214 protein-coding genes, 4 tRNA genes and 6 pseudogenes (1 of these 224 running past the window's edge) are annotated in these 228,899 nt (G+C 61.4%); 129 read left to right on the forward strand and 95 right to left on the reverse strand.

The window, feature by feature from the left end; all coding sequences use genetic code 11:
• Positions 1-404, forward strand: a 404-nt coding sequence (locus WG907_RS14670) for a pirin family protein (protein WP_445326820.1), incomplete at its 5' end; no start/stop codon positions are given.
• A 502-nt stretch (positions 405-906) separates the two neighbouring features.
• On the opposite strand, the gene WG907_RS14675 is transcribed toward WG907_RS14670, so the two are convergent.
• Both WG907_RS14675 and WG907_RS14680 read right to left on the reverse strand, forming a co-directional pair.
• Positions 907-1,329, reverse strand: coding sequence for a nuclear transport factor 2 family protein (locus tag WG907_RS14675; protein ID WP_340233945.1), 423 nt, complete (start codon positions 1,327-1,329; stop codon positions 907-909).
• A gap of 40 nt (positions 1,330-1,369) precedes the next feature.
• A complete protein-coding gene (locus tag WG907_RS14680) occupies positions 1,370-3,337 on the reverse strand; it encodes an oxidoreductase (RefSeq protein WP_340233946.1) in 1,968 nt (655 codons plus the stop codon).
• Positions 3,338-3,907: 570 nt separating this feature from the next.
• Between WG907_RS14680 and WG907_RS14685 the strand changes: the two genes are divergently transcribed.
• Together WG907_RS14685 and WG907_RS14690 are read left to right on the forward strand one after the other, a co-directional pair.
• Positions 3,908-4,837, forward strand: coding sequence for an SDR family NAD(P)-dependent oxidoreductase (locus tag WG907_RS14685; protein ID WP_340233948.1), 930 nt, complete (start codon positions 3,908-3,910; stop codon positions 4,835-4,837).
• A gap of 222 nt (positions 4,838-5,059) precedes the next feature.
• Positions 5,060-5,500 (forward strand): SRPBCC family protein, encoded by a 441-nt coding sequence (locus WG907_RS14690; protein WP_340233950.1) that lies wholly within the window; start codon positions 5,060-5,062, stop codon positions 5,498-5,500.
• A 75-nt stretch (positions 5,501-5,575) separates the two neighbouring features.
• Here WG907_RS14690 and WG907_RS14695 read toward each other — a convergent pair whose 3' ends face one another.
• The 3 genes from WG907_RS14695 to WG907_RS14705 are packed head-to-tail and all read right to left on the reverse strand — an operon-like array spanning position 5,576 to position 8,638.
• Positions 5,576-6,322: an SDR family NAD(P)-dependent oxidoreductase gene (locus tag WG907_RS14695; protein WP_340233952.1), complete on the reverse strand. Its 747-nt coding sequence runs from the start codon at positions 6,320-6,322 to the stop codon at positions 5,576-5,578.
• Positions 6,323-6,330: 8 nt separating this feature from the next.
• Complete coding sequence (locus WG907_RS14700; RefSeq protein ID WP_340233953.1) at positions 6,331-7,404, reverse strand: phosphotransferase family protein; 1,074 nt, start codon at positions 7,402-7,404, stop codon at positions 6,331-6,333.
• Complete coding sequence (locus WG907_RS14705; RefSeq protein WP_340233955.1) at positions 7,397-8,638, reverse strand: acyl-CoA dehydrogenase family protein; 1,242 nt, start codon at positions 8,636-8,638, stop codon at positions 7,397-7,399. The genes WG907_RS14700 and WG907_RS14705 overlap by 8 nt, the downstream gene beginning before the upstream one ends.
• Before the next feature lie 504 nt (positions 8,639-9,142).
• Here WG907_RS14705 and WG907_RS14710 point away from each other — a divergent pair.
• Together WG907_RS14710 and WG907_RS14715 are read left to right on the forward strand one after the other, a co-directional pair.
• The gene (locus WG907_RS14710; protein ID WP_340233957.1) at positions 9,143-10,090 is read left to right on the forward strand and encodes an NAD-dependent epimerase/dehydratase family protein; all 948 of its coding nucleotides are present in this window, start codon (positions 9,143-9,145) and stop codon (positions 10,088-10,090) included.
• A 211-nt stretch (positions 10,091-10,301) separates the two neighbouring features.
• Positions 10,302-11,882 carry an AMP-binding protein gene (locus WG907_RS14715; protein WP_340233959.1) on the forward strand — a complete coding sequence of 527 codons (1,581 nt, stop codon included), beginning with the start codon at positions 10,302-10,304 and terminating at the stop codon, positions 11,880-11,882.
• Positions 11,883-11,975: 93 nt separating this feature from the next.
• Here the strand turns inward: WG907_RS14715 and WG907_RS14720 are convergent, their stop codons facing one another.
• From WG907_RS14720 to WG907_RS14740, 5 genes are all read right to left on the reverse strand, one after another.
• Positions 11,976-12,380 carry a putative quinol monooxygenase gene (locus WG907_RS14720; RefSeq protein WP_340233961.1) on the reverse strand — a complete coding sequence of 135 codons (405 nt, stop codon included), beginning with the start codon at positions 12,378-12,380 and terminating at the stop codon, positions 11,976-11,978.
• A gap of 244 nt (positions 12,381-12,624) precedes the next feature.
• Positions 12,625-13,707, reverse strand: a complete 1,083-nt coding sequence (locus WG907_RS14725) for an NADH:flavin oxidoreductase (RefSeq protein WP_340233963.1) — start codon at positions 13,705-13,707, stop codon at positions 12,625-12,627.
• Between the two features lie 170 nt (positions 13,708-13,877).
• Positions 13,878-14,741: an LLM class F420-dependent oxidoreductase gene (locus WG907_RS14730; RefSeq protein WP_340233965.1), complete on the reverse strand. Its 864-nt coding sequence runs from the start codon at positions 14,739-14,741 to the stop codon at positions 13,878-13,880.
• An 80-nt stretch (positions 14,742-14,821) separates the two neighbouring features.
• Positions 14,822-15,601, reverse strand: a complete 780-nt coding sequence (locus WG907_RS14735; RefSeq protein WP_340233967.1) for a hypothetical protein — start codon at positions 15,599-15,601, stop codon at positions 14,822-14,824.
• A 317-nt stretch (positions 15,602-15,918) separates the two neighbouring features.
• Positions 15,919-16,443, reverse strand: coding sequence for an SRPBCC family protein (locus tag WG907_RS14740; RefSeq protein WP_340233969.1), 525 nt, complete (start codon positions 16,441-16,443; stop codon positions 15,919-15,921).
• A gap of 271 nt (positions 16,444-16,714) precedes the next feature.
• Here WG907_RS14740 and WG907_RS14745 point away from each other — a divergent pair, with 271 nt between their 5' ends.
• Positions 16,715-17,137 (forward strand): nuclear transport factor 2 family protein, encoded by a 423-nt coding sequence (locus tag WG907_RS14745; protein WP_340233971.1) that lies wholly within the window; start codon positions 16,715-16,717, stop codon positions 17,135-17,137.
• Between the two features lie 108 nt (positions 17,138-17,245).
• On the opposite strand, the gene WG907_RS14750 is transcribed toward WG907_RS14745, so the two are convergent.
• From WG907_RS14750 to WG907_RS14760, 3 genes are read right to left on the reverse strand one after another with little or no spacing between them, the layout of a single operon-like run.
• Positions 17,246-18,424 (reverse strand): acyl-CoA dehydrogenase family protein, encoded by a 1,179-nt coding sequence (locus tag WG907_RS14750; RefSeq protein ID WP_340233973.1) that lies wholly within the window; start codon positions 18,422-18,424, stop codon positions 17,246-17,248.
• A 2-nt stretch (positions 18,425-18,426) separates the two neighbouring features.
• Positions 18,427-19,290, reverse strand: coding sequence for an HpcH/HpaI aldolase/citrate lyase family protein (locus tag WG907_RS14755; protein WP_340233975.1), 864 nt, complete (start codon positions 19,288-19,290; stop codon positions 18,427-18,429).
• Positions 19,287-19,739, reverse strand: a complete 453-nt coding sequence (locus WG907_RS14760) for a MaoC family dehydratase (RefSeq protein ID WP_340233977.1) — start codon at positions 19,737-19,739, stop codon at positions 19,287-19,289. The genes WG907_RS14755 and WG907_RS14760 overlap by 4 nt, the downstream gene beginning before the upstream one ends.
• A 119-nt stretch (positions 19,740-19,858) precedes the next feature.
• On the opposite strand from WG907_RS14760, the gene WG907_RS14765 reads away from it, so the two are divergent.
• Positions 19,859-21,097 carry an acetyl-CoA hydrolase/transferase family protein gene (locus WG907_RS14765; RefSeq protein WP_340233979.1) on the forward strand — a complete coding sequence of 413 codons (1,239 nt, stop codon included), beginning with the start codon at positions 19,859-19,861 and terminating at the stop codon, positions 21,095-21,097.
• A gap of 12 nt (positions 21,098-21,109) precedes the next feature.
• Here the strand turns inward: WG907_RS14765 and WG907_RS14770 are convergent, their stop codons facing one another.
• On the reverse strand, positions 21,110-21,910 hold the full coding sequence (locus WG907_RS14770) for an enoyl-CoA hydratase/isomerase family protein (RefSeq protein WP_340233981.1): 801 nt from the start codon (positions 21,908-21,910) through the stop codon (positions 21,110-21,112).
• 94 nt (positions 21,911-22,004) lie between these two features.
• Here WG907_RS14770 and WG907_RS14775 point away from each other — a divergent pair, with 94 nt between their 5' ends.
• Positions 22,005-22,772: an SDR family NAD(P)-dependent oxidoreductase gene (locus WG907_RS14775; RefSeq protein ID WP_340233983.1), complete on the forward strand. Its 768-nt coding sequence runs from the start codon at positions 22,005-22,007 to the stop codon at positions 22,770-22,772.
• Positions 22,773-22,940: 168 nt separating this feature from the next.
• Here the strand turns inward: WG907_RS14775 and WG907_RS14780 are convergent, their stop codons facing one another.
• The 3 genes from WG907_RS14780 to WG907_RS14790 are packed head-to-tail and all read right to left on the reverse strand — an operon-like array spanning position 22,941 to position 26,555.
• Positions 22,941-23,675, reverse strand: a complete 735-nt coding sequence (locus WG907_RS14780) for an NADPH-dependent F420 reductase (RefSeq protein WP_340233985.1) — start codon at positions 23,673-23,675, stop codon at positions 22,941-22,943.
• 56 nt (positions 23,676-23,731) lie between these two features.
• The gene (locus WG907_RS14785; protein WP_340233987.1) at positions 23,732-25,870 is read right to left on the reverse strand and encodes a molybdopterin-containing oxidoreductase family protein; all 2,139 of its coding nucleotides are present in this window, start codon (positions 25,868-25,870) and stop codon (positions 23,732-23,734) included.
• A 55-nt stretch (positions 25,871-25,925) separates the two neighbouring features.
• A complete protein-coding gene (locus WG907_RS14790; RefSeq protein WP_340233989.1) occupies positions 25,926-26,555 on the reverse strand; it encodes a PaaI family thioesterase in 630 nt (209 codons plus the stop codon).
• 232 nt (positions 26,556-26,787) lie between these two features.
• On the opposite strand from WG907_RS14790, the gene WG907_RS14795 reads away from it, so the two are divergent.
• The 14 genes from WG907_RS14795 (at position 26,788) to cofC (ending at position 42,600) form a co-directional block, all read left to right on the forward strand.
• Positions 26,788-27,651, forward strand: a complete 864-nt coding sequence (locus tag WG907_RS14795; protein ID WP_340233991.1) for a MaoC family dehydratase — start codon at positions 26,788-26,790, stop codon at positions 27,649-27,651.
• A gap of 62 nt (positions 27,652-27,713) precedes the next feature.
• Positions 27,714-28,634 (forward strand): SDR family NAD(P)-dependent oxidoreductase, encoded by a 921-nt coding sequence (locus tag WG907_RS14800; protein WP_340233992.1) that lies wholly within the window; start codon positions 27,714-27,716, stop codon positions 28,632-28,634.
• Between the two features lie 5 nt (positions 28,635-28,639).
• Positions 28,640-29,449: an enoyl-CoA hydratase/isomerase family protein gene (locus tag WG907_RS14805; protein ID WP_340233993.1), complete on the forward strand. Its 810-nt coding sequence runs from the start codon at positions 28,640-28,642 to the stop codon at positions 29,447-29,449.
• 127 nt (positions 29,450-29,576) lie between these two features.
• Complete coding sequence (locus WG907_RS14810) at positions 29,577-31,028, forward strand: 3-oxoacyl-[acyl-carrier-protein] synthase III C-terminal domain-containing protein (protein WP_340233995.1); 1,452 nt, start codon at positions 29,577-29,579, stop codon at positions 31,026-31,028.
• 2 nt (positions 31,029-31,030) lie between these two features.
• Entirely contained in the window at positions 31,031-32,230 is a 1,200-nt protein-coding gene (locus tag WG907_RS14815; protein ID WP_340233997.1) for an acetyl-CoA acetyltransferase, read from the forward strand.
• The gene (locus WG907_RS14820) at positions 32,227-33,375 is read left to right on the forward strand and encodes an acyl-CoA dehydrogenase family protein (protein WP_340233999.1); all 1,149 of its coding nucleotides are present in this window, start codon (positions 32,227-32,229) and stop codon (positions 33,373-33,375) included. Before WG907_RS14815 ends, WG907_RS14820 begins: the two co-directional genes overlap by 4 nt.
• A 14-nt stretch (positions 33,376-33,389) precedes the next feature.
• Positions 33,390-34,373, forward strand: coding sequence for a thiamine pyrophosphate-dependent dehydrogenase E1 component subunit alpha (locus WG907_RS14825; RefSeq protein ID WP_340234001.1), 984 nt, complete (start codon positions 33,390-33,392; stop codon positions 34,371-34,373).
• An 11-nt stretch (positions 34,374-34,384) separates the two neighbouring features.
• Positions 34,385-35,365, forward strand: coding sequence for an alpha-ketoacid dehydrogenase subunit beta (locus WG907_RS14830; protein ID WP_340234003.1), 981 nt, complete (start codon positions 34,385-34,387; stop codon positions 35,363-35,365).
• A 12-nt stretch (positions 35,366-35,377) separates the two neighbouring features.
• Complete coding sequence (locus tag WG907_RS14835; protein ID WP_340234005.1) at positions 35,378-35,608, forward strand: biotin/lipoyl-containing protein; 231 nt, start codon at positions 35,378-35,380, stop codon at positions 35,606-35,608.
• Positions 35,609-35,610: 2 nt separating this feature from the next.
• Positions 35,611-36,363 carry a 2-oxo acid dehydrogenase subunit E2 gene (locus WG907_RS14840; RefSeq protein WP_340234007.1) on the forward strand — a complete coding sequence of 251 codons (753 nt, stop codon included), beginning with the start codon at positions 35,611-35,613 and terminating at the stop codon, positions 36,361-36,363.
• 46 nt (positions 36,364-36,409) lie between these two features.
• Complete coding sequence (locus WG907_RS14845; RefSeq protein WP_340234008.1) at positions 36,410-38,650, forward strand: acyl-CoA dehydrogenase family protein; 2,241 nt, start codon at positions 36,410-36,412, stop codon at positions 38,648-38,650.
• 120 nt (positions 38,651-38,770) lie between these two features.
• Positions 38,771-40,999, forward strand: coding sequence for a 5-amino-6-(D-ribitylamino)uracil--L-tyrosine 4-hydroxyphenyl transferase CofH (gene cofH, locus WG907_RS14850; protein ID WP_445326828.1), 2,229 nt, complete (start codon positions 38,771-38,773; stop codon positions 40,997-40,999).
• A gap of 174 nt (positions 41,000-41,173) precedes the next feature.
• Positions 41,174-41,932 carry a coenzyme F420-0:L-glutamate ligase gene (gene cofE, locus WG907_RS14855; RefSeq protein WP_340234010.1) on the forward strand — a complete coding sequence of 253 codons (759 nt, stop codon included), beginning with the start codon at positions 41,174-41,176 and terminating at the stop codon, positions 41,930-41,932.
• 77 nt (positions 41,933-42,009) lie between these two features.
• Positions 42,010-42,600, forward strand: a complete 591-nt coding sequence (gene cofC, locus WG907_RS14860) for a 2-phospho-L-lactate guanylyltransferase (protein WP_340234012.1) — start codon at positions 42,010-42,012, stop codon at positions 42,598-42,600.
• A gap of 149 nt (positions 42,601-42,749) precedes the next feature.
• Here the strand turns inward: cofC and WG907_RS14865 are convergent, their stop codons facing one another.
• A complete protein-coding gene (locus tag WG907_RS14865) occupies positions 42,750-43,583 on the reverse strand; it encodes an SDR family NAD(P)-dependent oxidoreductase (protein WP_340234013.1) in 834 nt (277 codons plus the stop codon).
• Positions 43,584-43,920: 337 nt separating this feature from the next.
• Between WG907_RS14865 and WG907_RS14870 the strand changes: the two genes are divergently transcribed.
• The 7 genes from WG907_RS14870 to WG907_RS14895 all read left to right on the forward strand — a co-directional run bounded on the left by WG907_RS14870 (position 43,921) and on the right by WG907_RS14895 (position 49,457).
• Complete coding sequence (locus WG907_RS14870; RefSeq protein WP_340234015.1) at positions 43,921-44,091, forward strand: hypothetical protein; 171 nt, start codon at positions 43,921-43,923, stop codon at positions 44,089-44,091.
• Positions 44,092-44,288: 197 nt separating this feature from the next.
• Positions 44,289-45,689 carry an aromatic ring-hydroxylating oxygenase subunit alpha gene (locus WG907_RS14875; protein WP_340234017.1) on the forward strand — a complete coding sequence of 467 codons (1,401 nt, stop codon included), beginning with the start codon at positions 44,289-44,291 and terminating at the stop codon, positions 45,687-45,689.
• Positions 45,690-45,693: 4 nt separating this feature from the next.
• A complete protein-coding gene (locus tag WG907_RS14880; RefSeq protein ID WP_340234019.1) occupies positions 45,694-47,349 on the forward strand; it encodes a methylmalonyl-CoA mutase family protein in 1,656 nt (551 codons plus the stop codon).
• Positions 47,346-47,756, forward strand: a complete 411-nt coding sequence (locus tag WG907_RS14885; RefSeq protein ID WP_340234021.1) for a cobalamin B12-binding domain-containing protein — start codon at positions 47,346-47,348, stop codon at positions 47,754-47,756. Before WG907_RS14880 ends, WG907_RS14885 begins: the two co-directional genes overlap by 4 nt.
• Entirely contained in the window at positions 47,753-48,103 is a 351-nt protein-coding gene (locus WG907_RS18235) for a Rieske (2Fe-2S) protein (RefSeq protein ID WP_445326821.1), read from the forward strand. Before WG907_RS14885 ends, WG907_RS18235 begins: the two co-directional genes overlap by 4 nt.
• Before the next feature lie 171 nt (positions 48,104-48,274).
• The gene (locus WG907_RS14890) at positions 48,275-48,661 is read left to right on the forward strand and encodes a nuclear transport factor 2 family protein (protein WP_340234022.1); all 387 of its coding nucleotides are present in this window, start codon (positions 48,275-48,277) and stop codon (positions 48,659-48,661) included.
• A 46-nt stretch (positions 48,662-48,707) separates the two neighbouring features.
• Positions 48,708-49,457, forward strand: coding sequence for an SDR family NAD(P)-dependent oxidoreductase (locus WG907_RS14895; RefSeq protein ID WP_340234023.1), 750 nt, complete (start codon positions 48,708-48,710; stop codon positions 49,455-49,457).
• A gap of 212 nt (positions 49,458-49,669) precedes the next feature.
• Here WG907_RS14895 and WG907_RS14900 read toward each other — a convergent pair whose 3' ends face one another.
• On the reverse strand, positions 49,670-50,248 hold the full coding sequence (locus WG907_RS14900; RefSeq protein WP_340234025.1) for a nuclear transport factor 2 family protein: 579 nt from the start codon (positions 50,246-50,248) through the stop codon (positions 49,670-49,672).
• Between the two features lie 67 nt (positions 50,249-50,315).
• Positions 50,316-50,831 (reverse strand): SRPBCC family protein, encoded by a 516-nt coding sequence (locus WG907_RS14905; protein ID WP_340234027.1) that lies wholly within the window; start codon positions 50,829-50,831, stop codon positions 50,316-50,318.
• A gap of 243 nt (positions 50,832-51,074) precedes the next feature.
• Between WG907_RS14905 and WG907_RS14910 the strand changes: the two genes are divergently transcribed.
• Complete coding sequence (locus WG907_RS14910) at positions 51,075-51,740, forward strand: TetR/AcrR family transcriptional regulator (protein ID WP_340234029.1); 666 nt, start codon at positions 51,075-51,077, stop codon at positions 51,738-51,740.
• 186 nt (positions 51,741-51,926) lie between these two features.
• Entirely contained in the window at positions 51,927-52,352 is a 426-nt protein-coding gene (locus tag WG907_RS14915; RefSeq protein WP_340234030.1) for a nuclear transport factor 2 family protein, read from the forward strand.
• 332 nt (positions 52,353-52,684) lie between these two features.
• Here WG907_RS14915 and WG907_RS14920 read toward each other — a convergent pair whose 3' ends face one another.
• The gene (locus WG907_RS14920; protein ID WP_340234031.1) at positions 52,685-53,845 is read right to left on the reverse strand and encodes an acetyl-CoA C-acetyltransferase; all 1,161 of its coding nucleotides are present in this window, start codon (positions 53,843-53,845) and stop codon (positions 52,685-52,687) included.
• Between the two features lie 176 nt (positions 53,846-54,021).
• Positions 54,022-54,219: a hypothetical protein gene (locus WG907_RS14925; protein WP_445326822.1), complete on the reverse strand. Its 198-nt coding sequence runs from the start codon at positions 54,217-54,219 to the stop codon at positions 54,022-54,024.
• A 315-nt stretch (positions 54,220-54,534) separates the two neighbouring features.
• Here WG907_RS14925 and WG907_RS14930 point away from each other — a divergent pair.
• Positions 54,535-54,611, forward strand: a tRNA-Pro gene (locus WG907_RS14930).
• A gap of 197 nt (positions 54,612-54,808) precedes the next feature.
• The gene (locus tag WG907_RS14935) at positions 54,809-56,095 is read left to right on the forward strand and encodes a tyrosine-type recombinase/integrase (protein ID WP_340234034.1); all 1,287 of its coding nucleotides are present in this window, start codon (positions 54,809-54,811) and stop codon (positions 56,093-56,095) included.
• Here the strand turns inward: WG907_RS14935 and WG907_RS14940 are convergent.
• A complete protein-coding gene (locus WG907_RS14940; protein ID WP_340234036.1) occupies positions 56,080-56,277 on the reverse strand; it encodes a helix-turn-helix transcriptional regulator in 198 nt (65 codons plus the stop codon). The two genes, WG907_RS14935 and WG907_RS14940, sit on opposite strands and share 16 nt — an antisense overlap.
• 218 nt (positions 56,278-56,495) lie before the next feature.
• Here WG907_RS14940 and WG907_RS14945 point away from each other — a divergent pair, with 218 nt between their 5' ends.
• From WG907_RS14945 to WG907_RS18245, 4 genes are all read left to right on the forward strand, one after another.
• The gene (locus WG907_RS14945; protein WP_340234038.1) at positions 56,496-57,074 is read left to right on the forward strand and encodes a DUF1810 domain-containing protein; all 579 of its coding nucleotides are present in this window, start codon (positions 56,496-56,498) and stop codon (positions 57,072-57,074) included.
• A 271-nt stretch (positions 57,075-57,345) separates the two neighbouring features.
• A complete protein-coding gene (locus tag WG907_RS14950; protein ID WP_340234040.1) occupies positions 57,346-58,125 on the forward strand; it encodes an OmpA family protein in 780 nt (259 codons plus the stop codon).
• A gap of 718 nt (positions 58,126-58,843) precedes the next feature.
• Positions 58,844-59,161: a hypothetical protein gene (locus tag WG907_RS18240; protein ID WP_445326823.1), complete on the forward strand. Its 318-nt coding sequence runs from the start codon at positions 58,844-58,846 to the stop codon at positions 59,159-59,161.
• Between the two features lie 119 nt (positions 59,162-59,280).
• Positions 59,281-59,640 carry an EAL domain-containing protein gene (locus WG907_RS18245; protein WP_445326824.1) on the forward strand — a complete coding sequence of 120 codons (360 nt, stop codon included), beginning with the start codon at positions 59,281-59,283 and terminating at the stop codon, positions 59,638-59,640.
• Positions 59,641-59,665: 25 nt separating this feature from the next.
• On the opposite strand, the pseudogene WG907_RS18250 reads toward WG907_RS18245, so the two are convergent.
• The 7 genes and pseudogenes from WG907_RS18250 to WG907_RS14985 form a co-directional block, all read right to left on the reverse strand.
• Positions 59,666-59,767: pseudogene (locus WG907_RS18250) on the reverse strand (hypothetical protein); the annotation flags it as partial.
• 301 nt (positions 59,768-60,068) lie between these two features.
• Positions 60,069-60,311 (reverse strand): hypothetical protein, encoded by a 243-nt coding sequence (locus WG907_RS14960; protein WP_340234042.1) that lies wholly within the window; start codon positions 60,309-60,311, stop codon positions 60,069-60,071.
• Between the two features lie 326 nt (positions 60,312-60,637).
• The gene (locus tag WG907_RS14965; RefSeq protein WP_340234044.1) at positions 60,638-61,891 is read right to left on the reverse strand and encodes a ferritin-like domain-containing protein; all 1,254 of its coding nucleotides are present in this window, start codon (positions 61,889-61,891) and stop codon (positions 60,638-60,640) included.
• The gene (locus tag WG907_RS14970) at positions 61,888-62,490 is read right to left on the reverse strand and encodes a PRC-barrel domain containing protein (protein WP_340234046.1); all 603 of its coding nucleotides are present in this window, start codon (positions 62,488-62,490) and stop codon (positions 61,888-61,890) included. The genes WG907_RS14965 and WG907_RS14970 overlap by 4 nt, the downstream gene beginning before the upstream one ends.
• Before the next feature lie 707 nt (positions 62,491-63,197).
• Positions 63,198-65,411 carry a TonB-dependent receptor gene (locus tag WG907_RS14975; protein WP_340234048.1) on the reverse strand — a complete coding sequence of 738 codons (2,214 nt, stop codon included), beginning with the start codon at positions 65,409-65,411 and terminating at the stop codon, positions 63,198-63,200.
• 290 nt (positions 65,412-65,701) lie between these two features.
• Positions 65,702-66,463 (reverse strand): SDR family NAD(P)-dependent oxidoreductase, encoded by a 762-nt coding sequence (locus WG907_RS14980; RefSeq protein WP_340234050.1) that lies wholly within the window; start codon positions 66,461-66,463, stop codon positions 65,702-65,704.
• 70 nt (positions 66,464-66,533) lie between these two features.
• Positions 66,534-66,956, reverse strand: coding sequence for a MarR family winged helix-turn-helix transcriptional regulator (locus WG907_RS14985; protein ID WP_340234051.1), 423 nt, complete (start codon positions 66,954-66,956; stop codon positions 66,534-66,536).
• Between the two features lie 269 nt (positions 66,957-67,225).
• On the opposite strand from WG907_RS14985, the gene WG907_RS14990 reads away from it, so the two are divergent.
• From WG907_RS14990 to WG907_RS15000, 3 genes are all read left to right on the forward strand, one after another.
• Positions 67,226-67,594, forward strand: a complete 369-nt coding sequence (locus WG907_RS14990) for a nuclear transport factor 2 family protein (RefSeq protein ID WP_340234314.1) — start codon at positions 67,226-67,228, stop codon at positions 67,592-67,594.
• Between the two features lie 423 nt (positions 67,595-68,017).
• Positions 68,018-70,252 carry a TonB-dependent receptor gene (locus WG907_RS14995; RefSeq protein WP_340234053.1) on the forward strand — a complete coding sequence of 745 codons (2,235 nt, stop codon included), beginning with the start codon at positions 68,018-68,020 and terminating at the stop codon, positions 70,250-70,252.
• Between the two features lie 75 nt (positions 70,253-70,327).
• Positions 70,328-71,140: an alpha/beta fold hydrolase gene (locus WG907_RS15000; protein WP_340234055.1), complete on the forward strand. Its 813-nt coding sequence runs from the start codon at positions 70,328-70,330 to the stop codon at positions 71,138-71,140.
• Positions 71,141-71,307: 167 nt separating this feature from the next.
• Here WG907_RS15000 and WG907_RS15005 read toward each other — a convergent pair whose 3' ends face one another.
• Positions 71,308-72,111 (reverse strand): IclR family transcriptional regulator, encoded by an 804-nt coding sequence (locus WG907_RS15005; protein WP_340234057.1) that lies wholly within the window; start codon positions 72,109-72,111, stop codon positions 71,308-71,310.
• A gap of 394 nt (positions 72,112-72,505) precedes the next feature.
• Here WG907_RS15005 and WG907_RS15010 point away from each other — a divergent pair, with 394 nt between their 5' ends.
• Positions 72,506-74,110, forward strand: coding sequence for a tannase/feruloyl esterase family alpha/beta hydrolase (locus WG907_RS15010; protein ID WP_340234059.1), 1,605 nt, complete (start codon positions 72,506-72,508; stop codon positions 74,108-74,110).
• Positions 74,111-74,131: 21 nt separating this feature from the next.
• On the opposite strand, the gene WG907_RS15015 is transcribed toward WG907_RS15010, so the two are convergent.
• Positions 74,132-74,341 carry a hypothetical protein gene (locus WG907_RS15015; RefSeq protein ID WP_340234060.1) on the reverse strand — a complete coding sequence of 70 codons (210 nt, stop codon included), beginning with the start codon at positions 74,339-74,341 and terminating at the stop codon, positions 74,132-74,134.
• Position 74,342: 1 nt separating this feature from the next.
• Between WG907_RS15015 and WG907_RS15020 the strand changes: the two genes are divergently transcribed.
• The 4 genes and pseudogenes from WG907_RS15020 to WG907_RS15035 form a co-directional block, all read left to right on the forward strand.
• Positions 74,343-76,400, forward strand: a complete 2,058-nt coding sequence (locus WG907_RS15020; protein ID WP_340234061.1) for a TonB-dependent receptor — start codon at positions 74,343-74,345, stop codon at positions 76,398-76,400.
• Positions 76,401-76,626: 226 nt separating this feature from the next.
• On the forward strand, positions 76,627-77,784 hold the full coding sequence (locus WG907_RS15025; protein ID WP_340234062.1) for an alpha-hydroxy acid oxidase: 1,158 nt from the start codon (positions 76,627-76,629) through the stop codon (positions 77,782-77,784).
• Positions 77,781-79,172 carry a GntP family permease gene (locus WG907_RS15030; RefSeq protein ID WP_340234064.1) on the forward strand — a complete coding sequence of 464 codons (1,392 nt, stop codon included), beginning with the start codon at positions 77,781-77,783 and terminating at the stop codon, positions 79,170-79,172. Before WG907_RS15025 ends, WG907_RS15030 begins: the two co-directional genes overlap by 4 nt.
• A gap of 357 nt (positions 79,173-79,529) precedes the next feature.
• Positions 79,530-79,763, forward strand: a pseudogene (locus WG907_RS15035) (transposase); the annotation flags it as partial.
• Positions 79,764-79,873: 110 nt separating this feature from the next.
• Here the strand turns inward: WG907_RS15035 and WG907_RS15040 are convergent.
• Positions 79,874-80,346, reverse strand: a pseudogene (locus WG907_RS15040) (IS3 family transposase); the annotation flags it as partial.
• A gap of 145 nt (positions 80,347-80,491) precedes the next feature.
• Here WG907_RS15040 and WG907_RS15045 point away from each other — a divergent pair.
• The 3 genes and pseudogenes from WG907_RS15045 to WG907_RS15055 form a co-directional block, all read left to right on the forward strand.
• Positions 80,492-80,692 (forward strand): annotated as a pseudogene (locus tag WG907_RS15045) (transposase); the annotation flags it as partial.
• Between the two features lie 28 nt (positions 80,693-80,720).
• Positions 80,721-81,620 carry a non-homologous end joining protein Ku gene (gene ku / locus WG907_RS15050; RefSeq protein WP_340234065.1) on the forward strand — a complete coding sequence of 300 codons (900 nt, stop codon included), beginning with the start codon at positions 80,721-80,723 and terminating at the stop codon, positions 81,618-81,620.
• A gap of 3 nt (positions 81,621-81,623) precedes the next feature.
• Complete coding sequence (locus WG907_RS15055; RefSeq protein ID WP_340234067.1) at positions 81,624-81,878, forward strand: hypothetical protein; 255 nt, start codon at positions 81,624-81,626, stop codon at positions 81,876-81,878.
• A gap of 6 nt (positions 81,879-81,884) precedes the next feature.
• Here the strand turns inward: WG907_RS15055 and WG907_RS15060 are convergent, their stop codons facing one another.
• Positions 81,885-82,097, reverse strand: coding sequence for a KTSC domain-containing protein (locus WG907_RS15060; protein ID WP_340234069.1), 213 nt, complete (start codon positions 82,095-82,097; stop codon positions 81,885-81,887).
• Positions 82,098-82,268: 171 nt separating this feature from the next.
• Here WG907_RS15060 and WG907_RS15065 point away from each other — a divergent pair, with 171 nt between their 5' ends.
• From WG907_RS15065 to WG907_RS15080, 4 genes and pseudogenes are all read left to right on the forward strand, one after another.
• Positions 82,269-82,394: a hypothetical protein gene (locus WG907_RS15065; RefSeq protein WP_340234071.1), complete on the forward strand. Its 126-nt coding sequence runs from the start codon at positions 82,269-82,271 to the stop codon at positions 82,392-82,394.
• Positions 82,391-82,629, forward strand: a pseudogene (locus WG907_RS15070) (transposase); the annotation flags it as partial. The gene WG907_RS15065 and the pseudogene WG907_RS15070, both read left to right, overlap by 4 nt.
• 174 nt (positions 82,630-82,803) lie before the next feature.
• On the forward strand, positions 82,804-84,714 hold the full coding sequence (locus WG907_RS15075; protein ID WP_340234315.1) for an ATP-dependent DNA helicase: 1,911 nt from the start codon (positions 82,804-82,806) through the stop codon (positions 84,712-84,714).
• Between the two features lie 8 nt (positions 84,715-84,722).
• Positions 84,723-85,229: a lytic transglycosylase domain-containing protein gene (locus tag WG907_RS15080; protein WP_340234072.1), complete on the forward strand. Its 507-nt coding sequence runs from the start codon at positions 84,723-84,725 to the stop codon at positions 85,227-85,229.
• Positions 85,230-85,627: 398 nt separating this feature from the next.
• On the opposite strand, the gene WG907_RS15085 is transcribed toward WG907_RS15080, so the two are convergent.
• On the reverse strand, positions 85,628-86,062 hold the full coding sequence (locus WG907_RS15085) for an NUDIX domain-containing protein (RefSeq protein ID WP_340234073.1): 435 nt from the start codon (positions 86,060-86,062) through the stop codon (positions 85,628-85,630).
• Positions 86,063-86,273: 211 nt separating this feature from the next.
• On the opposite strand from WG907_RS15085, the gene WG907_RS15090 reads away from it, so the two are divergent.
• Complete coding sequence (locus WG907_RS15090; RefSeq protein ID WP_340234075.1) at positions 86,274-86,984, forward strand: Crp/Fnr family transcriptional regulator; 711 nt, start codon at positions 86,274-86,276, stop codon at positions 86,982-86,984.
• A gap of 127 nt (positions 86,985-87,111) precedes the next feature.
• Here the strand turns inward: WG907_RS15090 and WG907_RS15095 are convergent, their stop codons facing one another.
• Complete coding sequence (locus WG907_RS15095; RefSeq protein WP_340234076.1) at positions 87,112-87,324, reverse strand: hypothetical protein; 213 nt, start codon at positions 87,322-87,324, stop codon at positions 87,112-87,114.
• Between the two features lie 351 nt (positions 87,325-87,675).
• Between WG907_RS15095 and ettA the strand changes: the two genes are divergently transcribed.
• Positions 87,676-89,355: an energy-dependent translational throttle protein EttA gene (ettA, locus tag WG907_RS15100; protein WP_340234078.1), complete on the forward strand. Its 1,680-nt coding sequence runs from the start codon at positions 87,676-87,678 to the stop codon at positions 89,353-89,355.
• 57 nt (positions 89,356-89,412) lie between these two features.
• On the opposite strand, the gene WG907_RS15105 is transcribed toward ettA, so the two are convergent.
• Genes WG907_RS15105 through WG907_RS15115 form a run of 3 tightly spaced genes read right to left on the reverse strand, consistent with a single transcriptional unit; the run spans position 89,413 to position 91,135 of the window.
• Positions 89,413-89,694, reverse strand: a complete 282-nt coding sequence (locus WG907_RS15105; protein ID WP_340234080.1) for an acylphosphatase — start codon at positions 89,692-89,694, stop codon at positions 89,413-89,415.
• Entirely contained in the window at positions 89,694-90,488 is a 795-nt protein-coding gene (locus tag WG907_RS15110; RefSeq protein WP_340234082.1) for an NYN domain-containing protein, read from the reverse strand. Before WG907_RS15110 ends, WG907_RS15105 begins: the two co-directional genes overlap by 1 nt.
• Entirely contained in the window at positions 90,485-91,135 is a 651-nt protein-coding gene (locus WG907_RS15115) for a carbonic anhydrase (protein ID WP_340234084.1), read from the reverse strand. Before WG907_RS15115 ends, WG907_RS15110 begins: the two co-directional genes overlap by 4 nt.
• Between WG907_RS15115 and lipA the strand changes: the two genes are divergently transcribed.
• Positions 91,134-92,135, forward strand: a complete 1,002-nt coding sequence (gene lipA, locus WG907_RS15120; RefSeq protein ID WP_445326829.1) for a lipoyl synthase — start codon at positions 91,134-91,136, stop codon at positions 92,133-92,135. The genes WG907_RS15115 and lipA overlap by 2 nt on opposite strands.
• A gap of 3 nt (positions 92,136-92,138) precedes the next feature.
• Positions 92,139-92,615 carry a type II toxin-antitoxin system RatA family toxin gene (locus WG907_RS15125; RefSeq protein ID WP_340234086.1) on the forward strand — a complete coding sequence of 159 codons (477 nt, stop codon included), beginning with the start codon at positions 92,139-92,141 and terminating at the stop codon, positions 92,613-92,615.
• Here the strand turns inward: WG907_RS15125 and WG907_RS15130 are convergent.
• On the reverse strand, positions 92,561-93,079 hold the full coding sequence (locus tag WG907_RS15130) for a CinA family protein (protein ID WP_340234088.1): 519 nt from the start codon (positions 93,077-93,079) through the stop codon (positions 92,561-92,563). The genes WG907_RS15125 and WG907_RS15130 overlap by 55 nt on opposite strands.
• 3 nt (positions 93,080-93,082) lie before the next feature.
• On the reverse strand, positions 93,083-94,270 hold the full coding sequence (locus tag WG907_RS15135; RefSeq protein WP_340234316.1) for a bifunctional 2-C-methyl-D-erythritol 4-phosphate cytidylyltransferase/2-C-methyl-D-erythritol 2,4-cyclodiphosphate synthase: 1,188 nt from the start codon (positions 94,268-94,270) through the stop codon (positions 93,083-93,085).
• A 91-nt stretch (positions 94,271-94,361) separates the two neighbouring features.
• Here WG907_RS15135 and dusB point away from each other — a divergent pair, with 91 nt between their 5' ends.
• The 7 genes from dusB (at position 94,362) to hflX (ending at position 103,714) form a co-directional block, all read left to right on the forward strand.
• On the forward strand, positions 94,362-95,396 hold the full coding sequence (dusB, locus tag WG907_RS15140) for a tRNA dihydrouridine synthase DusB (protein WP_340234090.1): 1,035 nt from the start codon (positions 94,362-94,364) through the stop codon (positions 95,394-95,396).
• Positions 95,393-96,499, forward strand: coding sequence for a two-component system sensor histidine kinase NtrB (locus WG907_RS15145; RefSeq protein WP_340234092.1), 1,107 nt, complete (start codon positions 95,393-95,395; stop codon positions 96,497-96,499). Before dusB ends, WG907_RS15145 begins: the two co-directional genes overlap by 4 nt.
• A complete protein-coding gene (ntrC, locus tag WG907_RS15150) occupies positions 96,499-97,941 on the forward strand; it encodes a nitrogen regulation protein NR(I) (RefSeq protein ID WP_340234094.1) in 1,443 nt (480 codons plus the stop codon). The genes WG907_RS15145 and ntrC overlap by 1 nt, the downstream gene beginning before the upstream one ends.
• 155 nt (positions 97,942-98,096) lie before the next feature.
• On the forward strand, positions 98,097-100,334 hold the full coding sequence (locus tag WG907_RS15155) for a sensor histidine kinase (RefSeq protein ID WP_340234095.1): 2,238 nt from the start codon (positions 98,097-98,099) through the stop codon (positions 100,332-100,334).
• A complete protein-coding gene (ntrX, locus tag WG907_RS15160) occupies positions 100,324-101,694 on the forward strand; it encodes a nitrogen assimilation response regulator NtrX (protein WP_340234097.1) in 1,371 nt (456 codons plus the stop codon). Before WG907_RS15155 ends, ntrX begins: the two co-directional genes overlap by 11 nt.
• Positions 101,695-101,731: 37 nt before the next feature.
• Positions 101,732-102,310 (forward strand): RNA chaperone Hfq, encoded by a 579-nt coding sequence (gene hfq, locus WG907_RS15165; RefSeq protein WP_340234099.1) that lies wholly within the window; start codon positions 101,732-101,734, stop codon positions 102,308-102,310.
• A 63-nt stretch (positions 102,311-102,373) separates the two neighbouring features.
• Complete coding sequence (hflX, locus tag WG907_RS15170) at positions 102,374-103,714, forward strand: GTPase HflX (RefSeq protein ID WP_340234101.1); 1,341 nt, start codon at positions 102,374-102,376, stop codon at positions 103,712-103,714.
• On the opposite strand, the gene WG907_RS15175 is transcribed toward hflX, so the two are convergent.
• Together WG907_RS15175 and mazG are read right to left on the reverse strand one after the other, a co-directional pair.
• Positions 103,711-104,190, reverse strand: a complete 480-nt coding sequence (locus WG907_RS15175; protein WP_340234103.1) for a GNAT family N-acetyltransferase — start codon at positions 104,188-104,190, stop codon at positions 103,711-103,713. The genes hflX and WG907_RS15175 overlap by 4 nt on opposite strands.
• A complete protein-coding gene (mazG, locus tag WG907_RS15180) occupies positions 104,187-104,972 on the reverse strand; it encodes a nucleoside triphosphate pyrophosphohydrolase (protein WP_340234105.1) in 786 nt (261 codons plus the stop codon). Before mazG ends, WG907_RS15175 begins: the two co-directional genes overlap by 4 nt.
• Before the next feature lie 234 nt (positions 104,973-105,206).
• Between mazG and WG907_RS15185 the strand changes: the two genes are divergently transcribed.
• The 9 genes from WG907_RS15185 to WG907_RS15225 all read left to right on the forward strand — a co-directional run bounded on the left by WG907_RS15185 (position 105,207) and on the right by WG907_RS15225 (position 115,898).
• The gene (locus WG907_RS15185; RefSeq protein WP_340234108.1) at positions 105,207-106,091 is read left to right on the forward strand and encodes a TIGR03619 family F420-dependent LLM class oxidoreductase; all 885 of its coding nucleotides are present in this window, start codon (positions 105,207-105,209) and stop codon (positions 106,089-106,091) included.
• A 142-nt stretch (positions 106,092-106,233) separates the two neighbouring features.
• The gene (locus WG907_RS15190; protein ID WP_340234110.1) at positions 106,234-106,827 is read left to right on the forward strand and encodes an SRPBCC family protein; all 594 of its coding nucleotides are present in this window, start codon (positions 106,234-106,236) and stop codon (positions 106,825-106,827) included.
• Positions 106,827-108,020 carry a zinc-dependent alcohol dehydrogenase gene (locus WG907_RS15195; RefSeq protein ID WP_340234112.1) on the forward strand — a complete coding sequence of 398 codons (1,194 nt, stop codon included), beginning with the start codon at positions 106,827-106,829 and terminating at the stop codon, positions 108,018-108,020. The genes WG907_RS15190 and WG907_RS15195 overlap by 1 nt, the downstream gene beginning before the upstream one ends.
• A gap of 11 nt (positions 108,021-108,031) precedes the next feature.
• On the forward strand, positions 108,032-108,820 hold the full coding sequence (locus WG907_RS15200) for an SDR family NAD(P)-dependent oxidoreductase (RefSeq protein ID WP_340234114.1): 789 nt from the start codon (positions 108,032-108,034) through the stop codon (positions 108,818-108,820).
• A 23-nt stretch (positions 108,821-108,843) separates the two neighbouring features.
• Positions 108,844-109,887 carry an ATP-dependent DNA ligase gene (locus WG907_RS15205; RefSeq protein ID WP_340234116.1) on the forward strand — a complete coding sequence of 348 codons (1,044 nt, stop codon included), beginning with the start codon at positions 108,844-108,846 and terminating at the stop codon, positions 109,885-109,887.
• A gap of 65 nt (positions 109,888-109,952) precedes the next feature.
• Positions 109,953-110,726 carry a histidine phosphatase family protein gene (locus tag WG907_RS15210; protein ID WP_340234117.1) on the forward strand — a complete coding sequence of 258 codons (774 nt, stop codon included), beginning with the start codon at positions 109,953-109,955 and terminating at the stop codon, positions 110,724-110,726.
• A 4-nt stretch (positions 110,727-110,730) separates the two neighbouring features.
• Positions 110,731-111,600, forward strand: a complete 870-nt coding sequence (locus WG907_RS15215; protein WP_340234118.1) for an NAD(P)H-hydrate dehydratase — start codon at positions 110,731-110,733, stop codon at positions 111,598-111,600.
• Between the two features lie 250 nt (positions 111,601-111,850).
• Entirely contained in the window at positions 111,851-112,636 is a 786-nt protein-coding gene (locus tag WG907_RS15220) for a Crp/Fnr family transcriptional regulator (protein ID WP_340234119.1), read from the forward strand.
• A 136-nt stretch (positions 112,637-112,772) separates the two neighbouring features.
• Positions 112,773-115,898 (forward strand): PAS domain S-box protein, encoded by a 3,126-nt coding sequence (locus tag WG907_RS15225; RefSeq protein WP_340234121.1) that lies wholly within the window; start codon positions 112,773-112,775, stop codon positions 115,896-115,898.
• Positions 115,899-116,089: 191 nt separating this feature from the next.
• Here the strand turns inward: WG907_RS15225 and WG907_RS15230 are convergent, their stop codons facing one another.
• Genes WG907_RS15230 through WG907_RS15275 form a run of 10 tightly spaced genes read right to left on the reverse strand, consistent with a single transcriptional unit; the run spans position 116,090 to position 126,014 of the window.
• Positions 116,090-117,391, reverse strand: coding sequence for an MFS transporter (locus WG907_RS15230; RefSeq protein WP_340234123.1), 1,302 nt, complete (start codon positions 117,389-117,391; stop codon positions 116,090-116,092).
• Positions 117,388-118,011 (reverse strand): retropepsin-like aspartic protease family protein, encoded by a 624-nt coding sequence (locus WG907_RS15235; RefSeq protein ID WP_340234125.1) that lies wholly within the window; start codon positions 118,009-118,011, stop codon positions 117,388-117,390. Before WG907_RS15235 ends, WG907_RS15230 begins: the two co-directional genes overlap by 4 nt.
• Complete coding sequence (locus WG907_RS15240) at positions 118,011-118,802, reverse strand: MBL fold metallo-hydrolase (RefSeq protein ID WP_340234127.1); 792 nt, start codon at positions 118,800-118,802, stop codon at positions 118,011-118,013. The genes WG907_RS15235 and WG907_RS15240 overlap by 1 nt, the downstream gene beginning before the upstream one ends.
• Entirely contained in the window at positions 118,799-119,587 is a 789-nt protein-coding gene (locus WG907_RS15245; protein ID WP_340234318.1) for a TatD family hydrolase, read from the reverse strand. Before WG907_RS15245 ends, WG907_RS15240 begins: the two co-directional genes overlap by 4 nt.
• A gap of 4 nt (positions 119,588-119,591) precedes the next feature.
• The gene (gene metG / locus WG907_RS15250; RefSeq protein ID WP_340234129.1) at positions 119,592-121,127 is read right to left on the reverse strand and encodes a methionine--tRNA ligase; all 1,536 of its coding nucleotides are present in this window, start codon (positions 121,125-121,127) and stop codon (positions 119,592-119,594) included.
• Between the two features lie 43 nt (positions 121,128-121,170).
• Positions 121,171-122,142, reverse strand: coding sequence for a DNA polymerase III delta subunit-related protein (locus tag WG907_RS15255; RefSeq protein WP_340234131.1), 972 nt, complete (start codon positions 122,140-122,142; stop codon positions 121,171-121,173).
• Complete coding sequence (gene tmk, locus WG907_RS15260) at positions 122,139-122,765, reverse strand: dTMP kinase (RefSeq protein WP_340234133.1); 627 nt, start codon at positions 122,763-122,765, stop codon at positions 122,139-122,141. The genes WG907_RS15255 and tmk overlap by 4 nt, the downstream gene beginning before the upstream one ends.
• The gene (locus WG907_RS15265; protein ID WP_340234135.1) at positions 122,762-123,925 is read right to left on the reverse strand and encodes a D-alanyl-D-alanine carboxypeptidase family protein; all 1,164 of its coding nucleotides are present in this window, start codon (positions 123,923-123,925) and stop codon (positions 122,762-122,764) included. Before WG907_RS15265 ends, tmk begins: the two co-directional genes overlap by 4 nt.
• 45 nt (positions 123,926-123,970) lie before the next feature.
• Positions 123,971-124,993: a septal ring lytic transglycosylase RlpA family protein gene (locus tag WG907_RS15270; protein WP_340234136.1), complete on the reverse strand. Its 1,023-nt coding sequence runs from the start codon at positions 124,991-124,993 to the stop codon at positions 123,971-123,973.
• On the reverse strand, positions 124,977-126,014 hold the full coding sequence (locus WG907_RS15275) for a lytic murein transglycosylase (protein ID WP_340234137.1): 1,038 nt from the start codon (positions 126,012-126,014) through the stop codon (positions 124,977-124,979). The genes WG907_RS15270 and WG907_RS15275 overlap by 17 nt, the downstream gene beginning before the upstream one ends.
• Before the next feature lie 525 nt (positions 126,015-126,539).
• On the opposite strand from WG907_RS15275, the gene WG907_RS15280 reads away from it, so the two are divergent.
• Positions 126,540-126,629: transfer RNA gene (locus WG907_RS15280), tRNA-Ser, on the forward strand.
• A 19-nt stretch (positions 126,630-126,648) separates the two neighbouring features.
• On the opposite strand, the gene glgX is transcribed toward WG907_RS15280, so the two are convergent.
• The 6 genes from glgX to WG907_RS15310 form a co-directional block, all read right to left on the reverse strand.
• Positions 126,649-128,526, reverse strand: a complete 1,878-nt coding sequence (gene glgX / locus WG907_RS15285; protein WP_340234138.1) for a glycogen debranching protein GlgX — start codon at positions 128,524-128,526, stop codon at positions 126,649-126,651.
• A complete protein-coding gene (gene glgA / locus WG907_RS15290; protein ID WP_340234139.1) occupies positions 128,523-129,962 on the reverse strand; it encodes a glycogen synthase GlgA in 1,440 nt (479 codons plus the stop codon). Before glgA ends, glgX begins: the two co-directional genes overlap by 4 nt.
• A gap of 22 nt (positions 129,963-129,984) precedes the next feature.
• Positions 129,985-131,244 carry a glucose-1-phosphate adenylyltransferase gene (glgC, locus tag WG907_RS15295; protein WP_340234140.1) on the reverse strand — a complete coding sequence of 420 codons (1,260 nt, stop codon included), beginning with the start codon at positions 131,242-131,244 and terminating at the stop codon, positions 129,985-129,987.
• A gap of 56 nt (positions 131,245-131,300) precedes the next feature.
• Positions 131,301-133,460: a 1,4-alpha-glucan branching protein GlgB gene (gene glgB / locus WG907_RS15300; RefSeq protein ID WP_340234320.1), complete on the reverse strand. Its 2,160-nt coding sequence runs from the start codon at positions 133,458-133,460 to the stop codon at positions 131,301-131,303.
• A 19-nt stretch (positions 133,461-133,479) separates the two neighbouring features.
• The gene (locus tag WG907_RS15305; protein WP_340234141.1) at positions 133,480-135,948 is read right to left on the reverse strand and encodes a glycogen/starch/alpha-glucan phosphorylase; all 2,469 of its coding nucleotides are present in this window, start codon (positions 135,946-135,948) and stop codon (positions 133,480-133,482) included.
• Positions 135,949-136,055: 107 nt separating this feature from the next.
• Positions 136,056-137,252 (reverse strand): serine hydrolase domain-containing protein, encoded by a 1,197-nt coding sequence (locus WG907_RS15310; protein ID WP_340234142.1) that lies wholly within the window; start codon positions 137,250-137,252, stop codon positions 136,056-136,058.
• Positions 137,253-137,389: 137 nt separating this feature from the next.
• On the opposite strand from WG907_RS15310, the gene WG907_RS15315 reads away from it, so the two are divergent.
• Genes WG907_RS15315 through WG907_RS15325 form a run of 3 tightly spaced genes read left to right on the forward strand, consistent with a single transcriptional unit; the run spans position 137,390 to position 141,304 of the window.
• Complete coding sequence (locus tag WG907_RS15315; RefSeq protein WP_340234143.1) at positions 137,390-137,902, forward strand: RNA polymerase sigma factor; 513 nt, start codon at positions 137,390-137,392, stop codon at positions 137,900-137,902.
• 59 nt (positions 137,903-137,961) lie between these two features.
• Positions 137,962-138,891 (forward strand): FecR family protein, encoded by a 930-nt coding sequence (locus WG907_RS15320; RefSeq protein WP_340234322.1) that lies wholly within the window; start codon positions 137,962-137,964, stop codon positions 138,889-138,891.
• Positions 138,875-141,304 (forward strand): TonB-dependent receptor, encoded by a 2,430-nt coding sequence (locus tag WG907_RS15325; protein WP_340234144.1) that lies wholly within the window; start codon positions 138,875-138,877, stop codon positions 141,302-141,304. Before WG907_RS15320 ends, WG907_RS15325 begins: the two co-directional genes overlap by 17 nt.
• Positions 141,305-141,621: 317 nt before the next feature.
• Here the strand turns inward: WG907_RS15325 and gatB are convergent, their stop codons facing one another.
• From gatB to gatC, 3 genes are all read right to left on the reverse strand, one after another.
• Positions 141,622-143,124: an Asp-tRNA(Asn)/Glu-tRNA(Gln) amidotransferase subunit GatB gene (gene gatB / locus WG907_RS15330; protein WP_340234145.1), complete on the reverse strand. Its 1,503-nt coding sequence runs from the start codon at positions 143,122-143,124 to the stop codon at positions 141,622-141,624.
• A 97-nt stretch (positions 143,125-143,221) separates the two neighbouring features.
• Positions 143,222-144,703, reverse strand: a complete 1,482-nt coding sequence (gene gatA / locus WG907_RS15335; protein ID WP_340234146.1) for an Asp-tRNA(Asn)/Glu-tRNA(Gln) amidotransferase subunit GatA — start codon at positions 144,701-144,703, stop codon at positions 143,222-143,224.
• Positions 144,703-144,990, reverse strand: a complete 288-nt coding sequence (gene gatC / locus WG907_RS15340; RefSeq protein WP_340234147.1) for an Asp-tRNA(Asn)/Glu-tRNA(Gln) amidotransferase subunit GatC — start codon at positions 144,988-144,990, stop codon at positions 144,703-144,705. Before gatC ends, gatA begins: the two co-directional genes overlap by 1 nt.
• A 140-nt stretch (positions 144,991-145,130) precedes the next feature.
• Here gatC and WG907_RS15345 point away from each other — a divergent pair, with 140 nt between their 5' ends.
• Together WG907_RS15345 and ruvX are read left to right on the forward strand one after the other, a co-directional pair.
• Positions 145,131-146,243 carry a DUF3089 domain-containing protein gene (locus WG907_RS15345; RefSeq protein WP_340234148.1) on the forward strand — a complete coding sequence of 371 codons (1,113 nt, stop codon included), beginning with the start codon at positions 145,131-145,133 and terminating at the stop codon, positions 146,241-146,243.
• Positions 146,240-146,719 (forward strand): Holliday junction resolvase RuvX, encoded by a 480-nt coding sequence (gene ruvX / locus WG907_RS15350; RefSeq protein ID WP_340234149.1) that lies wholly within the window; start codon positions 146,240-146,242, stop codon positions 146,717-146,719. The genes WG907_RS15345 and ruvX overlap by 4 nt, the downstream gene beginning before the upstream one ends.
• 13 nt (positions 146,720-146,732) lie before the next feature.
• Here the strand turns inward: ruvX and serB are convergent, their stop codons facing one another.
• Positions 146,733-147,611, reverse strand: a complete 879-nt coding sequence (gene serB, locus WG907_RS15355) for a phosphoserine phosphatase SerB (RefSeq protein WP_340234150.1) — start codon at positions 147,609-147,611, stop codon at positions 146,733-146,735.
• Between serB and miaA the strand changes: the two genes are divergently transcribed.
• The 9 genes from miaA (at position 147,610) to trmFO (ending at position 157,445) form a co-directional block, all read left to right on the forward strand.
• On the forward strand, positions 147,610-148,551 hold the full coding sequence (gene miaA, locus WG907_RS15360) for a tRNA (adenosine(37)-N6)-dimethylallyltransferase MiaA (RefSeq protein WP_340234151.1): 942 nt from the start codon (positions 147,610-147,612) through the stop codon (positions 148,549-148,551). The two genes, serB and miaA, sit on opposite strands and share 2 nt — an antisense overlap.
• A gap of 102 nt (positions 148,552-148,653) precedes the next feature.
• Positions 148,654-150,405, forward strand: coding sequence for an acetolactate synthase 3 large subunit (locus WG907_RS15365; protein ID WP_340234153.1), 1,752 nt, complete (start codon positions 148,654-148,656; stop codon positions 150,403-150,405).
• Positions 150,402-150,743, forward strand: a complete 342-nt coding sequence (locus tag WG907_RS15370; RefSeq protein WP_340234155.1) for a hypothetical protein — start codon at positions 150,402-150,404, stop codon at positions 150,741-150,743. The genes WG907_RS15365 and WG907_RS15370 overlap by 4 nt, the downstream gene beginning before the upstream one ends.
• Entirely contained in the window at positions 150,743-151,258 is a 516-nt protein-coding gene (gene ilvN, locus WG907_RS15375; RefSeq protein WP_340234157.1) for an acetolactate synthase small subunit, read from the forward strand. The genes WG907_RS15370 and ilvN overlap by 1 nt, the downstream gene beginning before the upstream one ends.
• Before the next feature lie 82 nt (positions 151,259-151,340).
• On the forward strand, positions 151,341-152,360 hold the full coding sequence (gene ilvC, locus WG907_RS15380; protein ID WP_340234159.1) for a ketol-acid reductoisomerase: 1,020 nt from the start codon (positions 151,341-151,343) through the stop codon (positions 152,358-152,360).
• 167 nt (positions 152,361-152,527) lie between these two features.
• A complete protein-coding gene (locus WG907_RS15385) occupies positions 152,528-153,151 on the forward strand; it encodes a YceI family protein (RefSeq protein ID WP_340234161.1) in 624 nt (207 codons plus the stop codon).
• Between the two features lie 11 nt (positions 153,152-153,162).
• Positions 153,163-153,762, forward strand: coding sequence for a YceI family protein (locus tag WG907_RS15390; protein WP_340234163.1), 600 nt, complete (start codon positions 153,163-153,165; stop codon positions 153,760-153,762).
• Between the two features lie 228 nt (positions 153,763-153,990).
• Positions 153,991-155,670 (forward strand): 2-isopropylmalate synthase, encoded by a 1,680-nt coding sequence (leuA, locus tag WG907_RS15395; RefSeq protein WP_340234165.1) that lies wholly within the window; start codon positions 153,991-153,993, stop codon positions 155,668-155,670.
• Positions 155,671-156,104: 434 nt separating this feature from the next.
• Positions 156,105-157,445, forward strand: coding sequence for a methylenetetrahydrofolate--tRNA-(uracil(54)-C(5))-methyltransferase (FADH(2)-oxidizing) TrmFO (trmFO, locus tag WG907_RS15400; RefSeq protein WP_340234167.1), 1,341 nt, complete (start codon positions 156,105-156,107; stop codon positions 157,443-157,445).
• Between the two features lie 4 nt (positions 157,446-157,449).
• On the opposite strand, the gene WG907_RS15405 is transcribed toward trmFO, so the two are convergent.
• Both WG907_RS15405 and WG907_RS15410 read right to left on the reverse strand, forming a co-directional pair.
• On the reverse strand, positions 157,450-157,914 hold the full coding sequence (locus WG907_RS15405) for an EF-hand domain-containing protein (protein WP_340234169.1): 465 nt from the start codon (positions 157,912-157,914) through the stop codon (positions 157,450-157,452).
• Positions 157,914-158,573: a hypothetical protein gene (locus tag WG907_RS15410; RefSeq protein WP_340234171.1), complete on the reverse strand. Its 660-nt coding sequence runs from the start codon at positions 158,571-158,573 to the stop codon at positions 157,914-157,916. The genes WG907_RS15405 and WG907_RS15410 overlap by 1 nt, the downstream gene beginning before the upstream one ends.
• Positions 158,574-158,717: 144 nt before the next feature.
• Between WG907_RS15410 and WG907_RS15415 the strand changes: the two genes are divergently transcribed.
• Genes WG907_RS15415 through WG907_RS15425 form a run of 3 tightly spaced genes read left to right on the forward strand, consistent with a single transcriptional unit; the run spans position 158,718 to position 161,781 of the window.
• The gene (locus WG907_RS15415) at positions 158,718-160,508 is read left to right on the forward strand and encodes a pilus assembly protein TadG-related protein (RefSeq protein WP_340234173.1); all 1,791 of its coding nucleotides are present in this window, start codon (positions 158,718-158,720) and stop codon (positions 160,506-160,508) included.
• Positions 160,508-161,113, forward strand: coding sequence for a TadE/TadG family type IV pilus assembly protein (locus WG907_RS15420; protein ID WP_340234174.1), 606 nt, complete (start codon positions 160,508-160,510; stop codon positions 161,111-161,113). Before WG907_RS15415 ends, WG907_RS15420 begins: the two co-directional genes overlap by 1 nt.
• The gene (locus WG907_RS15425) at positions 161,110-161,781 is read left to right on the forward strand and encodes a TadE/TadG family type IV pilus assembly protein (RefSeq protein WP_340234175.1); all 672 of its coding nucleotides are present in this window, start codon (positions 161,110-161,112) and stop codon (positions 161,779-161,781) included. The genes WG907_RS15420 and WG907_RS15425 overlap by 4 nt, the downstream gene beginning before the upstream one ends.
• A gap of 39 nt (positions 161,782-161,820) precedes the next feature.
• Here WG907_RS15425 and WG907_RS15430 read toward each other — a convergent pair whose 3' ends face one another.
• From WG907_RS15430 to eno, 4 genes are all read right to left on the reverse strand, one after another.
• Positions 161,821-163,230: a pyruvate dehydrogenase complex E1 component subunit beta gene (locus WG907_RS15430; RefSeq protein ID WP_340234177.1), complete on the reverse strand. Its 1,410-nt coding sequence runs from the start codon at positions 163,228-163,230 to the stop codon at positions 161,821-161,823.
• The gene (gene pdhA, locus WG907_RS15435) at positions 163,230-164,303 is read right to left on the reverse strand and encodes a pyruvate dehydrogenase (acetyl-transferring) E1 component subunit alpha (protein WP_340234178.1); all 1,074 of its coding nucleotides are present in this window, start codon (positions 164,301-164,303) and stop codon (positions 163,230-163,232) included. Before pdhA ends, WG907_RS15430 begins: the two co-directional genes overlap by 1 nt.
• Positions 164,304-164,395: 92 nt before the next feature.
• Entirely contained in the window at positions 164,396-164,707 is a 312-nt protein-coding gene (locus WG907_RS15440; RefSeq protein ID WP_340234180.1) for an FtsB family cell division protein, read from the reverse strand.
• Positions 164,708-164,782: 75 nt separating this feature from the next.
• A complete protein-coding gene (gene eno / locus WG907_RS15445) occupies positions 164,783-166,057 on the reverse strand; it encodes a phosphopyruvate hydratase (protein ID WP_340234182.1) in 1,275 nt (424 codons plus the stop codon).
• A 223-nt stretch (positions 166,058-166,280) separates the two neighbouring features.
• Between eno and WG907_RS15450 the strand changes: the two genes are divergently transcribed.
• The 5 genes from WG907_RS15450 (at position 166,281) to WG907_RS15470 (ending at position 168,519) form a co-directional block, all read left to right on the forward strand.
• Positions 166,281-166,886, forward strand: a complete 606-nt coding sequence (locus tag WG907_RS15450; RefSeq protein WP_340234184.1) for a hypothetical protein — start codon at positions 166,281-166,283, stop codon at positions 166,884-166,886.
• A gap of 53 nt (positions 166,887-166,939) precedes the next feature.
• Positions 166,940-167,314 carry a hypothetical protein gene (locus tag WG907_RS15455; RefSeq protein WP_340234186.1) on the forward strand — a complete coding sequence of 125 codons (375 nt, stop codon included), beginning with the start codon at positions 166,940-166,942 and terminating at the stop codon, positions 167,312-167,314.
• The gene (locus WG907_RS15460) at positions 167,311-167,625 is read left to right on the forward strand and encodes a hypothetical protein (protein WP_340234188.1); all 315 of its coding nucleotides are present in this window, start codon (positions 167,311-167,313) and stop codon (positions 167,623-167,625) included. Before WG907_RS15455 ends, WG907_RS15460 begins: the two co-directional genes overlap by 4 nt.
• Positions 167,618-168,205, forward strand: coding sequence for a hypothetical protein (locus tag WG907_RS15465; protein WP_340234189.1), 588 nt, complete (start codon positions 167,618-167,620; stop codon positions 168,203-168,205). Before WG907_RS15460 ends, WG907_RS15465 begins: the two co-directional genes overlap by 8 nt.
• A gap of 92 nt (positions 168,206-168,297) precedes the next feature.
• On the forward strand, positions 168,298-168,519 hold the full coding sequence (locus WG907_RS15470) for a DUF4170 domain-containing protein (RefSeq protein ID WP_340234323.1): 222 nt from the start codon (positions 168,298-168,300) through the stop codon (positions 168,517-168,519).
• A 13-nt stretch (positions 168,520-168,532) separates the two neighbouring features.
• Here the strand turns inward: WG907_RS15470 and WG907_RS15475 are convergent, their stop codons facing one another.
• From WG907_RS15475 to carA, 5 genes are all read right to left on the reverse strand, one after another.
• The gene (locus WG907_RS15475; protein ID WP_340234190.1) at positions 168,533-169,192 is read right to left on the reverse strand and encodes a rhomboid family intramembrane serine protease; all 660 of its coding nucleotides are present in this window, start codon (positions 169,190-169,192) and stop codon (positions 168,533-168,535) included.
• Positions 169,193-169,196: 4 nt separating this feature from the next.
• Positions 169,197-169,673 (reverse strand): transcription elongation factor GreA, encoded by a 477-nt coding sequence (greA, locus tag WG907_RS15480; protein ID WP_340234192.1) that lies wholly within the window; start codon positions 169,671-169,673, stop codon positions 169,197-169,199.
• Positions 169,674-169,756: 83 nt separating this feature from the next.
• Positions 169,757-173,092 (reverse strand): carbamoyl-phosphate synthase large subunit, encoded by a 3,336-nt coding sequence (gene carB / locus WG907_RS15485; RefSeq protein WP_340234194.1) that lies wholly within the window; start codon positions 173,090-173,092, stop codon positions 169,757-169,759.
• A gap of 52 nt (positions 173,093-173,144) precedes the next feature.
• Entirely contained in the window at positions 173,145-173,513 is a 369-nt protein-coding gene (locus WG907_RS15490) for a ribonuclease E inhibitor RraB (RefSeq protein WP_340234196.1), read from the reverse strand.
• Positions 173,510-174,778: a glutamine-hydrolyzing carbamoyl-phosphate synthase small subunit gene (carA, locus tag WG907_RS15495; protein WP_340234197.1), complete on the reverse strand. Its 1,269-nt coding sequence runs from the start codon at positions 174,776-174,778 to the stop codon at positions 173,510-173,512. The genes WG907_RS15490 and carA overlap by 4 nt, the downstream gene beginning before the upstream one ends.
• A gap of 154 nt (positions 174,779-174,932) precedes the next feature.
• Between carA and WG907_RS15500 the strand changes: the two genes are divergently transcribed.
• From WG907_RS15500 to WG907_RS15530, 7 genes are all read left to right on the forward strand, one after another.
• Positions 174,933-175,385: a GatB/YqeY domain-containing protein gene (locus WG907_RS15500; protein WP_340234199.1), complete on the forward strand. Its 453-nt coding sequence runs from the start codon at positions 174,933-174,935 to the stop codon at positions 175,383-175,385.
• A gap of 10 nt (positions 175,386-175,395) precedes the next feature.
• Positions 175,396-177,297 (forward strand): DNA primase, encoded by a 1,902-nt coding sequence (dnaG, locus tag WG907_RS15505; RefSeq protein ID WP_340234200.1) that lies wholly within the window; start codon positions 175,396-175,398, stop codon positions 177,295-177,297.
• A 113-nt stretch (positions 177,298-177,410) separates the two neighbouring features.
• Positions 177,411-179,468 (forward strand): RNA polymerase sigma factor RpoD, encoded by a 2,058-nt coding sequence (gene rpoD / locus WG907_RS15510; protein ID WP_340234202.1) that lies wholly within the window; start codon positions 177,411-177,413, stop codon positions 179,466-179,468.
• Positions 179,469-179,603: 135 nt separating this feature from the next.
• Positions 179,604-180,284 carry a DUF6975 family protein gene (locus tag WG907_RS15515; RefSeq protein WP_340234204.1) on the forward strand — a complete coding sequence of 227 codons (681 nt, stop codon included), beginning with the start codon at positions 179,604-179,606 and terminating at the stop codon, positions 180,282-180,284.
• Positions 180,285-180,458: 174 nt separating this feature from the next.
• Positions 180,459-181,304, forward strand: a complete 846-nt coding sequence (locus WG907_RS15520; protein WP_340234324.1) for an AAA family ATPase — start codon at positions 180,459-180,461, stop codon at positions 181,302-181,304.
• Between the two features lie 188 nt (positions 181,305-181,492).
• Entirely contained in the window at positions 181,493-182,509 is a 1,017-nt protein-coding gene (locus tag WG907_RS15525) for a hypothetical protein (RefSeq protein ID WP_445326825.1), read from the forward strand.
• A 165-nt stretch (positions 182,510-182,674) separates the two neighbouring features.
• Complete coding sequence (locus WG907_RS15530; protein WP_340234205.1) at positions 182,675-182,842, forward strand: hypothetical protein; 168 nt, start codon at positions 182,675-182,677, stop codon at positions 182,840-182,842.
• A gap of 24 nt (positions 182,843-182,866) precedes the next feature.
• Here WG907_RS15530 and WG907_RS15535 read toward each other — a convergent pair whose 3' ends face one another.
• Positions 182,867-184,246 (reverse strand): methyl-accepting chemotaxis protein, encoded by a 1,380-nt coding sequence (locus WG907_RS15535; RefSeq protein WP_340234326.1) that lies wholly within the window; start codon positions 184,244-184,246, stop codon positions 182,867-182,869.
• A 129-nt stretch (positions 184,247-184,375) separates the two neighbouring features.
• Between WG907_RS15535 and WG907_RS15540 the strand changes: the two genes are divergently transcribed.
• Positions 184,376-185,551, forward strand: coding sequence for a vWA domain-containing protein (locus WG907_RS15540; protein WP_340234207.1), 1,176 nt, complete (start codon positions 184,376-184,378; stop codon positions 185,549-185,551).
• A gap of 15 nt (positions 185,552-185,566) precedes the next feature.
• Here WG907_RS15540 and WG907_RS15545 read toward each other — a convergent pair whose 3' ends face one another.
• Complete coding sequence (locus WG907_RS15545; protein WP_340234327.1) at positions 185,567-186,652, reverse strand: anhydro-N-acetylmuramic acid kinase; 1,086 nt, start codon at positions 186,650-186,652, stop codon at positions 185,567-185,569.
• 152 nt (positions 186,653-186,804) lie between these two features.
• Between WG907_RS15545 and tyrS the strand changes: the two genes are divergently transcribed.
• A complete protein-coding gene (tyrS, locus tag WG907_RS15550; protein WP_340234208.1) occupies positions 186,805-188,025 on the forward strand; it encodes a tyrosine--tRNA ligase in 1,221 nt (406 codons plus the stop codon).
• Positions 188,026-188,237: 212 nt separating this feature from the next.
• On the opposite strand, the gene WG907_RS15555 is transcribed toward tyrS, so the two are convergent.
• The 3 genes from WG907_RS15555 to moaA all read right to left on the reverse strand — a co-directional run bounded on the left by WG907_RS15555 (position 188,238) and on the right by moaA (position 190,175).
• Positions 188,238-188,312, reverse strand: a tRNA-Asn gene (locus WG907_RS15555).
• Between the two features lie 79 nt (positions 188,313-188,391).
• Positions 188,392-189,168, reverse strand: coding sequence for an NAD kinase (locus WG907_RS15560; protein WP_340234209.1), 777 nt, complete (start codon positions 189,166-189,168; stop codon positions 188,392-188,394).
• Positions 189,165-190,175 carry a GTP 3',8-cyclase MoaA gene (gene moaA / locus WG907_RS15565; protein WP_340234211.1) on the reverse strand — a complete coding sequence of 337 codons (1,011 nt, stop codon included), beginning with the start codon at positions 190,173-190,175 and terminating at the stop codon, positions 189,165-189,167. The genes WG907_RS15560 and moaA overlap by 4 nt, the downstream gene beginning before the upstream one ends.
• Positions 190,176-190,251: 76 nt before the next feature.
• On the opposite strand from moaA, the gene WG907_RS15570 reads away from it, so the two are divergent.
• Positions 190,252-192,306, forward strand: a complete 2,055-nt coding sequence (locus WG907_RS15570; RefSeq protein WP_445326826.1) for a putative bifunctional diguanylate cyclase/phosphodiesterase — start codon at positions 190,252-190,254, stop codon at positions 192,304-192,306.
• Here the strand turns inward: WG907_RS15570 and WG907_RS15575 are convergent.
• The 3 genes from WG907_RS15575 to WG907_RS15585 form a co-directional block, all read right to left on the reverse strand.
• Positions 192,303-192,698: an MAPEG family protein gene (locus WG907_RS15575; RefSeq protein WP_340234215.1), complete on the reverse strand. Its 396-nt coding sequence runs from the start codon at positions 192,696-192,698 to the stop codon at positions 192,303-192,305. The two genes, WG907_RS15570 and WG907_RS15575, sit on opposite strands and share 4 nt — an antisense overlap.
• A gap of 66 nt (positions 192,699-192,764) precedes the next feature.
• The gene (gene mfd / locus WG907_RS15580) at positions 192,765-196,229 is read right to left on the reverse strand and encodes a transcription-repair coupling factor (protein ID WP_340234328.1); all 3,465 of its coding nucleotides are present in this window, start codon (positions 196,227-196,229) and stop codon (positions 192,765-192,767) included.
• A gap of 40 nt (positions 196,230-196,269) precedes the next feature.
• On the reverse strand, positions 196,270-196,536 hold the full coding sequence (locus tag WG907_RS15585) for an FAD assembly factor SdhE (protein ID WP_340234217.1): 267 nt from the start codon (positions 196,534-196,536) through the stop codon (positions 196,270-196,272).
• Between the two features lie 86 nt (positions 196,537-196,622).
• Between WG907_RS15585 and recG the strand changes: the two genes are divergently transcribed.
• On the forward strand, positions 196,623-198,686 hold the full coding sequence (recG, locus tag WG907_RS15590; RefSeq protein ID WP_340234218.1) for an ATP-dependent DNA helicase RecG: 2,064 nt from the start codon (positions 196,623-196,625) through the stop codon (positions 198,684-198,686).
• A 31-nt stretch (positions 198,687-198,717) separates the two neighbouring features.
• On the opposite strand, the gene WG907_RS15595 is transcribed toward recG, so the two are convergent.
• Positions 198,718-199,074, reverse strand: a complete 357-nt coding sequence (locus WG907_RS15595) for an Mpo1-like protein (protein WP_340234219.1) — start codon at positions 199,072-199,074, stop codon at positions 198,718-198,720.
• Positions 199,075-199,134: 60 nt separating this feature from the next.
• Entirely contained in the window at positions 199,135-200,175 is a 1,041-nt protein-coding gene (gene bla, locus WG907_RS15600) for a class A beta-lactamase (RefSeq protein ID WP_340234220.1), read from the reverse strand.
• Positions 200,176-200,263: 88 nt separating this feature from the next.
• Between bla and ung the strand changes: the two genes are divergently transcribed.
• Entirely contained in the window at positions 200,264-200,956 is a 693-nt protein-coding gene (ung, locus tag WG907_RS15605) for a uracil-DNA glycosylase (RefSeq protein ID WP_340234329.1), read from the forward strand.
• A 207-nt stretch (positions 200,957-201,163) separates the two neighbouring features.
• Here the strand turns inward: ung and WG907_RS15610 are convergent, their stop codons facing one another.
• The gene (locus tag WG907_RS15610) at positions 201,164-202,228 is read right to left on the reverse strand and encodes an LLM class flavin-dependent oxidoreductase (protein WP_340234221.1); all 1,065 of its coding nucleotides are present in this window, start codon (positions 202,226-202,228) and stop codon (positions 201,164-201,166) included.
• Between the two features lie 310 nt (positions 202,229-202,538).
• Here WG907_RS15610 and WG907_RS15615 point away from each other — a divergent pair, with 310 nt between their 5' ends.
• A complete protein-coding gene (locus tag WG907_RS15615; protein ID WP_340234223.1) occupies positions 202,539-202,994 on the forward strand; it encodes a nuclear transport factor 2 family protein in 456 nt (151 codons plus the stop codon).
• Between the two features lie 192 nt (positions 202,995-203,186).
• On the opposite strand, the gene rpoZ is transcribed toward WG907_RS15615, so the two are convergent.
• Positions 203,187-203,531: a DNA-directed RNA polymerase subunit omega gene (gene rpoZ / locus WG907_RS15620; protein ID WP_340234224.1), complete on the reverse strand. Its 345-nt coding sequence runs from the start codon at positions 203,529-203,531 to the stop codon at positions 203,187-203,189.
• 120 nt (positions 203,532-203,651) lie between these two features.
• Here rpoZ and WG907_RS15625 point away from each other — a divergent pair, with 120 nt between their 5' ends.
• A complete protein-coding gene (locus WG907_RS15625; RefSeq protein WP_340234225.1) occupies positions 203,652-204,866 on the forward strand; it encodes a phospholipase D-like domain-containing protein in 1,215 nt (404 codons plus the stop codon).
• Between the two features lie 23 nt (positions 204,867-204,889).
• Here the strand turns inward: WG907_RS15625 and WG907_RS15630 are convergent, their stop codons facing one another.
• Positions 204,890-205,720, reverse strand: a complete 831-nt coding sequence (locus tag WG907_RS15630) for a sulfite exporter TauE/SafE family protein (RefSeq protein ID WP_340234227.1) — start codon at positions 205,718-205,720, stop codon at positions 204,890-204,892.
• A gap of 223 nt (positions 205,721-205,943) precedes the next feature.
• Positions 205,944-207,059 (reverse strand): alanine dehydrogenase, encoded by a 1,116-nt coding sequence (ald, locus tag WG907_RS15635; RefSeq protein WP_340234229.1) that lies wholly within the window; start codon positions 207,057-207,059, stop codon positions 205,944-205,946.
• A gap of 201 nt (positions 207,060-207,260) precedes the next feature.
• On the opposite strand from ald, the gene WG907_RS15640 reads away from it, so the two are divergent.
• Positions 207,261-207,351 (forward strand) — tRNA-Ser (locus WG907_RS15640).
• Positions 207,352-207,924: 573 nt separating this feature from the next.
• Here the strand turns inward: WG907_RS15640 and WG907_RS15645 are convergent.
• The 4 genes and pseudogenes from WG907_RS15645 to WG907_RS15660 all read right to left on the reverse strand — a co-directional run.
• Positions 207,925-208,950, reverse strand: a pseudogene (locus WG907_RS15645) (recombinase family protein); the annotation flags it as partial.
• Positions 208,951-208,965: 15 nt separating this feature from the next.
• On the reverse strand, positions 208,966-209,157 hold the full coding sequence (locus WG907_RS15650; protein ID WP_340234230.1) for a hypothetical protein: 192 nt from the start codon (positions 209,155-209,157) through the stop codon (positions 208,966-208,968).
• A gap of 145 nt (positions 209,158-209,302) precedes the next feature.
• Complete coding sequence (locus WG907_RS15655; protein WP_340234232.1) at positions 209,303-209,725, reverse strand: type II toxin-antitoxin system VapC family toxin; 423 nt, start codon at positions 209,723-209,725, stop codon at positions 209,303-209,305.
• A complete protein-coding gene (locus WG907_RS15660; protein WP_311340735.1) occupies positions 209,722-209,970 on the reverse strand; it encodes a FitA-like ribbon-helix-helix domain-containing protein in 249 nt (82 codons plus the stop codon). Before WG907_RS15660 ends, WG907_RS15655 begins: the two co-directional genes overlap by 4 nt.
• 559 nt (positions 209,971-210,529) lie before the next feature.
• Between WG907_RS15660 and WG907_RS15665 the strand changes: the two genes are divergently transcribed.
• A complete protein-coding gene (locus WG907_RS15665) occupies positions 210,530-212,590 on the forward strand; it encodes a ParB/RepB/Spo0J family partition protein (protein ID WP_340234236.1) in 2,061 nt (686 codons plus the stop codon).
• Positions 212,591-212,686: 96 nt separating this feature from the next.
• Here the strand turns inward: WG907_RS15665 and WG907_RS15670 are convergent, their stop codons facing one another.
• On the reverse strand, positions 212,687-213,517 hold the full coding sequence (locus WG907_RS15670) for a DUF5677 domain-containing protein (protein WP_340234237.1): 831 nt from the start codon (positions 213,515-213,517) through the stop codon (positions 212,687-212,689).
• Between the two features lie 342 nt (positions 213,518-213,859).
• On the opposite strand from WG907_RS15670, the gene WG907_RS15675 reads away from it, so the two are divergent.
• On the forward strand, positions 213,860-214,159 hold the full coding sequence (locus WG907_RS15675; RefSeq protein WP_340234238.1) for a DUF736 domain-containing protein: 300 nt from the start codon (positions 213,860-213,862) through the stop codon (positions 214,157-214,159).
• 57 nt (positions 214,160-214,216) lie between these two features.
• Here WG907_RS15675 and WG907_RS15680 read toward each other — a convergent pair whose 3' ends face one another.
• Positions 214,217-214,546, reverse strand: coding sequence for a hypothetical protein (locus WG907_RS15680; protein WP_340234239.1), 330 nt, complete (start codon positions 214,544-214,546; stop codon positions 214,217-214,219).
• A gap of 263 nt (positions 214,547-214,809) precedes the next feature.
• Between WG907_RS15680 and WG907_RS15685 the strand changes: the two genes are divergently transcribed.
• Positions 214,810-215,652 (forward strand): DUF932 domain-containing protein, encoded by an 843-nt coding sequence (locus WG907_RS15685; protein WP_340234240.1) that lies wholly within the window; start codon positions 214,810-214,812, stop codon positions 215,650-215,652.
• 156 nt (positions 215,653-215,808) lie between these two features.
• Here the strand turns inward: WG907_RS15685 and relB are convergent, their stop codons facing one another.
• Positions 215,809-216,036 (reverse strand): type II toxin-antitoxin system RelB family anti-toxin, encoded by a 228-nt coding sequence (gene relB / locus WG907_RS15690; protein WP_340234241.1) that lies wholly within the window; start codon positions 216,034-216,036, stop codon positions 215,809-215,811.
• A gap of 170 nt (positions 216,037-216,206) precedes the next feature.
• Here relB and WG907_RS15695 point away from each other — a divergent pair, with 170 nt between their 5' ends.
• The 16 genes from WG907_RS15695 to trbJ form a co-directional block, all read left to right on the forward strand.
• Entirely contained in the window at positions 216,207-216,479 is a 273-nt protein-coding gene (locus WG907_RS15695; protein ID WP_340234243.1) for a DNA -binding domain-containing protein, read from the forward strand.
• Positions 216,480-216,622: 143 nt separating this feature from the next.
• A complete protein-coding gene (locus tag WG907_RS15700; protein ID WP_340234245.1) occupies positions 216,623-216,844 on the forward strand; it encodes a transcriptional regulator domain-containing protein in 222 nt (73 codons plus the stop codon).
• A gap of 52 nt (positions 216,845-216,896) precedes the next feature.
• Positions 216,897-217,406: a DUF2285 domain-containing protein gene (locus WG907_RS15705; protein WP_445326830.1), complete on the forward strand. Its 510-nt coding sequence runs from the start codon at positions 216,897-216,899 to the stop codon at positions 217,404-217,406.
• A 117-nt stretch (positions 217,407-217,523) separates the two neighbouring features.
• Positions 217,524-217,790 (forward strand): helix-turn-helix transcriptional regulator, encoded by a 267-nt coding sequence (locus WG907_RS15710; protein WP_048578566.1) that lies wholly within the window; start codon positions 217,524-217,526, stop codon positions 217,788-217,790.
• Positions 217,787-218,293 (forward strand): DUF2840 domain-containing protein, encoded by a 507-nt coding sequence (locus WG907_RS15715; protein WP_340234251.1) that lies wholly within the window; start codon positions 217,787-217,789, stop codon positions 218,291-218,293. Before WG907_RS15710 ends, WG907_RS15715 begins: the two co-directional genes overlap by 4 nt.
• Positions 218,290-218,847: a S26 family signal peptidase gene (locus tag WG907_RS15720; RefSeq protein ID WP_340234253.1), complete on the forward strand. Its 558-nt coding sequence runs from the start codon at positions 218,290-218,292 to the stop codon at positions 218,845-218,847. Before WG907_RS15715 ends, WG907_RS15720 begins: the two co-directional genes overlap by 4 nt.
• A gap of 35 nt (positions 218,848-218,882) precedes the next feature.
• Entirely contained in the window at positions 218,883-219,218 is a 336-nt protein-coding gene (locus WG907_RS15725) for a DUF736 domain-containing protein (RefSeq protein WP_340234255.1), read from the forward strand.
• Between the two features lie 186 nt (positions 219,219-219,404).
• Positions 219,405-220,133, forward strand: coding sequence for a lytic transglycosylase domain-containing protein (locus WG907_RS15730; protein ID WP_340234257.1), 729 nt, complete (start codon positions 219,405-219,407; stop codon positions 220,131-220,133).
• Positions 220,134-220,371: 238 nt separating this feature from the next.
• Positions 220,372-222,132 carry a relaxase/mobilization nuclease domain-containing protein gene (locus WG907_RS15735; RefSeq protein ID WP_340234259.1) on the forward strand — a complete coding sequence of 587 codons (1,761 nt, stop codon included), beginning with the start codon at positions 220,372-220,374 and terminating at the stop codon, positions 222,130-222,132.
• 15 nt (positions 222,133-222,147) lie between these two features.
• The gene (locus WG907_RS15740; protein WP_340234260.1) at positions 222,148-224,121 is read left to right on the forward strand and encodes a conjugal transfer protein TraG; all 1,974 of its coding nucleotides are present in this window, start codon (positions 222,148-222,150) and stop codon (positions 224,119-224,121) included.
• A gap of 9 nt (positions 224,122-224,130) precedes the next feature.
• Positions 224,131-224,559, forward strand: coding sequence for a ribbon-helix-helix domain-containing protein (locus WG907_RS15745; RefSeq protein WP_340234262.1), 429 nt, complete (start codon positions 224,131-224,133; stop codon positions 224,557-224,559).
• Between the two features lie 173 nt (positions 224,560-224,732).
• Positions 224,733-225,719, forward strand: coding sequence for a P-type conjugative transfer ATPase TrbB (gene trbB, locus WG907_RS15750; protein WP_340234263.1), 987 nt, complete (start codon positions 224,733-224,735; stop codon positions 225,717-225,719).
• Between the two features lie 53 nt (positions 225,720-225,772).
• On the forward strand, positions 225,773-226,081 hold the full coding sequence (locus WG907_RS15755) for a TrbC/VirB2 family type IV secretion system protein (protein WP_445326831.1): 309 nt from the start codon (positions 225,773-225,775) through the stop codon (positions 226,079-226,081).
• On the forward strand, positions 226,081-226,353 hold the full coding sequence (locus WG907_RS15760) for a VirB3 family type IV secretion system protein (protein WP_340234264.1): 273 nt from the start codon (positions 226,081-226,083) through the stop codon (positions 226,351-226,353). The genes WG907_RS15755 and WG907_RS15760 overlap by 1 nt, the downstream gene beginning before the upstream one ends.
• Entirely contained in the window at positions 226,350-228,839 is a 2,490-nt protein-coding gene (gene trbE, locus WG907_RS15765) for a conjugal transfer protein TrbE (RefSeq protein WP_340234266.1), read from the forward strand. The genes WG907_RS15760 and trbE overlap by 4 nt, the downstream gene beginning before the upstream one ends.
• On the forward strand, positions 228,836-228,899 hold the beginning of the coding sequence (gene trbJ, locus WG907_RS15770; RefSeq protein WP_340234268.1) for a P-type conjugative transfer protein TrbJ. It continues 695 nt past the right edge of the window; 64 of the gene's 759 nt are visible here — the first part of the coding sequence; its start codon is at positions 228,836-228,838; its stop codon lies beyond the right edge, outside the window. Before trbE ends, trbJ begins: the two co-directional genes overlap by 4 nt.

The following is a 228,899-nucleotide window of genomic DNA, read 5'->3' on the forward strand; positions in this document are numbered from 1 at the left end:
GCTGGGGCGCCCGTCCCCTTCCCAAAGGCGATCGGACGGGTCATTTCGTCACGCTGGCGTCTGGCTATGAGAATGACAATGATGCGCTCCCGGTCCGCACCGATGCCCGGATCGTCGTGGCAACGTTAAAAGCGGGCGAAAGCGCCGAATATCCGATCGGCAAGGACCGCAAAGCCTATATTGTCCCGCCAACAGGCGTGATCAGAATCGATGACGTACAGGTCAACGCCCGTGACGGCGCAGCGATCAAGAATGTCGACGTCATTCGTGTAACCGGTGCTGACCATCGCGCCGCCAATGCCATCGACCATCTGGCGGATGAAATCCCCGTCTCGGTCCACGGTAATCGGTTGGCTGCCACGTCCGACCCCAAAAATGATAATCCTGATGTCGTAGCTGTTTGAACCGGGATCCGCCGTCCTGAGCTGGACAGCGGCCCTTTTGCCGTCGGGCGATATGGCGAAGATATGTTCGCCTGCGGCCGGTTGGACGGGGCCGATGTCGGCCAACCGGACCAGATCCTGAGCGGTTAGCGGCCTTCTCTCTTGGCTTTCTGCATTGCGAAAAGGGCATGCGCCTCGATCGCATGTGCTGACCACGGCAGGCACAGGGCGGCGATAAGCGCCGCACGTTCGACACGGGCCTTTCGCATCAGAAGCTCTTGCTGATCGTAGCGCTAAGGAACCTGCTGACGCTCGGGAAAAATTGTTGGAATCGTAATGATAGCCGAGCGGACTGATCATTCGGATATAGGGCGGCTTCTCATTGAAAATATTCAGTATAGACAATGTAAACACCATGTCCGAACGTGCGCCTGCATCACTGCCGGTTCGTATCGGGCGACAAGACGCATAGTCACCAGCAAGACCCACGCTCGCGCCACGCCCCGCACAGTAATCGATCAGGTCAGGACGCGTTATTCATCCGCTCGGGTGAAAAGGTCTTGCGCAATATTTTGCGGGCGATCTTCCACTGGCCGTTCACTTTGACGAAATCGTCTTCATAGCGGACGTGGGTGCGTTCGCGCTCGCCTGTTTTCATCTCCGCTTCAACCAAGGCGAACACGATTCCCGATGCGCTTGTTTCAGTGAGATTTTCAATGACGAGATTTGCCATCAAATGGGTGACATATTGCACCGTATCGGCGAGTGATTGGCCATAGGCGCGAATGGCATCATGCCCGACGTACAGGCCGAAACCAAATTCGCGCTCATCAAAAAACGCGTCAGGGGTGAACACATCGACCCATTTTTCGATCTGAAACAGGTCGATATGAAGCGCGTAGCGATGAGTGAGCTGCTGAATTTCGAGATAGTCGCTCGTTATCATTGTCAGTCCTTCTCAATAATCGCCGAAAGGGCCACCGCTATTAGACGGCGGCGCCCACGACATGACCTTCGCGGATCGCCGCCTGCACGTATCGCGGTGCGGCAGCATCGCCGATCACATGAAGATTGGCAATCTGCCCCTCCAGCGTATCGAAGATGTCCCGGTTCTGGCGATTATGCGAGACCAGAACGATCGTATCGGCAGGGATCGTGACGGAGTCCGCCATGGTATCGTAAAGATAGGCCGGACCGACGGTTATATCGCCTTCGCCAATGGCGATGCCGCGCGTACGGATCATATAGTGGAAGGGCTTGCCTTCCATGCGTTGCAGATAGGGTTCCACCATGAGCGTGGTCCGGGCGAGCGGGGCAATCTCCCGCCGTGGCGTGACATAGGTGACTTCGAGGCCCTGATTGATCAGAAATTCGGCCGATCCCAGACCTTCGAAATGGCCAACATCGTCCACCACCACGGCGGACTTGCCGAGGTTGGAAGGCGTCGCCATGAACAACTCCGTCGACGAAATGACGCCCTTGCGTTCGACATTCCTGATGGGTTCGCCAAGATGCGACATCTGCACCCCGTTCATCCGTTCCATCGATCCGGTGGCGACGATGACCACATCTGCCCCGATTTCAAGTACATCGTCGGCATCCAGATAGGTGCTGAGACGGACCTCGACGCCCAGCCGAAAGATTTCCTCTTCGAGCCAAGTGATGATGTCGAGCAGGTTGTGCCGCGTCGGCACCTTGCCCGCTGCGCGCAAAGCGCCGCCAAGGTAGGGGTTGGCCTCGGCCAGTATCACCGAATGCCCACGCATCGCCGCAACGCGGGCCGCCTCCATGCCAGCCGGCCCGCCGCCGATCACCAGAACCGATCGGGGTTCAGGCGCAGGCGTCAGCAGATGATCGCCCCGTTCCAGCTCGTGGCCCGTACCGGGATTGACAGCGCATTCCATCGGTGCGCCGATCAGCAGGTTTGTAACGCACGCCTGATTACAGGCAATGCAGGGCCGAACGCGATCACTCTCGCCGGCAAGGCTTTTCGCGACGAGGCGCGGGTCGGCGATCATGGCCCGCACTAGGCCGACCATATCGGCTTCACCGGCGCGAATGACCTGATCGATTTCCTCCAGCGTCCGGAAGCGGCCAGTGACGAGCGTCGGCAGCTTAACGGACTGGGTAATGGGAATGCTGGTGGGAAGCTGATAGCCGGTGGGCTCGTTCATGCCGCCGATCATCTTGTCGTTGCGCGCGTAGCTTCCGATCGAGACATTTATGTAATCCACCAAACCTTTTTCTTCCAGGGTGCGGGCGAGCAGGATCGTATCCGCTTCGGTCACGCCGCCGGGTGCGAGGTCATTACCAACGCGGATGCCGACGACGAAATTCGATGAAACATTGCTCCGAATGGCCGTCAGGACTTCAAGCACAAAGCGCATCCGATTTTCGATCGGACCACCATATTCGTCGTCACGATCGTTTGTGAGGGCGCAGAAAAATTGATGGGGCAAATAGCCGTGCGCGCCATGAAGATCGACGCCGTCAAGGCCACACGCCTCCATTCGACGCGCAGCATCCGCATAAGCCCCAACCACCTCGTCGATCATTGCCTTGGTCATGCGGACCGGAACATACCCGGACTCGACATTGGGAAGGTCGGACGAACTCCAGGGCGGCGTGCCGTCCCAACCCCCGCAATGCCCGCCATGCCAGAGCTGCTGGAACAGCCGCGTTCCATGCGGCTTTATCCGGTCGACCAGCTTACGCATGCCGACGTCGTAATCAGGCTCGAAGAGATTCTGATACATGTGCGTCGATGGATGCACCGAGCCGATCTCGTTGATGATGAGGCCGACGCCGCCACGGGCGCGCTCTTCATGATAGGCGATAAGTCTGTCGCTCATCCGGCCGCCGCCCAGATCGGTCGCATGCGCCGGCCGGAACGTCCGGTTCTTGATTTCAAGATTACCAAGCTTGATGGGCTTATCGACGTGGGTGTACGACACTGACTCTCTCCAACTTTCTTGCTTCGCTCGCTACGGCTATCAATTTTCTAGCGTGGTAGTCACGCGCCCGGCCGCCTCAATGACGATACAGTAACGCGTGATTGTCTGCTGTGCCTGTTATCAAGATCGCGCCGTCGCATTTTCCCTCACCTCAGATATTCTACCGCCCTTCATCAGTCCGGGTAAACTCGCAAAAGCGAGCGTGGGCCGGGCGTGGCAAAGAGCGTCTAGTATCGTTATACTATATCGGCTAACGGGAGTTATTCGGGCTGTCAACTGGTGTTGGCGGTAAGATAGTCGTGCAATTTGGCTGTCCCGCCGCGTATATCACGACATCCTTCAGTTGCGGCCCTTCTGCCCAATTCCGGCAATCTGAATGCCAAGGCTACCGTCTCGGCAGCACGTCGAGGAACAGGCTTGCGATGATGAAGGAACTGCCGGCAGGCCCAACGACCACTACTAACGGAAAGGCAGTTGCGCGACGACGCACCATCTTGCACGACGGTGAATGTCGGCCGGCCCGTTCTGGGATTCGTCTTGTTCGGGTTGCGGCAGTCCGTCTATAAATAGGTGGACCAGCATGAGCTGGAGCAGGCGCGGCGGTTGGACGCGCGGGGGGCGTTCGCCTGGGAGAAGATGATGGGTCGTTTGGCTGGAAAAGTAGCGGTCGTCACAGGTGGTGTGTCGGGGATCGCTTTTGGTGTCGTGGAAATGTATGTTGCCGAGGGTGCGAACGTTATCGTGGCCGATATTCAGGCACAGAAAGGGGCTACTCTGGAACAACGGTTTCCAGGCTCTGTTTTTTTCAGTCCATGCGACATTCGTGACGAAAGCGACATCGCCCGCACAATCGCAATGGCGGAAGAAAAGTTCGGCGGCCTCGATATCGTGGTGCATGCAGCGGCGTCAGTCGATCATAAACAAAAGATCGTGGATCTGACGACCGAAGCCTGGGACGACGGGCAGGCCAATTTACTGCGCAGCCACGTCATGTGTATCAAGCATGCCGTCGGTCCAATGGAAAAGCGCGGCGGCGGATCGGTGGTTCTTATTTCGTCGGCTGCCGCCGAAAATTTCTCGCCGGCCGCAAGTATGGTTTACGTGGTGTGCAAGGGCGCGGTACTATATCTGGCGCGCTGGGCAGCGTTCGAACTATCGAGCAGCAATATTAGAGTAAACGCCATCGTTCCGGGCGCATATGCAACCTCGATGTGGGGTCAGTTGGTCGGCGCTAGCAAGGATGTGGCGGACGTAATGCCGGAATATCTCGACGAGATGATGGCCGGATCGCAGCCATTGCCCAAAGCCGGCAAGCCGATGGACATCGCCTATGCGGCAACGTTCCTTGGATCGGACGAATCCAGATTCGTCACCGGGACGCAACTGGCGGTCGATGGCGGTCTGTCTGTGTTCCGGCCGGCGGTGCCGCGGGAAAAGGTCATGGCCTATCTCGAAGACGCGAAGGCTCAGGCCGAAGCCGAACTGCAACAGGCCGGGTAAGGTGAGCGACGGCGGCAGGAGCAAGCGCCGGCGACCGTCCTGGCTAAAGGCGCGGATGAGGGTGGTGACCCGCTTCTGCTCTTGTCTAAAGTTTTAGGAAGCCTCTGACATTCTCGTGGGGCTAGAAGTTAGGAGTGGTGCCTGATGACGCAAGTAGCGCGCGTAAACGGTTATTACAGCGGAGTGGTCAACGGCAATATCGACGCTGTGTGGGATGTCCTGATGGACTGGGGCGACATTTCCTGGTTCCATCATGGAGATAATGAGGGGCCGGCTCTCGCGCAGTCCTTTCTGGAAGGAGAGCCGGACGCGATTCCGAGAACCCGCGTGATGACTCGCGACAATGCAGTCGATGCCGGTTTGCCCTTTGAAAATAGAGAAGTTCTGATCCTTGCGGACAAAAAATCCTATCGACTCTACTATGATGCCAATGATGGGATGATCGGCGGAATCCGCAATTACCTGGCCAGCTGGACGCTCGATCCCCTGACCAGCGAAAGCTGTCAAATGACCATTCAGTCGATGTATGACGTCGATGAAAACGGTACGGTGGAGGTCGCCAAGGGCTGGCTCGACCCTGTCTATGTCATGATCGTCGACGGCCTCGACAAGCATATGATCAAAACGCGCGCAGCATCCGGGGCGGCCGCTGCTCCGTCCTGATCGGCAGGCTCCGGTCTAGGACGAAAAATCGCCCGGCGTTTTCGAGGATGAATCGGAACGCCGGGCGAAGGCTTTTCAAGGGCGGCCGCCGTCTACCTGAATCAGCGCGCCAGTCGTGAAGCTGGAATGCTCCGACGCCAGATACAGGACGGTCGAAACGATTTCTTCCGGCTCGCCATAGCGTTTGATCGCGGACTTGATGTTCGCGGCCTTGTCCGGCGACCAGGCCTTGGCGATGTCGGTGCGGAAGCTGCCGGGCAGGATCGCATTGACGCGCACCTTGGGGGCATATTCGAACGCATGGGCGATGGTGATCGCGTTCAGCGCCGCCTTAGCGCCGGAATAGGGCGCATATTCGGGCTGCGGCCGGATCGATCCGATCGACGAGATGTTAATGATGCTGCCGCCATCGCCTTCCGCCATGCGGCTCGCGACCAGGGCGGTCATGCGGAACGGACCTTTGAAGTTGACGCCTATCACCTTGTCGAACAGCGCTTCGGGCGTGCCGATCGAGCCATCGGACAGCGGTGACATGCCGGCATTATTGACCAATATGTCGATCTTGCCGAAATGGGCGTAGGCGACTTCGGCCAGCCGGTCGATATCGTCCCAGCGGCCCAGATGTGCACCGACGCCCAGCGCCCGCACGCCGAATTCGGCCTCGATCTCGGCCGCCAGCTGCTCGCAATTTTCGGCGTTGCGGCTGGCGATCACCACGTCAGCGCCTTGCTCGGCGAAGGAGCGGCAGATCGCCGCGCCAAGACCGCGGCTGCCGCCGGTCACCAGAACGACCTTGCCGCTGAAATCGAAATATTGCTTCATGACCCGACCTATTCCGATTCCGTGAGGGTTTTGCGCGCCAGTGCGGCGATCGTCGCGACCCGGTCCTGCGTGTGCTTGACGGCGCGATTGACGCCAGTGCCGATGCTCGCGCGCTTCAATATGCCCTGGATCATCACGGCATAGCGGAACTGGACGAAGCTGAAATAGAAGCTCAGATCCGGTATGGCGTCGATGCCAGCGCGCTTGCAATAGCTTGCCACATAGGCGTCGAGCGAAGGGATGCCGAGCGCGTCGAGATCATGGCCCATCAGCGTCGTGGCGCTGCCTTCGGCGAAGCCATGCGGCTCCCACCAGGCGCGCGTATTGTGCGCCAGATCGATATAGGGATTGCCGAGCGTCGACAGCTCCCAGTCAAGCGCCGACAGCACCTTAGGCTCGGTCGGGTGAACCATCGCGTTGTAGAGGCCGAAATCGCCGTGCAGGATCGTCGTCGGCTCGCTTTGCGGCAAGCGATCGTGCAGCGCCTGCATCAGCCAGTCGATATCGGGCACATCGACCAGTTTCGACTGTTCGTAATTGCTGCACCAGCGTTTGAGGTTGCGCGCGGTGAAGCCGGTTTCCTTGCCGAAATCCTGGAGCCCCAGCGCCTTGTAATCCAATTTGTGCAGATCGGCGAGATAGACGTTCATTGAATCGTAAATGGCGGTACGGTCGGCCTTGGCGACGCCAGGCAGGTCGGCGTTCCAGAACACGCGGCCGTCGATGAATTCGGTGATGTAAAAGGCCGAGCCGATTACGGATTCGTCGTCGCAATACAGGGCAGGGCGGGGGACCGGGAACCCGGCATCCGACAGCGCCTTGGTGACGCGATATTCACGGTCTATGGCGTGCGCCGACGCTAGCAAGTGGCCCGGCGGTTTGCGGCGCAACACATAGCTTTTGCCCGGGCCCACCAGCTTGTAGGTCGGGTTCGACTGGCCGCCCTTGAACTTTTCGACCGTGAAGTCGCTGCCAAGCCCGTCGACGCGCGGGGCGAGATAGGCGGCGAGCTTCTGCACATCGAGCGCAAGATGTTCCGGTGGCGCTTCGGTGCCGGTGAGCAGGTCCTGACGATCAGCCATGAGTCGACGCCTCGCTTATCTTGGGTGCTTTGTATTTCAGTAACTCGTTACGGGCGATCACGCGATTATGCACTTCGTCCGGCCCGTCGCCGATGCGCATGACGCGCAGGCGCGCGAAGGTGTAAGCGAGACCGAAATCATCGCACATACCGGCGGCGCCATGGGCCTGTTGCACCACATCGCACAGATGTTGAGCCAGTTCGGGCACGATGACCTTGATCTGCGAAATTTCGTTGCGGGCCTGCTGCACGCCCACCGTATCCATCAGCCATGCGGTCTTGTAGACGAGCAGGCGGCTCATTTCGATGTTGATGCGGGCGCGGGCGATCCGCTCCTTCCACACGCTTTCGTCGGACAGGCGCTTGCCGAAGGCGACGCGGCTCGTGAGGCGCAGGCACAGCTTTTCGAGCAGTCGCTCCGACACCCCGATGATGCGCATGGCGTGGTGGATGCGGCCCGGCCCGAGGCGGCCCTGCGCGATCTCGAAGCCACGCCCTTCGCCAAGGATGACGTTTTCGGCCGGCACGCGGACATTTTCGAACAGGATTTCGGCATGGCCGTGCGGGCGATCATGATAGCCGAAGATCGGCAGCGAGCGCACCAGCGTGACGCCCGGCGTGGTCGGTTCGACGAGAATCTGCGTCTGTTGCAGATGGCGCGGAGCCGACGGGTCGGTCTTGCCCATGACGATGAAGATTTTGGTGCGCGGATTATAGGCGTTGGTGATCCACCATTTCCTCCCGTTGATGACATAATCGTCGCCATCGCGCTCGATCCGGGTTTCGACATTGGTCGCGTCCGACGAGGCGACGGCAGGCTCGGTCATCGCGAAGGAGGATTTGATCTCGCCCGCCAGCATAGGCTTGAGCCATTTTTCCTGCTGCGCCGGGCTGCCATAGAGCGAGAGCACATCCATATTGCCACTGTCGGGTGCGTTGCAGTTGAACACTTCCGACGCCCAGTGGACGCGGCCCAGCGCCTCCGCGATCGGGGCATAGTCCAGATTGCTCAGGCCTGGCCCATGCCGGGTATCGTGCATGTGCATGTTCCAGAGGCCGGCGTCGCGCGCCTTCTGCTGCAATTCCAGCATAAGCGGCGGCACGCGCCAGGGATCGTTAGTCTCATCGCCCAGTTGCTCTTCGTACAGCGCCTCGTTCGGGTAGACATGCGCTTCCAGGAAAGACTGCACCTTTGCGAGCCATTCTTTTCCCCGTGAGCTGATGGCGAAATCCATAGTAAACTCCGTTGCAGGCTGCGAAGGCGCGGCGGATTGCTCCGTCCTGCTCCGAGCTGTTGGCCTGAGGCGAACCTCGATCTTTTAGCGGGCGCGCCGCTGCAATCTATTTGCGTCGCCTCTCATCGCGTGTTCCGGCTCAGCCGAATTGCTCATAGCGGCGGTGAGGCACCGAACAAGTGCCTTTACAGGTCCGTTCCGGCATAATCGGCCGGAATATGATCTCCATCTCCAGTGCTGGCGGCAGGATTCGTTGCCCAGTTGCAGACCTATTAGCCGGCCGAGTGACGCACGAAAAGATGGAGATTCCTCAATACAGCCCCGGTCCCCGTAATAGGTTATAGGACCTAGCATTAACGCGGCAATGTTGGCATAAACGCCGCGATAGAGTGTAAGCCATCATAAAGTGGCGCAAATTGTGTGGCGCCCCAGTGGCTCATCGAACTCGGTGAACCGAAAAGAGGCTTATCCGAGCGGGGGCCGGGCAGGAAATTAGAGGATAGCATGTCAAATATCTTGGTTACGGGCGGAACGGGTAATATTGGCATGTACGCGGTCGCGGAGTTCATGCGGCGGGGTCATGACGTGGTGGTGTTAGATCGGGTGTCCGCCTCGCCCATCCTCGAATCCATCGCGCCCATGGCGAGAATCATCAAGGGCGATATACTCGACGCCAACCAGCTTTTCGACATAGTCCAGTCTAACGGAATCGACCATATCCTGCATCTGGCCGCGTTTCTGGGACCGGAGTCGTCCACCGATCCGATCAAGGCGATGAACGTGAACTGCCAGGGCACGGCGAATGTGTTCGATGCGGCATTGCGCCATGGTGTGAAGCGCGTCTGCTGGTCGAGTTCGATCGCGGCTGTGGGCGTCATGCCCGATTATGATGGCCGACTGGTGGACGAAACCTATCGCGTAGGGCCGACGACACCCTATGGGGCGAGTAAATATTTTTGCGAACTGATGACCGATACCTATCTGGCCAAGGGGCTCGACATCAAATGCGTTCGACCTGCCTTCGCATTCGGCTTGGGCAAGCTGTCCGGTAGCTGGGGAGCGAACTATAACCGGATAATATATAATGCCGCCACGGGCAGCGCCTCCAGGTTTCCGGCGTGGTCGAAAAATGGTCTTCAGATCATTTACAACAAGGATCAGGCCAAATTTTGCGTCGACGTGACGCTGAGCGAAACGGGCGGTAGCTGGCTTTACAATACGCCGACCGAACCGCCCTTTTCCGAGGACGAGTTTATTGCGCTGATCAAGACGGTGGTCCCGGATGCCGTCATCACCCGGGATCCAGCCGCGCCCTTTGGATCGGCCTTCCCGCCCAATGTCGATGGCGGCCGGGCTCTGCGTGAACTTGGCTTTAAGCCTGATTATGGCGTCAAAGCCGGGATTGCGGAGATGGTCGATTATTATCGAACCCATCCTGATCAGGACCTGTAATGTTAAGGGTCGTCAGGACGGACGTCGATGGCGGTCTGCCAGCGCGGCCGGGTGAATAAAAAATTGCCGACGTCGACTGGGCGTCTGGATAAGTCGAAAATGCTGCTATACCGGGGTAGCTCAGGGGTCACGCACAGGTCAGGGCTTAATAACTGGCCGGACGTGCGTTGCAACGCCTGACACGAGAGCGAATGAGAAACGAGGAAATCAGATGGGTGAGGCACATTCTCCGGTCCATGATCGATCGGAGATCCGCGACTGGACGGTCGGACAGCTGCTCGAAAACGCCGTAGAGAAGGCGGGGGATTCGATCGCTCTGAAAGATGGCGAACTGACTTGGACCTACAAGCAACTGCACGCTGACTCGGCGCGGTTGGCGCGTTTTCTGCTCGCCCACTTTGCCCCGGGCGACCATGTAGCCCTTTGGGGCGCCAACAGCGGGCCATGGGTCCTGTATCAGATGGCGGCGGCGCAAGCGGGCATCATTCTCGTTACGCTCAATCCGGCGCTGCGATCGGCTGAGGTCGAAGCGCTTTTGCGGCAGAGCCAGTCTGTGGGTCTTATCTCGGACCTGGAATATCGTGGCATTTCCCTGACCGGGATTATCGATGAAATCCGCCCGTCGTTGCCCCAGTTGCGCGAAGTGCTGCTGATCAGTGACTGGAGCGATCATCTTGCCGACGCGCCCGATGACGTGATCGAAGTCACCGTCAGTCCGGACGATACGGCCCTCATCCTCTACACGTCGGGCACGACCGGGTTGCCCAAGGGGGTCAAACTCCATCATCGGGGGATCGTCAATAACGCGTTGCTGGGATCGGAACTCTACAAGCTGGAAGACGGACTTTCCTGGCTTGGCGTCATGCCGTTTTTTCATATCGGCGGTTCGGTCAGCACGATCCTGGGCTGCATCTCGCGGTTGAGCACGCATGTCGTGTTGCGCGCTTTTGAACCCGGGGACGTCCTGCGCCTGATCGAGCAGGAGCGGATCGTCTGGTTTCCCTGTGTCCCGACGATGGCCATCGCCATCATGGAGCATCCCGATTTCGACAAGACCGACCTGTCGTCGCTGGAAGTGATCCAGACCGGCGGCACTACGGTGTCACCCGAATTCGTCCGCCGTCTGGGAGACCGTTTTCATGCGGACGTCCAGATCATGTTCGGTCAGACCGAAGCCGGCGGCGTAATGTGCAAATCGTTGCGTGGGGACCCGGTCGAGGTGATCGCCGGAACGGTCGGAAAGCCTTACCCCTATACGGAGCTGAAGATTTCCGATGCCGTCACGGGCGCGACATTGGGCATTGGCGAGATCGGCGAAATCCGCATTCGCAGCCCCTATATGACTCGCGGCTATTTCGACAATCCTGCGGCAACTGCGGGGGCTTTCGATGAGGAAGGCTTTCTGCGGACCGGCGATCTGGGGACGCTGGACGATCTGGGCTATGTCCGTGTAACGGGACGTCTCAAGGAGATGATCATTCGCGGCGGCGAAAACATCTATCCGCGCGAAATCGAGGACCGGCTGGGTGACTATCCTGGTATCGCCGAATGTGCGGTGGTCGGCGTGCCACATGCCCGCTGGGGCGAAGAGGTAGCCGTCGCGATCAAATGCCATGCTGGCACGACGATCGAGGTCGAAGAGGCGCGGGAGTTCCTGCTTAACCGGATGGCGCGCCACAAAGTGCCCAAGATGTGGCGGCTGGTGGAAGATTTCCCCCGCACCTCATCGGGCAAGATCCAGAAATTCGAGCTGATCAAGCTGTTCGCGGAAGCGGACGATAAGGCCGGATAAAGGCGGTTCGAGCGCAGCAGTCGGGCTGCGACGCCGTATTCGAGACAAGAAAACCGGCGCAGTCCTGTCATCAGGACCGCGCCGGTTTTGTGGTCAGAGGACGATGAAGGCGTTCTTGTCGCCGAATTTGTGCACCGTCGATTTGCCGGCAGGGAAATCGTCGAAGATGTGACGGTCGATGTTCATGCCGCTAAACTGTTCCATGATGACGGGTTCGCTACAGCAGTCGAGCAACTGGCGGTTATATTCCTGGAACTCCGGAACGAGGCGCAGTTCCGCCGCGACGTCATCCTCCCACGACGCAAAGACGACGAACTCGTTCGGGTCGCGCGCCCAGCCCTGGAACGCGAAGGTGCAGCCGCGATAATAGAAAGGCTTCGCCTGCTCGCAGACATTTTCGAACAGTTGGAGGAACTCCTCGCGACGCGCGGGGTCTACTTTCCAGCGAACCGAGAACAGGTTGCGATCACGGGTAAAGGGTGATTCTCTTTCAGTCATGAAACTCTCCTTCATGGGTTTTTAGGGTGAATATGGCTCTGGAAGCGCCGCATCGACGGTTGGTCGGACTTCTCCGGCTTGAAAGTGCATCCCACCGGTTGCCGTCAGACTTATTGACAACCACAGAGGACCGGCACGTTCCTCTCAGTGATGTATAGGATGTAGTATCCTGCCTCTCAAGGGGTTGCCGGTCAACGCTCATCCACCACATTGCGTCAGCGCACTTGTCTCTCGCTGGGTGGGGCTAATCTTCGGCGACGAAGCCTGGGAATGTGCGCAGATAGGCCAGAAATGCGTCGGTCACGCCCTCGGCGCGCAGATGCGCCGTATCGACCGGCTGCCCGGGCGACTCATACGTCGCGTCCTGGCGCACCCGTTCGGGGAAATCATGACGCAATATGCCCGCACGGCCGATCGTCACGAAATCGCAGCCCTCGTCGATAAGGTTGATCGCGGTGGCGGCGTCCATGATCTTGCCAGCGACCCCCAGTCGGACATCATGCCGGGGTATATCGGTGAAATAGCTTAGCAGGCTCCTGCCGTGGAAAGCCTCTTCATGGGGTTCCTTCGCCACATCCCATAGCGACATGTCGAGATAATCGATGCGGCCCTGCTGCATGATCTCTCCAGCCAGTTCGCGCACTTCGGCCAGTTGCATGCCGAAGCGTTCGGGCGAGAGGCGGAGCCCGAGCTGGAAATCGGGACGGCAGCGGGCGCGAATGCCGTCGATTACTTCGAGCATGAGCCGAGCCCGGTTTTCGATGCTGCCGCCATAGCGGTCGTTCCGGCGATTAATCGTAGGAGATAGGAACTGAGCGAGAACATAACCATGCGCGCCGTGAATCTGGACGCCGTCGCATCCAGCCTTGTCCGCGCGCAGGGCGGCCGCGATGAAGTCTTCACGCAGTTGCTCGACCTCGTCCAGACTCAGTGCCCTCGCGCCGTTGCGCACGCTGTCGGAGGGGGCGACCGGCGTGCCCACCAATTCCGCATCCGCACGCTCTCCCCCATGATAGAGTTGAACCGCTGAGACGGAGCCATTGTCCCGAACGGCCTTTGCAAAACGCGCGAGGCCCTCGATATGCTGATCGTCAAATATACCGAGTTGCCCCGGATATCCCTGCCCGACGAGTTGCACCGGGGCCGCTGCGGTCATGACCAGCGCGAAGCCGCCGGCGGCGCGCATCATCAACCAGCGAACTTCATCCTCGGAAAGGCGACCATCGGCATGGCTTTGCTGATTGGTGAGCGGGGCCAGCATGAGACGGTTCTTCAGGGCAGGACCGCGCGAGAGTACCAGGGGCTCGAACATTTTTGTGTGAGACATTATTTCTCCGATCGACGCGCCATTAGAGCATTCTGAAGCCGGCTGGAACAGCCGACGAATTGCAGAAATGCGGAAACTAAGGAAAATGGAGCATCATCCGATTCAATCTGATCGGACGATGCTTCAGTATAGCCAGCCCCTCACACCAAGCCGTACCGAGCGACGACGGGTCAGCCGATGAATTCTTCAGCGAACTGCCGCATGGTCGCCATTCCCTCGTCGACAGAGTAACATTTTGGGCTGAAAATAATCTCGTGGACGCCCGACGCCTCATATTCGGGGATTGCTGCCTTTTGCGCCTGCACGAAGCTCATCTCCGTGGCGCCCAGTTGCCCGTAGAGCTGAGACATGCTCCGGCCACGATCCGCCATATGGCCGGCCAATTCATCCATAAGCTTCCTATATTCCGGAAGGCTCTTCCAGTTGATGTAGAATCCGTCTCCCAGCCTTGCGATGCGACGGAGGGCAGGGGAGGTCTCACCACCTATGAGGATCGGCGGGTGAGGTTTTTGTGTCGGCAGCGGATTGATGCGGCCTCCGTTGAAACTGATGAACTTGCCCTGAAATGGCTCTGTGCTCCCGGACCATAATAATTTCATGACTTCGATATATTCATCGCAGCGTGCCCCGCGTTCCGCGAACGGCACACCCAGCGCTTCGAATTCCTCGCGCATCCAGCCGACGCCAGCCCCGTAGAACAAGCGTCCACCACTCATGAAATCGAGCGTCGCGATAGCCTGAGCTTGGGGGACCGGCTGGCGGTAAGCCACGACGGCGACGCCGGTTCCCAGACGGATCGTTTTCGTGGCCCCAGCGATGACCGCCAGAAAGACGAGGGGGTCATACCAGGGCGTGCCGCCCTCGAACGTGCCGGCCGGATAAACCGAATCGTCGAAGTCGCGGGGCATCAATATATGTTCGCCGACTACGATAGAATTAAAGCCCAGCCGCTCGGCCTCCTGGGCGAAATCGATCACATCTTGCGCACTCGGCGCTATGCCCAGCAGCTGGCTGCAACAAATCCCGTATTTCATCATTGTCTCCTCGAGATGGGAAGATCAGCTGCGAACTGCTATGTGAGCCGCCCAGCGATCGGTCACCTCGCGTCGGTCTTCTACAAAGAGATCGGCGTCCGAAAATATTTCCCGGCGATATAATCACGGTGCGCGAGCAACTTCGGCGGGACCGGGGCTTCGAGATACTGCTCCAGTAAAGGCCCGTAGGTGTGAAAATAGTCAGGCATCGTGCACAAGTCCTTGCTCATCGGCGAGAACAGATTGCTGAATGCCGTCCAATATATATCTGCGGCCGTCAGGCGATCGCCCATGAAATACCGGTTGCCCTTTGCCGACTGCGCATCGAGCCTGCTCACCATGGCATTGAGGATCGACCAAATGCGAGTTCTGGCATAATCATTCGTGACCGGAGACGTATATTTCTGACGCATCGGATTGTCGCTGTCGTCGGCGTCCTTGGGTCCGCGCTCGCCGGACATCAGCATCAGGCGGACGTTCCAGCCAAGCCCGTCATCGCCGCAAATCTCGTGGCATAGACCGAACAAAGCGATCCGGCCTTCCTCATCAGCCGGAATCAGTCGGGGTTCGGGCTGCAACTGTTCGGCGAGTATGAGCATCTCGGACCAGTTGGCCCGAATCCGATCATTATTGAACATCGCGACCGGCGCCGACGTTTGGCCAGTCCATGCCTTCAACGCATCATTGGGCTGTCCGGGCTCCTGCGCTACAGGGATATAATCGATGCCCTTGAGCTCTAATATCGCCTTGATCGCGACGCTCCATGCGCCGGGCACGCCCTGTGTGAACGCGATCCGTAGCCCGGACATGCTTCGCGCCTGTTCCACCGGAATATAGCGGACCGTCGTATCGATCGTCATTTCGCACTCTCCCAATGCCATTTTTCTCGCCCGACGATGCGTCCGACTATATCATTCAACGCTTTGTGCGATGCGTACAGCCCTCGAAAAGCCGACGCCATTATGGTCGGCTTGGAAATGTGTACGCGTTCCGCTTTTTAAGCGTCAGTAAGGCGCCCAGATACTAAGATTTCGAAAGATATGCGCAAGGCTGAGGGAGTGAGACGGGACCTGGGTTATCGATCGTCGTGATCGGTCAGACAACGGCCCCTCCGCCATCATCTACCTAGCCGATGATGGCGGGAGGGGGCCGGTTATCAGCAAACCCAGTTTCTTTGTCACGCCGGAACGGTCTTGGCCTTCTGCTTGGCAAAATACCGGCGGAAACCGTTAAGAATGGCGTCCGAATAGGTCCTTTCGATGAGCGAGATCATCAGGTTCAGGTCGGCTTCGGCAACGATATCGAATTCGGATTTGAACGTCATCAAAGTCTCGCCACCCGGCAACGGATCCAGCATCGTTGTGGCGAGATAATTTCTGAACTCGCTGCGCAGGACCGCGCCGTTCGGGTTGGGGCGGAAGACCATGTCGTACACGATCCGCTTGGTATCATTATCCTGCAGCCACAGCTTTTCATCGACGGCCGAGCCGGTGACATGCCGAACCACGCGGGTGCGCGGAACCTGATTGGGCTCGCCGACAAGCTCGACACTCGCGATGTTAGGGCCGGGGCGGCCACCATCTTCGGGCTTGATCCACCAACGCTCGAATCCTGCCCAGTCGGTCAGCAACTCCCACACGTCTTCCAAGGGCGCATCAACGATGCCGCGATATTCTGCATGGCCTCTTTTATATTTCTGCATATCCTGCCTCCAAAAACTCATTGGCGGACGCAGCCAGCTGACCTGGTGCCGTCGGCCGTCCCGATCACTTATTTCGTCCGCGCCATTGCTCGCCAGCACGGTTTAGTATTAACATACTACATATTCGGCAATTCCATGCTGTCAAGCCTGTGGATGACGCGACGATGGAAATCCATGTTTCAAACGACACGGCTCCCGCCCGGGATTAGGGTAATTGACAAGTGAGGATGCCATTGTCGAATTGGTCCAACCGTGACGCAGGAGAGTAGATATGTTGAGTGCAGATGACCGGTTCGCGTTGCAGGATCTGGTGAACCGATATCCCTATCATATCGATCTGTGGCAGGTCGATGCATGGGTCGATCTGTTCGTCGAAGACGGAGTGCTTGACGAGAGCGCCCTTGGCATGGGCGTGCACAGCGGGCGCCAGGGCATTGCCGCCTATGGCGCGCAACTGAAAGCGGATGTTCTGCATGTCGTCCATCTCATGATGAACCATCTTATCCTCGAATCGAAAGCCGACCGCGCGTCGGGCAGTGTGTTCGCGCTGGTGGAGGCCGATACGCGCAGCAGCGGGCAAGCCCGCTACTATATCCGCTACGAAGACAGCTATGTCAGGACGGCATCCGGCTGGCGGTTCAAAAAACGCAGCATTTTCCCGCTGTTTCCGCCCCAGATAATATCGCCCGCATGAGGTAAGCCGCTCGGCAGAGCAAGAGCGCAAAAGGCGCGGAGCACTCCCGGCCGCCAAATCGGCGGGCAGGGGACGCTCCGCGCCTTTGCGCTGACTATCGACTTATGCTTAGTAGCTCTTGGGCAGATCCAGCACCTTCTCGGCGATGAAGCTCATGATGAGTTGCTCCGTAATAGGTGCAAGCCGCGTGAACGCGACTTCGCGATATAGCCGCTCGACATGATATTCCTTGGCATAGCCAAAGCCGCCATGGGTCGCCATCGCCTGCCAGCAAGCGTCCTGCCCGGCGCGACCCCCCAGGAACTTGGCGGTGTTCGCTTCCGCCCCGCACGGCAGGTTGCTATCATAAAGTTCAGCGGCCCTGATAACCATTTGCCAAGCGCTTTCCAGATACATCCAGCGTTCCGCGAGTGGGTGCTGAATCCCCTGATTCTGACCAATGGGACGATCGAACACGACTCGCTCGCGCGCATATTTTGCAGCCCGGCCCAGCGCGTCCTGGCCAAGACCGATCGCTTCGGCGCCAATCAATATGCGCTCGGGGTTCAGGCTGTGGAGCAGATAGGAGAAGCCCTTACCCTCTTCGCCGATCCGGTCCTCGTCGGGAACGAACAGGCCGTCAATGAAGATCGCGTTAGAATCTACCGCCTTGCGGCCCATCTTGGGGATCTTGTGGACGTCGATCTTCGTTCGGTCGAGGTCGGTGTAGAAAAGGGTGATGCCGTCGGTCGGGCGAGCGCAATCCTCGAACTTTGTGGTCCGCGTCAATAGCATGATCTTGCTCGCGACCTGCGCCGTCGACGTCCACACCTTCTGCCCTTGTACGACGTAACCGCCCGGCACCTTTTCGGCGAAGGTCTTGATGCGGGTGGTGTTGAGGCCGGCGTCAGGCTCGGTCACGCCAAACGCCACCTGGTCCTCGCCGGCGATCAGCCGGGGCACCCAGCGCGCCTTTTGTTCGGGCGTCCCCTTCACCACGATCGGGTGAGGCCCGAACAGATTGACGTGGAGCGCCGAAGCCGCCGTCATGCCGCCGCCATGGCTGGCGACTTCGTTCATCATGATAGCCGCTTCGGTGACACCCAGACCAGAGCCGCCATATTCTTCCGGCATGGTGATCCCGAGCCAGCCATTATCGGCCATCGCCTTATGAAATTCGAACGGGAACACCCCGTCCTCGTCACGGGCCAGCCAATATTCGTCATCGAACCGGGTTACGACGGCGCGGACGCCCTCACGGATGACTTCGCGTTCTTCCTGCGTAGGGAGGGGGCGGGGTGTGGACATAATTATACTCCTGCCAGCGTTCTGCGTGCGGCCTTAAGATGGGGGATGTCATACATTTTGCCGCCGATCCCGAGCGTTCCCGCGTCCGGCGATGCGGCAAAGGCGTCGACTATCATCTGCGCTTCGGCGACCTGTTCGGGTGTCGGCGAAAAGGCGCGATTGATGATCTCGACCTGATCCGGGTGGATGGCAACGCGGCCCGCAAAGCCGTCGCGGCGGGCGCGGCGACAATCTTTCTCCAGCCCTTCTGGGTCGCGGAAATTCGCATAGAGCGTGTCCAGCGCCAGTACCTCCGCAGCGGCAGCCGCAAACAGGCATTGCGCGCGTGCGACCTGATAGGGGAAGGTCCAACTGCCATCTTCTTCCTTGTTATCGGTAGCGCCGATAACAGCGGCCAAGTCCTCGGCACCCCAGGTCATGGCAATCATGCGCGGCGGCGGCGGCGCATAGCTGCCAAGGTTGAACATGGCCTGCGCCGTTTCGGTGGCGACGACGGCCAGCTTGACCGTTCCTTGAGCCATGCCGGCCTGGGCCTCCAGCCGGTCCAGTTCGATGCCGACGCGCACAAGGTCGTCAGCGGCGTTCGCCTTGGGAATCAGCAGCCCGTCCAGTCCCGGTTTCACCACCGCCGCCATGTCATCGAATGTCATGCCCGTGTCGAACGGATTGACGCGGACGAAGAAGCGCCACGCCCGCTTTGAACGGTCATCCAGCAGGCCCGACACATGAGCGCGCGCCGCATCCTTCATCGAAGGCGCAACAGCGTCCTCAAGGTCAAGGATCAGCGCGTCAGCGCCCGCTGTCGAGCCCTTGGCGAACTTGCGTTCGCTATCGCCGGGCACGAAAAGCATCGATCGCAGCTTCATGCGGGACTTCCCATCATCAGCGCATTCCGCTTCGTCGAGCAGACGATCTCGTCCCGCTGGTTCAAGCCGATATGTTCGAAGGTGACAATCCCCTGGCCGGGCCGCGATGCGCTCGGCCGCAGCCCGTCGACGCGCGTTTCGGCGCGGATCGTGTCGCCTGAAAAAACGGGTTTGGGAAATTTGGTCTCGCTCATCCCCAGATTGCCGACGGTCGTGCCAAGCGTCGTATCCTGAACAGATAGCCCGATCACGAGCCCCAGAGTGAATATCGAATTCATCAGCGGCTTACCGAATTCAGTGTCGGCGGCATAGGCATGGTCGATATGGATCGAAGCAGGATTATAGGTGAGCGACGAGAACAGCATATTGTCCATGTCGGTCACGGTACGGCGAATCTCGTGCCGAAATATCTGGCCGACCGAAAATTGATCGAAGTACAGACCCGCCATTGGTATGCTACCTTATCTAGTCCCTATATACTAGTCGCTGATTGACAGCATGTAGAGCGCTTGTAAATATTCCATTTCGCTGGCCAGCGTTCATCGGGCCGCTTGAAGGATAGCCAGACATGCCAATCGAACTGGATGCCGACGCCCTCGTGGCGATGCTGCCTGCTGGGGGGCGGACGATCGTTTCGGGTTGCTCGGCTGAATCGCTGTTGCTGGCCGACGCGGTGGAGCGGGCGGGGGCATCACTCGGTGCTGTGACATTCACGGGAATTTTCGTACCCGGACTCAATCGCCGGACATATCTCGCAAACCCTTCCTGTACGACCGAAAGCTTTTTCCTGACCCCTGAGCTGAAGGCGGCCGGGGAGGGAGGGACGTTTCTTCCGCTTTGTTATGCCGATATCAGGCAACGGCTTCTGGCCTGCCCGCCGGACGCGGCATTGATGATGGTGACGCCACCTGACGAAGAGGGCATGTGCAGTTTCGGGCCGACGGTCGATTTCCTTGCCGAACTATGGCCCCGAATTCCAATACGTCTCGCTCACATCAATCCGCTCCTGCCCCGAACGCAGGGCGATGCGGGCATTCCACTCAAGGAAATCATGGCTTTCGTCGAAGCGCCCCAAGTGCCGCTGGGCACCCCGGATGCCGGCAGCGATGCGACGGCGGACGCCATTGCCGCCTATATCGCTCCTTTGGTGAGCGACGGGGCGACGCTGCAGACGGGGCTGGGTAAAGTGCCGGGCGCAGTCTTTCGGTCGCTGACCGGAAGGCGTAATCTGCGCATTCATTCCGGCCTGGTCGGTGACGCCGTGGTCGATCTGGAGGAGGCCGGCGCGCTTGCGCCCGGGGTGGCGGTGACGGCTGGGGTCGCGATCGGTTCGGATCGGCTGTATCGGGCGATCGGCGGGCCGGCCTATCGGTTTGCGCCGGTCTCCGTTACCCATGACCCGCTCATCATCGGCGCGATCAAGGATTTCATTGCCATCAACTCGGCTACCGAAGTAGACCTGTTTGGTCAGGCTTATGCCGAAGTGGGGCCGAAAGGCTTCATGTCCGGTCCGGGTGGGGCGACCGACTTTGCACGCGGGGCCAAGGTGGCCAGTGGGCTCAGAATCGTCGCCCTCGCGGCGACGGCCGCCAAAGGCGCGATCAGCCGGATCGTGGCGCCCAATGCAGGAGCCGGACCAGTATCGCTAAGCCGGATGGATGTCGATATCGTCGTGACCGAATTCGGCCTAGCCGATCTTCGCGGCGGCACGCATGTCGAGCGCGCCGCCACGTTGATCGCCATCGCCGCGCCCGATCACCGCGAGCGGCTGACGGATGAATGGCAGACCTTTATCCAAAAGCTCTGACGCTGCCAGGCATCAGCGCTTCTTGGAAGCCAGCTTTTCCTGCATCGCGCGCATCAGATCGCGCAACTCGGCACCCTGGAACAATCCGCTGACGGCCAGGCGCTCGACATTGCGTGCCTGCGACCTGTCCAGATCGGCGGCCAGCTCAATCGCCAGCTTGCCGGCGCCAAATGCTTCCGGCGGCAGGGCCTTGAGCGACTGGCAAAAGGCGAGCGCGTTATCGATAAGCTCTTCCTGGCCGATGACGTCATGGACGATGCCGATCGCGAGAGCCCGCTCCGCATCGATCTGCCGATTGGCGAGCACCAGCCAGCGCGCCCAGTGCGGACCGGCGAGCCGAACCAGGCGACTGGTGCCGCCCGACCCTGGCAACGCGCCAAAGCTGATTTCGGGAAGGCCGAACCGGGCATCAGTGCTTGCCAGACGGAAGTCCGCGCACAGCGACAGTTCGAGCGCGCCACCGAGGCACGGCCCCTGGAACGCGACGACGATCGGTTTTTCGATCGCTTCCCATTCGTCGCCAAGTCCGTGAAGGCTGCCCGCGCCCTGACGATACCAGCGGCGGAAGGCGCTCGGACTCTCGATCGAGGTGTCAGGTGCCAGTCCACCGTTGAGATCGACACCGGCCGAAAAATATTTGCCGTTCGCGGTCAAAAGCATGACACGCAGGTCGTCGCGGTCCCGCAGGCGAGCTGTCGCGTCGCGCAGGCCATCCAGCATCTCCATGCTCAGGGCGTTATATTTTTCCGGACGATTGAACGCGACATGGATGACGCCGTCGTTTTCAGAGATGATGATTTCGAGGTTGGGCATTTTAGGATCCCTGTATAGTATGCGCAAACTAATCTGATTTGGATGGGGCCTGCACTATAAGCGTAGCGGCCGCAAGAGGGAAGAAAGGCCAGTAATGGAGAAGGCATTTACGGACGGCGTAGCGATCGTCGCGGGCGGGAGTGGTGGCATCGGTTCGGCGATCTGCGAGGCTCTCGCCGCCGCCGGTTCCAACGTCGCCCTGACATATCGATCGCGCAAGGAGGCCGCAGATGCGGTGATCGGGAAGGTGGAGGCGACCGGTCGGCAGGCCATGGCCATGTCGGTCGATCATGCCGACCCCGATGCCATGAAAGCATTTGTCGACGCGGCGGCTGAGCGTTTTGGCCGCGTCCATTCGGTCGTCTATGCCGCCGGCCCGCACATCCCGATGAAATTTCTCAACACGATCACGCCCGCCGAATGGAAGCATGTGTTCGACAACGATGTAAACGCGGCGTTTAATCTGGTCTGGGCGACGTTGCCGCATCTGAAGGCGGGCGGCGGTGGCGCACTGGTCGCGGTTATCACCGCTGCGGTGGAAAAAGTGCCTTTGCGTGACATTTGCTCGGCCGCGCCCAAGGCCGCGATCGAAATGCTGTTCCGCGGCGTCGCGCTGGAAGAAGGGCGCTTCGGCATTCGGTCCAACTGTGTCGCGCCGGGCTTTATCGATGCGGGCCTCGGGCATGAACTGATCGCCCGGCCGGGCATCGAAGACTGGATCGATGGTCTGCGCAGAATGCTGCCAATGAAGAAGTTCGGCACGGCCGAAGATGTCGCCGACGCGGTGACCTTCCTCCTTTCTGACAAGGGCAAATATATTACCGGGCAGTCACTGGCTGTCGACGGCGGCCTTCAGCTTTAAAGCCGGTCGCCAGCCCCGGCGCTGTCTCAAGCGCCGGGGCTGGATCGAATTTGGCGCAGTGATGGCGCTGCTCCGTAACTAGCGGGTTTTATGACGCAATCGCACTACTGCCCCGTCGTCGGCCCGATATTGGGCCGACGACGGGGAAGGTGCCGGGACGCGTTCGTGTCAGGCGGTGCCCGTCCGGTTCATCGCGATCGTGTCATCGTGTGTGAGTTCACCGTAGCGCGCCATGAACTGGGTAATCAGCGCCTCGCGATTTTCCGGTGCGCGCCGCTTGTCGGCCGCTGCCAGAGCGGATCCGAGATCGCCCAGCGTCAGTTCGGTGCAATAAGCCGGGGTGCCGGGCTGCTGCCGCCAGGAATCCGCCAGCGATCCAGCGTCCAGCGCATCGAAGCCGGTGGCGTCCACCAACTGCATCGCGAGAGCTTTTCCTTTGGCATCGTCGCCCGCGACGGGCAGCGCAATCCGTCCCTCTGAACCGGCGGGTTTTCCTCGCTCGGCCAATGTAGCGGCGAGAACCGCGTTCCAAGCCTTGATGACAGGGCGGCCGATCTGGTCACTGATCCACACGCTCTCGGCCGTGCCGTTATCCAGGCCGTCGATGGCGCCGTCGCGGAACGGATAATAGTTGGACGTGTCGATCACCGTCACGTCGGCGGGAACGCCGGCGAACAGGGCAGCCAGATCCTGATAGCTCAAAAACGGGATCGATAGGATGATGGCTTCGACATCCTTGACTGCATCTTCCCTTGACACCGCCGTGGCGCCGACCTCCTGGGCCAGGTCGCGCAGAGAGTCGGGGCCTTTGGAATTGGCGAGCTTGATATCATGTCCTTCGGCCGCCAGTTTGCGCGCTAGGGTCGCGCCGATATTGCCTGCGCCGATGATTCCGATCTTCATATATATTCCTTAAGTGGGTCTTTAGTGTCGCAGTAGATTTTGGGGAGAAGTCTCGCCTAGGCGTCGTGCCGCTGTGCCTGGACGGGCACGGAGCTTTGCCTTGGCATGAAATTGATGGTTTCAAGGTCCTGGTCGAGGGAAACGAGGCGGCCCGAGAAAGCGTCCGGATCGAGTTCGCCCGATATTTCGGGGTTCCCCCAGCCATGGCACATCGAAATGACGCCGGGTTGAAGTCCCGTATCTTTACGAACACGGCCGATCACGACCCCGCCGGTGCGGCCGGTCAGCTTGACGGTGCCACCATCGGCCAGCTCCAGCCGCGCCATGTCCTGCTCGTTCATGTAGATGGGGTTGGTCGGGAAGCGGCGGCGGGTCTGCCCGGCCTGGGTATAGGCGCTGTTCATCACCTCGATCAGCCGGCGCGGGATCAGTCGATAAGGATAACCGGCTACCTCGTCTTGCGAGTTGCGCACGCCGTCCATTTCGGCCGCAACGTCCGGCGGACACAGGTCGAGCCGCGCGCCATTATCGTCACCGGCTGGCTGGACGATGCCTTCGGCTTTCGCGAAGTGGATGCCGCCGGGATTGGCGCGCAGCTGTTCATAGCTGCTGCGGCCGCCATCGGCGAGCCAGCGGACAATATCCTCCGCCACTGTCTGTTCGGTAATCTCCAGTTCGGGGCCGGGAATGTCGCTATGGGCAAGGCCATAGACCGGCCGGCGCATATGGAGCGTTTTGCCCATGCGGCGCGCCATGCCCCGGAAGAATTCCCAGTCGTCGATCACGCCGGCCGGTCGTTGCAGGAACGGCTCCGCGATCTGGGCAAAGGTGGTGGGCAGCATATATTCGAGCGCAAGGTTGAAATCATGATGCTCATAATGGCCGCTGGTGGCGATCACATAATCGGCCATGCGACTGGTGACGTTGTCCCTCATGTCGAGCGAGACAAGAAGGTCGAGTTGCCGCAGCATCGGAATGGTGCGATCGGGTTCGGGGAGCGCCTTGACCAGGTTGCCGCCGATATGGATCAGCGCGCGGATGCGGCCCTTCTCATTGCCTACGATCTCGCGCGGGATAAGGGCAGTCGGATATTCGCCGCCCATGGGGCCAATATCGGCCGTGCGCAGCTTGGGGCCTGACTCCCAGGTCCGGTTGGGCGGCAACACGCCCTCGCTCGGCGCGGGGCCACCGAAATAGCCGGCGTTGCGCACGATATCACCCGCCTTGCGATAACCGCCGCAGATCGCCGTAAAGGCTTCGATCAGATGCTCGGAAAGGTTGGAATTCAATGCCATCGCCGAGCCGGTGCCGGTTACGGCGGACTTGCGCTGGGCGGTGGCGAAAATGCGCGTCGCTTCATACAGGGTTTCGACGTCGATGCCGGTACGCGCCGCCACATGGTCGGGCGTGAAGGGGGCGACGGCGGCGCGCAACCGGTCGAGCGAGGTCGTGAAGCGGGCGCAAAATGCTTTGTCCTCGAACCCTTCCTCCAGCACGATGCGGATCATGCCGGCAAACAAGGCCGGGTCCTGACCCGGCCGCACGGGCAGATGCAGATCGGCCGAACGCGCCAACTCGGTTTTGCGGGGGTCGACGACGATGAATTTCGTCCCGGCCTTGCGCGCGTCGCGGACATGCTTGATCGGATTGGCCGATGGCAGGCCATAGCAGGCATGCGACGCAGCCGGATTAGTGCCCACGATCATCATTACGTCGGCGTCGGGTATCCTGTGCTTGCCTGCCAGATAGATGCCCATGCGTCCGGCCATCACCCACTTCGCCGACTGATCGACGGTCATGCTGGAGAATAGATAGGGCGATCCGATCGCGTCCATCCAGGCCTTGGCAGCAGGCACGCTCAGCACGTTACAGTTTGCGCCCGTGCCATAATAGAGTGCGACCGACTCAATGCCGTACTCCGCGATAATCCCGCTCAGCCGCGCATGAATCTCATCCATCGCCGTGCTCGAGTCGATGTCGGTGAACGATCCGTCGGCATTGCGGCGGCGGCTGCTGAGCAGCCGGTCCTCACCATTGTGAAAATCCTTGGTCGCTGCACCCTTGATGCAAAAATAGCCTTGCGAGACGGGATGGTCGCGGTCGCCTCGAATGTCCTCGATGATGCCCGCGTCCTCGGTCACCACCAGCCCGCATGCGGCTGCGCAATTGCGGCAATATGTCGTGTGCGTCGTCATCGGCCTATCCTCTTCTGACGACAGCGTGCGCTGCCGCTCGATCTTTTGTTAGTGTTTAAAATGGCAGTTGGCGCGGCTCGACGAACAAGCCGCGCGCTTCCGCGCAGAGCCGGTCGCCGTCATGCAATGTACCGCTGACATAGGCTTTGCGGCCGTCGATTCTGTCCAGCCAGGTCGTATAGCGAAGCTCTTTATGAAGCGGGGTCGGTGACCGATAGCTGATCTGAAGATCCACGGTCATTCGCACCACGCCGGCTTGCACCACGCCCAGCAACTCATCGAAAGTCGCAGCTATGAATCCGCCCTGCAAGAGACCGGGCGCGCCTTCATGAGGATGGCTGTAAGTAGTATAGGCTTCCGCCTTGTTTTCGCTCAGTATCAATTTGAAAGGTGGAGTCGGGGGATGAAGCCTGCCCGTAAATGGACCAAGCTCGCTGAGTTCGCCCATCCCGGTAAGCGCGCCTTCGATCGTCCGGACATGAGCGGGCCGCCCAGGATGGCGGGCCAACAAGAGCAAGGCTTGTTGGATATGCTCGGCCGCTTCCCCGAATATGTGATCTTCCGCCATCGAGCAGGAGAATATGTCCAGCAGGGACCTGGTCGATTGCGCGAGCGCGAGCCGGCCGGTCAGCCCGTTTTCCGCGGCTTGCCTTTCGATCTCGGCATCGTCGATAACGCTGTTCATCGCCTCTCCCAGTTCCGCGCGATCATCAGCCGGGCTTGCCCCAAAGAGCGATGACGATCCTGACCGCATGATTTCACCGAAGATCGGCAGTGATCCATCAGGAACGCGGGCCGGCGGAGAAAAGCATCATTATCTCCTTTAAGAGCGGATCGACCCAACTCACTTTTCTTGTTCCTAAATCCTAAATGGGCTAGGGGAAGTCAACATCAAAGCAACGGGGGAGCCCAGAATCGTGAATCTGGACATTTTACAGCGTTTCAAACTCGACGATAAAAATCATGATTACGCCGCGAGCGAGACCATCCTCTACGCGCTCGGGCTGGGGTATGGCAGCGATCCTACCGACGAAGAGCAACTGGCTTTCGTTTATGAAAAAGGTTTGAAGGCCGTCCCGGCGATGTGCAACACCATCGCGCATCCCGGTTTCTGGATCGACCGTCCCGAGCTTGGGATCGACTGGGTCAAGGTGCTTCATGCGGAGCAGGCCTTCGAGATCCACTCGGCAATCCCGGTGGAAGGCCGTATGCGCGGCGCCTATTCTATCCTCAGCATCGAGGACAAGGGCGCTGAAAAGGGCGCGATCATGAAGATGCAAAAACGCTTATTTGATCGCGACAGCGACCAGCTTTGCGCGACGGTGACGCAGACTCTTTTCCTTCGTGGCGATGGCGGTCAGGGCGGTTTTGGCGATCCCGGGCCGGGGCTGACTGCGCTTCCCGACGGCGAGCCCGATCTGGTCATGGACATTCCGACCATGCCGCAGATTGCCCTCATCTATCGGCTGAGCGGCGATCTCAACCCGATCCATGCAAGTCCGTCGACAGCGCGCAAGGCCGGGTTCGATCGTCCGATCCTGCATGGCCTGTGCACGATGGGTCTTGCCGCGCGCGCGGTCATCAGCCGCCTGTGTGATGGGGATCCGGCCCGCCTGCGCTCCATGGAGGTTCGCTTCAGCAAGCCGGTGTTCCCCGGCGAGACGATCCGGGTGGAATTCTACACCAAGGGGGATACGGTCCGCTTCCGCTGTCGATCGGTCGAACGGGACCTGATCGTGCTGGATCGGGCGAGCGCTCATATCGCGGATGCGACGAATTAGTATATTGACACTAATCGCTCAAGCTGTAGTCGCTAAGACACTATAAGAAGATGGGATGGAACATGGCTCAATCGGGAATTCTTGAAGGTAAGGTCGTCATCGTGACCGGTGCAGGTAATGGCGTCGGCGCGGAAATCGCGAAGATGGCTGCTGCACAAGGCGCCAGCGTGCTGGTGAACGACCTTGGCGGAGCCGCCGAAGGCGGTGGCGCCGACACCACCCCCGCGCAGCGGACCGTCGATGAAATTACGGCGGCGGGTGGCATCGCTGCTCCCAGCTTCCATTCGATCGCGACCTGGGAGTCGGCGCAGGAAATCATCCAGGATGCGATCAAGGCGTTCGGCAAGATCGACGCCGTCGTCAACAACGCCGGCATCCTGCGCGACGTCATCTTCCACAAGATGACCGCACAAGACTGGGATCTGGTCCGTGCGGTCAATCTCGACGGCTATTTCTACGTGTCGCGCGCGGCGGCTCCCTATTTCAAGGAACAGGGCAGCGGCGCGTTCGTCCACATGACGTCGACGAGCGGACTGATCGGCAATATGGGCCAGGCCAATTATGCGGCGGCAAAGATGGGCGTTGTCGGCCTTTCGAAATCGATCGCCATCGACATGCAGCGCTTCAACGTCCGTTCCAACTGCATCGCGCCCTTCGCGTTTACCCGCATGGTCGGCACGATCCCGGCGAACGACGAAGCGAACCGCAAGCGTCTCGAAATCGCCAAGCGGATGACACCTGACAAGATCGCGCCGCTTGCCGTTGGCCTGATCAGTGATGGGGCGGCCGATGTCAGTGGCCAGATTTTCTCGTCGCGCATGAACGAGGCGATCCTGTTCAGCCAGCCGCGCCCGATCCGTACCGCGCAGACGTCGGATGGCTGGACGCCCGAGACGATCGTCAGCCATGTGCTGCCGGCGATGAAGCCCAGCTTCTATCCGCTCGACATCTCCTCGCACGTCTTCACCTGGGATCCCTTCTGATCCCGATGAGCGAAGACGCGCCATATCTGGTCGACCGGGCGAATGGAGTTCTCACACTGAGCTTCAATCGCCCGGCCCAGGGCAATGCCATCCCTCAGGAAGCCGTGCCAGGGCTGACCGAGCTTTTCTCCTCGATTTCCAGCGACCCCGCGGTTCGGGTGTTGCTGGTGCGAGGGGAGGGCGCGCATTTTTCCGCTGGCGGCGACGTGCGCAGCTTTGCACGGGCCATCGAACAACCGGTCGAGGCCCGTCGGACGGATTTCGCATCGCGGCTTAACGCGGTTCGTGGGATGGTCGAGGCGTATCTTGCGATTGATGTGCCGGTCGTCGCGGCTTGCCAGGGTGCAGTGGCGGGTGCGGGCCTGATGTTCGCGCTCGGCGCTGACTATGTGGTGACCGACGAAACAGTCGCTTTCCTGTTTTCGCACCAGCGCGTGGGGCTGCCGCCCGATGGCGGCGTCAGTCTCCTTTTGCCCCGCGTTGTCGGACAGAGGCGGGCTGCCGAACTGATCCTGACCGCTGCGAAGGTTGGAGCCGACGAGGCTTACCGCCTTGGGCTAGCCTCGCGGGTCGTTCCGGCCAGTGACCTGACGGCCGAAGCGTCAGCGCAGGCAAAGCGATTTGCTCGCGCGCCAGCTGGAGCAGTTCGTCAGGCCAAGGCACTGATTGCCTCCAGCGGAGAGTTGCCGGTTTCGGCGCAGCTCAAGGCGGAACGCGATGCGATTGTCGAAGCGGTCGGCACCCCGGATTTCGAGGAGGGGGTTCGCGCCTTCATCGAAAAGCGGCAGGCGAGTTTCCCATCCGCATCCGAATGACCGGGGCCACAGGTTCGCGGTGCGGACTTGGGGCTCGTTTTTGAATAAGATGTTTCGCGAGGACTGGCGTTTCTGCTGGCAGATCGCGAAGGATCGGTGACCACCAAGCTACACGAGTGGAGTTCCGATGGCAGACTTTGGCATTAAGCGGTTCGGCGGATATGTACCGCGTTTGCGGATCGATCGGTCGCATATCGCGGACGCGCATAAATGGATGGCGCCAAATCTTCGCGGCCAGGCGAAGGGGGCACGCGCCTTCGTCAGCTGGGACGAGGACGCCGTCACAATGGCGGTCGAAGCGGCGCGCGACTGTCTCGACGGACGCAAGGCCGACGGCATCGAAGCGGTCTATGTCGCGTCGACCAGCCTGCCCTATGCCGATCTTCAGCATGCCTCACTGGTGGCGAGCGCTTTGCGGCTCCCGACCGGTATCGCGAGCAGCGACATCGGCTTTTCGCAGCGTGCCGGGACATCGGGCCTGTTGCAGGCGCTCAAGGCGGGCGAGGATGCCTTGTTCATCGCGAGCGACGCGCCAGTCGCCAAGCCCGCCAGCACGCAGGAACTTAGTTACGGTGCGGGGGCTGCGGCATTCCTGCTCGGGTCCGATGACGTGGTCGCGCGCCTGCTCGGGGCGGCCAGCGTGACCGCCCCTTTCGTGGACCATTTCCGCGGGGCTCAATCGCGCTACGACTATTTCTGGGAAGAGCGCTGGGTCCGCGACGAGGGCTATGCCAAGCTCGCCCCCGCCGCGATCAAGGCCGCGCTTGCGAAGGCTGGCGTGGCAGTGGCCGACATTACCCATTTCGTCATGCCCTCCATGCAACGCGGTGCAGCCGATGCCGTCGCCAAGAAGGTCGGCTTTGGCGGCAAGCCGGCCGACGGTCTGGAAAATGGAGTCGGCTATGCCGGCGCGGCGCATGTTCTTCTCATGTTGGCCAATGTGTTGGATACGGCAGCTCCAGGCGACAAAATATTAGTCGCCGGCTTTGGTCAGGGCGCGGACGCACTCGTGTTCGAAGTGACCGAGGCCATTCAAAACGCAAAGCCGCGTCGGGGTGTCGCCGGTGCAATAACCGACGGAATCTCCACCGACAGCTATATGCGGATGCTGTCCTTTTATAATGGCGTCGATCTCGAATGGGGCATGCGATCCGAAAAGGATAGCAAGACCGCGTTGACGGAGCAGTATCGCTCCGACGATCAGATCAGCGGGCTTATCGCGGGCAAGTGCGGCAAATGCAGTACCATACAGTTTCCCCAGATCGAATATTGCGTGAACCCTGAATGCAATGCGCCGGCCACCCAGTTTGAAGATTATTCTCTGGTGGACGAGCCTTCGCAGGTTCTGACCTACACGGCGGACTGGCTGTCCTTTCACCCGGCGCCTCCCCTCTATATTGGCTTCGTGCAATTCGACAATGGTGCCAGAATATTGATGGAGGTCGTCGATGTGGGCGCCGACGGGCTGGACGTTGGGACGCCCCTCAAATTGACGTTTCGCATCAAGGAGCGGGATCGCGCTCGCGGCTATAACCGGTATTTCTGGAAAGCGGCGCCCGCAGGCGCGGCGGGAGCATAAGCATGGCGACGGGCATCAAGGACAAAGTTGCGATCCTGGGTATGGGCTGCGCGCAATTTGGCGAGCGCTGGAATGTCGATTCTCCCTCGCTCATGCGGGAGGCCTTTGACGAGGCGCTGGCGGACGCGGGTATCGAGCGTTCGCAGATCGAAGCGGGCTGGTATGGCAGCGCGCTGGACAATGTTAATGTCGGCAACTCGCCCATTCCGGCCTCGACCGCGCTGCGGCTCGACGGCATCCCGTTCACGCGCGTAGAAAATATGTGTGCGACCGGGACCGAAGCCTTGCGCGGCGCGGCCTATGCCGTGGCTTCTGGCGCGGTCGATATTGCCGTCGCCATCGGTGCGGAAAAGCTTAAGGATACGGGCTATGGCGGCTTGCCGATCCCATTCAAGGGCACCTTCAATGACATGTGGATGCCGATGGGGTCTTCGCCCGCTGGTTTCGCCCAACTCGCGGCGGGCTATCGGGCCAAACATGGCATGTCGAAAGACGATCTCAAGCGCGGCATGGCGCATGTGTCATGGAAGAGCCACCAAAATGGCGTACACAGCCCGAAGGCGCATCTGCGCAAAGCCATACCGATGGAAACCATCATCAACGCGCCGATGATTTCTGACCCGCTGGGCCTGTTCGATTGTTGCGGCGTGTCCGATGGCGCGGCCTGCGCGATCGTTACCACGCCCGAGATTGCGCGCGCGCTCGGTAAGAAGGACCTGGTGACGGTTAAGGCCATTCAGCTCGCAATCAGTTCCGGGATCGAATCCCAGATGAACACATGGGACGGCAGCCATGTCCGCAACACGCGTAACGCCGCGACGCGCGCCTACAAGGAAGCCGGGATCACCGATCCGCGCACCCAACTCGATCTGATCGAGGTCCACGACTGTTTTTCGATCACCGAACTGGTGACGATGGAGGATCTTTTCATCTCGGAAGAGGGGAAGGCCGTCAACGATATTCTTGACGGATTTTATGATGCGGATGGTCAGGTGCCATGCCAGATCGACGGCGGCCTTAAATGTTTCGGTCATCCGATCGGCGCGACCGGGCTGCGGATGACCTATGAGGTGTATAGCCAGCTATTGGGCCGCACCGGCGAACGGCAACTCGCGTCACCCTCGATGGGGCTGACGCATAATCTGGGCGGCGTGCCGTATCAGGGCATTGCTTGCATCTCTATTCTGGGGCTCAGCTCATGAAGCGAACATTATTCTCCTCCGATCATGAGATGTTCCGCGACACGGTACGCAGCTTTGTCGAGACGGAAATGGCACCCTTCCATGCCGAATGGGAGAAGGAACAGCGAGTCCCGCGTGAGGTCTGGCTCAAAGCTGGCGAAGCCGGGATGCTGTGCTGCGACATCCCCGAAAATTATGGCGGGCTCGGGGCGGACTGGCTCTATAATGTCGTCGTGATCGAAGAATTGGCCAAGGCAGGCATGTCTGGTCCCGGCTTCATGGTCCATTCCGAAATGGTCGCGCCTTACATCCTTGCCTGGGGTTCCGAGGAGCTGAAACAGGCCTGGCTGCCGCGGATGGTGACAGGTGAGGCGATCGGCGCGGTCGCCATGACCGAGCCGAATGCGGGTAGCGACCTCAAGGCCCTTCGCACCCGCGCCGTTCGGGAAGGCGATGATTACCTGATCAATGGTCAGAAGACATATATATCCAACGGGCAGAATTGCGATTTCGCTCTGGTGGCGTGCAAGACCGATCCCGAAGCCGGGGCGAAAGGCGTCAGCATCGTGTTGTCGCCTGCCGACAATCCCGGATTCGAACGCGGCCGGAATCTCGAGAAAATCGGCCTGAAGGCGCAGGACACATCGGAGCTTTTCTTCGCAGATATGCGCGTGCCGGTAGCCAATCGCCTTGGCAATGAAGGCGGTGGCTTTGCGATGCTGATGACGAAATTGTCGCAGGAGCGGCTGACCCAGGCCATTCGCAGCATCTGCGTGTGCGAGGCGGCGATCCAGTGGACGGTCGATTATACCGCCGAACGAAAGGCGTTCGGCCATACGATCGCGGACTTCCAGAATACGCAGTTCGTGCTTGCCCAGCTTTCTGCTGAAACGACGGCATTGCGGGTTTTCACCGACTGGTGCATTGAGAGCCATCTCAAAGGAGAACTCAGCCCTGTCGACGCTGCCAAGGCTAAGCTGCTCGTAACCGACCTTCACAACAAGGTCGTCAATGAGTGCCTGCAATTTTTCGGCGGCTATGGCTATATGACCGAATACCCCATCGCGCGGGCATTCATCGATGCACGAATTGCGCGCATCGCTGGTGGCGCGACCGAAGTGATGAAGCAGATTATCGGCCGTGACTTGTTCTCGGGCAAGCGTTGATCAAGGAGCACAGGATGTCAAATCTACCCAAGGTGGACGCGGCGACGCTAGTCGCGATCTATAAGAAAGCGTCACTCATTCGCCATAACGATCTTCGCGTGATCAAGGCCATGAAGGCCGGCCAGCTGGTCACGCCCTATTATTCGCCAGCAGGGCAGGAAATTATTCCCTCGGCGCTCTCGGTCAGCCTGAATGATGGCGATACGATCTGCACCATCTATCGTGGCACGCATGACATGCTGGCAAAGGGCTTTCCGCTTGAGCCGCTTTGGGCCGAACTGGCCGGGCGCGTGACCGGCAGCTGCAAGGGCAAGGGCGGCACGATGCACCTGACGCATCCTGAAAGCGGGTGCATGGTGACAACGGGGATCGTCGGTTCGTCCATGCCGATCGCCACCGGCCTTGGCTGGGCCGCCAAGCTTGACGGCAAGGGCCATGTCGCGGTTGCCAATTTCGGCGACGGCGCGGCCAATATCGGTGCGTTTCACGAATCGCTCAATCTGGCGGCGCTATGGAAGCTGCCGGTCATCTTCGTCTGCCAGAACAACCGCTATGCTGAACATACCAGCTTTGCCAACTCGACGTCCGTCGATGAGTTGTCGAAGCGCGCGGCGGGGTATGGCATGGCCGGTGTGACGGTTAACGGCAATGACGTCGACGAGATGTACGGCGCCGCGAAGATCGCGATCGACCGTGCACGGGCCGGCGAGGGGCCAACGCTGATCGAGGCGCTGACCTTCCGTTTCAACGGCCATCTGATCGGCGATGCGGCCGGCTACATCCCCAAGGAGGAGATGGCGTCGGCGAAGGAGAAGGACCCCTTCGTCACGTTGCGTAAACGCGTACTTGCCGATGGCGCGGCCAGCGAGGCCGAACTTGACGCTATAGACACCGATATCAAGGCGCGTATCGAGGTTGCCGTCGAAGCCGCTTTCAAGGCGGACCTGCCCGATATAGCCGAATTGAAGCGCGACGTGTTCGCCTATGAACTGGCCTGAGGAATCAAATGATGACAACGCAGACCATGAATACCATCCAGGCCGTTAATCTCGCGCTGCACGATGCTCTCGCCGCCGATCCGAAAATCCTGGTGCTGGGCGAGGATGTCGCCGATCGCGAGGAGGGCGGCGTCGTGGGCGTCACCAAGGGGCTTTCGACGGCTTTTGGTGACGATCGCGTCAAATCCACCCCGATTGCCGAGCAGGCGATCATCGGCGCGGCGATCGGTGCGTCGCTTGGCGGCTATCGCGTGGTTGCCGAGATCATGTTGATGAACTTCACCACAGTGGCGATGGACATGATCGTCAACCATGCGGCGAAGCTGCGCTTCATGTCCGGTGGCCAGACCCACGTGCCTATCGTGATCCGCACGATGACCGGTTCGGGCATGTCGAACGGTGGGCAGCACAGCGATTATCTCGAAGCCTGGTTCGCGCATACGCCGGGTATCAAGGTGGTCGCGCCATCCAACCCATCCGACGCTTATGGCTTGCTGAGAGCGGCGATTGAGGATGATGATCCAGTGATCTTCATCGAAAATCTCCCCGGCTATTGGAACGCCGGTCCGGTCACCCGCGAAGTGATCCCGCTAGGCAAGGCCAGCGTGACGCGCGAGGGCAGCGACCTGACCATCGTCACCTATGCGTCGATGGTAACGCCTTCACTTGCCGTCGCCGAAAAGCTCGCCGGCGAAGGCATCAACGTCGAAGTGGTCGATCTTCGCACGATCGCTCCCTGGGACAAGGAAACGGTTCGCGCATCCGTCGAAAAAACCGGTCGTGGTTTGATCGTTCATGAAGCCGTGAAAGAGTTCGGGGTCGGCGCCGAGATCGCGGCGGATCTGAGCGATCATTTCTTTGGCAGGCTCAAGGCGCCTGTGCGGCGTGTCGGTGGCGCTTTCTGTCCTGTGCCCTATTCCAAGCCGCTCGAAACCGCATTCGCCCCATCGGTGGCCGATATCGAATCGGCCGTACGCGGCCTTCTGGCCTGAAAGGAATCTTAAATGGCAGTTGACATCATACTTCCAAAGCTCGGTTTTTCGATGTCCGAGGGGCAGCTGGCGGAGTGGCTCGTTGCTGACGGCGGCCAAGCCGTGGAAGGCGAACCCCTGTTTTCGCTGGAAAGCGACAAGTCGGTAAACGAGGTGGAAGCCCCCGCATCGGGCACGCTGCGCATCCTCAAGCAGCCCGGCGAAACATATGAAGTCGGGACTGTCCTAGGCACGATCGAGTAATTATGAGCCTGGAAAGTCTGATTGCGTCCTTGCCGGCCTGGCCTGCCGCCGACTTTTCCGAGTTCGGGGAAGTCGAGGTCAGGAAGCTGTCCAATGTCCAGAAGCTCACGGGAAAGTTTCTCGGGCGCAACTGGGTCTCGATCCCCCATGTCACGCACCATGACGAGATCGACGTGACCGACGCGGAGATGCGGCGGACGGCGTGGAACAGCGAAAATCCGGGCGCGAAGGTCACCCCGGTGGCTTTGCTTGTCCGGGCGCTGGCAGCGGTGTTGCACGACTTTCCACAGTTTAATGCCTCGCTTTCGGATGACGGGCAGTCCGTCATTCTCAAGAAATATGTGCATATAGGCGTCGCAGTGGACACGCCGAACGGCCTGCTGGTCCCGGTTGTCAGGAACGTCGACCAAATGGGCCTGGCGGACATTGCAGCCGCGGTTTCCGCAATCGCCGACAAGGCCCGGACCAAGGGCCTGTCGATGGCGGAAATGTCGGGCAGTTCGATATCGTTGACCTCGCTCGGACATATTGGCGGCACATCTTTCACGCCGATCATCAATGCGCCTGATGTCGCGATCCTGGGCGCGACGGCTATTCAGTTGCGCCCAGCCCCCAGCGAGGATGGCGGGGTGATATGGCGCAAGACGCTGCCGCTATCGCTGAGCTATGATCATCGGTTGATCAATGGGGCCGACGCGGCTCGCTTCGTAAAGGCGATCGGCACCATATTCGCGGACGACGCGCTATTTTCGTAGCCGATCTATCGGTTACGCCGGAATTCGACAGGAGAGGCCGAAAGTAATGACGTTCGCCAGGACCGAAACGCAGCAGATGTTTGGCGACATGCTGGGCCGACTTCTCGATGTAGAGAATGATTTCGAAGCCCGCCGCCACCGGCTTTCGGCGGAATCGCCCGATCGGCTGGCGCTGTGGCCTGCGCTTGCCGAGCAGGGCATAGTTGGCGCTACTCTGCCCGAGGACGCTGGCGGCTTTGGCGGCACTATGCGCGACCTGGCCGTGATCATGCAGGAGGTCGGCCGCAAGCTGGTCGTCGAACCCGTGCTGTCGAGCGCCCTGTCCGGTGCTATCCTCCATGCCGGGGGCGAGGATGTGTCCGGCCTTATCGGCGGGGAAACCATCACGGTTTTCGCCCATGAGGAGAGTTACGATCCCTTCGCACTGCCCGAGACCAAGGCCACGAAGTCTGAGGACGGCTACCGCCTTAACGGTCGCAAGTCGGTGGTGCGGCATGCGGATTTAGCTGGCCAGTTTCTGGTGACGGCGACGCTCGACGGCGCGGCCGGCGTCTATCTGGTGGAGGCCGGGGCGGACGGTCTGGTGCAGGAAGCTTATCGGATGATCGACGGCTCGTCCGCGGCGACGATGGAATTGTCCAACGTAGCGGCGCGCCTGGTTGGAGGGGCTGACCTGATCACGGCGGCAGTCGAGCGCGGTGTCATCGCTCTCGCGGCGGAGGCGGTGGGCATCGTCACGGCGCTTAATGCGGCGACCTTTGCCTATTTGAGCACGCGCAAGCAGTTCGGATTGCCACTGGCGAGTTTCCAGGCGCTCCAGCATCGCGCAGCCGATATGTACGCAGCGGCAGAAGAGGCACGAGTCGTCACGGAGCGCGCCATAGAATCGTTCGATACGGGCGCTGCGGATCGTGCGGCGCTGGCTTCGGCGGCCAAGGCGTTGGTCGATGATGCGGCGCGCAGGATCGGACATGAGGCGGTGCAGATGCACGGCGGCATGGGGGTCAGCGACGAACTGGACGTGAGCCATTATATGCGCCGGCTGGCGGCTATTCGTGCAGAGTTGGGGAGCGCGGACGTCCATCGTGCCCGATTTGCCGGACTTGGCGTCAACGTCGTTCAAGAGTCGCCGTTTCGGGCCGAAGTCCGCGAATTCGTGCGCGCGCACTTGCCCGAAGACATTGCCCGCAAAGGCGCCTTGGGCCTCGAAATCCACAAGAACGACTATGTTCGGTGGCAGAAGATCCTGCACGACAAGGGTTGGTTCGGCGCGGGCTGGCCTGTCAAGCATGGGGGTGCCGGCTGGACGATCGATCAGCAATTGATCTTCTTGCAGGAATCCTCGCTTAACAACGCGCCGATGATCATCCCCTATGGCGTCAACATGATCGGGCCGGTGTTGCAGGAATTTGGCAATGCGGAACAATGTGCCAAATATCTGCCGGGTATCCTGTCGAGCGACACATGGTGGTGTCAGGGCTATTCCGAGCCCAATTCTGGGTCCGATCTTGCGTCTTTGAAAACCAGCGCGGTGCGCGATGGCGATCATTATATCGTCAACGGGACGAAGATGTGGACCACCGAGGCCCATTGGGCGGACATGATGCATTGCCTCGTCCGCACCGACCGCGAGGTTAAGGCGCAACGTGGCATTTCGATGTTGCTGATCGACATGAACTCGCCCGGCATCGAGGTAAGGCCGATCGTCACCATCGACGGGCAGCATCACACCAACCAGCTGTTTCTGGACAATGTTCGGGTGCCGGCAGAAAATCTTGTGGGTGAGGAAGGGCAGGGGTGGACCATCGCCAAGTTCCTGCTTTCGCATGAGAGGGTGGCGATAGCCGATACAGGACCGAAATTGCGGCTGCTTCAGAACATCAAGGCCATGCTGGCGGAAGTGCCGGCCTCGCCGTCGCGCCTGCGGCTGGCGGAAAAGCTGGCGGGGGCCGAGATGGAACTGCTGGCACTCTGCGCGCTGGAGGAGAGCTATATAACCCAATGGGCTGAGGGCGCGTCGCGCGACGGGCCAGAGGCTTCGGTGCTCAAGATACGCAGCACGGAAATTCTGCAAAAGCTGTCCGAAATCGCGCTGGAGATCGAAGGACCGCTGGGCGGGGCGCATGATCCGCACGATCTACATCTCGCGCCGCATGGCCAGTTCACACCGTCGCAGCGCGCCAGTCTGATGGGCCACCAATATCTGTACGGTCGCTGCTGGTCGATCTTTGGCGGTACTAATGAAATCCAGCGCAATTTGATCGCACGATCGCTGCTATCCAGCTAAACGAGTGCGCTAATCGGAGTGAATATGGGGATGCCAAATCATCATGAAGGCCTTCTCGAGGGGGATGTCCGAGCACTAGCTGATGCGCCGCTCGGCGAGGTGCTCGCCCGCTCGGAGCATATGACGCTGGCGGCCTTCGGTCCTGTCGTCACCTATTCGCGCAAAGTGTTCATTCCGCTGACGAAATTGTGTCGCGACGTGTGCCATTATTGCACCTTTGCCACGACGCCGTCCCGCGTCGAGACGGCCTACATGTCGCGCGACGCAGTGCTTGCGGTCGCCCGAGCTGGCGCTGCGGCCGGATGCCGCGAGGCATTGTTCACGCTCGGGGACCAGCCCGAAGCGCGCTACGCCGCTGCGCGCGAGGCGCTTGGCTTGCTCGGTCATGCAACGACGCTGTCCTATCTGGAAGAGATGGCGCGTGCCGTTCTGGACGAGACGGGACTGTTGCCGCACATCAATGCGGGCCTGATGAACGAGGCCGATTATGCCGCGCTGCGTCCGGTGTCCGCGTCGATGGGCCTGATGTTAGAATCGAGTTCGGAACGTCTGTCGGAAAAGGGTGGCCCACACCACGGATCGCCGGATAAATGGCCTGCGCTCAGGCTGGCGTCGATCGAGGCGGCGGGTCGTGCTGGCGTGCCCTTCACGACCGGCCTGCTGATCGGCATCGGTGAAACGCGCGCAGAGCGAATCGAGGCGCTGATCGCGATCAGGGACCTGCACCGTCGTTACGGGCACATCCAGGAAGTTATCATCCAGAATTTTCGCGCCAAGCCGGGCACCCTGATGGTCGACCATCCCGAACCGTCGCTGGACGAGCATCTGTGGACGATTGCGATGGCCCGGCTTGTGCTGGGGTCGCAGATGGTCATCCAGGCACCGCCCAATCTTCATGCGCCCGAAGAACTTGCCGCCTTGCTCAAAGCGGGTGTCAATGATTGGGGCGGCGTGTCACCGGTGACGCCGGATCATGTCAATCCCGAAGCGCCCTGGCCCCATCTTGCGCTGCTGGAACAGGCGACCGCGTCGGCGGGACGCGTGCTCAAAGAGCGGCTGGCGATCGGCCCGGCTTTTGCGCTGGATACCGATCGTTGGACCGATCCGGGGATCGGCCGGACGGTGCGCCGGTCGGTCGACGCGAGGGGTCTGCCGATTACCGATGGCTGGCACGCGGGTGCGGATGCGGTAGCTCCCGCTCTTGCATATATTGGCTCGACCGCGGGATCGGCCGAACTGGAAGCCATCATCGCAACGGCGCGTTCCGGCGAGCGATTGAGCGAAGACGCCATCGTCCGACTGTTCGAAGCGGACGGGCCGGATGTGGAACTGTTGACTCGGGCCGCCGATGCGTTGCGCCGCGAAGTTGCTGGCGAAGCGGTGACCTATGTCGTCAATCGCAACATCAACTATACTAATATCTGCCTCTACAAATGCGGCTTCTGCGCCTTTTCCAAAGGCAGCACGAAGGCGATGCGCGGCCCCGCCTACCGCCTCGATATGGCGGAGGTCGGCCGCCGCGCTGCCGAGGCTTGGGACCGGGGCGCAACGGAAGTCTGCCTTCAGGGTGGCATCCACCCCGATTATGACGGCAATACCTATTTGTCGGTCGTCAGGGCGGTGCGCGAAGCGGCGCCGGACATTCATATCCACGCCTTTTCGCCGCTGGAAGTCACGCATGGCGCAACGACGCTGGGGCTTGGACTTGAGGCGTATCTGACCCTGCTTCGCGATGCCGGGCTGTCCACCCTGCCGGGTACGGCGGCCGAGATACTGGACGACGAGATCCGCGCGATCATCTGCCCCGACAAGCTGAATACGGCGCAATGGCTCGACGTCATGCGCGCAGCCCACAGCGTCGGCCTGCGCACGACGGCGACGATGATGTTCGGGCATGTCGAAGGTTATAACCACTGGGCGCGGCACCTTCTGCGCATCCGCGATCTTCAGGTCGAGACGGGCGGGTTTACCGAGTTCGTCCCATTGCCGTTCGTGCATATGGAAGCCCCGATCTGGCGCAAGGGGCTGGCGCGATCGGGACCGAGCTTTCGCGAGACGATGCTGATGTATGCGGTCTCGCGCCTGGTGCTGCATCCGGTGATCCCCAATATCCAGCTGAGCTGGGTCAAATTGGGGGCGAGCGGCGTGGCCGCGGCGCTGCGTGCGGGGGTCAACGATATGGGCGGCACGCTGATGGACGAATCCATCACCCGCGCCGCAGGCGGCCTCAACGGACAGCTGTGCGACCCTGCGCAAATGGCCGGTTACGCCAGGGAAGCAGGTCGTTATGCGGTGCAACGCACGACGCTGTACGGGCGGATAGGGGGGCAGCTTCAGGCAGCCGAATAATCGCGCTCCCGATCAACTGCGTTTTCAACATTCGCAGCGGCGCCGTTCGGCTCTTGAGTGTTCATGGTCACACCCGCTCCAATATATAAATTTCACGCGACGCCCTCCGCCACCGGACGATCCGTTTGATGGGAATCGCCTTAGTTATTCAGGCAAATTGAGTCAGCTTCGCACATGATAGAGATCAAACCGCTGACCGGCATCGGCGAAGTCGGACCCCATGCAGCCATCGATTCGATTCTGGCGGACAGGATCGAGGCCCTTGCCCTATCGCCCTTCGAGCACGGCGACATCCTGGTCGTGACACAGAAGATCATATCGAAGGCCGAAAATCGCTTCGTCGACATAGCGCAGGTCACGCCGGGCGTGGAAGCCCGCCGCCTGGCGGAGATTACGCGCAAGGACCCTCGGCTGGTCGAACTGGTGCTGTCTGAATCGAAGGCCGTCCTGAGGGCGGTTCCGCATGTATTGATTACCCAGCATCGAACCGGGCACGTCATGGCGAATGCAGGCATCGACCGGTCCAATATCGGCGGCCGGGACGGCGAGTTCGCGCTGCTCTTGCCGGAAAATCCCGATGCGTCGGCTGAACGGTTGAGACAGGCACTGACGCTTCGGTTCGGCAGCGCGCCCGCCGTGGTGATCTCCGACAGCTTTGGACGTCCCTGGCGCATGGGTGTCGTCTGCGTGGCGATCGGCGCGAGCGGATTGCCCGCGCTCCAGGACAAGCGTGGCGAAATGGACCGGGACGGGCGCGTGCTGGAAGTGACCCAGATCGCCTTGGCGGACATGGCTGCGACCGCAGCCGGCCTTGCCATGGGGGAGGGAGCCGAAGGTGTGCCGGCCGCGATCATCCGTGGGCTGACTTGGTCCGAAGAACAGAAGGCGGCTTCGGCTTTGGTCCGGTCGTTGGAGGAGGATCTGTTTCGGTGAGAAAGCGGGCCATCGGTCTTTTCGACGCGGGATGCGATGCCTGATCGGGTTTTCGCCCCTGCCGCCGGGCGTCTCCAGTGAGTTGGACGGCGGTCATCCCGTTCAAGGGAACAGCCGCGCGGAAAACCCGGCTATCCAGCCTCTTCTCGCCCGATCAAAGGCGAGACTTGAGCCAACGCATGTTCGACCATGTGTGCGAAGTCATTAGCGCCTGTGCCGATATCGATGATCTGGCGGTGCTTTCGAATCTGCCAGCATCAGGGTGGAGGGGCTCGTTCATCCGTGATGAGGGCCGCGGGCTGAACGCAGAACTTGGGGCGGTCGCTTTGGATCGATCCGGACGGCGATTGCTCGTCATCCATGCGGATCTGCCACTGCTTCAGTCCAGTGACATTTCCGCTCTGCTGGAGGAGGCCGAAAAAGCGTCCTTCGCCATCGCACCGGATCGAAGCGCGACCGGAACAAATGCTCTGGCGCTCCTCCAACCAGCAGGCTTCGCTTTTCATTTTGGCGTGAACAGCCTGCAACATCATCTGGACGCGAGCAGGGGGGCGGCGCGTATCGTCCGGCGCTTGGGCCTGTCGCTGGATATCGACACGCCGGAAGATTATGTCGAGGCGTGCCGCGTCGCGCCCGAAACCATGCGGCATATGCGCGCCAAGGCCTGACACCGGGCAGCCGAAAGGCGTGGATGGTCATTCTTGACATGACCTGACATGATATGCGCTTCAGTCCGGTCACCTGCCCCGAAGACCGCATTCCCTTATGTGCATAACGGGCACTAAGGTCAGTGGTTTGCGGCTCTCGCGGCCGACCATCAGGCCAGACGGCTTCCGGGCAGCCATTGGTTGAACACGGTGTCGACCTCGTTATCGGACGATGATCTGCGCAATTCGAGCAGGTCGACGGCGTTGCCGACGGCGTAGCGGGTCTGGGGCGTCTCCGCCTCGAGCGCTTCGATAATCGTCGCGGCGACCGCGTCGGGCGAGACCGCCGGGCTATTGCCACTTTGCGACAAAGCTTTCTGCTGCGCGAAATAATCGCCATAATTGCGCTGCCCCTGCTCATCGAGTTGAGCCAGCCCATCGTCGAGCTGCGCCGCGAAGCCATGCACCATTGCCGTCGCGATGGCACCGGGCTGAATCAGCGAGACGGGCACGCCCCATTGGCCCGCTTCGAGCCGCATCGTGTCGGCCAGACCCTCCAATGCATATTTGGACGCCGTATAATAACCAAGTAACGGAAAGGCGATTTTGCCGGCCATGGAACCGACAAAGACGAACCTGCCGCCATTATCTCTCAAATGGCCCAAGGTAGCTTGATAAATGGCAAGGTTGGAGACGGTGTTAATCTCCATCGCGCGCCGGAACACCTCTATCGGGGTCGTTTCCAATGGGCCACAGGGATTGATACCGACACAACTGATCACCGCGGTGAGCGGCAGATCGCTGCGCCCCAGTGCCTCTTTGACCTGAGTCACACCGGCTTGGGTGGACGAAAAATCCGCGACGAACAGATCCGCAGCCTGGAAGCCGTCTGCGACCATGCGATCGAGATCGGCTTGGTTCAATGCGGAACCAAGCAGCGTATAGCCGGCCTCCAGTAGCTGGCGCGACAGACTGCGGCCCACGCCGCCAGACGCGCCGATCACTAAAATCTTGCCTGATTTTATTGGTTTGCCGGACATTATTCGCTGTCTCCCAGAAGATCAAACGGTTGAGATCTTGTAACCGTCGGAGCCGGATATTGGCCTGACCGCATTAGCTGATCGCGTCGAGGTGCAGCTCGATTCATCCGTTATCGGATTAGGTTGTATTTACTAATTGGAAGTCGCCTCCAAGGAAAGAGCCCAAGCTAACCGTCGCATCGCATTTTCCTGCGCCTTTCTCGGTCGCTTCCTTCGAATGCGCCGTCAGCGCTTTCTGGTGCACGTTCAGGGGAACCAATACAGGACGCCGATCGATTAGTGTCAGGAGAGGAACATGATCATGACCAGCAATCGTGGACGACCGGACGAGCCTCAGGCCGACAAATCCGATACGGTAGTTCCGACGGGGCTCGATCAGGTCGGCGATGACAATGCCAGCCAACTGCCCGGCGAAGACGCGTCTATAAAACTCCCGATCGAGGAGGGCGACTTCAACGCCCAACCTCAATAGCGATCGCGGGGCGTCCACGCGCTGGCCTGTCATGCGCCTGGCCGGCGACGCATACTATATACAAAGGACGTTGCCAGCGTTATTTTGCGCGTGATCGCCTGCGCCCCGCCAGACCTGGCCGCGCGATAAACGCATTGCGTTCGGCGGTGCGAAGCATTAGGTCCTACATACTGTTTTCGAACATAATGAGGGATGCCATGGATTACGATTACCGGACGGGATTCGTCACTTACCCTGACGCTGAACCCGGCAGTCCCGCTGCAAAAGCGCCTTATATCGATCATGGCACCGACCGTGTGGACCCCAAGCGGTTTTACAGCAGCGAGGAAGCGGCGCTCGAATGGGACCATATGTGGACCAAGAGCTGGCTATTCGTAGGACTGACTCAGGATCTCCCGGAGATCGGCGACTGGTTCAAGGCCGATTATGGTAAAGAATCGTTCGTCATCGTTCGGACCGGCGAAGGCGATGAGGGCATCGTCGCCCATTTCAACGTCTGTCCGCATCGTGGCAACCGGATCGTGCATACCGATTTCGGCAGCGCCAGCGGCGGCGATGGTGAAGGGGCCTGCGTTTTCACCTGCGATTTCCATGGCTGGAAATTCGGTCTGGACGGCAAGAATGCGGAAATCCGCGACGAGATGATCTTCCGCAAGGAAGCTATTGCGCACCGCCCTGGCCTAAAGTCGGTAAAGTGCAGCGTCTGGAACAGCCTGGTCTTCATCAACATGGACCCCGACAGCAAATCGCTGCTGGAGCATCTCGACGTTATTCCAGAGCATCTCGCGCCCTATCCGTTCGAGAAATATCGGGTGCTGCGGGACATCGAAACCTGTTGGGACGCGAACTGGAAGACCGCGCTGGACGCGTTCATCGAATTCTATCATGCCGACGATGTGCATCCGCAGGTGGCGCCGTTCACCGAGACACTTGGTTGCCAGTACGACCTGTACGGAAATGGCAACAGTCGGATGATCATCCCGATCGGCAGCGTTCCGGTGCGCTTCGAGGATCGCGAGACGGTGCCCGAGGGCATGAAGGCCTTCCTTCAGTTTTACGGCGGCAATCCGGAAGATTTCCTGCATTTGCAGGGCCATGAATATAACAAGGCCTTCGCCCAGACGCGCCGCAAATGGGCAGAACGGCATGGCTATGAGCATTTCAAGGATCTGACCGACGATCAGGTCAATGACGACTGGAACTATTTCATCTTCCCGAACGTGACGATCAATGCGTTCAGCGACTCGCTGTTGCTTCAGATTTTCACGCCGCACGCGTCGGACCCGCGTAAAAGCCATTATCGGGCGATTTCGTTGTGCCTGCCGGTCGGCGGATCGCAGGATATGGTCATGGACCCGGGTCAGTTCGGTCCCGAGGCCGTTTCGCCCCCCGGCTGGGACGGATCGATCAGGCCCGAGAAGATCATACCTCAGACGCTCGCGGATTTCGGCTCTGTGCTGGCGCAGGACGCGGTTCGCGTACCCGAAGTGCAGAGGGGCGTCGAATCCATGGCTTTTGATGGCTATGTTCTGTCCGAATCGGAAAATCGGATCCGGCATTATCTGGCGGAGCTTGATCATTTAATCGGCAGGAGCTGACATAATGGATATGCCAACCCCGCCGGCCAATCTGTTCGAAAGCGTCGAAAATGTAGAGATCAAGCTGTCCCGTACCAAGACCTGGAGCGGGCTTGAAACTGATGCCGCTTATTTCCCGAAGGAGCGCGACGACGCTTATCAGGAAAATCTGGGCGATCCGGGCAGCTATCCCTTTACGCGAGGCGCCTATCCCCAAATGTATCGCAGTCGCATGTGGACGCTGCGGAATATCGTGGGATACGGCTCTCCTGAGGATACGCGGCAGGGTCTCGAAATGGTGCTCGCATCTGGCGGGACCGGCGTCAGTATCGTGCCGGACCCGCTGACGACGCAGAGCGTCGATCCGGATCACCCGGCGTTTGGGCCGGAAGTGGGATTGGAAGGCTGTTCGCTTCCCACGACCCGCGACATGGAGCGGCTGCTCCATGGCGTGGATCTGGCGAAGGTGGATACGGCCTGGCATTGGGCAGCCATGGCCTATCCGCTGGTGGCTTCGCTTCATGTGAAGCGCGGTCAGCCGCTCTCCACCTTGCAGGGCTCCAACATGCCCGACATGCTGCAACAGACGTTGTGCGGTTGGGGCAAACATCTGGTTCCTGCCGATTTCGGGCACCGGATTGCGGTCGACGAGGTTGAGTTCAGCGTTCGCAATAGCCCAAAATGGGCGCTCGGTATGCCGCAGGCCTATGATCTGCGCGAACGCGGCCTGTCGCCGGCGGGCGAGATTGCGCTCGGCATGGCGATCATCAACAAAACGATGGATGATCTGATCGCACGTGGTCTGACCGTGGATCAGGTGGCGCCCAGCCTCGCATGGGTGTCGACTTCCGACATCGATTTCTTCGAAGAGATCGCCAAGTTCCGCGCTTTGCGGCGTTATTGGGCACGGACGATGAAAGAACGCTTTGGCTCGCAGGATTTGCGCGCGCAGCGTCTGCGGATCGCATGCCACACATCGGGCAAGTCGCTGGTCTACAAGCAGCCGCTCAATAATCTGACGCGAACGGCGATTCAGGGGCTGGCCGCTCTGTGCGGCGGCGTTCAGTCGCTGGAAGCTTGCACCTTCGACGAGCCGGTCTGCGTGCCGACCCATGAAGCGCGTGAACTCGCGACACGTCAGCAGCAGATACTCGCCAACGAAGTGGGCGCCGCCCGCGTCGCCGATCCGTTCGGCGGAAGCTATTATATCGAGGCGCTGACGGACAAGGTGGAAGCCGAAGCCATCGCCATGCTGGCGCGGATCGAGGAGGTAGGCCTCATCGAAGCGATCGCCAGCGGCAAGATCGAAGAAATGATGGACGATTTCAACTTCGATCTTCAGCGCGAAATGGACAATGGCGAGCGGATCATCGTCGGCGTGAATCAGTTCGTGCCGGAAGACGAGCCATCGCCGACGCGGTTCAAGTTCGACCGGACGAACACCTATGCGCACATCCGCCGCTTCTCGGAACTCAAGCAGCAGCGTGATCAGGGCAACTGGTCGGCGTCGCTCAAAAATGTCCATAATGTTGTCAAGAGCGGCAATAATCCTATGCAGGCGATGATCGACGCGTTCATCGCCGATGCCAGCATCGGCGAGATCTGGGGAACCGTTCGCGTCGCCAATGGACATCAGTTCGATCCCTATGGTCACCTTCAGGCACCGTTGAGCTATACATGAGCAAACCCAATACAGTCCGCTGCATGCTTGGCATGCTCGGCACCGATGTGCATTCAAAAGGCATTCGTACGCTCGCCCGGCTGCTCGATGAAGCTGGCGGAATAGACGTCGATTATATCGGCGAACATAATAGCGTCGAGGGCATGGCGGATGCGGTGGCCGATCGAAAGATCGACATTGTGGGCGTCAGTTTCTCGTCGGCCGCCTATGTCGAATATACGCGCCAGTTGATCGAAGCGATGAAGGCGAAAGGCGTGGGCCATATCCCGGTGATTCTGGGCGGTATGATCCATCCCGACGACGTTGCCGATCTCAAGGCGATGGGCGTGGCCGGGGTATTCGGCGCGGGGTCGAAGACCGAGGATATCGTCCTTTTCGTGCAGAATGCCGGTGCGCCGAAAATATGACGTCTTTCGTCGATGTTTGTGCGTTTGAGGATATTCCCAATGGCAAGCACCGCGCATTCAATGTCGACGGCCTGTCCATACTGATCTTCCGGATCAATCCAGATGTGTTCGCGTTGGAAAATCGCTGCACCCACCTGGATTTTCCCCTCGAAGGGGGGCGACAGATCGGATCGGACATAATCTGTCGCAAACATGGCGCGCGCTTCGACATCCGGTCGGGGAAAGCCGTGGTCGGGCCGGCTGTCGACCCGCTTCGGCGCTTCGAAGTGCGGGTTCGGGAGGGTAGGGTCGAGGTAAAGCCAAGCATGCCTTTGAGCCGCAATCCTTTTGTCAGAGCGGCTTCCTGATAGGGTGCATTGAGTCGATTGTGGGCATGCGGAATTGCTCGTGCGTCGACGACCCCGCTTCTACGATGGCAGTGCCTTTGGTGTCGATGGCGGCCTGACGATGACGCGATGTCCCCACCGGCAACGGGCGGGAATGCCAAATTTTGCCGTAGTCGAACGGGAGGAATATCGGTGGACAGCATAAAGAAGCAGGCAATTCGGCAATATTGCGCTGCGGTGGGTAGGGGCGATGCAGAGGAAATCAAAAGCCTCACCACTGAGGATTATGTACACGAGTTTCTCGGCAGCACGGCGTTGCGCGGGAAACGCACGCGATCGGAACTCCTCGATCAGCTCGTGGCATTTTCATCGGCTCTGGCGGCACCGGGAGAGTTTATTTTTCAGGAAATGGTCGAAGAAGGCGACATCGTTTCCGCCATGTTCTCAGGCAAATGCGAGCTTAAGAACGGCAAGAGGTTCGACGGCGACTATGCCGTATTCGTCCATTTCAGGGATGAAAAGATATTGATGATGCGTGAGCTGATCGACACAAAACTGGCCGACAGCGTCCTGACCTGATAGTCAGAATCCTCTTCGAATGGGCATAATATTAGGAAAAATGGCAATGTTCGATCTTACAGGTAAAGTTGCGATAATCACGGGCGGCGCGAGCGGTATTGGCGCGGCAGCGGTCCGCACCTTTCATCAGTTGGGGGCAAGTATCACCATCGGCGATATCCAGGCTGATGCCGGTCAGGCGCTCGCCAGCGAATTGGGCGACCGGGTCCGCTTCTCGCGTCTTGATGTGACCAGCCAGGGCGACTGGGAAAGCGCTGTTGAACAAACCGAAGCCGCCTTTGGCCCGGTGAATGTTCTAGTGAACAATGCGGGTCATCCCGGCCACTGGAAGCCCGCTTCCGAACTGGCGCTGGAGGAATTTCGCATGGTCTGCGCGATCAATCAGGAAGGCGTCTTTCTTGGCATGAAGCTTGTGTTGCCTTCGATGATCCGTGCCGGCGGCGGCTCGATCGTCAACAATTCTTCGGGCTATGGACTGGTGGGCGCGGCCAATAATCTCGATTATTGCGCTTCCAAATTTGCGGTGACCGGCATGACAAAGGCAGCCGCCATCGAATTCGCGCCATCCAACATCAGGGTTAATTCGGTTCATGCCGGGGTCGTGTTGACGCCGATGGTCGAGGAAACGATGAAGTCGCTGGGGGCAGACGCGGACCTTTTCATCGCGCGCATGCCGCTCAATCGTCCGGCCGCACCCTCGGAGATCGCGAGCGTATTCGCCTTCCTGGCGTCGGAAGCAGCGAGCTTCGTGACTGGCGCCGCCCTGCCGGTCGATGGTGGACTGACCGCGCAATAAAAAGCCAGCGGGCGCGGGATCGTAAGCCTGGGACAGCCCGGGCTTGCGACCAGCGCGGCCTGGCCATATCTTTGCCATGCGCTACCGCGCGATGCCGTCTATTTTGAGCGCCGTGCGGTGAAACGGGATCACCTCTCAGCAAGGCCCTTCAGCTCCGCTCACGACGACCGGTTCACACTAAACGCACGGCTCCAGCAGGCCCCTGCGCCAGACTATCGCGAATATGCCGGATCGCTGCGATCCCGCGAGGAGCGATGGTGGAGCAAGTCATATTGCCCGCCGTCCCTTATACCGGTGTATAATCTGACCTGATTAAAGCCGGGAACGATCTTACGCCTTAGGATACGCCATTCACCCATCCTGCGTTCGAACACATCGATGTAACGGCCGCCGAAAATAAATTCGATTACGTCGTCATCCTTGAAGCACGCAGCCAGCGCATTCTGCTCGCCCATCAGCGCGGCTCGGCTGGCATGGGTCGGGTAGGACAGGTGAAAGGCGTTCAAATGCATTTCCACAAAGGCCCGATCGCCGTCGATGTCGATCAGGATGTTGGAAACACTGTGTTGGCTCGTCTCCCACATGTCAGGAATCAGCGTTTCGAACAGATGGGATATGATTTCCACCGCCGGCCCCTCCGCCGGGCCACCGTCGAATCCGCCATCGTCCCAGAACGTGGTCCTGAACAAGTCGACGTCGAGCCGGTCGGCGGCACGGCAGTAGCGATGGATGACATCGGTGATCTGCTGGCGGTCTAGCAGGGCGCTGAGTTGGTCGGCTTGCATGCTCATCGGCGTCTGCCATGATCGCTCGAAAAAGCCGACCCTATCCGCCGGGACTGAGTATCGGGCCGGATCATCAGGGCTGTCTTTCCGCTCTTTCCTTGATGAAATGACTGTCAAGGCTGGCTACTATCGCAACATATACACTGTGGAGCATGTCGTCATATAAAGGCCCGTTCTCGGCCGGTACGACGTCGAAATTCGACGACACCGTCATCATGCATCCGCCATCGTCCAACTCATCGAGAGACCAACTGGCCATATAATTGCGAATGCCGGGCGCGAAATCGTCGGTCGCGTCATAATAAAGCCGATGCGCGACGGGATCTGCCACCAGCAGCACTTCGCGATTTTCCTCCGGCGCGCCCTTTTCGACTGCGCCCTCACCACGTGACATGACCCGCGTCCGGGGCACCGCATCCGGTTCGCCTTCGAGCCAACTGTCCATCAGCTTCATACCGTCAGTGTTTGTGCCGTCCTGGTACCAAAAAAGCGTGCCCCAGTTGGTGATCAAAGCCCATACGTCTTCGATGTTTGCGTTGATCTTTCCCTGATGATATCCCGCAACCCTATGAACCTTCGTCACTGGCATCTCTCCGACGTTAAGACAGAATCACCGACGGTCGCCTGTCATCGAGGCAGCACCGGCTAATGCGGCATCTCTAGAGCCCATCTGCCCCATCATCAATGATGTTTTCAGGCACCGGAGTGCGCTCCAGGTGCAGGCCGGATTCCTAGTTCGGTTCGATGTGACAGCATCCACCCATGGTTGACGTGACTCCTGCAACTGCTAGTGTTAGATACTAATGACTAAAACGCCACAGGGGCCAATATTTTGAGCGGCGAATCTACTCCCGAGAGAATTCTCACCACCGCTCTCAGGCTTTTCAACAGCAATGGGGTGGACAGGGTCGCGATTTACAAAATCGCATCAAACCTGGGGATAAGTCCAGGAAACCTGACCTATCATTTCGCAAAAAAACAGGACATTATCTATTCATTGATAGATCGTCTTGAGTTGGAAGCAGCCGAAGTATTGGCCAGCCCGCGCAAGCCGAGCGCCCGGCATCTCGCCGAATATATCGTGCAATTGTTCAGCCTGATGTGGCGCTATCATTTTTTCTTCGAATCGCTCACCTATTTCACGGCGACAGATCCTAACCTCGCGGAAAGCTATAGGCGTATCATGGCGACCGCGATTGCCGGATCTATCCAGCGTATCGAAAATGCTATTGCCTGCGGCGATATCGCGCCGATGACGTCGCCAAACAGCCCGAAGATTCTGGGCGAAAATATGTGGGCCGTCTGGGTAAACCGCCTTGGCGCAGCACGGTCGGGCCATGATGAGGATTGCAGCCGACTGGTCGCGATCTATGATTGTTGCGTCCATCACATCAGCCTTATCCAGCCTTACGCCAGCGAAACATATATATTGCGGCTTCATGAAGCCGTAAAAGAGCTTCTAGACGTTGAAACCGAAGCCTTCAGCGCCATCAAGTGATGCGGGCGACCGCCCCGCGTTGACGAGCGCGCCATTTGCGCGAACTCTTCGCCACAGCGTTCGTTGCCTGGGTGAAATTTTCGCGGGCAATAAGGATCGGACTATCATCCCCTTTCCTGCGCGTCTGTCAGTCCGCCAGGGGCCATGCGAGCGGAAAATCGTATATTATTGCAAGGAGATGATGAAATGAGCGCAGACGATCGCCTCGCCATTCAGGAACTAAACTATAAATATGCCTATTTCATAGACAGCCTCGATCCCGAGAATTGGGCCGACATATTCGCCCCCGACGGCGTTCTGGACGAAAGCGAGTTTTTCCCGGATGCCCGCTTTGCCGGTCGTGAGGCGATCCTGGCTTATGGAACGAAGATTTCGGGCAACGTCCATAATATCGTGCACCTGATGACTAATCAGATCATCAATGATCTTACGCCCACCAGTGCACGCGGCACGGCCTTTGCCCTCGTAGAGACGATGCGCAAGACGGGCGAACGCCTCCGCTTTCATGTAAAATATGAGGATGAGTTCGTGAAGATCGACGGGTCCTGGCGGATCGCGCAAAAAACGCTTCGCAAGTCACTTCCGCCGGAGGACGTCAAATCCAGCGACTGATCGCGGGCTATTGATACATTCCCGACCGGGTGGAACGGAGAGCCGCCCGGTCCCCTTCAATCGACCCCAGCGAAATGAGCGAGCCGAGATGATGTCGGGCCGGTGCCGCGATATGATCCCGCAGGGCCGCGTTCATAGTCGCGATCGCGCAGCCGGCGACCTTGAAGCATGGCGGTGACGCCCTCGACAAACGCGTCGACCGTTCTCAAGTCACTAACACGCACAACCCACCGACCGCGCCAGCTTTCGAACCATGGCGGCTCGTGGTCCGCGACGTCCGAGCCGGGCCGGCACTCGTCCTTATCGGAGACTAGCGCGGCCCGGCCGGGGCATTACAGCGCTTCGAGGATGGTGACGTTCGCCTGACCGCCGCCTTCGCACATCGTCTGTAGGCCATATTTGCCGCCGCGCGCGCGCAGAGCATGCACCAGCGTGGCCATCAGTTTGGTGCCCGACGCGCCGACCGGATGACCGAGCGCAATCGCGCCGCCATTGACGTTCATCTTTTGCGGGTCGACGCCCGTGTGCTTGAGCCATGCGAGCGGCACGGGTGCGAACGCTTCGTTGACCTCGAACAGATCGATGTCGCTCAGGTTCATGCCTGCCCGTTTCAAGGCCTTGTCCGTGGCATATAGCGGTTCTTCCAGCATGATGATCGGATCGCCGGCGGTTACGGTGAAGCTCGCGATCCTCGCAATCGGGGTCAGCCCATATTCCTTGAGCGCCTTTTCCGAGACGATCATGACCGCAGACGCGCCATCGGTGATCTGCGAAGACGTCGCGGCGGTGATCAGGCCGCCGTCCAGCACGGTCTTCACAGTGGCCATGCTTTCCAGCGACGCATCCCAGCGGATACCCTCATCCTTGACGTGCATATCCGCCGTGCCGTCGGCGAGCGTGATTGCGATCGGCACGATTTCCGCGTCGAACGCGCCGCTGTTGGTCGCCGCGATCGCCCGGCGATGGCTCTCGAGCCCGAAAGCGTCGAGATCTTCGCGGGTGAAGCCCCATTTCTTGGCGATCATCTCGGCGCCGCCGAACTGGCTGAAATCCTTGACGCCGTAGCGATCTCGGATCGCCTGGACCATCGGCGTCTTGCCTTCGGCGCTGTTCGTCGCCGCGCCCAGCGGAACGCGGCTCATGCTTTCGACGCCAGCGGCGATCACCACGTCCTGCGTGCCAGACATGATTGCCTGCGCTGCGAACTGGACAGCCTGCTGCGATGAACCGCATTGCCGGTCGATCGTGACCGAAGGCACGGATTCGGGCAGTTTGGAAGCCAGCACCGCAAAGCGTGCGACCTGGCGCGATTGATCGCCATATTGCGTGACGCACCCCAGGATGACGTCATCGATCACCTCGGGCGGCACCCCGGACTGGGCGACGACCGCGTTCAGCACCTCGGCGGCAAGTTCCACCGGATGCTGGCCTGAAAGCCGTCCATTGCGCCGTCCGCCAGCGGTTCGAACAGCGGCCACGATATAGGCGTTCATATTTTTCCCTTCACTTGACTGATCCGCACGGCCGGTACCGGGGTTGCAACAGGCGTCCCTATAGACCGATCGCCTTCCACTGTGCAAATCGCTAGGTCCTATATACTGTTTGGTCCTGGATCGTCGGCCTTTTTTTAATGATCCGGTTGCAGGGGCGCAGCAGCGCCGGCCCGCCATCACCCCTGCACAATGGCGATTTCGAGCCGCACCGCATCGAGCAGGGTTTCGATCGCCGCATTTTCGCTGGCGCTACCCGACGGCTGGATCGACCAGTTGCAATGAGGATGAGTCGCGCGATCGTATACGCGCACGGTGCCGATGGCGTTACGCCATTGACGCCGGGAGCCGCCCAGCTTGCGCATGAGGCGGGACAAGAGGAGGTCATGGAGTTCATTGGCTGTCATGAGCGCATATATATATTCTCGGTGGCGCTATGCGCCAAGATATATGCCGATTGGCTCGCGCGCATCTAATGCGGGGAATGAAGGCCCGGTTCAGTTCGCCTGCGGAACATTTTGCGCATGCCGCCCGTTTTCCTGACCGAGGCATAAAAGGAGTGCAGACCATGGGTAAAGGCTTGTTGCTGTGGCTCGTAGGGGTGCCAATTCCCGTTATTATCGTCTTGTGGCTGCTCTTTCACTGATGGTCGATTGACGGCGGGCGCGCTTGACCGCTAAGGCGCTGGTCGTCGGGGAGTAGCGCAGTCTGGTAGCGCGCCTGCTTTGGGAGCAGGATGTCGCAGGTTCGAATCCTGTCTCCCCGACCAATTCTTCAGTCCAAAACGACCAACAAAGTCTCAAAGCGTCCAGAAAAAATACTGTTTTTTCAGTGCTTTGATTGAGGTAAAATCGTCTCAAACAGGATCCATTCTTGTCAGGCGATTCAATGCGTTTTGTTGGTAAAATGTTGGTCGGCGATGGCAAAACTTCGAATCCGGAACACGGATCCGAGGTGTTCTGACCCATGCTGACTGATGAAATCCTTCGTAACCTCGTGGCCGTCGATAAGCCGATCAAACGGTCGGACGCGCACGGTCTCTATATCTTTGTCGTACCCTACGGTCGCAAGCGTTGGCGCTTGGCCTACCGCTTCGACCAGAAGCAAAAGACGCTCAACGGGGGCGAGTACCCCGAGACAAGCCTTCACCGGGCACGTCTGTGGTGTGAAGAGATGCGCGCGCTGCTTAAGGCTGGGGTGGACCCCGCCGAGAAGCTTCAGCAGGATGCTTTCACTGCGAAGGCTGAGCAGACGACGTTCGAGACGCTAGCACTCGAATGGCTGGAAGCGCGACGGCCATCCTGGTCTTCCAGATACGCCAAGATAACCGAGACGCGCATCCGCTCGGATCTGTTCCCCGTACTCGGCCAGATGCCGATACGGTCGATCCTGCCCAGAACAGTGCTTGAAGCTCTTCGCGCGATCGAGGGGAGGGGATCAGTCAATATGGCGCACAGGATCAAAAACTACTGTAGCGAAATTTTTCGTTTCGGCATTCCCGATGGCCGCGTTGAGTCTGATCCGTGTCGTGATCTCACCGCCGCCATGGTGAAGGCACCGCCGACCCGCCATCAAGGCAAGGTGGATATCAAGGATCTCCCGGAATTCTTCGCCAGGCTCAATGCAGATGGCGGCTCCAGAATGAGCCACCTTGCCTTACGCTGGACAATCTTGACCATGGTGCGCACGCAGGAAACCCGCTTCGCGCAGTGGTCGGAGTTTGAGGGCCTTGGAACCGAGGAACCTGTCTGGCGCATACCGGCTGAACGCATGAAGATGCGGTCGGAGCACCTCGTGCCACTGCCTCCCCAAGCAATCGACCTGCTGCGTGAGATCAAGGATTTGAACGTCTACGGCGCGGCGGGTAACGAAAGGTTCGGAAAATATCTGTTCCCTGTCGCTGGATCGCGCTCGGACACCATCAGCGAAAACAGGATGCTCGACATCATGTATCGCGTCGGCCTGCGCGGCAAAGCTACTGTGCATGGATTTCGATCAGTTGCCAGCACCGTGCTCAATGAATCAGGTTACTTCATGCCCGATTGGATCGAGATGCAACTGGCGCACATGCCACGAGGCGTACGCGGCGTTTATAATGCCGCACGGTACCTCAGCCACCGTCGCAAGATGATGGAGTGGTGGGCCCAGTATCTGGAGGCGGCCGAGAAGGCCGCGCCGATAGTGCTGCAATCTATGGCCGAGGCCCGAAAGCCAAAGGCCGCCTGCCTCGCGTGGTTTCAGACTTCCTGGTAGGAGGTGGGGGCTTCCATCCAACGGGCAATTCTGGATGCCCGCCAGCCCACGGAGCGGCGTCCGATCCTTTCCTGCTTAGGAAAGCTGCCCTCCTTGATCATCCTGTAAATTGAAGCCTTCGGGCAACCGGTCCTTTCTATGACCGCCTTGATCCGCAGAAACTTTTCATCGCCGTCGTACATAGCAAACCAATCCTACCGATGGTCTGCCCGCCGCAGAAGATGATGCTTTAATTCCAATTCGCGCGCAAGGGTGCGCCTAGGTGTTCAGTCCCGGCATCTGGTGGATCGGGTTGACGATGAACCGGTCTGGCTCTGACGTCCAGATCTTGGCGATGTTCCGGCATGGGTCGAGAATCGCCGCCACCGGAACACAATTATCCAGTATGCGTCCTATGCCCATGTCGGCAGATCCGCACAACCTCCAGCGCTTCGTGGACGCGCAACAGGACACCTATGCTACCGCCTTGGCCGAGCTTCGCCGGGGCCGGAAGTCCAGCCACTGGATATGGTTCATATTTTCGCAGATCGCCGGCCTTGGCCGAAGCTCGACAGCCCAGCGTTATGCCATCACGTCGGTGGATGAGGCCCGCGCCTATCTAGCACACCCGACGCTCGGCAGTCGCCTTCGTGATTGCGTACAAGCGCTGCAGGACCTCCCGCAGGGCAACTGTGCGGGCGATGTGCTCGGCGAGACCGACGCTATAAAGCTGCGGTCAGTCATATCTCGAGTCGGCCCGGTCCTTTGCGGGATTATCTTCAGGCTTTACCGTACTGACATTCGGCCTGTCCCAACGTCCTCCTGCGGGTTGCGTCCGCGCGTGCGGATCGGGATCGTCATTGCTTGGCTGGATGTCGCCTTCTGGTCCGCGCCGGGACATCTCGTCGTGCTGACCTGCCTTCGGATCAAGGCCGTTTTCGTTGGTAAGCATATCAACTCGACGGGCTCGGGACTGTTCTTCAGTAGGAGGGCGTCATAGAACACCTCTCCGGCATCGGCCGACGGGGCAGTAAGGACAGCCAGCTTCGCTGAACCACTCCGCATAACATTTGCGTCTTCGCCTTTTAACATTCGTGGCGAGCATCGCGTTTTGAAAGCCTTAAGGCGTAAACGCACCGACGGAGTTAGTGCCAAACGAACTAAGCGAGGTTCGATGACGGTGCTGGCTTGAACCTACGCTGTCAAAGTCGCTCATACACAGTTCAAGAGCAGTGCGCCATGTTCAGTCCCTGGGGAACATGGAGATGGTCATGACAAAGTTTTACAAAAGAACATTTCAGGTTTTGACCGTCTCGGCGGCCTTGCTAGCTTGCGGCCCGCTCTCGGCTCAGCCGCGAGACTGGGATTGGAGCGGCGGTCGCGGAAACGACCGCGAATATCGCCTTGTTGGCGCAGGCGTGCCGCTCCTTCATCGCGAGCTGCGTAATACAAATCAAGGGCGCGCCTTCGTCCTGCGCAATTTCGACTTCAATCGCGATGGGAGGATCAATCGTCGTGAAGCCGACCAGGCCAACCGTGCTTTCATAGAGGTTGGCCGGCCTGGACCCGGCGCATTTGACTGGTCTTCGCGCGATGAGGTTGTTGCTATGCCTTATCTTGACCGAGATTGGGACCGCGGCGCCATGCGCAGCTATCGCTTTCGCCAAACCCCATTGGGGGCGACGATGACTCTGCAGGAAGAGGTGTTATTTCGCACGGACAGCGCAGACCTTCGACCTGGTGCAATTGATAAACTGCGCCCGCTGGCAGGCTATCTGCGGGCCAATGGCGGCGTCCGCGTCGCAATAATCGGTCATACCGATTCACGTGGTACCGAGGCGCACAATGAGGATCTAGCGGAGCGCCGCGCCGATAGCGTGCGCTCCGCTTTCGATGAAATGGGCGTTACCCGAGCGCGCTTCCGTGTCGAGGGACACGGCGAACGCGAACCAGTTGCGAACAATAGCACGCCAGAGGGCATGCGCCTAAACCGACGCGTTGAAATTACGCTTCTCGGCGGGCGGGCTGATCGCCTTGGGCGCGAGGATTGATGGCGAGGGGCGGCGTGAGAGCCGCCCTCAAGTGAATTGTGAGCATTGAACGATAGTTCAAGCGCCTTTCGCGAGGGCTGACTTGCCAGATGCATTGATGAATATTTTCTACAGCTTCGCCTTGACGAAAGTAATGTCTGGTCGATCCCTTCAACCTTGTTTGTCGGTTTTAGGGTCCTCTGCCTAATCATAGGATGGTCGACCATAATTACTGAAGTAAGCGTATCGTGACGGCATGAGGAATATTTTCCGCACCTTGGTGGCGAACCAATTGCATCGCTGGATCGAATTCTTGGCCGGTTTATAATTATCTCCGTAGGTACATCACAATAATTTGCCGCGTTGACTCACAGTATCCTCGCAAGAAGTGGTTGCTTCAACCATTTCGAGCTGTGCCCAGATTAGCCGACCGTCCGCTGCTGACCAACGAACTCGAATGCCTGAATGGCAAGAATGGTCGACATCGGTAAGCCCAAGAATATGACCCGTGGCACGGCTCATCAGGATTGCGGGGGAGCGCTGTGCAAGGCTGTCTGCTGCGACTCGGCGAGCGACCTTGCATCCGTGAGGAAAATGGGCAGCACACGCCCGGCCTTCCTATCAGCGGCAGCACTTTGATACTGCGGACTAGCGGGAGGGGACCTCCTACGGGTCTGGCGGGGAAGTTATGCTTCACCGGCTGTTAGCATCTGCGCTGTAGCCTCAAAATCCAGGAGGCATGGACATGCGAACAAGTAGTGGAGGATGTTGCCAGGACGGGCATGCTTTCGATATCGCGATGGCTTATCAGCCCATTGTCGATATCGAGTCGGGGCGCCCATTCGCGTTTGAAGCGCTTGTCCGCGGTAGCAACGGCGAGGGCGCTGGCGAGATCCTGGCGCGGGTCACGCCTGAGAACCGCTATGCCTTCGATCAGCAGTGCCGCGTCGCCGCGATCGACGGCGCAGTCGCCGCCGGTATCCTCGACACCGATGCGCGGCTGTCGATCAATTTCTACCCAACTCCGTCTATTCGCCCGTTGCTTGCATACAGCTGACCCTGAAGACGGCCAAGAAAAACAGGCTTTCCTACCAATAGGCTGATCTTTGAATTTACCGAGAACGAGCAGATTACCGACACTGGTCATGTGCAGACCATCGTCGATTCCTACCGTAGATGGGTTTCGGCACGGCCATTGGCGATTTCGGCGCCGGGCATGCGGGGCTGGGCCTCCTCGCCAAGTTCCGGACCGATTATATCAAGCTCGACATGGACCTTGTTCGCGGTCTCGACACAAGCATGCCCCGCCGGCTAATAGTTGAAGGCGTCCTTCGGATCGCACGCTCCCTCGACATCACTGTAATAGCCGAGGGTATCGAGACAATTGGGGAATATGAAGCGCTTCGCTCCCTTGGTGTGCGCTATATCCAGGGCTATCTACTCGCGCGTCCCGGGTACAAGGTTTTGCCTGAAGCAACTTTACCTGAACAACCCGTGACTCCTGTCGTGCAGGATCGTCAGGCGCGATCTGCGTGAAATAGGTCTCGAAATCGTGACGAGCGGCCGGTACCGCATTTTCCTGGCTGAGCAGCGAGGCAGAGGTATGCGGGCAAAAGATTTCGAAAGCGAGTGGGTGGCCAGCTGATGCCGCTTGGCCCGCCACAGGAGCGAAAGAAGCACAAGAGGTGATGAGCCAAGCCTGGGTATCCCGAGGATGCCCGGCTACCGCCAACTTTTTCCTGGGATTTGCGATGAACGGTTACGTGCAGTTTGAAACTCAGAGGGCGATCCGATCGTCGTCAACGTCGATCGGGTAAATGTCGCGCGGAGCTTCCAAGGCGAGGACCTTGCCTGCGCACTGGATTTTGAAAAGGGAATCTATGTCGTCGAAAAGGGTCGCCTGAAGGACGTGATGGGTGCTGGCTGAAGGGTAAACTGCCCGCTCTGCGATCCGGGAACGACCATTAACGAACCTTGCGATCGCGGACAAAGATGCGCCAAGCTAATTTTTCGTCGAATCGCTTTTCCGCTCTTCGTTTGATCAATTCGCTGCGGGCCACCCATACCACTGGCGCAGCGACAATCCCGGCAATCGTCAGATCAACCCACGCAGGAAGGGAAAGGAACCGAACCGCAAAGCCAGCGGCGAATAATGTGAAGGCAACTCCAGATATAAACGCCCGATGTACCAGCTTCATTTTTCGCACGGCGTTTCCTTTGTCATGCGCTGTAGCGATATCGGGTTAATGACCGCTATCTACGCAAATCGCGGCCATTTGCTGGCATAAGCCAGGATCGGTTTCGGGGCCGGTATCGATCTCCTGACATAACGTAGCAGCGTAGCGCGACGCCGCCGAGACGCAGCAAATAGCCATATTGAATTCTGGTCAGTTGGCGGGCCTCATGGGCTCGACCTGTGGCGGGGAAGCGCCTGTTGGCGGCTGCGACGCCGGATCGTCGGCGCTAACGCTCGCGCACCGTTCCATGCGTCATTCGATGTGATCCCGCAGGGCATCATTCGCACAGCAACGAATTATCTCGCGCTGGCGAGGTCGAAGACCGCCGCTTGTGCTTTTAGTGGGTCCGTCAGTTCGGGAGACAGCCCGGCCTCTGCAAGCATCATCAGTTGCTCGCGTATAACCTGCGTTTCGGCACTGCCGGTAAGCAGAGGTTCCACGCCGCGCAGCATGGTGAAGCTCATGCCAGCATGGGTATCCATGTCTGTCTCCATCTCCATGGCCGGTAGTCGCGCCAATTGGCTGGCCGCTGCGCCAAGCACGTGCATGAGATCGAATGCGGTACCGACCAATTTCTTCTGGTCAGCCGCAACTTCATCTCCGGGACGTGCAAACGCCTGGCCGAGGACTCGCAGCAAGAGTCCGTAAGTCGCGCATGCGAAGTCCAGTAGCTTTGCCGCCTGCGGATGCGAAACATAGACCTTGTCTTCGGGTTCAGGGGGTTTGCGAAGCACGGGGTTGCCGGCCACCGGCCAGGCCGGAACAAAGCGAGCGTCGGCCTGACGAAGCGCGTCCAGCTCTTCGCGCAAGGCAAGAAAGCTGCGGTAATGGGATTCTGCCTCGTCGGAGGGCGATCCCTCCCCCTGCTCGACAACAAAATCTATTGCCGCGAGCGCATCTGAAAGGTCGCTGATCGTGGCAACGCCGTCCAGGTCAATGATGCCGGCCCCAACCTGCGCGTGCTTGCGACCAATAAACAGGCCGCTTTCCCCAAGCCGACCAGCCAGCGCACGGAGATTCTGGCGGATAGCCTCATAAAGATGGCCGATCGTCGTATAGTCCTGCGCTGTGGGCATCAGCCCTGGACGAGCATGGTCACGGGCATAGTCTGCCTGTTCATAGCTGTCCGCATCCTCACCCTCCACGCCACGTGGCCGTTCCAGGAAGATGAAATGATCGAGCGTCTCTTCCGAGAAGCCACTGAGGCGCACAACAACGCCGGCCGGAAAATAGCCTGGTGACACTGGAAAGTTGGGCCGGGCGAAATGCGGGCGGCCACCGACCGCCACGGTCAGGTTTGCCACCGTCAGCAAATGCCCCATTTCTTCAACAGCGACGTCCATAATCGCCTTGCGCCAGCGCTCAACCGCTGCTCCTTGCGCTTGCGACAAGCCAACGTCTCCAGCGCGCTTGAGGCTGAAGGCCGCATAAAGATAGCTGCACATCAGCGTGTGCTCTATCTCAGAGGCTTCGGCGAGCAGGTGGAGTAACTGTTCACGTGAACCGATCGCAACCTCTGGCTCGTCCTGGGCAGGTGGCTGGTTGCTCACAGCGCTGCGCCTCGCACGAGCAATGGCTGAGCGAAGGACGCCGGCCAATGATCTGGCTCGAGTACATCGCGCCGCTGCAACTCCTCCAGGCTCAATCTGCTGCTGATACCTTCCTCGGAAATCTTGAGCTCGTCCGGGTGAAGCGCGTGCAGACGTTCTCCGACACCGGCTATGCCGCCCTCGCTAACGACAATATATGCCAGCCCGGCATCCCCACACCGCATCATACCCTCGATCACGGTGCCAATCGGCTCATTGTCACGGCCCATCAACTTGCCGCCGACGAGCGCGCTGACCGCATATAATGTCGGAACCGGCGCGGTCGCACTTCGCACGGTCGCAGCCTGGCCGCCGTCCTCATACCGCGCCTGCCGTCCAAGCCAGCGCCAGATACCCACGGCATTTACCAGGGTAAGTAAGGCGTTAGTCCAGAGCAGGTTCTGCTGGCCCGAGCTGATCGCGACGATGGACCAAGCAACCGACCCAATCGTGAATATGATGAAGCCCCAACCGGTAACCCGCGCGCCAAGGTTTGCAGCAGTCATCATGGCCGCGATCATCGTGGCGACAGGCGCGACCCATCCGGCCATCTCATTCATGTCTGCGGTATCCTTTGTCGACAGATCGGTAGTTGGCTGGCTCGCCAGCCTGTGCAACCAGCCTGATTAATGCACGAGATGGCAAATGGAAGCAGAGCATGCGGACCTACATCATCGCAGCGCCGGCTGGGGTCGATCCTCACGTGCCTCTGTCCTATGAAACCTCCATGGCGATGTTGATCGATTGATCTGGTATTTTACAACCGGCTGAAGCACGATGGCTTGTGAGGCCACAGGGTGTTGCGTGGGGCTGCTCATCATCCGTAATCGTTCTGTCTGAGAAAAGTGTCGCCCAAGGCTAGCAACAGCCTCGAAATCATGACCTGGGGGCACGTCGCTTTAGTGGCGGCGCGGTCTTCTTGTTTGTAGGATTTCGGTCACAGAAATTGCACCTGCGCTTTTCCTTTCACTTTAAGCGATGAAAGGCAGTGTCGACGCACTGCGTGTGGATAGGCGCTGGAGCGGCACCATGACAAAGTCATATACTGCTTGTTATTTAGATTTTCTGCGCGCGGAGGCCCAGGTGGTGGCTATCGTCCCCTTAATTTTTACGAATCTCGTGATCACCCAGCGCGGTATGTGGGTAGAGGCTGCGGTCCCTCTTCGACGCCTATCCACAGCCTGATATCGCCTCGTGTCATCCGCGTGATTAAAAATGACTGGGGCGGTCACTCCCATGATTTTTGGAATGACCGCCCGGCCTTCATTCAAAAGCGATATTCAGCGCGGACGCCATAGGTGGCAGGTTTGCCGGCCTGATAGCTCAACCCGTAGGGCTGGCTGGTGGAGCGGTAGACCGCATATTTCTGACCAAACGCGTTGTCGATATAGGCGCCAAGGCGGATATTGTCGCCCGGCGGGCTGATGTAGCCAGAGAAGTTGGCGATGGTGTAACCGCTCTGGCGGTCATAGTGAAGCTGCCCGCCACCGTTTGCGGCAAAGTCGAACGAGGAGCGATACTGAGCCGCACCAGCAACATTAGCCTTCCATGTCCCGATCGGGAATTCATAGCTGGCGGTCAACGACGCCTGCAACTTTGGTGCATGGACCCCGCGTACACCGTTCAGATTGGTATCCGGCCCTGGAGGGCAGTTGAACAGAACCGCGCCGGGCGCTGCTGGATTAAACGGCCTTACGCAAACTTGCGACGCATTGTCATAATTAAAAAATTCGGTGTGCAGATAGCCAATAGCCGTACCGAGGGTCAGCCCCTCGGTCGGATGCAGGGTCGCTTCGAATTCGGCACCATATCCCTCCAGGCCGCCCGCATTTTCATAACGCGATCCGCCTGCGGTCGCGTCGATAATCTGGGTCTGCAGGTCCTTGTTCTTGTAGTAGAATACCGACAGCGCTGTGCGCAGCATGCCACCCATCAGCGTGTTTTTGATGCCGATTTCATGATTGAAGATCTTTTCAGGCCGCAGCGCCTCGGCAGGTGACGTGGCGGGCGTGCTGAGACCGCCCGCCTTGAAGCCCCGCGTGAAGCTGTAATAAATGTTGGTCGGACCATTATCCCAGGCCAGGACGAAGCGCGGCGTAAACGCCCGGAAGGAGCCGCCGAAGGTGAACTTGTCCGGCAAGCCGAACAATTCGAAACCGGCATTATTGTCGCCGGTGATCGTCCGCTTGTCGTAAGTATAGCGCCCGCCGAAGGTGACCTTGATTTGATCGGTCAGTTTGTAATTGCCCTCGACGAAGGCCGAGACAGACTCGGTGCGAATGTTGTTGACGGTGCCAGGCCCGTCTCCGGTGGCAGCAATCACGCCGGCATAGTCGCTACCGGTCAGGCCGAGATCGAAGAAGGCCTTGTCGTAGAGGTAATTCACGCCGAAAATATAGTTAAAGCGGCCATCAAGATGCGACGCGACCTGCAATTCCTGCGAATAGGTCTTACCGCCTACGCCGCGGACCTCGAATGCGAAGGCGTCGGCTGGCACATAATCATTGTCGGCTTTTTGTATGCTCTTATCGGACAGGAAGGTGCTGAGGCTGGTGATATCGAAATTGTCCGTCGAGAACGTGGCGCGCAGATAGGTACGCAGAACACGGTTGCGGAATGGCACATATTCGGTCTGATTGGTCTCGTAGAAGCCCTCGGCCGGAACATTGCCCGTGGTCTGGCAGACCAGGCACAAGGGCGCACCGAAGGCGAGCTGATCGATATCCCGCCGCCACCGGCTCTTTTGATATTCGACCCCGGCAACGATGTCCGTGCCGTCGTTGGGCTGCCACCGCACCGTGCCGCGCATCGTGTAGGAGCGTCCACCGCCAATGTCATTGCCGGTGGCCAGATTGCGAATATAGCCGTCTTCCTGCAGATATCGGCCGGCGAATCGGACGCTCAGCGTCTCGCTGACCGGCAAGTTCAACATGCCGTCGATTTGCTTATGGTCGAACCGGCCATATTCGGCCAGCACGCGACCTTCGAATTTCGAAGTCGGCAGGGCTGCGTTAAGCCGGATAACGCCGCCCGTGGCATTTCGGCCATAGAGCGTTCCCTGCGGCCCGCGCAGCACTTCGATCGTGCCCGGATCGACAATGTCGAGGAGCGAGTTATATCCTGCCGTCCGCTGCAGATAGGCCCCGTCAAGATAGACCGAGACCGGCGCTTCGACGCCTGGCGTTGCGAAATTCTGGCCGATGCCGCGGATATAGAGCTGCGCGAAACCCGTGCCTTCGGCGAAGTCCGTGCCTGGCACGACCAGCTTGATGTCGCGAAGGTTCCGCAGGCCCAGCTGCTGCGCCGATTCAGGCGTAACCGCCGTGATGGCGACCGGGACGTCCTGCAGTCGTTCGGAGCGGCGCTGCGCCGTTACGATGATGTCACCCAGCCCGGACGTCTCGCCTTGATCGGCGCTGGCCGAAGAAGCAGCGGCATCCTGCGCGCCAGCAGACTGGGCGTGAGCGGAAAACCCGCTCACAGCGCTGCCTGCAAGCAACAATGCCTTAACAACGGTATATCGCGTCTGCATTAAACATCCCCTCTTACCTATGGCCGATTTTGTGACAGCGTACGCTCGCGAGAGCGTCGATGACCAACTTTTTTGCAAACCCGTCCTTATAGCGATCGTTCGAAATCGTCCGATGTCGAACGCCCTTATTTTTTTTGTCACATATGCCGGAACGATCGCCGGGATCTTGATATGCAGGTACCTGTTATCTTGAACCTGCTTCACGACCTCCTATGAAATTATATTGTCCGTGTCAGTCATCAGGCGGCTGTCAGGCCGCCATCGACGATCATCATCGTGCCGGTCACGAAACTGGCCTCGTCAGACAGCAGCCAGCGAATGGCATAGGCTATCTCATCCGGCTCAGCGAGGCGCCCCATGGGATTCGCGGCCATCATCATGTCCTCAAGTCCGTTGAATGCATCCATCTGGCCTTGCATCATGGGTGTCCGGGTGGCGCCGGGAAGCACTGAATTCACGCGGATACCGAGCTTGGCATAATCAAGAGCCGCCGCCCGTGTTGCCGACAACACGCCGCCCTTGGCGGTGCAATAATCCGCGCCACCCGGGAAGGCAGCTATGCCGGCCGTCGACGCGATGTTCACGATCGATCCCTTGCCCGCCTCCAGCATCGCCGGCACCTGCGCACGCGTAGCGAAGAAAACGCTGCGCAGGTTAAGCGCATAGACGCTTTCCCAGAAATCCGGGTCTATCTCATGCATCGGCTTGCCTTGGAACGGCTTCCCGGCGGCATTGCAGGACCCATCGAGCTTGCCGAACGCCTTCACCGCTGCTGCCACGGCTGCATGATGCTGCGCTTCATCGGACACATCCAGCCGGACGAACTGCGCCTGCCCGCCGTTGCGGACGATCTCATCGGCGACCCGCGTGCCTGCCTCGACGTTCACATCCGTCACGGTGATGGCTGCGCCGGCCTCTGCGCTGCGTAATGCAACGGCGCGACCGATGCCGCTTGCGCCGCCCGTGATCAATATGGAGCGCCCTGCGAGATTTTGCGCCATTCCAGTGTTCCCTTCCTATACGAGTCCTATGCGAGCTTCGTCGCAACTAGACAAACGAGACCATGCTTGCTCAGGCCGCCGGAATTGCAAAGCTTTCCAGCGTGCGACGAAAATCCTCGAGACCCTTCTCGTTGAGCTGACAAGCCGCTTTTAATTTACCGGTGATGCTACGCATTTCCACCTCCAGTGCGCGGCCTTGCGGTGTCAAATCCACGAGGACGCGACGCTCGTCTGCCGGATCACGTGACCGTATAACCAGTCCCGCGCTCACGAGGCGCTTGAGCAAGGGCCCGATCGTGCCGCCATCCATGCCCAGACGCGCGCCGAGCGCTCCCACCGACAGAGGGGGGCCGCTCAACAATTCCAGCATCACCAGATATTGCGGGAAAGTGAGGCCCATTGGCTCGAGAAACGGCTTGTGCATGCGCGCCATCCGGTTGGCCGCGCCGTAGAGCGCGAAGGATAGCTCGGTATTGACGCTTTGCTTACCCAACGATCAAATCTCCAGCGCACTTTTATAGAGTGCGCTTGACATATAGTATTACTCGGGCTTTACAAGGGGGTATGCGAAGGGGTCGCGGTGCTTCGACTCCCGCCTCTGCACGATGGCGAGCCCGGGAATTGCCGGTAATCATTGTCGATCTCATCGCTGCGCTGATCCTCGCTGCAAGCATGGGAATATGAAATTGTAACGGGCAAAGTTGTAGACAATCGATATTCATAGTCAGGAGTGAAAAATTGGACAGCCCGAGAAAGAAAGCAGTGCGGGACTATTGTGATGCGGTAGGCAGGGGCGATGGAATTGCTTTGAGCAAGCTCGTGACGGAAGATTATACCCATGAGTTTCTGGGCACGACAGTGCTGGCAGACGCTGGGATTAGGACGCTCGATCAAATACTCAGTCAGCTGGAATTATTTTCCGCGGCATTGGTTGCACCGGGCAAGTTCACCTTCAACGAAATGGTTGAGGAAGGCGACATCGTAATCGCGATTTTCTCGGGCGAATGCGAACTTACAAATGGTAAGCGGTTCGACGGGGACTATGCCGCAGTCTGTCGGTTCAGAGGCGATAAGATCCTGTCGATGCGCGAACTGATGGACACGAAACTGGCAGACAGTGTTCTTGCCTGAATAGATGGCTAAATCTCTGCTCTACATAGAAAAAATCTGCAATTGACATCGCATCGTGGAGATTATTGATCCTAACGCAGGCTGAAACACTGTTTCTTGTGGCGCGAAGGATATTGGCAATTACCATTGCCCCGAACTTTGCTGAAGGTTCAGGGTGCTTCTGCACTAGATGTCGCAATGGGCCGGCGTTTCGAAGATAGCCAGGCTGGGCGGTCGTCACAGTGAATGTAATATTGAAAGCGGTGGCCCAAGTGGTCGGCCTAAGCATCATAAAGAGAACGACCATGAAATATATGTCCGGATAGTCTTCTTCCGGAGAGCGTTAGTGCCAACCGTAGACGTTAAGTATAATATCATATGAGAGCACAAAGCCGGCGGTAAATAGGCCGGATAATATATAATATAATTTTGAGGGAGGAAGTCATGACAAAGGTAAGGGTTTTGAAGTCGTCATCACTCGTTGCGATGAGCGTCGCCATGGCCGCTGGTGTTCATGCGGGCGCGGCTTTCGCTCAGTCGCCGGCGACTGAAGCGCCCATGGGGGTCGCGGATATCATCGTCACCGCCCAGAAGCGCGCGGAGAGCATCCAGGACGTGCCCGCGACCATCGCGGCGTTTTCGCAGGAAACACTGGAAAACCGTCAGATCCGCGGAATAGGCGATCTGATGACGCGCGTGCCTTCGTTGCAGGTCGGTTATACGTTCGGCAGTAACACGGTCACGCTGCGCGGCGTCAGCACGAACCTGACCAGCGGGTTCGAGGATCCGTCCGTGGCCGTCCATGTCAACGGCGTGTACCAGGCGCGCGCGCGCAGCCTCAACCTCGCCCTCATGGATCTGGAGCGGATCGAAGTGCTGTCGGGTCCTCAGGGCACGTTGTACGGCCGCAATGCGACCGGGGGCGTGATCAACTATATCCTTCGTGGCCCCACCGAACAGATGGAAGCCGAGGTGAGGGGTCGCGTCGGCAATTATGACAGTTACGCGCTTCAGGGCCATATTTCCGGCCCGATCAGCGACACGGTCGGCTTTCGCATTTCGGGTATGCTTGAAAATCGCGACAAGGGTTTCGTGAAGAACCTGCTGCCTAACGCGGCCAAGAGGCGATATGGCGAAAATAAATTCACGGGCGTTCGCGGTGTATTGGAATTCAAGCCCAGCGACACGGTGCGGTTCGAACTGGATGGTGCGTTTGGCAACACTCGCGGTTCCTATCAGCCCGGCGTATTGGCGCCCTCGCTCCGGCCGGCATATGTCGTACTGTTGGGGCAGCAGACTTTCCGGCCTCAGGAAGTCTACGCCGATTATCCAACGGAAAATAATACCAGGGACTATTCTGCGACTGGAACGCTGACCTGGGATATCAGCGACAATGTCCAGTTCAAGTCGATATCGGCATATCAAAAATATAAGAACTACATGGCGATCGACTATGATAGCAGCAGTTTCGTGGCGCAGAGCCTGACCAACCACAATAGCTCCGATACCTACACCCAGGAGTTCAATCTCAATGCCGACAGTTTCGACGGTAGATTGAAATCGATATTCGGGATTTATTACTTCAACGATGAGGTTCATCAGACAACGCAGGTGGTGAGCGCCCTGTTCAGTCTCACCCAGACACCGACCCTGACCTTTACCGCAACCAACCGGCTGAAATCCAAATCTATTGCGTTCTTCACGGACCAGACGTTCAGCGTGACGGATAGCCTGCGGATCATCGGTGGCGTGCGCTATAATATCGATAAGAAGGATGCCGTCCAGACGATCCGTGGTTCGTGTCCCAGTCCTACCAATCCCGCTATCACCGGTATATCGGATCAGAAGTTCACCGCGTGGACGCCCAAGGCGGGCATTCAGTTCGATGTCACCGACAAGATCATGGCCTATGCGACCTATCAAAAGGGTTTCAAGGCTGGTGGCGTCGCAGGGGGTACATGCGCCAATCAATATGAGCCTGAGAGCATAAAGGGCGGCGAAGCCGGGATTAAGGCCGAATTCGCGGACAATCGCATTCGCCTGAACGTCGCTGGCTACTGGTATGATTACAGCAATCTTCAGGTGCAAAAGACGCTCGGTACGGTCGGTGGCTTCGCCGTCGTCAACGCCGCGAGTTCACGTATCAAGGGCATCGAAGCCAATCTCGACGCTGTGATCATGCCTCAGTTGAAGCTCGATATGGCGGCGATGGTGCAGAGCGCCAAATATACCGACTTTGAAAATTGCGACCAGAGCAACATCTTGCCAGTGGGACTCGCATGCACGGGGACAGACCCTCGTGCGCCAGCGGTCCGGCTCGACCAATTGCGCGGAAACTGGCTCAATCGTGCCGCACCCTATAGTGTGAGTGTGGGCCTCGAATATACTGCGGATCTTGGCACGGGCAAGCTCATGTTCCGTGGCGAATCCTACTGGAGCGGTAAGGTCCATTATAATGAGTTTAACACACCGATCCTGGATCAGCGTGCTTATAATCTTCAGAACGCGTACGTAACCTTCACGCCGGAAAGCGATAAATATAGCCTGCGTGCCTTCATCAAGAATATCCGCAATGTGGATTACAAGGCGAGCGCTTATTATGGTGGACTGACCGCACAATATACCGTGGTGTGGAATCCCCCCCGTACATACGGACTGGAAGCGAGCTATAAATTCTAATCAGCAAATGACGTGCCATCCCTGTCGTTGTGGCGACTTGGATGGCATTTCTCTTATTGCCGGGAATAATTCATAATGCCCTATACGGACGTGAACGGACTGCGCTTTCATTATGAGGACGATGATTTCACCGATCCCTGGAATGGGCCGGAAACCGTCTTCATTCAGCATGGCTGGGGCCGTAGTACGGAATTTTTCTATCATTGGGTCCCGCGCCTTGCGAACAAGTACCGCGTCATCCGCCGCGACATGCGCGGCCATGGCCTTTCCGAGGATCCGCCCGTAGGCAAGCCGTGGACTGTCGAAGAGCTTGTGTCCGACATGGTCGGATTTTTCGACGCGCTGAATTTGGACAAGGTTCATTATATCGGTGAATCGGCCGGGGGCGTCCTCGGCGTCGCTCTGGCGGCGAGTCACCCGGAACGGCTTCGGTCATTGACGGTAATGTCGGCGCCGCTGACTGATCCAACCCGCAATTCTGAAAGTTATGGGTACACAGACCTCGCTGAGGTTGTTCTCAGCACGCCCATGGAGCGAGTCCTTGACATGCTCATCAAGGGCCGCGGCGTGGTGCCCATCAGTGCGGCTCATGAGCGGTGGATGCGGCAGGAGTGGGAGAAGAACCGGCCGGAAAGCCTGGCAGCTCTCACCAGGCTGTTCCCGGATGTCGACCTTTCGCCGCTGCTTCCAGATTTCAAGGTGCCTACGCTTATCCTCGCGCCAGCCAACAGCCAGACCGCGCCGCTGGATGAGCAGAAGCGTATGCACAAGCTCCTTTCGAACTCTCGCATGGAAATCATTGATGGTAGCGGCCATGAAATTTACTTCGAACGCTTCGAAGAATGTATGGCCGCTGTGCAGAGCTTTCTAGCATTAAATGACGATTGAACCGCGCCGCGTTTGCCGGAGGCACGTCAACAGCCAAAAATGTAGGCGCACCGCATTGCATTGGGCGCGCGGCTATCTCACACCCGAACAAGCCCAGTAGAGCATGGCAGGATATCCCGAGCGTTCCGTCGAACCGCGAGATCAGGAGGCGGGCGCGGCGCTCCACATTACATTTTCCTACGTAGCAAAAGCTCCGCCGGTGGGTTTGCCAACCGTGCCTCGATCTGCCGCTTCTCTTCGTGTAATAGTTTTGCAAGGAAGGGTATGCGGTCGGGCTGCATCCGGTCGGGTATCGCGCCGATCGACAATGCGCCGACACATCTGCCCCCGGCACCCAGGATCGTGACGGCGATACCATGACTGACCTTGTTGGTGGCGTTGAAAGCGTACCCCGCTTCTCGTGCTGCCTGTACATGCTCACGGATGAGATCCGGCACATAAGCGGAGAATCGTTCCACGATCTCCGCTGCATTATGGTCGAGCGCCTGCGTAATCTCGTCATCGCTCAGCGTGGCTAGGATAGCGATCCCCGCCGAATGAATACCGAGCGGCGGCCGATCCCCGACGTGGGTCAGAAACGAGCGGACAGGATAGGTTCCGTCAACCCGCGCGACGCACACGCTATGCCAGGCTTGTCGTTGCGTTAGCAGAGCGGTGTCCTCCGAAACCTCCACAATCCGTGCAAGCGAAGGGCCGGCCACCGACACGAGATCGTGGCGCATCGACGCCCTCGCGCCAAGCGCGGTAATCGTTGATCCTAGTGAATAGCGCGCGGAGACGGCATTGCGTTCGACATAGCCGGCACCCTCCAGCGCCTTCAGGATGCGATGGACAGTCGGCGTTGACAGGCCAGAAGCCTGAGCCAGATCGTTCGCGCGCATCCCCGTGCGATTGTCGCGACCAATAAGGGCGATTAGCGAGATCGCCCGTTCGATCGCCTGCACACCCTGTCGCGTAGGAATAGCCGTCATGCGCAACTCCAAAACAGTAGCGGGCAATCGCACCGATATCTCCGCTTCCACACTTATCTCAGCATTCATATTTTGTCCACAATGTGGACTGACTACTTGAAGGTGAAAGGATCATCGTAGATCGGAAATCTCAGTAGCGAGCGCTTCTCGTGATTTCACGGCGGCTAAGCGCGGGATGGATATTTAGGAGAGGGAAGCGATGAGAGGAGCTATATGGCTCGGCGCGTTTGGGGCGCTGGCGAGCGCTTCGGCAGCTATGTCTGCGTCCGCTGCCGCGCGCTCAGCGGTGCCTCTCCCTAGCTGCGACGGCTCGATCGTTGCGAAGTTCAAGCCGAATGCACAAACGAAGGTGTTGTTGGTCAAGGCGTTCAGGAAGGGCGACCCCTTCCCCAACATGCCAGTGGATCAACGGTTCGATCCGTCGGCACCGCCCACGATGGCGACGGCCGATCTTTGCATGGTGAAGTTGCTCGTCGGTCCGGGCAATCCGGGGCCTGCTGGCGCTCCTTCCACCTCTGCCGGCATCGGCATCGAAGTATGGCTGCCGGCCAAGAGCGGCTGGAACGGACGCGTCCATGCGATCGGCGGCGCCGGCTGGGGCGGCACCGAGGAAGCGGATCCGACGAAGATTTCCTCCTACACCCTGTCCAATGACCTCAGCTCCGCACCTTATGTGGCCGGTCAGGAAGGCGCCGTGACCGCGACCACCGACACAGGGCATAGCGGCGGAGTCGGAAGCGGCGCCTTCGCCATGAATCCGGACGGCACGATCAACAAGACGCTTCTGAACGACTATGCGTCGCGCGCCATCCACCAGCAGGTCGTCATGGCCAAGGCTTTGGCCAAGGCCTATTATGGGACCGCGCCCAGATATACCTATTGGGACGGCCTTTCGAGTGGCGGCCGCCAGGCGCTTAAGCAGGCGCAGCGTTACCCGCAGGATTTCGACGGGATCATTTCTTTGGTTCCAGCGGTCAACATGACGAAGCTGGCGATTGCGGACGTCTATCCGCAAATCGTGATTCAGCGCGATCTTGGCGGCAAATATATGTCGGCTGACCAACTCAACATGGTCTCCAATGCCGCGATCGGCGCCTGCGACCTAGTCGGCGGCAAGCATATGGGCTTCATTCTCGACAATGCCGCCTGCCATTATGATCCGACCAAGGACAAAGCGGTGCTGTGCGCGGCCGACGGGGGCGGCAACACGACCGCCGCTTGTGTGACGCGCAAGCAGGCGCTGGCGATCAACAAGATCTGGTATGGTATGACCGTCGATGGCAGCGTGCCCGATCCGGCGACCGACAATGGGGTGGGCCCGCTTACTGGCAAGCGCAAATATTATGGGCTGCCGCGCGGCACGAACCTGCTGGTCCTGGCAGGGGGAGCGCCATTCGCGATCGGCAGCGACATGGTAGCGCTAGCGATGCAGGATCCGAAGCTTGCTCAGCCATCCTTCCACAATGCGGAAGCGAATGGCGCCGATGGTTGGAAGGCGCTCAGCTATGCGGAACTGGCGCAGGCATTCGATGCCGGCGTAGCGCTGAGCCCGCAAATCGGTGACCTCAACACCGATGACCCGGACTTGACGGCGTTCAAGGCGCGGGGCGGCAAGCTGATCCACGTCCAGGCCATCAACGATGAAATGGTGCCCTATCTCGGGTCTGTAGATTATCACCAGCGCGTGCTCGCGAGGATGGGCGGCCCGCAAGGGGTCGGCAGCTTCTATCGCTTCTATCTGATCCCCGGCATGGCGCACGGATCGCGGAACGGCACGACCAATCCCGATGCCAACCCGCCGCTCATCAGGCCGCATCAGGGCGAACTGTACACGCTGCTGACGAACTGGGTGGAAAAGGGCGTCGGACCCGCGGATGTCGTGCTCAAGTCGCTTGGCGATGCGCCCGTCGGCAAAAGCCTGCCGATGTGCATCTATCCGACGAAGGTCACCCATGTCGGCGGCGATATAAACCAGGCCGCCAGCTTTGAGTGCCGGTGACGGGTAATGTCACAAAAACTGTTAAACTAAGAACAATAATCCATCAGAATTGTCATTTATCCTATTGATATATTCAGAGAAAAAGGGGAGGCTTATGTTGAAATCATCTTTTGCCGCTTCGTCGCTACTTGCGGCATGTTCGGTTTTGTCGCTTGGAATCGGCGCGCGGGCTGCCATCGCCCAGTCGGCGGCGGCAGCGGAAACGACCAGCAGCTCGGGGCTGGAGGACATCGTGGTCACTGCCCAAAAGCGGGCGCAAAGCGTCCAGGATATCCCGGCGACGGTTGCTGCCTTCTCGCAGGAAACGCTGGAAACCCGGCAGATCCGCGGATTGGCTGATCTGACCACGCAGGTGCCCTCGCTCCAGGTCGGCACAACCTTCGGGAGCAATCTGATCACGCTGCGCGGCATCAGCACCAACCTGACCAGCGGTTTCGAGGATGCGTCGATCGCCGTGCATGTGAACGGCGTCTACCAGTCCCGCGCCCGCAGCCTCAATCTCGCGCTCATGGATCTCGAGCGGATCGAGGTGCTTTCGGGTCCCCAGGGCACGCTCTACGGCCGCAACGCCACCGGGGGCGTGATCAATTATATCCTGCGCCGTCCAACGAAGGAAATGGAAGCGGAAGTCACCGGCCGCGTCGGCAATTTCGACAGTTATACGCTCCAGGGCTTCATCTCCGGCCCGATCAGCGACAAGGTCGGCTTCCGCGTCGCGGGTCTGTGGGACAATCGCGACAAGGGTTTCGTCAAAAATCTGCTGCCGGGCGCGCCCAAATCCAGCTTTGGCGAGAGCAAGGTCGCGGGGGTCAGGGGTGTCCTCTCCTTCGAACCGAGCGACGATCTGACCATTGACCTGGAAGGATCGTTCGCCCACACCCGCGGCTCTTTCATAGATACAGCCCTGGACCCGGCAACCGGCGCTTTTTTCGGACCGCTTGTCGCTGGCCGTCAATCATTCCGGCCGCGCACGGTCTTGAGTGATGTGGACGCAAGAATGGATACCAAGCAATATGCAACGAGCGCGACCGTTACCTGGGACCTGAGCGATGATATCCAGCTCAAGTCGATTTCAGCTTACCAGAAGTATAAAAACTTTATGGATGCCGAAGGCGATTTCAGTTCGGCCGCCCTGCAGGAGGCTCTGAGCAGCAATAGGTCGCGAACCTACAGTCAAGAGCTCAATCTGAACGTCTCAAGCATAGACGGCCGGTTAAAGTCGGTGTTCGGCATTTTCTATTTCAACGACAAGGTCACACAGCGCACCGACGTAGTGAGTGGCGCCTTCACGCCGGACGGGTCCATCATCAGAATCTATCGGGCCGACATGCAGCAGAAGGCCAAGTCGGTAGCCTTCTTCACCGATAATATTTTCAGTGTCACCGACAAGCTGCGGGTCATTGCAGGCCTGCGCTATAATATCGATAAAAAGAGCGTCTACTGGACCATCCTGCCGACTTGTAATAACCTTCGCAGGAACCGAAAAGACACCGCCTGGACACCGCGCGCGGGCTTGCAGTTCGACATCACCGACAAGATCATGGCCTATGCGACCTACCAGAAGGGGTACAAAGCTGGCGGCTTTGCTTCGGGCGCTTGCGACAACGCCTATGATCCCGAAAGCATCGAGGGCGGCGAAGCCGGGATCAAGACAACCTTCGCGGACAACCGGATCCGCCTGAATCTCGCGGGCTATTGGTATGATTACGGCAATCTGCAGGTGCAAAGGACCCTGCCGTCGGTCGGTGGCTTTTCCGTCCAGAACGCCGCCGAATCCCGCATCAAGGGCGTCGAAGGTAATCTCGACGCGCGGATCACCGATGCGCTGAGCCTCGACATGTCGGCCATGGCTCAGAGCGCCAAATATTCCAACTATACCAATTGCAATCAGCGTCCTGGCCCAACCAATTGTGCTTCAGGGGCGCCTCTGGAGCAGCTGAAAGGCAACTGGCTCAACCGGGCGGCGCCATGGAGCGTCAATGTCGGCCTCCAATATGAAGTGCCGGTCGGCAACGGCAAATTGCTGCTGCGCGGCGAGTCCTTCTGGAGCGGTAAAATCCGTTATGACGAGTTTAACACCGCCGCTCTGACCCAGCGCGCCTATAATCTGCAAAATGCCTTCCTGACCTTCACCCCCGATGGCGATCAGTTCACGCTGCGCGCATTCGTCAAGAATATCCGCAACGTCAACACCAGGGCCAGCGGTGCCTATTCTGCGTCTCTTGGCCAGGATCAGACGATCTGGAACCTGCCGCGCACCTATGGTGCAGAGGCGACGTATCGGTTCTAAGCCGGGTGATCGTTGATTAAGCCGGGCGCGCGGATCCACCCGGCAATATCTTGTCGATCGCAATACCATTCCGTCGCCGGTCAGCACTGGGCTCACCGGCGGCGGCGTGTTCGACAGCTTATGGAATCGCAACTCCCGGCTATCGGTAGGGCCGCTGAGTTCAAAAACATTGGTAAAGCATATTCGGCGCGTGTCTTAGCGCTGCTTGTCGCAACGGGGTGCTTCGATGACGTTTCGGCTCGATAGGGCGCATAATATAGCGGCGCTGCGCGATCGCGCGCGGCGCAGGCTGCCGCGTCCGATCTTCGACTATATCGACGGCGGGGCGGATGACGAGGTGACGCTGCGCCGGAACGAGACGCGCTTTGCGGACTATGAGATCGTGCCGGACGTGCTTACCGATGTGTCGGCAATCCGCACGGAAACTACCTTATTCGGTAAAAGCAGCCGCTGGCCATTGATGCTGTCGCCGACCGGCCTAACGCGCATGTTTCATGGTCAGGCGGAAGTTGCCGTGGCGCGGGCCGCGGCCGCGAGCGGTCTGCTCTACAGCCTGTCGACAATGGGTACGACGCGGCTGGAGGCACTGGCGGATGCGTCGGGTGCACCGAAGATATTCCAGATATATATCTTCAAGGATCGCGGCCTGACCGCGGAGTTCGTCGCCCGCTGCCGGGATGCGGGCTTCGATGGCCTGACACTGACCGTCGATACCCCGGTCGCGGGCAATCGCCAGCGCGATCGTCTAAACGGCCTTTCGATTCCCCCGAGACTGACGTGGCGTTCGATGCTCAGCTTCGCGCTCCATCCCCTATGGTCTCTTCCGGCGCTGACCGGCTCGAAATTCGACCTCGCCAATGTCAGCCACCGCGTCGATGCGCTCGCTGGAGGAGGGATGAGCCTTTTCAATTATATTGATGGCCAGTTCGATCCATCAGTCCACTGGCGCGACGTCGAATGGCTCGCGCGGGAATGGGATGGTCCGCTGGCGATCAAGGGCGTGATGACGCCCGAAGATTCCCGGCGGGCGATTGCCGCTGGTGCGACCGGGGTCATCCTTTCCAACCATGGCGGACGCCAGCTCGATGGCGCGCCCGCGCCGGTCGACCAGATCGCGGCGGCGCGCGAAGCGATCGGCGATGGCGTCGACCTCATTTGCGACGGCGGCATCCGACGCGGATCGGACGTCGTCAAGGCGCTGGCGCTGGGCGCGACCGCCTGTTCGATCGGCCGGCCCTATCTCTGGGGCCTTGCCGCCGGGGGCGAAGCAGGGGTGCGCCGCGCGCTGACGATCCTGGAGCAAGAATTTCATCGGACGATGGTGCTGGCAGGCGTCAACGACATCGCGTCGCTTGCGGCGCGTCACGTGCGGCAGCGGCGATGAGCTTGTTGCTCGCGGCGCTGCCGCTCCTGCTTCTGATGCTCGTCGCCTATCGCGGGTTCAGCGTCATTGTGGCCGCGCCCATACTCGCCATGCTGGCGGTCGCGCTCTACGATCTTGGCGCGGTTCCGGCTACCTTCTCCGGCCTGTTCATGGCGAAGGTCGCGGACTTCCTCGGCCTCTATTTCCCCGTTTTCCTGATGGGCGCGCTGTTTGGCAAGCTGATCGAGATTTCCGGCTTTTCCAGTGCCATCGTCGCTGCGGTCATCCGGGCGGCAGGGCCGCACCGCAGCATGATCGCGATCGTGACGGTCGCGGCGCTTCTCACCTATGGTGGGGTGTCCGTTTATGTCGTGGTTTTTGCGGTCTATCCATTCGGTGCCGCCCTGTTTCGCGAGTCTGGCATCCCCAAGCGGCTCCTGCCGGCGACGATCGGGCTTGGTGCATTTACCTTCACCATGGATGCGCTGCCCGGCACGCCCCAGATCCAGAACATCATTCCTACTAGCTTCTTCGGCACGACGACATGGGCCGCGCCGGGGCTGGGCCTCATCGCCTCATTGCTCATTTTCGGCGCGGGCATGGCTTATCTCGAAACGCGGCGGAAGCAGGCTGGGCGTTTGGGCGAAGGCTATGGCGACATGCTCGTGAACGAACCCGAACCGCCGGCCGGCGGCCGCCTGCCCCCTCTTGCGCTGGCGGTCCTGCCGCTGCTGGTCGTGGCGCTGGCGAACCTGGCGTTGACCATGCTGCTGCCGCGCCTGCTGGGTGACAGCCAGAGCGTGACCCTGCCCGGCCTCGCCCATCCAATTATGATCGACGTGAAGAAGCAGGGCGCCTTATGGGCAGTGCAGGGCGCTCTCCTGCTTGGCACCCTGACGACGGTGATCGGCGGCTATCGCAACGTCGCGGCCCGTTTCAACGAGGGCGTTCGCACGGCGGTCGGCGGGGCGCTGCTCGCGGCGATGAATACCGCGTCGGAATATGGCTTTGGCGCAGTCATCGCTTCCTTACCGGCCTTCATCGCCGTGCGCGAGGCATTGAGCCGCATCTCCGATCCGTTGCTAAATGAGGCCGTGACGATCACGTCACTGGCGGGAATTACCGGCTCGGCATCGGGTGGCATGAGCATCGCCCTCGCGGCGCTGGGCCAGGATTTCGCGCGGGCAGGTGATGCGACCGGCATCCCGCGCGAGGTGCTGCACCGCATCGCCTCCATGGCGAGCGGCGGCATGGACACGCTGCCCCACAACGGCGCGATCATTACGTTGCTTGCCGTCACCGGCCTGACCCACCGACAGGCCTATCGTGACATCCTTGCGCTGACCGGCATCAAAACGGCGACCGTATTCGTGATGATCGCGATCTACTATGCCACCGGTATCGTGTGAAATAGAGGTTTTAACGACACTGAACCCTGTTCATGGCGGCTATATATAGCGCTCCGGATTCCCCGATGGTCGACGCACGCTACAGTTGCGAAGCGGCTGGCGTGACGCTGTATCGCGCCCTCATGCTCGGCATGGCGCCCCATTTGAGCTGGGCAACAGGATTCTGGTGCAAGGCAGATCATATATTTATGATCCGACCATTGCTTACTCCGGGAAAGCGAGGTTTCAGTCAGCGGTGATGCGTTCAGTCGTTCCGGATCCAAGTACTAGCACTACTTTGGCAGAAGTGTGATTTTTGGGATTCCCTGCAAGGGAAATGCGTGATTCATAGGAAGCCAGCTTTGACGGAGGCTGGCGATGGAAGAGGATTGGCAGCGGGATCTCGAGCATTGGCTTGAGCCGTATCTGCAGAAGTTGGGTAACAAGACGCGGCGTCGGATGTGCCCGGCCTACCTCGCCGGCTTGATTGGCCCCGGCGATCGCAAGAGCATCCAGCCCATGGCGGCCCGCGCAGACGCGCTCAGCTATGACCGGCTGCATCATTTCATTGGTGCCGGGATCTGGGACAGCGCGCCGCTGGAGGCGACGTTGTGGCGGCAACCCTCGGCCGCTATCCCCGTTCCAAGGCCCAGTCGCTCGCAGCGAATAGTCAGTGGATTGGTACGCCGCAGCTCAACCCAACGCGTTGGGCAGCGGCAGTCGCAGAGGAGGGGACTGAGCCATAGCCGACCCCGCTTAGGTTGCTTTTGTGGCACCTTCAGGCCTTCCTTACTCCAGATACGCTCAACCCGTTTGAGGTTGACCAGCCACCCTGCATGGCGAAGCAGCGCCGTCACCCGGTGATAGCCGTAGCGACCATATTGCTTCGCAAGCGCAATGATGTCCTCGGTGAGTTGCTGCTCGTCGTCCGCCCCGCGCGGTACCTTACGATGCGTCGACCGACGTTGCCCGAGCACCCAGCATATCCTTCGCTCGGACACCGGCAGCTCGCGCCGCAATTGGTCGATACAGCGTCGCCGCCGCGCCGGGCTCATAAGTTTTCCCGAGCGGCCTCCTGAAGGATAAGCTTGTCGAGCGTCAGGTCCGAGATCGCCCGGCGAAGCCGAAGATTCTCCTTCTCCAGGTCCTTCATCCGGCGCGCCTGATCGGTCTTCAGGCCACCATAGTCCTTCCGTCAGCTAATGGGATGGACGGCTCTCCCACCCCGGAGCACTGTTGTGTAATCGAACGTGAAGGAGAGAAGCGATGACCATCGATGTCCTCGGTATCGACCTGGCGAAGAATGTCTTCCAGCTTCATGGCGTTGATCGCAAGGGCAATGCGGTTTAGTACCGCGCCAGTTTTCGAGCGGTGACAAGGCAGTGCTTATGGGCATCTCCAAACGAGGAAGCCAGCATTTGCGCAGCCTATTGGTTCACGGCGCGCGTGCCGTCGTGAGAACGGCACCCAATAAGAATGATCCCATGAGCCAATGGGCCAACCAGCTTCGGGAGCGACGCGGCTTCAACCGCGCAACGGTTGAGGCAGGCATTGGCATAGGAGACGATCATGGCAGCACGACCTTATTGGCGAGGCCAGATCCGGCTGGCGCTTGTTTCGATCCCGGTCGAAATCTACTCAGCGACGAAGAGCGGCGCGACGATCGCCTTCAACCAGATCCACGAGCCCTCGGGCAAGCGCATCAAATATGAAAAGGTCGTGCCTGGTATCGGCCCTGTCGATGTCGAAGACATCGTCAAGGGCTTCGAATATGCCAAGGGTGAATATGTCCTGCTCGACGAGAAGGAGATCGAGGGCGTGAAGCTCGAGAGCAAGAAGACGCTCGAACTGACCCAGTTCGTCGATAGTCACGAGATCGACGCCATCTATTTCGAAAAGCCCTATTATGTCGTGCCTGCCGACGACCTCGCCGAAGAAGCCTTCATCGTCCTGCGTGAGGCACTGCGCCGCAGTCACAAGATCGGTCTCGGGCAGCTTGCCATGCGCGGCCGCGAATATGTCGTCAGCATCAAGGCGTGCGGGCGCGGTCTGGTCATGGAAACGCTGCGCTATGCCGACGAGGTCAACAAGGCGGCGAGCTATTTTCGCGAGATCGGCGACGCCGATCCCGACGAGGAACTTCTCGATCTGGCCACCACGCTGATCGATAAGAAGACCGGCAAGTTCGATGCGAGCGAGTTTCACGATCGCTATGTCGACGCGCTGAAGGACCTCATCGAGCGCAAGAAGAAGGGCAAGACGCTTAATATCGATGACGACAGCGATGCGGGCTCCGATCCGCGCGGCAGCAATGTCGTTGACCTGATGGCGGCACTCAAGAAATCGATCGGGCCGGCGGGCGGCGCGAAGGCACCGGCAAAAAAGCCGGCAGCTAAAGCGACGGCAAAGTCGGAAAAGGCGCCTGCGGCGAAAGCCGCTGCCAAGACGCCGGCAAAAAAACGGGCTTGAGGCGTGGCCGATATCGTTCGCGCCTCTAGCAACAACGACGATGATGCTGCCTTTGCGGAGGGCGCCATCACCTTGTGGAGCAATCTGCTCGCGCTGATGGGCACCCATCTTATGGAGGTGGGTACCCCGCGCCAGGACGTGCTCGACATGCTGACCATGCTGCATGAAACCAACGAGGAAACGATACGCTCGCCCCGTGCGCGGGCAATAGCCGGCCGCCACCTGATGTCGGTTTATCGGGTGTTGGGCGAAGCGTGAAAATCGTCAGGCATTTGGGCCGAAGCGTCGCCGTTCCGGATCGCGGCGGCACTGGAAACGTCCCTTGATCTGTTCGTTGAAGAAGGCGCCCGCGGAATTGGCTTTGCAGAGCGCCTCGAAGATGGTCGCGGGCACCTCATAATAGAGATATTTGCCCGTCTGCTTGAACGAGACGCTCAGGACGCGCGCATCATCGTCAAAAGCGACACGGTCGATCATCGAGGAGGCCTTGATACGGCAGGCACGCATGCCGTCTCAGCGTGCGGCGGACTCCGCCGTTCCAGTGCAAGCGGCGAAGCGAATCCGTTGTGCGCCCAAGCGAGTCGTGCAGAGCCTGTAGCGCACGGCCAAGCCGTCTGAACCGCTGCCCCGATTGCGGGTTATGAGGATATGCCCGACGAGACCATCGATCAGAAACTGCGCGAGATGGCGGAGCACCGCGGCTTCAAGCTCATCAAGTCACGCCGGCGCAAGCCTGGCACGGGAGATTACCCTTCGGAAACGGAGGATGCATGACGCGCCGGCGATACGACTTACAGATAAGGAATGGCTGATCATCGAGCCATTACTACCCAACAAGCCTCGCGGCGTGCCTCCGGTTGACGATCGTCGTGTCCTGAACGTTATTCTCTGGCGCTTCCGCTCAGGTGCGCCCTGGGCGGAAATCCCGGAACGCTACGGCCCATCGACCACCTGCTACAATCGGTTTGTCCGCTGGCTTCAACGGCGAATTGGTGATGATCTGCAAGATCGATGGGCCGCGGAGGCAGGGTCGGAGCTGAAATCTCTTCACGCGCTAAAGGAGGGGAGCGACCGCACGCCGTCTGATGGCCGTATTGGGGATCCTTCCGTCGCGCGCCGCGCGGCGCTTTTTGGAATCCGCAATCTCGAAACCCGCGAGGCGGTCAACAATCAGGGGCAGATCTTGCGGGGAGGCTTAGCCGCTCATGTGGGTGAGGTCATGCTCGGGGATGTACGGCCCTATGTTCAGCAGCACGAAGATCGGGAAAAGCTACTCGTCACGCGGGCGCAGACCGGAGATGGGGTACTGACGCGCGGGAGGACAAGTCGGCGCACAGCCAGGCGCGAAATCGCTCTTTCCAAACATCTCGCCATCGCCCTTGATGACGCCAGGCCGCTCGCGTCGAGCGACCGGCTTCTCAATGTGCTGGAAACGGCCGGGCTGAAGCCATCCCAGGAGAAGGTGCTCGCAGAACTGGCAACATCACGCGATCGGGTGATTGGCGTGCATGGCGTCGCAGGCTCAGGCAAGTCCACCATTGTCAAAGCCATGGCTGCCGCTGTCGATCCTCACGTTCGCGTGCATGCTCTCGCCCCAACTTCCTCAGCCGCGGCGGAGCTCGGTTCAAAAGCGAACATCCTTTCTCGCACTGTCGCGAGCCTCATCGTTTCGGGGGGGCGCGGCCTCGATACGCGGGATGTTCTCGTGGTCGATGAAGCCGGGCAACTCGGCAATCGGCAAACGCTTCGGTTGCTCGAAATCAGTCGTGATACCGGTGCGCGCCTTGTCCTCTTGGGAGACAATCAGCAAACGGGCGCGATAGAGCAAGGTAAGGCGTTTTGGCTTCTGCAGAAGCTCGGGCTTCCAAAAGTGGAACTCACCGAGTCGATTCGCCAGCAGACACGCACTATGCGGCATGCTGTCGCGCAAACGCGGGCCGGGGACTATGCCGGCGCGATTGAGCATCTGGACAAAGTGGTAACGGGGGACGGGGCAGAGGGCCTGGCACGACAGTTGGTCGATGAATGGGTCCGACTGAAACCCGACAACCGGGCCACGACCAATATTCTGGTTCTCGATAATGCCACCCGCATTGTTGTGAACGAGCAAATTAGGGAGGCCCTGAAGCGAGAGGGCGCGGTCGCGGCTGAAGACACCCGGCTGCAGATTCTCACGCCTGCTGCTCTGTCCTCGGAGGAGCGGAGAATGGCGCGGTTCTACTCCGGCGGTCAGGTCGTGATGTTCAGTCGCGATGACGCGCGGCTTGGGCTGGCGCGACAGTCGGAATACCGGGTGCTAGGCCTCGGGCGGGAAGCCAGTGGGCGCCAGATTGTCCGGCTCGTCGATGAGCGGGGACGCATCATCAGATGGGACCCACGACTCACAGGCGCAGTTCAGATCAACGTTTTCAACGGCGACGAGCGCGGCGTCGCTGCGGGAGATCGCATTCAATGGCGCCTGGCCACAAAAACTCTGGGCCTAAAGAATGCCGAGCGCGGCACAGTCGAAAAAATCGATGGTCCGATTGCAACAATCAGATGGGACCGTACTAAGATCCAGCAGGAAATTGATCTTTCCCAGTTCAAGACCTGGGATCATGGCTACGCCGAAACGGTGTACTCGTCACAATCCAAAACGTACGCGCGCGCCTACATTCTCGCGCCGGTAGGGTCGCCTCTGGTGAATGGGCAGAACTTTTATACCGCGATCACCCGCGCACAATTTGGCGTGAAGCTCTGGACGGAGGATGCCAAACAGCTGGCCGAAAAGCTCGGTCGCAACTCAGGCGAGAAGACATCCGCGCTGGAGGGATTGGGGCGTATTGAGGCCAGCTCCCTCGACTTGCGTATGCAAAGAGATGGCACGCGCATTGACGAGGCGCGGAGACTGTTCGGCCGCACCCGGCGAGACTCCCCTATGTCCCGCAACGTCAACAAGGCTCCAGGCCGGTTATCCGGGACGGCCTCGCGGGCGATGGAGACGTTGGCGCGTCTCGCGAAGACCTTCCTCGAAGATCGAAATGTGAAGGATCGCACTCGTGATGACCGGACCGTTTCCGGGACCGGAAAAATCGATCGGGGGCAAGATCGATGAGCAGACCCATGAGAAAGTGGCTCGCCGGAATTGGCATTGGGGCGCTTTTGATGATATCCGACAGTGTGTCGGCAAAACCACCACGAAATGCGGCGCAGGAGACCCGGGTAGCCAGTTGTATTTCGCGCGCTGCCGCCGGCCGACCATGGCTCGAACTTACCCTTTTCGCGATCCGGGAGCAGGAAGGTGGCTGGGTTGGCGCACAGGTGCCTAATGATAACGGATCGGTGGACCTGGGGCCGATGCAGGTGAACAGCTCGTGGGTACCCAGAGTGGCAAAAATCGTGAGCCGACAGGAGGAAGATGTTCGTCGCTGGTTGCGGCACGATGCCTGCTTCAACGTCGACGTCTCCCGCTGGATATTCCTGTCAGCGCTTAACGACGCAAGGGACTTCTGGCGAGCCGTCGGGATATATCACAGTCCGACGCGGTGGAGGCAAATCGAATATGCCAGGCGAGTGGCGGTAATCATGCGCTCACTGGCTAACCCAAAAGCAGTTTCGGCAGCACCATGATTTGATGCGGATAGGACTTTGAGCCCGGTCGGGTGCCGAGTCTTCGACGACTGTGGCGACCTGGTCGAGATTGCCTTGATGGCGAGGGATGGGCGCTCGGCCACGGCCAAGCGGTACACCATACCGACTCTTCTTGATGCCCACCTTCTTCGACGAGAGGAGGTTTCCTAGAGCATAGTGATGAGATGGATCGTTGAATTTCGTGTTCATATAGAACGCACGGTTGACATCGCAGGTATTGGTCCCATATAGTCTCAATGGTTGCCAAACATGATCATATGTTTGTTGTATGTTTTGTTGGAAACTGTGTATGATGACTATGAACTTGTTTTTCCATTACAAATAGATGTTCCGTTAATTCGAATTCTGTCTCCCCGACCAACCCTTGCTTTTCAGTGTTAAAGACCGCTGTGCAATGCCTCTTCCAGCCTGTCGAGCAGCGGTAGCTGGCTGGGCAGCATGGCGTCCCGGGCATCGTCCATCGAGAGCCACCGAGCGGCATCGACTTCAGGAAAAGAACGGGTTTCACCGCTGCGTGGCGGCCATTCCAGCTCGAAATGATTACTGATGATGGTCGACCTATCGACGGCTTGTTCGGCGGCGAAGGCCGTCACCAATTTACCGCCTTTCTGCCGGATTTCACCAAGAGGAACTAGGAGGGCTTCAACGCGCAGCCCCAGTTCTTCTTGGACTTCGCGCAACGCCGTGGCAGCAGGGGATTCGCCCGTCTGGATGCCGCCCTTGGGAATTTGCCATGCGCCCTTGTCGCGATTGCGCCAAATAGGGACCGCCAGGATGGACCAGCAGCACCCGCAGCAACGGCGACCGTTCATAAAGGAGGAGGCCAGCGCTTCGTCCTGGCATTTCCGTCAAGCCTTTCGTGGTGAGCGTGAGCAATCGGCCTCAACGATCGCGCGATCAGGTCGGTTCAACATTAAATCTCGCGCTGGGGTACGTGCGCCGGGCCGTATCGGGAGTCGCATTGAAGGCGCGACATGGCTAGATGAAGGGATCGGTTAAGGGGCCGCAAGGGGCGATGGAAAAATGATCTTTGATGACTTTCTGCGCCAAAGACGACGAAACCAGTTGTCCCAGGACGATCTGGCCACGCTGGAGACCGCCGTCAGTGAGGTGCGTACCGTACCCGGCCGCCGCACCCTCGCCGAAAAGGGCGCGCCAATCACCTTCAGCACCTATCTGATCGAGGGGATCATCTGTCGGTATATGGATGATCGGGATGGCGCCCGGCAGTTGGTCGCAGTTCATGTGCCTGGCGATTTCGTGGATTTGCACGGCTACCCGCTCAAGCGTCTCGATCATGACGTCGCAACCATAACAACCTGCAAGATCGCCTGCGTGCCCCATGGCGCGCTGGACGAGATCGTGGCAACTCGGCCTAAGCTGGCGAAGATGCTGTGGTTCAGCACATTGCTGGACGCGGCGATGCATCGTGAATGGATATTCCGCCTCGGACGCCTGGATGCCATTGCGCGGGTTGGGCATTTCTTTTGCGAAATCGAAGCGAAACTTCGCGCCGTGGGTCGAAGCGATGGGTCGACCTTTCTACTACCGTTGACGCAGGCCGATCTGGGCGAGGCTTGCGGCATGACGCCGGTTCACATGAATCGGATGCTTCGGGAGCTCAAGGAGCAGGGCCTGATGGAAGTGAGGCGCGACATAGTCATCATGACCGACCGGTCCGCACTCATGCGCCTGTGTGAGTTTGACCCATCTTATTTGTTCATCGAAGGCTGACGCAGCACGGAGGGGAAGTAAACAGCCCCGTCCATATTATGGAGGCACCCAAGAAAAAGGCGGCGCACGTAAAAAGGGCGGGCCGTTCACCAGCCCGCCCTTTTCGAATATCTCGCGAAAGCGAAGATTAGTTCGCGTTCGCCGCGTTCGCCGCTACATTGGCAGCGTTGCCAGCAGCGTTAGCAGCATTGGCGGCGTTGTCAGCAGCATTAGCGGCGTTCTCGACAACGTTCTCGACGACTGCGTTCGAAGCGTTCGCGGTCTCGTTGGCCGGCTTCTCACCGCAAGCGGCGAGGGCCATCAGGCTGGCCGAAGCGAAAACAACAGCGATCTTCTTCATTGTATACGGCTCCCATAGCATATGCCGCGTCAGGCACGTTACAGATGTGACCCTACGCGAGCGACCCGCATTAACGTGTGCGATGCACAAATCAATGCTTTTCTACATCGGTGAAACGATGGAATCACGCGATGGACCGTTGTCTACAATAAAAGTTCACTTAATACCCGCCTTTTCAGAGTGCTTACGTCTCCTCCATTTTTGGCGCATCCATTGCGGGGGGCGAAGCTCCTCTGGAAATCCTCATGCAGGAAATGGGGTCATTCGACGATCCGCGATTTGCCAATGCGCCGTGCCTCCGCTAACCGGACGGCAAATTCGCAGCACGCCTATATAAGAGAGACCGACCTGATGGCCGTCCAGTACAGCTTCGTCATGAAGGGCCTGACAAAGACCTTCCCCGGCGCCAACAAGCCGGTGTTCAACAATATCCATCTTCAGTTCCTGCCGGGCACAAAGATCGCCGTCATCGGCGTCAATGGCGCGGGCAAATCGACGTTGATGAAGGTCATCGCCGGCATGGACCAGGATTTTCAGGGCGAGGCATGGGCCGCAGAAGGGCTGCGCGTCGGCTATCTGGCGCAGGAGCCGCAGCTCGATACGAGCAAGACGGTGATCGAAAACGTCAAGGACGGGGTTCGTCCCGTGGCCGATTTGGTCGACCGTTTCAACGAGATCAGCGAGATTATGGGCGACCCCCCGGAAGACGTCGATTTCGACGCTCTGATGGAAGAAATGGGCACACTCCAGGAAAAGATCGACGCAGTCGACGGCTGGACGCTCGACAATCAGCTCGAAATCGCGATGGAAGCGCTGCGCTGCCCGCCTGGCGACTGGGGCGTGGAAAGCCTGTCGGGTGGCGAAAAGCGCCGCATCGCGCTTTGCCGACTGCTGCTCGAAAAACCCGACATTTTGCTGCTCGACGAACCGACCAACCATCTCGATGCCGAAAGCGTTCAGTGGCTCGAACAGCATCTTATCCAATATGCCGGCAACGTCATCCTCGTCACCCATGACCGCTATTTCCTCGACAATGTCGTAGGCTGGGTGCTTGAACTCGATCGCGGCCGCGGCATTCCCTATGAGGGCAATTATTCCAACTGGCTGTCCGAAAAGGGCAAACGGATGGAACTGGAAGAGCGCGAGGATGCGGGGCGCCAGAAGGCGATCAAGGAGGAGTTGGAGTGGATCCGGCAGTCGCCCAAAGCGCGCCAGACCAAGTCCAAAGCCCGCATCCGCGCATTCGACGAACTGGTCGAAAAGCAGGAGAACCGCGCGCCCGGCAAGGCGCAGATCGTTATTCAGACGCCCAAGCGCCTTGGCGGGCAGGTGATCGAGGCACATGGTCTGACGAAGAGCTATGGCGACAAGCTGTTGTTCGAAAATCTCGATTTTCTGCTGCCGCCTGGCGGCATCGTCGGCGTGATCGGCCCGAATGGCGCGGGCAAATCCACGCTGTTCCGGCTCATCACGGGGCAGGAGCAGCCCGACGAGGGCAGCATAAAAGTCGGCGAGACGGTCCAGCTAGGCTATGTCGACCAGAGCCGCGACAGTTTGAACCCCGATCATAATGTGTGGCAGGAAATCTCCGGCGGCCATGAACTCATGACCATCGGCAAGCATGAGATCCAGACGCGCGCCTATGTCGGCGCGTTCAATTTCAAGGGCCCGGATCAGCAGAAGAAGGTCGGGCAACTGTCGGGCGGTGAACGCAACCGCGTGCATCTGGCGAAAATGCTGAAACAGGGCGGCAATGTGCTGCTGCTCGACGAACCGACCAACGATCTGGATGTAGAGACGCTGCGCGCGTTGGAAGATGCACTGGAAAATTTCGCCGGTTGCGCCGTGGTCATCAGCCATGACCGCTTCTTCCTCGATCGGCTCGCAACGCATATCCTGGCGTTCGAGGGCGACAGCCATGTCGAATGGTTCGAGGGCAATTTCGAATCCTATGAAGAGGATAAGCGCCGCCGTCTAGGGGATGCGGCGGACCGGCCGACCCGCCTGGCGTACAAGAAACTGACCCGCTGATTGACGATCGGTGCGACAGGATAGCCGGTCCCTAGGGCCGGATATTCTGTCGCGGCGCTAAACAGTCGGACGTTTGTCGAAAGATGACGGCCCCGGCGGGGCGCAATCGATGATATCGATCCGGGACACTTTAGCGGCTGCCGGGCCTTGGCGGGCAAGCGCGATGAAGCGCTCCACGCGATCGGCGGGTCCCTCGACCAGTGCCTCTACGCATCCGTTCGCCCGATTGCGCACCCAACCGGTCAATTCCAGCATGGTCGCCGTTTGCACCGCCCACTTGCGGTAGAAGACGCCCTGCACCCTGCCATGGATCGTAAGCCGTCGCGCCACGGCCGTCATCAGCGAACCCGCTTGATCCAGGTCTGGCCGCCTTCGCGGATTTCGGTGATGAATTCCGGTATCGCCTGAACAAGATCGGACAGCCGCTTGAAGCCGTAATTGCGCACGTCGAAGCTGGAGCGGTTGCCGACTCGCTGACCGACCGGCCCCAGAGCGACGAAGCCCCGCTCGTCCCGCTTGGCGGCGTCATAGGCGTCGATCAGCAGCCGAACGACCTCCGCATCGACTGCGGGCACGGTTATGGCAGGAGAGGCGGGCGACTTTGCCGCCGGGGCTGGAGGCGGGGGCGGCGCCGGTTCGGCGCTACGTGGCTTAGCCGCCGGGCGGGGTGCAACGGGGACTTCGGCAGGCGCCAGTGCCTTGACGTCGATAAACCTCGTGCACGCGCGCCGGAACCCCTCCGGCGTGCTTGCCAGACCAAAGCCATAAACCGGTATGCCCTGCTGGCGGATTCGCGTGACGAGCGGGGTAAAATCGCTGTCGCTCGACATCAGGCCAAAACCATCGACCCGCCCGCTCGCCATCAGGTCCATCGCATCGATGGTCATCTTCATGTCGGTGGCGTTTTTGCCCTTGGTCAGGTCGAACTGCTGCTGCGGCTCGATCGCCTGGGCGACGGAAAGCGCCGCCCAGGTTTTGAGCGTCGTCTTGCTCCAATTACCATAGGCCCTGCGGATATTGACGGTGCCGAGCTCCGCCAGCACGGTCATCACCGGGTCGAAATGCGCCGCCGACGCATTGTCCGCGTCGATCAGCAGAGCGATATTGCCACTTGCTCCCCCGGAGGGGGTCATGCGTCCTGCTCGGCGGTGTGGAAGTCACCGGTTTGCTCGTCCAGCAGGTGCAACTGCCCATCGGAGATAGCGAAAAACGCACCGACCAGCTTCAACTCGCCCTTGCGCTCCTTGGAACGGACGCAGGGAAAAGTGCGCAGATTGGCGAGGCTAACCTTCACCCCCTCCTGCTCCATAGCGCGATGCGCGTCGCGGCCTCGATCTTCCCCAAAGCGGGCGATCACATTGTCCCGCGCCCCATCCAGCATGTCGATCCAGTTGGCGATGAAACCGCCTTCACCGGGAGGCGCATCTTTCAATTCCTGGCTGAGCGCCGCCTTGCAGCCGCCGCATTTGCCGTGGCCCATGACCACAATCTCGCCGACGTTGAGCACCTGCACGGCAAATTCCAGCGCGGCCGAGACGCCATGATGGCCGGGATTCGTCTCGAATGGCGGCACCAGCGCGGCGACGTTACGGACGACGAATATTTCGCCGGGACTGGTATCGAAAATCTGTGCCGGATCAACGCGGCTGTCGGAACAGGCGATCACCATGACCCGGGGGCTTTGGCCCTCGCTAAGTTCATCCCAGCGGCCGCGCTGTTGCGCCCAGCCAGTTTCACGGAAGCGGCGATAGCCTTGAAGCATGTCGGTAAAGTCGGTCATGCGGGTTCTCTGCCGCACAAGTTGGGGGCTGGCAAGTAGGCGCGAGCGTCGCTATCTGGGGCATATGACCGACATGACCGCGATCCCCGCACCAGCAAAGCCTGAACGCCCTCGCAAGCCCGACTGGATCCGGGTGAGGGCCCCGACCAGTCCCGGCTTCAACGAAACGCGCAAGCTTATGCGCGAAAAGGGGCTGGTGACGGTCTGTGAAGAGGCGGCCTGCCCCAATATCGGCGAGTGCTGGACCAAAAAACATGCCACAGTGATGATATTGGGCGATGTGTGCACGCGCGCCTGCGCTTTTTGCAACGTCAAGACCGGCATGCCGCGTAAGGTCGACGTGAACGAACCACAAAATCTCGCCGACGCCTGCGCCGAAATGGGGCTGGAACATATCGTCATCACCTCGGTCGATCGCGACGACCTGCCCGATGGTGGCGCGTCGCAATTCGTCAAGGTGATCGACGCGCTCCGGCGCACCACCCCGAATACCACGATCGAGATCCTGACGCCCGATTTCCGCAACAAACATGAGCGCGCTGTCGAGATGATCGTGGCGGCGCGGCCGGACGTTTATAATCATAATCTGGAAACCGTGCCCCGGCTCTACCCGACGATCCGTCCTGGCGCGCGCTATTATGCCTCGCTGCGCCTGCTCGAGTCGGTGAAGAAGCTCGACCCGTCGATCTTCACCAAATCGGGCATCATGCTCGGCCTCGGCGAGCAGCGGCTGGAAGTGCATCAGGTGATGGACGACATGCGGTCGGCAGACATCGATTTCCTGACCATGGGACAGTATCTGCAACCGACGCCCAAACATGCCAAGGTGATCGAATTCGTCCCGCCCGCAGGGTTCACTGCCTATGGTTCCATCGCCCGGGCGAAGGGATTTCTCCAGGTGGCGTCGAGCCCGCTTACCCGGTCGAGCTATCATGCCGGTAAGGATTTCGCGGAAATGCGCGCCACTCGTGAGGCGAAGTTGGCGAAGGCCGTCCGCTAAATCATGCCCCGGCATAACGAAACGCGCCATTTGCCTTATACGCCCACGCAGATGTTCGATCTGGTGGCCGACGTCGCCGCCTATCCTCAGTTCCTGCCCTGGGTCAGCGCGATTCGCGTCCGATCCAGCACCGGCACCGACATGGTCGCCGACATGATCGTGGGCTTCAAGGGAATCAAGGAAAGCTTCACATCGCGCGTGGTAAAGCACCGGCCCGACAGCGTGCGCGTCGATTATCTCGACGGGCCGCTCAAGCATCTCCACAATTTGTGGGCGTTTCGGGATGACGGGCAGGGTGGTGTGCTGGTCGATTTCGAAGTGGAATTCGAATTTAAAAACCGGCTGTTCGAGATGCTGGCCGGGCAGGTGTTCGATCGGGCGTTGCGCAAGATGATCGGCGCATTCGAGGACCGCGCGGCTGCGCTTTATGGTGCGGGCACGTCGGGCAGCAGCAGTTCGAGCGCACATAACGCCGCCTGAAGCCGGACGCCGCCACGGCCGTTATTTTCGAAATGGCGCATATCGGCGACGACCTTGTCGGGACTTCCGCCTCGCTCGGCACGTGCGAACACCACGGTTCCAACGGGCTTCTGCTCCGAACCGCCGCCCGGGCCTGCTATTCCCGTAATCGCAACCGCGACATGCGCGTGGCTTTTCACGAGCGCGCCTTGCGCCATCGCCCAGGCGGTAGCGATCGAGACCGCGCCAAAGGTTTCGAGGACATCCTGCGACACCTTGAGCAACTCGACCTTCATCTCGTTGGAATAGGTCACAAAGCCCGCCTCGAACACGTCGGACGATCCGGCGATTTCGGTGAGGGCGGCCGATACCAGCCCCCCGGTGCAGCTTTCGGCCACCGCGACGGTGCGACCGGCACGACGATTGGCGATGATGACGCGCTCGGCCAGTTCGACCAGCTGTGGGGACAGGATGTTATCGGGCATGGCTCAGGATAGCGCGGGGAGGGAGAGGGTGGCAACCGCTTGCGCAGCGATGCCTTCGCGACGGCCGGCGAAGCCAAGGCCCTCGGTCGTCGTCGCCTTGACGCTGACCCGTCCGGGCACGATCGCGAGGATATCGGCGATGCGGGCGCGCATAGCGTCGCGATGCGGCCCGATCTTGGGCGCTTCGCAGATGATCGTCAGGTCGAGATGATCGATCCGGCCACCGCGGGCCGTCACCCGGTCACCGGCATAATGAAGGAAGCGCGCGGATGCGGCCCCGCGCCACTGCGGATCGGAAGGCGGAAAATGGCTGCCGATATCGCCCTCAGCCAGTCCTCCCAATATCGCATCGACGATGGCATGGAGCGCTACGTCGGCGTCGCTATGTCCTGCCAGCCCATGATCATGCGCGATGAGGATGCCGCCAAGCCATAGAGGCTCGCCGGGAACCAGACGATGCACGTCATAGCCCATGCCGACAGCGGTGCGCACCTGGGGGGCAAGGCGTCCTTCGGCACGATCGAAATCTTCGGGATAGGTCAATTTTTCAAGCCTTTCGTCACCGGCAACGAGGGTCAAGATATGACCTGCATCCTTAAGGATCTGCGCATCGTCGGTGGCTTCGCGTGTCTCGTCCCACTGGCGATGTGCGGCGACGATGGCCTCGAACCGAAAGGCCTGTGGCGTCTGGACCCGGCAAAGGCCGGCCCTGTCGACGGTATCGCCAGCGAGCCCCCCCTTTTCGCGCAGCAACGTGTCTGCCACGGGAAGAACCGGGATCGCGCCTGCGGATCGTTCGAGCGCTGTCAACAGCCGGTCGACGACCGTGGCGGGCAGGAATGGACGGGCCGCGTCATGGATCAGAATTCTGGCAGCTCCACCCGACGATGCGATGGCTTGCAGCCCCGCTTTAACCGACCCTCTGCGGCTATCCGCGCCCGTCACAAAGGCAGCGATTTTGCCGTCCGTCACCAGCGCGCTGGCTTCTGTTTCCTGGCCTTCACCAATGACGATATAAATCGCGTCGATCATGGGATGTGCAGACAGCGCCTCTACGGCATGAGCCACCACCGCCTTTCCGCCGACCAGACGAAATTGCTTGGGACAGTCGCCCCCGGCACGGCTGCCCCGTCCCGCCGCGACCAACAGCGCGACCGTCCTGTCATTACACTGTGTCATGCCGCGCCGCATAGCGGAGCCAAGTGCAACCCGCCAGTGCCAGCGGCTTGCCGTCACCGCCGATTCCCGCTAAGGCCTGCCTGTTTTTTAGGCAGTCAGGTTCATGCGCAGGCTCAATCCTATCTCTATCGGTCCGATAACGATCGACATGCCGGTCGTGCTGGCGCCGATGACCGGCGTTACCGACATGCCGTTCCGAACGCTGGTGCGGCGCTATGGATCGGGCCTCAACGTGACCGAGATGATCGCTACGGCGGCCATGATCCGCGAAACCCGGCAGTCGTTACAGAAGGCCGCGTGGCATCCGCTGGAAGAGCCTGTTTCGATGCAGCTTGCGGGCTGTTCGCCGCAGGAAATGGCCGAAGCGGCTAAGCTGAACGCGGATCGTGGCGCGGCGATCATCGACATCAATATGGGTTGCCCGGTTAAAAAGGTGGTCAATGGCGACGCCGGAAGCGCGCTGATGCGCGACCTGCCGCTCGCCGCCGCGCTGATCGCCGCGACCGTCAAGGCGGTGGACGTGCCCGTCACCGTCAAAATGCGCATGGGCTGGGACCATGCGAGCCTCAACGCGCCCGAACTTGCGCATATCGCGGAAGATCTGGGCGCAAAGCTGATCACCGTGCACGGCCGCACCCGGTGCCAGATGTACAAGGGGTCGGCGGACTGGGCGTTCGTGCGTAAGGTAAAGGATGCGGTCTCGCTGCCGGTGATCGTCAACGGCGATATCTGCTCGATCGAGGATGCCGACATCGCGCTGGACCAGAGCGGCGCGGACGGCGTGATGATCGGGCGCGGGGCCTATGGCCGGCCCTGGCTGATCGGGCAGGTCATGCACTGGTTCGCGACCGGCCAGCGCTTGGCCGATCCGTCGCTCGATGAACAATATCGCGTCATCGTCGATCATTATCGCGCGATGCTGGACCATTATGATGTCCATACCGGTGTCAATATGGCGCGCAAGCATATCGGCTGGTACACCAAGGGTCTCACCGGATCGGCCGAATTTCGGCACGCGGTGAATCAGGAGCCGGACGGCGCGCGCGTGCTGGATATGCTGGCAGGTTTTTATGAACCACTGATCGCGGCGGGCGAGCCGGGCGAGCCCCGACAGATCGAGGTGCTCAGGGCCGCATGACCCCCACGGTTGCCGTCCCGCCACTCCGGCTGCAGCAGGACGGACCTTCCTTGTCCGAGCAGATGACGGCTTTGCCGGTGGCGACCCTGATTGTGCGCCCCGACAATAGTATCGCCGACGCCAATGTCAGGGCCGAAACGCTGCTCAACATGGCGCGGTCGGCCATCGTCGGCAGCGACGTGTCGCGCACCATCCGCATCGCCGAAATGGGCGCGCGCTTCGACATCTGGCACAATAACAAGCCGATCGCGGCCTATGATATCAAGGTCCATGTCGGCCGCACGGCGGAGATGGAGATCGACCTGATGATCGCCCCGATCTCCGACCATGAAGGATGGCGCGTCGTCACGATCCATGCCCAGAGTCAGGCGCGCAAGATCGGGCATCGCGGCACCGCGGGCGGCGCCCGATCGGCGATCGGCGCGGCGGCGATCCTGGCGCACGAGATCAAGAATCCGCTGTCGGGTATCAGGGGCGCGGCGCAACTGCTCGAATCCGGAAATGGCGGGCGCGATGTGGCGCTGACCCAGCTCATCTGCAACGAGGTCGACCGGATTGCCGCACTGATCGACCGCATGCAGGATTTCACGACCGACCGGAACCTGGAATGCCGCCCCGGCAATATCTATCCGCTGATCGATCGCGCAGCCCATCTCGCTACGGCGGGCTTTGCCCGCAACGTAAGGATCATCAAGCGGTACGATCCCTCGCTGCCATTTGCGAACATTAATGACGACGCCCTGGTGCAGGTGATGATCAACCTGCTTAAAAATGCCGCCGAAGCACTTGAGCATGTCGACCAGCCCTGCATCCGCGTGGAGACCGCTTTTCGCCACGGCGTGTCCGTCGTGGTAGGCGGTGGCAAGGGCAGTTCCGTGCTGCCGATCGAAATATTGGTGATCGATAATGGCCCTGGTGTGCCCGAACATATTCTGGATCACCTGTTCAACCCGTTCATCACCGGCAAACGGGACGGGCAGGGGCTGGGGCTCGCCCTGGTCGATAAACTGGTGCGGGATATGAACGGCTTCGTCCAATATTCGCGCGACCAGGAGGCGGCCGAGTCCACTTTTCGCATATTATTGCCGATGGGAATGGGCTGATGGGCATTGCGGGCACGGTCCTTGTCGTGGACGATGATCCCGCGATCTGTGTGGTCGTGGGCGAAGCGCTCCGCCGGCAGGGGCATCGCGTCAAGACCGCGACGTCGATCCGCGAGCGGACCATATTGCTCGAAAGCTTCGCGCCCGATGTGCTGATCACCGACGTCATGTTGCCCGATGGCGACGGACTTGAAGGGGTGGCCGAGATATTGGAAGGCAGGCCGGGCCTCAATGTGATCGTGCTGTCGGCGCAGAACACGCTCAACACTGCGATCCGCGCGACCGAAAAGGGCGCCTTCGAATATCTTCCAAAGCCGTTTGACCTCAACGAACTGACCCGTGCGGTCGCCGATGCACTGGGCACCCGGCTGAATCAGGAAGAAGTAACCGAAATCGGCCTGCCGCATGATGGGCTCCCGCTCGTAGGCCGATCGCCGGCCATGCAGGAAGTGTATCGCACGATCGCCCGCGTGCTTTCCAATGACCTCAGCATTCTGGTTCTGGGGGAATCGGGAACAGGCAAGGAACTGGTGGCGGAAGCGATCCACAGCCTTGGCCAGCGCCGCACAAAGCCGTTCGTCGCCATCAACATGGCGGCCATCCCCCGCGAGCTGATCGAAGCCGAACTGTTCGGTTATGAGAAGGGCGCCTTCACGGGCGCTCAGGTGAGGACCGCAGGCAAGTTCGAGCAAGCGCAGGGCGGCACGCTGTTCCTCGACGAGATCGGCGACATGCCGATGGAGGCGCAAACGCGGCTGCTGCGCGTCCTCCAATCGGGTGAAGTGACGACCGTCGGTGGATCAAAGCCTGTTCGGGTCAATGTGCGCATCATCGCCGCTACGAACAAAGATCTCCATCAGCTGATCGAAGACAACCGCTTTCGACAGGATCTTTATTACCGACTCAATGTCGTGCCCATCGCGCTTCCCGCGTTGCGCGAACGGCGCGAGGATGTGGTTTTGCTGGCCAGGCATTTCCTCGATCGCGCAGCGCAGGAAGGTCTTCCCCGCAAGGCGCTGGCCGATGATGCGGCGCAACTGCTGATGGCCTATCACTGGCCCGGCAATGTCCGCGAGCTCCAAAACCTGATGCAGCGCCTTGCCGTGCTGAGCCGCGAAAATGTGATTGCCGCCGATATATTGCGCAATGCACTGCCCCTCGACGCCATGCCGCTGGAGCATGGCGCGACCTTCGACCAATTGTCCCACGCGGTGCGCGAATGGGCGAAACGCCAGTTGGGAGTCGGCCTTGCCCAACCCAACCGCACGCTGCACGAAGACCTGCTCGCCATGGTAGAACCGATCCTGATCCAGGAAACGCTGGCCAGTGTAGATGGAAACCAGATCCGCGCAGCCGGATTACTGGGGATCAACCGGAATACGCTCCGCAAAAAGCTCACAGATTATGGGCTTGATCCGATGCAATTGCGACTGAGTGACTGAGGGGGTGATCGCTCCACCGCAAAATTGCCCCAGTACAGCCGCAGCGTTCCTTACTCGCCGGGCGTTTTCGACAATGGTTCGCTATGTGCGAAATACTGTTGTTTTAATACGCAAACCGATGTTGTACGAAAGCCACTATGGTAAGTGCGGACATGATGCCCGAGCAAACATCCGGTTGGCGGGCGCGGCTGCCAACTCGTTTGCGAAGCGGACGGCTGGCATCGGTCGTCGAGGCGGTGACGCTCCTGCTCTTTCTTGGCATTGCGGGTCTGACCTACCATCTGTTATCGGGTCAGGGGCAATCCTATACGCTGTTGACGCCTCCTATCGTCGCGCTCCTATTGGTAGCCAACCTCGTTCCATCCATCGCGTTGCTCGTGCTGCTTGGCCGGAGGGTCGCGAAAAGACGGGCGGCGCAGTCGGCGATCGGCAGCGACGGTCAGCTCCACGTCCGGCTCGTCGCGATATTTTCAATCGTCGCCAGCGTGCCGATGCTGCTCGTGGTGATCTTTGCGTCGCTGCTATTTCAATATGGCGTGCAATTCTGGTTTTCAGACAGCGCTCGGGGCATGCTTGAAAATGCGAGCGATCTCGCACGCGGCTATTATGAGCAAAATCTGCGTGAAGTCGGGGACGAGACCGTCACCATGGCGAGCGATCTGCGCGACTATCTCAACCAGTCGAAAGTATCGAGCCCGCGCTTTGCCGAAGGCTATATCTATCAGGTCGTGACGCGGAAACTCAATCGTTCGGCCATTATCGAGGTCGGCGACGACGGTGTGGCGCGCACGGCCGCTACGGTTGATCCGGACAGCCGCCCGGCCGCGGAAATGCTGTCGCCGACCGTGGTGAAGCGTCTGGCTGCTGGCGAAAATGTCGTCGTGCAGGCGAAGCCCAAGCAGATCGAGGCGGTGACGCTGGTATATCCCGGGGCGAAAATCTACCTTTATGCGACCCGGGATTCGGGCTCTTCCGCGTTTAGCAATGTCGAGCGGGCGCAAAAGGTGCTGGCGGATTACGACCTTTTCGCGGCCCAGTCGCGCGCGTTGCAGTTGCGCTTCAACGTCGCGCTTTTCGTGGGATCGCTGCTGCTGGTCGGTATCGCGGTCTATATCGCGCTGGCAGTGGCCGACTGGATGGTGCGGCCCGTCAATGAACTGGTGACGGCGGCCCGGCGGATCACGGCGGGCGACCTGTCGGCGCGGGTCACGAGCCCGCCGACGCGTGATGAAATCGGCACGCTCGCGTCGGCGTTCAACCGCATGACCCAGCGGCTGGAGGCGCAGACCGGCGCTCTGGTGGCCGCGAACAGCCAGCTCGGCGAACGCCGCGCCTTCATCGAGGCGATCCTGTCCGGAGTCACCGCCGGCGTACTGTCGGTCGATCGCGAAGGTGTGATCCAGTTGCTGAACAGCTCTGCCGCTGAAATACTCGCTGCCGAAGGTGACGACCCGGTTGGACGCCATCTGGCGGAAGTTTCGGCCGAGCTGGCCGAACTGGTCGAAAGCGGTGAAAGCGCTGGTATCGTGCAGTTGCGGGTGCAGGGCGACGTTCGCACATTGGCCGTAAAAGTCTCGCATGATGCTTCACGTCACATTCTGACATTCGACGACATCACCCAGCAACTATCCGATCAGCGCCGTGCGGCCTGGTCCGACGTGGCGCGGCGCATCGCCCATGAAATTAAAAATCCGCTGACGCCGATCCAGCTGGCGGCGGAAAGACTGCAACGACGCTACGGCGATGAAGTGACCAGCGACAAGGCGACCTTCACCCGCCTGACCGGCACCATCGTTCGGCAGGTTGCCGATCTTCGGCGTATAGTCGACGAATTTTCCTCCTTCGCTCGCATGCCAAAGCCCGTTTTCCGCAGGGAAGGGGTGAGCGACATAGCCCGCCATGCGCTGTTCCTGCATGAAGTGGCGCACCCGGACATCCGCTTCGACTTTCAGGCGGAGGCGCCGGACGCCGAGATGGTTTGCGACCGTCGCCAAATGGGACAGGCCCTTACGAACATCGTTAAAAACGCGGTGGAATCGATCGAGACAAAGCCCGCCTCCGTCGATGGGGAGCCGCGCGGGCATGTCCGCATGACGCTGCGCGTCGATCAGGATCAGCTGGTGATCGTCGTCCGCGATGACGGGATCGGCCTTCCGGCCGAGCGCGACAGGATCCTGGAACCCTATATGACCACGCGGTCCAAGGGTACGGGTCTGGGCCTCGCCATCGTCAAGAAGATTGTGGAAGAACATATGGGCGATATCCGGCTGGACGATGCGCAGGGCGGAGGGGCGTACGTCACGCTGCGCTTCCCCATCGCCGCTCTCGAAAAGCTCGAAGAAGGACAGGTTATCGCCTTGTCGAAAGGAAAAGTAACGGCCAATGGCGCTTGATATTCTGATAGTAGACGATGAAGAGGATATTCGCGATCTGGTCGCGGGTGTGCTGGAGGATGAAGGGTTCACGGCCCGCACCGCGGCCCATAGCGACGCCGCGATCGAGGCGCTCGACGTGCGACGTCCCTCGCTCGTGCTGCTCGACGTCTGGTTGCAGGGATCGAAGATGGACGGGCTGGAACTGCTCGACGAGATCAAGCGGCGCGACCCGACCATTCCGGTGCTGATGATTTCGGGGCACGGCAACATCGATACCGCAGTGGCCGCTATCCGCAGGGGCGCGGCCGATTTCATCGAAAAGCCGTTCGAGGCCGATCGGCTGCTCCATCTCGTGTCGCGGGCGACCGAAACGGAACGGCTGCGCCGGGAAAATCAGGTGCTGCGCGCCCGCTTCGGCCAGGATGACGAACTGACCGGTACGTCGGCGTCGATCAACGGCGTGCGCGCGACCATCAAGAAAGTGGCGGGCACCGGCAGCCGCGTGCTGATTTCAGGCCCAGCGGGCGTGGGCAAGGAAATCGCCGCTCGAATGCTGCACAGCTGGAGCGGCCGTGCAGACGCCCCCTTCGTTGTGGTGGCAGCCGCGCGGATGGACCCCGATCGGGTCGAGGAAGAACTGTTCGGCATCGAGGACCCGAGCGGCCTCGTGCGCCCCGGTTATCTTGAACAGGCGCATGGTGGAACGCTGTATATCGACGAAATCGCCGATATGCCGATAACCACGCAGGGCAAGATATTGCGCGTGCTGACCGATCAGAGTTTCACGCGCGTCAGCGGCCAGCGGCAGGTGAAGGTCGACGTGCGTGTCATATCCTCTACCGCGCGAGACCTGGCTGAGGAAATCGAGGAACGGCGCTTTCGCGAAGACCTTTTCTATCGCCTCAACGTCGTTCCGCTCGCGATCCCGCCCCTTGCCGAGCGCCGCGACGATATTCCTGCGCTGGTCGAACATTATCTCGCGCGCTTCGCCGCCGAACGCCGCGTACCCGCGCCTGACATGGCGAGCGATGCCATGGCTGCGTTGCAGGCCAATGAGTGGCCCGGCAACGTCCGGCAGCTGCGCAACGTCATCGAACGGACGATGATCCTGGCGCCCGGCGACAGGATTGGTCGGATCGAACTCGACATGCTGCCCGCGGAACTGACGAGCAGCGGCGGGGAGGGGGTGAGTCAGTCGGCGATCATGGGAGCCCCGCTTCGCGAAGCCCGCGAAAGTTTCGAGCGCGAATATCTTCGGATCCAGATCCGCCGATTTTCAGGCAATATCTCACGCACCGCGACCTTTATCGGGATGGAGCGTTCCGCGCTGCACCGCAAATTGAAAATTTTGGGCATCACTGACGGAAAAGACGGCTGATTGACGCCGGCCATGGACGGACGTTCGCAAGTGCGATATGGAATGCCTGCCTCCGGCAAGCGGGGGCAGGCAAGACACCCTGCCCAGGGGTGCGCGAGCGGGCAACGTCCCGTCAATAAAGGACCGGCAGCTCATGGCCGACAAAGTTAATAATCTTCAGGATATTTTCCTGAATAATGTCCGCAAGACCAAGACCCCGGTCACAATGTTCCTGGTGAAAGGCGTCAAGCTTCAGGGCATTATCACCTGGTTCGATAACTTTTCCGTCCTGCTGCGCCGCGACGGACAATCCCAACTCGTATACAAGCACGCAATCTCCACGGTGATGCCGGCGCAACCGATGGACCTTGGCGAATTGCGCAAGGCGGGCGACGGCGGCGGCAAATCGAGGCTGCTCCAGGAAATCTTTCTCAGCGCCGTCCGTAAATCGGGTAGCCCCGTCACCATGTTCCTGGTGAACGGCGTGATGCTCCAGGGCGAGATCGCCGCCTTCGATCTGTTCTGCATGCTGCTCGAACGCGATGGTATGGTCCAGCTCGTGTACAAGCACGCCATTTCCACCGTCCAGCCGCTTCATGCGGTCGACCTTACCGGCGAAAACGAACAGGACGACTGAACCCTGGTCGCGTCCGGTCCGCTTTGCAGTGGACCGGAACGCCAACCGATGCGTTAAGCGGCAATGGCCATTTTCAATCGCGATTCGGATGATGAAGTCACGCGCGGGACCCGCGCCGTGGTCGTCCATGCTGAAACCCACGGTGCCGATCGCCGCGACAGCGAGGCACGGCTGGAAGAGGCACGGGGCCTTGCCCTGGCCATCGGTATAGACGTGCGGGCGGCGCAGGCATTCCGTGTACGCGACCGCAAACCGGCGACCCTGTTCGGCAGCGGTCAGGTCGACAGCATTGCGGCGTTGGCACAGGCGGAAGAAGCCGAACTCGTCATCGTCGATAACGCTCTTAGTCCTGTCCAGCAGAGCAATCTGGAAAAGGCGTGTCAGGTCAAGGTCATCGATCGCACCGGCCTGATCCTGGAAATTTTCGGCGAGCGGGCCGCCACTAATGAGGGCCGGCTTCAGGTCGAACTGGCGCATCTTGATTATCAGGCAGGGCGGCTGGTGCGCAGCTGGACCCATCTGGAACGGCAGCGCGGCGGCTTCGGATTTCTGGGTGGCCCCGGCGAAACCCAGATCGAGGCGGATCGCCGCATGATCCGCGATCGCATGGCCAAAATCCGGCGCGAGCTCGATCAGGTGACGCGCACCCGCGGCCTTCACCGCGCCCGGCGTCAGCGTGCGCCATGGCCCGTCATCGCGCTGGTTGGCTATACCAATGCGGGGAAATCGACGCTGTTTAACCGGCTGACCGGGGCGGAGGTGATGGCGGAAGACCTGCTTTTCGCCACGCTCGACCCGACCATGCGGCAAATCTCTCTGCCGGGGCTCGACAAGGCGATCCTGTCCGACACGGTTGGCTTCGTGTCCGACCTGCCCACGCAGCTGATCGCGGCTTTCCGCGCGACTCTTGAGGAAGTGCTGTCCGCCGATCTCATCGTCCATGTCCGCGACATTGCCCATCCCGATAGCGAGGCGCAGCGGGACGATGTCATGGACGTTCTCGAAGAACTGGGCGTCGCTGGCGAGGCCGCCTATGCCCGTGACGGGGAAGCGAGCGATCCTCCCCCGATTATCGAGGCGTGGAACAAGCTCGACCTGCTCGGCCAGGATGAGGCGGAACGGCTGCATGAACTTGCCGCGCGCCGGGACGATGTGGTCATCCTTTCGGCGCTGACCGGGGAGGGGGCAGACAGGCTTCAACGCACGATCAGCGGCCATTTGACCGCCGGTGCGCAAATCCAGACGCTCCGCGTACCGATGGCGGATGGCGCGGCGCTCGCGTGGCTGCACGAACATGGCGAAGTGGTAGGCAGCCGAGAAGAAGGGCATGACTCGGTGCTGGAAGTGCGGCTCTCGGATTCGGCGTTAGCCCGTTTTCGCAAGCGCGAGCAGGCCGAGTCCTAAAGCAAGCGATGCATCACGAAGGCGTCCACCGGCCCTGCCTCTGGATGTACGAACGCTTTCGGCAGCGTTCCCACGATCGCAAATCCCATGGTCTGCCATAGTCGCACAGCGCGGCTGTTAGTGGAAATCACCAGATTATACTGCATAGCTGAGAAGCTCAGTTCTCGCGCCAGATCGAGCGACGCCGCGCACATGCGGCGCGCCACTCCACGCCCGGTGGCATGTTGCGCCGTGACGTAGCCCGCATTGGCGACATGCCGGCCACCGCCGCTCTGGTTGGCACGGATGTAGAAAATCCCGAGGACCGCGCCATCCTCTTCCAGAACACGGACCGTGCGTTCAGGTGAAAGCCACAGCGCAAGCGCGTCGTCGCGATTCAGGTCACGCGGCACGGCCAGCGTTTCGCCGGCACGGATGACCGGCTCCAATATGGCCCAGATCGCCGCATGATCGCTATCTGAAACGGCACGGATCATTTTTTGGCGGCCGTCAGTTTCACGTGCTGCCACAAGGCTTCTTTCTCGCCGAGCGACAGATCACAAAAGCGCTCGGCTGCGATCGTCTCCATCGCCCTGAACCGACGCTCGAACTTGGCATTGCCCGACCGCAACGCCGCTTCGGGGTCCACCTTCAGATGCCGCGCCAGGTTGACGACCGCGAACAACAGGTCGCCAATCTCCTCCTCGCGCTCGGGTTGAGAGGCGGCTGCGGCGACCTCGTCCAGTTCCTCGTGGATTTTGGCGACGACGCCCGCCACATCGGGCCAGTCGAACCCGGTACGCGCCGCACGCTTTTGAAGCTTTTCGGCGCGGAGCAGGGCTGGAAGCGCACCCGCGACCCCTGCCAGCGCGCTCGGGTCCGGCTCTTTTTCGGCCCGCTCGGCCGCCTTGATCGCTTCCCATTGCGCGTGGCCGCCCGCCCGTGGCGCGCCTTGTCCAAACACATGAGGGTGACGACGGATCATCTTGGCGGTGATGCCGTCGATGACTTCCTGCAATCCGAAATGTCCCGCCTGCTCGGCCATGCGGCTGTGGAAAACGACCTGAAGCAGCAAGTCCCCCAGTTCGTCGCGCAAAGCCGCCATGTCGTTGCGCTCGATCGCATCGGCGACCTCATAGGCTTCTTCGATCGTATAGGGTGCGATCGAGGCGAAATCCTGATCGACGTCCCATGGACAGCCGGTCTCAGGGTCGCGCAGCCGCGCCATCACTGCGGCAAGCGGCATGATATCGGCTGGACTGGCTTTATTATCGGACATGAGAACCTGCGCTTATGGGAGGCCGTCGATAGCGATTTGGCAGCATATAGGCCAGTCACGCGTGATCGCCAGCAGGTCATTCCCGAGAGACCGATTTTTAAGGCACTCGTACAAACTCCATTTCCAAATGCAACGGAACGACATAGGATCACCATAGTCAACGAGACTCATACGCTTTCAACGAAATGCGTCCAACAGATCTGAATGAATCGTGGGCAGAGGAGAGGGAATATCATGACGAGCAATGGTCCTGTTTTCGGGCTTGGCACGGCCGCCACGAACTATACCATTCCACCGGCCGAACTGGGGTCGTGGCTTGAATCGAACGGCTTCGAGTCCCTGTGGTTCGGCGAACATTCGCATGTGCCTACCGGCCAGAAGTCGCTGCGGCCCAATTATCGGGAAACGCCGGCCGCCTATCGCGAGATTTACGATCCTTTCGTGTCGCTGATGGGCGTCGCGGCGGCGACCTCTACGTTGAAGATCGGCACGTCCATTCTGATCCTGACCGAACATCATCCCATTCGGCTGGCAAAGGCGGTCGCCACGCTCGATCAGATGTCACGCGGTCGGGTGATACTCGGAATCGGTGCCGGATGGAGCGCCGAAGAGATGGCGGATTACGGCGTCGAATTTTCCAGCCGCTGGAAACTCGTGCGCGAGACCGTGCTGGCCATCCGCGAAATCTGGAACAACGACGTCGCGGAGTTCGAGGGCGAAATGGTCAAATTCGAGCCGATGTGGTGCGGACCCAAGCCGGTCCAGAAGAACGGCCCTCCCGTCCTTATGGGCGCGTGGAACAGCTATGCGATCGGGCGCATCGTTGAATATTGCGATGGCTGGGTGCCGGTCGACCAGGGCGATGTCATGCAAGGTCTGATGGACGGCCTGCGCGCGGCATGCGACAAAGGCGGGCGATCCTTCGATGAACTCGATCATACCGTGGTCATCGACCCCCTTACGGAATATGTCACCGCCGACAACGATCTGGAGCGGCGCGTGGAACAGCTCCATAAAATGGGATTTAAGCGGATATTGTTCACCTTCCTCCAGGATAGCGCCGAAAATCAATGGCGTAAGCTGGAGCGGCTGCACCAGGTGGTGCGCACTTTTGCCTGATCTGACCGGCGATCTGCAAAAGTGACTGACCCATATCAGTTTTGTAGCGGTTCGCCGGACTGACGCGCGAGATGGCGGAACGCGGTCATCCTCTGCTGGTTGTTTTGCCCATCGGCATCTGCAACCGACAGAAGGAGCCAGCATGGCTGACACCCCCGTTCCGCCACATCCCGACGACGCGCCGGCCGCGACATCCAAACAGGGCAATCCCACCGCTGCCGTCGCCGGAAGCCTGCCCGACGCGAAACGCGATGCGCTCGTAGCAAAGACCGTCACGATCAACCGTCCGCGCGACGAGCTTTATGCCTATTGGCGTGACTTCGCTAACCTGCCGCACTTCATGGAAAATCTGGTTTCGATCAAGGTCCTTGACGCACGGCGTTCGCATTGGGTGGTCAAGGCGCCTGCCGGACAGACGGTCGAATGGACCGCCACCGTTACCGACGATGTGCCGGGCGCGCTTATCGCCTGGACATCCGAAGACGGCGCAGACGTGCCCAATAGCGGCAGGGTCGAGTTCCGCGACGCGCCCGGTGGTCGCGGCACATGGGTCAGCGCGACGATCCTTTATAATCCGCCTGGCGGAATCATCGGCAAAGTCGTTGCCAAGATGTTCCAGCGCGAACCGGCCATTCAGGCACGTCGCGAATTGCGCCGGTTCAAGCAGCTTATGGAAACCGGTGAAATCGCCACTGGCGCGTGGACCCGCAAGCAACTTCAAGAGGAACAGGCCTGATGCGCGCTTTGACCTGGCATGGCAAACATGACGTCCGAGTCGACACCGTCGACGATCCTGAGATCCTCAATCCGCGCGATGCGATCATCAAGATCACATCGACGGCAATCTGCGGATCGGACCTTCATCTATATGACGGCTATATCCCCACGATGAAGGCCGGCGACATTCTGGGCCATGAGTTTATGGGCGAAGTCGTCGAAACCGGGGCCAAATCCACGCTGAAAAAGGGACAGCGCGTCGTCGTGCCCTTTACTATCGCCTGTGGGTCCTGCTTCCACTGTACGAAGCATCAATATTCCGCCTGCGACAATGGCCTACCTGCGGAAAATCAGGATATCGCGCAGACGATCTACGGTCAGCCGATGTCCGGCCTGTTCGGCTATAGCCATATGACCGGCGGCTATGCGGGCGGCCAGGCCGAATATGTGCGCGTACCATTTTCCGACGTCGGTCCGATCGTCATCCCCGACGGAATCGAGGACGACAAGGTGCTGTTCCTGTCCGACGTCCTGCCCACCGGCTGGATGGCTGCGGAGAACGCGCAGATCGAGCCGGGCGACACGGTCGCGGTCTGGGGTTGCGGCCCTGTCGGACTGTTCGCTGTGCAATCGGCGTTCCTGATGGGCGCCGAACGCGTCATCGCGATAGATCATTTCCCGCACAGGCTGGAACTGGCGCGCAAGTTCGGGGCCGAAATAGTCAATTTCGAAGAAACGAAAACCTATGACGCCTTGATGGAGATGACCGGCGGGATCGGACCGGACGCCTGTATCGACTCCGTCGGCCTCGAAGCGCACGGCTTTTTCGCCGACAATATTCTGGACCAGATCAAGGTTTCGACGTTTCTGGGGACCGATCGCGCCCATTCGATCCGCCAGGCCATTCTGGCTTGCCGCAAGGGCGGGCGCGTCTCGATGCCGGCCGTTTATGGCGGCTTCGTCGACAAATTTCCGCTCGGCGCCTTCATGGAAAAGGGGCTGACGCTGAAGACCGGGCAGACCCATGTGCAGCATTATATGCCGGCGCTTCTGAACGCGATCATGGAAGAAAAAATCGATACGACCTTCCTCATCTCGCACCGGATGCCGCTCGAACGGGCAGCAGAGGGCTATAAAATGTTCCACGACCAGCAGAATGAGACGACCAAGATCGTGCTGAAGCCCGGCATGGATCTGGCAAGGGCAGCTTAGGAGCCATGACGATGACAGGCACAAAATTCGGGATCGTCACCGGCGCGTCGACCGGCATCGGCTTCGAACTGGCACATATCGCGGCGCAGGACGGTTATGATCTGCTGGTCGTTGCCGATGAGGCGCTGATCGAAGCATCGGCGGAAGATTTGCGGCGGCACGGCACGCAGATCATAGCCGTCGAGGCAGACCTTTCGTCGATCGAGGGCGTCGACCAGTTGCTGGCGGCGGCGAACGGGCGTCAGGTCGATCTGCTTTGCGCCAATGCGGGCAGGGGCCTTGGTCACGGCTTTCTGGATCAGGCGGTGGCCGACTGGCGACGGGTCATCGACACCAACATCACCGGAACGTTGTATCTGCTGCACAAGATACTCAAGCCCATGGTCGCGCGCAACGAGGGCAGGGTGCTGATCACCGGATCGATCGCCGGCTTCATTCCGGGCAGCTTTCAGGCGGTCTATAATGGCAGCAAGGCGTTCATAGACAGCTTCGCCGACGCGATCCGCAACGAGTTGAAGGAAAGCAAGGGCGTCACGATCACCACGCTGATGCCCGGTCCGGTCGAAACCGAATTTTTCGATCGCGCCGACATGCTCGATACCAGCGTCGGGGCTTCGGACCAGAAGAGCGATCCCGCCGATGTCGCGCGCGACGGCTGGGAGGCGTTGATGAAGGGAGAGGCACAGATCGTGTCCGGCTGGAAGAACAAGCTGCAGGTGGCGGCGGCCCATGTCACGCCCGCCGCGATCCTCGCGGAACGGCACCGTCAGATGGCGGAGCCGGGCTCGGCGGAGGACTGAGCGATGGCAGCGCTTCGTCGGTGATGAACGCGGCCCCCGCCACGGCATTCGATCAGCTTCAGCCGATGGAGGCAAAGCTGGTCGAATCGCTGCCCAATAGTCCGGGCTGGCAATATGAGCCCAAATGGGACGGGTTTCGCGCGTTGATCCTCAAAAATGGTGCGACGGCCGCAATCAAATCCAAATCAGGCAAGCCGCTCGGCCGTTACTTTCCAGAACTGATGCAACACATCGAGGCAATCGACCTGGATACCGTCATATTGGACGGAGAAATTGTCCTTCCGCTCGACGGCGTCCTTTCCTTCGATGCTCTTCAGGCACGCCTCCACCCCGCTGCCAGCCGCATCGCCAGGCTTTCGCGGGAATCGCCTGCGCAGTTGATCCTGTTCGATTGCCTGTGGACCGGCGCCGATGATTTGACGGACGCGCCGCTCGATGAACGCCGCGCGGCTCTCGTGGATCGATATGCCCGTATCACCGATCCGTCGTTCCAGCTTTCACCGGCGAGCCTCGATGCGACTCAGGCGCAAAAGTGGCTGGATGACAGCGGCGGCGCTCTGGACGGCGTCATCGCCAAGCCCCGCGATCAGGGATATCGCCCCGGTGAACGCGCGATGCTCAAAATGAAACGCCATCGGACCGCCGATTGCGTGGTTGGCGGCTTTCGGACGGCGTCCGACAGCGATGCGGTCGCCTCGTTGCTGCTGGGCCTGTATGATGGCGACGGAAAGCTCAATCATGTGGGGTTCGTGTCCGGCTTTCATGGCGATCAGCGCGCTGCCCTTGCCGAGCGGCTCGCCCCGTTGATCGGCGGCACGGGCTTTACCGGCAAGACCCCCGGCGGGCCTAGCCGCTGGGCCACGGGGCGTTCGGTCGAATGGGTTCCGTTGGCGCCCCGGCTGGTAGTGGAAGTTCTGTATGATCAGGTGACGAACGCCAGGTTTCGCCACGGCACGCGCTTCTTACGATGGCGTCCCGACAAGGCGCCCGAGCAGTGCGGCTTGGATCAACTCGATCAGCCAGTCAGGCCAGCCGAGCTGACAGCGCTGATGGGAGCCGAGGGTTAATCGGGACATACTCATAGCATGAAAGCCCGGTGGAACCAGCGAAGCCGTCGCGGCATTGTCCCGTCATGATGCAACAACACCCTCCCTGGCCGTCGCGCTTATGGATTGTGCGGCACGGCCAGAGTGCCGGCAACGTCGCGCGCGACGCCGCTCACGATGCTGAGCTCGACCGGATCGCCCTTGACGGCCGTGATGTCGACGTGCCGCTGAGTGCGCTCGGCGAAGAACAGGCGAAAGCGCTGGGGCGCTGGTTCGCGCAGGACGGGGAGGGCGCTCTTCCCGAAGTCATCCTCGCTTCACCCTATCGTCGCGCGGTGCAGACCGCCCAATTGTTCCGCGCGGCCGGTGGTGCGGCCGCGGAAGAGCCCGTTTGCCTCGATGAACGACTGCGCGAAAAGGAATTCGGCATATTGGATGGGCTGACCACCACCGGGGTTGCCCGACTGGAGCCGCAGCAGGCGGCCTTTCGCCAGGCACTGGGCAAATTCTATCACCGGCCACCCGGCGGCGAAAGCTGGTGTGACGTCATATTCCGGTTACGTGCGCTCATGGATACGGTGTCGCTCCATTATGCCGGGCAGCGGGTCATCATTTTCGCTCATCAGGTCGTCGTGCTTTGCCTGCGCTATGTGCTTGAAAATCTCGATGAGGAACAGATACTGGCGATCGACCGTGAGGGCGACGTCGCCAATTGCTCGGTCACCGAATATCGCTTCGACCCATCGGCAGGAAGGCGGGGCAACCTGCTGCTTACGCGCTATAATGCCACGGCGCCTGTAAGCCGACAGGCCGTGCCTGTCACGGCGGCCGCCGATCAGCCGGTGGTGGCGCGCGGATGACGCCGTGGTAGCCTTGGACGCCGCATGGCGCGCCGCCAACCCGCTGCCGCCGGTCGCCGAGGGGGCCGATAAAAACGGGCGAGGGCGGGTGCTCCTCGTCGGCGGTGCGCGCTTCGTTCCGGGCGCGCTGGCGCTGACCGGTGAAGCCGTGCTGCGCACGGGTGCCGGAAAATTGCAGATGGCGACGGTCGAAGCGGTGGCTCTGGCGCTTGGTGTGCTCGTTCCCGAAGCCGCCATGATCGCACTCCCGATGCGCGACGATGGTGAAATCGCGCCGGAAGCCATAGCGAAGCTGCAGGATCGCATTCCCCGCTGCGACCTGCTGCTGGTCGGGCCGGGCATGAGCCCGACGGCGGAAACCGGCGAGCTGGTGACGGGGTTGATGGCGCTTTCGCCGCCCGCCTTGCTGCTCGACGCGGCAGCGCTGACCTGCGTAGGGCTGGATGAGCTTGCCGAGGCGTCGACGCGGATGCCCCTTATCCTGACGCCAAATGGGGACGAGATGGCGCGGCTTGCTGGATGTTCTGCCGATACGGTGGCCGAAGATCCGTGCGCTGTCGTTATCGATATCGCGCAAAGGACCGGAGCAATCATTGCTCTGAAGGGCCCCGAAACCTGGATCGCCGCGCCTGATGGCACCCTTCTCCATTATACCGGCGGCTGCCAGGGGCTTGGCACCGGCGGGTCCGGCGACGTGCTTGCCGGGCTGATTGGTGGCTTGGTCGCTCGGGGCGCTTTCCCGTTCGTGGCGGCCGGCTGGGGCGTCAACGTCCACGGCGAGGCGGGAAGCCTTGCAAGCCGGAACATAGGCTCGCTCGGCTTTCTTGCGCGCGAACTTTTACCTATGGTGCCCCGATTGCTGGATACGCTCTAGATGCGGATTTCCCTACATTGTAAAGAGCTAGGAACAAAAGTCGGGCCAGAACAATGATCAAAACCAGTTTTTCATGGCGTCTTTTACCGGAAAGACAATCTGGATTAAGCGTTCATTTGTGATTATCTCGTTTGTCGGAAATGATTTGCATGGCGGTTGAATTGGTGCGACCTTAAATTATCGCCGATTAATAACATGTCATATTGGCGACTGAGAGACGGATGGCGCTCCCGACTAAAGGGAGACTTGCATGTCTGGCTTTCCGCAGCTTGGATTGACGCTCGCGCTGGCCAAATTGGAGCGCCGCGCTCCTCTGCAACCGGCGGCCCGTAAAGCGTTTATGAAGCTCGATACCCGGCGCCGCAGCTTCGCCGTCCAGAAAGACATCGTGCGCGAAGGGGATACGAGCAGCACATGCCTGTTTCTGGAAAGCGGAGTCGTCAGCGGCTCGAAAATGCTGCCGAGCGGGGGAAGGCAGATCGTTGTCTTTCATGTCGCCGGAGACCTTCTGGGGCTCGCATCGGCTCTGCTGATCGTCGCCGATCACAGCCTGCGCGCGCATGTGTCAACGGTGGTCCTGGCGGTCGCGCACGCCGACATATTGCGTTTGGCCGAAGACTTTCCTGAAATCGGCAGGGCTTTCTGGTTCGAAACGCTGGTTGACGCGTCGATATTTCGGGAATGGAATCTCAATCTCGGTCGCCGGGGCGCGCGCGAGAGGTTGGCCCATCTTATCATGGAAATCGGGTATAAACTCGAAGCGGCCGGTATAGATCAGAAGGCGGACTACGCCTTCCCGATCACCCAGATCGATCTGGCCGACGCCCTTGGATTGACGCCGGTCCATGTAAACCGATGCATTCAGTGGCTGCGATCGAGTGGCTATATCGAGAATGCCGGACGTCGCATGGTCATCCCCGATTGGGGCGCGCTCGCCGACTTTGCATCCTTCCGGCCGCTCTACATGCATCCTGAAGGACCGCGCGCGCTCACGGTGACGAGCGGTCGATCGGATCGCTGGAAATTGGATGCATAGCCACAAAGATTCTGGGTCAGAAACCATCTCGACCGCGTCGGGATGCGCCCGCTGCTGTTGCATATAAGCGCGCCAGATGGCAGCGGGGAGCATGTTTCACGTTTCTGACAGACCAGCCTCCAGGTAGAGGGCAAATATGACCGACCGTTCTGGCCAGAAGCAATGGGCGTTCCTTGCCGACGGTGGCGAACTTGCCGATCGGATCGCCCGTTTCGACTGGGCGCGGACCAGCCTCGGCGCGATCGAAACCTGGCCTGGCGAGATGCGGACCATGTTGGGGTTCGCCCTGCGTTCGCCGACCCCGATCATCACGCTGTGGGGCGACGACGGCGTCATGATCTACAATGACGCATATCGCGCCTTTGCGGGCGATCGTCATCCCGGCATTCTGGGCAGCCAAGTTCTGGAGGGGTGGCATGAAGTCGCGGACTTCAACGCCAATGTTATGCAGCGCGTGTATCGCGAAGGCCGGTCACTTTCCTACAAGGATCAGCAACTTACGCTGGTCCGCGACGGCACCCCGCGACAGTTGTGGGTCAATCTTGAATATAGCCCCGCGCTCAACGAAACGGGAAAGATACTGGGTGTCGTGGCGATCGTAATCGAGACGACGGATGCGATACTCGCCAGCCGCCACGTGCAGCAAGAGCGTAGCCGCCTGCTGCAGATGGCAGAACATAGCCCCAGCTTCATGGCGCTTCTTGAAGGGCCGGACCACCGGATTACGGTCGCCAATCCCGCCTATCTCGCGCTGGTCGGCAATCGCGATGTCGTCGGCCGCACCGCCGCAGAGGCCTTGCCCGAGGCGGTGGAGCAGGGTTTTGTCGCTTTTCTGGACCGTGTCTACGAAAGCGGCACGGCGTTCAAGGCGGACGGCGCGCTCTATAAGGTTCAGCCGCGGGAAAATGGCGAGGTGGTCGACCGCTTCGTGGACTTCGTCTATCAGCCGGTCACGGACAAGAATGGCCGCGTCAGCGGGATTTTCGTCTCGGGTGTCGACGTTACCGACCGAATCCGTGCGCAATTGGCCATCGCCGCGAGCGAAGAGCAGTTTCGCACCTTTGCGCAGACCATGCCCAATCACATCTGGACCGCGCCACCCGACGGTCAGCTCGACTGGTTCAATGATCAGGTGTTCGCCTATAGCGGGATGACCGAAGCCGAACTGATGGGGGGCGGATGGACAAAGCTGGTCCACCCCGACGATATAGCTGCCGTGGCCCGGCTGTGGGAGGGCGCGCTCGCGACCGGCGAAGCTTATGAAACCGAGTTCCGCCTCCGTCGCGCCGATGGTCATTGGCGCTGGCATCTCGTGCGCGGGCTGCCCATTCGGGATGATGCCGGCGCCATCCTGCGCTGGGTCGGCACCAATACCGACATTCACGAACAGAAGCGGAGTCAGGCGGAAAGCACGGCCGACCGCGACCGGCTCTGGTCGATCTCTCGCGATCTGATGCTGGTTAGCACGTTCGATGGACAGATCACCGCCGTCAATCCGTCCGCCCGGCGGCTGCTGGGATGGGCGGAAGAGGATATGATCGGACGCAACCTCGCCGAATTTATTCATCCGGACGACGCTGCGGGAACGGCCGCGGAAATGACGCGGCTCAGCGGCGGCATGACCACCTTCGCGTTCGAAAACCGGTATCGGACCAAAGATGGTGCATATCGCCTGCTGGCGTGGACGGCCGTTCCCGACGCCGCGCGCATCCATGCTGTGGGCCGGGACATAACCGAGGAGCGGCAGCTTGCAAGGGACCGCGAACGCATTTGGAAATTATCGCCTGTTCTTAAGGTCGTGACCGACAGCAACGGTGTGGTTACCGACGTCAATCCTTCCTGGACCAAGATTTTGGGCTGGTCGCGCGATGAAACGCTGGGCAAGCGCACCACCGATTTCATGCTGGACGATCAGGAAGCCTGGGCCGGACGGGTCGAGACGCTTTCGGGCGGCACGCCGTTGCTCGAATATCGTACGACGTTGCTGACAAAGAATGGCGATCGGCGGCTGGTGCAATGGACCACTGTCCCTGAAAACGATACTTTCTATGGCTTTGGACGCGACATTACCGCCGAGGCAGAGGCGGCTGCCGCCCTTGCGGACGCCGAAGCCGCCTTGCGCCAATCGCAGAAAATGGAGGCGGTCGGTCAACTTACAGGCGGGATCGCGCATGATTTCAACAATCTTTTGCAAGGCATCACCGGCAGCCTTGAAATCGTCCAGCGGCGGATCGCGCAAGGAAAGACCGCCGATCTGGACCGCTTCATCACGGGAGCTTCAACCGCCGCCAATCGCGCTGCGGCGCTGACGCACCGGCTGCTTGCGTTTTCCCGACGCCAGCCGCTCGATCCAAAGCCGGTGCGATCCAACGCGCTGGTCGCATCGATGGAAGATCTGATGCGCCGCACGATCGGCGAAAGGATCGAACTGGAACTCGTTCTTGCCGGCGGTCTGTGGTTGACGCGTTGCGATCCGAACCAGCTGGAAAGCGCTATTCTCAATCTGGTGATCAATGCGCGGGACGCGATGCCCGACGGTGGCAAGCTGACCATCGAAACCTGCAACGCCCATCTCGATTCGGCCTATGCAGCTCGCCAGCGCGGCATAAAGGCAGGCCAATATGTCTGTATCTGCGTCACCGATACCGGCACCGGCATGGATGAGGATACGATCGCCAAGGCGTTCGAACCCTTTTTCACGACCAAGCCGATCGGGCAGGGCACGGGGCTTGGCCTTTCGATGATCTACGGTTTCGCCCAACAATCCGAAGGCTATGCCAAAATCTATTCGGAGGTCGGCGAAGGGACCACGTTCAAACTGTATCTGCCCAGATTTCTTGGCGGCGCTGAAGAAACAGAAGCGGCTGCGGAGCTGACCGACGCCCATCACGCCGATGCCGGCGAAGTCGTGCTTGTGGTCGAAGACGATACGGTCGTACGCGGCTTGATTGTCGAAGAGCTTGAAGAGCTGGGCTATGCCGCTATCGAGGCCGTCGATGGGCCAAAAGGACTGGATATTCTCCGGTCGCGCCGGCGGATCGATCTGCTGATTACCGATATTGGACTGCCCGGTCTCAATGGCCGGCAGGTCGCGGATGGCGCACGGCAGGTGCGACCCGATCTCAAAATATTGTTCATGACCGGTTATGCCGAGAACGCCGCTTTGGCGTCGGGCTTCCTGGAACCCGGCATGGAAATGATCACCAAGCCATTCGCAATGGAGGCGCTGGCGAGCCGCATTCGGGCGATGCTCGGCGTTTAGCGGCGAGCCTGTCGGCAACTGCGGACCCGGAGCACCGGCATTTGCTAGTTAGAGCCGGGTCGACTGTCCTTGAGCAGGGCCAGCCCGCGAGCGTGACATTTGACGCTGCTCCAGCAGTCGCATTGTGTGATAATATATATTATGTTAAATATAGACAATTATCCGAGGCGTTAAACTTATATCATCGATCGTCAGTCCTCCTGGATCAGGCTGTGCGCCCTGGTATCGCGCATCCGGATATACACGATGAGCGACACGCCGATCATGGCACTTACATATAAATAGAATGCCGACTCCATACCCGATTGCTTGAACCATAATGCGACGAATTCCGCCGTCCCGCCGAACAGTGTGTTGGCAAGTGCATAGGGCAGCGCAACGCCCAAGGCTCGGATATGCGCGGGAAAAAGCTCTGCCTTTACGACCGCGTTGATGGATGTGTATCCGGTCACGATCACCAGTCCGGCCATGACCAACAATCCGGCCGTCAGCGCGTCGCGGGTCACGGCAAGCGCTGAAAAGATCGGATAGGTGCATGACATACCCATCACGCCAAAGCCGATCATCAAGGGTTTACGCCCGATCCGGTCGGATAACGCGCCGGCAAGCGGTTGCAACATCATGAACAGAAGCAGCGTTATAGCATTGATTTGAGACGCAGATTCTCGACTGAGGCCGCTGGTGTTCACAAGGAATTTCTGCATGTAGATCGAATAGGCGTAAAAAGCGATCGTGCCCCCGGCGGTCAGCAGCATTACGGTCATGGTTTCGCGCGGGTGCCTGGTCACCAGTTCAACAAAGCCCGATTTCGGACTCCCTTTCGCCTTCGCGACTGCGAAGCTTTGCGTTTCGGCAAGCCCTCGCCGCAGCCAGAAGACCACGACTGCAAGCGCGCCCCCGATCAGAAACGGAATTCGCCAGCCCCAGGCATCGAGCTGCGCCTCGCTGAGCGTCGCCTGGAGCAACAGCAAGACGCATATCGCGACAAGCTGACCCGCGATCAGCGTCACATATTGGAAACTGGAGAAAAACCCGCGCCGATCGCGACCGGCCATTTCGGACAGATAGGTGGCGCTCGCTCCATATTCGCCGCCAATGGACAGCCCCTGGATCAGGCGCGCAAGGACGAGGAGCGCCGGCGCCCCTACCCCGATGACGTCATAGCCCGGCGTCACCGCGATCAGCAGCGATCCCGAGCACATCAGCGCGACCGACAGGGTTAGCCCGCTTTTGCGCCCATGCCGATCGGCATAGACCCCCATCAGCCACGCGCCGATCGGCCGCATCAGGAAGCCTACCGCAAAAATGCCGGCAGCGCTTAGCAACTGCGCAGTGCGATCTTCGCTCGGAAAGAAATGGGGTGCGAAATAAAGCGTGAAGGCGGAATAGGCGTACCAGTCATACCATTCGACCAGATTGCCCGTCGACCCGCCGATGATGGCCTTAAGCCGTTGACGCTGATCGGGCGCGGTCAGCGCGGGCGATGACGTCATGGCGTCAACACCATCTGGCCGTCCTGAACGCCCCAGCTCCTGAGCCGCGACAAAAGGTTCATGCCGATCACGTTGACGTCACCGAAACTCGGCGACACCACCACGTCCAGGTCGCTGACGCGGATCGGCCCGATCGCGAGCGTCGAGATGGCCGAGCGCTTCGCGTCGATCCTGCCATTGGCGGTGACCATCTGAACGCCGGGGGCATTCATATCGAAGTTGAGGCCTGCTCCGCGCGCGCTGTCGACCGACAGCGCCGTTACGCTGGCGCCGCTATCGATCAGGAAGCGCGCTGGCGCGCCGTTGACTGTCGCTTCGACCCAATAATGTCCATCGCGCGAAACCGGGATGCGCAGCGCATGACCCTGGGTTCGTGTTGGCGGGATAGCGGACGGCGGTCCGCCGGTCGGCACTCCGTCGGCGAGTCCGACATCAGCTGGAACGAGACCTGACCTTTGGCCCAGCGTGAACAGACCGAACAGCCCGCCAAAAATAGCGATCCATAACAATGCCATGCGAAACACGCCGCCCAGCGGCATGCGGCGCGCCAGGACGGCGGAGCCGACAAGCACCAGAGCCAATATATACCAGAGGCCCGACATTGCCTGGTCCGTCGCCATCAGCGCTCGCCCGCACCCGTAGGCAGGTTCACCACCATGCCGTCATAGCCCGGCTCCACGCCGGACGGCAGGCGCTCCTTAAGGAGCGCATAATCCATACTATGGTCCATATGGGTGAGGATAGCGCGCGCCGGGCGCGTTGCGGCGATCGCGTCGAGGGTCATGGCGAGATGAGGATGGGTCGGATGCGGCTTTTCCCGCAGCGCGTCGACGACCCAGACATCCAGTTCCCGATACAGGTCCAGCATCTGCGGCGTCAGCGCGTGGAAATCGGTCGCGTAGCCGATCGAGCAACCCTCACGCGAAAAGCGAAAGCCCGTGGAATAAATTTCGCCATGCGGCTGATCGGTGCAGGCGATGTCGATATCCCCGATGCGCAGCGCATCCGGAAGATCATGGCCCTCGACGGTCGGATGATAGCCGCCGCGACCGTCGAACACATAGGCAAATCTTTGCCGCAACAGGCTGAGCGTAGGGGCGCGGGCATAGGCCGGAACGGGTGCACGGCGATGATGGTAGAGTTGCCTCACATCGTCCAGCCCGTGGCTATGGTCGGCATGATCATGCGTCCACAGGATCGCATCGATATGGACGATATCGGCGGCCAGCAATTGGGCGCGCATATCGGGTGATGTATCGACCAATAGGCGGGTGGTCGGGCTTTCTACAATGATCGAAACGCGTGTCCGCCGGTTCTTCGGTTCTTCTGGATCGCAACTGCCCCAGTCATTGCCGATCCGGGGCACGCCCGAAGAGGTGCCGCTCCCCAAAATGGTAAGCTTCAGACTCATGGGCGCGCCCCACTCCCGATCTTGGAAAATAGCGCGTGGAAATTGGCGGAAGTCGCGTCGCCGAGTGCGGCGGCAGACTCTCCCCGCAGGTTCGCGAGGAAACGGGCGGTGTCGGCGACATAGGCCGGCTCACAGGGACGACCGCGATGCGGCACCGGCGCGAGAAACGGGGAATCCGTTTCAACCAGCAGCCGGTCGAGCGGCAACCGCGCCGCTGTTTCCTGCAGATCCTTGGCGCTTTTGAAGGTCACGATGCCCGAAATGCTGATATAGAAGCCGAGGTCGAGCGCGGCATCGGCGAAATGACCGCTGGCTGTGAAGCAATGGATGACCCCGCTATAGGCGCCCTTCCCCATTTCCTCGCGCAGGATATCCAGCGTGTCGTCCTCCGCGTCGCGGGTATGGACAATGACTGGCAGGCCGGTTTCGCGCGCCGCCGCGATATGGGCGCGGAAACTGCCGCGCTGCCGGTCGTGATCGCTATGGTCGTAATAATAATCCAGACCCGTTTCACCGATGCCCACCACCCGTGGATGAGCCGCACGCTCGACCAGTTTGGCCGTGCCGATATGCAGATGCTCATCCGCTTCATGGGGATGAATACCGACCGTCGCCCAGACATCCGGCTCGCGGACGGCCGTTTCGAGCACGTCGTCCCATTCGCTTTCCCGCGTCGCGATATTGAGCATCAATCCGACGCCAGCACTCCGCGCGCGTTCAAGCACATCTTTCTGATCCTCGATCAAGCCTTTGTAATTCAAGTGGCAATGGCTGTCGATCAACATCATGTCAGGAATCCACCTCGGTCAGTTCGAGGCGCGGGAAAACGCCCTGCGGCGGCGGAAGCGCCATTCCCGAGCGGATTGGAACGTCGAGCGCCGCGAAATCGCGGGCATCGGGCGACTGACCTAGCTGGTCCAGCAGCATGTCGGCGCTTGCCGGCATGACCCAGCGGACGAGGATAGCCAGTTGCCGCACGACCTCGGCCGTGTGGTACAAGACGCCGTCGGCGCGTGCGGGATCGGTTTTGCGGAGAGCCCATGGGGCCATTTCGGCGAAATAGCCGTTCGCGGCCCGAACGCCTTCCCAAATAGCTTCCAGCGCTTCGTTGATCTTCAGTTGCGCCATGAGGTCGATGACCTGGCCCCGCATATCGCCCAGACCCGGCGGCGGCGTCTCGACCTCGTCCGCTGGCACGATGCCGCCGCAATTTTTGGCGATGATCGACAGGCAGCGTTGGGCGAGATTACCGAGCCCGTTCGCAAGATCGGCATTTGTTCGGGTCACGATAGCGTCGGCCGAATAGCTGCCATCCTGACCGAAGCTGATCTCGCGCAACAGAAAATAGCGCAGCTGGTCGACGCCGAACCGGTCCGCCAGTTCCATCGGATCGGCCACATTGCCGACGGACTTGGACATTTTTTCGCCGCGGTTCAGCAGGAACCCATGGCCGAACACCTGGCGCGGCAAAGGCAGCTTCGCGCTCATCAAAAAAGCCGGCCAGTAAACGGTATGAAAACGCACGATATCTTTGCCGATGATGTGCGTTATATCGCCACCCTCTGCCCAGTAGCGCGCCATCCGCGCAGCATCGTCGGGATAGCCGCAACCGGTCAGATAGTTGGTCAGAGCATCGACCCACACATACATGACATGGCCCTCTGCGCCCGGCACCTTCACGCCCCAGTCGAAGCTGGTGCGCGAGATGCTGAGGTCGGTAAGGCCACCCTCGACAAAGCGCAGGATTTCATTTCGCCGACTTTCCGGACGAATGAAATCAGGCTGTTTTTCATAGAGTTCGAGCAGTTTATGCTGATAGTTCGACAAGCGGAAAAACCAGCTTTCCTCCACCGTCCACTCGACCGGCGTACCCTGCGGCGAAAGCTTTACGCCGCCTTCCCCCTCGACGATTTCCTTCTCATCGTAAAAGGCTTCATCGCGGACGGAGTACCAGCCTTCATAACGGCCGAGATAGAGGTCGCCATTGGCCTCCATCGCCCGCCAGATCGCCTGGCTCGCGCGATGGTGATCGGCTTCGCTGGTGCGAATGAAACGATCATGGCTGATATTAAGCCTGTCGTTCATTTCTTTGAAATAGGCCGACATTTCATCCGCTAGGGCACGTGGCTCGATGTCCCGCGCGCGCGCCGCCTGCGCCATTTTCAGGCCGTGCTCGTCGGTCCCGGTCTGAAAGAAAACATCGCGACCCATCATCCGTTGGAAACGGGCTATCGCGTCGGTCGCGACGACTTCATAGGCATGGCCGATATGGGGCCGTCCATTGGGATAGCTGATGGCGGTGGTGATCGTAAATGGCTCGGACATGGGTCATCCCTAGCCGCTGACAGCGGCTGCGCAAAGCCGCTTTTCAGAGGGAGTCGTGTGCCAGGGCAGCGACATGCCCCGCCAGTTCGAACACCACGGCGCCCGGTTCGAGCGACAGGATCACCGCCCCGCCTGCCAACTGGCGCGCGGCCTCCCAATGGGTCAGGGCCGTGCCGAGGGCGTGGCCCGATCGTTGCCGCGCCGCCTTGGCGATGAAGGCCGGCGCGCGCTCCAGAAAGGCCTCATAGCGTGGCCGTGCGGATTTGGACGACAGCTGTTTGACCAGGGTCAATCGCTCCCGATTGTCAGCATCGCCATGGGCCGCGATCGCATGCAGAGCCTTTTCCATGTCGGCAAGCCCAAGGCCGGTATAGCGCAGCGCCCGGCCTGGCGACCCCGCGCTGGCACCGGCAAGCGCTTCGATTTCATGCACCGACAGGTCGGGCACCTGCGCTCGCAGGACCGCATGCATGGCCGCATCGGGCAGGCCATCGAACCGAAGCATTCGGCAGCGTGACCGGATCGTCGGCAACAGGCGGCCTGGCGCGTGGCTGACGAGCAGGAAGACCATTCCCGCCGGGGGCTCTTCCAGCGATTTGAGCAGGGCGTTGGCGGCACCCCTCTCCAGATCGTCGGCGCTGTCGATCACGACGATCCGGCGGCCGGACAGCGAAGGCGCGGACTGCATCAGCCGCCCAAGCCCGCGTACCTGATCTACGCTGATGTTCCGCGCGGTCACGCCATCCTTTTCCAGCGGAAATAACTCGGCATAGTCGGGATGCGCCGCTGCCTCGATAAGATGGCGGATCGGGTGGTTCGAGGGGGTGTCGATGCCCTCCCCCGTTATCGGCGGCCCCGCTGCGTCGGCCAGCAGGCGCATCGCCACCGCCCGCGCGAAAGCGGCCTTGCCGATGCCTCTCGTGCCGCTCAATATCCAGCCATGATGAAAGCGCTCGCTCGCCGCCGCCGCGAGCATCATGCGCGCCTGCTCGTCATGGCCCACAAGCGAGGTCATGGCAGCAGGTCGGCCAACGCATCGAGCAGGCGGGCCGTGACGAGGCCTGCTTCGCCCGATGCGTCGATGGCCCGCACGCGCGCCGGCTCTTCGTTCGCGAGCCTGGCAAACACGTCGGCGACCCGGCGATGAAAGGCGCGGTCGCGGCCCCCGATCCGGTCGGTCGATTCGCCGTCACGGGCTTTAGCGCGCGCCTCCGCCTCGGTTTCGGGCAGCATCAGGACGAGCGTTCGGTCGGGGAAAAAATCCGCGCTGCCGATTCGGTGGAGAGCCAGAATATCGGCGTCGGTCAGTTCGCCCGCGCCCTGATAGGCGCGACTGCTGTCGAGAAAGCGATCCGATAGCACCCACGCACCGCGATCCAGCGCCGGCCTGATCGTCCGTTCCAGATGATCGGCGCGCGCCGCCGCGAACAGAAGCGCTTCGGCGCGCGGGCTCCAGCGGTCCGCCCCACCGGTCAGCAACAGGTCGCGGATCGCCTCCGCTCCGTCGCTGCCACCGGGCTCTCGCGTTTCCACGACCTCCAGCCCACCCGCGCGCAACGCGGTCGCCAGCGCAGCCCGCTGGGTCGACTTGCCGGCGCCCTCGCCACCCTCCAGCGTGATGAAGCGGCCGCGCGTCACCCGAACAGCGACTTGAGGCCATTCCACAGCCGGCCGAACACGCCCGCCTCGGCCACATCCTCGCCTGCGACCAGCGGCATGACCTGCGGCGGGGTATCAGGGGTCGACACGATCAGTTCGGCGATCTTCTGTCCCTTGGCGATGGGTGCCTTGATCGGCCCGGTATAGGCGACCTTGACCGAGATATTGGACGACGCGCTGCGTGGCAGCGTGACCGCGAGATTCTGCGGCGCGACGAGCGAAACGGTGGTGGCACTGCCCAACTGGACATCCGCCGTTTCGACGGTCGCACCCTTTTTGAACAAGGGCTGCGCCTTCCACGCCTTGAAGCCCCAATCCATGAAGCGCACGGATTCGCTGATACGGCTGTTGAAGGTCGGCAGGCCGGCTACGACCATCACGATGCGGCGACCATCCTGTTCCGCCGAGCCGGTAAAGCCGAACCCGGCTTCTTCGGTATGGCCGGTCTTCAAACCGTCCGCACCCGGAATCCTGCCCAGAATGGGATTGCGGTTGCCCTGCTGGATGTCCGCGCCGCCCATGGTCTTGCCCCAGGTGAAGGAGGGCGTCGCATAGAAGCGCTTATAAAGATCAGGCGTTTCCTCGATAGTCGCCTGCGCCAGCCGGGCCAGATCTTCGGCGGTCACATAGGTGACGCCTTCGTCGGGCCAGCCATTGCTGGTGCCGAAATGGCTGTTGTTCAACTTGAGGCGTTTGGCCTCTTCATTCATCTGGGCGACAAAAGCCTGTTCGGTGCCGGCGATGCCTTCGGCCAGCACGACGCACGCATCATTGCCCGACAGGGCAACGATGCCATGCAGCAGATTCTCGACCGACACCTGCTCGCCGGCGGAAAGGAACATGGTCGATCCGGCCTGCGGCCCGTGCCACTGCTTCCACGTTTCCGGGCGCACGGTGAACATGGTGTTGAGCTTTAATTCCCCCCGCTGGATCAGGCGGAAGGCGACATGCGCCGTCATCATTTTGGCCATGGACGCTGGCGGCATCCGCGTTTCGCCGCCCTTGTCGAAAAGGACAGCGCCCGAGGACAGGTCCTTCATATAGGCGATCGGCGCTTCGCTCGTATAGGGTGGTGCTGCCGCTGTCACCGGCTGGGCAAGCGCTGCAAGGACGAGGACGGCGGCGAGGGTCTTGTTCATAGGACAGCCTTTGAGACGGGATGGAGTCGCGCGGCGCGCAAATAGCTATGGCGCGTCATTAGCCATGATGCGGGCATTCTCAAGACCCTTGGCTGCCGCGCCGCGCACAGCCTGCTTCGCGGCGTCCTGCGTCGCGAAGGGGCCAAGGCGCACGCGCCAGATTGTCCCGTTCCGCGTCGTGGTCGCGCCGATCTTGCGAGCAACGGCGTTCGCCCGCGCTTCTGACGAAAAGGCTGCAACCTGAACAACATAAGAGCCGGCCGCACGCACGATGGGAGGAGAGCCGGGTGCGGTCCCCGGCAGAGGGGCGGCCTTCGGTGGTGCATCCTGCTTCTTCGCTACGCGTTTGGCATCCGCCGCTGGCGAAGATTTGAGCAAGGGGCCCGACGCAGGGCGAGCGGGTGGAGGCGTAAAGCTGGCGCCCTGCGGCTTGTCATGCCGCGGCGCGGCAAGCGGAACGGTCGCGACGGGTCCGACATTGAGTCGTTGACGAAGAACCACCAGCAGCGCCGACGGCGTTTCCAGCCGTTCTGCCGCCTTGCCATGCGCGCGAAGGACAGCGCGTTCCTGTTCCGGTGGATTGACCCGGCGAACACGCACAGGCGTCGGCGCGCCGCCTTCCATTCCCAATTGCTCCGCCGCACCGGGGGACAAATCCATGATCCGGTCATTTGTAGGGGGTCCGCGATCATTGATCCGCACCAGGATGGTCTTGCCGCTATTGAGGGACGTCACCTCGACATAGCTTGGCAGTGGCAGCGTCTTGTGGGTCCCCGTCACGCCCTCGGCGATGAAGCGTTCGCCATTGGCGGTGGTGCCGATCGCGCCATCGATCGTATAGGTGCCGGCATAGCCGACCTCGTCATAACCGGGCGAATCGGCGGGCGCGTAGCTCTTATCCCCGACCTTATAGGGCTCGCCAATCTGTACCGGATCATCGGCCACCATGGCAGCGCGCGCAACAGGCGCTGTGACGATCGGTCGCGGCTTGGCCAGCCCAGTGCCCCCCAACGCCAAAAACAGGCATGCGCTTCCGATCGACAGCCGCAATTTATTGTTTGATCGCATCAGCCAGCAACCCCACCGATAGCGCATAGAAGTTCGAGCAATTATAATCGAGGATAGCCCGATAATTGCCAGTCAGGAGATAGGCTGTCTTACCCGGCCCGTCAGGCTCCAGCAAGGTCGCCATGACAGTGTCTCCAGGCCAGGCACCGCCCGCCGCAGACAGACCAAGCCTGCGCCATTCCGCCATGTTTAACCACCGGCTGTGCCTGTTGAACACGCGAGGGCAGCGGGCAGGCGCCGTCTTCGCGGCGACACGGACGCGATCAAACCCCCCCGGCACAGAGACGGCTACCCCCCAGGGTTCGCCTCGCCGCCAACCTGCATTGACGAAATAATTGGCGATCGACGCCAGTGCATCGGCCTCGCTCGTCCAGATATCGGCGCGGCCATCGCCATCCCCATCTCTGGCCACGCGCAGATAGACCGAAGGCAGAAACTGGGGGTAACCGGTAGCGCCCGCCCAGCTTCCGACAAGCCGGCTGCGCGGCACGCCATCGTCCAGCATCTTGAGCGTCGCCAGAAGTTCAGGCTCGAACAGGGCGCGGCGGCGGCCTTCATGCGACAGCGTGGCGAGCGATCGGATCAGGTCGAAATCGCCCGTATAGGATCCATAATTGGTTTCATGACCATAGATCGCGACCATGATTTCCTCAGGCACGCCGGTTTGCGCCTCGATCCTTTGCAATCGGCCGCGATTAGCGAGATAGGCGGCGCGCCCCCGGCTGATGCGTGCCGCGTCGACATGCTGCCGGCGATATGGCTCGAAATTCGGGATCGGGGAATAGGCGCCGCCACCCGGCTGGCTCTGGTCGAGCTGCACGACCCGGGGATTGGGCGTGAGAGTAGGAAAAACACCATCCAGAGTAGCATCGCGAATGCCCATCGCCCGCGCTTTTGGGCGCAGGGATTCGAGATAGGACCGAAAATCGCCCCCCTCCTGAGCCGCTACCCCATGCGTCGCCAATCCGCCCGCCGAAATGGCGGCGAGGCCCAGCAACAGAAAAAGGGTCGACGAACGCATGAGAATCTCCCTGCCCCGTTCTTGCACAGGCAAGAGCGGAGGTGAATTGCCTTATTCGTCCGGAACGATGAAAGGACGGTTCCACCGGGCGGATCTGGTGGGCGTTGGCCGGGCGGATGGCAAGATCACCTTGATTAGAAAATTTCCGCTATTTGAAATTTTCTAACAGAAGGACCGATATTGGGAACAATCTCCCTGCCGGCCATTAACGATATTGTAACAATATGACAGAAACTTCATGGTTTACTCTGAAATAAGGGATGACAAATTGCATTGTTGACCCTAGGGAAAGCTCGTCCAGAGCGCCCGACAGCCTCCGGATGCGCCCCCCGTCATCCCTTGTGCCGGGGGGCGCACTCGATTCCGGGCCTTTCCACAGGCCCCTTTCCTCTCCGCTGGCTGAAATTATGCTTGGCTTGCCCGCCTGCTTCGCTAGGTAAGGCGCGAACGCAAGCTTGTGCGTCGGCCGGCATTTTAGATCGTCATAGCGGATCGGAATATCGGGCGGCATGCTGGTCGTTCTTGGGAAGAGTGTCCGAGTGGTTTAAGGAACCGGTCTTGAAAACCGGCGAGCGGGCAACCGTTCCGTGGGTTCGAATCCCACCTCTTCCGCCACGGCGGCCATGCGGGACGATCAAGCTCTCGACCAGATGATGCTTCGCGCGGGGACGTCGACATCCCGTCCGTCGACACGGAAAACACAGGGCTGGTCGGCGCCATTGACGCAGATCGTCAAGCCGGTTTGCGTGAAGCGCATTGCCAGCCGGCGGGACTCAGGGTCTTCCCACTGCGCCACGTCCAATGCCCTTCCGCTCTCGTCCAGCCAGTCGACGTCGCCGTCCGCGAGCATCGCCGGATCGCTTAACTCTCCTCGATCCGCCCGCAGCGCCGCCAATGCAAAGGCGTGGGATTGCACATCATGATCGCGCGCGTCCCAGTCGATCCAGCCAATGTCATTATCTTGCGCATAGCCATTATTATTGCCCTGCTGCGACCGGCCGAATTCGTCACCTGCCGTCAGCATGATCGTGCCTCGCGAACAAAATAGCGTCGAGAGCAACGCCATCATATCGCGCCGCCGGGCAGCCGCTATGGCAGGATCGTCGCTCTTTCCCTCGACCCCATTGTTCCAGCTGAAATTCTCGCCATGGCCATCGCGATTATCTTCGCCATTGGCCTCGTTATGCCGCCGTTCGAACGATGTCAGGTCGGCGAGGGTGAAGCCGTCATGCACCGCCAGAAAATTCACCGACCGCGTATCCCCTGTCCCGCCGAATATATCCGACGACCCGGCCAGTCGCGTTGCGAAAGCGCCGAGCATGCCGGCGTCGCCGCGCCAGAAGCGCCGCATATCATCGCGATAGCGGTCGTTCCATTCCAGCCAGGGCGGGCCGAAACGCCCCAGCTGATAACCGCCAGGTCCGATATCCCACGGCTCTGCAATCATCACCCGGTCGGCGAGCAGGGGATCGGAGCGCAATTCGTCCAGGAGCGGCGCATGCGGATCGAACCCGTGGGCAAGCCGACCCAGCGCCGGCGCGAGATCGAAGCGGAAGCCGTCCACCCCGGCCTGCGTCACGAAATGGCGCAGGGAATCGCGGATCAGGCGCCGCACCATCGGCTGATTGCAGTCGATGCTGTTGCCAGTGCCGGTGTCGTTGATCAGCGCGCCATCCGGCGCATGACGAAAATAGTCTCGGTTATTGAGCCCGCGCAGAGACAGCGTCCACCCCAGCGCATCGCTTTCGCCATTATGATTATAGACCATGTCGAGGATCACGCCGATGCCGGCCTCTCGCAGCGTCGCGACGGTCGCGCGCAGTTCGGCCATGCCTCCGGGCGCAAGGCGGGGATCGAGTGCGAAATAGCTGACCGGATTATACCCCCAGGCGTTGGACAGGCCGAGCGGCCTCAGATGCCGCTCGTCGATCCACGCGGTGATCGGCATGAGTTCCACAGCGCCCACATGGAGCCGCTTGAGGTGGTCGATCACTGCCGGATGCGCCAGTGCGGCGATCGTCCCGCGTTGCCCAACCGGCACGTCGGGATGCCGCATGGTGAAACCACGCACCAGTATTTCGTAGATCAGCCCGCCAGGCCTGAACAACGGCGGAGCGGCGGCGACGGTCGGCAGCGGTTCTGTGACCACGCCCTTGGGCATGAGCGATGCGGTGTCGCCCCCCGTCCCCCGCCGCGCCGCCAGCGCCGCACCATAGATAAAGGCGCGGTCGATCGCTGGCGCATAGGGATCGAGCAGCAGCTTGTCCGGATCGAACCAATAACCTGCGGCAGGATCATAGCGACCATCGGCGCGCAAACCATAGCGAGTGCCTGGCTCTATGTCGCGCTCATGGACGCGCCAGACCCCAGTACCGTCCTGCAACATCGGCAGTCGGGTTTCGCGATCCTGCTCATCGAACAGGCAAAGCCATAGCTGGCTGGCATCGGGGGCCCATGCCGCGAAACTGGTCGTAGCGCCGGCCCTGACCGGTCCGAACGCCTGCTCGTTCATGCCGCCGGCAGCAGTGAGCGAAACAGCGCGGCATAACGCGCCGCACTATGCGTCCAGGAAAAATCGGCGCGCATGCCCGCACGCTGCATGGCCAGCCATGTGGCGCGGTCGCCATGAAGCGCCACCGCCCGGCTGATAGCCTCATAGAGCGCAGTCGGATCGTCGGGTGCGAAGATCAGCCCCGTCGCCGCTCCCGCACCGAGCGCCGCTTCATTGGCGTCGATCACCGTGTCCGCCAGCCCCCCCACGCGCGCGACCACGGGCACACAGCCATAGCGGAGGGCATAAAGCTGGGTTAGTCCACACGGCTCGAAGCGGGACGGGATCAGGATCGCGTCGCCGCCGGCCTGCATCAGGTGCGAGAGCGCCTCGTCGTAGCCCATCTGCACCCCCACGCGCCCGCCATGCCGGTCAGCTGCCGCAAGAAACGCAGCTTCCAAAGGCTCGTCGCCCGAACCCAGCACCGCCAGCTTCGCGCCAGCCGTCACGAGATGATCGACCGCCTCGATCATCATATCCATCCCCTTTTGCCAGGTCAGGCGGCTGACGATGACGAACAGCGGCGCGTGATCCTGATCCAGCCCGAACCGCGCCTCGACCGCCCGTCGACTGGCCAGGCGCTGTCCAAGGGCGCGGGCGCTGAACGGCCTGACGATCGATGGATCGATGGCCGGGTTCCAGATATCGGTATCCACCCCGTTCAATATGCCGTGGAGCCGGTCGGCACGCCCGTTCATCAGCCCGTCAAGCCCCATGCCTTGGGCTGGCGACCGAATTTCCTGCGCGTAGCCGGGGCTGACCGTGGTGATCGCGTCCGCGGAAACCAGCCCCGCCTTCAGAAAGCCGATACCGCCATAATATTCGACGCCATCCACCCCCCAGGCCTCCGGCGGCAGTTCCAGACTGCCAAATATGTCGGCACTGAACCGACCCTGAAAAGCGAGATTATGGATGGTCACGACCTTAGGCGTCCGATGCGCGGGGCCAAAGCGCATATAGGCGGCGGTCATCGCCGCCTGCCAGTCATGCGCGTGGACCAAGTCGGGCCGCCACCCTGCAATCCCTTGCCCGGCGATATCGGCGCCGACTTGCGACAATGCGGCAAAGCGCTGCCAGTTATCGCTCCAATCCTTGCCCGAAGGCCCGCCATAGGGCCCACCCTCGCGCACGAACAGCGCCGGCGCGTCTAGCACCAGCAGATCGAGCGCGCCGGCTTTCGCTGCAAGCAACCGCGCGTCCACTCCAAAGAGCGCGTCGAAGCGCCGCACGACCTTGCGCTTGTCCAGCCGGGCCAGCACGTCCGGATAGCCTGGAATAAGCGAGCGCACCGCGACGCCATGCGCCGCCAGCGCGCCGGGCAGCGCGCCCACGACGTCGGCCAGCCCGCCGGTCTTGACCAGCGGATAGATTTCAGATGCCACGGCCAGCACCCGCATTGCCCGATCCCCGCCCAAGCCCTCAGTCCGCCAGTCGATCGATCATGGCCTGCGTGATAAGGCACACGCCGCTTTCCGTCTGGCGAAACCGCTGGCCGTCCTCGCCGGGATGTTCGCCCACGACCAATCCCTGCGGGATGATGACTCCTGAATCGACCACGCACCGGTGCAGGCGAGCCCCCCGGCCGACGACGCATCCCGGCAGGACGACGCTTTCGGTGACGGACGAGAAGCTGTTGGTCCGCACGCCGGAAAACAACAGGCTGCGATCGAGCGCGGAGCCCGATATGATGCAGCCTCCCGCGATCAGCGACGACGTGGCCGAGCCCCGCCGGCCATCCTCATTATGGACGAATTTGGCCGGGGGCGTGACTTCGGAGTGAGTCCATAACGGCCAGCTATTCTCATACATGTCGAGCGAGGGCACGACATCGGTCAGGTCGATATTCGCCTGCCAATAAGCGTCGATCGTGCCGACATCTCGCCAATAGGGTTCGCGCTCGCTTTCCGCCCGCACGCAGCTGCTCGAAAAACGGTGCGCCACCGCGCGTCCATGCCGGACGATGTGAGGGATGATATCGCCGCCGAAATCCCGCCCGCTGCCGGCCGTCGCGGCATCGCGGCGCAATTCCTCGATCAGGAAGCGGGTGCGAAAAACGTAAATACCCATGGATGCCAGCGCCATGTCCGGCTGGCCAGGAATGGCGGGCGGATCATGCGGCTTTTCGATGAAGGCGGTGATGACGTCATGCTCGTCGACATGCATCACGCCAAAACCGCTCGCTTCTTCGCGCGGCACCTCCAGGCAGCCGACGGTCACGTCCGCGCCGCTGTCAACATGCTGCTGGAGCATGATCTCATAGTCCATCTTGTAGATATGATCGCCCGCCAGGAGCACCATATATTCGGGCGCATAGGCTTCGATAATGTCGATATTCTGGAAGACGGCATCGGCCGTGCCTTCGTACCACTGGCTTTCCGACACGCGTTGACTGGCCGGCAGGATGTCGAAACTTTCATTGCGTTCGGTACGAAAGAAATTCCAGCCGCGCTGGAGGTGCCGGATCAGCGAGTGCGCCTTATACTGGGTCGCGACGCCGATGCGACGGATACCGCTGTTGAGCGCATTGGACAGGGCGAAATCGATGATCCGCGCCTTGCCGCCGAAATGTACCGCCGGTTTCGCACGCCTGTCAGTCAGTTCGGCGAGGCGGCTGCCGCGTCCCCCGGCCAGAACATAGGCCATGGCGTCGCGCGCGATCGGATGATGTCTTGCCTGCATTGCGCGCTCTGTCCTCTCGCTGCCCGCCCGCGCGTTCCCGCGCTTTTGCCCTTTGTCTATTGATCCAGTTGCAGCATCAACGTCGCCAGTGGCGGGATGGTGATATGTGCCCACCCCTCTTCATCCGCTTCCACGGCCCCTAGATTGCCGACGCCACCGCCACCATATTCCGCCGCGTCGCTGTTCAATATTTCACGCCAGCGCCCGCCTGAGGGCAAGCGCAATCGATAGCCGTGCCGCAATTCCGGCGTGAAATGGCTGATGACTACCACCGGTGCGGCGGCCGGTGCGCGCCTGACCCAGGCAAAGACGGAATCCGCCGCGCCATTGGCCAGCGTCCATTGAAATCCATCCGGCTCGCAATCGCGCGCATGAAGCGCGCGCTGCGAGCGATAGAGCCGGTTGAGATCGCCGACCAGCAGCTGAACGCCGGCATGCGCGCCATCGTCCAGTAGATGCCAGTCGAGCGCGCGCGCCTCGCTCCATTCCCCACGCTGCGCGAACTCCTGCCCCATGAACAGCAGCTTTTTGCCCGGATAGCCCCACATGAAGGCGTAAAATGCCCGCAGCGTCGCGAATTTCTGCCAGTCGTCGCCCGCCATCTTGTACAGCAGCGAGGATTTACCGTGGACGACCTCGTCATGGCTGAGCGCCAGCACGAAATTTTCGGTGAAGGCATATAGCAGGCCGAAGGTGACATCATTATGATGATGAACGCGATGCACCGGGTCCCGCGCCAGATAGCGCAGCATATCGTGCATGAACCCCATATTCCATTTGAAGCCGAAGCCCAGACCACCATCATGGACCGGATGCGATACTTTGGGCCAGCTCGTCGATTCCTCGGCGATGGTAATGACCCCTTCCTGCGCGCCATAAACGGCCTTGTTCATGGACCGCAGGAAATCGACCGCCTCCACATTCTCCCGCCCGCCATCGTCATTGGGCACCCATTCCCCGGCCTCCCGGGAATAATCGAGGTACAACATCGAAGCGACCGCATCGACGCGCAGACCGTCGACATGATAATGATCGGTCCAGAAGACAGCATTGTTGACGAGATATTCGGCCACTTCGCGCCGGCCGAAATTGTAGATCGCCGTATTCCAATCGGGATGGAAGCCCTTGCGCGGGTCCTCATGTTCATACAGCGCCGTGCCGTCGAACCGTGCCAGCCCATGTTCGTCGGTCGGAAAATGCGCCGGCACCCAATCCAGGATGACGCCTACGCCCGCCCGGTGCGCGCCATCCACGAAACGCGCGAACCCCGCCGGATCGCCAAAGCGCGCAGTCGGCGCATAGAGGCCCAGCGTCTGATAACCCCAGCTCGGATCATAGGGATATTCGCTGATCGGCAGGAACTCGATATGCGTAAACCCCATGCCCACGACATAAGGGATCAGCCGCCGGGCGAGCGCATCCCAGTCGAGAAAAGCGCCGTCATCGTCCTGCTGCCACGATCCGGCATGCACCTCGTAGATCGAGATCGCTTCGCGGCGGGGGTCGACCTTGCGCCAGTAATCGCAATGCGCTGCATCCCCCCAATCGTGATGCGGAGGACCGGCAACGATGGATGCGGTCGAAGGCCGCAGTTCGGAACGAAAGGCGAAGGGGTCGGCCTTGAGCGGCAGCACCTCCCCTGCGGGGCCCAATATCTCGAACTTATAGGCACTGCCCGCACCGACTTCCGGCAAAAAAATCTCCCAGACGCCTGCGTCCCGCCGCCTGCGCATGGGCGCGCGGCGGCCATCCCAACGATTGAAATCGCCGACGACCGACACGCGCAGCGCATTGGGCGCCCACACCGCGAAATGGGTGCCTTCCACGCCTTCATGCTCGATCGGATGCGCGCCCATCTTGTCGAACAGCCGCCGATGCGATCCTTCGGCAAAATAATAATCGTCGAGCGGCCCCAACACCGGACCGAATCCATAGGGGTCGATGATTATATGATCGCTGCCATCAGCGTAACGCGCCGCATAGCGCAGCTTTTGCCTCGCCTTGATCGCGACCTTGCCAAAGAAAAGCCCGCCGGGATGGACAGCCGCGAGTTCCCCCACCGCTGTTCCGTCCATCCGACAGGCCGTCACGCCGATCGCGTCAGGCAGCAATGTGCAGGCGGTAAAACCCTTCCCCGCCGGATGCACGCCGAGCGACGCGAAAGGATCGTCGTCCCGGCCCTCGATCAGCCGGTCGATCTGTTCCGGCGTCAGCACCGTCGGACGCAAGCGCTGCTCATGGCAGCACTTTCCAGATATCGGTCGCATATTCGCGAATGGTGCGATCCGACGAGAACCAGCCCATCCTCGCCACGTTGAGGATTGCCTTCTTCGCCCATAGCGAAGGGTCCCGCCACAGCGCATCCACCCGCCGCTGCGCCGCCGAATAACTTTCGAAATCGGCGGCCACCATGAACCAGTCGTGATCACGAATGCCATGGATCAAGCCCTTGTAGCGATCGGGATCATCGGGCGAAAACACGCCGCTCGCAATCGCATCCAGCGCCTGACCCAGTTCGCGGCTTTGCCCGATGGCGTCTGCCGGGTCATAGCCACTGGCCCGCCGCTCGTTCACTTCCTGCGCGGTCAGCCCGAAGATGATGATATTATCTTCGCCCACATGATCGCGCATTTCGACATTGGCGCCGTCCAGCGTGCCGATAGTAAGCGCGCCATTCACGCCGAACTTCATATTGCCCGTGCCCGATGCCTCCATACCGGCGGTGGAAATCTGTTCGGACAGGTCGGCGGCGGGAATCATGACCTCCGCCATGGACACATTATAGTTGGGCACGAACTGGAGCTTGAGCAGCCCCTGCACCGCCGGATCATGATTGACGGCGCGCGCCACATCGCCCGCCAGTTTGATGATAAGCTTGGCATTATGATAGCTGGACGCCGCCTTCCCCCCGAACAGCTTCACCCGGGGCGTCCAGTCCCGTTCGGGATGGGACCGGATCTGATCATAAAGCGACACCGCCTCCACGATATTGAGTAGCTGCCGCTTATATTCGTGGATGCGCTTGATCTGGATGTCGAACATCGCCGACGGATCGATCCGGGCGTTCACCCGCGCGCGCAGCACATCGGCAAGCGCGACCTTGTTCGCGCGCTTGACGGCGAGAAACTTTTCCTGGAACCCGCTGTCGTCGGCGAACGCCTCCAGCCCGCGCAGCGCCTCTGGGTCGTCCATGAACGCATCGCCGATCGCCTCGCGCGCCAGTGCGAACAGGCCAGGATTGCATTGCATCAACCAGCGGCGAAAGGTGACGCCGTTCGTCTTGTTATTGATCCGCGCCGGATACAGCCTGTGCAGGTCGGCAAAGACCGTTTCCTTCATCAGGTCCGTGTGCAGCGCGGAAACACCGTTGATGCTGTGCGACCCGGCAAAGGCTAGGTTGCCCATGCGCACGCGCCGTTCGCCGCCCTCGTCGATCAGCGAGATCGTGCCGATCCCGTCATCGTCGAACTTGCCCGAGCGCCGGGCCTCCGCCAGCAGGCGGCTGTTGACGGCATAGACGATCTGCATATGCCGGGGCAGCATCCGCTCGAACAGCGGCACCGGCCAACTCTCCAGCGCCTCGGGCAGCAGGGTATGATTGGTATAGCTGAAGGTGCGCCGGGTAATGTCCCACGCCTCGTCGAAATCGAAGCCATGATCGTCCAGCAGGATGCGCATCAGTTCTGCCACCGCCACGGCCGGATGCGTATCATTGAGCTGGATCGCGGCCTTGTCGGCCAAAGTCGCTATGTCGCCGAAATACTGGATATGCCGCCGCACGATGTCCTGAAGCGACGCCGACGAGAAGAAATATTCCTGCCGCAGCCGCAATTCCTGCCCCGCAGGGGAACTATCGGCAGGGTAGAGGACGCGCGTGAGGCTTTCGGCACGGTTGCTTTCGGACAGGGCACCCAGATGGTCGCCGGCATTGAACTTGTCGAGCAGGATGGGGTCGATCGGCTGCGCCTGCCACAGCCGCAGCGTGTTGATCCTTTTGCCGCGCCAGCCGGCGATCGGCGTGTCATAGGGCGTTGCGATCACGCGTTCGGCCGGGCGCCAGCGCATCTGGTGCGCGCCCGCCGTCTCCCCTTCGGCAGGGTCGACCCGCCCGCCAAAGCCGATCTCATAGCTCGCCTCGCGTCGCTCGAATTCCCACGGGTTACCATGCGCGAGCCAGGTCTCGGGCAGTTCCACCTGCCACCCGTCCGATATCTCCTGCCGGAACATGCCGTTCACATAGCGGATGCCATAGCCATAGGCGGGCACGTCGACCGTCGCCATGCTCTCCATGAAACAGGCCGCCAGCCGGCCAAGCCCGCCATTGCCCAGCGCCGCATCGGGTTCGAGCGCCGCGATGATGTCGATATCGACGCCAAGCGACTTGAGCGCCTCCTGCATGTCGTCCAGCATTTCCATATTGGACGCGGCGTCGCGCATCAGGCGGCCGATGAGGAATTCAAGGCTCAGATAATAGACCCGCCTGCCCTGCTCCTCATAGGTTTTCTGGGTCGAGGTGATCCACGCGTCGATCACCCGGTCGCGGATCGAAAGTATCACCGCGTGCAACCAGTCATGCGGCTTGGCCGCCTGCGCATTCTTGCCGATCCGGTAGGTAAGCCGCTCGACGATCTCATGCGCCAGAACCTGCGGATCGACCGTGCGGGGCGCGGGCGTCGGCAATATGGTCTGGCCCTGGAGGTTCATCCGCGATTTCCCCATGCTGAGTCCGCAATAAGGATGCCACAGCGACCTTCTTCACGCCACCGGCATTTTTTGCGTCGCAGCAAATTCCCGCGCTTTGACAGGGCGGTTTACCCCCGCCTCACGGTGATCGCACTCCGCAAGGCGGCACGTAACTCGGTGCGCAGCGGATACGTGTTGGAGGGCAGATGCTGCGTCATGAAAATAGCAATGAGCTTCTCGACCGGATCGATCACGAAAAAAGTCGAAAACACCCCGCCCCAATAATATTCGCGGCTTTTAAGGTCGACCGCGACGCCAAGGCCAAAGCCCGTTCCCGCATAATCGGCCTCGCTGAACAGCGATCGCGAAAGGCTCGCGAGGTCGCTGCCGCCGGGCAAATGGTTGCGGCACATCATCGCAACGGTTTCGGGCTTTAACAGACGCGCGCCATCCAGTTCGCCCCCGCGCAGCAGCATGCGCGCGAACCTGTGATAATCGGCCGTTGACGACACTAGGCCGCCTCCGCCCGAAAGAAATCGGCCTTGCCGCCGCCAGGCGCTTCGCGCGCCAAGGTCGACGACGGACAATCGCCCATCCATACCCAGCTTCCATGCATCGGTGAGCCGGCTCGCCTTTTCAGCGGGCACCGCAAAAAAGCTGTCCGGCATCGCCAGTGGCTCGAAAATGCGGGAGCGAAACAGGCTTTCGAGATTCTGTCCGGTCAGTCGCTCGATCACGACACCCAATACGTCCGTGGCTACCGAATAATTCCAGCGGTCTCCCGGCGAGAATTCAAGGGATATTCCCGTAAGCGCCGCGATGAACTCATCCGGCGAGCGATTTTGCTGAAACTCGTCCAGTCCCAACTGGCGATAGCGCGCGTCGATCTTCGTCCGGTTCTGAAGGCCGTAGGTCAGCCCGGACGTGTGGCGCAGCAGATCGATCATCCGCATCGGTCGCCTTGGGCGTCGCCAGCCCCATGACCCGACCCGCAGCCGGGCGAATTCGGGGATGACGTCGGTCACCATATCGTCCAGCGACACCAACCCCTGCTCAACCAGTTGCAGGAAGGCGACGCTGGTCACCGGCTTGGTCATCGACGCGATGCGGAATAACGCATCCGCGCCCAACGGCGTCCCGTCCGCCCGCGCGACCCCGGCGCGCGTGGCGAGCAGTGGCGTTTCGTCGCGAGAAACGAGCAACTGCATATGCGGCAGCTTGCCGTTCTCGACATAGGATTCAAGATGAGCCGCGAGCCCCGCGAGCCGCACGGGGTCCATGCCCGCAGCACGGACGCCGGTCGCCTCCATCAGGGTTTCTGTCATGGATGCTCCCGCTTGCGTCATCGCGCCGGGCTAACCGACAGTAGGGCCAAGGTAAATGCCGTCGTTGGCGATTGCCAAAGCCCTGCCCGACGCTTTATGGCAACGCGCCTCACTGCCTAGCACTGGACTCGACGGGCATGGCCAGCGGCCTTTCTGCGATCTTTCTCGAAAACCGGCCGGCGCTGCTGCGTTTTTTGCGGGCGCGTGGCGCTGCGGAAGATGCGGAAGATCTGCTCCAGGATATCTGGATGAAGCTGGAGACCAGGGATATCGGGCCGGTCCTGGATCCCCTCCCCTATCTCTATCGCATGGCCAATAATCTGATGCTTGACCGCTATCGCTCCGCCATCCGCCGCGACCGGCGCGAGCAGGATTGGGCGGATGGTGTCGGCGGCGTGATGGCCGATCCATCCGAACAAGTTGCCATCGATGAGCAGATGATCCTGAAACAGCGGCTCGACGAAGCGCGTGGCGTGCTGCGCGCGCTTGGCCCGCGCGTGGAAATAATATTCCGCAGATTCCGCATCGAAGGGGTCGGCCAGCGCGTGATCGCGCAGGATCTGGGCGTCAGCCTCACCACGGTGGAGAAGGATTTGCAAAAGGCGTATCGTGCCATGCTGCTGCTGAAGCAAAAACTCGATACGGAATAATGCGGACGGGGGCGTCTCGCTTACGTGGGGGGGTAAGATATATGAGCGGGGCTGATGCCATGATCCATGAGGAGGCGCTCGGCTGGGTGATCCGCTCGCGCGATCCCCACTTCGTCGATTGGGACGCTTTCATGCTGTGGCTGGAGCGCGATACCGCGCATGCGGCCGCCTATGACGCGCTGATGGCGGCGGATGAAGCTCTGGCTCCGATCATTCCAGCGGAGCTGGCGATGGTCCCGCATCCGGCAAATGATCCGGGCTATCGCCCCCGTCACCCGTGGCGCTGGATCGCCGGCGGCGCGATCGCGGCGGCGGCGGTCGGCGCAATCAGTCTGAGCCTCATCAATAGCACCGACATTTACACCATCAGCACGCGCCCGGGCGAAACCCGCCTGATCGCACTTGGTGATGGCACGCGAATCGAACTGAACGGCGACACCCGTCTGCGCCTCGACCGGCTCAATCCCCGCTTCGCCACGCTGGACGGCGGCGAAGCGGCGTTTACCGTGCGCCACGATGCGAAGGACCCGTTCCGCGTGACCGTGGGCGACGCGCTGTTCGAGGACGCCGGCACCATATTCAACATCGTCCGCAGCGGCGGCTCGACCCGGATCGGCGTGTCCGAAGGCAAGGTCATCTATAATCCCAAGGCAGAGGCGATTGCCCTGACCGCCGGTCGCGCGCTCGCCGACGATGCGGCCGGGGTTCGCCTCATGACCGTCGCGCGTGACGCTGTCGCGAGCTGGCGTCAGGGGCGGCTCGTCTACGAAAATGCGGCCCTTGGTGAGATTGCTCCCGACATTGCCCGGTCGCTCGGTATTGCGCTGGCCATGACGCCCGGTGCGCGGGCCATGCATTTCACGGGCACCATCCGGCTGCAACGCGATCCAGCACAATTTTTCGCCGCCGCCGCACCCTTGATGGGCCTTGCAGCCGTCCGGCAAGGCGACGGATGGCTACTGAAGGAGGAGGATGGCCCGCGCCGCTGACGCCTTCTTCCTCACCGCTCTCTCCCTGGCGGCTGCACCGCCCGCACAAGCGGCGGACAGGCAGGAGATCAGCATCGCCCCCGGCCGGCTGGGCGAGGCGACGATAGCGCTTGGCCGTCAGACGGGCGCCAGCATCGGCATGTCGGACCAGTCGCTCGCCGGGCAGCGAACGCCGGGCTTGCAAGGGCACATGAGTATCGACACGGCTCTGCGGCGCTTGCTGCACGGGCTGCAAGCGAAAGCCAGAAAGATCGACGCGCGCACCTGGCGGATCGAGCGGGCCGGGACCGCACGCGCGCTGGTTCAACGCCCGGGCCGCCCCCCCATCGCCGCTGTGGAAGACATACCCGCCGAGTTGATCGTTACCGCGTCCAAGCGTAATCTTCCCCTTCCGCGCTATGCCGGCATGATCGAAACACTTGGTGACGGCATGCTCACGGCTCAGGAATCCGCCGCCGGCACCCAGACGCTGCTGGCGCGCATCTCCAGTCTCAGTTCGACCCATGCCGGGCCGGGCCGCAACAAGCTGTTCATCCGGGGGATCGCGGATTCGGGCGTGGCAGGGCCAACGCAGGCAACGACCGGCCAGTATCTGGGCGACATGCGCCTCAACTATGCCGCGCCCGATCCCGACCTGCGGCTCTACGACATCGGCGGTGTCGAAGTGCTGGAGGGGCCGCAGGGGACGCTTTATGGCGCGGGGTCGCTGGGCGGCATCATCCGCATCATCCCCAATCCGCCCAATCTGGGTGAGACCGCCGGCCAGATGTCCGTCGGCGCGTCGGCCACACAGCATGGCGAACCGGGCGGCGACCTGTCGGCGACGTTCAACCTGCCGATCGTGGCGGAAAAGGTCGCGCTGCGCGCGGTCGGCTATGGCGTTCAGGATGGCGGCTATATCGATGATGTGCTGCGCCACCGGAAGGACATCAACCGAACCCGTATTTTCGGTGGCCGGGCTGCGCTCCGTTTCGCGCCCGACGAAAACTGGACGATCGATGTCAGCGGTCTTTATCAACGGATCAGGGGCGACGACGCGCAATATGCGAGCCGCAGCGTCGGCGTTCTCGAACGTGCCTCCAGCGTGGCTCAGCCCTATGCGTCCAATTACGCCCTCGCCAATGTCCGCGTTGAGCGGCAATGGGACGATCTGCGTTTCGTCTCGTCGACCGGCATCGTGCGGCAAACCCTGTCCGAAAGCTATGACGCGACTCAGCCGGACGGACCGCCCTCGCTTTTCCGCCAGCGGAACCGGGTCGGCATCTTCTCGACCGAAAACCGGCTGGTGCGCGATCTGGAAAACGGGCTCGGCTGGATCGTCGGCGCTTCCTATCTCGACAGTTCGTCGGACATCCGCCGCTCCCTCACCTCCTATGGCGCAGGGCAATCCGAACGGCAGGTCATTCCCGGCGTAATCACCTACGGCCGGGGACAGCCCGCCATCACCACGGGCGTCCGCAACGAGATCAGGGAAGCCACCCTGTTCGGCGAGGCCTCCTTCGAACCCTTCAAGGGCCTCATCGCGACGGTCGGGGGGCGGTTTACGAACAGCCGGCTGAGCGGGGCCGCGAACGATCCCATCGCCGCGCTATCCTTTGCCGCAATTGCCAGCGCCGAAGCCCAGGCGCGCCGCAAGGAAACGATTTTCCTGCCGTCCTTTTCGCTGCTGAGCGACGCCCTGCCCGGCCTTACCCTTTATGCGCGATTTCAGCGGGGGTTTCGCCCTGGTGGCCTCGCCATGGACGATCAGCATATCCAGCGTTTCCGCAATGATCGAATTTCCACCCTGGAATTCGGGGTGCGCAAGGGGATGCCCGGCCGCGACCCCGTGGCGCTCAGCGCCAATGTCGCTTTCACAGACTGGCGCGATATTCAGGCCGACGTGACCGATCGCATCGGCCTGCCATCGACCGACAATATCGGCAACGGCCGCATTTACACGCTTGAAGGGCGGATCGTGGTGCGGCCGATCGAGGCGCTGACGCTGGACGGCAGCCTGATCTTCAACGACAGCCGCCTGAGCGAGCCGGCGCAATTTCTGGCGATGCTGGACTATGACGGCAAATCGCTCACACTGCCCAATGTCGCCAATCTGGGCGCGCGGCTGGCTGCCGACTATCGCATGATGTTGAGCAATGCCCTGGCATTACGGATTTCGGGTTCGGCCCGCTATGTCGGCAAGTCGCGGCTAGGCGTCGGCCCGATATTGGGGCGGACCCAGGGCGACTATGTCGACACCAGTCTTTCGGCCAGCGTGGCGCGCGGCCCGATCGAACTCGCCTTGTCCGTGAACAACATCCTCGACAGCAATGGCAATCGCTTTTCCTTGGGGACGCCGTTCGACCTGCGCGCCGATTACTACACGCCGTTGCGTCCGCGCACTATCCGCCTGGGGCTCGGCCTCGCCTTTTGAAAATCATCGTCCGGGTGCGTTTAAATGTCGATTTCCGGGACGGAACGCTTCCAGGCGCGACGTCCTGACATTGAACTGGCGGCCTTTCCCCAGACCCTGTGGTCCGCCAGTCGCGCCATGACATGCGTTCCCCCCTCCGGAGCGTCATGGCAATCGGGAGGGGCGTCGCCGTCACCCACGGCGGCGCTCCTTTCACGGCCGGCGAAATGCCCGAAGCCCGATGACATCGGTATCCCTTGTTCCCCGGCGCAGGCTGAGGTCCAGAATGCCGAAAACCTATATGGCCTCCACAAGCTCCATCGGATGCCCTGCCCGCCTCAGCCGAGCGCCGCCTTCACGAGATCATTCACGACCTTGGGGTTGGCCTTCCCGGCCATCGCCTTCATCGTCTGTCCGACGAAAAAGCCGAACAGCGCCTCCTTGCCACCCTTATATTGGGCGACCTTGTCGCCATTATCCGCCAGCACCTTCGCCACCGCCGCTTCGATCGCGCCGGTGTCGGATGTTTGCTTGAGGCCCTTTTCCTCCACGATTTTACCGGCGCTCTCGCCGGTTTCGAGCATGATCTCGAACACCTGCTTGGCCAAAGTGCCCGACAAGGTCCCGTCCGCGACGAGCGCCAGCAATTCAGCGGCCTGCGAAGGACTTACCGGACTCTCTTCAAGATTCTTGCCAAGTCGATTGAGCGCCCCGAACAGGTCCGACAACAGCCAGTTCGCCGCTGCCTTGGCGACATCGCTATCGCTCTTTTTCTGCGCAGTTGCGCCTTCGGTCACAAGGACTTCGAACCAGCGAGCCGTGTCGGCATCGGCAGTCAGTGTCGCGGCATTATAGGGGCTGAGGCCCAGCGATCCTTCGTAGCGCTTGCGCTTGGCGTCCGGCAGTTCGGGCAGGGACGCGCGGCACTCAGCGAGAAAGGCGTCGTCCAGTTCGACCGGCAGCAGATCGGGATCGGGGAAATAGCGATAGTCGTGCGCATCCTCTTTCGACCGCATCGACCGCGTCTCATTCTTGTCGGGATCGTACAGCCGCGTTTCCTGCACGATCCTGCCGCCCGCCTCGATCACGTCGACCTGCCGGCTCGCTTCGCGCTCCACGACAGCCATCACGAACCGCACCGAATTGACGTTCTTCGTCTCGGTCCGCGTGCCCAGTTCCCCCCCGGGCCGCCTGACCGAGACATTGACGTCCGCCCGCATCGATCCCTGATCCATATTGCCGTCGCACGACCCGACATAACGCAGGATCGTTCGCAGCTTCGACAGATAAGCCCCTGCTTCGGCAGGAGATCGGATGTCCGGCCGCGACACGATTTCCATCAGCGCCACGCCAGACCGATTGAGATCGACATAAGAGCGCGTAGGGTGCTGGTCGTGCATCAGCTTGCCCGCGTCCTGCTCGACATGGATGCGCTCGACCCCGATCGTCTTGACCTGCGCGTCGGGATTCTTCTCGTCGAGGCTGATCTCGATCTGCCCCTCGCCGACGATCGGATGGTAAAGCTGACTGATCTGATAGCCCTGTGGCAAATCGGCGTAGAAATAATTTTTGCGGTCGAACCGTGACCATTTGTTGATCTGCGCATTGATCGCCATGCCGGTGCGTACCGCCTGACGGATGCATTCGCGATTGGGCACCGGCAGCATGCCCGGCATCGCGGCGTCGACAAGGCTCACCTGGGTATTGGGCTCCGCCCCGAACGCTGTCGCAGCGCCGGAAAACAGCTTGGCGTTAGTGGTGATCTGCGCATGGACCTCCAGGCCGATCACGACCTCCCACTCACCGGTTGCGCCCTGGATGCGATAGGTTGACTCAGTCATATTAATATCCTCATGTGTTCCTGCGAACGCAGGAACCCAGGGTGAGTGCAGAGCCTTCCGGCCCTGGACTCCTGCTTTCGCAGGAGCACGATCAATTTTACCACCACTTGTCCGGCCGTGCCGTAAAGCCCGCACGCTCCTCGATCGCCAGCCCCGCGTTCAGCACGCCCTGCTCGTCGAGCGGCTTGCCGATGATCTGGAGCCCCAGCGGCAACCCGCCCGAATCCAGTCCGCCCGGCACCGACATGGCGGGCAATCCCGCAAGGCTCGCCGGCACCGTGAAGACATCGTTCAGATACATGGCGAGCGGATCGTCCTGCTTTTCCCCAAGCGCGAACGAGGCGCTGGGCGCGGTCGGCGTCACCAGCAGGTCGCAAGACTCGAACGCCCTTTCGAAATCGCGCGCGATCAGCGTCCGCACCTTCTGCGCCTGCGTATAATAGGCGTCGTAGAAGCCGGCGCTCAGCACATAGGTGCCGATCATGATGCGGCGCTTGACCTCCGGCCCGAAGCCGGCGGCGCGGGTCGCGGCATACATGTCCTGCAATCCCGCCCCATCGGGCAGGTCGCGTTGGCCGTAGCGCACGCCGTCATAGCGCGCGAGGTTCGATGAAGCCTCGGCCGGCGCGATGATATAATAGGTCGGCAGCGCATATTTGGTGTGCGGCAACGACACCTCCACCACCTGCGCGCCCGCATCCTTCAGCCATTCTATGCCCTGCTCCCACAGTGCCGCGATCTCCGCGTTCAGGCCGTCCGGGCGATATTCCCTGGGAATGCCGACCGTCTTGCCCCGCAGGTCGCCGGACAATCCCGCTTCCCACTGCGGCACCGGCAGATCGAGGCTGGTTGCATCCTTGGGATCGAACCCTGCCATAGCCTCCAGCAGGATCGCATTGTCGCGCACCGTGCGCGCCATCGGCCCGGCCTGATCGAGTGAGGATGCGAACGCCACGATGCCCCAGCGCGAACAGCGGCCATAGGTCGGCTTGATCCCCGAAATACCGGTAAAGGCGGCAGGCTGACGGATCGATCCGCCGGTATCGGTGCCGGTCGCCGCCGGGCACAGCCGCGCCGCGATCGCCGACGACGATCCGCCCGAAGATCCGCCTGGGGCCAGCGCGGCATTGTCGCCGCCGCCACGACGCCAGGGCGAAATCACATTGCCATAATAGCTCGTCTCGTTGGACGACCCCATGGCGAATTGGTCGAGATTGAGCTTGCCCAGCATCCCCGCGCCAGCCGCCCACAGCTTGCCCGAAACGGTCGATTCATAAGCAGGCACGAAGCCTTCCAGCATGTGCGACGCGGCCGTCGTCTGCACACCCTCGGTACAAAACAGGTCCTTCATGCCGATCGGCACGCCCGACAGCGGCTTGAGGTCGCCGGACGCGCGTGCCGCGTCGGCGGTGTCGGCGGCCAGCAACGCCTTTTCGGGCGTCTCGACGATGAAGGCGTTGAGCGACCTGGCCGCCGCGACATTGGCGTTGAACGCCTGCGCCACCTCGCGCGCGGAAAAATCGCCGGCGCGAAAACCGTCGCGGATCTCCGCAACCGTCAAATCAGTCAGATTGCTCATCACTCGATCACCTTGGGCACCGCGAAAAAGCCATGTTCGGCCTGAGGCGCATTGGCCAGCACCTTGTCGCGCACATTGCCGTCGGTGACGACATCGTCGCGCAGGCGCAGATGGTTGGGGATGACGGCGGTCATCGGCTCGACGCCGCTGACGTCCACCTCACCCAATTGCTCCACCCAGCCAAGGATGTTGTTGAATTCGGGCACCATCGCCTCGGCTTCGGCATCGCTCACAGAAATGCGCGAGAGGCTGGCGATCTTCTTGACGGTTTTGAGGTCTATCGACATGGCCCGCGCGCTAGCATCCGCTCCCGCTTGCTTCAAGCCTTCGCCCACATTTTCGGCTGTCCCTTGCGCAGGCCCGGCGGTTGCGCCAGACAGATTGGCACGAAAGCGGGGCGCTCCCCCGCTGCATCCGGAGTGCCCTGTTGGCCCGCAAATTTCTCTACGCCATTGCGGCCCTCATCGTGCTGGTGATCGCGGCGCTGCTGGTCTACCGCATCTGGGGCCAGCAACTCATCCGTTTCGTGATGGTGCCGCGCTCATCCTTCGAGCCGATCGCGGCGCTGCCAGCCAACGCCTATGACAGCCCGGACATGTGGATCGCGCGGCCCGACCGGCGCAAGGATAATCCCGCACTCTGGCTCCCCGATGGCTTCAAGGATGGACTGGTTCCGCAAAAAGCGGCCGTCTTCTTCATCCACCCGACGTCGTACATCACATTCGGCAAGGCGCACTGGAACATGCCGTTCGCCGACAAGGAAGCGCGAGAAACCGCCCGCGCTTTCGCGCGAACGCAGGCCAGCGCGTTCAACGGGGTCGGCGACATCTGGGCACCGCGCTATCGTCAGGCCAATTTCGGGGCATTCCTGACAGACAGGCAGGAGGGTGAACGCGCGCTCGAGGCAGCATATAAGGATGTCGAGGCAGCCTTCGCCGCCTTCCTCAAGGCCAATCCTGCCGGCCCCATCATCCTCGCGGGGCACAGCCAGGGATCGGGCCATCTGATGCACCTGTTGAAGGATCATGTCGCCGGGACTCCGGTCGCAAAGCGGGTCGCCGCCGTCTATGCCGTTGGTTACCCGCTGTCGGTGGAAGCGGACCTGCCTGCACTTGGCCTGCCCGCCTGCGCCCGTCGCAGCCAGGCCCATTGCATCGTCTCCTGGCAAAGCTATGCCGAGCCGGCCGATCCCTCGCCGATCCTCGCGCGCTTCGAAAAAGGCTACGGGCTGACCGGCAAGCCGCGCGCGGGCACGCATATGCTGTGCACCAACCCGATCACCGGCGCGTTCAACGGGGCCGCCCCTGCCAGCGCCAACCGCGGCACCCTGTCGGATCATCAGGATGGCAAACCCGTCCGCCTGATCGCCGGCGCGGTGCCGGCGCGCTGCGACACCAGCGGCGTACTGATGATCGGCGATCCGCCCGATCTTGGCCCCTACACGCTGCCGGGCAATAATTATCACGTCTACGACTATGCCCTGTTCTGGGGTAATGTGCGGATCGACGCCAAAGAGCGGCTTGCCGCTTTCCTCCAATGATGACCGCCGCGATCCTCACGACCGACCGCGCCTTGTTTCGCGAAGCGCTGCCCATGGGCGGCCGCCTGCTTGGGCTGGATGTCGGCACGAAAACCATCGGGCTCGCGCTCTGCGACGCCGGATGGTCGATCGCCAGCCCCGCCCACACCATCGCGCGTGGCAGGTTCAGCAAGGACAAGGCTGTCCTTACCGCCTTCATCACCCAGCAGCAGGTCAAGGGCCTCGTCATCGGCCTGCCGCTCAACCTCGACGGCCGGGGCAGTCCACGCAGCCAGGCCAGCCGCGCCTTTGGCCAGAATCTCGCCGATCTCGGCCTGCCTATCCTGCTATGGGATGAACGCTGGTCGACCCAGGCCGTCACCCGCACGCTGATCGAAGCAGACGCCAGCCGCGCCCGCCGCAGCGAACTGGTCGACAAGCTGGCCGCGAGCTATATTTTACAGGGTGCGATCGACGGCCTTGCCGGCGGGATGTGACCGGGCGCTCGCCTCAATCCACCACCCAGCGCGCGCGCTCGATCCCTTGTGCATAAAGCAGCACGGACAGGTCGCCATGGACTATCTCCGCCGCCGCCGCCGCGCGCGTGACCGGCTTGGCGTGATAGGCAACGCCCAGTCCCGCCCCCTCGATCATCGGAATGTCGTTCGCACCATCGCCGACCGCCAGGGTCAGCGCGCGGTCGATCCCGCCCGCGATCGCCGCTTCCAGTTCCGCCCGCTTGCGCGCAGCATCCACGATCGGCAGTGTGACAGTGCCGAGCAACGCGCCATCGGCAATCTCCAGCACATTGGCCACCGCCCTGTCGAAGCCGATTTCGTCCGCCACCGGCCCGGTGAACCGGGTAAAGCCGCCCGACACCAGCAGCGTCCTTGCCCCACGCGCCTTCATCGTGCGGACCAGCGCCTTCGCGCCGGGCATGATCCTCACCCGTTCAACGCGGCAGCGGTCGATCGCCGCATCCTCCAGCCCCTTGAGCAGTGCTACCCGTCCATGCAGCGCGCCGGCAAAATCCAGCTCTCCGCGCATCGCTCGCTCGGTGATCTCCGCGACCTGTGCCTTGATCCCGGCATAATCGGCTAGCTCGTCGATGCACTCGACGGTGATCATGGTCGAATCCATATCGGCGATCAGCAGCGCCTTTTCGCGCGTGGCGAGCGCCTGGACGATTACGTCGACGCCATCGCCCAATCCGGACAAAACCGCGCGCGCGCCCATCGGGTCGGCCGTGAAAAACATATCCGCCGCCTTGTCGCGATCGATCCAGGCCTCGCCCTCGGGCGCACAGCCCGCTTCGCGCAGCCGGTCGGCCGCTTGCGCAATATCCCCCTGCCGCAGGGCGGCGCTTGCCACTAAGGTCGCGACGAACATGCTCACTCCTGATCCACAGCCAAGCGACTCCCGGCCGCGCGTCGCGCTTATTGCCGGGCCGACCGCCAGCGGCAAGAGCGCCCTTGCGCTCGCGCTCGCGCAAGCCGCCAACGGCACGGTCATCAACGCCGACGCCAGCCAGGTCTATGCCGATCTGCAAATCCTGTCGGCCCGCCCGACCGTCGAAGAGATGAACGCCGCGCCCCATCGCCTGTTCGGCCATATCGACGGCGCGCAAGCCTGCACCGCCGCGCGCTGGGCGGAGGAAGCGCGCGCCGAGATCGACCGCGCCCATGGCGACGGACGGCTACCGATATTGACCGGCGGCACCGGCCTCTACATCCGCACGCTGCTCGACGGCATCGCGCCCGTACCGGACATCGACCCCGATATTCGCGCGACCGTCCGTGCGCTCCCCGTCGCGCAAGCCCATGCGGCGCTCGCCATCGAAGATCCGCCAGCCGCCGCCCGGCTCGCCCCCACCGACTCGACCCGCGTCGCCCGCGCGCTGGAAGTCGTCCGCTCGACCGGTAGGGCGCTTTCCGCGTGGCAGGCGGTAAAGACCGGCGGCATCGGCGATCGCATCGCCCTCTCGCCGCTCATCCTCCTGCCCCCGCGCGACTGGCTGATCACCCGCTGTGACCGGCGTTTCGGCGAGATGATCGCTGGCGGCGCGGTGGAAGAGGTCGAAGCCCTGCTCGCGCGCGATCTTCATCCTGACCTGCCGGTGATGCGCGCCATCGGCGTGCCCGACATACGCGCCTGGCTTGGCGGCGAAATCGATCGCGACACCATGCTCGAACGCGGCCGGATCGCTACACGCCAATATGCCAAGCGCCAGTTCACATGGTTTTCGCGCCAGCCTCCCGCCGCCTGGCCACGGGAAATGCGACATATTGATAATGAGATCATGGGTGAATTGGTTCGTATATTACAATAATTGATGTTGACGAGCCATTTTATATCAAATAGGGGCGACCATCTTGCCTTCATGCGTCGCTTGGCGCATGGGGCGCAGCTTGCATCATCGGAAGGATTTATCGTGGCCGAAAAAAGCGGCGCGGACATATTGGTTGAGTGCCTGATCGATCTCGGGGTCGAGGTCGTGTTCGGCTATCCCGGCGGCGCGGTTCTTCCGATCTACGACGCGCTGTTCAATCATCCGAAAATCCGCCACATATTGGTCCGCCACGAACAGGGCGCGACCCATATGGCGGAGGGCTATGCCCGCTCGACCGGCAAGCCGGGCGTCGTGCTGGTCACTTCGGGTCCCGGCGCGACCAACGCCGTTACCGGGATCACCGATGCGCTCATGGATTCGATTCCCATGGTCGTCATCACGGGTCAGGTGCCAACCCAGCTGATCGGCACCGACGCTTTTCAGGAAGCCGATACGGTCGGCATCACGCGCCACTGTTCCAAGCATAATTATCTGGTGAAGGACCCCGGCAAGCTGGCCGGCGTCATTCATGAAGCGTTCCATATCGCCACCACCGGTCGCCCCGGGCCGGTCGTCGTCGACATCCCCAAGAACGTCCAGATTGCGACCGCGCCTTATCAGGGTTCACCCGAGCCGGTCGCGCATCCCAGCTACCGCCCCCAGACGAAGGCCGATCCGGTCGCGATCGACACGGCGGTCGAGATGCTGGCGGCGGCGGAGCGGCCGATCTTCTACACCGGCGGCGGCGTCATAAATTCGGGACCGCAGGCAAGCGAATTGCTGCGCGAACTGGCGGCTATGACCGGCGCACCCGTCACCTCGACGCTGATGGGCCTCGGCGCATTTCCTGCCTCCTCGCCGCAATGGCTGGGCATGCTCGGCATGCACGGCACGTATGAGGCGAATTTCGCGATGAACCGCGCCGACCTTATCGTCTGCGTCGGCGCGCGCTTCGATGACCGCGTGACCGGGCGGCTCGATGCGTTCAGCCCCAACAGCCGGAAAATCCACATCGATATCGACCGCAGCTCGATCAACAAGACGGTCGAGATCGACCTGCCGGTCGTCGCCGATGTCGCGAGCGCGCTGACCGACATGATCGCCCTGTGGAAACAGCGCGGCCATGAACGGGTCGACCTGACCGAATGGTGGGCGCGGATCGACGGCTGGCGCGCACAAAAGAGCCTCGCCTACCCCGAGAGCCGCGACGAAATCATGCCGCAAAAAGCGATCGCCCGGCTTTACGCGGCGTCGCGCTCGGCGAGCGACGTCATCATCACGACCGAAGTCGGGCAGCATCAGATGTGGGCGGCCCAGCATTTCGGTTTCGACGCACCCAATAAATGGCTGACGTCCGGGGGGCTTGGCACCATGGGCTATGGCTTCCCGGCCGCCATCGGCGCGCAGGTCGGCAACCCCGACAGCCTCGTCGTCTGCGTCGCGGGCGATGCCTCGATCCAGATGAACATCCAGGAAATGGGCACGGCGAGCCAGTATCGCCTGCCGGTCAAGATATTCATCCTCAACAATGAATATATGGGCATGGTCCGCCAGTGGCAGGAACTGACCTATGAAAGCCGCTATTCCAACAGCTACTCCGACAGCCTTCCCGACTTCGTGAAGCTGGCCGAAGCCTATGGCTGGACCGGCATCCGCATCGAAAATGTGGACGAGCTGGATGACGGCATCGCCCGGATGATCGATACGCCCGGCCCCGTGATCGTCGATTGCCGCGTGGCAAAGCTGTCCAACTGCTTCCCGATGATCCCGTCTGGCGCGGCCCATACCGAAATGCTGCTCGATCCCAATCAGATCGCGGGCATCATGTCGGACGAGGCGAAGGCACTGGTGTGACGGACCATCTGAAGCTCCGCGTCCATGTGTCGGAGCCATGGGATTTCGAACGGATCGCAGGCTCTGCGGAACTGACCGGCTGGACCATCGACCATGCCGATCCGGATAATGAGGAATGGGAAGTGCATCTCGACCACGCCATCGATGTCAACGATCGGCACATCACGACATTGCTGGCCGGGCCGCGCTATGTCGGCGAGCATCTCTCGCGCATGTTCGACGCGGTCACCGGCTTTCCGGTTCGCCTCGCCCATCGGCAGGATGACGGCTGGCACTATGCCTATACGGCGATGATTTCGCAGCGCCACGACGAAACGGATAACGGGGCAGGCCACTGATGCATATTCAGGAAGAACTCAGCCAGCGGCACGTCCTGTCGCTGACCGTGTCCAACGAAGCGGGCATATTGGCGCGCATCGCGGGGCTTTTCACGGCGCGCGGCTATAATATCGACAGCCTCACGGTGGCGGACATCACCCCCGATCATGCGATCAGCCGCATCACCATCGTCACGGGCGGCCCGCCCAAGGTGATCGACCAGATCATCGCCCAGCTTGAGCGCCTCATCCCCGTTCACAAGGTGATCGACCTGACCGACAGCGGCCCCTTCGTCGAACGCGAACTGGCGCTGGTCAAGGTCGCCGGCGTCGGCGAGGACCGGATCGAGGCGCTTCGTCTCGCCGACGTGTTCCGCGCGAAGGTGGTCGACACCACGATCGAAAGCTTCATTTTCGAAATCACCGGGCCGACCGACAAGATCGACAGTTTCGTGTCGCTGATGCGCCAGATCGGCCTGGTCGAGGTCGGCCGCACCGGCGTCGTCGGCCTCATCCGGGGCAAGGATCCGGTCTGAGCTTTTATCGCGTCGCTCGGACGACGCATCATTTCACTTAGTCTAACGCCTCCCGCATGGGAGGACGAGAAGGGGATTACACATGAAGGTTTATTACGATCATGATGCGGATATCGGCCTGATCAAGGGCAAGAAGGTCGCGATTCTCGGCTATGGCAGCCAGGGTCACGCCCATGCCCAGAATCTGCGCGACAGCGGCGTCGCCGAAGTCGCCATCGCGCTGCGTCCCGGCTCCGCCAGCGCCAAGAAGGCCGAGGGTGCAGGCTTTAAGGTGCTGCCGAACGCGGAAGCCGCCGCATGGGCCGACGTGCTCATGATCCTGGCCCCGGACGAGCATCAGGCCGCCATCTATGCCGATGACATCCACGCCAATATGAAGCCCGGCGCGGCGCTCGCCTTCGCCCATGGCCTCAACGTCCATTTCGGTCTGATCGAGCCGCGCAAGGACATCGACGTCATCATGATCGCGCCCAAGGGACCCGGCCACACCGTGCGTTCCGAATATCAGCGCGGCGGCGGCGTCCCCTGCCTGATCGCGATCGCGCAGGATTCGACCGGCAACGCGCATGACATCGCCCTGTCCTACGCCTCGGGCGTTGGCGGCGGCCGCAGCGGCATCATCGAAACCAATTTCCGCGAGGAATGCGAAACCGACCTGTTCGGCGAGCAGGCCGTCCTGTGCGGCGGCGCCACGGCACTGGTCCAGGCCGGCTTCGAAACCCTGGTCGAAGCGGGCTACGCGCCTGAAATGGCCTATTTCGAATGCCTCCACGAACTCAAGCTGATCGTCGACCTGATGTATGAAGGCGGCATCGCCAACATGCGCTATTCGATCTCGAACACCGCCGAATATGGCGACATCAAGACCGGCCCTCGCATCATCACCGAAGAGACCAAGAAGGAGATGAAGCGCGTGCTCGCCGACATCCAGTCGGGCCGCTTCGTCAAGGATTTCGTCCTCGACAACCGCGCCGGTCAGCCGGAACTCAAGGCGAGCCGAATCGCGGCCAAACGCCATCCGATCGAGGAAACCGGCGCCAAGCTGCGCGCCATGATGCCGTGGATCGCCGCCAACAAGCTGGTGGATCAGGAAAAGAACTGACGGCCACGAACCGGCCGTCACCCCGGCGGAGGCCGGGTTCGGTGCGATTTCGACGCCGGTTCGGCGAAGGTAAGAGGGGAACGATCCGTTTCCCGTTTACGCTCTGGCACTTCATGGGGACGTCGCCTATTCTGGTGGCGTCCCCTGACCGTTCTGGAGAAATGCCCATGCGCAAATTCCTGATCCCCGCCACCGCCCTTTTCGCCCTTGCCGGCGGCACCCTCGCCATCGCGCAGATGCCGACCTCCGCTCCCGGATCGAAAGACCCCGCCAAGGTCACGGGCGGCAATTATACGATCGAGCCGGGCCACACCCAGATCCTCTTCGCCTATGACCATATGGGCTTTTCCAACAATATCGGCATCATCGCCCGCCCCAGTGGCACCCTGACGATCGACCTCAAAAACCCCTCCGCCGACAAGGTCTCCGTCACCGTGCCCGTGGCGAACCTGACCACGGGCATCCCGGCGCTCGACCAGCATCTCGCCAAGCCCGAATTTTTCGACGCGGCCAAATTCCCGACTGCGACCTTCGTGTCGACCGCAGTGAAGGTGGAGGGCACGAGCGCCGAAATCGCCGGCAACCTCACCATCAAGGGCATCACCAAGCCGGTCACGCTAGACGCGGAGTTCTACGGCGCGGGCAAGGGGCCACCCCAGATGGGCGGCAAGGAAAATGTCGGCTTCGTCGCCACCGGATCGATCAAGCGCAGCGATTTCGGCATGGGCTATGGCGTGCCAGTGGTCGGCGATGCGATCGAGCTGAAAATCGTCGCAGCCTTCAATAAATAATAGAGCGGACCGTGCGCCGCCTCGCTCAGCTCACCCTGCTTTCGGGCATGATGGCGCTTGTGCCGGCGGCGGCGGTCTCGCAGGAGGCGTCCCTCTACACACCCGGCCGCTATCAGGTCGATGCCACCGCGACGAAGGCGCATTTTCACGTGAAAGCGCTGGTCAGTAGCTATGAGGGCGATTTCGTCGCGCCCGGAGGATCGGTAGCGATCGAGGAAAGCCATCCCGACCGCGCTATCGTCGACATCCGCTTTCCCGTCGACAGGCTGACCACAGGCGATGCATCCACAGACGCAATGCTGAAGGGCGACAGCTTTTTCGACATGACGCATTTCCCGACCGTCCGGTTCGAAGCGACGGACGCCCCGCTCGCAAGCGCGCATGCGGCCACGCCCATTGCCGGACAATTGACCATGCACGGGCAAACCCATCCGGTCACGGTCTCCATCCGCCTGATCGGCGTAACCCCTGATGAGGCGCGAGGGCCATCGATGCTGCACTTCGCGGGCACCCTGACCGTCGATCGCAGCCAGTTTGGAATGGGCTTTGGCCGTCCCTTCGTGTCCGACAGGGTCGATCTGACCATCGACGCACTATTTCATCGGTCCTGATCGATCCGCGAATAAACGGCTTTACCGATTATCACGGTTGAGGCTATGAACCGGGCATCATGCAGCGCGCGCTCCTTCCCCTGCTTCGACTTACACGCCCTTAGGCGTGGTTTTTCCGTTGTCCTTCGCTTATGGGCAACGACGTAACGCCTAAGGGCTCTTCGCCAAGCAGATGTTGACGCAGGACGCGCGCAGCGCGGACTTGCATGCCGAAAAGTAGCTTATCCGATGATGCTAAACGATCCTTCCCAGAAATACCGACCCTTCCCTCAGGTCGACCTGCCCGATCGCACGTGGCCGACCCGGACCATCACCGCCCCGCCCCGCTGGCTCTCGACCGATCTGCGCGACGGCAACCAGTCGCTGATCGACCCGATGAATGCGGAGAAAAAGACCCGCTTCTTCGACCTGCTGCTCAAGGTCGGCGTCAAGGAGATCGAGGTCGGCTTCCCCGCCGCCGGCGCGACCGAGTTCGATTTCATCAGCGGGCTGGTGCGCGACGATCGCATTCCCGACGATGTGCTGGTTCAGGTACTGACCCAGGCGCGCGAGGACCTGATCGCCACGACCTTCGAATCCCTGCGCGGCGCGAAACAGGCGATCGTCCACGTCTATAACGCGGTATCGCCTGCATGGCGGCGCATCGTGTTCGGCATGGAGCGGCCGCAGATCAAGGAGATCGCGATCACCGCCGCCAAGCTGCTGCGCGACAACGCCGCCGCGCAGCCGAACACCGACTGGTTTTTCGAATATAGCCCCGAAACCTTTTCCACGGCCGAGCTGGATTTCAGCCTCGAATGCTGCGAGGCGGTGATGGATATCCTGCAACCTACGCCGCAAAAGCCGCTGATCCTCAATCTGCCCGCGACGGTCGAGGCGGCGACGCCGAACATCTACGCCGACCAGATCGAATGGATGTGCCGCCACATTTCGCGCCGCGACAGCGTCGTCATCTCGCTCCATCCGCATAATGATCGCGGCACCGGCGTCGCGGCGGCCGAACTGGGCCTGATGGCAGGCGCCGACCGCATCGAAGGTTGTCTGTTCGGCAATGGCGAACGCACCGGCAATTGCGACATCGTGACGGTGGCGCTCAACATGTATACGCAGGGGATCAACCCGGCGCTCGACTTCTCCGACATCGACGAGGTCATCCAGACGGTCGAATATTGCAACCAGTTGCCGGTCCATCCGCGCCACCCCTATGCCGGCGAACTGGTGTTCACCGCTTTTTCCGGCAGCCATCAGGATGCGATCAAGAAGGGTTTCGCCGCGCAGGACGCGCGCAACGACCTGCTCTGGGACGTGCCCTATCTGCCGATCGACCCCAAGGATCTGGGCCGCGACTATGAAGCGGTGATCCGCGTCAATTCACAGTCGGGCAAGGGCGGCGTCGCCTGGGTGCTGCAACAGGATAAGGGTCTCAAGCTGCCCAAGCGCATGCAGGCCGATTTCAGCCGCGTGGTTCAGGGCGTCGCCGACGAAACCAGCCGCGAACTCAATGCGGCCGATATCTGGACGGCGTTCCAGGATCATTATCGCTGGTCGGGCGAACAGCCCTATGCCCTCATCGACTATCATGAGAGCGGCGTCGCGGGAGACCGCATATTCGTAGGCAAGATCGCCTATCAGGGCGGCGAGCGGAGCATCTCCGGGCGCGGCAACGGCCTGCTCTCCTCGGTACTGGCGGCGCTGCGCGACGAACTGGGCGTGGAGCTCGACATCGCCGACTATAGCGAACATGCCGTTGGGGCCGGAACCGACGTCAACGCCGCGGCCTATGTCGAATGCCGCACGCCGGACGGACGTACGGTCTTCGGCGCGGGCCTCGACAGCGACGTCGCCACGGCATCGGTCAAGGCGGTCCTCTCCGCCGCCAATGCGATCGCGGCGGTGCGCGCGGCTTGATCCCCCGGCTGCGCTCGCCTTGAATGGGGGGTTAGCGTGAAGACCCGTATCAAAGCTGCCTGCGATCGTCGGGAATATCGGTATCTGATGAGGCTTCGTTGATGATGGCACTTGTTCCCCGGCGCAGGCCGGGGTCCAGGAGTCCCAAAGCACCCCCGTCGTCATCATGGCCCCGGCTTTCACCGGGGGAATTGCCTGTCAGATCGCAACCGATGCAATCTGTTGCTAGCGCGTCGCGACCATGGTCGGCAGGCGCGAAGGCATTTTGGACGAGACCGCCTATCATGGCGAAACCACCCTTTTTACGGTCTGACTGGACCGCCTGTCCTATCGCCTTTGCCTGCGCTATGATGACCTCTCAGAACAACAATATTTCAAGCCTGAGACATAAATGGTCGAATTGTGCGGGAAATATGCGAAGTTAAGGCGGATCATTGACTCATCAGGTTCATATCATCGGCGGCGGGCTCGCCGGTTCCGAAGCGGCATGGCAACTTGCGCGGGCGGGCATTCGCGTTCGCCTGTCGGAAATGCGTGGGACTGGCGACATGTCGCCTGCGCACCAGACCGAGGGGCTCGCCGAACTGGTCTGCTCGAACAGCTTCCGCTCGGACGATGCCGACAAGAATGCGGTCGGCTTGCTTCATCAGGAAATGCGCCGGCTCGACTCCCTCATCATGGCGCAGGCGGAACCGGCCAAAGTGCCCGCAGGGTCGGCGCTGGCCGTCGACCGTCATGTCTTTTCAAGCGGTGTGACCCGCGCCTTGTCCGACCATCCGTTGGTTGAGATCGTCCGCGAACGGATCGATGCGCTCCCCACCGAGGGCATGACCATCGTCGCCACCGGTCCCCTGACCGCACCTGCTCTCGCGACCAGCATCGGCGCGGCGGCGGGCATGGATCACCTCGCCTTCTTCGACGCCATCGCCCCGGTCGTCCATTTCGACAGTATCGACATGGACCAGTGCTGGATGGCCAATCGCTGGGACAAGATCGGTCCCGGCGGCGGCGAGGGTAAAGATTATATCAATTGCCCGATGGACAAGGACCAGTATCAAACCTTCGTTCAGGGCCTCATCGACGGCGAAAAGACGCAGTTCAAGGAATGGGAAACGAACACCCCCTATTTCGAAGGCTGCATGCCGATCGAAGTCATGGCATCGCGCGGACCCGAGACGCTTCGCCACGGCCCGATGAAGCCGATGGGCCTCGACAATCCAAAGACCGGGCGCTGGCCCTATGCCGTGGTCCAGTTGCGGCAGGATAATGCGAGCGGCACGCTGTGGAACATGGTCGGCTTTCAGACCAAGCTCAAACATGGCGCGCAGGTCGAGTTGTTCCGCACTATTCCCGGCCTTCAAAATGCCGAGTTCGCGCGGCTAGGCGGCCTTCACCGCAACACCTTCATTCAGAGTCCCAAGCTGCTCGACGCCACCCTCCGTCTGAAGACCGCACCGCATATCCGCTTCGCCGGACAGATGACGGGTTGCGAGGGCTATGTCGAAAGCGCCGCGATCGGCCTGCTCGCCGGGCGCTTCGCCGCCGCCGAACTGCTAGGGACCCCGTTCGTCCCGCCACCCGTCGATACCGCGCTGGGCGCGCTGCTCGGCCACGTCACGGGCAATGTCGCAACCGCCGATTATCAGCCGATGAACGTCAATTTCGGGCTGTTTCCGGCACTCGAAGACGTCAAGAAAAAGCAACGAAAGGAAGCCTATACCGCCCGCGCCCGCGCCTCGCTCGGCGAATGGCTCGGCGAGCTGCTGCCCGCCTGACGGCTCAGCATTTGCACTTGGGCCTGGCGCTCCGCCTGGGCGCGGTGGCGGCAAATTCGGCAGGCGTCAGCTTGCCATCCTTGTCGCCATCGGCCGCACCGAAACGGTCAGACGTCGCGACCGCCCACTCCTCGAAAGACAGGAGATTATCCTTGTCGATATCCAGCGCCTTGAACGCCTTGGTCCGGCTGCCCAGCATCTCCACCCGCGTGATGACGCCGTCACGATTGCGGTCGTAACGGGCGAAGCGCTTCTGTTCCCGGCTCTGCGGGCTGGCCTCGCCCGGCATCGGCGGTGCTTCCCCGACCGCATCGGCATCGCCCTCGGGCAGCGCCTCGACCTGCGGCGGCGGAGCGGGAGCGCTGACCGCCAGCGACGCTGCCTCGGTACTCGCTTGCCCCTGCCACCAGAACAGTCCGCCTGCCACCAACAGCAATGCCGCCATCGATCCTGCCAGAAACCGCCTCATCATCCCCCCTTCGCCGACAACCACAGCACCCGCATATAAAGACCGGGCGTCAAGCCCAGCGGCGCCGCCCTTCCCCGCCGCACGTCATGGCTTGCCAGGCCGGTCAGCAGGCGCAAAGCTTTCCACTGTCGCGGCCACTTCACCCCTTCGAGCGCTGCCAGTTCCCTGCGGGCCAGCACGATCGCCCGTTGCTGCAAGCGATTGTCCCGGACATGTCCCGACAGGTCCCAATATGCCCATAATCGGCCCGCCGCGGCAAGCCATGAGGGCGCTTGCGACGCACGCCCAAGCGCCGCGAACAGACCCCCACCGCGTCCGTCCGCATAGTCCTTCAGCCCGGCATCATCCCATTCGTCGTTGAGCAGCGCCTCCCAGCCGCCCAACAATGATTGCAAGGCCGGCAATCCCGCCACCCCCTCAATGCGGAGCGCATCAAGCAGCGGATCGCCTCTCCCGGTGGCCCCACTCGCCTCGCCGAGCGCTTCTTCCCACCAGACGATTCGCATCTGCCCGATCAGGGGATCGCGCGTCGACCGAATGATGCCGGCCAGCCGCGTATCGAGCGACCAGATCAGGCTGTCCGCCCTTCGATGGGCCGGCGAAGCATATACGAGGATCAATCGTGGCAACGCCGGCAAGGGATCAATCATTTCGGTCATGGAATATAGGCGCTCCCCTGCCGCCCGCTGACATTATCAGGCTGTTAACCACGCCCGTCATACTCATTGCAACGACTGCCAATCTAAAAGCGATCATTGGATACCGGTTCGTGCCGGCACAGACGAAGCAGGACAATGCGGGGTATGGGCAAAAGTTCAGGGCCGTGGAAGGGTTTTCTGACCCGGCTGCGCAGCAACCAGGCGGGCAATACGCTCGCCATCGTCGCTGCGGCGATCATTCCCCTCTTAGGCCTCGTCGGCGGAGGAATCGACATGAGCCGAATTTACCTGACCAAAGCACGTATGCAACAGGCTTGTGACGCAGGCGCGTTGGCGGGTAGAAAGCAGATGGGATCGGGAGCCTGGACTGCCAATAGCAGCAAGGCGAACATCGTTGCACTTCAATTGTTCGACGCTAACTTCACGGACGGCGCTTATGGAACGGGGAGCCGGACGCGCAGCTATAGCGAGAGCAACGGGAAGGTCACAGGTACAGCTTCCGTCCCCGTGCCGATGACGATCATGAAGGTTTTCGGGCAGACCTCCAAAACCATCAACGTTACATGCGATGCCGAAATGCGCCTGCCTAACACCGATGTCATGTTCGTTCTCGATAATACCGGATCCATGGGCGAAACCAATGTCGGTGACACGGATACGAAAATCAACGGCCTGAAGAAGGCTGTTAAATGTTTTTACGAAGCCTTGATGAAAGTGGATACGAGCGCCGATTGCGGTAGCACGCCCTCAGGGACGAACGGCAGCACAGTTCAACTGCGCTTCGGTTTTGTACCCTATAGCGTCAACGTCAATGTTGGCAAGCTACTGAACAATGACTGGATTGCCAACAATTGGACCTACCAAAGTCGGTATTTCACGGGATCAGCTGGTGCCTGGGGCAATTGGCAGTCCATCGCAGCAAGCTGGGGAAGTTGCCCCGCCGACACGGCGACTACACAGTACCGCAACCGCACCAATGGTAATATTTTCGGCTTCGCTTACTGCAGCGCAGGCGACTATCGGACGGTGAGTGGAGGCTCAACACAATATACCTATGATGCGCGCAGTTGGGATATCAGCGGGCTAAAAGCCGGTGGAAGTAGCTGGAATGACTCAGTGTCGCTGCCGGTCGGCAGCGGTGGCGCCAATATCTCGGTCGACTGGGATGGCTGCGTCGAGGAACGCCAGACGGTACGCGCAAGCAGCTACGACCCTATTCCGGCTAATGCCTATGACCTCAACATTGATATGGTGCCAAATGTGTCCGATCCGACGACACAATGGGGTCCAATGCTGCCCGGTGCGGTGTGGGGCCGCGTCAATAATGGCGGACAGAACAATTATTCGAGCGTCACGACGTCAAACGACCTTGATCACAACAATGATTATTATTGCCCTGCGCCAGCGAAAAAACTGCAAACTTACCCTACGGCTTCACCATTCGAGACGTATGTAAATTCGCTGGTGCCTACAGGCAACACATATCATGACATCGGCCTGATATGGGGTGCCCGATTGTTGTCTCCTACAGGCATTTTCGCAAGCGAAAACGCCTTTACGCCTAATGGAGGAACGATCGAGCGCCATCTGATCTTCATGACGGATGGCGACACTGTAACCGATAATGATAATTATACGGCCTATGGTGTTCCATGGTGGGATCGTCGCACGACAGCAGCCTCGGCCAGCCCGACCAACACTCAATTGACCGACCAAGTTAATATGCGCTTTCTTGCTATGTGCAAAGCCATTAAGAATAAGAACATAACTCTATGGGTCATTTCTTTCGGCAGCGGGGTGAGCACGACCGCACAAACTAATTTGCAAAACTGCGCCAGTACCGGCCGTTACTATACCGCGTCGAACAGCGCTCAATTGATTAATCAGTTCAAGGCTATTGCTGATGAAATCTCTCAACTCAGGCTCACAAACTGATGCCGCCGCTCCGATTTTTCTTACAGATATCTGTCAGCCAGCGGGGGCTGTCTGTCACCGAATTTGGATTAATCGCTCCTATACTCGCCGTCATGCTAATGGGTGTTCTCGACATGGGGCACACCTTATACATGCAGTCGGTGCTGCAAGGTGCGATGCAAAAAGCGGCGCGAGATGCCAGTTTGGAAACGGGTACTCAGTCAAGCATCCAAGCCGCTATCGACGCTTCGGTCACAGATCAGGTGCAGAAGCTGGCCCGCGCAGCCACGGTCACGATCTCTCGTAACAATTTCCGCGACTATAGCAAGGCTGCGACGCCTGCAATGGAACCCTTTACGGACACCAACGGCAACGGCACTTGTAACGGCGGCGAGCCATATGAAGACAGTAATAATAGCGGGTCATGGGACACTGACAACGGGCGGACCGGTCAGGGTGGCGCTCAGGACAATGTCGTCTATGTGGCCAAGGTGGTCTATCCTCGCCTTTTTCCGTTAATGCGCATGGTTGGCCTACCCGTAAATGTAACCCTCAATGCCTCGACCGCACTCATAAATCAGCCATATGGCGATCAGGCGTCAGTCACTATTAGGAATTGTCCATGAAAATGGTCAGCCGGCTATTCACACTCAGTCGCAACTGTTCGGGCATAGCCGTGGTCGAATTCGCTCTATGTTTGCCGTTCGTGGTGCTCACGACCATGGCAGCAGCGGAACTCACCAACTTCACTACGACGAAAATGCGCATCAGCCAGCTGGCACTCCAGATAGCAGACAATGCGTCCCGCATCGGTACTGGTACGGTCTTGTCTAACAAGACGATCAGTGAAAAGCAGATCAATGACATTCTAACCGGCGCTAACTTGCAAGCTGCCAAGCTGGGATTATTCGCCAATGGTCGGATAATTTTGTCCAGCCTGCAGCCGGGGGCAGCCACGAATACCTACATCGTAAAGTGGCAACGATGCAAAGGCGCAAAAAATTTCACCTCAACAAACTATTACACGGCTGGAGCCACAGAGCGGAGTTCCGACCCTGCTAATGCAGCAAATCCATATAAGGTCACGCCGCCACCGTCGGGCGCCGTCATGTTCGTTGAGATCAGCTATAATTATCAGCCGCTGATAGGAACGCGTTTCCAACCCTTCTCAGAAATTCGAGAGACTGCTGCAATGACGGTGCGTGACAATCGCGATTACGCTGGCGGCACAAGCGGCATATATAATACGGAAAACGCCCCAGTCGCCAGTTGCTCAACCTTTTCAGCAACCTGAATCTGTTAGTCTGGAAAGATTAGAATCGGCAGCGCCCAGTTAGTTCCTATAGCACACCTTTTTCGCCGCCTCGACGACCCGCGCCGCGTCCACCAGCGCCGCTTTTTCGAGATTTGCCGCATAGGGCATCGGCACATCTTCATTCGTGACGCGCAGTACCGGGGCATCGAGATCGTCGAAACCATGCTCCATGACGACAGCGGCGATTTCCGACGCGATGGAACAGACCGGCCAGCCTTCCTCCACCACGACCATGCGATTGGTCTTCTTCAGGCTTTCGAGCACGGTTGCCGTATCGAGCGGGCGTAAGGTTCGCAGATCCACGACTTCCGCCTCTATGCCTTCAGCCGCCAGCGCTTCGGCCGCTTCTAGCGCGACGCCGATCCCGATCGAATAGCTGACCAAAGTCACGTCCGCGCCCTCGCGCACGATGCGCCCCTTGCCGATGGGCAAGACAAAATCGTCGACTTTCGGCACATCGAAGCTGCGGCCGTATACGAGTTCATTTTCCAGAAACACGACCGGGTCGTCCGACCGGATCGCGGCCTTGAGCAAGCCCTTGGCATCGGCCGCATCATAGGGGGCGATGACGATCAACCCGGGCACGGCGGCGTACCATGGGCCGTAATTCTGGCTGTGCTGCGCGCCCACCCGGCTGGCCGCGCCATTGGGGCCGCGAAAGACGATCGGGCAGCGCATCTGCCCGCCGGACATATAGTTGGTCTTGGCGGCCGAGTTGATGATGTGGTCGATCGCCTGCATGGCGAAATTAAACGTCATAAATTCGATGATCGGCTTCAGGCCACCCATGGCCGCGCCCGCGCCGATACCGGCAAAGCCATATTCCGTGATGGGCGTGTCGATAACGCGCTTGCCGCCGAATTCCTCCAGCAAGCCCTGCGTCACCTTGTACGCGCCCTGATATTCGGCGACCTCCTCGCCCATGACAAAGACGCGGTCATCCTTACGCATCTCTTCGGCCATCGCGTCGCGCAAGGCTTCGCGAACCGTTGTCCTGACAAATTCGGTGCCGTGAGGAATGTTGGGGTCAACTACGGCAGGCTTGATATCGCTCGCCAGTTTGGAGGTGCCGCTCTCCGCCTTCCTGGGCGCCTCGGGTGTCGGGTCGGCGTCGACCGGCGCACTTTTCACGGCCTTGCTAGTGACGGCCAGTTTGTCGGCCGTTGGGGTTTGACCAGCATCGTCGCTCACACCCGCCATTGTGGCAATGACTGTGCCGACCTTTACGCCCTCTGTTCCTGCAACCACCATGATCTTGCCGATCCGGCCCTCATCGACAGCTTCGAATTCCATCGTCGCCTTGTCTGTCTCGATCTCGGCAAGAATGTCGCCCGACTGCACTTCATCGCCTTCCTTGACCAGCCATTTGGTGAGCGTTCCCTCTTCCATCGTCGGCGAGAGCGCTGGCATCTTGATCTCGATACCCATCAATATTGCTCCACCAGAACGTCGGTATAAAGTTCGGACAAGCCTGGCTCAGGCGAGCTTTCGGCAAAATCAGCGGCTTCGGCCACGATCTTGCGGATATCCTGGTCGACCTTCTTAATGTCTTCTTCAGTCAACCCAGCAGCCAGAAGATGCTTCTTGACGCCCTCGATCGGGTCTGACTTTTCGCGCATCGACTGCACTTCCTCGCGCGATCGATATTTGGCGGGGTCCGACATGGAATGGCCGCGATAGCGATAGGTCTTCATTTCGAGGAGGATCGGGCCTTTGCCATCCTTAACCCATTTCAACGCTTCCTCGACGGCGCCCCGAACCGCAAGCACATCCATGCCGTCGACTTGAACGCCCGGAATGCGGAAGCTTTCGCCGCGCCGGTACAACTGGTCTTCGGCAGACGAGCGATGGACGCTCGTACCCATGGCATATTGATTATTCTCGATGACATAAATCATCGGCAGCTTCCAAAGCTCCGCCATGTTGAAGCTTTCATAGACCTGCCCCTGATTGGCCGCGCCATCGCCGAAATAGGCGACACACACGCCGCCATCCTCACGATATTTATGCGCAAAGCCAAGGCCCGTGCCAAGCGACACCTGTGCACCCACGATGCCGTGGCCCCCGTAAAATTTATGTTCGACGCTGAACATGTGCATCGAACCGCCCTTGCCACGCGAAATCCCAGCCTCGCGACCCGTCAGTTCCGCCATGATGACTTTGGGATCGATGCCATAGGCTAACATGTGCCCATGGTCGCGATAGCCGGTTATTACACTGTCCTTACCGGGCTGAAGTGCAGACTGGACACCCACAGCGACCGCTTCCTGGCCGATATAGAGATGGCAAAAACCACCCACGAACCCGAGCCCGTATAGCTGCCCTGCCTTTTCCTCGAACCGCCGGATCAATACCATCTGCCGATAAAATTCCAGCAGCTCTTCCTTCGATGCGGCATAGTCCGTCGGCGCCGCCGGGCGGGGCTGGTTATGGTCTGCGCCAACCGGGCTTTGCGCCTTCGCCTTTGCACGCGTCGCGCGCGGCGTTGATGGTTTCGCCAAGGCTGTCATCCTTTTGCGTTCGAGGATTTGAACAACAGCGATTTGGGGGATAGCCCGCGCAAATGCAACGCCTGTGGCCCCCTCCGCGGATTTCAGTTCAGGGGAATGATCACTTCGTCATGATGGACGACGCCCAATTGACGGCGGATCAGCTCATCGCTCAAATCCGGATCGACGCGCCGGGGATCGAGCAGGTCGACGCGATTGCCGAGTTCTCGCCGCTGGGCCTGAACCTGCGTCAATTGCGCGCGTGCATTTTGCAACTGCCGCGAATAATCGCCCCAGGCAAGGACCCCGCTGGACCCCAGCACGACATAGCCGGCAAAAAACAGCAGCAGCAGAACTGCAATGGCCGGGCCAAAGGCTGAAAACAGGAGGGATCGAAGCTTAGCGATGTGCGCCATGGCAAAGATGAATCATATCAGTGGGTTGGCCGCAAGCGAAAAATATCAATCTGCGGCCAATCGTGGTTTATGGTCTCATTGGAAGATCGAACGGCCTGCATAGACCGCGATATCGCCCAGTTCTTCCTCGATGCGGATTAGCTGATTATATTTGGCGAGCCGATCGGACCGGGCGAGCGAGCCGGTCTTAATCTGACCGCAGTTGGTAGCGACGGCGAGGTCCGCGATGGTCGCGTCCTCCGTCTCGCCCGAACGATGCGACATGACCGCCGTATATCGAGCACGATGCGCCATATTCACCGCCGCCAGTGTCTCTGTCAGCGTGCCGATCTGGTTGACCTTCACGAGCAGCGAGTTAGCCAGTCCCTTGCCAATGCCCATCGACAGACGAGCCGGGTTGGTTACGAACAGATCGTCGCCGACCAGTTGCACCTTCTGACCGATCTTGTCGGTCAGCGCTTTCCAGCCTTCGAAATCATCTTCGCTCATACCGTCTTCGATCGACTTGATCGGATAGTCTGCGGTGAGCGCGGCTAGATAATCGGCCATTTCGACGGGACTGAGCGAAAGGCCCTCGCCGGAAATTTCATAGCGGCCGTTCCGGAAGAATTCCGTTGCGGCGCAATCGAGCGCCAGCACGACATCGTCGCCCGGGGTATAGCCTGCCTTTTCCACCGACTGCATGATGAAGTCGAGGGCGTCACGCGTGGACGCGAGATTGGGAGCAAAGCCGCCCTCATCGCCCACTGCTGTCGCGAGGCCTTTGTCATGCAGGCCCTTTTTGAGGGTATGGAAAATTTCCGAACCGATCCGCACCGCGTCTGCCAGGCTTTCGGCGCCGACCGGCATGATCATGAATTCCTGGAAGTCGATCGGGTTGTCGGCATGCTCGCCGCCGTTGATGATGTTCATCATCGGGACCGGCAGCACATGGGCGGACACGCCGCCGACATACCGATAGAGCGGCAGGCCGCGCGCATCGGCCGCCGCCTTCGCCACTGCGAGGCTCACGCCCAGAATGGCGTTGGCACCGAGCCTCGACTTATTATCGGTTCCATCGAGCGCGATCATGGCGGCATCCACCTCGCCCTGATCCTCGGCGTCTAGACCGACAATCTCTCCGGCGATGTCGTCATTCACCGATGCGATCGCCGATAATACGCCTTTGCCAAGATATTTCGACGCGTCGCCATCCCGCTTTTCCACGGCCTCATAAGCGCCGGTGGAGGCGCCCGACGGGACCGCGGCTCGGCCAAAGCTGCCATCTTCCAGCATCACATCGACCTCGACCGTGGGGTTGCCTCGGCTATCGAGTATCTGGCGGGCGTGAATATCGAGAATGGCGGTCATGGTCGCTCCCTGAACTAAAGCCCGTATGCGGCCGGGCGCCTGATGCCGCTCCGCTTAGCCAGAGGCCTCAGGATTGGCAATGCGGGGGCTTGCCAAGCCTGAAAAAATCCCGATGCTCAAAATGATACGGCAACGGAACTGTTGGCTGGGGCCGCGCATTAGGAACATCGATCTCCGGGCACGCCCTGCGACCCATGACACGCTTTTAAAGGAGACCTAGACAATGGCCGACACCCCGGAAACCTCACCCGCCAAAAGCCCCAAAAAGGGAGGCGGCTCCAAGGTTGGAGCGGGTACACCCGCCAACGCTGCTGAAACATCGGCCATCAGCGGCGATGGCGCATCGGGCGTCACATCCCGCGAAAACCCGGATACCAGCGGTGCCTCGCAAGGATGGGCGGCTCAGGTCGCGCCCTTAAAAGCGCATGCGGAAAAAATAGCGAAGTCGGCGGTCGACACGCTTGGGGCGGTCGACTGGAAATCGCATATCGACCCCATCAAGGATCAAGCCGGCAAGACCGCGCTGACGGCTGCGGGTGTTGCCAAAGACAAGACGGGTTCAGCCATTCAGAGCCTCGCAAAGTTGATAGCCGATACGGCCGGCACCGTGGACGCCAAGCTTGGCCCCCAATATGGCGACTATGCCCGTCAGGCCGCCGAGTCTGTGGCCAGCGCGGCCAGGACGCTCGACAGCAAAGATGTCGACCAATTAATGGGCGAAGCGCGCGACTTCGTGCGCAAGAGTCCGGCGGTAGCGATCGGCGCTGCAGCGGTAGTGGGTTTCGTTCTGATGCGTCTGGCAAAGGGTTCGGATGACAGCGACGCATAAATATAGCCTGCGTCCGATAGATATAGCCCTCGAACTCCGGGGCGGAGGTTCCATTGACTGAACAACTAACCGAGCCTGCGGTCTGCGGTCCGGCCGACGCCCCAGGAGAATCGGTTCACGATTTGGCCGCCCGGATATTGGCCGATGGACGTGCCTATGTGTCGGCGGAGGCCGACCGGCAGAAGGTGCGAGCAGGCATTGTCGGTGCCGGCGTCCGTGACGCGGCGATCTTCGGCGTCGTTGCTTTCATGCTGTTGTTCGCCGGGCTGGTTGCATCGATGGTAGGGTTGATCCTGGCGCTTGTGCCAAGACTGGGCGCCTTTTGGGGAACGCTCGCGGTATTTGTCGCGGCGCTTGTCACATCCCTCATTCTCATGTTGCTCGCCAAGGCGCGGATCTCTCGTATGACGAAAGCGATCCGGCCGTGAGCGAACATCAGAATTACAGGCAGGCGAGCTTTCGGGCCGATCAGCGCAAGGCGATATTGCTTTCAAGCTTGGGCGACGCCAAAGCCCGGTTGGCCCCCGCCCGGCTGATGGCAGATGCGAAAGACAAGGTCATCGGGGCGGTAACCGCGATACCCAACATTGGCGTAGAAAAAGCGCGCCAGAGGCCTCTGGCTGTAGGTTCAGCCGTGGGCGCGTTTCTTATCTATCTGTTTCGACGACCGCTTGGGACCTTTTTCAACCGGCAATATGTTAGGTTGAAACATATTTATTCGGAGAATGACGATGCCTGATATCCGTGGTCATATCACGCGCGTGCGCGATGCAGCAAACGACATCGCCGGCACCGCCGGAGAAAAGTTGAAGGATGGCACCGAAAAGGCTCGGGAGAGCGCCGGAGAGTTTATCCAGTCCGGACGCGACCATGCGAGTGAGGCCTATTCCGGTGCGCGCGACAAGACTCAGCGTGCCGCCACGCGCGCCAATGAGATATTGCAGGAGCATCCCGTCGCCGCGGTCGCGGGCGCCATAGCCGCCGGCGCTCTGATTGCGTGGCTTTTCCCCAAGAGCCGGTCTGCGATCCGGTCCCTGCCCGGCTTTGCCAGCGCGGCCAGCACGCGCGTGATTGAGGCCGCGCTCGCTGCCCGCGCCGCAGCGGGAGAAAGCGCAGAAAGCATCAAGGCCACCGCTACCGAAACATTGCAGCACGTGAGAGATAGCGCAGGCAGCAAGGCAGCCTCAGTGCGCGACACTGCGACATCCGCCGATCTGACGGGCAAGGCCTCGCGTATCGCTGATGAGCTAGTGTCGATCGTATCTGACAGGATTGATGCGATTGGCGAAGCGGTCAAGGCGCGGCTACCCCGACATTAACCTCATCCATATTCGTCAGTCACGCCCGATGCCTTGGAAGCAAGGTGTCGGGCTGCTATGTTCGAACGATCGATGATTGTGATGGGGCGACGATGAGCAAAATGCATCTGGTTATGGGCGGCAGGGTCCAGGACCCGCAAACCTTGGACTTCCAGGATTTGGCCGCGATCGACCTGGTTGGTGTCTTTCCCGACTACGCATCGGCCGAGGACGCTTGGCGGAGCGCGGCGCAGCGTACAGTCGACGATGCGGAAATGCGCTATGTCATCGTCCATCTGCATCGGTTACTCGAACCGGATCTGCCGGCGGGCTGACCGCTTCGCGCGACTAACCTACCTGCCGGGGCGCCTTGCGAAACCGCCACCATAGTAGCGGTCGGGTCAGAATGAGGCCCACGATAAAGCCGCCTATATGCGCCGCAATAGCGATCTTGCCGACATCGTCAAACCCGCCGGCAGTGGCGATGCCAACCATCAACTGAATAATTATCCAGCCTGTGGCAAGCCAGACAAGGCGAACGATATTGGCCGAAAAGGGCCCGATGCGCCGGATCGTCTGTTGGCTGTAAAGCAGCGCATATGTCCCGATGATGGCGGATATCGCGCCGCTGGCACCCACCATAGGTTCAGTGGACGAGGGTTCTACCGCCCATTGAGCGAAGGTCGACCCGTAAGCGCCGGCCACATAAAGAATGAGCGTCGCGCCTTTATCCAGCACATGTTCAACCTGCCGCCCGCAAAATAGCAGCATCAGCATGTTGAAGCCGATGTGAAGCCAGCCGGCATGGATCAATGTGCAACTAAGGGGCGTCAACCAAGCCGGCATGACCGTCATGCCGGCGAGCAATTCGGGTTGCATGAAGCGCGCGGGAATGAAGCCGCCCCACATCGCCGCATGGCCCATCTGTCCCGTCAGGAACAACACGAGAAATACCGCAAGGGTAACGACCGCAATCCCATTCGTCAGGGGGCCAGCTGGCAGTTTCATGAGGTCAAATAAATTCGATCTTGTCGATCAGATAAAATTTATCGCCAGCAGGAACGGACACTTCCACCTCGTCGCCAACTTGGCGACTGATTAGAGCGCGGCCAAGCGGGCTATTATAGCTGATCATGCCAGCCTTGGCGTCCGCCTCCGCCTGGCCAACGATCTGGTAACGAACCGGTTTTTCATCCTCGTCGATCAGTGTCACCGTCGCGCCAAACACGATCTTGTCGCCGGACAGGTTCGTTGGATCGATTATCTGCGCGCGCGACAATTTGTCCTCGAGGTCGCCAATCGTCGCCTCGACCTGACCCTGCCGCTCCTTGGCGGCATGATATTCGGCATTCTCGGAAAGGTCGCCATGAGCGCGCGCTTCCTCGATCGCATCCACGATCAGTGGTCGCTCTGCCTTAAGTTCGCGAAGCTGGGTGTTGAGCTTGTCATAGCCCATCTGCAGCATCGGCATCTTCTCGACAGTCGCCATCTTGCAAATCCTTAGTCAAAACTTCCCTTTAACGGCCTCCGCATTTCGAAAGGCCGCCCGCAGCATGTTTCCTTATGCGGGGATCAGGCTTGCGAGGCGGGATAATAGGACTGGAGCGCGCGCACTTCAAGGGCGCGGCTGCGCAGCGCCTCGATCGCATCAGCGGCTGCGACGCTGGCCGCTGCCGTGGTGAAACTCGCGACTTTCTGACGCAGGGCGCTGACGCGGATCGCCTTGCTGTCCTTCAGCGACTGCCACCCTTCCGTCGTATTGAAGATCAGGTCGATAGCGCCGTCCGCGATCCGGTCGACGATATGCGGGCGACCCTGCGCGACCTTGTTGACCGTCTCCACTGCTATGCCATTATCCTCAAGATAACGGGCAGTGCCGCCCGTTGCGGCAATCTTGAAGCCCATGCCAGCGAGCTTGCGCGCAGCGGGCAGGATTACTGGCTTGTCGCTATCCTTCAATGAAATGAACACGGTGCCGCCGGTGGGCAGGACTGTGCCGGCACCGATCTGCGCCTTGGCAAAAGCGGTGGAAAAATCGCTATCGATTCCCATGACTTCACCGGTACTCTTCATTTCCGGCGACAGGACGGGGTCGACGCCGGGGAAGCGGCCGAAGGGGAAAACAGCTTCCTTGACCGCCACATGCGCGATTGCATGGCGATCGATTTTCGGCAGGTTGCGCAGCTTCTCGCCGGCCATCACGCGGCTCGCGATCTTCGCGATCGGGGCGCCGATCGCTTTGGCCACGAAAGGCACGGTGCGGCTGGCGCGCGGGTTGACCTCGATCAGATAGACGGTCCCGTCCTTGACCGCGAACTGAATGTTCATGAGTCCCCGCACCGACAGCGCGCGGGCCAGCACGTCGGTCTGCCGTTCGATTTCCGCGATGACCTCGGCGCTCAGGCTGTAGGGCGGCAGCGAACAGGCGCTGTCGCCAGAATGGACGCCCGCTTCCTCGATATGCTGGAGGACACCGGCCACGACAACGTCATCGCCATCGCAAAGCGCATCCACATCGACCTCGACCGCGTCCCGCAGATATTGGTCGATCAGGACCGGCGAATCGCCCGATACCTGCACGGCGGTAGTGATATATTCTTCCAGTTGCGCCTGACCATCGACGATCTCCATCGCACGGCCGCCAAGGACGTAACTGGGCCGCATCAGGACGGGATATCCGATGCGATTGGCCACAGCGATCGCCTCTTCACGGCTACGGGCGATGCCGTTGGCGGGCTGACGAAGCTTCAGCTTGTCGATCAGTGCGGCGAAGCGCTCGCGGTCTTCAGCGAGGTCGATCGCGTCGGGCGAGGTGCCGAGGATCGGGATGCCGGCATCCTCCAGCGCCTGCGCCAGCTTGAGTGGCGTCTGGCCTCCAAACTGCACGATAACGCCCACCAACTCGCCTGTCGATTTCTCGACCTCGAGAATCTCCAACACATCTTCGGCCGTCAACGGCTCAAAATAGAGGCGATCGGAAGTGTCGTAATCGGTCGAAACGGTCTCCGGGTTGCAGTTGATCATGATCGTTTCATAGCCGACCGCGCTCAATGCAAAGCACGCATGGACGCAGCAATAGTCGAACTCGATCCCCTGCCCGATCCGGTTCGGTCCGCCGCCGAGAATGACGATCTTGCGCCGATTGCTGGGCTGCGCTTCATTCTCTGCCTCGCCGAATATGGGCGCCTCGTAGGTCGAGTACATATAAGGCGTCTTCGCTTCGAACTCGGCGGCGCAGGTGTCGATGCGCTTGAAGACGGGACGGACATTGAGCTTGTGCCGGAGCGCGCGGACTTCGTCCTCGGTGACGCCTCCGGTCATTGCCTTGACCGCTTCATGGATTAGACCTGAGCCGCGCGCGATCCCGCGCTCCATGCCGCGCAGGTTCGCGGATTTGAGCGCGAGATAAGCGAGGCGCTTGTCGGCAAATCCCATCGATTTAAGATGGCGCATGCCCTCGGCATCCAGCGGCAGGCCATTCTCCAGCACCTGGGCCTCGGCGTCGACAATTTCCTCGATCCGCTCCAGAAACCACGGATCATATTTGGCGACCGCATGGATTTCCGCGACGCTCAGCCCTTCGCGCAGCGCCTGCGCCGCGACGAGCAGCCGATCGGGCGTCGGCTGGGCGAGCGCCGCGATGATGTCGTCACGCGGCGCGCCGGCCAGATGATCGACATCGTTGAAGCCACAAAGGCCGGTTTCCAGTCCTCGCAGCGCCTTCTGCATCGATTCATGGATGTTGCGGCCGATCGCCATCACTTCGCCGACCGATTTCATCGCCGTGCCGAGCAAAGGCTCGGCACCCTTGAATTTTTCGAAGGCGAAGCGGGGGATTTTCGTGACGATATAATCGATCGTCGGCTCAAAGCTCGCAGGCGTCGCGCCGGTAATGTCGTTGGTGATCTCGTCGAGCGTGTAGCCGACGGCAAGCTTCGCGGCGACCTTGGCGATCGGGAAGCCCGTCGCCTTGGATGCCAGCGCCGACGAGCGTGAAACACGCGGATTCATCTCGATCACGACAAGGCGGCCATCCTTAGGATTGACCGCGAACTGGACGTTGGAACCGCCTGTTTCTACGCCAATTTCACGCAACACCGCGATGCTCGCGTTGCGCATGATCTGATATTCCTTATCAGTCAGCGTCAGCGCCGGGGCTACCGTGATGCTGTCGCCCGTATGGACGCCCATCGGATCGACATTCTCGATCGAACAGATGATGATGCAATTGTCGTTGCGGTCGCGCACGACTTCCATCTCATATTCTTTCCAACCGAGGAGCGACTCCTCGATCAGCACTTCGGTCGTCGGCGAGGCATCCAAGCCTTCCATGACGATTCGTTTGAACTCGTCACGGTTGTAGGCGATGCCGCCGCCGGTGCCGCCCATGGTGAAGCTGGGCCGGATGATCGAGGGAAGCCCGGTAAATTCAAGGCCTTCCAGCGCTTCTTCGAGAGTATGTGCTATCTTTGACCGCGCCGACTCAAGCCCGATCTTGTCCATCGCGTCGCGGAATTTGATCCGGTCCTCGGCCTTATCGATCGCCTCGGCATCCGCGCCGATCATCTGGACGCCATATTTGGCCAGCGTGCCATCGTTGAACAGCGCGAGCGCGGTATTGAGCGCCGTCTGTCCGCCCATGGTCGGCAATACCGCGTCGGGCCGCTCCTTCTCGATGATCTTCGCCACGATCTCCGGCGTGATCGGTTCGATATAAGTCGCGTCGGCGAATTCCGGATCGGTCATGATCGTGGCCGGGTTGGAATTCACCAGGATGATGCGATAGCCTTCTTCCTTGAGCGCCTTCACGGCCTGCGTGCCCGAATAATCGAACTCGCACGCCTGTCCGATGATGATCGGACCTGCGCCGATGATGAGGATGGAGGAGATGTCGGTGCGTTTGGGCATTATTCGGCCTCTGATTTGATATTGTCAGCGCTTGGCGGCGTATAAAGGATTTTCAATGCACCGCCCCCGTCCGGGCCTCGCAGCCCCAGCCGTCATATTCGACGCCGCAGAGGATCTCGATCTGGAGGCACTTCTTCGTTAAAGCCCGGATCGAGGCTTCGTCCACCGCCTGCTCACATTCGAGAAACAGGTAAAGCTCGCCATCTTCGCCCTCTTCCCGGTCCAGTTCGACGAAACCGAACTGACTGGCAATGACGAGAACCCGTTCGAAATCCTTGTCCGAGCCCTTGAAACTGACGTCCACTGGACGAGGTAAACGGGCCACGTCGCCATTTTCGGCGAGGCTGGCAAGCACAGCCTTATCGGCCTCCCACTCGTGTTCGAGCCGCAGTTCATCCACGGCAGGGAGATTTTGGCTCATGCTGGCTGATCCCCTTTGTCGAGGCCTTCGACAAACCGTTTGAACAGGTAGAAACTATCCTGCGGGCCCGGCGAGGCTTCGGGGTGATACTGGACTGAAAATGCATTCTTGTCAGTCAGTTCAATGCCGCAATTGCTGCCGTCGAACAACGACACATGGGTCGTAATCACATTGTCGGGCAGCGTGGCAGCATCCACCGCGAAGCCGTGGTTCATGCTGGTGATTTCGACCAGCCCGTCGGACAGGCGCTTGACCGGATGGTTCGCGCCGCGATGACCCTGATGCATCTTGACCGTCTTCGCGCCGACGGCCAGCCCCAGCAACTGATGGCCAAGGCAGATGCCGAACAACGGGACATTCTCGGTCAAAAGCGCCGCGATCACCGGAACGGCATAAGCGCCGGTCGCAGCGGGGTCGCCCGGACCGTTGGACAGAAATACCCCATCGGGCTTATAGTCCATCACCTGCTCGAACGTCGCCGTGGCGGGCAGCACAGTCACGCGCGCGCCGGCTTTTACGAGATTGCGGAAGATGTTGTTCTTCGCGCCATAATCGAGCGCCACGACATGCGGGCGAGGGATGGGCGTCGGGGCCTGATCTTCGGTGAAGATCAGCGCTTCTCCATCCTCACCAACAGCGGGATAGCCCACCGCGACCGTTTCCAACTGCTCCGACGCATCGACAGCGTAGCCCTCCGCCAGCGTCCACGGGCCATCCCTCCACAGCCGCGTTTCCCTACCCGTCACCTCGATAGCGAGGTCCATGCCTTCAAGGCCCGGCCATCCAGCGGCCCTGGCAGCCAGCGCGGCCAGATCGAAGCGACCATCGGGATCATGCGCGATCACGACATTGGGCGCGCCCTTCTCCCGGATCATCCGCGTCAGCGCGCGGGTATCGACGCCGGAAAGGCCGATGCGGCCCTGCCCGGCCATCCACTGATCGAAAGGCTCGACGTTGCGGAAATTGCTCGGCGCTGTCACATCCTCGCGAACGACGCAGCCTAGCGCATAGGGGTGCGCGGCTTCAACATCGTCCAGATTGGTGCCGACATTGCCGATATGGGGAAAGGTGAAGGTTACGATCTGCCCGGCATAGCTGGGATCGGTCATGATCTCCTGATAGCCGGTGATCGCGGTGTTGAAACAAAGCTCGCCCACCGCGTCGCCGACAGCGCCAAAGCCACGGCCAAAGACGGCGGCACCGTCGGCGAAAACCAATACCCCCGTTGCTCCCTTGGGCACGGTGAGGGTCTTGGCGTCAGCCATGGCTTATATGTCCTTCGAGCTTTTGCGGGAACCCGTCATGTGCGGGTTAAACGGCCGGTCACCTATGCCTGTGGACCCGCGCGGTCAACTCCTGTTAAAAATCTCTTTTGCCGCTATATCTGTCTCTTTCCGACAGACAGGGACGTTCCTCGCCATGATTCGCGATACCATCAAGAGCGCGCAGATCACCGCCATGAAGGCCGGCGAGAAGGACAGGCTGGCCACGGTGCGCCTTATCCTGGCGAAGCTCAAGGATCGCGACATCGAACTGCGCACGGCAACCGCGCTGCCCGACGATGATGCGACGGTCGTCGAAGTCCTGCAAAAAATGGTCAAGCAGCGCCGCGAATCGATCGATATGTTCATCAGCGGCGGGCGCGATGAGCTGGCGGCCAGGGAACAGGCCGAAATGGCCGTGATCGAAAGCTTTCTGCCCCAGCAGCTGAGCGAAGATGAAACCCGGGCCGTCATCAACGCTATCAAGGTGGAGGTCGGTGCAGCGAGCGTCAAGGATATGGGCAAGGTCATGTCGGTGCTGAAAGAGCGCCATGGACAGGTGATCGACATGAGCAAGGCGAGCGGGCTGGTGAAGGCCGCGCTGGCCTGATGCGGCGGAGATGAGCCTTACCCCTGCCTTCCTCGACGAACTGCGCGCACGGACGTCGCTGTCGACGCTGATCGGGCGCACCGTCAAGGTGCAGAAGGCGGGCCGGGAATATAAGGCTTGCTGTCCTTTCCATAATGAAAAGACGCCGAGTTTCACGATCAACGACGAGAAGGGTTTCTACCACTGCTTCGGCTGCGGTGCGCATGGCGATGCGATCCGCTGGATGACCGACCAGCGGGGCCTACCCTTCATGGAGGCCGTTAAGGAGCTGGCGCAGGCCGCCAGCATGGAAGTTCCTGCCCCTGACCTGCGCGCGGCAAAACGCGCGGAACAGGCAAAGGGCCTGCATGACGTCATGGCGAGCGCGCAATTCTTCTTCGAACAGCAGCTTGGCGGTATCGACGGAGCAGAGGCGCGCGCCTATCTTCAAAAGCGGGGCATCACCAATGCAGCATGCCGCGCCTTTGGCTTTGGATATTCACCGGATTCACGCGGCAGGCTGAAGGCTGCGCTTAAGGATTACGGGGATGCGCTGCTGGTCGAAGCGGGCCTTTTGATCGACCCCGACGGCGCAGAGGCGGACAGCGAAAAAACGATAAAGCGCGAGAGTTATGACCGATTCCGCGGGCGTCTCATGTTGCCAATCCGGGATATACGTGGCCGGGTCATCGCCTTTGGTGGCCGCATATTGGGGCAAGGCGAGCCCAAATATCTGAACTCGCCCGATACCCCGCTCTTCGACAAGGGGCGGACGCTCTACAATATCGACCGCGCGTCCCCGGCAAGTCGGACCACGGGCCGCATCATCGTGGTCGAAGGATATATGGACGTCATCGCACTTGCCGAGGCGGGATTTGGCGACGTCGTCGCGCCGCTTGGAACGGCGCTGACCGAGCACCAGATAGACCGCATCTGGAAGATGGTAGATGTGCCTGTCCTGTGTTTCGATGGCGACGCCGCCGGACAAAAGGCTGCGATACGCGCCGCCATGAGGGCGCTGCCGATGCTTCGCCCGGGGCATAGTCTGGCCTTTGCGACACTCCCTACCGATCAAGACCCTGACGATCTGGTGAGGGCTCAGGGGCCAGCAGCTTTCGAGGCCGTACTTGCCGCAGCAGAGCCGCTGGTAGAGCGGCTATGGAAATATGAGCATGACGCAGCGCCACTCGATACACCCGAACAGCGAGCCGCGCTCAAGCAACGATTGGCTGGGATAACCGATGCGATCGCTCATCCTGACATCCGCGCGCATTATCTACGAGCGTTCAAAGATCGATACGATGCGCTTTTCTTTGGGCGCGCTTCATACACAGCCGCCCAGCGTCCTTCCGGCGGGCAAAGGGCAGGCGGCTGGCAGCGGGACAGGCGGGGCAACTGGAAAGCGCCGCTGCCGCCTGCCGGCGGAGAGGCGCGGGCAATCGGGGCGACGGGCCTTGAACAACGTCTGTTGCGGGCAATTCTGGCGAGCCTGCTGCGTCATCCAGATCAAATCCCGCAGCATCGCGAGACGCTTTCGGGTCTTCGGATCGGCGACCCGATCCTCGCGCGGCTGCTTGCCGCGATGATCAGCGCATCCTTCCGCAAAGAAACAGTTGAAACGCAGGGCATCCTTACCATATTGGGCCAAGGTGAAGTGTATAATATGGCGAAGGGGATGCTTCGGGCCGATACATTCACATTCACCCCCCACAGGATGGTAGCCGACTCGGATCGCGTGTCTCGCGACCTGGAGGAGGCTGTAAGGGTAATGACGCAGGGGCCGGAGCTGGAAACGGCGCTGGCGGAAGCGACGAAGCGGGCCAGGGATGACCTCACCGAGGAAACCTTTGCCGAGCAGCAACGGGTCCATCGGCTCAAAATGGATCACGACAACCGTCTGGCGGAACTGGTGCAGTCGGAAGATATTGTCTGAAGGCTTGCGTTTCTTGCAGGGAATGCGCCGGATTTGAAGGTCTGCATCCCCAAGGATGCAACGGATTAGATTGGATCGTTCCTCGACCGGAGCGGCGGAATTAAGGCGAATACATGGCGACCAAGGCGAACAGCAAGAGTGGCGGCGGGGCGGATGCGGGCGATGAAGGTGGCGATGCCCCCCTGCTCGATCTCAACGAGGCGGCCGTCAAAAAGCTGCTCGCGCGCGCCAAAAAGCGCGGGTACATCACCTATGACGAACTGAACGACGCGCTGCCGCAGGACCAGATGTCGTCCGAGCAGATTGAGGATGTGATGTCCGCGCTCAACGACATGGGCGTCAACATCGTCGAAAATGAAGAAGCAAGCGAGGACGGCGACGAGCCACAGCGCGACGACAGCGACGATGATTCGAACGACGAGACGACCGAAGATGACGGTTCGCCGCGTCCGATCACCGAAAAGAAGAAGGAAACCGTTGATCGCACCGATGATCCGGTGCGGATGTATCTGCGCGAAATGGGCGCGGTCGAGCTGCTCAGCCGTGAGGGCGAGATCGCCATCGCAAAACGTATCGAAGCCGGCCGCGACACGATGATTTTGGGGCTGTGCGAAAGCCCGACGACGTTCAACGCGATCATCGAATGGTCGACGGCGCTAAACAATGGCGAGATGCAATTGCGCGAGATTCTGGATCTCGACGCGATGTTGTCCAAGGACCCGGCCCCAGAAAGCCTTGAGGAAGGCGCCGAGGATGATGATGGCGAGATCAGCGAAAAGACCGCTGGCCCGAGCTTCAAGGAAGAAGAAGAGCCCGAAGAGGAAGCCGCCGATGCCGATGAGGACGAGGATGGCCTGACGGAGCGCCGCGCGCCGCGTGTGGAGGAGGAGGACGAGGAGGACAACACTCTCTCCCTCGCCCAGATGGAAGAAACCTTGAAGCCGATGGCGCTGGAGAAATTCGCGACCATCACCGAGATTTTCCATGCTTTCTCGCGCGCTCAGGCCGCGCGCATGGCTGCCATGGCCAATGGCGACTCGCTGAGCCAGAAGGCCGAGGACGATTATCAGGAGTTGCGCGAAAGCCTGACCGCACAGGTCGAGAGCGTCCAGTTCCACCAGCAGAAGATCGAATATCTGGTCGACCAGCTCTATGCCTATAACCGCCGCCTGACGGCTCTTGGCGGACAGATGCTGCGACTGGCCGAACGCCACAAGGTGAGCCGCAAGGACTTCCTCGACCGCTATGTCAATCATGAGCTGGACGATGGCTGGATGGACCGGGTCTCTGGCGTCGACAAAAAATGGGCTGCCTTTGCCGCTGCGGAGGCCCGAGCGGTCGACCGGATCCGCAACGAGGTGAGCGAAATCGCCCAGGCGACCGGCATGTCGCTCAGCGAATTCCGCCGCATCGTGAACATGGTGCAAAAAGGCGAACGCGAGGCACGCATCGCGAAGAAGGAAATGGTCGAAGCGAATTTGCGCCTCGTCATCTCCATCGCTAAAAAATATACCAACCGTGGCTTGCAATTCCTTGATCTTATTCAGGAAGGCAATATCGGCCTTATGAAAGCCGTCGATAAATTCGAGTATCGCCGAGGCTATAAATTCTCGACCTATGCGACCTGGTGGATTCGGCAGGCGATCACCCGCTCGATCGCCGATCAGGCGCGGACCATTCGTATTCCGGTCCACATGATCGAGACGATCAACAAGTTGGTGCGCACCTCCCGCCAGTTCCTGCACGAACAGGGCCGCGAGCCTACGCCCGAGGAAATGGCCGAGCGCCTGTCCATGCCGCTGGAGAAGGTTCGCAAGGTGATGAAGATCGCCAAGGAGCCGATATCCCTCGAAACGCCGATCGGTGACGAGGAGGATTCGCATCTGGGCGATTTTATCGAAGACAAGAACGCGATCATCCCGGTGGACGCCGCGATTCAGGCCAACCTCAAAGAAACCGTGACGCGGGTTCTTGCCAGCCTCACCCCACGCGAAGAACGTGTTCTGCGCATGCGCTTTGGCATCGGCATGAACACCGATCACACGCTGGAGGAAGTGGGCCAGCAGTTCAGCGTGACCCGCGAGCGAATCCGTCAGATCGAGGCCAAGGCATTGCGCAAACTCAAGCATCCAAGCCGCAGTCGCAAGATGCGGTCTTTCCTCGACCAATAGGCATTTTGCGCCAAAGCGAAGCTGGAATGGGGCGGCCGGAAGGCCGCCCTTTTTCTTGCCGTAAACCCCTCGTTTACTCAATCCAGATAAAGAGTCTGAAGTCCGCGAGCGCACGCGAAGCACAGGGGTTAGAGCATGAGTGAAGCGGCACCGCGATATCAGGGTGGAGACATCGCCCAATTGTTGGAGTCGCTGGTTGCCGCCGATGGAACTGGGGCACATGCCTACGCCCATCGTGCCAGCGTGGCACCAACCCGCGACGCCATGCTGTCATTGTTCGATCTGGCTGACATCGCTTATTATCTATGCCTTTTGCATGGCCGACACCCCGGCGTCATCGATCATGCCGCAACGCGATCGGCGGATAATGCCGCGCGCGAGTGGCTGGTCCAGGCCGCAGACGCATTCGCCGGAGAGCGCGCCTATCTGACGCAAGTGACGGTCGCTGTCGGCCCCGCGCCCAGCACCGCGGGCCAGAGCGACTGCGAAACAGTGGTCGGCCAGCAGCGCCACGCACTCGATATGCTCGCGCAATCCGACCGGCGTGGATGTGCCATGGGTGCAGCCACCGCCCTCGTACTCGATTGGCGGGCAGTGCGCCGGTTCCTGGACATTGCGGCCATCCGAGTCGGCCTGGAACCGCTCCCTTGCGGCCTGCCGGACAAGGCGGCCACGTTGAAAGTCGCTCACGCGATCGGTGGCGACGATGGGGTCGACCGCGCAATCCAGTTCGGTGCCCGCCAATTGTTGAATCAGCATCGCGGATTGTGGGACCTGTTACAGGCGCGTGCAAAGATCAGGGCCCGTGACCGCTAACGCCATCATCTATATCACAGGACGCAACCTCAGTGCAGCGCGCCGATGTGTCAGCCTCCCGCATTTGTTCCCATGTAAAAGCCCAACTGTTCGTTGATGTAGCCGCGGTTGATGGCGGGCGCGAAGCGTGCTGATGTGCGCACCGGCATTACCGGTGGAGCTTTGTGGATTCGTATGCGCTTTGAAGGCACGCAAGACTATGTCGCGACCGATGACCTGAGGGTTGCCGTCAACGCGGCGGTGCTTTTGCGCCGCCCCTTGCTGGTCAAGGGAGAGCCGGGCACCGGCAAGACCGTTTTGGCGCAGGAAATCGCCAAGGCCCTCGCTGCACCCCTGATCGAATGGAACGTCAAATCCACGACCAAGGCGCATCAGGGCCTCTATGAATATGACGCCGTGGCGCGCCTGCGGGACGGCCAACTGGGCGACCCGCGCGTCCACGAAATCTCCAACTATATCCGCAAAGGCAAATTATGGGAGGCATTCACGTCGCCTGTCCTGCCCGTGTTGCTGATCGACGAAATCGACAAGGCCGATATCGAGTTTCCGAACGACCTGCTTCAGGAACTCGACCGCATGACGTTCCACGTCTACGAAACCGGCGAAACGATCGCCGCCGCCGAGCGCCCGGTCGTCATCATCACTTCCAACAACGAAAAGGAACTGCCGGATGCTTTCCTGCGCCGCTGTTTCTTTCACTACATCAAGTTTCCGGATCGCGAGACTATGCAGGCGATCGTTGACGTCCACTTCCCCGGCATTCAGAAAATCCTGGTCGGCAAGGCGATGGACATCTTTTACGATATCCGCGACGTCCCCGGCCTCAAGAAAAAGCCTTCGACCAGCGAACTGCTCGACTGGCTCAAACTGCTGCTTAACGAGGACATGCCGCTCGACGTCCTCCAGAATAGCGACCCGACCAAAGCGATCCCGCCGCTCCATGGCGCGTTGCTCAAAAACGAACAGGATATCATGATGTTCGAACGCCTCGCTTTTATGGCGCGCCGGCAAGGCCGCTGAAAATGGCGCTCGAAGCGGGATGTCTGTCCCGCGCGGGGCGCAGGCCTGATCGGCTCAAGGCATCATCTGGATGCAAATGCCGCCGGTTGCCTGAAAAGATAGCTTGCGCAAGCGAGGATTCCCCGTAACCTTTCCCCGAATATTCAATACCGCGTCAAGACGGTCTGGATCATGGGAAGGATGCCGGCTTGTCTATACGCCTGAAGTCCATTTTATATGCGGCGCTGATGATTTCAGTGTCCGGAACTGCTCGCGCCGTCGAGGTGGAAGCCTGGACTCCCACGGCTACTACATTGCGCGCCGCTGCGGCAGGGATTGCTGTGCCGCAGACCGTTGCCGGCCTTTCACTCTCGAAAAGCGGAGAAGCGTCAAACGGCGGCAAGGGGATCGATAATTACGCGCAATATCTGTCGGAGGACGGCGCAATTCAGGCGACGCTCTATATTTACATGCCCAGCTACGCCGATGCGTCCATCGCTGCCTATATGACCGACAGGGCGATCATGGAGCGGTTCGGGTCGAAAACCCGTCGCAGCGCCTATGCGACGGCTACCGTTTCGGGACGCCCCGGCACGGCGATCCGCGCCGTCTATGACGAAGCCGCCGACGGCGCGCTCACGACCGCAGCCGCCTTTGTTCATGCAGGGCGCTGGCTGGTGAAGTTGCGGGTGACTGGCCCCTCATCACGGCGCAAGGCCGTGCTGGCAGGCCTGGACGGCATGTTGCACGCGATGACGTTCGACGATGCCGCTACGGTGCATCCTGTTGCCCCTGCACGCTTGTCGAATTGCGCGGCGACCGCCGATGTCGATGCTCGCCTGATTGCTCCAACGTCAACCGCACCGACGGAGAACGGGCTTCCGCGGGACGGACGCGATGCGCTCTGCATCCGTGGCAAGATAGATACTGCCCAGGGACGCTATGACATGCTCCAACAGGTGAATGTGGCCGGCGGCGCGATGATCGTGCCCATGGACGACGCCGGGGCCGTTCTCGCCTTTAACCCGTCGAGCACCATGCCGGGCTATCAGCTATCGATCCATTCGGTGGGTCAGACGGACCTTTACGGCGTTTACGACAAGGTGCCGAGCCCCCGACAGATCGCCGCTATCATCGACGGCAAGGACCCGCAAACCGCTCGGGCTGCGCGGGTTGCCGATTATGCCGCCAATGGTGACATGACTGTACGCACCAGCGCGCGCTGACTGTCTCTAGAAAGTAGCTGAATTTTCTCGCAAAGCGCCAGATCACCACATTTCGCACCTTGCGAGCGCGATACGGAACCTCACCTTCCCCCCTGCGTATTTTCTCCATGGCCGGCACAAGAGCGATTTGACAGGCTCGGGGGCCGGTCCGGCCTGGAGAGCGCGATGTGGAAACAGTTGACGATGCGGCGTATCTTGCATCCGTTCCGCGCGGATGACGGAAGTGATCGCGCCAGCAAAGCGACCAAATATGATGGACCTTTTGCCGACCTGATGGCCAAGCTTGACCAAATTCCCTATCAACCGCTGCGAAAACCGGTTGCCAGCAGTTGAAGCGCTAAAAATCTGGGCGCGCAGTCAGATAAGATAGCCGACTTCATACAAACCCCAACGGCGACCATGAAAAATCAGGGGCACGAATACGCTCCGCAACGCTCGATAGCGGCCTGAGCCCAGATCCTGTCTATAGGTATAAAGGAAGAAATCGCCTTCGCCGTCGAGCGCACGACGAGTCTGGCTGTCCATGAAGATCTGGCGGTTGCGCGCATGCTCCATATTCCAGTCGAACTCTTTCGCGCGCTGGGGCTGGCTTCGCTGGCTGATATGCGTCGGCAGATAACCGTTCATATCAACGAGACAGCAGCCGACGATCGACTCATCCTGGGCTGTCCGCCGGTCCAAGACAGGCTGCAATTCTGCGTCGGCAAACCGGGTGAACCCGTTTTCGAACTGGACCGGGGCCGATCCGGGAATGGCCCGATATCGGGTGTCGAACAGCGCATTCAGGTCGATTTGCCCATTCCCAAGCGCGTCTTCGACGATTGCCGATACTTCCTGCGCGCCATCTTGGGCTAGCGCGATATATCGACTGTTGCCAGTCACCTGACCGCCATGCGCGGCGATGTTGAGCATGTCGTTAGCCATCCCCTCTAGCCCCTCAAGCTGTACGCGCGCCGTTTCTACCCGGTTCGCGCTCTCACTGGCGGACTCGCTGAAAAGTGTCAGGCCCTGACGCAACGCCGTAACGTCGGCATCGGCCTCATCCGTGCACGTTACGATCGCGCCGGATCGGTCTCCGAACTGAGTAACCAGCGACGCGATTTCCGCCATCGTGGCGCGCAGCGTGTCGATATGGGTGCCTACGTCCCGCCCACGGCCGATATTGGCCTCGACGCCGCCGATCAACCGGCGCGCGTCTCTGTCGAGCTGTCCCAACTTGTCACCCACCGAAGCCGCGGATTCGCCAGCTTGCCCCGCAAGTCTTCGGATTTCGTCCGCAACAACGGCGAAACCTGATGTGGCTTCTCCTCCCCGCGCAGCTTCGATTGCGGCGTTGACACCAAGCAGGCGGGTTTGCCGGGCGATCGCCCCAAGCTCGTCGGAAACATCGCCGACCGCTTCGATGACGGTCAGGAACTGACGCAGATGCCCCTCCAGCCCCGTAACATGGTCGACCAGATTCGCAACTTCGCCGAGGGAAAGCGTGATGACCTCATGCCCCTCCGCGATCATGCGGGCGGCGCGGCGCGCTGTGAGGCTGAGCTCCTGTGCGGCGGCCACGCTCTCATTCTGGCTGGCGGCCAGCGCCTCCATATTCGTCTGCAATTCTGACAGACGCGCGGCATCGCTTTGGATGCGGCGATTAAGGTCTCCTAGAAACCCTGCGGTCTCGCTGCATTGCAACGCGATGTCGCCGGACCTTTCGCCCAGGTCGATCGATAAATGCTGATTTTCCAAAGCCGCCCCGCTGCCATCGAGTAGGAGAGATAGTGCGTTATTAACCATGCGATGCAACAATTAACATTCTGCCAACAGTTAATTTGTCGCCACTTGCATCTCTTCGCCCGCTATCGGACAAGACGTGTCATGCTATTAAATTTTCTCGATGCGCTCCGCGCTGCCGGCGTTCCTGCAGGCCTGAAAGAGCATTTGCTGTTGCTTGAGGCGCTCGATCGCGACGTCATCGAGCAGCGGCCGGAGGATTTTTATTATCTCGCGCGCGCGACCTATGTGAAGGACGAAGGACTGATCGATCGCTTCGACCAGGTTTTCGCCAAGGTGTTTAAGGGGGTGATGGGCAATGCGGACATGGAAGCGGAACTGCCCGAAGAGTGGCTGCGCCTTGTCGCCGAGAGGTTTCTCACACCCGAAGAGATGGAGAAAATTAACGCGCTCGGGTCATGGGACGAGATCATGGACACGCTCAAAAAACGGCTTGAGGAGCAGAAGGAGCGGCACGAAGGCGGTAGCAAGTGGATCGGGACCGGCGGCACTTCGCCCTTTGGCAATGGCGGTTATAATCCCGAAGGCGTTCGGATCGGCGGGAAGAGCAAGAACAAGCGCGCCATCAAGGTTTGGGAAAAGCGCGAATTCCAGAACCTGGATAATGATCGGGAACTTGGCACCCGCAATATCAAGGTAGCGCTGCGGCGGTTACGCCGGTTTGCGCGAGAAGGCGCCGCCGACGAACTGGATCTGGATGCAACGATCCGTGGGACGGCGCGCCAGGGCTGGCTGGACATTCGCATGCGGCCGGAGCGGCACAATGCCGTCAAACTGCTGCTGTTTCTGGATGTTGGCGGGTCGATGGACCCGTTCGTCACTCTTTGCGAAGAGCTGTTTTCCGCCGCGACGGCAGAATTCAAGAATATGGAATTTTTCTATTTCCATAATTGCCTTTATGAAGGCGTATGGAAGGATAACCGCCGTCGTTTCGACGAGCGCATTCCGACATGGGATATTCTCCACAAATATGGCCATGACTATAAGGTGATTTTCGTCGGCGATGCGGCGATGAGCCCCTATGAGTTCACCCATCCGGGCGGATCGGTCGAACATATGAACGAAGAGGCTGGCGCCGTCTGGATCGAGCGCATCCTTCATACATATCCGGCTACGATATGGCTGAACCCCGCCAACAGGGAATATTGGACCTATAGCGCGTCCACGAATCTCATTTCTCAGCTTCTGAACGATCGCATGTACCCGTTGACGATCGATGGGATCGACGACGCCATGCGCGAACTGACACGCAAGCGCTGAGCGCTGGTATGCGCGTCACGGATCGTAGCGAACCCCGCCGGTCATCGGGACGGGCGCTCCGGTTGTGCCCGGAAAGCTGATGGGCATGCCCTTGAGCGAACGCACGGCCATATAGGCAAAACCCTGCGCCTCCAGCGCATCGCCATCCCAGCCGAGTTCATCTACCGGCCTGACGTCGGTGCCCGTGCGATCGGCGAGCATCGCCATCAGCGTCCTGTTGTGTCGCCCTCCGCCCGCCACATAAATGCAGGAAGGCCGATCGTGCAAATGATTGAGGCCGCGGGCGACCGCAGCCGCCGTAAAAGCCGTCAGCGTGGCCGCGCCGTCGGCTAGATCGAGGCCGCGCAAGGCTTCCATCGAAAACGCCTCACGGTCGATACTTTTTGGCGGCGGCAGCGCGAACCAGGGATCGGCCAGCATGATCGCCAGCCGGGTCTCGTCGACTCGTCCCGCCGCTGCAGTGGCCCCGCCTTCATCAAAGGCAAGGTCGCTATGGGCCTGCATCCAATTGTCGATAAGACCGCTCGCCATGCCTGTGTCGAAAGCAATGATGTCATCGCCACGGCCAATGACGGTGATATTGGCCACACCGCCGAGATTGAGCACACCCACGGGCCTTGGCAGATCATGCGCCAGCGCGCGATGATAGACCGGCAAGAGCGGCGCGCCCTGCCCGCCCGCGCGCACATCCGCGCTGCGCAGATCGGCGATGACGCTGATGCCAAAGGCTCCGGCGAGCGCCTTGCCCTCCCCGATCTGCCAAGTCCATCCGCGCTCGGGCCGATGCGCCACCGTGTGGCCATGGAAGCCGATAACGCCGATATCCTCCGCGACATGGCCGCTGCGCGCTAGCAGATCGGCCACCGCCTCCACATGCAACTCGGTCAGTTCCTCCTCGACGGAATGAAGGATCGGTTCGAAGCCCGGCGCTTCCATGGCCATGGCGCGCTGGCAGACCTCGGCCAGCCGGACGCGAAAGCCGTCATGATAAGGCTGGGCGTGGAAGGCGAGCGGCGTCACGACAGCATCGCCGTCGGTCTCGATCAGCGCCGCGTCGATGCCGTCGCGCGACGTGCCCGACATGAGGCCGATTGCAAGCATGCGGGACATCGTCACCATCCTTTGTCCGGGTCCAGCCCTTGGAGCCTCGCTTCCTTCTTAAATCAGTATGACAGGTCGACAAGTCAACGGCGCAGCCATAATCCGACAGGCCACTTCCCCGCCTCCTGCTGCGATGCTAAAGGCGCGTCGCTATGACATCCCGCTACTCATCCGATCTCCTGCGCCTGCTCGATACGCGCGGCTACATCCATCAGCTTACCGATGCTGAAGGACTGGACTCCCTTGCCGCCCGGCAGATCGTACCGGGCTATATCGGCTTCGATCCGACCGCCCCGTCGCTCCATGTCGGCCATCTGGTGTCCATCATGATGTTGCGACAGTTGCAGAAGGCCGGCCACAAACCGATCGTGTTGATGGGCGGCGGCACGGGAAAAATAGGCGATCCGAGCTTCAAGGATGAGGCGCGCAAGCTGCTGACCACAGACCTGATCGCGCAGAATGTCGCGAGCATCAAGCGCGTGTTCGAACGCTTCCTGACGTTCGGCGATGGTCCCACCGATGCTATCCTGCTCGATAATGCCGAATGGCTCGACCGGCTGGAATATATCCCGTTCCTGCGGGATATCGGCCAGCATTTTTCGGTCAACCGGATGCTGAGCTTCGATTCAGTCAAGCTTCGGCTCGACCGCGAACAGTCGCTCAGCTTCCTCGAATTCAACTATATGATCCTTCAGGCCTATGATTTTCTGGAACTGTCGCGACGTTCAGCGTGCCGACTCCAGATGGGCGGTTCGGACCAGTGGGGGAATATCGTAAATGGCGTCGAGCTGGCCCGCCGCGTCGACGGCACGCAGGTGTTCGGCCTGACCACCCCCCTGCTCACAAATTCGGACGGTTCCAAGATGGGCAAGACCGTGGGTGGCGCCGTGTGGCTCAACGAGGACCAACTGTCGAGCTACGATTATTGGCAGTTCTGGCGCAACACGGCCGATGCCGATGTTTTTGACCGGCTGCGCCTGTTCACCGACTTGCCCATGGATGAAGTCGACCGGCTCGCGGCGCTGCAAGGCGCGGAATCGAATGAAGCCAAGAAGGTGCTGGCCAATGAAGCGACAGCGCTTTGCCGAGGCGCAGACGCTGCCGCAGCGGCGGCGGAAACGGCACGCAAGACCTTCGAGGAAGGCGCTTCCGACGCTAATTTGCCCACGGCCAGCCTGGGCGTCGAAGGGCTCACCATCGTTCAGGCCAACACCGCACTGGGCTTTGCGACGTCCAACAAAGAGGTACGGCGCAAGCTGGCCGAGGGCGCGATCAGGGTGAACGGCCAAGTGGTCAATGATCCTGCGCTGGTAGTAAAGGTCGGCGACAAGATCAGCTTCGGCGCCAAGCGACACGGGCTGATCATAGCCTGAAGAAAAAAACGCTAATTACTAATACCATGCCAAGTAGGCAAGCTTCGGGCTAAAGCGAGTCTAGGCTCACCTGAGCATCGGCTGCCTGCCTTTGCTCGACCCTTTAGGAAGAAGCCAACTCGCATAACAACGCCGGTCCAAACCGGATCACCGTCGTTTAGCGCAGACAGGCTTTTCTTCGCCAAAATAGGCTGACGGACGCTGGTTGTGATTGGCTCCCCGAGTAGGATTCGAACCTACGGCCATTCGATTAACAGTCGAATGCTCTACCGCTGAGCTATCGGGGAGCAGCCCGGTTTCCGCCGGGCAGGCCGCGCCTATAGCAGCGGGATTTGCGAACTGGCAAGTGCTAATGACCGCATTTTTTCAGGCGATGAACTGCTCCGCCGCGATCCGGTCGTCCAGCGTATGTTCGGGGTCGAACAGGAGCGTGAGCGGCGTCGCGCGATCGATCTGAACCTCCACTTGCGCCACATCACGCACTTCGCGCTGATCGGCCACCGCGCTCACTGGCCGCTTGACGGCATCGAGCACGGTGAATTTGATGATCGTGTTTTCCGGCAGGATCGCCCCGCGCCAGCGACGGGGCCGAAAGGGGCTGATCGGAGTCAACGCCACGAGGCCGGACCCGAGGGGCAGGATCGGCCCGTGCGCCGACAGATTATAGGCAGTCGACCCCGCCGACGTCGCGACCAGAACCCCGTCGCACACCAATTCGGGCAGGACGGGCCGGCCATTGACCTGAACTTCCAGCTTGGCGGTCTGGCGGGTTTCGCGCAGCAGGGACACTTCATTGATGGCCGGGATTGAAAAGCGCTCGCCATCGATCGTGTCCACGGTCATGCGCAGCGGCGTAACCTTGAACGACTTGGCCGCTTCAATTCTCTGTTCGAGCCGCTCCAGCCGCCATTCGTTCATCAGGAAGCCGACCGTGCCCAGATTCATGCCGAAGACCGGAACAGTGCGCCGGCTCTCGAGCATCGCATGCAGCGTCTGGAGCATGAAGCCGTCGCCGCCCAGCGCGATGATCATTTCGGCCTGATCGACCGGCACGAAGTCATAGGCACCGCGCAGCCGCTCCTCGGCGGCTCGGGCCGCCTGGGTCGGAGACGCGAGCAGAGCGCGCCGCGGCTCGCTGCTCATCCGCCGGTCACACTCATATGACGCCTGATCGCAGGATCGAGGTCTTGACCGATCTGAAAATCATGACGCGCGGGCTTCAGCCGTAACGCGCGGTCGATCAGCGGTTCGACCGCCGCCAAGCCACCTTCGCGCAACGCGGCCTTAAGGTCGACATGATCGTCATGGCCAAGACACATGAAGATCTTGCCCTCGCAGGTCATCCGCATACGGTTGCAATCCGCGCAGAAATTATGGGTCATGGGGGTGATCAGCCCCAGCCGCGCGCGCAAGCCGTCGACGGCGTAGTAGCGCGCAGGCCCGCCGGTTCGCTGCGGCAGCTGCGTGATCGCATAATGTGTGCGCAAACTCGCGGCCACTTGTGTCAGCGGCAGATAATGGTCGGTGCGGTCCTCCCCGGTTTCGCCGAGCGGCATGGTCTCGATCAGCGTGAGATCGAAACCCTGCTTGTCGCACCAGTGCAGCATGGGCAGAATTTCATCATCATTCACACCCTTCAGCGCGACCATATTGATCTTCACGGCAAGCCCCGCTGCCTTCGCGGCTTCCAGCCCGTGAAAGACGGACCTGATATCCCCGCCCCGCGTTACATGAGCGAACCGATCGGGGTCCAGGCTGTCCAGGCTGACATTGATTCGGCGAATGCCTCCATCATGCAGGGCATGGGCATGGTCAGACAGCCGCGTACCGTTGGTCGTCAGCGTCAGTTCGTCCAGTCCCTGCCCGATATGTCGCCCGATGCGGCGGACCAGATCGATAATGTCGCGCCGAACCAGTGGCTCACCCCCGGTCAGCCTGATCTTTCGCACACCCCGACCGATGAACAGATCGGCCAACAGCGCGATCTCTTCCAAAGTGAGAACCTGATTTTTCGGCAGGAAAGTCATGCGCTCGGCCATGCAGTAGCGGCACCGCAAGTCGCAGCGATCCGTGACAGAAATACGCAGATAGCTGATCCGGCGGCCCAGCGCGTCGGTCATCAGCTTGCGGGAAGGATCGGCAATCGCCATGACAGCGTAGGTAGGCCAAGGCCTTGCGCTTCGCAAGCGCCGCAGGTTGCCGTGATGTGAACCGGTCGGTAACGGGATGGTGCTAGGGCCGATCGATGCGCGACAGGGGAGAAGGCAAGTGAGCGGCGACACCGCATCGGACGTGCAGCGCAGCCTTTTCATCCTTTCACCGGGCGATCGCGACGGACTGATCCAGGCTACCCGCCGCGCCGGATGGCGGGCTATCGGCGCGCGCCGTCCGGCCGACGCCATCCAGCGTTATCTCCGCAGCGACGCTCAGGTTGCTCTCATCGATATGCGCGATGGCGGTGGTGACGTTGATTTGATCGCTCCACTCGTGCCCGCCATCGATGCGGGCGGGGGCGCTCTGATCGTCTTGATCGAACTTCACGATATGGCCAAAGCACCGGCGCTGCTTGCGGCTGGTGCCACACATTTTATCGCGACCCCGCTAACGGACGGAGCCTTGCGAGCGACCCTCGCATCGGCTCAACGTTTGATCGACAGGCTTGGTGGAGGCGCCGCTCATAGCCAGCGCGCGCAACGCATCCGCCGAGGCGACGCCCTTCACTGGACGCTGGAACCCACCGGCGTGGTGCGGCTGAGTGATAATCTGGCGCGCCATCTTAATCTAGCGGAAACGGCATCGACTCCCGCCAACCTGATTCGCCGACTGCCGCGGGTAGATCGGCGGGGCGTGCTGCTCGCGTTGCGCGACATGATGCGCGCCGGTGGTCCGGGCGTTTTTGTTCATGCCGCGCCAGACCGGCCGGGGGACCGGCTCGTGCATCACTTGCGGATCGAGGACGGCGTAATCGCCGCCGATGTCGAATGGCTTTCGGATGGACATGCTCAGGAAGAGGCGTCCTCCCGCGATTTCCTGACCGGGGTGCGCTCGCGCGGCGCTGCGCTGGACTGGCTCCAGCGTCGCACCGGGCTGGCGACCACGGTGCTTTTGCTGTCGATCAGCCAGTTCGACCGGATGAATGCCGCTTATGGTCAGGTGGTCGGCGACGCATTGCTGGGGAGGATTGCCCGGCGAATCGAGCGCATGGTCGACGAATTTGCGCCGGGCGCCATGGTCGCACGGATCGCGGGCACCGAATTTCTCGTGGGCCTCAGCGGCGAAGCGGCAACGGCCGAAAGGGCGACCTTCCTCGCGCGGCAGCTGATCGCGGCAATCGGTCGTCCGTTCAGCGCTGGCGATCATCTCATTCGGCTGACAGGGCGTTGCGGCATCGCGCAATCCCGAACCGAAGATGACGCCACCCGGCTGATCCGCCGCGCTGGCACGGCGCTGGCCGATGCGCGTCAGGGCGGCGGCGAAGGTATCCGTATCCTGTCGGCGGAAAAGCGCAGCCGTCAGGTCGATGCCGATCAGCTCGAAACCGACCTGCGCCTGGCGCTCGACCGGGGCGAAATCGGCATCGTTTTCCAGCCGCAATATCCTATGGACAGCGAACGGATCAGCGGGGTCGAGGCGCTGGCCCGCTGGAACCATCCCAAATATGGCCCCTTGAGCGCCGGCATTTTATTCGCGACGGCGGAACGGTCCGATTACATGCTGCCGCTGTCCGCGCATATTCAGGGCGAGGCGCTGCGTCAGGCGGCCGCGTGGCCCGGCGCATTGCGGGAATTGCGCCTTTCGATCAATCTGACGGCGGCCGATATCGCGCAGCCGGCTTTCATGACCGATTTTCTCGCTCTCCTAGACGACAGCGGCTTTCCGCGCTCCCGCCTCACGGTAGAGATCACGGAAAGCGGGTTGATCGAGGATGTCCAAGCCGCCGCGGCGCTGCTGACGGCGCTGCGAGCGCAGGGGCTCGCGGTTGCAATCGACGATTTCGGCACGGGCTATTCGAGCCTTGCCTATCTGAAAAGCCTGCCGCTCGACTATCTCAAGATCGACAGTGGTCTGGCGCAGGATATTGCAGGGTCGGCGCGCGACCGGATCATCGTGCGCGGCGTCATTCACATGGCAAAATCGCTGGGGCTGTCCGTGATCGCCGAAGGGGTCGAAACCGAACAGCAGCGCGACCTGCTGAGCCGCGAGGGTTGTGATTATTATCAGGGCTTCCTGCGATCGGCCGGCGTGTCGTCGGCCGATCTGGTGGCGCTGATGCTGAACTAGAACCGCAGCAAAGGCCAGAGCGCCATGCCAAGGCCGACCAAGCTGGTGAGCCACACCAGCGTTCGCACCTTGGGAATGCCGAGGCCATATAGAGGCATATAGAGGATCCGCGCACCGAGCCAGATCCAGCCGCCAAGTGCCGTCAGTTCACTTGTCTTGCCGACGACCACCACCCCGATCAGAGCGACGATGGCGATCGGCAGCGTCTCCTGAAAATTCGCCTGCGCGCGCATTAGCCGGCCTGCCACCGGATCGAGCGGTGGCAAGTTTTCGTCCCGCGCGCCCATATTCCATGTCGTGCCATATTGCTTCGTCTTCACATGGGCGGCGGCGAAGATGTGGACGAGCAGCAGCACCATGGCCCAGGCGACTATACTGATTTCGACGGGCACTTCATTCTCTCCATCAATATGCGACGCCGCCTGAGGCTAGGCGCAATGACGTCATGCCACAAGCAGTCATCCCGCGGCCTTCGCCAGCCCCTTCGACAGTTGCAGCGCTCCGTTCAGTCTCGCAGCCGGGTCCCCCCAGGTCCTGTTCACCACGACCTTGCTGTCGGGGCGCAGCCGCGCCACGCCGTCCAGCCTTTGAATATAGGCGACAAGGCCGGCGGGATTGGGGAAACGATCCTCAAAAAAGCTGACGAGAGCGCCCTTTTGCCCGACATCGATCTTGGCGATGTTCGCTTTCACGCAATTCTGCTTGATCTCGATGACCTTGAGCAGATTTTGCGTGGGCGCCGGCAGCTTTCCGAAGCGATCGATGAGTTCGGCGGCAAAGGCCTCAAGCCCCTGCCGGTCCTCGATTTCGTTGATCCGGCGATAGAGACCCATGCGCAAATCGAGATCAGGGACATAATCATCGGGAATCATGATCGGCGCGTCGACGCTGATCTGCGGCGAGAAGCTGTCCCGCGAACGTTCGAGCCCTGCCCCGCCCGCCTTGGCATCCATGATCGCCTCTTCGAGCATCGACTGATAAAGTTCGAACCCGACCTCGCGAATATGTCCCGACTGCTCGTCGCCGACGAGATTGCCTGCGCCACGTATGTCGAGATCGTGGCTCGCCAGCTGGAACCCTGCTCCCAAAGTATCGAGGTCGGACAGCACTTTGAGACGTTTTTCAGCCGTTTCGGTGATGATGCGGTTGGCGGGCGTCGTCATATAGGCATAGGCGCGGGCCTTCGATCGCCCGACGCGACCACGCAACTGATAGAGTTGCGCGAGGCCAAACCGGTCTGCGCGATGAATGATCAATGTGTTGGCGCTGGGAATGTCGAGGCCGCTTTCGACGATCGTTGTCGACAGCAGCACGTCGTAGCGTTTGTCGTAAAAGGCCGACATGCGCTCTTCCACCTGCGCCGCGCTCATCTGACCATGGGCGACGACCGACCGGACCTCGGGCACTTCGTTGAGGAGAAATTCCTCGATCTCGGCCAGGTCGGCGATACGCGGGACGACGAAGAAGCTCTGGCCGCCGCGATAATGTTCACGCAGCAACGCCTCGCGGATCACGACCCCGTCCCACGGCATGATATAGGTTCGCACTGCAAGGCGATCGACCGGCGGGGTCTGAATCACCGACAGTTCGCGCAGGCCGGACATGGCCATCTGTAAAGTGCGCGGGATCGGCGTCGCCGTCAGCGTCAACACATGGACATCGGTCTTGAGGGATTTCAGCCGCTCCTTGTGGGTGACGCCAAACCGCTGCTCCTCGTCAACGATGACGAGCCCGAGGCGCTTGAAATCGATCCCCTTGGTCAGCAGCGCATGCGTGCCGACGACGATATCCAGCGTGCCATCGGCGAGGCCCGCCTTGACTGCCTTGGCCTCTTTGTCAGGAACGAGCCGCGAGAGGCGGCCGATATTGACGGGAAAGCCGCGGAAACGCTCCTCAAACTGCATATGATGCTGGCGCGCGAGCAATGTGGTGGGACAGATCAGCACCACCTGCATCCCCGCCATCGCGGCGACAAAGGCGGCGCGCAGCGCGACTTCGGTCTTGCCGAAGCCCACATCGCCACAGACGAGCCGGTCCATCGGCTTGCCCGAGCCCAGATCTTCGATTACGTCGCCGATCGCGCGATCCTGATCCTCGGTTTCCTGATAGGGGAAGCGGTCGACGAAACTTGGATAGCCGGCACTGTCGGGCTCGGCGACCGTGGCGGCGCGCAATGCGCGCTCGGCGGCAGTCTTGAGCAATTCACCCGCGATCTCGCGGATGCGCTCCTTCATCTTCGCCTTGCGCCGCTGCCAGGCTTCGCCGCCCAGTTTGTCAAGGCTGACGCCATCGCTGTCGGAGCCGTAGCGGGACAGCACCTCCAGATTTTCGACCGGTACGAACAGCTTGTCTCCGCCCGCGTAGCTTAACGCGACGCAGTCATGCGCAGTCTTGCTGACCGGGATCTGCGTCAGACCCTCATAACGGCCGATCCCGTGGTCCATGTGGACGACGAGATCGCCCGGTGAGAGCGTAGCCAGTTCGGCGAGGAAGGCGTCGGCGCTCTTCTTACGTTTGGCGCGGCGGACGAGCCTGTCGCCCAGCATGTCCTGTTCGGTGAGGACGGCAACATCGGGCGCGGTGAAACCGTGATCCAGCGGCAGGACGGTGAGAACGACGCTGCCTCCCCCCGCCAGCCCCAGCGCTTCCTGCCAGTCGTCGGCGGCCGCCAACCGCTTGACGTCATGATCGGCAAGCAGGCCAGACAGACGTTCGCGCGCCCCGCCGGAGTAGCTGGCGATCAGTATCTTTTTCTTCGCGCGGCGCAGCGCGGCGATATGCTTGCCGACCGCCTCATAGATATTCAGGTTCTGCGCGCGCTCGGGCGCGAAGTCGCGCGGCCCGTCGACCCCAAAATCGAGCACGGTCGCGCTTTCGGGCTCGTGAAAGGGCGTCGCCTCATGCATCGGCAGCGCCGCGACCGCCGCATTCCATTCCGCCCCGTCCAGATAGAGCGCCTCCGGCCTCAATGGGCGATAAGCCCCAGGATCGGAAGATTTCGCCTGAACCCGATTGGCATGATAGTCGCGGATCGCCTCGAAACGCGCATCGGCGGCACCGGCCACGCCATGATCGCGAATGACCACGACATCCTCGCCCAGATGTTCGGTCATCGGCACCAGCCGCTCCTCGAACAGGGGGAGCCAATGTTCCATGCCGGCCAGCCTTCGCCCGTCGCTCACCGCCTGATAGAGCGGATCGCCCGTTGCCGTCGCACCGAACAGTTCGCGATACCGCCCCCGAAACCGCTTGATGGTCTCCTCGTCGAGCAGCGCCTCTGACGCCGGCAGCAGGGTGAAGCTGTCCACGCTGCCGGTTGTTCGCTGATCGGCGGGATCGAAGCGGCGGACGGTCTCGATCTCGTCGCCGAAGAAATCGAGCCGCAGCGGCTGTTCCTCGCCGCCCGGAAACAGATCGACGATGCCGCCGCGAACAGCGAATTCGCCACGGTCATGCACCGTGTCGGTGCGGACATAGCCATTACCCTGCAACATCTCGGCCAGCCGGGGGATGGCGATCCGCTCTTTGGGCGCGAGCCTCGCGACCAGTTGCCGGACACGAAATGGCGTCAGCGTTCGCTGGGTCAACGCGTTGAGCGTCGTCAGCACCAATTGCGGTCCCTTGGGGACAGCCTGCAATGCGTGAAGGCCGGCGAGCCGCGCGGCCGCCGTCCGCAAGGAGGGGCTGGCGCGATCATAAGGCAGGCAATCCCACGCGGGAACTTCGATAATCTCGATCTCCGGCGCGAAATAATGCGCCGTATCGGCCACCGCGCGCATCAGTTGATCGTCCGAAGCGACAAATACAGCGCGCGTCTTTGCGGCCCGCGCGATATCGGCCAGCAGCCAAGGCTGGAAACCGGCCGGAACGCCGGACAAGGTCAACGGGGCTGCGGCCTTGAGGATTTTCTGAAGATCGGTCACTTCATTATCATCCGTTTCCAGCCAGCCGGCGGCAGTAGCGTCAATTTTCAATCTTCACGAAATCCAGCTTCAAAAAGCGATCCATCATCGCGCCTTTCCATTCGTCCGGCACGATTATGGTCCCGAGGGCCCAGCCGATGATGTCGGCATCCTGCTCGTCCATGAAGCGTTCAAACCACGCGATTTCATCCGAGGTCCATTCTTTATGATAGCGTTCGAAAAATCCGCCGACGGTATAATCCGCTTCCCGTGTACCACGGTGCCAGGCGCGGAATTTCAGCCGGCGCATCAGCGGATCATTGTTCACAATTTGTTCCTTCAATGGGCATAGCTCTGGACCCCATCCGGCATTTGTACGACCGGGCGAGCTGAGATAGAGGGCAGCAGATAGCCATGCGACCCGACATTCTCAATCCGCTGTTTGCCGAAATTTCCGCGCTCAAGGGCGTTGGGCCGGCGCTTGCCCGGCCGCTGGAGCGGTTGGGCCTTGCCCGCGCGGTCGACGTTGCCTTTCATCTGCCGGTCAGTTGGGTGGACCGCAAGCTGACCGGCGCTCTGGATATAGCGGATTCGGGCCGGGTGATCGGCATCGAGCTGACGCCGGTGGACTATCGTGCCGGCGGCGGCACTCGCGCACCGTTTCGCGTCGATGCGGTGGACGCCCGTGGCAACCATGTCGCGCTGGTCTATTTCGGCCGCAACAGCGCCTGGCCCAGAAAGCTGCTGCCGCTGAACGAGCCGAAATTCGTGTCGGGCAAACTCGAAAACTATGGCGACGCTCTTCAAATCGTGCATCCCGATTATGTCCTGGCGCCCGAAGAAGCGGCGACCATTCCAGCGCGCGAGCCCGTATATGGACTGTCCGACGGGCTGACCAACAATCGGATGCGGGATCTCGCCGCGCAGGCATTGCTCCGTGCGCCGGATCTTTCCGAGTGGGCCGAGCCCAGCCTGATTGCAAGCAGGAGCTGGCCAGGCTGGCGGGAAGCGCTGGGGCGAGTCCATGCCGACCCCGGCGACGCGGTAGCGCGCGAGCGGCTCGCCTATGACGAGATTTTCGCCGGGCAGCTGGCGCTTATGCTGGTTCGACAGGCCGGGCGACGTCGGCGGGGCGTCCCTATCGCTGGCGATGGCCGTCTGAGGGCGTCGCTCGAACTGCCCTTCGCACCGACCGGGGCCCAGCGGCGTGCCATGGGTGAGATTGAGGGCGACATGGCGCAAGGAACGCCCATGCTGCGGCTGCTCCAGGGCGATGTCGGATCGGGCAAGACGCTGGTGGCGCTGATGGCCCTGCTCAATGCTGTCGAGGCGGGCATGCAGGGGGCGATGCTCGCGCCGACCGAAATCCTCGCGCGCCAGCATTATGAGACGTTGAGGAAAATGGCATCCGGTCTGCCGGTGGAGATCGCGATCCTCACCGGCCGGGAAAAGGGCAAGGTGCGAGAGGCGACGCTGATGGGGCTGGCCGACGGCAGTATCCATATCCTCGTCGGCACCCATGCGATATTTCAGGAGGCGGTCAACTATCGCAGCCTTGGCCTTGCCGTGATCGACGAGCAGCATCGCTTCGGCGTGGCGCAACGCATGCTGCTCGCGTCCAAGGCCGAGCGCGCGCCTCATCTGCTCGTGATGACAGCGACGCCCATCCCTCGCACGCTGACGCTGACCTACTATGGTGAAATGGACGTATCGCGACTGGACGAGATGCCACCAGGACGCCAGCCGATCCAGACGGTCGTGATGACGGCCAGTCGCCTCGACGAAGTGATCGATGCGCTGGCTCGTCATATCGAGGCCGGGGGGCAGGCCTATTGGGTTTGCCCGCTGGTCGAAGAGAGCGAAAGCAGCGATCAGGCGGCTGCCGAAGCCCGCGCTGAGGGCCTGAGGATGCGGTTTGGCCAGGCCGTCGGGCTGGTCCATGGCCGCATGAAGGGCGCCGACAAAGATGCGGCAATGGAGGCTTTTTCGGCAAACAGGACGAAAGTCCTCGTCGCCACGACGGTCATCGAGGTCGGCGTCGACGTACCCAACGCCTCGCTGATCATCATCGAAGGGGCCGACCGGTTTGGGCTTGCCCAACTGCATCAGTTGCGCGGTCGCGTGGGCCGGGGCGACAAGTCATCGGTTTGCCTGCTGCTGCGCGGCGGTGCGCTAAGCGATACCTCGCGCGCCCGGCTGGCCCTGATGCGCGAGAGCAACGACGGCTTTCGCATTGCCGAAGAAGATTTGAGGCTGCGGGGCGCGGGGGAAGTATTGGGAACGCGGCAATCCGGCGAGGCGCGGATGAAGCTGGCGACGCCCGAACATCTTGCCACCCTGCTGGATGCGGCGCGCGACGATGCGAGGCTGTTGGTGGACCGCGACGGGGGGCTGGACGGACCGCGCGGGCAGGCCGCCCGAACCTGTCTCTACCTGTTCGAGCGGGACGCTGCTGTGAGCCTGTTGCGCGGCGGATGAACGTAATCGGGCTCCGGGCGGTACGCGCGTGTCACGGCATGACGGCGTTGACCGTTCCATCGCGAGGGACACCGGCCCGGTCGAGTTCCTCCGCCAGATGCCCGGTCATGAACCGATACCACATCAGGAAATCGGCGCGCAGCGACCAGAGCGGATGGCGCAGGGTCGCGGGGCGATTGCGTTCGATCAGGCCGTGGCCGGTCCAGGCGAAGCCATAGCCAACGACCGGAAGCGCCGCGCCCATCCACCAGCGTCCGGCCAGCGGCATTGCGCCCAGCAGCAACAATATGATGCTGGTCCCCGCATAATGCATGACCCGCGTTCCGGGACGGGCATGTTCGCGCAGATAATGAGGCCAGAAATCCTGAAAACGGGCAATGCTCTTCATGGCAGTCCTCCCCGATCGCCTTGCTAGCGGGAAGCCCGATAGTTGTTAAGGGCGAAACGATCAGCCGTTGCTGCGATCGGGCGCGAAGAGGAAATAGTCGTAGGCCGCCCTCGCCACTTCGGCCATGATCCGGTCGCGGGCGTCGTGGCCCTTGCTGTCCTTCATCACGAAGACCGAGATCGCGAACAGCCGCCCGTCCGGCAGGGTGACGAGGCCGACATCATTGCCGAGACCATTGAGCGATCCCGTCTTGTGCGCGATCGGCGTGCCGGGCGGGAGCATCGCTTTCAGCCGGGAGGCGCCGGTGCGGCAGCGGACCATGATGTCCAGCAGCGTCGCCGTGCTGGCGGGCTTGAGCGCCTTGCGCCGTTCGATCGCGGACAGGAGGTCGGTCATCGCACTGGGGGTCGCGCTGTCGCGCGGGTCGGTGGCGAAGGCGATGTTGGGCAGGTCGCGAGCCTCGCGGTCGCGCAGGGCCGCATCCGATTGCATCGCCGCCGCGACGTTGCGGCGGAAGGTGCCGGCTCCGGGGCGAAGGCCCATGGCGCGGTAGAGCAGCTGGGCAGTGTTGCTGTCCACCCGCATGCCGTGGACGCCGATCGAGCGGAGCCAGGCGTCGACCGTCTGCGGGCCGCCGGCCCTGGCGATGAGCATGTCGGTCGCGTTATTGTCGCTGCGCGTCAGCATAAGGTCGAGCAGGTTGGCGACCGAAAAGCTCGCGCCGCCATGGGGCAACTGGTCGGCGATGCCGCCCTCGCTCAGCAGCGCGGGGTCGACCGCGATCATGGTGTCGAGCGAGAGCGCGCCCGCATCGACCATGGAGAGGATCTTGCCCGCGACCGCGACCTTGTAGGTGCTGGCCATCGGGAACAATGTGTCGCCGTTCAGCGCCAGCGTCTCGCCGGTGCCAAGGTTGCGAATGGCGATGCCGACTGTGCCGTCGGACAGGGTGGCGAAGCGGGCGAACTCGGCGAGCAGGCGGCCTTGCGCCGATTGATGAACCGCGCTGGTCGCGGGGCCGAAGGCGTCGGCGGAGGGCAGCGGCGCGAGGAACAGGGTGATCGCGGCGAGCGAGGCGCTTAGGGAGCGGAAGCGAGGCATGGCCGTTCTTTTCACGATCCGCAAAGCCGGGGCAAGGGGCTTTGGCGGTCCGTTGACAGCGCGTCGGCCTCCGGTCCATCAGGCGGCGATGAGCGAGACGATAAAATTGCACGAAAGCTGGCGCGTGCCGCTGGAAGCCGAGTTCGCCAGCCCGGCGATGCAGGCGCTCAAGCAGTTTCTGGAGCAGGAGAAAGCGGCGGGCAAACGCATCTTTCCCAAGGGGTCGGAATATTTCCGCGCGCTCGACCTGACGCCGCTCGATCAGGTCAAGGTCGTGATCCTGGGGCAAGACCCCTATCATGGCGAGGGGCAGGCGCATGGGCTGTGCTTCAGCGTGCGGCCGGGGGTGCGGACGCCGCCGTCGCTGGTCAACATCTACAAGGAGTTGCACAGCGACCTTGGCATAGAGCGCGCGGGGCACGGCTTCCTCGAACATTGGGCGCGGCAGGGCGTACTGCTGCTCAACAGCGTATTGACGGTCGAGATGGCGCGCGCCGCGTCGCATCAGGGCAAGGGGTGGGAGACATTCACCGACGCCGTGGTGCGCCTCGTCAACGGTCGGGAACAGCCGGTCGTGTTCATGCTGTGGGGCGCCTATGCTCAGCGCAAGGCGGGCTTCGTCGATGCGAGCCGCCATCTGGTGCTCAAGGCCGCCCACCCCTCCCCGCTGTCGGCGCATAACGGGTTTCTGGGATGCCGGCATTTTTCGAAGGCCAATGCGTTTCTGGAAGCGCATGGGCGCGGGCCGATCGACTGGGCGCTGCCCAAACTTGGAGGGTAAGGCGCGCGATTGCCGCCTTAACTTCGTATAGTTCCCGCATATTTCGCCCATTTATTGCGTGTCGTTGAAATTATCGGAAAGTCGGCTGGTGGAGGGTGGACGATGGGAAAGAGCCGGATGACTGGGTTATGGCATGGGTGGGGGATGTAGGACAGGGCAAGTACTGAATTTAGCCCATAGATGACTGTCCGCTTCCGAATAGTCTCATCACTGAGCGAAGGGAATTTCAATCTTCTTGCGAACCTCCGGGATGACGTAATCCATGAGATATTGCGCGCGCGGATAGGTGCTTGCAATCGGCTCGCCGGGCCCGCTGCTCACCAGAAAGAGCACTTCGTCCACGACCGGGTTCGCGATAACGGTGTTGACGATCTCCGAAACGGCCTTTGCCCCGTCCCATATCCTATATAGATCGATATCGACCGCCTGCTGGATATTTTCGAAACGCGGATGTTGCACCAACCCACGATCGACATAAATATTCACGTAATTAAGCGCATATTGCTCCAGTTCCGCAACCGCTCGCTCCGGGTCTTCCGCGATGAGGGCCACCTGTGAGGCGACCGCGGTGCCAGTGCGCCCAAATTCTTCCAGGGCAGCCACGTAGGCCGGCAAATGCGCGTTGTTGCTTGAGAGAAAACCGTCACCGAGCAACGCTGCCCTTCTGATGGCTGGCTCGGCCATGCCTCCGATCAATATCCGCGGCGGATCGGCGGGCACGGGCGTCACCGCAATTTCAGGCATATTGAACCTTTTCCCTTCGAATGCGAACGGCTCGCCGGTCCACGCGCGACGGACGAAATCGACGGTATCTTCCATCAGGCTCGGCCGGTGGCGCATGTTGACGCCGAAGGCTTCAAACTCCTTTTCGCTGTAGCCCATGCCAATGCCGAGGTCATATCGCCCCTCCGACAGCACGGAAACCATTGCCGCCTCCTCAGCAAGACGGAGGGGGTGATATAGGGGAGCAAGCATCACGCAGCTGCTAAGGCGCACCCGCTTGGTGCGCATGGCCGCCGCAGCCGTCATGATCAGCGGCGAAGGACATAGTCCATCGAAATGATGCTCGCTGAACCAAACCGAGTCGAAGCCGATGGATTCCGCCCAAACCACGTGATCGAGCGTTTCTGCCCAATGACGTTCATACCCCCGCCGCGACGGATCGGTCGCCGTGGCACGGTCATTATCCACATAGGCGTACGCCAACCCGAACCGCAGCTTCTTCGCATTTGCCTGCGTCGGGGCAGCGGCTTGGCTCGTTAGTTCTGGCATCAGGTCCTCCAACCTAAGGGCGGCTGCCCCCTCAATTTAACGACGGTATGAGGTGTAGCAGACGGCGCATCAAGGGCTCACGCATCGCGATGTTCGATCCACGATTTTGAAGCGATGAGTGGTTGTGTGATGGGAACGAGAGACGAAGCCGGTCCGCCAACCTGGATTGACACCCGGCAGGGCGTCAGGCATCCCATTTGGGAGAAGTCATGATCGTGGCCCAAAGCTGGCTGATTAAAATCCGAGAAATGCGATCGGTTCGCCAGACATGAGGTTAACGACGAACATCCAGCTTGATCGGGATATTCATATGCTCGCACTTCAAGAAATTTCGGATCGGCTCGAGCTTCAGGATCTGATCTATGCCTATGCAAGCGCCATAGATTCGCGTGATTTTGCCAAACTGAACGACATATTCGCGCCGAACGCGCACGTTGACGCGATCGCATTTGGCGGCCCTGTCGGCGATGTGGAAGCGTTGTTGGCCTGGATTTACGAGGCCACGCCGTCCATCGGCGGAACGCATCATATGATGGCCAACCATCAGTTTGTCATCGCTGGAGATCGGGCAACGGGACGGGTCATGGGTTATAATCCGATGGACGTCCCGGCCAAGGAAGGCGCATCCCGCGACGTAATCGTCTGCGGCCTTTTTTATCTCGATGAATATGCTCGAATATCGGGGAGTTGGCGCATCGCTTCGCGGATCATGCAGAAAACTTATATCTTTCGCGTTCCACTGGAAACCAGTTCGCCCGCGCAATAAGCTCTGGCTCCCTGCCATTTACCGGCGTTGACTGAGTTGTGAAGATCCACGGGATCGTCCGACGGGGCATCTCGTGCATCAATCAGCTGGGTCCATTGGCGCTTAGCCCCCTCCCCCAAACATGTCGAGGCCCGGTCCTGCTTACGCAGTCCGGGCCTCGTCCCTCTCCAAACCGAAAAGCCTTAAATCGCTTTAGCCGTCGTAGTCGCCGCCGATATTCTGGTTGCGCGGCGGGGCGGCGGCGGTGAGGCGCAGAGCCTCGGCCGACTGGGCGATCGAGCCGATCTCGTCGGGCGTGTCGTCGTCGTCGATCTGCACCTTTTGCAGCGAGGCGATGACCGACGCATGCAGCTCGGCGGGAAGGACGGTTTCTTCGGCGATCTCACGCAGGGCGACGACGGGGTTCTTGTCACGATCGCGGTCGATCGTGAGTTCGGCGCCGCCGGAAATCTCCCGCGCGCGCTGGGCGGCGAGAAGGACGAGATCGAAACGGTTGGTAACTTTGTCGACGCAATCTTCGACGGTGACACGGGCCAATAGGGCCTCCTGAAACGGGGAATGACTTCAGCGTCGCCCTTAGCAGCGCCCTCCCCCCGAGTCAATGAAAGGCCATAATCGCGGTGGCCAGACGCGGCGCGAGCGGGCATGAGCGGCGGCATGACGAATGAGCAGAGTGGAGCGCGCGGGCACGGGTCGGAGATCGCCGTCACGCTGGACGGCAACCGGCTGCGCGTGATCGAGAGCGGCGCGGGCCTGCGCGAGGCGTTGATCGCGCTGATCGACGGGGCGCAGGCGAGCGTGAAACTGCTCTATTATATCTTTGCCGATGATGAGAGCGGGCGGCTGGTGCTGGAGCGGCTGGTCGCGGCGCGGGCGCGCGGGGTGGCCGTGACGCTGATGGTGGACGCGTTCGGCAGCGACCGCACGCCGCCCGGCTTTTTCGAGCCGCTGGTGGGGGCTGGCGGGCATTTCGGCCGCTTCGGGACGCGGCGCTCCACCCGCTACCTGATCCGCAATCATCAGAAGATGGCGATCGCGGACGATGAGCGGCTGTTGATCGGCGGCTTCAATGTCGAGGACAGCTATTTCGGGATTCCGCCGCAGGACGAATGGCGCGACCTGGGGCTGTTGATCGAGGGGCCGCAGGTGGCGGCGATGGCGCGATGGTACACGCAGATCTGGCGCTGGGTCGCGAGCCGCAAACAGGGCTTCCGAATGCTGCGGCGGATGATCCGGCGCTGGCATGGTGGGTTGGACCGGGGGCCGGGCGAACAGGGTGACGGCGGCGCGTTCCGCTGGCTGATCGGCGGACCGACGCGACGGCTGAGCCCATGGGCGCAGGTGGTGAAGCGCGACCTCGACCAGGCGGGCCGGCTCGACATGGTGGAGGCCTATTTCTCGCCGGGGCGCGGCATGCTCAAGCGGCTGGCGCGGGCGGCGCGGCGCGGGGGGGCGCGGCTGATCCTGCCGTCGCGGTCGGACAATGGCGCGACGGTGGCGGCGGCGCGGCTGCTATACGGGCCGCTGATGAAGCGCGGCGTCGAGATTTACGAATATCAGCCGTGCAAGCTGCACATGAAGCTGATCGTGATCGACGATGCGGTCTATATCGGGTCGGCCAATTTCGACATGCGCAGCCTGTTCCTGAACCTGGAGGTGATGCTGCGGGTGGAGGATAAGGGCTTTGCCGGGGCGATGCGGGGCTTCATCGACGCGCGGGCGGCGGAAAGCCGCCGGATCACGCCCGAACTCTATCGCGCGCAGCGGACGCCGCTGACGCTGGCCAAGCAGTGGATCAGCTATCTGCTGGTGGGCGTGCTCGACTATACGGTGACGCGGCGGCTCAATTTTCGCGATCCCGACGCCGACTGAGTGGCGGCGTCGGGATCGCGCGGTTACATCTTGAGCGCGTTGCGCAGCATCAGGTAGGAAATGACGATAAGATAGACGCCGAAGATCTTCTTGAGCGGTCCGGCGGGCAGCGCGTGGGCGGCGGCGACGCCGAGCGGCGCGGTCAGCACCGACATCGAGGTGATGGCGAGGGTCGCGGGCATGTTGACATAGCCGAGCGAACCCCAGGGCAGCCCCCCTTCCCTGAGGCCGATCAGGACGAAGCCGATCGCGGTCGGGATCGCGATCAATGTGCCGATACCCGACGCGGTGGCGATGGCGCGGTGGATGGAGCGGCCGCACAGCGTCATCACCATGATCGCGATGACTCCGCCGCCGATGCCCAGCAGCGACGAGAAGGTGCCAAGCCCCCCGGCAATGCCCATGCGGACCACGCCCGAGGGCATGGTGTCGCTGACCACCTTGCCGCCGACCTTGGGCAGCAGGAAGTTGAGCGACATGAGGCCGACGCCGACCGCGAAGATCATCGTGAGCACCTTGCCATCGACATGGCCGGCCAGCATGACGCCGATGCCGTCGCCCAGGATCAGCCAGGGCGCCCATTGTTTGAGCACTTCAAACTCCACCGCGCCGCGCTTGGCATGGGCGAGAAGCGACCGGATCGAGGTGACGATGATGGTCGCCGCAGACGTACCGATCGCGACATGGGCGATGGCTTCATGGGTGCCGCCCAGCAGCGGCAGCACGACGAACAGCGCCGGCACGACGACGAAGCCGCCGCCGATGCCGAACAGGCCGGCGGCAAAGCCCGCCAGCAGTCCCGCACCCAGCATCGCGACGAGCGGCACGAGCCAGGTCATCATATCGCCGCTCATGAATAGGGCCCTTCCTGATGCGCCTGAACGGCGTCCCTGTGGTCGTAATCGCGCCCCTGGACCGGAACGGCGGAATGTATCTGGTCGACCATGATGCGAACCATGCCCCTTTTTCGGCGAAAACCCTGTTAACGGAGGCATCCAGTTGAAACAAACTTGCCCCGCCCGATCAGACGAACGAGCGGGGAGAATCCGCACCCTGTGCTGCCGATGAGGCCTTCGGTCAGCCGATCGCGGTGTCGGGCGATGTGAACGGGATATCCAGCGCATCCGCTACGGCCTTGTACGTCACCTTGCCGTCCCAGACGTTGAGCCCCGCGAGCAGATGCGGATCGGCGCGCATCGCCGCCTGCCAGCCAAGATCGGCGATGCGCAGCGCATGGGGCAAGGTGACGTTGTTGAGCGCATAGGTGCTGGTGCGCGCAACCGCGCCCGGCATGTTGGCGACGCAATAATGGACGATGCCCTCGACGACATAGGTCGGGTCCGCATGAGTGGTCGCGTGGCTGGTTTCGAAGCAGCCGCCCTGATCGATCGCGACGTCCACCAGCACCGCGCCTTTCTTCATGGTCTTGAGCATATCCGCGCTGACGAGCTTTGGCGCGGCGGCGCCGGGGATCAGCACCGCGCCGATGACGAGGTCCGCATCCGCCACGCATTCGGCGAGGTTCGCGCGATTGGAAAAGCGGGTCTTGGCGCGTGCCTCGAAAAAGGTGCCGAGCCGTTCGAGCGCTTGCGGATCGCGATCGAGGATAGTGACGTCCGCCCCCAGCCCCGCCGCCATCTGCGCCGCGTTGAAGCCGACCACGCCGCCGCCGATGATCGCGACCCTGGCCGGCAGCACGCCTGGCACCCCGCCCAGCAGCACGCCTCGACCGCCATGCGCCTTTTCGAGCGCGGTCGCCCCCGCCTGAATCGACATGCGGCCCGCGACCTGGCTCATCGGCTTGAGCAGCGGCAGTCCTCCGCTGGCGTCGGTGACCGTTTCATAGGCGATGCAGGTCGCGCCCGACGCCATCAGGTCGCGGGTCTGGTGGGGATCGGGCGCGAGGTGGAGATAGGTGTAGAGGATCTGGCCCGGTCGCAGCATCGCGCGCTCGGGCGGCTGGGGCTCCTTGACCTTCACGATCATCTGCGCCGAAGCGAAGATCTCCGCTGCCGTCCCGACGATGCGCGCGCCGGCGCGTTCGTAAAGCGCGTCGTGCGCGCCGATCCCCTCCCCCGCTCCGGTCTCCACAAGCACGTCATGGCCATGGGCGGTCAGCTCATGCACGCTCTCGGGCGTCAGGCCGACGCGATATTCGTGGTTCTTGATCTCCTTGACGGTGCCGACGATCATGATGGTCTCCGCTATGCTGGCGGCGCGGATGACGCCGGCCTCGCCTTCATCCTATATCGCGGATCGGGCGGTGATTGTTCCCGCATCGCGCGCTTTGCGGCATCGATGCACGCCATGCGAGCGCGCATCCGTGAAAAGCCATCATCCGCCCTTGCCTCGCGCACCACCCCGCGATAGGGAGCCCCACTTCCAGTGCAATGCGGAGCGGTGGCCGAGTGGTCGAAGGCGCTCGCCTGGAAAGTGAGTATACGCCAAAAGCGTATCCAGGGTTCGAATCCCTGCCGCTCCGCCACTTCGGAACAACGGTGGGCACTCCGCCCACCGCCGAGGCTACGCCGTTCGCGGCGAGCACGCGCAACAGGTTGCTCTTCGAGCCCATGATGCGGACTTCCTCGCGATCGACTTCCACCCGCTGCGCGAGCGCACGCAGATGATCGCGCCGGTAGCCGCCGCCCTCCAGCCGGATACGTCGCCGCGCGGTCGAGGCGAAGTCGCGAAGCATCGTCGGCGTGATCGCCTGCTGGGTCGAGCTTACGAGAAGCGCTGAGGCGCGCTCGGCATCCGCTCGCGCCTGATCGCGGGTCGCCTTCAATCCGTCGATGCGATCCTTGAGCGCCGGATCATCGAGATCGGCGACTCCACTTTCGATTGCGTCATAGAGCCGCTTCAAACGCAGCTCGGTCTCCGCAGCACGCCGGTTCAACTCCGCGATATGCTCGCGGCGCCGCTCGGATCGTTCTTGCCGGCGATCCAGAACCTCGGACAACACGACCTCAAGCCTGACTGGATCGAGCAGCCGTTCCGCCAGATGATTGGCGACAAGATCGTCCAGCCGCTCCATCGCCACGGTCATGCCTTCACACGCCGTCACGCCCTGCCGCGCCTTCATCGAGCAGGTGTAATAGCGATAGCGCCCGCCCTTGCCGGTGCGGATCGTCATCGCGCCGCCGCACTTGCCGCAGTGGATCAGTCCCGTCAGCAGCGTCGGGCCGCCGACGACCTGCGGGTGGGCGACCTTCGGGCTGCGCGCCTTCAGATGCGCCTGCACTGCATCGAACATCGCCTGGTCGATGATCGCCGGAACCTCGACCGCGATCACTTCGGTGGCGGGCTTCAATTCCTTGCTCTTGCCGCGCTTGTTGAACTCGTGCCGGCCCGCATAGGTGGCGCGCGTCAGCATACGATGCACCGTGCCGATGCCCCAGCGCCCACCGTCGCGGGTGAAGATACGGCGCTCGTTGAGATGCTTGGTGATCGTCTTGACACCCATCGGGCCGGACGTGCCGTCCCCTTCCAGAGCCAGCTTGAACGCCAGCCGCACCGTGTCGGCGTGCAGCGGGTCGATCTCCAGCTTCTTCTTGGTCTTGGCGCCGCGCTGTTCGGCGGCGACGACGCGATAGCCGATTGGTGGCAGCGAGCCGTTCCAGAAGCCCTGTCGGGCGTTTTCCTTCAAGGCGCGCAGGACGTGCTTGGCGTTCTCCTTGGACTGATACTCGTCGAACAGCGCCATGATCTGGCGCATCATGACGTGCATCGGATCATCACCCATCTCCTGGGTGATGGAGAGCAGCTTCACATCGTTCTTGGCGAGCTTGCGGACGTAAAATTCCAGCTCGAAATGATCGCGAAAGAAGCGCGAGAAGCTGTGGACCACCACCACGTCAAACGGTGCCGGCTTGCTCGTTCCGGCCTCGATCATGCGCTGGAACTCGGGTCGGCGGTCGTTGGTGGCGGATGCGCCTGCCTCTACGAACGTATCGACCAGCTCCAATCCCCGCGACAGGCAATAGGCTTCGCCCTGTTTGCGCTGATCCGGGATCGAGACGTCATGCTCGGCCTGCCGCGCCGTTGAGACGCGCAGGTAAAGGGCGGCGCGCAGCGGCACGGTCATGGCAGTATCCTCACATCATTGGCACGGCCCGAACAGCTCGTCGAAGATATCGCCGAACCATGCCTCGAACACGTCCACTTCGGCGCTCGTGACCGGAACGCGCTCAGGCCAGTCGTCGGTGACGGTCCAGGTCGCAAGATCGTCTTTGGGCGGCCGACCCACATGAGGCTGAGCCGAGCTGACCGGCAATCGGACATAATCGAGCAAGTCGTCCGGGCAATATGCAGGACGGCGCGGTGTTCGGCGACGAGGCTTGCGAGACGTGGCCATGCAGACAGGGTGCCGCCCGCCTTTCTCTCGCGCAAAGGCTCCGACGAAGCGTAGCGCAGATAGGGACGGACGGCGGCGCGGTTCATGGCTCGCCCCACGGATTGACCACCGTGATGCCGCAGTCGGCGAAGTCGGCCACGTTGCGAGTCGCCAGCCGCGCCCCTCGCGAGCGGACGATGGCCGCGATCTGTGCGTCGATCTGGCTGATCGGCTGGCCGCCCTTCCGCCGCCCGGCCGCGATATCGGGATAGGCGTTGGCGGCATCGGTATCGAACGGCAGCACGCGCCCGGCGAGATCGACATCGAACATCGGCTGCGCGGCCGCCATTAGTGCATCGCGGCGGCGTCCCTCGGGCAGCAGCGCCAGGCCGTAGAAGATTTCCGCCTGCGTCAGCGTGGTCGTGAACACCCCCGCCATCGGCTGCTCGCCCATCCAGGCCATCACCGCCGCGTCCGGCTCGCGCCGCATCAGCTCGGAAATGACGTTGGTATCAAGGACGATCATTCGCCGAAGTCCACCGGCGGCCGGATCGCCTCGCGCGGTACGTCGGGCAGATCAACGCCGCCCAGCGGGCCGAACCTCTCATGGATCGCTTGAGCGAGATTGCGAGGGCGCGGATCATCTGTGGACAGCGCCGAGCGTAGAATGTCGCGCGCCTCGTCTTCCATCGACCGGCCATTGACGGCTGCGCGCACGCGGAGGCGCTTCTTGATGACATCGTCGATGTTTCGGATCGTCATGACCGCCATGCTGGCCTCCATAAGTCAATGACTTCATATTAGTCGATGCTGGTACAAATTACAAGGTCAGAGGGTTTGCGCCTCCCTGCGGGACCGCCGCTCTATCTGCGCTGCGCTCCGACCGAACCCCGGACGGGTTTCGGCCCTGCCTGGTGACGATCAGCATGGCGGGCGGCGCTGGCGCGCCGGGCAGCACGCGGTTTCAATAGAGCGCACTCTGCGACTTCTACGAAGCCGACAGGGTGCGCGCCTTATCGTAGCCGCGTTGCACTCTTGCTCTGCCCGGAGGGCGCGGCGGCGGCTGGCCCCCAGGCCCGCGCGCACGCCGCCGCGCCGGCCGGTCGCCGCAAGGGTGCCTTCATTGGTAGCGCCGCGGACGCGGCGCGGCTGCTTGGGGCTCTGCCCCCAGCGCCCTTCGGAGCGGCTTCCGCCCAGCTTCCCTCGCTTCGCTCAGTGCAGCCGGTTCCCCGCGAAGCCGCCCACTCCGGTTGCACCCCCGGTCTCGCCGACGGGCAGGGTTTCAGCGCGGCGCTCCGCTGCGCGGAAACCCAAGCCAAGGAGCAGTAAGATGACCGATACCGTTCAGACCGAAGCCGTCAGTGGCGTCGAGATTTTCGTGCCGCTGAACAAGCTCAAGAAGTCCCCCAAGAACGCGCGCAAGGTGCCGCATGGGGAGGCCGCCATTGATTCTCTAGCCGCTTCGATCCAGCACAAGGGGCTGATCCAGAACCTTGTCGTGGAACCGGAAACCAAGGAGGACGGGACGCCGACCGGCTGTTACCTCGTCACCGCTGGCGAGGGGCGCAGGCTGGCGATGCTGCTGCGCGCCAAACGCAAGCAGATCAAGAAGTCCGAGCCGGTGCGTTGCTGGCTCGATACGGCCAACGATCCCGCCGAGATCAGTCTGGACGAGAACGTGACCCGGACGCCCATGCACCCCGCCGACCAGTTCGAGCGGTTTGCGGAGCTTTCCAACGACAAGGGTTGGGGGGCGCAGGAGATCGGCGCGCGGTTCGGCGTGTCGGCGGGCGTAGTGAAGCAGCGGCTTCGCTTGGGCGCCGTCAGCCCGAAGCTGTTGCAGGTCTATCGCGAGGACGGTCTTACGCTGGACCAGCTTATGGCCTTCGCCATCACCGAGGACCATGCCCGGCAGGAGCAGGTGTTCGAGGGGCTGCATCACAATCGCGAGCCGTGGATCATCCGGCGCGACATGACCGCCGCCAACGTGCCCGCCGCCGACCGGCGCGCGGTGTTCGTCGGGGCCGACGCTTACATCGAGGCGGGCGGCAATATCATTCGTGACCTGTTCAGCGAGGACCGGGGCGGGTTCTTCGAGGATGCGGGCTTGCTCGATATGCTCGCCGCCGAGAAGCTGCGCGAGATCGCAGGCGAGGTCCAGGCCGAGGGGTGGAAATGGACCGAGGCGCATATCGACTATCCCCACGCCCACGGGATGCGGCGCTTCTATCCGCAGACCATCGCCCTGTCCGACGAGGACGAGGCGCGGCTGGAGGCGCTGTCCACCGAGCATGACGAGCTTGCCGAGGGGTATTCGTCCTATGACGAGATGCCCGAGGACGTGGCGGCGAAGCTGGAGGCGGTGTCCGACGAGATCGACGCCATTTCGGCCAAGCGTTCGGCCTACGACGCCAGCGTGACCGCGCATGGCGGCGCGTTCGTCGTGCTTCACCATGACGGCACGGTCAGGGTCGAGCGGGGTTTCGTCCGTCTCGAGGATGAGGCGCTGGCCGACCCGGAGCCGGAAGCCGAGGGCGATGCGACGGCCCCGGAGGCCGTGGAGGATGAGCAGGCCGAAAACGGCGACGAGGACGTGCGGGAGGTCGAGGACGAGGACGAGGAACCGGGCAAGCCGATTTCCGACAGCCTCACCCGCGACCTGTCCGCCCATCGGACGCTGGCTTTGCGTGTGGCGCTTGGTGAGCGGCCCGATCTGGCGCTGATCGCCTTGACCCACACGCTCACGGCACAGTTGTTCTATAGCTACGCCGAGGCCGGTTGCCTTGAGGTTCGTCCGACCGTGACGCCGCTTGGCAGTCATGCGGACGGGATCGAGGATATGCCGCTTGCCGCCAAAGCGAACGAGGCGCGCGAGGCGTGGGCCGAGCGGATGCCGCGTGACGTGGCCGACCTCTGGGGCTTCATCGTCGGGCTGGACGACGAGAAGCGTCTGGCGCTGCTGGCGCATTGCGCGTCTCGCACCGTCAATGCGCTGCGGTTGCCGTGGGACCGCAAGCCCCGTTCGCTGCAAACGGCGGACAGGCTGGCGACCGCGCTGGCGCTGGACGTGGCGAAGGACTGGACGCCCACGGTGGACAGCTACCTTGGTCGCGTGACCAAGGCGCATATCGTCGAGGCCGTTAGCGAAGGCGTGTCGGAGGACGCCGCCCGCCGTATCGCCGACATGAAGAAGCCGGACATGGCGCAGACCGCCGAGCAGCTTCTGGCCGGAACCGGCTGGCTTCCCGCCGTGCTGCGGACGCCCGAGTCGGAGCAGCCCGCGCCCGTCGAGGTCGAGGATGCCGGGACCGTGGGGCAGCCGTCCGAAGCGGAGGCCCCCGAAACCGGAGCGGAGGACGGCGAAGCGTCCTATGCCGTCGCCGCCGAATAGCGGCATTGGGCCGGGGCCGCGCGAGCGGTCCCGGCCTTCCTTTAGTTGTCGGCCAAAATCGCGGCCGCGCCCTTGCCGGGCGCGGCCGCTTTTCGATCAGGTAGCGGCTTGAAGGTCCAGCAACGTGCGTTGAGCCTTATCCAGACGGTCGGGCTGTCGGCTTTCCTTCATCATGACCTCGAAATAGCGGGTGGAACGAAGCATCGCGTCGAGTGCGAAGGACAGTGCCTTGGGGATCTCCGTCTCAAATGGACCAAGAATATTGGTTACGCCTCCCTTGCCGTTCCTCTTCTTCAGCCCGTCGAGGCTGCTGCTGGACAGATGGCCGTAGAAGGCACTGACCAGCCGATATTCGAGATAACCCGACCGCTTCGGCATGGTCTTGGCGATCTTTTTGATGCTGAGGCTCTTCCGTTTGGCCAGCTTCGACACGTGATGCGCCTCGCGCTTCAGTGACGCCGCAATAACGGCCGCGTCTGTGGGATGCTCTTCGCGCAATAACGCCTCCCGCTGGATCGCGTTGTCGTGCTCGTCGACCTCCAGCGCTTCGAGCGCTTTGAGCGGATCGGTAGCGAGCAGGCTAAGCCAGAAGCCGACTTCATAGATTGCGCGCACGGCGCCCGCCGCTTCGATGGCCATGGCGCGCTCGGCCAGCATGACGGAAGCCGCGAACGCATTCATCGCGCGCCCATACATGCGGACCGCCGTTGGGGCCTGCGCGTTGGCCGGCCCACCGTTGCCAGCGTCCTGATGCTCTTGGAAAAGCCAAGTGGCGTAACGATTGACGTCACGTGCCAGGTCGAACCACGGCGCATAGTTGTCGATGTAGATCGCCCGCCAGTCCTCGATCAGGGGCAATAGCAACCCTTCCTCCGCCAGACCCTCGCGAGGGTCTTGGTCTTCCCGCTGATCGTCGCGATTCGTCACCGCACTGGAGTAGCATCTTCGCGGGGATTGATGGGTATCACTACCGTGCGGCTCCGCGCTGTGGGCGCGACGACCGCCATGTCTCTTCTGAATTCCTAGCCCGGTGCTGCCCAAACGGCCTCTCCAATGGCTTGTCTGACCGAAGCCGATCGCCTTCCCGCAAGGGCGTCGTTCGGCTTTTTTCCGCCGCCTTCGGCTTTGCATCGCGAAACAAAAAAGCCGCCCGCCGTCCAACCTCCTCTGCGTTCCGGCCGCAAGCGGTGCGGGGTCGATCGTGCCCCGGCCGACGCCGAGCCATCGAGGCCGCGATGGGCGCGGTCCGAGCAGACAGGAGATCACGACATGGCTACGATCGGCACCTTCACCCCCAACACCAAGAGCGAGTTCAACGGCGTCATCAAGACGCTCACCCTCAACACCAAGGCCACCCTTCGGCCGGTCGAGAAGGAAGGCGAAAAGTCCCCTGACTTCCGGATCAGCGCTGCCAACATGGACATCGGTGCCGCCTGGAAGAAGACCAGCCGCGAAGGCCGCAACTACATCTCGGTCAAGCTGGACGATCCGAGCTTCCCGGCGCCGATCTACGCCACGCTGTCCGAAATCGATACCACCGGCGAATACGCCCTGATCTGGTCCCGCTGACCGGCGGCGACGCCCCCGCTCCAGCGGAGCGGGGGCTTTCGCGTTGGAACGGCAGAACTAGCCGGACAGCGAATCGAACAGGGGCAGCGGCATCGGGCCGCGCTCCGTCAATGCGCCAGCGTCATAGGGCGCGATCGTCACCCATTCGACCGCCCAATCCAACGTCAGCTCGCCGGAGCCGATCCGTGAAATCCCGGCGCCGTCCACCACGACCCGGAAATCGAAGCGATCTTCCTCGGCTTCTAGGCGGCCTTCGATCAACGAACCATCGCTCGCCGCCAGCAGGAAACGCTCCTCAACCTCGTCATATGGGACGCGCAGCGTTTTGGTGATGTCCCCTGCGACTGCGACGCGCTGGCCCGGCTGTCCTGTGATCGTAATGCTCATACCGACTCCTTGCAGCCGGTTTGGATCAAAACAGGAACAAATGGCAAGGGCTGTTTGCTGGCGCCGCAGGGCGGCGCGTGCTTGGGGCTCTGCCCCTGGCGCACTCCAAGCGGCTTCCGCCCAGCTTCCTCCCCGCGCTGCGCGCGTTCCGTGCAGCCGGTTCCCCGCGAAGCCGCCTTCCGTTTGCACCCCCGGTCCCGCCGACGGGCAGGGTTTCAGCGCGGCGCTCCGCTGCGCGGAAACCCAAGCCCAAGGAGGCCAAAATGCACTACCAGCTTGCCACTCGGTTCGGCCGCAACGCCCATCAGATCAGCGGCCGGGAGCCGCTCGACAACGAGGCACTGTATCGCCACGTCCCGTCCATCTTCGCCCGCGAGGCGCACGACAGCCGTTCAGAGCGCTATGTCTATGTTCCGACCATCGACATTGTGGAGGGGTTGCGTCGGGAAGGATGGTCGCCGTTCTTCGCGGTGCAGTCCGTTCCGCGCGACGGCAGCCGCCACGGCCACGCCAAGCACATGCTGCGCCTGCGCCGGGATGACGGCATCGGCAAGCCGGAGGCCGCCGAAGTCATCATCGTGAACAGCCATGACGGGACGAGCGCCTATCAGATGTTTGCCGGGATGCTGCGCTTCGTATGCACCAACAGCATGATCGCGGGCGAGCGGTTCGAGGAAGTCCGCGTGCCGCACAAGGGCAATATCGAGCATGACATTATCGAAGGCGTGTTCACCGTTGCCGAGGACTTCCCACGGCTGATCGACGCCAGCGGGTCGATGAAGGCGATCCAGCTTTCGCCGGACGAGCAGCGCTTGCTTGGCGAGGTCAGCCTTGTCGCCCGTTATGGCGATGATGAAAGCCCAGTTAGGCCCGAGCAGATCATCGAGCCACGCCGCCGCGAGGATGTGGACCGCAGCCTGTGGACCACCTTCAACGTCATTCAGGAGAATGTCGTTCGGGGCGGATTGCAGGGCCGCAAACGCAATGCCGAAGGCCGTATCCGCCGCGCGCAGACCCGCGCGATCAACGGCATCGACCAGAATGTGACGCTCAACCGCGCGCTCTGGACGCTCGCCGAAGGGATGCAGCGTCTCAAGGCCGCCTGACGGCTCGCCGCCGCAGGGCCGGTTCCGGCCCTGCGGCTTCGCCGTTTTCGCGCCGATCCGCTGCGGCGGATCGGCGGCGGTCGCGCATCCCGAAGGTCCGCGCGGCCGCAAGCGCGCTCGCCGGGCTAACGCCCGGCTCGCGGCAGTTCGGCCAAATTAGCTGGTCTCGGGCTGATCCTGTTCGGCTACAAGATCGGCAGGCGTGACGCCAAGCGCCGAGGCCAAGTGAAACAGGGTGACGACGGTCGGATTACGCCGGCCTCGCTCCAGATCGCTGACATATTGCTGGGTAAAGCCTGACGTCTCGGCAAAGCGCTCTTGGGTAAAGCCCTTATCCTTTCTCAGTCTGGCGAAGTTCAATCCCACGAGGCGGCGCATATCCATACGCGCGAAGCTGGACGATACATCTCATCCGGTTTATCCCATATGAGTTGTATCGGCCGGCGAGCCGCCATCCGTCGCTGCGAAACGTGCGGTCAACGATGCAGGGCTTGCGCATATCCGGTTCTGCATTTTGAATTAAACTAGTTAACGGTCAACATGACGGGGGCGCCATGAGCACCAGCCAATTCGCCGATCGCGCACCGGAGGTATCGCAGCTCACGGCGTATGATGAAAGCCATCTTACCGTCTATTTGCGACTGCTCGACGCAGACGACAATGGAACCGACTGGCGCGAAACTGCGGCCGCCATCCTCGGCGTGAACGCAGCCGCCGAGCCGCAACGGGCGAAGACGATGCACGACAGCCATTTGGCGCGCGCACGATGGATGACTGAGGTGGGTTATGCGCATCTGCTCGGCTGCTCGCGCCCGCTAAGGCGTTAAGTTTTAATCCATTTTGGTATCAATCTGTTGCCGCCATCGCAGCGTGCCCGGCATGGTTGAGTGCAGCATTGGCGCTATCGTGTGTTGGTTTAGCCGGAGATGCTCATCCCCCGAAATCCGCCTCAGTGCGGTTGGAGGATGCCATGCCGACGCCCCAGCGCCGGCGCGAGCGACGCGGCGGCAATCTGTCCGACGCGCTCGGTCGCGCCGATCTAGCCGCCGAGTTTCTGCGGCGAAACCGCACCTATCGCGCCGAACATACGCAGATGCAGCAGCGCATCGCGGACGGCGCCGTCGCAAAGAACGCCGCCGAAACGGCGTTCGCGCGGCGATGGGGGTTGTCCTTTCGCCACGGCGCCGGATGACCTGTCAGAGCCGGTCGTCTGGCGCCCGGAGCTGACCGCCGTCACGGTCATTCTGGACGCCGCGCCGGAGGGATACCAGACCGCCGCCCCGGTCGATCCACGCGCGCTCGGCGCGCTGTTCGCCGACTTGGCCGGGATCGATGGACGCCATGTCATCGTCGGGGATGCGGCTGGCGAACATCGGTTGTGGTTACGCGAGGCGACACCCGGCCGACCGCTAGCCGCGGTCATTCCCCTTGATAAGGATTTCATTACGCGCATCGCCAGCCTGCTGCGCTTTCATCGGCGTCTGCTCGGCCGGGCCGCGGGGCCGTTGCCGCGCGGCTGGCCGCTCACCGCCTATCGGCTTGCTCGCCTCGATCTCATGTTGCGCGCGCTCGACCTGCGCCACGCCGGCGCGACCTATCGCCAAATCGCGGCTGAGCTGGGGCGCGAAGAGGCCACCCGTCTCCCCGCAACCGAGTGGAAGATCTCGGCTACGCGCTCGTTTGTGGTGCGGCTGGTCCGTGACGCCACGGCGTTCGCGAACGGCGACTATCGCAAGCTGCTACGCATTCGCTGAGGTCCGCACCTCCTCGCGGGTGTCACATCCGCGTAGTCGCACATCTTCGTACTCCACCTGGCCGGGTCCGCCTCGGCATTTTCGCCTCCTGCCGCCACCACCCGCAGGAGCCGTCTCTTGTCCGATACGCCCACCAACTTGCCGCCCCGTTTTTTGCGGACGCCGGAAGCCGCGCGCTTCCTTGGTCTCTCGGGACGCACCCTTGAGAAGCACCGCTATTTCGGGACCGGCCCGGCCTACCGCCGGATCGGGGGTCGCGTCGTCTATTCGGTCGATGACCTGCGTGCCTGGGCCGATATCGGGATTAAGCACTCGACGTCCGATCCGGGCCAGAACGACCTCATGCCGCGTGCGGATTCGGCCATCGCCCGGAGCCGGCGATGAGCGTCCCGCCGTCGCCCATGCGACACCGCCAGCCGTCCGAGGACGGCATGACCCGCGTCGAACTGACGTGGATCGAGAAGCGGATCGAGCACTGGATCAGGTTCGGCCGCATCGCCAAGGACGAAATCGTCGACCGCCGCCGCCGCATCGTCAGTTTCCGGCCGGGCGCGGTGTTCGCGTTCGTCCGCTGGGCAGCGAACGACTACGGCACGGTCAGCTCGCGCATCGACGTCGTGCGCGCAGTCGGCGCCGGGGAACCGTTCACCACGCTGCCGTTCGTCCGGCCGGGCGGCGACATCCTGCTCAAGATCGAGGGCTGGCCCAAGGTTAGCCAAGTGCTGGCCGCGATCGACGCGACCGAGGCGGCCGGTGTCGATCCCTGCGACGCCGCACCCGACCATTGGCGACACGTTCACAACCGGATCGCCGCTGGACATCAGCCGCGCGCCTACACGCTGGAGCGCCATCGCGCCTGGCTAAAGCGCCGGGAGATCGAAGGATGACGCGCCGCTTCTACGCCCGCGCAACGGTGTTCGCTGCGTCGGCCTTCGCCATCTCGTTCGCCGTCATAGCGATCACCGACCCGCTGCCGCGTATCGTTTGGAACGCCAGTGCCAGCGCGCCGCTCGGCCTCTATCGGATCGTGACGGATCGCGATCCGCCGCGCGGTGCGCTGGTCGCGGTCGCGCCGCCAGAGCGCCTCGGCCGTTGGATGGCAGAGCGCGGTTATCTCGGCAAGAACGTGCCGCTATTGAAGCACGTCGCGGCCAAGGCCGGGCAGCGCATTTGCCGGATCGGCGGCCTGGTGAGCGTCGATGCCCGGCCGGTCGCCGTGGCCCTCACGCGCGATCGGCTCCGCCGCCCGCTCCCCGTCTGGCAGGGTTGCCGCACGCTCGCGGCCGGCGAGCTGCTGCTGCTCAACCCCGATCATGCCGACAGCCTGGACGGCCGCTATTTCGGTCCGCTTCCGGCCTCCACGGTGCTTGGCCGAGCGATCCCGATCCTTACCCGCGACACGCCCGACGCGCCGCTGACTTGGCGCGCCGGCCGTCCCTGATTCCGCATCCACCTGCCAACCGAAAGGACCATCACATGCAGATCGGCAGCTTCATCCGCACCGCCACCGGCTACGAAGGTATCATCGAGACGGCGACGCTCGACATCCGCATCTCCATCGTTCCGGCCGACCCGAGCGATGCCGACAAGGCGCCGGACTGGCGCGTCCACCGTGGCGACGACGGAGAAGGACCGGAGATCGGCGCCGGCTGGAACGAAAGCGGTGAGCGCGCCGGCGATTACGTCTCGCTGCGCATCGACGATCCCGCCTTTGCGCAGCCGATACGCGCCGCCTTGTTCCAGAGCGGCAATGACAGGTCGGCCTGGTCTCTGCGCTGGAACCGACAGCCGAAGTCGCGCGAGCAGGACTGAGCCCTGCGCTTCATCCTCATCCCTTTGTTCGCGGGAAGACCGCCTCATCCCTCCGTCCCGCTCGGTCGCAGGCCGGCCGGGGCGCGCAGCGAAGGTCAAGGGCGGCCAACGGCCGGCGCCACGCGCGCACCCTTTACCGCAGCGAGCACACTGGCAGGCTGGCGGCGGAGCGGAGTCGGATCGGCAGTGGCGCTTGCGATCGTGCTGCTGTTCGGTGGCGTTGCGCCAGAATCAGCGCTTGCGCAGGAAACGCCGGCCGCGCGATCGACAGCGGCTCATCCCTACGCTGTCTCTGTCGCGGATGCAGCACGGCGCTTCGGCATACCCGAAGCGTGGATTTGGGCGGTGATGCACGTCGAGAGCCGCGGCGTTTCGCGGGCGGTCTCGCCGGCCGGGGCGATGGGCTTGATGCAAGTCATGCCCGCGACCTGGGCCGGTCTTCGCGCTCGTTACCGTCTTGGTCCCGATCCGTTCGACGTGCGCGACAACATCATGGCGGGCGCGGCTTACCTGCGCGAGTTGCACGACCGCTACGGCAATGTGACCGCGATGCTAGCGGCCTACAATGCGGGACCTGGCCGCTACGACGACTTCGTGTCGCGCGGCCGTCCGCTGCCGCCCGAGACGGTCGGCTATCTCGCCCAGCTCGCGCCGAGCGTTGGGACAGCGGGTGCGACGGAGGTGGCGATCAGCGCTCCGCCCGATCCGTTCGCTTGGCGTCGCGCCGCGCTGTTCGTGCGCACGGCGAGCGCCGCATCAGATGCGGGTGGCGTGCAGGCGGGCGGCGCGTTCGATGCCACCGCATCGCCACCGGCGCAGATCGCAGCAGACGAGAAGACCACCGCCCCATCGTCGCCTATCAGGGAGGTGGACACGCTGTTCGTCCCCCGCGTCCGCGCGGGCCGACCGCAATGATCCGCCTGGCGTCCCCATCTTCCGTCCGAAGCAGCATTGTGGCTGGAGAAGGAGAAAACGGCAGTGACAGACGAGGGCAAGATATAAGGCGCGCCCCGTTTCGCCGAAAAGCCAAGGCTTTTCCGTGGCTTCACGCGGGGGCGTCGGTCGTCGAGCGTGCCGCTCGGAAGAGAAAGGCCAGCAATTTCAACGCTTCGAATGGCACCAACGGCTATTTCGTGCGGAAAGCGGCCCGGCCATGAGCAAGGAGCGCGAGTTCCGCGTCCGGCCGGGCAAGGCGAAGCGCAGCAAGGCGCAGGGGCGCAACGCGCGTGGCCTGGTCGCGGAGGTTCTGCGGGTCGCCGCGCTCCATAGTGGAGGCCGGCGTAGCGGCGTGAGCGGGTCGCGCCGACAGGGCCAGTCGAACTTCGGCCGAGGCCGCACGGCGTTCGCCCGTAGCCGCCTGTTCGGATCGGGCCGGCGGGTGATGGTCAAGGCGCTCCCCGTCAGCCATCGCAGTCGCGGCGGACGGCGCATGGCGCCGCTGTCCGCGCACGTCGCCTATTTGAAGCGCGAGGGCGTCACACGCGACGGTTCGCCGACGCGGATGTTTGATGCGGCCGGAGACCGTGCCGACGAGCGCGGCTTCACCGAGCGATGCCGGGACGACCGGCATCATTTCCGCATCATCGTCTCGCCCGAGGACGCGGCCGAGCTGACCGATCTGCGCGAATACACCCGCGATCTCGTGCGCCAGATGGAAGCGGATCTCGGAACGCGCCTGGATTGGATCGCGGTGGACCATTGGAACACCGACAATCCGCACGTCCATCTGCTCGTGCGCGGCGTCACCGACCAAGGCGCCGATCTCGTCATGGCGCGCGACTATATCAGCCACGGGCTGCGCTCCCATGCCGAGGAACTGGCGCAGGCCGAACTCGGGCCGAAGCCCGAACATGAAGTCCAGCTCGCCCTGGACCGTGAGGTGACGGCCGAGCGATGGACGCGGCTCGATACCGAGATCGGCCGCGCCGCCGGCGAGTTGGGCGTGATCGACCTGCGCCCCGATCGGCCCGGCCCGGACGATCCGCGGCTCCGCCGGTTGATGGTCGGTCGGTTGCAGCACCTGGAGACGATGGGTCTCGCGGCCGAGGGCGAACCGGGTCAATGGGCGGTCGCGGAGGGCGCGGCGGGAAAGCTGCGCGAGCTGGCCGCGCGCGGCGACATCATCCGCACGATCGGCCGAGCGCTAAACGATCGCGGCGACGACCGTCCGCTCGATAGCTACGCCATCGTGAGTGGCGCGCCCGTGAAGCCGATCGCCGGCCGGCTGATCGACAAGGGTCTGCACGACGAGCTGACCGGCACGGCCTATGCGGTGATCGACGGGACGGACGGTCGCACGCACCATGTCCGGCTGCCCGGCATCGAGGCACTGGAGCATAGCCCGGCCCTCGGCGGCATCGTCGAGCTGCGGGGCGTGGGAAGGCCCGGCGAGGAGAAGCCGATGCTGATCCTCGCCACGCGATCCGACCTTGACCTCGCCGCGCAGGTCAAGGCACCCGGCGCGACCTGGCTAGACCATCGCCTGATCGAGCGCGGCGCCAGCGTCGCGGACGGCGGGTTCGGCGCGGAGGTGCGACGTGCGATGGACGCGCGCACCGATCATCTCGTCAGCGAGGGGCTGGCGCGTCGTTTCGGCGAGCGCACCGTGTTCGAGCGCGGAATGCTCGACACGCTTCGGAAGCGCGAACTGGACTCCGTTGGCGCGAAGATCGCCGGCGAGACCGGGCTTGCATACCGCCCGGCGGCGGCCGGCGAGAAGGTCGCCGGCATCGTTCGTCAGCGCCTCGCGCTCGCGTCCGGCCGTTTCGCCATGATCGACGATGGCCTGGGTTTCCAGCTCGTTCCCTGGGCCAGCACCCTCGAACAGCAACTCGGCCGCCAGGTGTCCGGCGTGGTCCGCGCCGGCGGTGGCATCGACTGGACGCTCGGCCGCAAGCGCGGGCTCGGCATCTGACTCAGGAGAAAACCCATGTCCGCGACCAAGATCTTATGGGGCCAGGTCATCACCGTGTTTCTGATCGTGCTCGCCGGTGTGTGGGGCGCAACGCAGTGGACCGCCGCCGCGCTCGGCTACCAACCCCAGCTTGGCCCGCCCTGGTTCATGCTCGGCGAGTGGCGGGTCTATCCGCCGCCGGCCTTCTTCTGGTGGTGGTTCAGCTTCGACGCCTACGCACCGCGCATGTTCCTCACAGGCGCCTATATCGCCGCGTCCGGCGGGTTCGCGTCGATCGCCGCGGCCATTGGCATGTCGGTGTGGCGCGCACGCGAGCTGAAGAACGCCGAGACCTACGGTTCGGCGCGCTGGGCGAGCGAGCGGGAGGTGCGTGCGGCCGGGCTGCTTGGGCCGAACGGCGTGGTGCTCGGTAAGCTCGCCCGCGACTATCTCCGCCACGATGGCCCCGAGCATGTGCTGTGCTTCGCACCGACACGGAGCGGCAAGGGTGTCGGTCTGGTCGTGCCGTCGCTGCTCACCTGGCCGGCCTCGGCGATCGTCCACGACATTAAGGGCGAGAACTGGACACTCACCGCGGGCTTTCGCGCGCGGCACGGCCGCGTGCTCTTGTTCGATCCGACCAACGCCGCGTCGGCGGCCTACAACCCTTTGCTGGAGGTGCGGCGCGGCCAATGGGAAGTGCGCGACGTGCAGAATGTCGCGGACGTGCTGGTCGATCCCGAGGGCTCCCTGGAGCGTCGCAATCATTGGGAGAAAACCTCCCACTCGCTGCTGGTCGGCGCGATCCTTCACGTCCTCTATGCCGAGCCGGACAAGACCTTGGCCGGCGTTGCGGGTTTCCTGTCTGATCCCGGCCGGACGATCGAGCAGACGCTGGCCGCGATGATGGCGACGCCGCACCTCGGCGACGCCGGCGTGCATCCCGTTGTGGCCTCGGCCGCGCGCGAGCTGCTGAACAAGTCGGATAGCGAACGATCGGGTGTGCTCTCGACAGCCATGTCGTTCCTCGGTCTCTATCGCGATCCCGTCGTCGCGCAGGTCACGCGGGCCTGCCAGTGGCGCATATCGGATCTGGTCGAGAGCGAGCGGCCGGCGACGCTCTATCTGGTCGTGCCGCCCAGCGACATCTCGCGAACCAAGCCCCTGATCCGACTCATCCTCAACCAGATCGGGCGCCGGCTGACTGAGGAGCTGACCCCGAAGGGCAACCGCCATCGCGTGCTCTTGATGCTCGACGAGTTTCCGGCGCTGGGCCGGCTCGACTTCTTCGAGTCCGCCTTGGCGTTCATGGCGGGCTATGGGCTCAAGGCGTTCCTGATCGCGCAGTCTCTCAATCAGATCGAGAAGGCTTACGGCCCGAACAACGCCATCCTCGACAACTGCCATGTGCGCGTGTCGTTCGCTACCAACGACGAACGCACCGCCAAGCGCGTGTCCGACGCGCTCGGCACTGCCACCGAGATGCGGGCAATGAAGAATTATGCCGGGCATCGCCTCTCGCCCTGGCTCGGGCATTTGATGGTGTCGCGGTCCGAGACCGCCCGCCAGCTCCTCACCCCCGGCGAAGTGATGCAGCTCCCGCCCGACGACGAGATCGTCATGGTGGCGGGCGTCCATCCGATCCGCGCGAAGAAGGCGCGCTACTTTCAGGACCAGCGCTTGTCCGAGCGGATCATGCAGGCGCCAGTGTCCGCGGCCGTCGCGATCCGTCCCGACGATTGGACCGGGCGGCGGGCGGCCGCCGATCCGAAGCAGGTCACGCGCATTGTCCGCGATGCGGAAGATGCGGCCAATGGTGGGCTGCGCCGTGAGCCGGAGCTGCCCGAGCATGTCGCCATCGTGCCGGAAACTCCGGCGCCTGCGGCGCAGGAATTTTCGATCGTCGACGACGAGCAGGACGACGCGGCCCGGCAGGCGGCCGTGCGCCGCCGGATGCAAGGCATTGCGCGTCAGGCGTCGCTAGATCCGGGTGACGGCATCGAATTGTAGGAGGCCGCCATGCGGACCCGGCTCAACGTCTACTTCCCGCCCGCGCTTGCCAAGCAAGTTGACGAGCTGGCGATCAGGCGGCGCATATCACGCTCGGCGATCGTGGAGGCTGCCGTGGCGTCTTACCTGTCGCCGGATGGCGCCGACCGGATGGAGGCCGCATTCGCGAGGCGGCTCGACCGCCTGTCGCGCCAAGTCCAGCGGCTTGAGCGCAACACCGGCCTGACCACCGAGGCACTGAGTCTGTTTGTCCGGTTCTGGCTGTCCGTGACCCCGCCACTCCCCGACGAGGATCAGGCGGCGGCGCAGGTCAAAGGCCGCAAGCGCTACGAAGGATTTATTGAAACGCTCGGCCGGCGCTTTGCCAGCGGCAAGACTCTCATGGACGAAATACCGGAGGATGTCTGGCCGCGGTCAACATCGTCCGAGTCGGAGTAGAAATTAGCGGGTCGACCTTGATGTAGTCTGCAAGCGAATTCGCCCCGGCACCGTATCTACCGCCCCCTCTACTACGCCGATAACTAGCTATTGCGACGTGAGCATTCCTGCGTCTCTTGATGTGCCCCTGATGCCGGGCGGCGGTTCGCCCGGCCCGATCCAGGGGCCGATCATTGACCGTCCAGCCGATCCGATCCGAGGCGAAGTCACGCGGCGCACGGATGCTGCGCACCGCACTCGGGCCGTCGATCGCAGCCTGGCTCGACGACCCCGCCGTCATCGAAGTTATGCTCAACCCGGACGGCCGGCTTTGGCTCGATCGGCTCGGCGAGGGAATTAGCGACACCGGCGAGCTGCTGCCCGCCGCTGACGGCGAACGCATCGTCCGGCTGGTCGCACACCATGTCGGTGTCGAGGTTCACGCTCGCAGCCCCCGCGTTTCTGCCGAGTTGCCGGAAGGCGGCGAGCGGTTCGAGGGATTGCTGCCGCCCGTCGTCGCGGCGCCGGCCTTCGCCATACGGAAGCCCGCCGTCGCCGTGTTCACGCTCGACGACTATGCGCGGGGCGGCATCATGTCGGCGGCCAATGCCGAGGCGCTGCGCCTCGGCGTCGAAAGCCGCGCCAACATCCTCGTCGCAGGCGGCACGGGTGCCGGCAAGACCACGCTGGTCAACGCCCTCCTGGCGGAAGTCGCCAAGACAACCGACCGCATCGTCCTGATCGAAGACACGCGCGAGCTGCAATGCGCCGCACCGAACCTCGTCGCCATGCGGACCAAGGACGGCGTGGTGTCCCTCGCCGAACTGGTCCGCTCATCGCTACGCCTGCGCCCCGACCGCATCCCCATCGGCGAGGTACGCGGCGCCGAGGCGCTCGACCTCATCAAAGCCTGGGGCACCGGCCATCCCGGCGGCGTCGGCACGATCCACGCCGGCACCGCGCTCGGCGCGCTCCGCCGCATGGAGCAGCTCATCCAGGAGGCCGTCGTCACGGTCCCGCGCGCGCTGATCGCCGAGACCATCGACCTGATCGCCGTGCTGGTCCGCGATGCGCACGGACGCCGGCTGACCGAGTTGGCCCGCGTCGACGGGCTCGACCCCGCGACCGGCGACTACCGCCTCGCCCCGCTCATCCCCCCCAAGCCCGGAGATCTGCCATGACGAAGGACATCAAGCCTATCAGCGCTACGAAGCGCCGCCTGCTCGGCGGCACCATGCTCGACCGCATGGGCCACGCCGCGATCACCGCCGCCGGCCTGCTCTACGCGATGCCCGCCCATGCGGGCGGGTCATCCATGCCGTGGGAAGCCCCGCTTCAGTCGATCCTCGAAAGCATCGAGGGGCCGGTAGCGAAGATCATCGCGGTCATCATCATCATCGTCACGGGCCTGACGCTTGCGTTCGGCGACACGTCGGGCGGCTCGCGCCGCTTGATCCAGATCGTGTTCGGCCTGTCGATCGCGTTTGCGGCCAGTTCGTTCTTCCTCAGCTTCTTCAGCTTCGGCGGCGGGGCGCTGGTCTGATGTCGGACGGGGCCGAGCCTATCCCTGGCTATTTCGCGCCGGTCCACCGGGCGCTGACCGAGCCGATCCTGCTCGGCGGCGCCCCACGGTCGCTTGCCATCGTCAACGGCACGCTGGCTGGCGCGATCGGGCTCGGCCTTCGCCTTTGGATCGCGGGCCTGGTCATCTGGGTGCTCGGCCATGCGCTGTCCGTCTGGGCCGCGCGCCGCGACCCGCAATTCGTAGACGTGGCCCGGCGTCACCTCCGTTACCCGACATGGATGCGGCCATGATGAGTTTGCGAGAATATCGCAGCAAAGCTGCGCACCTTGCCGACTTCCTGCCCTGGGCCGCGCTGGTCGGCGAAGGCGTGGTGCTGAACAAGGACGGCAGCTTCCAGCGCACCGCGCGCTTCCGCGGCCCCGATCTCGACAGCGCCACTCCGGCCGAACTGGTGGCGACCACCGCGCGGCTAAACAATTCGCTGCGCCGTCTGGGCTCCGGCTGGGCGATCTTCGTCGAGGCGCAGCGCACGCCCGCGCTCGACTACCCGGACGCTGAGTTTCCCGATCCCGTGTCAGCGCTGGTCGACATGGAGCGCCGCGAACAGTTCCGCGAGGAAGGGACGCACTTCGAGAGCGCCTATTATCTGACGCTGCTGTGGATGCCGCCCGCCGAAGAAGCGGCGCGTGCCGAAGGCTGGCTCTATGAGGGCCGGTCCACCACGGGCGTCGATCCGTGGGAACTGCTCAAGGGCTTCACCGATCGCAGCGACCGGGTTCTCAATCTGGTCGAGGGCTTCGTGCCGGAAGTTCGCTGGCTCGACGATGCCGAGACACTGACCTATTTGCACAGCACGGTTTCCACGCGGCGCCAGCGTGTGCGCGTCCCGGAAATCCCGATGCACCTGGACGCGCTGCTCGCCGACGAGCCGCTGACCGGCGGGCTAGAGCCCCGTCTGGGAAACCATCATCTGCGCACGCTTACCATAGTCGGTTTCCCGAGCGTGACGTTCCCCGGCCTGCTCGACGAGTTGAACCGGCTCGCCTTCGAGTATCGCTGGTCAACCCGCGCCGTCATGCTCGACAAGACCGACGCGACCAAGCTGCTCGCGCGCATTCGCCGCCAGTGGTTCGCCAAGCGCAAGTCCATCGCGGCCATCCTCAAGGAGGTGATGACCAACGAGGCGTCGACGCTGCTCGACAGCGACGCCTCGAACAAGGCTGCCGACGCCGACCTGGCCCTGCAGGAGCTGGGCGCCGACTATGCCGGCATGGCCTACGTCACCGCGACGGTGACGGTATGGGACCTTGATCCGGCCATCGCCGCCGAGAAGCTGCGGCTGGTCGAGAAGGTCATTCAGGGCCGCGACTTCACCGTCATCCCCGAGGGCATGAACGCGATCGAGGCTTGGCTGGGGAGTCTCCCCGGACACACCTACGCCAACGTCCGCCAACCCCCGATTTCCACCATCAATCTCGCCCACCTGATCCCCCTGTCAGCAGTATGGGCGGGGCCGGAACGGGACGAGCATTTCGGCGCTCCACCCTTGCTTTACGGCAAGACTGAAGGCTCGACCCCGTTCCGGTTTTCCCTTCATGTCGGCGATGTCGGTCATACGCTGATCGTCGGGCCGACCGGCGCGGGCAAGTCCGTCCTGCTCGCGCTCATGGCGATGCAGTTCCGCCGCTACGAGAACAGCCAGGTCTTTGCCTTCGATTTCGGTGGCAGCATCCGCGCCGCCGCGATCGGCATGGGCGGTGACTGGCAGGATCTCGGGCATAGTCTCTACGACGGCGCGGCGGCGACGGTGTTTCTCCAACCGTTGGCGCGGATCGACGATCCGGCCGAGCGAAGCTGGGCGGCCGAATGGCTGGCCGCGATCCTTGCCGGCGAGGGCGTGACGATCGACCCGCAGGCCAAGGAGCATGTGTGGTCGGCGCTCGGATCACTCGCCAGCGCACCGCCCGCCGAACGCACGCTCACCGGCCTCGCCGTGCTGCTCCAGTCGCAAGAATTGAAGCAGGCGCTTGCGCCCTATTGCATCGGCGGCCCGTGGGGGCAGTTGCTCGACGCTGAGTTCGAGCGTCTCGGCGAGGCGTCGGTGCAGGCGTTCGAGACCGAGGGGCTGGTTGGCGCGGGCTCGGCGGCCGCTGTCCTGTCCTACCTGTTTCACCGGATCGAAGGCCGGCTGGATGGCTCGCCCACGCTCATCATCATCGACGAGGGCTGGCTTGTCCTCGACAGCCCAGACTTCGCCGCGCAGCTCCGCGAATGGCTCAAAACCTTGCGGAAGAAGAACGCCAGCGTCGTGTTCGCAACCCAGAGCCTGGCCGACATCGAGACCAGCAGCATCGCGCCCGCCATCATCGAAAGCTGTCCGACGCGCATCTTTCTTCCGAACGAGCGCGCGGCCGAGCCGCAGATCGCGGCCATCTATGAGCAGTTCGGGCTCAATGCTCGCCAGATCGAGATACTGAGCCGAGCGACACCGAAGCGCGATTATTACTGCCAGAGCCGGCGCGGCAACCGTCTCTTCGAGCTTGGGCTGGGAGAGGTCGCGCTGGCGTTCGCCGCCGCTTCCGCCAAAACCGACCAGCTCACTATCGCTGACATCACCGAGGCGCGGGGCCAGGCCGGCTTTGCGGCCGAGTGGCTGCGGCGCCGCGGCTGCGCCTGGGCAGTCGAGCTTCTTCCCGAACCCCAACCCGACCCGCTGGCCGGTCGCCGGGAAGATGCCGGCCAGCTTTCCCCAGCCTTGAAGGATATCGAACCATGAAGCCCTGCATCCTGCGCCGTGCCGTGCTGGCCGGCGCCATCGCCACGTCGAGCATGATCG

The sequence above is a fragment of the Sphingobium fluminis genome (assembly GCF_037723805.1).
GTDB lineage: Bacteria > Pseudomonadota > Alphaproteobacteria > Sphingomonadales > Sphingomonadaceae > Sphingobium.

What these genes read in the sequence shown, in the direction of transcription:
- WG907_RS14675 (WP_340233945.1), bottom strand. Translation starts at nt 1,329, where the DNA reads ATGATAACGAGCGACTATCTCGAAATTCAGCAGCTCACTCATCGCTAC.
- WG907_RS14690 (WP_340233950.1), top strand. Translation starts at nt 5,060, where the DNA reads ATGGACTGGGGCGACATTTCCTGGTTCCATCATGGAGATAATGAGGGG.
- WG907_RS14695 (WP_340233952.1), bottom strand. Translation starts at nt 6,322, where the DNA reads ATGAAGCAATATTTCGATTTCAGCGGCAAGGTCGTTCTGGTGACCGGC.
- WG907_RS14700 (WP_340233953.1), bottom strand. Translation starts at nt 7,404, where the DNA reads ATGGCTGATCGTCAGGACCTGCTCACCGGCACCGAAGCGCCACCGGAA.
- WG907_RS14705 (WP_340233955.1), bottom strand. Translation starts at nt 8,638, where the DNA reads ATGGATTTCGCCATCAGCTCACGGGGAAAAGAATGGCTCGCAAAGGTG.
- WG907_RS14710 (WP_340233957.1), top strand. Translation starts at nt 9,143, where the DNA reads ATGTCAAATATCTTGGTTACGGGCGGAACGGGTAATATTGGCATGTAC.
- WG907_RS14715 (WP_340233959.1), top strand. Translation starts at nt 10,302, where the DNA reads ATGGGTGAGGCACATTCTCCGGTCCATGATCGATCGGAGATCCGCGAC.
- WG907_RS14720 (WP_340233961.1), bottom strand. Translation starts at nt 12,380, where the DNA reads ATGACTGAAAGAGAATCACCCTTTACCCGTGATCGCAACCTGTTCTCG.
- WG907_RS14725 (WP_340233963.1), bottom strand. Translation starts at nt 13,707, where the DNA reads ATGTCTCACACAAAAATGTTCGAGCCCCTGGTACTCTCGCGCGGTCCT.
- WG907_RS14730 (WP_340233965.1), bottom strand. Translation starts at nt 14,741, where the DNA reads ATGAAATACGGGATTTGTTGCAGCCAGCTGCTGGGCATAGCGCCGAGT.
- WG907_RS14735 (WP_340233967.1), bottom strand. Translation starts at nt 15,601, where the DNA reads ATGACGATCGATACGACGGTCCGCTATATTCCGGTGGAACAGGCGCGA.
- WG907_RS14740 (WP_340233969.1), bottom strand. Translation starts at nt 16,443, where the DNA reads ATGCAGAAATATAAAAGAGGCCATGCAGAATATCGCGGCATCGTTGAT.
- WG907_RS14745 (WP_340233971.1), top strand. Translation starts at nt 16,715, where the DNA reads ATGTTGAGTGCAGATGACCGGTTCGCGTTGCAGGATCTGGTGAACCGA.
- WG907_RS14750 (WP_340233973.1), bottom strand. Translation starts at nt 18,424, where the DNA reads ATGTCCACACCCCGCCCCCTCCCTACGCAGGAAGAACGCGAAGTCATC.
- WG907_RS14755 (WP_340233975.1), bottom strand. Translation starts at nt 19,290, where the DNA reads ATGAAGCTGCGATCGATGCTTTTCGTGCCCGGCGATAGCGAACGCAAG.
- WG907_RS14760 (WP_340233977.1), bottom strand. Translation starts at nt 19,739, where the DNA reads ATGGCGGGTCTGTACTTCGATCAATTTTCGGTCGGCCAGATATTTCGG.
- WG907_RS14765 (WP_340233979.1), top strand. Translation starts at nt 19,859, where the DNA reads ATGCCAATCGAACTGGATGCCGACGCCCTCGTGGCGATGCTGCCTGCT.
- WG907_RS14770 (WP_340233981.1), bottom strand. Translation starts at nt 21,910, where the DNA reads ATGCCCAACCTCGAAATCATCATCTCTGAAAACGACGGCGTCATCCAT.
- WG907_RS14775 (WP_340233983.1), top strand. Translation starts at nt 22,005, where the DNA reads ATGGAGAAGGCATTTACGGACGGCGTAGCGATCGTCGCGGGCGGGAGT.
- WG907_RS14780 (WP_340233985.1), bottom strand. Translation starts at nt 23,675, where the DNA reads ATGAAGATCGGAATCATCGGCGCAGGCAATATCGGCGCGACCCTAGCG.
- WG907_RS14785 (WP_340233987.1), bottom strand. Translation starts at nt 25,870, where the DNA reads ATGACGACGCACACGACATATTGCCGCAATTGCGCAGCCGCATGCGGG.
- WG907_RS14790 (WP_340233989.1), bottom strand. Translation starts at nt 26,555, where the DNA reads ATGAACAGCGTTATCGACGATGCCGAGATCGAAAGGCAAGCCGCGGAA.
- WG907_RS14800 (WP_340233992.1), top strand. Translation starts at nt 27,714, where the DNA reads ATGGCTCAATCGGGAATTCTTGAAGGTAAGGTCGTCATCGTGACCGGT.
- WG907_RS14805 (WP_340233993.1), top strand. Translation starts at nt 28,640, where the DNA reads ATGAGCGAAGACGCGCCATATCTGGTCGACCGGGCGAATGGAGTTCTC.
- WG907_RS14810 (WP_340233995.1), top strand. Translation starts at nt 29,577, where the DNA reads ATGGCAGACTTTGGCATTAAGCGGTTCGGCGGATATGTACCGCGTTTG.
- WG907_RS14815 (WP_340233997.1), top strand. Translation starts at nt 31,031, where the DNA reads ATGGCGACGGGCATCAAGGACAAAGTTGCGATCCTGGGTATGGGCTGC.
- WG907_RS14820 (WP_340233999.1), top strand. Translation starts at nt 32,227, where the DNA reads ATGAAGCGAACATTATTCTCCTCCGATCATGAGATGTTCCGCGACACG.
- WG907_RS14825 (WP_340234001.1), top strand. Translation starts at nt 33,390, where the DNA reads ATGTCAAATCTACCCAAGGTGGACGCGGCGACGCTAGTCGCGATCTAT.
- WG907_RS14830 (WP_340234003.1), top strand. Translation starts at nt 34,385, where the DNA reads ATGACAACGCAGACCATGAATACCATCCAGGCCGTTAATCTCGCGCTG.
- WG907_RS14835 (WP_340234005.1), top strand. Translation starts at nt 35,378, where the DNA reads ATGGCAGTTGACATCATACTTCCAAAGCTCGGTTTTTCGATGTCCGAG.
- WG907_RS14840 (WP_340234007.1), top strand. Translation starts at nt 35,611, where the DNA reads ATGAGCCTGGAAAGTCTGATTGCGTCCTTGCCGGCCTGGCCTGCCGCC.
- WG907_RS14845 (WP_340234008.1), top strand. Translation starts at nt 36,410, where the DNA reads ATGACGTTCGCCAGGACCGAAACGCAGCAGATGTTTGGCGACATGCTG.
- cofH (WP_445326828.1), top strand. Translation starts at nt 38,771, where the DNA reads ATGACGCTGGCGGCCTTCGGTCCTGTCGTCACCTATTCGCGCAAAGTG.
- cofE (WP_340234010.1), top strand. Translation starts at nt 41,174, where the DNA reads ATGATAGAGATCAAACCGCTGACCGGCATCGGCGAAGTCGGACCCCAT.
- WG907_RS14870 (WP_340234015.1), top strand. Translation starts at nt 43,921, where the DNA reads ATGACCAGCAATCGTGGACGACCGGACGAGCCTCAGGCCGACAAATCC.
- WG907_RS14875 (WP_340234017.1), top strand. Translation starts at nt 44,289, where the DNA reads ATGGATTACGATTACCGGACGGGATTCGTCACTTACCCTGACGCTGAA.
- WG907_RS14880 (WP_340234019.1), top strand. Translation starts at nt 45,694, where the DNA reads ATGGATATGCCAACCCCGCCGGCCAATCTGTTCGAAAGCGTCGAAAAT.
- WG907_RS14885 (WP_340234021.1), top strand. Translation starts at nt 47,346, where the DNA reads ATGAGCAAACCCAATACAGTCCGCTGCATGCTTGGCATGCTCGGCACC.
- WG907_RS18235 (WP_445326821.1), top strand. Translation starts at nt 47,753, where the DNA reads ATGACGTCTTTCGTCGATGTTTGTGCGTTTGAGGATATTCCCAATGGC.
- WG907_RS14895 (WP_340234023.1), top strand. Translation starts at nt 48,708, where the DNA reads ATGTTCGATCTTACAGGTAAAGTTGCGATAATCACGGGCGGCGCGAGC.
- WG907_RS14900 (WP_340234025.1), bottom strand. Translation starts at nt 50,248, where the DNA reads ATGAGCATGCAAGCCGACCAACTCAGCGCCCTGCTAGACCGCCAGCAG.
- WG907_RS14905 (WP_340234027.1), bottom strand. Translation starts at nt 50,831, where the DNA reads ATGCCAGTGACGAAGGTTCATAGGGTTGCGGGATATCATCAGGGAAAG.
- WG907_RS14915 (WP_340234030.1), top strand. Translation starts at nt 51,927, where the DNA reads ATGAGCGCAGACGATCGCCTCGCCATTCAGGAACTAAACTATAAATAT.
- WG907_RS14920 (WP_340234031.1), bottom strand. Translation starts at nt 53,845, where the DNA reads ATGAACGCCTATATCGTGGCCGCTGTTCGAACCGCTGGCGGACGGCGC.
- WG907_RS14935 (WP_340234034.1), top strand. Translation starts at nt 54,809, where the DNA reads ATGCTGACTGATGAAATCCTTCGTAACCTCGTGGCCGTCGATAAGCCG.
- WG907_RS14940 (WP_340234036.1), bottom strand. Translation starts at nt 56,277, where the DNA reads ATGTACGACGGCGATGAAAAGTTTCTGCGGATCAAGGCGGTCATAGAA.
- WG907_RS14945 (WP_340234038.1), top strand. Translation starts at nt 56,496, where the DNA reads ATGTCGGCAGATCCGCACAACCTCCAGCGCTTCGTGGACGCGCAACAG.
- WG907_RS14950 (WP_340234040.1), top strand. Translation starts at nt 57,346, where the DNA reads ATGACAAAGTTTTACAAAAGAACATTTCAGGTTTTGACCGTCTCGGCG.
- WG907_RS18240 (WP_445326823.1), top strand. Translation starts at nt 58,844, where the DNA reads ATGGACATGCGAACAAGTAGTGGAGGATGTTGCCAGGACGGGCATGCT.
- WG907_RS18245 (WP_445326824.1), top strand. Translation starts at nt 59,281, where the DNA reads ATGGGTTTCGGCACGGCCATTGGCGATTTCGGCGCCGGGCATGCGGGG.
- WG907_RS14970 (WP_340234046.1), bottom strand. Translation starts at nt 62,490, where the DNA reads ATGAATGAGATGGCCGGATGGGTCGCGCCTGTCGCCACGATGATCGCG.
- WG907_RS14980 (WP_340234050.1), bottom strand. Translation starts at nt 66,463, where the DNA reads ATGGCGCAAAATCTCGCAGGGCGCTCCATATTGATCACGGGCGGCGCA.
- WG907_RS14995 (WP_340234053.1), top strand. Translation starts at nt 68,018, where the DNA reads ATGACAAAGGTAAGGGTTTTGAAGTCGTCATCACTCGTTGCGATGAGC.
- WG907_RS15000 (WP_340234055.1), top strand. Translation starts at nt 70,328, where the DNA reads ATGCCCTATACGGACGTGAACGGACTGCGCTTTCATTATGAGGACGAT.
- WG907_RS15005 (WP_340234057.1), bottom strand. Translation starts at nt 72,111, where the DNA reads ATGACGGCTATTCCTACGCGACAGGGTGTGCAGGCGATCGAACGGGCG.
- WG907_RS15010 (WP_340234059.1), top strand. Translation starts at nt 72,506, where the DNA reads ATGCCAGTGGATCAACGGTTCGATCCGTCGGCACCGCCCACGATGGCG.
- WG907_RS15015 (WP_340234060.1), bottom strand. Translation starts at nt 74,341, where the DNA reads ATGTCCTCCAGCCCCGAGCTGCTGGTCGTTTCCGCTGCCGCCGCCGAC.
- WG907_RS15025 (WP_340234062.1), top strand. Translation starts at nt 76,627, where the DNA reads ATGACGTTTCGGCTCGATAGGGCGCATAATATAGCGGCGCTGCGCGAT.
- WG907_RS15030 (WP_340234064.1), top strand. Translation starts at nt 77,781, where the DNA reads ATGAGCTTGTTGCTCGCGGCGCTGCCGCTCCTGCTTCTGATGCTCGTC.
- ku (WP_340234065.1), top strand. Translation starts at nt 80,721, where the DNA reads ATGGCAGCACGACCTTATTGGCGAGGCCAGATCCGGCTGGCGCTTGTT.
- WG907_RS15060 (WP_340234069.1), bottom strand. Translation starts at nt 82,097, where the DNA reads ATGATCGACCGTGTCGCTTTTGACGATGATGCGCGCGTCCTGAGCGTC.
- WG907_RS15065 (WP_340234071.1), top strand. Translation starts at nt 82,269, where the DNA reads ATGCCCGACGAGACCATCGATCAGAAACTGCGCGAGATGGCGGAGCAC.
- WG907_RS15080 (WP_340234072.1), top strand. Translation starts at nt 84,723, where the DNA reads ATGAGAAAGTGGCTCGCCGGAATTGGCATTGGGGCGCTTTTGATGATA.
- WG907_RS15085 (WP_340234073.1), bottom strand. Translation starts at nt 86,062, where the DNA reads ATGAACGGTCGCCGTTGCTGCGGGTGCTGCTGGTCCATCCTGGCGGTC.
- WG907_RS15090 (WP_340234075.1), top strand. Translation starts at nt 86,274, where the DNA reads ATGATCTTTGATGACTTTCTGCGCCAAAGACGACGAAACCAGTTGTCC.
- WG907_RS15095 (WP_340234076.1), bottom strand. Translation starts at nt 87,324, where the DNA reads ATGAAGAAGATCGCTGTTGTTTTCGCTTCGGCCAGCCTGATGGCCCTC.
- ettA (WP_340234078.1), top strand. Translation starts at nt 87,676, where the DNA reads ATGGCCGTCCAGTACAGCTTCGTCATGAAGGGCCTGACAAAGACCTTC.
- WG907_RS15105 (WP_340234080.1), bottom strand. Translation starts at nt 89,694, where the DNA reads ATGACGGCCGTGGCGCGACGGCTTACGATCCATGGCAGGGTGCAGGGC.
- WG907_RS15110 (WP_340234082.1), bottom strand. Translation starts at nt 90,488, where the DNA reads ATGACCCCCTCCGGGGGAGCAAGTGGCAATATCGCTCTGCTGATCGAC.
- lipA (WP_445326829.1), top strand. Translation starts at nt 91,134, where the DNA reads ATGCGGGTTCTCTGCCGCACAAGTTGGGGGCTGGCAAGTAGGCGCGAG.
- WG907_RS15115 (WP_340234084.1), bottom strand. Translation starts at nt 91,135, where the DNA reads ATGACCGACTTTACCGACATGCTTCAAGGCTATCGCCGCTTCCGTGAA.
- WG907_RS15125 (WP_340234086.1), top strand. Translation starts at nt 92,139, where the DNA reads ATGCCCCGGCATAACGAAACGCGCCATTTGCCTTATACGCCCACGCAG.
- WG907_RS15130 (WP_340234088.1), bottom strand. Translation starts at nt 93,079, where the DNA reads ATGCCCGATAACATCCTGTCCCCACAGCTGGTCGAACTGGCCGAGCGC.
- WG907_RS15135 (WP_340234316.1), bottom strand. Translation starts at nt 94,270, where the DNA reads ATGCGGCGCGGCATGACACAGTGTAATGACAGGACGGTCGCGCTGTTG.
- dusB (WP_340234090.1), top strand. Translation starts at nt 94,362, where the DNA reads ATGCGCAGGCTCAATCCTATCTCTATCGGTCCGATAACGATCGACATG.
- WG907_RS15145 (WP_340234092.1), top strand. Translation starts at nt 95,393, where the DNA reads ATGACCCCCACGGTTGCCGTCCCGCCACTCCGGCTGCAGCAGGACGGA.
- ntrC (WP_340234094.1), top strand. Translation starts at nt 96,499, where the DNA reads ATGGGCATTGCGGGCACGGTCCTTGTCGTGGACGATGATCCCGCGATC.
- WG907_RS15155 (WP_340234095.1), top strand. Translation starts at nt 98,097, where the DNA reads ATGCCCGAGCAAACATCCGGTTGGCGGGCGCGGCTGCCAACTCGTTTG.
- ntrX (WP_340234097.1), top strand. Translation starts at nt 100,324, where the DNA reads ATGGCGCTTGATATTCTGATAGTAGACGATGAAGAGGATATTCGCGAT.
- hfq (WP_340234099.1), top strand. Translation starts at nt 101,732, where the DNA reads ATGGAATGCCTGCCTCCGGCAAGCGGGGGCAGGCAAGACACCCTGCCC.
- hflX (WP_340234101.1), top strand. Translation starts at nt 102,374, where the DNA reads ATGGCCATTTTCAATCGCGATTCGGATGATGAAGTCACGCGCGGGACC.
- WG907_RS15175 (WP_340234103.1), bottom strand. Translation starts at nt 104,190, where the DNA reads ATGATCCGTGCCGTTTCAGATAGCGATCATGCGGCGATCTGGGCCATA.
- mazG (WP_340234105.1), bottom strand. Translation starts at nt 104,972, where the DNA reads ATGTCCGATAATAAAGCCAGTCCAGCCGATATCATGCCGCTTGCCGCA.
- WG907_RS15185 (WP_340234108.1), top strand. Translation starts at nt 105,207, where the DNA reads ATGACGAGCAATGGTCCTGTTTTCGGGCTTGGCACGGCCGCCACGAAC.
- WG907_RS15190 (WP_340234110.1), top strand. Translation starts at nt 106,234, where the DNA reads ATGGCTGACACCCCCGTTCCGCCACATCCCGACGACGCGCCGGCCGCG.
- WG907_RS15195 (WP_340234112.1), top strand. Translation starts at nt 106,827, where the DNA reads ATGCGCGCTTTGACCTGGCATGGCAAACATGACGTCCGAGTCGACACC.
- WG907_RS15200 (WP_340234114.1), top strand. Translation starts at nt 108,032, where the DNA reads ATGACAGGCACAAAATTCGGGATCGTCACCGGCGCGTCGACCGGCATC.
- WG907_RS15205 (WP_340234116.1), top strand. Translation starts at nt 108,844, where the DNA reads ATGAACGCGGCCCCCGCCACGGCATTCGATCAGCTTCAGCCGATGGAG.
- WG907_RS15210 (WP_340234117.1), top strand. Translation starts at nt 109,953, where the DNA reads ATGATGCAACAACACCCTCCCTGGCCGTCGCGCTTATGGATTGTGCGG.
- WG907_RS15220 (WP_340234119.1), top strand. Translation starts at nt 111,851, where the DNA reads ATGTCTGGCTTTCCGCAGCTTGGATTGACGCTCGCGCTGGCCAAATTG.
- WG907_RS15225 (WP_340234121.1), top strand. Translation starts at nt 112,773, where the DNA reads ATGACCGACCGTTCTGGCCAGAAGCAATGGGCGTTCCTTGCCGACGGT.
- WG907_RS15230 (WP_340234123.1), bottom strand. Translation starts at nt 117,391, where the DNA reads ATGACGTCATCGCCCGCGCTGACCGCGCCCGATCAGCGTCAACGGCTT.
- WG907_RS15235 (WP_340234125.1), bottom strand. Translation starts at nt 118,011, where the DNA reads ATGGCGACGGACCAGGCAATGTCGGGCCTCTGGTATATATTGGCTCTG.
- WG907_RS15240 (WP_340234127.1), bottom strand. Translation starts at nt 118,802, where the DNA reads ATGAGTCTGAAGCTTACCATTTTGGGGAGCGGCACCTCTTCGGGCGTG.
- WG907_RS15245 (WP_340234318.1), bottom strand. Translation starts at nt 119,587, where the DNA reads ATGTTGATCGACAGCCATTGCCACTTGAATTACAAAGGCTTGATCGAG.
- metG (WP_340234129.1), bottom strand. Translation starts at nt 121,127, where the DNA reads ATGTCCGAGCCATTTACGATCACCACCGCCATCAGCTATCCCAATGGA.
- WG907_RS15255 (WP_340234131.1), bottom strand. Translation starts at nt 122,142, where the DNA reads ATGACCTCGCTTGTGGGCCATGACGAGCAGGCGCGCATGATGCTCGCG.
- WG907_RS15265 (WP_340234135.1), bottom strand. Translation starts at nt 123,925, where the DNA reads ATGAACAAGACCCTCGCCGCCGTCCTCGTCCTTGCAGCGCTTGCCCAG.
- WG907_RS15270 (WP_340234136.1), bottom strand. Translation starts at nt 124,993, where the DNA reads ATGCGATCAAACAATAAATTGCGGCTGTCGATCGGAAGCGCATGCCTG.
- WG907_RS15275 (WP_340234137.1), bottom strand. Translation starts at nt 126,014, where the DNA reads ATGCGTTCGTCGACCCTTTTTCTGTTGCTGGGCCTCGCCGCCATTTCG.
- glgX (WP_340234138.1), bottom strand. Translation starts at nt 128,526, where the DNA reads ATGAACGAGCAGGCGTTCGGACCGGTCAGGGCCGGCGCTACGACCAGT.
- glgA (WP_340234139.1), bottom strand. Translation starts at nt 129,962, where the DNA reads ATGCGGGTGCTGGCCGTGGCATCTGAAATCTATCCGCTGGTCAAGACC.
- glgC (WP_340234140.1), bottom strand. Translation starts at nt 131,244, where the DNA reads ATGCAGGCAAGACATCATCCGATCGCGCGCGACGCCATGGCCTATGTT.
- WG907_RS15305 (WP_340234141.1), bottom strand. Translation starts at nt 135,948, where the DNA reads ATGAACCTCCAGGGCCAGACCATATTGCCGACGCCCGCGCCCCGCACG.
- WG907_RS15310 (WP_340234142.1), bottom strand. Translation starts at nt 137,252, where the DNA reads ATGACAGAAACCCTGATGGAGGCGACCGGCGTCCGTGCTGCGGGCATG.
- WG907_RS15315 (WP_340234143.1), top strand. Translation starts at nt 137,390, where the DNA reads ATGGCCAGCGGCCTTTCTGCGATCTTTCTCGAAAACCGGCCGGCGCTG.
- WG907_RS15320 (WP_340234322.1), top strand. Translation starts at nt 137,962, where the DNA reads ATGATCCATGAGGAGGCGCTCGGCTGGGTGATCCGCTCGCGCGATCCC.
- WG907_RS15325 (WP_340234144.1), top strand. Translation starts at nt 138,875, where the DNA reads ATGGCCCGCGCCGCTGACGCCTTCTTCCTCACCGCTCTCTCCCTGGCG.
- gatB (WP_340234145.1), bottom strand. Translation starts at nt 143,124, where the DNA reads ATGACTGAGTCAACCTATCGCATCCAGGGCGCAACCGGTGAGTGGGAG.
- gatA (WP_340234146.1), bottom strand. Translation starts at nt 144,703, where the DNA reads ATGAGCAATCTGACTGATTTGACGGTTGCGGAGATCCGCGACGGTTTT.
- gatC (WP_340234147.1), bottom strand. Translation starts at nt 144,990, where the DNA reads ATGTCGATAGACCTCAAAACCGTCAAGAAGATCGCCAGCCTCTCGCGC.
- ruvX (WP_340234149.1), top strand. Translation starts at nt 146,240, where the DNA reads ATGATGACCGCCGCGATCCTCACGACCGACCGCGCCTTGTTTCGCGAA.
- miaA (WP_340234151.1), top strand. Translation starts at nt 147,610, where the DNA reads ATGCTCACTCCTGATCCACAGCCAAGCGACTCCCGGCCGCGCGTCGCG.
- serB (WP_340234150.1), bottom strand. Translation starts at nt 147,611, where the DNA reads ATGTTCGTCGCGACCTTAGTGGCAAGCGCCGCCCTGCGGCAGGGGGAT.
- ilvN (WP_340234157.1), top strand. Translation starts at nt 150,743, where the DNA reads ATGCATATTCAGGAAGAACTCAGCCAGCGGCACGTCCTGTCGCTGACC.
- ilvC (WP_340234159.1), top strand. Translation starts at nt 151,341, where the DNA reads ATGAAGGTTTATTACGATCATGATGCGGATATCGGCCTGATCAAGGGC.
- WG907_RS15385 (WP_340234161.1), top strand. Translation starts at nt 152,528, where the DNA reads ATGCGCAAATTCCTGATCCCCGCCACCGCCCTTTTCGCCCTTGCCGGC.
- leuA (WP_340234165.1), top strand. Translation starts at nt 153,991, where the DNA reads ATGATGCTAAACGATCCTTCCCAGAAATACCGACCCTTCCCTCAGGTC.
- WG907_RS15405 (WP_340234169.1), bottom strand. Translation starts at nt 157,914, where the DNA reads ATGAGGCGGTTTCTGGCAGGATCGATGGCGGCATTGCTGTTGGTGGCA.
- WG907_RS15410 (WP_340234171.1), bottom strand. Translation starts at nt 158,573, where the DNA reads ATGACCGAAATGATTGATCCCTTGCCGGCGTTGCCACGATTGATCCTC.
- WG907_RS15415 (WP_340234173.1), top strand. Translation starts at nt 158,718, where the DNA reads ATGGGCAAAAGTTCAGGGCCGTGGAAGGGTTTTCTGACCCGGCTGCGC.
- WG907_RS15420 (WP_340234174.1), top strand. Translation starts at nt 160,508, where the DNA reads ATGCCGCCGCTCCGATTTTTCTTACAGATATCTGTCAGCCAGCGGGGG.
- WG907_RS15425 (WP_340234175.1), top strand. Translation starts at nt 161,110, where the DNA reads ATGAAAATGGTCAGCCGGCTATTCACACTCAGTCGCAACTGTTCGGGC.
- WG907_RS15430 (WP_340234177.1), bottom strand. Translation starts at nt 163,230, where the DNA reads ATGGGTATCGAGATCAAGATGCCAGCGCTCTCGCCGACGATGGAAGAG.
- WG907_RS15440 (WP_340234180.1), bottom strand. Translation starts at nt 164,707, where the DNA reads ATGGCGCACATCGCTAAGCTTCGATCCCTCCTGTTTTCAGCCTTTGGC.
- eno (WP_340234182.1), bottom strand. Translation starts at nt 166,057, where the DNA reads ATGACCGCCATTCTCGATATTCACGCCCGCCAGATACTCGATAGCCGA.
- WG907_RS15450 (WP_340234184.1), top strand. Translation starts at nt 166,281, where the DNA reads ATGGCCGACACCCCGGAAACCTCACCCGCCAAAAGCCCCAAAAAGGGA.
- WG907_RS15465 (WP_340234189.1), top strand. Translation starts at nt 167,618, where the DNA reads ATGCCTGATATCCGTGGTCATATCACGCGCGTGCGCGATGCAGCAAAC.
- WG907_RS15470 (WP_340234323.1), top strand. Translation starts at nt 168,298, where the DNA reads ATGAGCAAAATGCATCTGGTTATGGGCGGCAGGGTCCAGGACCCGCAA.
- WG907_RS15475 (WP_340234190.1), bottom strand. Translation starts at nt 169,192, where the DNA reads ATGAAACTGCCAGCTGGCCCCCTGACGAATGGGATTGCGGTCGTTACC.
- greA (WP_340234192.1), bottom strand. Translation starts at nt 169,673, where the DNA reads ATGGCGACTGTCGAGAAGATGCCGATGCTGCAGATGGGCTATGACAAG.
- carB (WP_340234194.1), bottom strand. Translation starts at nt 173,092, where the DNA reads ATGCCCAAACGCACCGACATCTCCTCCATCCTCATCATCGGCGCAGGT.
- WG907_RS15490 (WP_340234196.1), bottom strand. Translation starts at nt 173,513, where the DNA reads ATGAGCCAAAATCTCCCTGCCGTGGATGAACTGCGGCTCGAACACGAG.
- carA (WP_340234197.1), bottom strand. Translation starts at nt 174,778, where the DNA reads ATGGCTGACGCCAAGACCCTCACCGTGCCCAAGGGAGCAACGGGGGTA.
- WG907_RS15500 (WP_340234199.1), top strand. Translation starts at nt 174,933, where the DNA reads ATGATTCGCGATACCATCAAGAGCGCGCAGATCACCGCCATGAAGGCC.
- dnaG (WP_340234200.1), top strand. Translation starts at nt 175,396, where the DNA reads ATGAGCCTTACCCCTGCCTTCCTCGACGAACTGCGCGCACGGACGTCG.
- rpoD (WP_340234202.1), top strand. Translation starts at nt 177,411, where the DNA reads ATGGCGACCAAGGCGAACAGCAAGAGTGGCGGCGGGGCGGATGCGGGC.
- WG907_RS15515 (WP_340234204.1), top strand. Translation starts at nt 179,604, where the DNA reads ATGAGTGAAGCGGCACCGCGATATCAGGGTGGAGACATCGCCCAATTG.
- WG907_RS15520 (WP_340234324.1), top strand. Translation starts at nt 180,459, where the DNA reads ATGCGCTTTGAAGGCACGCAAGACTATGTCGCGACCGATGACCTGAGG.
- WG907_RS15530 (WP_340234205.1), top strand. Translation starts at nt 182,675, where the DNA reads ATGTGGAAACAGTTGACGATGCGGCGTATCTTGCATCCGTTCCGCGCG.
- WG907_RS15540 (WP_340234207.1), top strand. Translation starts at nt 184,376, where the DNA reads ATGCTATTAAATTTTCTCGATGCGCTCCGCGCTGCCGGCGTTCCTGCA.
- WG907_RS15545 (WP_340234327.1), bottom strand. Translation starts at nt 186,652, where the DNA reads ATGCTTGCAATCGGCCTCATGTCGGGCACGTCGCGCGACGGCATCGAC.
- tyrS (WP_340234208.1), top strand. Translation starts at nt 186,805, where the DNA reads ATGACATCCCGCTACTCATCCGATCTCCTGCGCCTGCTCGATACGCGC.
- WG907_RS15560 (WP_340234209.1), bottom strand. Translation starts at nt 189,168, where the DNA reads ATGAGCAGCGAGCCGCGGCGCGCTCTGCTCGCGTCTCCGACCCAGGCG.
- moaA (WP_340234211.1), bottom strand. Translation starts at nt 190,175, where the DNA reads ATGGCGATTGCCGATCCTTCCCGCAAGCTGATGACCGACGCGCTGGGC.
- WG907_RS15570 (WP_445326826.1), top strand. Translation starts at nt 190,252, where the DNA reads ATGGTGCTAGGGCCGATCGATGCGCGACAGGGGAGAAGGCAAGTGAGC.
- recG (WP_340234218.1), top strand. Translation starts at nt 196,623, where the DNA reads ATGCGACCCGACATTCTCAATCCGCTGTTTGCCGAAATTTCCGCGCTC.
- WG907_RS15595 (WP_340234219.1), bottom strand. Translation starts at nt 199,074, where the DNA reads ATGAAGAGCATTGCCCGTTTTCAGGATTTCTGGCCTCATTATCTGCGC.
- bla (WP_340234220.1), bottom strand. Translation starts at nt 200,175, where the DNA reads ATGCCTCGCTTCCGCTCCCTAAGCGCCTCGCTCGCCGCGATCACCCTG.
- ung (WP_340234329.1), top strand. Translation starts at nt 200,264, where the DNA reads ATGAGCGAGACGATAAAATTGCACGAAAGCTGGCGCGTGCCGCTGGAA.
- WG907_RS15610 (WP_340234221.1), bottom strand. Translation starts at nt 202,228, where the DNA reads ATGCCAGAACTAACGAGCCAAGCCGCTGCCCCGACGCAGGCAAATGCG.
- WG907_RS15615 (WP_340234223.1), top strand. Translation starts at nt 202,539, where the DNA reads ATGCTCGCACTTCAAGAAATTTCGGATCGGCTCGAGCTTCAGGATCTG.
- WG907_RS15625 (WP_340234225.1), top strand. Translation starts at nt 203,652, where the DNA reads ATGACGAATGAGCAGAGTGGAGCGCGCGGGCACGGGTCGGAGATCGCC.
- WG907_RS15630 (WP_340234227.1), bottom strand. Translation starts at nt 205,720, where the DNA reads ATGAGCGGCGATATGATGACCTGGCTCGTGCCGCTCGTCGCGATGCTG.
- ald (WP_340234229.1), bottom strand. Translation starts at nt 207,059, where the DNA reads ATGATCGTCGGCACCGTCAAGGAGATCAAGAACCACGAATATCGCGTC.
- WG907_RS15655 (WP_340234232.1), bottom strand. Translation starts at nt 209,725, where the DNA reads ATGATCGTCCTTGATACCAACGTCATTTCCGAGCTGATGCGGCGCGAG.
- WG907_RS15660 (WP_311340735.1), bottom strand. Translation starts at nt 209,970, where the DNA reads ATGGCGGTCATGACGATCCGAAACATCGACGATGTCATCAAGAAGCGC.
- WG907_RS15665 (WP_340234236.1), top strand. Translation starts at nt 210,530, where the DNA reads ATGACCGATACCGTTCAGACCGAAGCCGTCAGTGGCGTCGAGATTTTC.
- WG907_RS15675 (WP_340234238.1), top strand. Translation starts at nt 213,860, where the DNA reads ATGGCTACGATCGGCACCTTCACCCCCAACACCAAGAGCGAGTTCAAC.
- WG907_RS15680 (WP_340234239.1), bottom strand. Translation starts at nt 214,546, where the DNA reads ATGAGCATTACGATCACAGGACAGCCGGGCCAGCGCGTCGCAGTCGCA.
- WG907_RS15685 (WP_340234240.1), top strand. Translation starts at nt 214,810, where the DNA reads ATGCACTACCAGCTTGCCACTCGGTTCGGCCGCAACGCCCATCAGATC.
- relB (WP_340234241.1), bottom strand. Translation starts at nt 216,036, where the DNA reads ATGGATATGCGCCGCCTCGTGGGATTGAACTTCGCCAGACTGAGAAAG.
- WG907_RS15695 (WP_340234243.1), top strand. Translation starts at nt 216,207, where the DNA reads ATGAGCACCAGCCAATTCGCCGATCGCGCACCGGAGGTATCGCAGCTC.
- WG907_RS15700 (WP_340234245.1), top strand. Translation starts at nt 216,623, where the DNA reads ATGCCGACGCCCCAGCGCCGGCGCGAGCGACGCGGCGGCAATCTGTCC.
- WG907_RS15715 (WP_340234251.1), top strand. Translation starts at nt 217,787, where the DNA reads ATGAGCGTCCCGCCGTCGCCCATGCGACACCGCCAGCCGTCCGAGGAC.
- WG907_RS15720 (WP_340234253.1), top strand. Translation starts at nt 218,290, where the DNA reads ATGACGCGCCGCTTCTACGCCCGCGCAACGGTGTTCGCTGCGTCGGCC.
- WG907_RS15725 (WP_340234255.1), top strand. Translation starts at nt 218,883, where the DNA reads ATGCAGATCGGCAGCTTCATCCGCACCGCCACCGGCTACGAAGGTATC.
- WG907_RS15735 (WP_340234259.1), top strand. Translation starts at nt 220,372, where the DNA reads ATGAGCAAGGAGCGCGAGTTCCGCGTCCGGCCGGGCAAGGCGAAGCGC.
- WG907_RS15740 (WP_340234260.1), top strand. Translation starts at nt 222,148, where the DNA reads ATGTCCGCGACCAAGATCTTATGGGGCCAGGTCATCACCGTGTTTCTG.
- WG907_RS15745 (WP_340234262.1), top strand. Translation starts at nt 224,131, where the DNA reads ATGCGGACCCGGCTCAACGTCTACTTCCCGCCCGCGCTTGCCAAGCAA.
- WG907_RS15755 (WP_445326831.1), top strand. Translation starts at nt 225,773, where the DNA reads ATGCTCGACCGCATGGGCCACGCCGCGATCACCGCCGCCGGCCTGCTC.
- WG907_RS15760 (WP_340234264.1), top strand. Translation starts at nt 226,081, where the DNA reads ATGTCGGACGGGGCCGAGCCTATCCCTGGCTATTTCGCGCCGGTCCAC.
- trbE (WP_340234266.1), top strand. Translation starts at nt 226,350, where the DNA reads ATGATGAGTTTGCGAGAATATCGCAGCAAAGCTGCGCACCTTGCCGAC.